Genomic DNA, 227,887 nt, shown 5'->3' with positions numbered 1-227,887 from the left:
GCGACATCGTCATGTACATCAACTCGCCCGGTGGCTCGTTCACCGCGATGACGGCGATCTACGACACGATGCAGTACATCCGTCCGCAGATCCAGACGGTCTGCCTCGGTCAGGCCGCCTCGGCTGCGTCGGTGCTCCTCGCCGGTGGCACGCCGGGCAAGCGTCTGGCCCTGCCGAACGCCCGCGTGCTCATCCACCAGCCCGCTGTCCAGCAGGGTGGCGGCCAGGCGTCGGACATCGAGATCCAGGCGGCGGAGATCCTCCGCATGCGCACCTGGCTCGAGGAGACGCTGTCGAAGCACTCCAACAAGACGCCGGAGGAGATCAACCACGACATCGAGCGCGACAAGATCATGTCCGCGCAGGAAGCCGTGGAGTACGGCCTGATCGACCAGGTCCTCACCAGCCGCAAGAACCTGCCGGCGCTCGTCAAGTAGCACCAGCAGGAACGACGAAGGCCCCGCACCGATCGGTGTGGGGCCTTCGTCGTGCGGCGGTGTCAGTCTTCGGTGTCGTCCGTCTCGGGCGCGGGGCGGCGCCGCAGGAGCAGCAGGACCGCGACGACCGAGGCGACGAGGACGACGCCTCCGGCGCCGATCCAGAGCGCGTCGGTCGTGGCCGAGTCGGTGTCACCCGAGGCGGTGCCGGTGGTGGCGGCCTCGGTGGAGTCGTCTCCCGCGGTGGCGCAGGTCGGCGGCGTGGTCGATCCCGAGGCCGCGGAGGAGCCGGACGGGGCCTTCCACGTGAAGGCGTACTCGTCGGAGACGGTGTGGCCGTCGGCGGAGACGATCTGCCACTCGACGGTGTACTTCCCCGAGTCGCCGAGTGCGGCGGGCGTGGTCATCGAGGGGCCGTCGATGTCGACGCAGCCGTCCTCGTAGTACTTCCCGTCCGGGCCCACGACCCGGAAGGCGAAGCCCGACCCGGAGTCGCCGATGTCGAGCAGCTTGTCGTTCGTGGTGATCTCGAACGCCTTCGGCAGGCTCGTGAGCGTGCCGCCGACCTCCGGGGTGGACGCGATCAGGTAGTTGTGCGCGCTGGCGGGACCCGCGAGCCCGAGGACCGCACCGCCCGCGATCGCGACGACCGCGGCGGACCCGGCCACGAGCCTCCAGGCAGAGGACCGCAGCCGAGTCCGACGCGAGCCGCGCTGCGTCACTTGGCGGAGCTCCGACGACGCGTGCCGGCGACGGCGACGACCAGGGCGACGGCGCCGAGCACCAGACCGCCCAGGCCGAGGAAGCGGCCGACCAGGTCGGGGTCCGCGGGGGTCGTCGAGCCGGCTGCGGCCTCGGCGGTCGGGGTGGTGGCGACCGGGTCACCGTCGTCGTCCGTGGCCTCGGCCGCGGTCAGCGTGATCGAGGGGGCCGGGTGCTCGGGCTCGGCCTCGCCGGCCTGCTGCTCCTGGCTCCACTCGACCGAGCCCTTCTCGCAGGTCTGGATCGCGGGGAACTCGACGAGGTCACCGGCCTTGCCGTCCGGCAGCGAGAAGGAGAGGGCGAAGGTGTCGCGCTCGTCGGCGGGGAGCGGGGTCTTCGCGGTGTAGGTGATGCTCGTGACGCGCTCGGCGGCGTCCTCGGCGTGCTCACCGACGGCCGCGGCGGAGGGGCTCGTGTAGGGCTCGGTCGCCTTCGTGATCTTCCAGTTCGGGTTCACGGTGGGGGTGACCTCGATGACGGACTCCGGCACCTGGAACTCGATCTTCGTGGTGGGGGAGCCGTCGCAGCCGTGCGGGACCGAGAAGGTCGCCGTGGTGTACGAGTTCGCGGCGGTCGAGGTGGCCGTCGCGGACACGTGCGCGCTGGCTGCGCCGGCGGTGCCGAGGACGATGACGGCCACGGCGCCGAGGGTGACGGCGCCGCCGGCGGCGAGACGCTTCTGCATGGGGATCCTTCGATGGTCGGGACGGTGTTTCTACAACTTGTAGAGAAGACTGGATCACGGTAGCAGGCCCGAACGCCCTGGGCGAACGCGCGCGCGAAATCCCGCGGCGCCGCACGGTCGGTGTCACCGGTTGCGGTTAGGCTCGTGTCCACGACGAGGTGCCCACCAGCAGCGGTGCACCAGCGGCCGGTGCGAGTGCGCGGGCCGGCACGTCCAACCAGGGAGGCACGGCAATGGCACGCATCGGAGAGAGCGGGGACCTCCTCAAGTGCTCCTTCTGCGGCAAGAGCCAGAAGCAGGTCCAGCAGTTGATCGCCGGTCCGGGTGTCTACATCTGTGACGAGTGCGTCGAGCTGTGCAACGAGATCATCGAGGAGCGTCTGGCAGAAGCCGGCGAGGACACCTCGAGCGGTGACTTCGAACTGCCGAAGCCGCGCGAGATCTTCGACTTCCTGCAGGAGTACGTCATCGGGCAGGACCCGGCGAAGCGCGCCCTCGCCGTGGCCGTCTACAACCACTACAAGCGCATCCGTGCGCAGGGGCAGATCACCGCTGCCGAAGACCGCGACGACATCGAGATCGCGAAGTCGAACATCCTGCTCATCGGCCCGACCGGCTGCGGCAAGACCTACCTGGCGCAGACCCTGGCGAAGCGCCTCAACGTGCCGTTCGCCGTCGCCGACGCCACCGCCCTGACCGAGGCCGGCTACGTCGGTGAAGACGTCGAGAACATCCTGCTCAAGCTGATCCAGGCCGCCGACTACGACGTCAAGCGCGCCGAGACCGGCATCATCTACATCGACGAGGTCGACAAGATCGCCCGCAAGGCCGAGAACCCGTCGATCACGCGCGACGTCTCCGGCGAAGGCGTGCAGCAGGCACTGCTCAAGATCCTCGAGGGCACCGTCGCGTCGGTCCCGCCGCAGGGTGGTCGCAAGCACCCGCACCAGGAGTTCATCCAGATCGACACGACGAACGTCCTGTTCATCGTCGCCGGTGCGTTCGCCGGGCTCGAGGACATCGTGTCCTCGCGCGTCGGCAAGCGGGGGATCGGCTTCGGGGCGCCGCTGCACAGCGCGACCGACCACCAGGACCTCTACTCCGAGGTCCTGCCGGAAGACCTGCACAAGTTCGGCCTGATCCCCGAGTTCATCGGTCGTCTGCCCGTCGTCACCACGGTGTCGCAGCTCGACCAGGCCGCCCTCATGCAGATCCTGACCGAGCCGAAGAACGCGCTGATCAAGCAGTACCAGCGGATGTTCCAGATCGACGGCGTCGAGCTCGAGTTCGACCAGGGCGCGCTCGAGGCGATCGCCGACCTGGCCGTGCTGCGCCAGACCGGTGCCCGTGGCCTGCGCGCCATCCTCGAAGAGGTGCTCGGCCCGGTGATGTTCGACGTCCCGTCCGACGACGACGTCGCCCGCGTGGTGATCACCCGCGAGTCCGTGCTCGAGAACGCAGCGCCGACCATCGTGCCCCGGCCGCGGGCGAAGCGCGTCGAGAAGTCGGCGTAGCGCTCCGCTCGCTCCGAAGCCCCGCACCGGATCGGTGCGGGGCTTCGTCGTGGTGGGGCGGTCGGCACGGCCCGCGGGTCGACGCCTGGTTCTTCCCATGACGGCTGCGATGGAAAGTGAGATCGGGCGTACCTGGTCGGAAGTTCCGACCAGGTACGCCCGATTCGACGCGGTACGCCCGGAAGCGCCCGCGCCCTACTCGAGGCCGCGGCGGCGCAGCAGCGGTCCGACCTCGGCGTCGCGCCCGCGGAAGTCGCGGTACGCCTCGAGCGGGTCCTTCGCGCCGCCGACACCCAGCAGCCGTGATGCGAACCGACGGCCGGCCTCCCGGGAGACCCCGCCGTTGTCGCGGAACCACTCGACCGTGTCGGCGTCGAGCACCTCGGACCAGATGTAGCCGTAGTACCCGGCGTCGTACCCGCCCGAGAACGTGTGGGCGAAGTACGTCGACGAGTAGCGCGGCGGCACGGCCTCGACGGCGATACCGGCGGCGGTGAGGGCGTTCCGCTCGAAGTCCTCGACGGACGTGACCGCAGCGGCGTCGGCGGAGGACAGCCGGTGCCACGCCTGGTCGAGCAACGCCGCGGCCAGGTACTCGGTGGTGCCGAAGCCCTCGTTGAAGCCCTCGGACTCGCTCAGGCCCAGGACGAGCTCGGGCGGCAGCGGGGCGCCGGTCTCGTGGTGCTTCGCGTAGTTCGCCAGGACCGACGGCCACGACACCCACATCTCGTTCACCTGGCTCGGGAACTCGACGAAGTCGCGCTCGACGTTCGTGCCAGAGAACCGGGGGTACGTGGTGCGGGCGATGAGGCCGTGCAGCGCGTGGCCGAACTCGTGGAAGAGCGTCTCGACCTCGTCCTGGATGAGCAGCGTCGGTGACCCGGGGGCCGGCTTCGCGACGTTGAGGTTGTTCACCACGACGGGCAGCGTGCCGAGCAGCTCGGACTGCTCGACCACGGGGTTCATCCACGCGCCGCCGCGCTTGCCGTCGCGCGTGTACAGGTCGAGCAGGTACAGGCCAACCGGTTCGTCGTCGTCGCCGGTGACCTCGAAGACACGGACCTCGTCGTTGTAGCCGTGCAGGTCCGGGCGCTCGGTGAAGGTCAGGCCGTAGAGGGCACCCGCGGCGTGGAAGACACCGTCGCGCAGAACCCGGTCGGCCTCGAAGTACGGTCGGAGCGCCGAGCTGTCCGCGGCGAACTGCTCTCCGCGCAGGATCTCGGTGGCGTAGGCCCAGTCCCACGACTCGATGTCGAACCCGACCGTTCGGGACCGGACGGCCCGCTCGTCGTCGGCGTTCCGGGCTGCAGCGCCGACGAGCGACGACAGCAGTCCGTCGACGGCCTCGGGGGTCTTCGCCGTCTCGTCGGCGGTGACGACCGCGGCGTGGTTCGGGAACCCGAGCAGTTCGGCGCGCTCGGCACGGAGCCGCACGATGCGCAGCAGGACCTCGCGGTTGTCGTACTGGTTGCCGCGGCGGCCGCGGGCGAGCGAGGCGCGCATGATCCGCTCGCGCAGGTCGCGGTTCGCGAGCGACGGCAGCCACGGGTGGCCGGTGTAGAGCGGCAGGGTGATGAGCCAGCCCTCGAGGCCGCGGTCCGCAGCGGAACCGGCAGCGGCGGACTTCGCGCCGTCGTCGAGCCCCTCGAGCTCGGCTTCGTCGGTCACGTGCACGGCGGAGTCGTTGGTGTCCTCGAGCAGGTTGCGCTCGAAGGTGGTCGTGAGCGTCGACAGCTCCTGGTTGATGGCGGTCAGGCGCTCCTTGCCGGCGTCGTCGAGCCCGGCGCCCGCCAGGGTCATCTCGGCGTGGGTGCGCTCGACCAGGCGGAGCGCTTCGCCCTCGAGCCCGGCGGCTGCGGCGCCGTCGAGCACGGACTGCACGCGGGCGTAGAGCCGGGAGTCCAGCGTGATCGCGTCGCGGTGGGCGGCGAGCAACGGCGAGACCTCGGCCTCGAGGTCGTGCAGCTCCGGCGTCGAGTCCGCCGACGACAGCGTGAAGAACACGTGGCTGACACGGGTCAGCAGCTGCCCGGAGCGCTCGAGGGCGATGAGGGTGTTCTCGACCGTCGGTGCGTGCGGATCAGTGGCGATGGCCTCGACCTCGGCGCGCTGCTCGGCCATGCCGGCCTCGAAGGCCGGTCGGTAGTGCTCGAGTCGCACGTCGCCGAAGGGCGGCAGGGCGTAGGGGAGGGTGCTCGGGATGTCGAACGGGGTTGCCATGGCAACCACCCTACGGACGTCGCGCCGCGACGGGGCGGACGGGAGGCCCGTGGCGGCCTGGCCCCGCGCCTCCCCCCACCGGCACGGCCGTCGCGCCGCTGGCGCGTCGCACCGGAACCGGCGGCGTGGGCCCAGTCCGCCTTGTGGGTGCGTTCCTTCCCATCGCGACCGGCTTGGAAAGCGGAATCGGGCGTACCTGGTCGAAAGAACCGACCAGGTACGCCCGGAACGACCAGGTACGCCCGGAACGACCAGGTCAGCGGGACGGCCCCGTCGCGGCGTCGATCAGCGTCGACGCGGCACGGCGGGCGTGCGCTGCAGGTTCCGTGGTGCCGGCGATGGCAGCAGTGGTCTGCGCGCCCTCGGCGAGCAGGGCGAGCTGTGCGGCGAGTTCCTCGGCTCGGTCCGGATCGGCGACGACCTCGGCGGTGAGCTCCTGCACGAACCGCTGGAACGAGTCCTTGTGGTCGCGGGCGATCTCGGCGACCGCGGGCGAGGTCGCGCCGAGCTCCCCGAAGGCGTTGATGAACCCGCAGCCGCGGAACGTGTCGTCGCCGAACCACGACTCGAGGAAGTCGTACACCGCGAGCAGCTTGTCGCGCGGGGTCGTGGCCACCTCGACCGCACCGTGCACGCCGCGCTCCCAGATGTCGTGGCGCCCGGACAGGACGGCCGCGATGAGCTGCTCCTTGCCCGGGAAGGCCGCGTAGAGCTTCTTCAGCGAGACGCCTGCGCCCGTGCGGATCTCGTCCATGCCGACGGACTGGATGCCGCGCGCGTAGAACAGCTGGTCGGCGACGTCCACGATGTGTGCGCGGACGTCGGCTTCGACCGTGCTGATGGTGCTGGTTGCCATGACGTACCCCGTTCGCTGCGTGTTCACCGTTCCCGAGTTGCGCCGGGAACGATCGTTCTCTAGTGTAAGGCACATCGACGGAGAACGGACGTTCTCCGCGAGGCTCAGGGAAGGAAACGATCATGGGTGCCATCACCGTCGGAACCGAGAACAGCGTCGACATCGAACTCCACTACGAGGACAAGGGAACCGGTCAGCCGATCGTGCTGATCCACGGCTTCCCCCTCGACGGCAACTCGTGGGAGGGCCAGACCCCGGCCCTGCTCGAGGCCGGCTACCGCGTGATCACGTACGACCGCCGCGGCTTCGGGCAGTCCTCGCAGCCGAGCACCGGCTACGACTACGACACCTTCGCCGACGACCTGCACACCGTCCTCGAGACCCTCGACCTGCGCGACGTGATCCTGGTCGGCTTCTCGATGGGCACCGGCGAGATCGCCCGCTACATCGGCCGCCACGGACAGGACCGCATCGCGAAGGTCGCGTTCCTCGCCTCGCTCGAGCCCTTCCTGGCCATCACCGACGACAACCCCGACGGCGCCGGCCCGATGTCGTTCTTCGAGGGCATCGCCGCCGACGTCAAGAAGGACCGGTACGCGTACTTCACAAACTTCTACCAGGACTTCTTCAACCTGTCGGAGAACCTCGGCTCACGCATCTCGGAAGAGGCCGTCCGCAACGCCTGGAACATCGCCGCCGGCTCGGGTGCGATCGCGTCCGCCGCAGCACCGCTGACCTGGCCGACCGACTTCCGTCAGGACATCCCGAAGGTGACCGTCCCGACGCTCATCGTGCACGGCACGGCGGACAACATCCTGCCGATCGACGCCACCGGTCGCCGCTTCACCAAGGCGCTGCCGGCCGCGAAGTACGTCGAGATCGAGGGCGCCCCGCACGGCCTGCTCACCACGCACACCGCCGAGGTGAACGAGGTCCTGCTCACCTGGCTCGCCGAGTAGCCGCTCGCATCGTGAGCAGAAATGGTCGGGTTCCCACCGGGGACCCGACCATTTCTGCTCACCGAGCAACCTCGCTCCGCGCTAGTCCTCTTCCGCGGCGTCGTCGGGGTTCGTGACCTGGGCGTGCCCGGCATCGTCGAGGTGGATCGAGGTGCCGTCGTCGAGCTCGACGATCGGCTTGCCCTCGAGGAACGTCAGGGTCCAGCCCCACGTCCCCGTGTCGACCGACTCGGCCGCCAGTTCGTCCTCGACCCCGCGCACGGGGACGACCATCGCTTCGGGCAGTCGCGCAGGCGGCTCCCCACCCACGCTCCATCGTGTGCCCAACTGCATCCGTGCCTCCTGTCCGGTGGTGGACGGGCCGGGTCGCCGACGCGACTCGGCCCGGACGACCGACGTTACGCCTGCTGTTCCGCCAGCTCGATCTCGGTGACGGCGAGCTCGTCGCCGTCGACGAACGACAGGTTCTCGATGCGGCCGACGGCCGCCAGGTCGACCGCCGCGCGCTCGATGAGCGCCCGCGTCTCGGCCGGCGCGGCGACGATGGCACGCGTGACGGGCGTCTTCTGGGACGCCTTCGCCGACGTCTTCGCGCCGCGGATCCCGATGAGCGCCTGTCCGACGGCCGCGAGCAGCCCGGTGGGGGCCGCGTCGGTGGGCAGGTCGGCAGCGGTCGGCCAGGAGGCCCGGTGCACGCTGGTCTCGTGGGTCCAGGCCCACACCTCTTCCGTCGCGTACGGGAGGAACGGTGCCAGCAGTCGGAGCAGCACGTCGATCGCGCCGCGCAGCGCCAGGACCGCGCTCGCCTGGGTCTCGTGCGTCGCGTCGGCCGCCGTGCCGTAGGCACGCTCCTTCACGAGCTCGAGGTAGTCGTCGCAGAAGGTCCAGAAGAACCGCTCCGTGATCTCGAGCGCGCGGGCGTGGTCGAAGCCGTCGAACGCGGCGGTGGCCTGCTCGACGACCGCACCGAGCTCGGCGAGCATGTCGACGTCGAGCGCCTCGGTCACGCTCGTGGCACCCTCGGGCAGCGGGAAGCCGTAGACGAACTTGGCGGCGTTCAGGACCTTGATCGCCAGACGACGTCCGACCTTGATCTGCTTCGGGTTCTGCGGGTCGAAGGCCGCATCGGTGCCGAGCTTGGACGAGGCCGCCCAGTAGCGGACCGCGTCGGCGCCATGCTGCTCGAGGATCGACAGCGGCGTGACGACGTTGCCCTTCGACTTCGACATCTTCTTGCGGTCGGGGTCGACGATGAAGCCGGAGATGCTCGCGTGCTTCCACGGCACGGTGTCCGCTTCGAGCTGGCTGCGGAGCACCGTCGTGAAGAGCCACGTGCGGATGATGTCCTGCGCCTGCGGGCGGACGTCGTACGGGTACACCAGGTCGTAGAGCGCCGGGTCGGTCTCCCACTTGCCCGCGAGCTGCGGGGTGAGCGACGACGTGGCCCAAGTGTCCATGACGTCGAGCTCGCCCTGGAACCCGCCGGCCATGCCGCGCTGGTCCTCGGAGTAGCCGGGTGCCGGGTCGGACGACGGGTCGACGGGCAGCTGCGCCTCGGTCGGGACGATCGGCTGGTCGAACACCGGGTTGCCGTCGGCGTCGAGCGGGTACCAGACGGGGATCGGAACGCCGAAGAAGCGCTGGCGCGAGATGAGCCAATCGCCGGACAGGCCACCGACCCAGTTGTCGTAGCGGACGCGCATGAAGTCGGGGTGGAACGCGATCTCCTCGCCGCGGGCGCGGAGCGTCGTCTTCAGGGCTTCGTCGCGGGCGCCGTTGACGATGTACCACTGGCGGGTCGAGACGATCTCGAGGGGCTTGTCGCCCTTCTCGAAGAACTTCACCGGGTGGTTGATCGTCTTGACGTCGCCGACGAGCTCGCCGGACTCGGTCAGGGCGTCCACGACGACCTTCTTCGCCGAGAACACGGTCTTGCCGGCCATCTCGGCGTAGAGCGCCTTGCCGGTCGCCGACTCGATCCACGCGGGCTCGTCGGAACGGACACGGCCGTCGAAGCCGAGGATCGCGCGGTTCGGCAGCTGCAGCTCGCGCCACCAGACCACGTCGGTGGTGTCGCCGAAGGTGCAGACCATCGCGATGCCGGCACCCTTGTCCTTCTGCGCCAGGTGGTGTGCGAGCACCGGGACCTCGACGTCGAACAGGGGGGAGCGGACCGTGGTGCCGAACAGGTCCTGGAACCGCTCGTCGTCCGGGTGCGCGACGAGGGCGACGCACGCCGGCAGCAGCTCGGGACGGGTCGTCTGGATCACGACGTCGTCGCCGCCGTCCGCACGGTGGAACGCGATGCCGTGGTACGCGCCGGGCATCTCCTTGTCCTCGAGCTCGGCCTGCGCGACCGCGGTGCGGAACGTGACGTCCCACAGGGTCGGGGCGTCGGCCTGGTAGGCCTCGCCGCGCTCGAGGTTGCGGAGGAAGGCACGCTGGGCGCTGGCCCGCGAGGTGTCGTCGATGGTGCGGTACGACTGCGTCCAGTCCACCGACAGCCCGAGGGTGCGGAAGAGCTCCTCGAACTGCTGCTCGTCCTGCACGGTCAGCTGGTCGCACAGCGCGATGAAGTTGCGGCGCGAGATCGGCAGCTGGTCGGCGGCCTTCGACGACTTGCCGTCGCCGCCCTCGAACGGCGGCGTGAAGTCGGGGTCGTAGGGGAGCGTCGGGTCGCAGCGGACGCCGTAGTAGTTCTGCACGCGGCGCTCGGTCGGCAGGCCGTTGTCGTCCCAGCCCATCGGGTAGAAGACGTGCTTGCCCCGCATGCGCTCGAACCGCGCCTTGAGGTCGGTGTGCGTGTACGAGAAGACGTGCCCGATGTGCAGCGACCCGGAGGCGGTCGGCGGCGGGGTGTCGATCGAGTAGACGGCGTCGCGGTGGCCGGCGGCGTCACGGTCGAAGCGGTAGGTGCCGTCCTGCTCCCAGACCGGCCCCCAGACCTGCTCGAGTCCGTCGACGCTGGGCTTCTCGGGCATGGGCTTGGTCATGGCTGCGCCTTCCGTGCGTGTGTGCGGCACCGAGTCCGTGATGAGGTGCCTGAGTGTCCACGCCTGGTGCGTGGTGTCCCAAGGTTACCCGGTGCCGGAGACCCGGAGTCGACCGCGGGAATGCTGGATGGGGAATTCTTTCGGCGGAAATGCGCAAATGCCGCACGAATGCAATTGTTTGCATTGATAGGAAATGCTCGTAGGGTGCAATCCGTGAATACCTTCGAGAAAGTCGCGACCGCCTTCGTCGGTGTGGCCGCGCTGCTCCTGCCGATGTCCCCGCCGGTGCCGGCCGCGGCCGCGGCCGCGGCTGCGGCCGCGACCGGTTCGGCTCGGTTCGGGATCGGTTCCGGCATCGACACCACGGCGGACGGCGCGAAGGTGGCCCTCGCGGCGGGGCTCGGCGTGGGGACCGCTCGGGTCGACCTGTGGTGGACGGGCGTCGAGAAGGCCCGGGACGAACTCGTCATGCCCGCGTCGTACCGGAAGTCCGTCGACCGTCTCCGCGCGGCGGGGATCCGACCGCTCATCGTCCTCGACTACGGCAATCCCCACCACGACGGCGGTGGTGGTCCGACCACAGCCGCCGGCATCGCCGCGTTCGCGCGGTACGCGGGGTTCGTCGCCGCGACGTTCGGCCCGGACGTGGCGGGGTACGAGATCTGGAACGAGTGGCCGAACACCGTCGCGCCGGAGGCCAGCAGTGCTGCACGCTACGTCGCACTGACCCGGGCGGCGTCCGCGGCCGTCCACGCCGCGGCGCCGGGCTCCGTGGTGGCGGGTCCCGCCATGAGCCTGCTCGGGGCGGACGGCCTGCACCCGTGGCTCCGGCAGTGGCTCGCCGCAGGTGGTCCGGCGACGGTCGACGCGGTGTCGGTCCACGCGTACACCGGGACACGACCGCCGGAGACGACTCTGGGGCCTGCGATGCGGGAGCTCCGGACGGCCCTCACGGCGCAACACCGCTCCGTCCCGGTCTGGTGGACCGAAGGCGGCTGGCAGGCCGGTCCGCCGGGGCAGGCGGGTACCGTCACCCCCGCAGTGCAGTCCGCCTGGCTGGTGCGCTGGGGAGCGCTCGCCGCGCACCTCGGTGCCACGCTCGTCGTGCCGTTCACCCTGAACGACGCGGCGTCGACACCGACCGGGTACGGCCTGTACGGCTCAGCCAGTGGTGGGTACACGGCGCGGCGGGCTGCCGCGGCCTACGCGGTCCTCGTGCGCACCGTCGGTGATCGCCGGTTCGTGGCGGTCGAACGGGCCGGCACGGGCGGGGTCTGGATCGTCAGGTACGGCTCGGGCGGGGACGTGGTCCGCGTCGTCTGGTCGACGTCGGGAGTCCGCACGACGTCGGTCGGCGTGCCGGGCGGCTCCTCGCTGGTCTCGGCGACCGGGGCGACGAGCCGGCTGACCGTGGTCCGCGGTGCGGCGTCGGTGCGGGTCCGGGCAGCCCCGGTTTTCCTCCGCTCCGATCGGTGACGCGTCGGAGCGGCGATTACCACACCGACCTGTCGGACACGCCGGAGACCTGGTAGTCTGTCGGAGTTTGTCCGGCGAGCGCGGGTTCGCAGGAACTGCACCGTTGCCGTCCGCCGGACGCCCGAAGGACGCACCGCACACCGGAGGAACGACTTGGCACCGAACGACGCACCCCACCCGCACGGCGATCGGCCGTTGCCGCACGGCGACCGACCGCTGCGCTCGAAGGGCGCTGCGAAGCGCGCTCGGCGCAAGCTGACGAAGGACGACGTCACCGTCGTCGAGGAGTCGCTGCTCAAGCGCGCCGTGGCGGCCGCCGCCCTCGGCAACGCGATGGAGTGGTTCGACTTCGGCATCTTCGCGTACCTGACCGTCACGATCTCGCAGGTCTTCCTGCCGCAGGGCGACCCGGCCGCGAACATCGTCGCGACCTTCGGCTTCTTCGCCGCGGCGTTCATCGTCCGACCGATCGGTGGCGCCGTCTTCGGTCCGATCGGCGACCGGATCGGCCGGCAGAAGGTCCTCGCGCTGACGATGATCCTGATGGCCGCCGGCACGCTGATGATCGGCCTGATCCCGTCGTACGACTCGATCGGCTTCTGGGCCCCGGTCCTGCTGCTCGTGGCCCGCTTCGTGCAGGGCTTCTCGACCGGCGGTGAGTACGGCGGCGCCGCGACCTTCATCGCCGAGTACTCGCCCGACAAGCGCCGTGGGTTCATGGGCTCGTGGCTCGAGTTCGGCACCCTGGCCGGCTACGTGCTCGGCGCGTCGATCGTCACCGGCCTGCAGTTCGGCCTGTCCGAGGACGCCCTGCTCAGCTGGGGCTGGCGCATCCCGTTCATCATCGCGGGCCCGCTCGGCCTGATCGGGCTGTACCTGCGCCTCAAGCTCGAGGAGACCCCGGCCTTCCAGAAGCAGCAGGAGCAGGCCGCCGAGCGCGAGGGGCAGAAGACCCCGTTCCTCAAGCTCTTCGCCGAGAACTGGCGCGCGCTCATCATCTGCATCGGCCTGGTCCTGGTCTTCAACGTGACCGACTACATGCTGCTGTCGTACATGCCGACCTACCTCGAGCAGAACCTCGGCCAGAACGCCACGTTCGGCCTCATCCTGATCGTCGTCGTGATGCTGCTCATGATGGTCGTCATCACGTTCGGCGGCCGGCTGTCCGACAAGTTCGGTCGTCGCCCGGTGCTCGCCGCCGGCTGCATCGGCTTCATCCTGCTGTCCTGGCCGGCCCTCAAACTCGTCCAGACCGGCACGGGCGTCGGGGTGTTCTCCGGCCTGCTCATCCTCGGCGTCGTGCTCGTCACGTTCACCTCGACGATGCCGTCGACGCTGCCCGCGCTGTTCCCGACGATCATCCGCTACGGCGCGCTCGCGATCGCGTTCAACGTCTCGGTGTCGCTGTTCGGTGGCACGACCCCGCTCGCGACCTCGGCGCTCATCAACGCCGCGAAGGACGCCGGCTACGGCTGGGCCGAGGACATCCCGGCCTTCTACCTGATGCTGGCCGCTGTCATCGGGCTCGTCGCGGTGTACTTCACCAAGGAGACCGCCGCCACCCCGCTCATGGGCTCCGGCCCGACGGTCGGTTCCGAGGACGAGGTCGCCGGCGTGATCGACGACTACAACGACCCGAACTCGGAGTTCGCGCAGTCCGACTGGGCGAAGGAGTTCGCGACGAGTGAGATCCCGATCATCTCGGGTGACGCGCAGAAGAAGGAGTCCGCCGACTCCTGACCCCGGGGCCGCCCCGCGGCAACCCGCCCTGGAGGCCCGGTGCACGTCCGCCACGGACGCGCACCGGGCCTCCGGTCACGTTCAGGGCACGTGGCCGCCGGCCACGAGACTCGGCGTCAGCGACCGGCCTCGCGGCCTGTGGCCCGAGGCTGGTCGCCCTGCGCGAGACTCGGGCCGGCGGCGAGCCGCTCCGCGGCCTGCAGCAGGTGCGCGGTCACGGGGTGCGCCGGGCGCGCGAACACCGTCGCGGCGGGGCCGTGCTCGACGACCGCGCCCCGGTGCACGACCAGCACGTCGTCGGCCATCCGGCGCACGGCCCGCAGGTCGTGCGACACGAACACCATCGCCACGCCGGTGTCGTCGCGGAGCCGCTCGAGCAGGGTCAGCACGGCGTCCTGCACGGTGGCGTCGAGGGCGGTCACCGGCTCGTCGAGGACGATCACCTCGGGGTCGGTCGCCAGCGCCCGGGCGATCGCGAGTCGCTGCCGTTGCCCACCGGACAGGGTCAGCGGCGACCGCGGCCGGAGCGCCGGGTCGAGGTCCACCTGTCGCAGGGCTGCGTCCACCCGGGCGGCGAGGGAGCCACGGGCGCGGCGGTCGTCGCCCCGCGAGAACGCGTCGGCGAGGACCCGTTCGACCGACCACCGCTCGTCGAACGTGGCGCCGGGGTCCTGCACGACGGCCGCGACCCGGTGGCGTCGGGGTCGTCGGTCGTGTTCCGGGAGTGGTACCCACGGCGCTCCGTCGAGCGAGACGGTGCCGGCGTCGGGCGTCTCGAGCCCGAGCAACACCCGCGCCAGGGTGGTCTTGCCCGACCCCGAGGCGCCGATCACCCCGAGCACTCGCCCGCGGTCGAGCCCGAACGACACGTCGTCGACGGCGCGGACGCCCTCGTAGTCGCGCGCGAGGCCCGCGGCGACGAGGACGCCGCTCGCACCGTGCGAGGTTGCGTGCTGGGTGCCGCGGTCGCCGATCGGCGCACGGTGCGTGGACGTGCGATCGGTGCGAGGTTGCCCGCTCGGTGCGTCGTCAGAGGCCTGCACGGAGCCATCAACCTCGCACCGGTCGACCAGATCGGCACCGTGCGCCGCGCGCACCAGGGCCTGCGTCGCGGCGTGCTGCGGATCCTGCAACACCGAGGCGACCGGGCCCTGCTCGACGATCCGGCCCTCGTGCATGACGGCCACCCGGTCGGCCCACCCCGCGACGAGCCCGAGGTCGTGCGTGATCACGAGCACCCCCGCCCCGCGCTGCTGTGCCGCCCGCAGCTGCTCCATCACGGTGACCGCGACCCCGGCGTCCAGTGCGGTCGTGGGCTCGTCGGCGACCACGAGCGCCGGCGACCCGATGGTGGCCGCGGCGATGAGGGCCCGCTGCCGCATCCCGCCCGACAGCGTGCCGGCGAGTCGTCCGTCGGTCGCGATGTCCGGGTCGAGGCCCACCGCACGCAGGGCATCGCGCACGGCGTCCACGCGCTCGGCCGCACCCATCTCGGTGTGCAGGCGGAGGCTGTCGGCGACCTCGCGTCCGACGGGACGCAGCGGGTCCAACGCGCCCAGGGCCTCCTGGCCGACGTAGCCGACCCGAGACCCGCGCACCTGGCGCCACCGACGATCGGAGAAGGCGCGGACGTCGAGGCCGGCGACGGTGAAGGCGTCGGCGCGGACGGCGGAGCCGGGTGCGGACAGGCCGAGCGCGGCGCGGGCGGTGACGGTCTTGCCGGAGCCGGACGCGCCGACCAGGGCGACGCACTCACCGGCGTCGACCCGCAGGGCGACGTCGTGCACGATCGGCGTGCCCGCGATGGCGACGTGCAGCGCCTGGACCTCGAGGACGGTGGTCATCGGACGACTCCTGTTCGGCGGATCGCGCGACCGAGCACGGTGACGGCGGTCGCGAGCACCACGATGGCGAGCCCGGGGAAGGTGCTCATCCACGGTGCGGTCTGCAGGTAGGTCCGGCCGTCGGCGAGCATCGCGCCCCACTCCGGAGCCGGAGGTGGTGTGCCGACGCCGAGGTAGCTCAGCGCCGAGGCCCAGACGATCGCCTGGCCGACGCCGAGCGTCGCGACCGCGACGACGGGCCAGAGTGCGGTCGGCAGGACGTGCCGGACCACGATGCGGACGGGGGAGCGGCCGAGCAGCACGGCGGTCTCGACGACCTGCGACGACCGGGCCGCGCGGACCAGGCCACGGACGATGCGGGCGTAGCCGGGGGCGGTGGCGAAGCCGACGGCGAGCACGGCGGGGACCGGGCCGGGGCCGGTGACGGCGATGACCACCAGGGCGACGAGCAGCAGCGGCAGGGCGAACGCGACCTCGGCGACGCGGCCGATCACGGCGTCGAGCAGTCGGCCGATGCGTCCGGCGCCGGCGCCCAGTCCGGCGACGACCCCGAGCACGACGCCGGTCCCGCCGCCGATCAGGGTCGCGGCGACACCGACGACGAGCGAGGCCCGCGTGCCGGCGACGACCCGCGACAGGACGTCGCGTCCGGATTCGTCGGTGCCGAAGGGGTGCGCGCCGCTCGGCGCGAGGAGCGCCTCCGACGGGTGCACGGCGAGCGGGTCCGCGCCGCCGAGCAGCGCCGGCCAGGCGGCCGCCACGACGGCGAGCAGGACCACGGCACCCGCGACGGCTCCGGGGACGCCGAGGCCCCGTCGCCGGCGACGTGCTGCTGCCGGTCGTCCGTCGACCGGTTCACCGGCCAGGAGGCTCGGCTCGGCGATGCCGCTCACCGCGCCGCCGCCTCGGGGCCGGGTCCACGGCGTCGCGCGGCGCGCGGAGCACGCGCGCGTCCTGTGCGCGGGGTGCCGGTGCGTGGGTCGACGACACGTTCGACGAGGTCGGCGATCGCGAGCACCACGACGTAGGCAGCGGCGGACACCAGCGCGATGCCGGCGACGAGTGGCATGTCCCGCTGCGTCACCGCGGTCACCAGGGCGCGACCGATGCCGGGCAACGCGAACACGGACTCGACGACGACGGCGCCGGACACGAGGGACCCGAAGGCCCAGGCGGACAGGGCGATCCCGGGCAGCGCCGCGTGGCGGAGCAGGTGCCGGGCGAACAGCCCGAGGCGGGTCTCACCGCGGCCGCGCGCGGCGAGGGCGAAGGCCGACCGTTGCGCGTCGACGACCCCGTCGCGGACGGTCTCGGCCAGGTACCCGGCGACCGGGACGGCCACCGTCAGCACCGGGAGCACCCAGCCGCGCACCGTGCCGTCGCTGACCGCGGGCACCCAACCGAGGGCGCTCGCGAACACCACGATGAGCACGCTGCCGAGCCAGAAGTGCGGCATCACGCTCGCGGTGACGCTCAGCGCGCTCGTCAGCCCGGCCGCGAACCGACCGCGCTGCGTCGACCACCAGGCCGCGACGATCGCCAGGACCCAGGCGACGACGAGCCCGGCCACCGCCAGGGTGAGCGTGACGGGCAGCTGCTGGCCGAGCAGCGTCGCGACCGGGGTGCGGAAGGCGTACGAGTCACCGAGCTGCAGGGTGGCGAGGCGTCCGAGGAACACCGCGTACTGCACGAGCACCGGCTGGTCGAGGCCGTACTCGTGCCGGACCTGGGCGACGGCCTCGGCGGAGGCCTGCGAGCCCGGACCACCGAGGATCGCGAGTGCGGGGTCGCCGGGGATGAGCCGGATCGCGACGAACACGATCGTCGCGACGGCCCAGAGCACGCCGATCCCGCCCGCGAGCCGTCGGACGGCCCACCACACCCAGGGCATCCGCGTCAGCGGTCGATCCAGGCCGTGCCGAACCAGGGCGTGGACACCGAGGTCGTCTGGATGCCGTGCACGGCCGAGCGCACCAGGAAGTGGTTCTGCTGGTCGTAGAGGGGCAGCACGGTGTCGCTCGCCAGGATCGTCTTCTGCGCCTGCTCGTACAGGTCGGCGCGCTCGTCGGCGTCCGAGGTGCGGGCCGCCTGCTCGAGCAGGGTGTCGAGCGCGGGGTCGTCGAGCTGCGCGAGGTTCGCGAAGTACCCGGACGGCGCCGGCTCGATGCTCGCGCTGTCGTACAGGATCCGCAGGACGTCGGGGCCGACCTTCGTGTACGGGGCGCTGACCAGGTCGTACTCGGTCGCCGCGAGGGCCGCGTACCAGCTGGAGAGGTCGAGCTCGTCGAGCACGACCTTGAACCCGACGGCCTTCTCGGACGCCTGGATCTGCTGGAACAGGCTGCGCTCGGCCGGCACCGACTGGTTCGTCGACACCGGGAACGTCACGGTGAGCTGCTGGCCGTCCTTGACGCGGATGCCGTCCGACCCGACCTTCCAGCCGGCGTCGTCGAGCAGCTGCTTCGCCTTCGTCGGCGAGTAGTCGAACCGGCTCTTCTCCGAGTACGCCAGCGGTTCGGCACTCGAGAGCACGGAGTACGAGCGCTTCGCGGTGCCGAGGAACAGCGACTGCAGGCCGGGGTCGATCTCGGCACCCGCGATGAACGCCTGCCGCACGGCCTCGTCACGGAACACGCCGTGGCCGGAGTTCAACTCGAGGCGGTTCGAGGCACCGGGGCGCGGGGCGTCGAGGTCGCGGATGGCGCCCTTCGCCGACGCAGCCTTGAGCTGGTCGGGCTGCGCGTTGTCGATGACGTCGACCTGGCCGGACTGCAGCGCCGCGTAGCGCGACGTCGAGTCGGGCAGGAAGCGCCAGGTGATGCCGGACAGGCGCGGCTTCGTCGTGCCCCAGTAGTCGGTGTTCTTCGTCAGGGTGACGCGGTCGCCGTGCTTCCACCCGGTGACCTCGAACGGGCCGGTGCCGACGGGCGACTCGCAGTTCGTCGCCTGCTTGCGTTCGAGCGCCTTCGGGGACTCCATGCCGACCCACGGCTGCGAGAAGGACTCGAGCAGCGCGCTGTCCGGACGGCTCAGGGTGAGCCTCACGGTGTGGTCGTCGGTGGCCGTCGCCTTCGTGATGGACTGCAGCGCGAGGTACCCGGTGCTCGACGCGGTGGCCGGGTCCTGCACGTGCTCGATGTTCGCCACGACGGCGGCGGCGTTGAACGGGGTGCCGTCGGTGAAGGTGACGTCGTCGCGCAGCGTGAAGGTGAGGGTCTTGCCGTCGTCGCTCGTGGTCCACTTCGTCGCGAGCTCGGGCGTCGGCTCGCCGTCCTCGAGCCCGACGAGCTCCTCGATGTACTGCGTCGCCAGGAGCGCCTGCGGGTAGTTGCCGCCGACGTGCGGGTCGAGGCAGGTGGGCTCGGCGTCGCCGGAGGCGTACGTCAGGGTCCCGCCGCTCACCGGCTTGCTGCTCGTGGTGCTCGTCCCGGCGCCGCTGCACCCCGCGAGGACGAGGACGACGGCGGTGGCGCTCGCGACGGCGGCGACGGTTTTCTGTACTGAGTCCAAGATCATGGCTGGACGAGTCTAGCGGTTTACTGGGGCCCATGGACGAACCGATCCGCCGCGGTGGCCGGCCCCGACGCTCGAGCGCCGAGGTCCTCGCGGACGCCGCTGCCGAGCTGTTCCTCGAGCAGGGGTACGCACGCACCACGGTCGACCAGATCGCCGTGCGTGCGGGGGTCAGTCGCGCGACGTTCTTCAACTACTTCACGGCGAAGTCGGACGTGATGTGGCTCGAGCTCGACGCCGCGGTCGCGGGGCTGCCCGGGTACCTGGCGGCCTCGACCGAACCCAGCGCGGTGCGTGCGGTGGAGCAGGCCCTGCTCGCCGCGGCCCGGGCCCACGACCCCGAGCGGGTGCCGTGGGCGGTCGCGCAGGCCGAGGTGATGGGCATCGGCTCCGAGCTCGTCGCCGGGGTCGCCGTCCGGGTGATGGCGCAGCACGGGGCCGTCGCCGCCTTCGTGGCCGGGCGCACGGGGGAGCAGCCGGGGTCGCTCTGGCCGCAGACGGTCTCGGGCGCGGTGCTCGGGGCGGCTGCTGCGGCGTTCGGGGTGTGGGTCGCCGACGGGGTGGCCCGCCGGCCGCTCGTCGAGTACGTCGCGGCGGCGCTGACCCCGGTGGTCGCCGGCCTCGACGCCCGCTGACGCCGGCGACGGGCGCCCGCGCGTCAGTCGGTGCGCAGCGTCCCGGCGCCGCCGGCGGCCACGTCCGAGGCCGTCCCGTCGCGCACCACCTCGGGCACCTCGTCGCTCGTCGGCCGCAGCGAGGCGTCGCCCGGGTAGCTCAGCGTCAGCACGGCTTCCTCGATGTACGGGCTGTCCTCCAGCGACTTCTCGACGTCGCGCAACCGCACCGCGACGTGCTCCTCGTTCTCGTTGCCCGTCAGGTCGACGGCGGCGACGAGGTACACCCGCGACGGTCCGACGAACTCCAGGTGCAGGTAGGTGACGCGTTCGATCTGCGAGCGGCCGAGCAGCTCGACGAGCACGGCGTTCTCGAGCTCGGGCGACGTGCTCTCGCCGAGCAGGAAGCGGCGGTTGCGATCGATGAGGATGATCGCCACGACCCCGAGCAGCAGGCCGATCGCGATGGACCCGATCGCGTCGAAGATCGCCAGGCCGGTGATCTGGTGCAGGAACACCCCGAGGAACGCGACGAAGAGGCCGATGAGCGCAGCGGCGTCCTCGGCGAACACGGCCCGCAGCGTCGGGTTCGAGGACTGCAGCACGTGGCGCAGCACCGGCACCTTGCGCTTCGTCGCCGCTCCGTGCGCCTGGCGGTAGGCCTGCAGGAAGCTCGTGCCCTCGAGGCAGAACGACAGCGCGAGCACGATGTAGTTGAGCAGGACGTCCTCGGCCGGACCCGTCTCGCCGAGCTCGGAGATGCCGTGGTAGATCGACACGATGGCGCCCGCGGTGAACAGCCCGAACGCGGCGAACATCGACCAGATGTAGGTCTCGCGTCCGTACCCGAGCGGGTGTGCGGTGTCGCGCTTCCGCGCGCCCCGTCGTTCGGCGACCAGCAGGAAGATCTCGTTGCCGGTGTCCGCCCACGAGTGCGCTGCCTCGGCCACCATCGAGGCCGAACCCGAGATGAGCGACGCGATGGTCTTCGCGATCGCGACGAGCAGGTTCGCGCCGAAGGCGATGATGACGGTGAGGGAGGACTCCGGGCGTTCGCCGGAGGCAGAGTCGTCGGGCATCCCTCCAGCATGCTCCCGTCCGCTAAACTCGTGTCACACGAGCGTCGATCCGGCCATCACCGGGGAGCTCCCGGAAGAACGCGGTCCGCGCGAGCGGCTCGTCAGTAGAACCGGGCGGACCGGGCCGCACCGAACCCGAACACGAGCGGTCGTGACGTGCGGACAGCACGGCGTGGCAAGCGAGGTGGTACCGCGGAGCGTGCTCCGTCCTCGTGGAGATCGAGCGAACCCACAAGGAGTCCCGGTGCCGTACCCGTTGAACGCCGATGCCGATGGCGTCGTCCCCTCGCCGTCCTTCCCCGCCGTCGAGCGGGGGATCCTCGCCTTCTGGAAGGGCGACGACACGTTCCAGGCGTCCATCGACCAGCGCCAGGGCTGCGACGAGTGGACCTTCTACGACGGCCCGCCGTTCGCGAACGGCCTGCCGCACTACGGTCACCTGCTGACCGGGTACGCGAAGGACGTCTTCCCGCGCTACCAGACCATGCGCGGCAAGCAGGTGCACCGCCGCTTCGGCTGGGACACCCACGGGCTGCCCGCCGAGCTCGAGGCGATGCGCCAGCTCGGCATCACCGAGAAGCACGAGATCGACGAGATGGGCGTCGACGTGTTCAACGCCGCCGCCAAGAAGTCCGTGCTGCAGTACACCGACGAGTGGCAGCAGTACGTCACCCGCCAGGCGCGCTGGGTCGACTTCGAGGACGACTACAAGACGCTCGACACGACGTTCATGGAGAGCGTGCTGTGGGCGTGGAAGCAGCTCTGGGACAAGGGCCTGGCGTACGAGGGCTTCCGGGTCCTGCCGTACTGCTGGAACGACCAGACGCCGCTGTCGAACCACGAGCTGCGCATGGACGACGACGTCTACAAGATGCGCCAGGACCAGTCCGTCACGGTGTCGTTCCCGCTGCAGGGTGCGCGCGCCGAGTCGCTCGGGCTGGCCGGCGTGCGAGCGCTCGCCTGGACGACGACCCCCTGGACCCTGCCCACGAACGCCGCGCTGGCCGTCGGGCCTGCGGTCTCGTACGTGGTGCTCCCTGCGGGGCCGGGAGGCGCGGCTGACGGCGCCGACGCCGGTTCCGTCTCGTACCTGTTGGCTTCGGACACCGTGGCCGCCTACGCGAAGGACCTCGGCTACGAGACGGCCGAGGACGCCGCTGCCGCGGTCGTCCGCACCCTGACGGGTGCGGAGCTCGACGGCGTCGAGTACGAGCGCCTGTTCGACTTCCTCGCCGAGACCGAGGGCATGGAGCACGCCTGGCGCATCCTGGTCGCCGACTACGTCGAGACCGGCGAGGGTACCGGCATCGTGCATCAGGCTCCGGCCTACGGTGCCGACGACCAGGTGGTCTGCGCCGCCGCCGGCATCCCCGTGGTGCTCTCCCTCGACGAGGGCGGGGTCTTCACCTCGCAGTTCGGCGAGGTCGCCGGCACGCTCTGGTCCGACGCGAACAAGCCGCTGACCAAGGCCGTCCGCGACGCCGGTCGTCTGCTCCGCCAGGCGTCCTACGAGCACAGCTACCCGCACTGCTGGCGGTGCCGGAAGCCCCTCATCTACAAGGCCGTGTCGTCGTGGTTCGTGCGGGTCACCGACTTCCGCGACCGCATGGGCGAGCTCAACCAGGACATCAACTGGGTGCCGGAGAACGTCAAGGACGGCCAGTTCGGCAAGTGGGTCGGCAACGCCATCGACTGGTCGGTGTCGCGCAACCGCTACTTCGGCACGCCGATCCCGGTGTGGCAGTCCGACGACCCCGAGTACCCGCGCACCGACGTGTACGGCTCGCTCGAGGACATCGAGCGCGACTTCGGCCGCCTGCCGCTGAACGCCGACGGCGAGGTCGACCTGCACCGCCCGTTCATCGACGACCTGACCCGCCCGAACCCCGACGACCCCACGGGGAACTCGACGATGCGCCGGATCACCGACGTGTTCGACGTCTGGTTCGACTCCGGGTCGATGCCGTACGCCCAGGTGCACTACCCGTTCGAGAACCGGGAGTGGTTCGAGTCGCACAACCCGGCCGACTTCATCGTCGAGTACATCGGGCAGACCCGCGGCTGGTTCTACGTCATGCACGTGCTGTCCACCGCGCTGTTCGACCGACCGGCCTTCAAGAACGTCATCAGCCACGGCATCGTCCTCGGCTCGGACGGCCAGAAGATGTCGAAGTCGCTCCGGAACTACCCGGACGTCTCCGAGGTGTTCGACCGCGACGGCGCCGACGCCATGCGCTGGTTCCTGATGTCCTCGTCGGTGATCCGCGGCGGCAACCTCGTCGTCACCGAAGAGGGCATCCGCCAGGGCGTCCGCGAGTTCATGCTGCCGCTGTGGTCGACCTACTACTTCTTCACCCTCTACGCGAACGCATCGGGGGAGTCGGGGTACCAGGCCACCCGTCGAACGGACAGCACCGACGTCCTCGACCGGTACCTGCTCGCGAAGACCCGGGTGCTCGTGTCCGACGTGCAGCAGCACCTCGACGCGCTCGACACCCCGCTCGCTGCCCAGGCCGTCCGTGACTTCGCCGACGTGCTGACGAACTGGTACGTCCGCCGGTCGCGCGACAAGTTCTGGACCGGGGCCGACGGTGCGGCAGGGGACGACGCCCGTGCGGCCTTCGACACCCTGTACACGGTGCTCGAGACCCTGACCCGCGTCGCGGCCCCGCTCGCCCCGCTCGTCACCGAGGAGATCTGGAAGGGCCTGACCGGTGGTCGGAGCGTGCACCTGACGGACTTCCCCGACGCGGCCGAGTTCCCCGCCGACGACGCCCTCGTCGCGGCGATGGACCGCGTGCGCGACGTCGCCTCGAAGGGCCTCGCGCTCCGCAAGGCGACCGGCAAGCGCGTCCGGCTGCCGCTCGCCACGCTCACCCTCGTGGTGCCGGACCCGGCGGCGGTCGAACCGTTCGCCGACATCCTGCGCGACGAGCTGAACGTCAAGCGGGTCGTGCTCGAGGCGCAGGCCGAGGAATCCCTGGCGCAGTACGGTATCGAGCGGAAGCTGACCGTCAACGCCCGCGTCGCCGGCCCGCGCATCGGCAAGGCCGTGCAGCAGGTGATCCCGGCCGCGAAGAAGGGTGACTGGACCGCGACCGAGTCCGGCGTGACCGTCGGCGGTGTCGACCTGGTCGAGGGCGAGTACACGCTCGACCTCACCGTCGCCGACCCGTCGGTCGCCGTGGCGTTCCTCGACGAGGGCGGCTTCGTGGTGCTCGACACCGTGACCACGCCCGAGCTCGAGGCCGAGGGGCTCGCCCGCGACGTCGTCCGTGCCGTCCAGCAGGCCCGGCGCGACGCCGACCTGGACGTCAGCGACCGCATCGTCCTGACCCTCGGGGTCGACGAGGCCGCCGACGCGTCGGTGCGCACCCACCAGCAGCTCATCGCGGGGGAGACCCTGGCGACGAGCGTCGAGATCGTGCCCCTCGGGGCAGGCGCCACCACCGATGTCGGTGACGGCGCGAAGGTGACCGTGGAGGTGTCACGCGCATGAGCGACGACGAGCACGACCAGCACGACGAGGACGGCATCCGGATCCCGGTGGGGCCGTCCGGAGACGCCCCGGTCGAGGCCGTGCCGTACGGCGGTGACGACGACGAGGTCAAGCGCGTCGAGGCCGCCCTGTACGCCCGGATCGGTGAACAGTCGCCCGAGCACCGCCTGACCGCGACCCGTCGCGCCGTCGAGCTGCTCGGCGACCCGCACCTGGCGTACCCGGTGATCCACATCACCGGCACGAACGGCAAGACGTCCACCGCGCGCACGACCGAGAGCATCGTCCGTGCCCACGGTCTGCGCACCGGCCTGATGACGAGCCCGCACCTGGTGTCGATCCGGGAGCGCATCGTCATCGACGGGCAGCCGATCGAGCCGAGCCGGCTCGTCGAGAACTGGGACGACATCGCCCCGGTCCTCGAACTGACCGACCAGGAGCTCACCGCCAAGGGCGAGCTCCCGCTCACCTTCTTCGAGGCACTGACCGTCCTGGCCCTGGCGTGCTTCGCCGAGGCGCCGGTCGACGTCGCCGTGATCGAGGTCGGCATGGGCGGCGAGTGGGACTCCACCAACGTCGTGCAGAGCCAGGTCGCGGTGTTCACGCCGATCGCCATCGACCACGCGAAGCAGCTCGGCAGCACGGTGGCGGAGATCGCGCGGACCAAGTCCGGGATCATCAAGCCGTCGTCCGCCGTGGTGTCGAGCGAGCAGGTCCCCGAGGCACTCGTCGAACTCGAGCGTGCCGCCGAGCTCACCGAGTCGACCCTCGCGGTCGAGGGCGCCGGGTTCAGTGTCCTGGACGTCACGCCGGCGGTGGGCGGTCAGCTCATCACCGTGCAGGGGATCGCCGGCCGCTACGACGACCTGTTCCTGCCGCTGTTCGGGCGGCACCAGGCCCACAACGCGGCCGTGGCGATCGCCGCGGTCGAGTCGTTCCTCGGTCGGGGCACCCAGGCGCTCGACGAGGACGTCCTGTCCGAGGGCCTCGCCGGTGCCACCAGCCCCGGTCGCCTCCAGCCGATCGCCACCGACCCGACCGTCGTGGTCGACGCGGCGCACAACCCGCACGGTGCCAAGGCCCTGGCCGAGGCCCTGCCGGTGGCCTTCCCGTCCGAGCACGTCGTCGGCGTCGTCGGGATCCTCGGCGACAAGGACGCCCGCGGGTTCGTCCGCGCGCTGAAGGGCACCGTCGAGACCTTCGTCGTCACGCAGCCCCCGGGGGAGCGTGCCCTCGACGCGGACGCCTTCGCCAAGGTCGTCGTGGACGAGGTCGGCGCGGATCGCGTCGTGGTCGAGCCGTCACTCGCCGCCGCGCTGCAGCAGGCACGCGACCTGGCGGACGAGGCGGACGCCGAGGACGCCCTCGTGCTCGTCGCGGGCTCCATCGTGATGGTGGGTGCGGTCATGGACCTGGTCCACCGGGAAGGCGAGACGAAGTGACGAACGCACCACGGGCCTCCCGGCCGGGGCGCGCACCGCGCACCCGGAAGCCGCGACGCGACCGCGGGGCGCAGGAGAGCCTGCTGTCGATCGCGCTCGTGCTCGAGGCGATCATGTTCTTCTTCCCGATGCTCGTCGTGTTCGGCAAGGGGACCCTGCCGCCGGCCCTGGCGTTCGGCGGCGGCATCGGTGCGATGGTCGTGCTGGCGCTGGCCTCACGTCTGACCGGCAACCCCGCCGGTGTAGGGTTCGGGTGGCTGCTGCAGGCGGCCATCCTCGCCACCGGGTTCATCGAACCGTTCATGTTCGCGGTCGCCGTGGTGTTCCTGGCGCTGTGGGTCTTCTGCTTCGTCAAGGGCGGTCAACTCGACCGTCAAAACGCCGCGCGCCGGGCCGCCATGGGCGAGGACTGACCACCCCTCCGATCCCGCGAACACACTAGGAGTACTGCGTGTCCGACCTCGAAGAGACCCTCGTCCTCGTCAAGCCCGACGGCGTCGCCCGCCAGCTCACCGGTGAGATCCTCCGCCGCATCGAGTCGAAGGGCTACGAGATCGTCGACCTGAAGATGCTCACCGCGCCGCGCGACCTGTTGGACGCGCACTACGAGGAGCACCAGGGCAAGCCGTTCTTCGAGCCGCTCGTCGAGTTCATGCAGTCCGGTCCGGTCGTCGCCGTGCGCGTCGCCGGCAACGGCGTGATCGCCGGCTTCCGGTCGCTCGCCGGCACCACCGACCCCACCAGCGCCGCACCCGGCACCATCCGTGGCGACCTCGGTCGCGACTGGGGCCTCAAGGTGCAGCAGAACCTGGTGCACGGGTCGGACAGCACCGAGTCGTCGGCGCGCGAGCTCGCGCTCTGGTTCGCCTGAGACGCCGGGGGAACGACTCGTGACGAACAACGACCGACCCACCAAGAACGAGCGTCGCCAGCACGCGCGTGAGGTCTCGCGCCAGCGCGCCGATGCCGAGAAGCGTCGCAAGCGCCGCAACAAGTGGTTCCTGCAGGGCGGCATCGGCCTGGGCATCATCGCGATCGCCGCGATCATCACGCTCGTCGTGGTGAACGTGAACAACGCACCCGCCGTGTCCGCTGCCGGGCCGAAGAACATGGCCACCGGCGCGATCCAGTTCACCGGCGAGGGCGGCGAGGTCACCCCGGTGACCACGAAGGCCGTCACCGCGAAGGGCACCCCGTCGGCCGTCCCGACATCGAACACCGACGGTGCGGTCGCGGTCACCGAGTACGTCGACTGGGCCTGCCCGGTCTGCAAGCAGTTCGAGGCCGCCTACGCCGACCAGATCCTGGACAAGGTGAAGTCGGGCGACGCGACGTTGGCCATCCAGCCGGTGTCGATCCTCGACAACAGCTACGCCGGCTCGCGGTACGCCAGCCGCGCGGCGAACGCGGCGATGTGCGTCGCGAACTACGCGCCGGACAAGTTCCTCGACGTGCAGACGCAGTTCTTCGACAACCAACCGGCCGAGGGCACGAGGGGCTTGACGAACGCCGAGATCGCGAAGCTCGTCAAGGCGGGCGGCGCGACCGGGTCGAACGTCTCCGAGTGCGTGTCCTCGGAGCAGTTCAAGGGCTGGGTGACCAAGTCCACCAAGCTCGTGACGGCAGACGAGGCACTGCAGGGCACGCGGGGCTTCGGCACGCCGACCGTGGTCGTCGACGGCAAGCGCCTCGACGACCTCAGCACGGTCATCACCGCGATCGACGCCGCGGCGAAGTAGCACCACCCGCACGAGCGAAGGCCCCCGCTTTCATCCGGAAGCGGGGGCCTTCGTCGTCGCGCTGCCTCGTGCCTACGCGGCGCCGCCGTTCTGCTCGACGAAGGACGCGAAGGCGTCGGCGTCGGTCAGGGAGCCGGTGAACTGCTTGCCGTTCACGATGATCGTCGGGGTGCTCGTCACCTTGTCGAGCGACGAGTTCGGGATCGGGTCGTTCATCACCCGGTTCGTGGCGTCGGCGACCCACCCGGCGAAGTGCTGCCCGGTGATGCACGAGGTGACCTTGCTGTTCGTCGCGCCGGCGTCCTTCGCCAGCGACGCCAGCTCGTCGTTCGTCAGGCCCTTGGTGCTCTCGGACGGCTGGTTCTCGTAGAGCGACGTGTTGTACGCCAGGAACGCGTCGGGGTCGTAGTCCGCGACACAGGCGGCCGCGGCGGCGGAGCGCGTGGAGTACTTCGACCCGAGCGACACCCGGTCGAGCAGGTTGAACGGGTGCAGTTCGAGCGTCGCGGAGCCGGCCTTCACCCACTGATCGATCTGGTCCATCTGCGCTGTCTCGAACTGGTTGCAGTACGGGCACATGTAGTCCGAGTACACGGTGATGTTCGCCACCGAGTCGTCCTGCTCCGTCGCCGTCGGGGTCCCGCCGTCGGGTGTCGCCTTGGTCTCGACGGGCACGATCTCGCCGCTCTGGCCGGTGAACAGGATGCCGTCGCTCGCCATGTTCCGCGGCCCGGGCCCCGCGGGTTGCACCGAGTTCGCGATCACCAGGACGACCACGGCGACGACCGCCAGGCTGCCGACGATGATGCCGCTGATCCCGAGCGTCTTGTTGCGGCGACGTCGGGCCTGCTCCTGTTCGCGGGCTTCGCGAGCGCGCTCTCGGGCGGCGTCGCGACGGACCTTCTTGCTCTCGTTCTCGCTCATCGAGATCGAGCGTAGGTGCTGCCCGGAGGTCGATCGGGCGTCCTGCCTGGGAAGCCCCCAGGAATTCGGTGACGCGTCATCGATACGTCATGGACGCCGCATCGGGGACGCCCAGCGGCGGATCAGAAGACCGTCAGGATGGTCGGGAACTTGATGATGATCGTCACGATGATGAACAGGTAGTTCGCCAGCGGGAACGCCCAGCAGAACGGGAGCAGTGCCCGGCCGATCCGCTGGGTGCGGGCACCGAAGCGGCCCTGCGCGGCGTTCCAGATCGTGAACACCCAGAACATCGGGATCGTCATCGACCACACGAGCATGCACCACGGGCACAGCGCGCCGATGAACCAGACGGTCTGGGTGAAGAGCCACGTCACGAAGACCCACGCCAGGAACACGCCGGCGTTGAACGCGATCCAGAACCACCGTGAACCGTTGCGGAAGCCCGCGAGCATCATCACCGCGACGGCGATCGGCGCCACGAAGCCCATCACGCCGAGCAGTGGGTTCGGGAACCCGAACAAGTGGCCCTGCCAGCTCGCCATCACGTCCGAGCAGCTGATGAACGGGTTCACGTCGCACGAGAGCACCGTGTCGGGGTCGGCGTACTTCTTGAACTCGTCGAGCACCAGGGAGAAGGACCCGTACAGGCCGACGAACCCGGTGATCAAGAGGAAGACGGCCATCGCGATCGGACGACGGGGGGCAGGCGCTGACGTGCTCACGCCGTCATCATCGCATGTGGCTTCCGGTCCTTTCCGGGAGCGGCGTGCGATACTGGCCGCAGGTCGTGCGGGCAACCGCAGACCGAAGAGAGCTTTCCGGGCAGTGCCCCACGGGGCAGTGTCCGGACGATCAGGTGCGGTGAGAGCGCACCGTGGTCGGGACAGCGTCACTCCGACGCCGAGCCGACCCGGGCCGGGTGCCCGGACCGGAACGGCAGCGGACGCAACGAGAAGTTGACGCAGACCGATCACGAAGACAGCGAGCGCGGGGCGTCGACGCCACCGCCACAACCAAAGAATTCCCGCCGCCTGACAAGGGTGCGAGTGGGGCCGAGGAGTGCGCCAGTCCATGGTGGAGCAGAACAACGACAACACGACCAACGACGAGAACGCCCCGAAGCGTCGGACCCGCCTGTTCGGCGGACGCCGCGCCCGGTCGTCCGGCCAGCAGGTCGCGGCCGACGCCGTGCAGGTGCCGGCCGTCGACGAGTCCCTCGCACTGACGGACGGGGCACCGGCGGACGGGGCACCGGCAGAAGCCGTGTCCGTCGCGGTCGAGGCCGTCTCCGCGCAGAGCGCCGAGCCGGACGACGTGAGCACGCTGACCGGCGACCTGCCGGTGGTCACGGCCGAGCCGACCGAGCCCGCAGCCGACGTGGCGGAGCCGAGTGGTGCCTCCCGTCCGACCGAGACCGAGCCGACGGCCGAGGCGAGCGAACCCGCCGCCCCAGCCGAGCCGTTCGTCCCGAAGGCGACGAGCACGCTCAGCCTGATCTTCCACGCCCCCGTCCTGCCGGAGCTGCCGCGCCGTGCCGCGCGGTACGAGGACGACCGAGACGACCGCTACGACCGCTCCGACCGCTCCGAGCGATCCGAGCGCGAGGACCGGTTCGACCGCGATGACCGGTACGATTCCGAGGACCGCGAGGAGCAGGGCGGATCCCGCCGGCGCTCGCGTCGTCGGGGGAGCAGCGCCGACCGCGAGGCCCGTGCGCCGCGCGAGCCGCGCGACCACCAGGAGCCCCGCCGCCGCGAGCCCGAGCTCATCACCGAGCCGCAGCGCATCAAGGGCTCGACCCGGCTCGAGGCGAAGAAGCAGCGTCGCCGCGACGGCCGTGACGCCGGACGCCGACGCCAGGTCGTGAGCGAGGACGAGTTCCTCGCCCGCCGCGAGAGCGTCGACCGCCAGATGATCGTGCGCTCCAGCTCGTCGACCATCGAGATCGGCGTGCTCGAGGACGGCATCCTCGCCGAGCACTACATCACCAAGTCCGAGAACGTGTCGCTGATCGGCAACGTCTACCTCGGCAAGGTGCAGAACGTCCTGCCGTCGATGGAGGCCGCCTTCGTCGACATCGGCCGCGGCCGCAACGCCGTGCTGTACGCCGGCGAGGTCGACTGGAACTCGGTCGACACCAGCCACGGCCGTCGCATCGAGGCCGCGCTCAAGCCGGGCGACAAGGTCTTGGTGCAGGTCACGAAGGACCCCGTCGGCCACAAGGGCGCCCGCCTGACCAGCCAGGTCTCGCTGCCCGGTCGCTACCTGGTCTACGTGCCGAACGGCTCGATGAACGGGATCTCGCGCAAGCTGCCCGACACCGAGCGTGCGCGCCTGAAGAAGATCCTCAAGGAGGTCCTGCCGGAGCACGCGGGCGTCATCGTGCGCACCGCTGCCGAAGGTGCGACCGAGGAGCAGCTCACCCGCGACGTGCAGCGCCTGACCAGCCAGTGGGAGGCCATCCAGAAGAAGGTCGCCGGTGGCCAGGCCCCGGTGATGCTGCACTCGGAGCCGGACCTGCTCGTCAAGATCGTGCGTGACGTCTTCAACGAGGACTTCACGAAGCTCATCATCGACGGCGAGGCCGCCGGCGGCACCATCGACGAGTACCTGTCGGCCGTCGCGCCCGACCTGAAGGACCGCGTCGTCCGCTACGAGGGCCCGGACTCGTTCGAGGAGTACCGCCTGAACGAGCAGATCGACAAGGCGCTCGACCGCAAGGTCTGGCTGCCCTCCGGTGGTTCGCTCGTCATCGACCGCACCGAGGCCATGACGGTCGTCGACGTCAACACGGGCAAGTTCGTCGGCTCCGGGGGCAACCTCGAGGAGACGGTCACGAAGAACAACCTCGAGGCCGCCGAGGAACTCGTCCGCCAGCTCCGCCTGCGCGACATCGGCGGCATCATCGTCGTCGACTTCATCGACATGGTGCTCGAGGAGAACCGCGACCTCGTGCTCCGTCGCCTGATCGAGTGCCTGAGCCGCGACCGCACGAAGCACCAGGTCGCCGAGGTCACCTCGCTCGGCCTCGTGCAGATGACCCGCAAGAAGATCGGCGTCGGCCTGCGCGAGTCGCTCGACGAGGTCAACGCGAAGGTCAACGACAACAACGCCGACCCGGGCCCGAGCAAGGGGCGTCGCAAGGGGCGCAGTGGTGCCGGTGGCAACGGCAGCGGCAGCAACGGCAACGGTGGCAACGGGCACGGCAACGGCGGGGGCAACTCCGGCGGTGGCTCGGGTTCCGGTTCGTCGAACGGGCAGTCGAGCCAGGCGCACCAGATCACCGACGACGTGAAGAGCGCGCTGTCGCGGATCGCCGCCTCGACGATCCCGCACGAGGACTCACCGGCATCGCCGACCTCAGCGGAGGCACCGACCTCGGCCGACGTCCCCGCAGCGACGTCCGCGTCTGACGACTCCGGAGCGGGCGAACAGCCCACCGGGTCGAAGCGTCGGCGCCGTGGCGGCCGTGGTGGACGGAGCGGTGAGCAGTCGAACGCTGCCGCGACCGAGACCACCGAGGTCACCGAGTCGGCGCCCGTCGCAGTCGAGGCGGAGGCCGCTGTCGAGCCGAAGCGCGACGAGCCGAAGCAGGCTGCGCCGAAGCAGGCGGTCGCCGAGGCTGCTGCTCCTGCCGCCGAGCCGAAGGCCAAGGCCCCGGCCCGCCGTCGGGTCAGCTCCAGCGCGACGGTGACCCCGACCGACAACACGGTCGCGATCCTGGACATCCCGCTCAACGCCGCCCCGAAGCGCGAGCCGCGTCAGGTCGCCCCGGACGCCGAGTCGCTGTTGGACTCCGTGCTCCAGGCGCTGCCCGAGCCGAAGCAGCCGGGTCAGGGCCGTTCGCGGTCCCGCCGGGTGTCGTCGCCGAGCATCAGTGCCCCGGCCACGACCGAGGGTGCGTCCGGCGAGGACACCGACGGCTCCGTCATCCTGGGGAACTGAGCGTGACGAACCCCGGTGACCCGCAGCAGGATCGTGGGTACTACGGTGCGGGCTGGCAGCAGCCCGTACCGCCCGGACCCGGGGGAGCCGGCAGTTCCGCGCCGCCGTACGGTGGGCAGCCTGGCGGGCAGCCTGGTGGGCAGCCGCCGCACGGCGTGCAGCCCGCTGCCGGGGTGCCCTACGCCCCGCCGCGACCGCCCCGTGCGCCGGCTGATCCGCGTCGGGCCTTCGCGCCCGGCGCCTCGGTGAACAACACCGCCGGGGCGCTCATCGCCGTGGTGTCCCTCGTGCTGGTCGAGTTCGTGTCCGGCATCGTCGGGCTCATCGGGACGTCCCTCGTCGTCAGTCCGTTCGCGCACTACGGCGCGGGGGCAAGCATGGTCGGCAGCTTCATCGCCTCGGTGTTCCTGGCGCCGTTCCCGTTCTACGCGGGGGCGTTCCTGGCGCTGGCGTTCCTGACGCCGATCGCCCGCCGCAGCCCGCTGCCGACCGTGCTGCTCCGCGCCGTGCTCGCCGGGGCTGGCGGGACGATCGCCCTCGCGCTCGTCGGTGTCTTCACGGGGGCGTTCGGCGCGATCACCTCGGGCGGTTCCCGACTCGTGATCGACGTCGTCACGAACCCGCTCCGCAACGGCGTGCCGTTCACGGTGATGCTCCTGGCGAGCGCGACCGCGGCGTGGCTGTGGCTCGGGCGCCCGCGACGGAACCGTGGCCCCGCGCCGACGTCCGGTCTGCCGGGGACGGTGCGTCCCGCCGACGCTGTCCCGCCCGCGACCGTGCAGCCGGGGCCGCAGCAGCCGCAGCAGGGCCCGTACGGACAGGGTCTGGTCCGGCCGGACCCCCACGGGCAGTACGGCGGCCAGTACGGCGCACAGCCCCGTCCGGACCAGCAGCAGCCGCCAGCAGCCCCCTGGGGTGGTCCAGCGCCCCGCTGACCTCGGGTTGTGCGGTCGTGCGTGCCCTCGGTCGTGCGGGCGGTCGGTCGTGTGGGCGCTGCACGGTGCGAGGTTGACCACATGGTGCGGCCTTCGTACCTCGCACCATGTGGGCAACCTCGCACGGTGCGCACGTGCCCGAGCCGCGACCGCGGTCATGCACGGTCATGCGCGGTGCGGCGCACGCCTGTCGCCGCACCGTGCGAGGTTCTCCGGGCGGTGCAGCGGCCGCGGCACGGTGCGAGCCTCTGGCGACGCACCGTGCTGCCGACCTCGCACGCTGTGGGCAACCTCGCACGGTGCGCACGTGCCCGGGACGCGGCCGCGCACCGTGCGACAGGACGGACGTGGCGGGGGTGCGCCGGGCCTCCCGTCCGCACGTGCGCGGTTGCAGACACCGTGCGAGCCGGCGTGCCCGGCACCGAGTCGGGAACCTCGCACCGTGCGTGCCGGACGCACGCGCGTGGCGCGTCAGTGGGCGCGCTTGTCGCGCTGCGCCACGCGCAGACCGCTGCGGATGAGCCGCAGCACGAGCTCCCGTCCGGACACCGCAGAGGCCCCCGCGGCGACCAGTTCGTCGTACTTCGCGAGCGGCACGTCGTAGTGGTCGTGGTCGAACGCACGACGCGGCACACCGGCGCGTGCAGCGAACGCGTGGAGTTCCGCGTAGGATTCATCACTGACGAGGTGCGACCACAGAGTGTCGTGAGCGGGCCACGTCGGTGGGTCGATCAACACGGTCACCGTGCAATCGTACGTGTGTCGCCGTTTGACCGGACCCATGGGGATCGAGTATTCTCGATCCCTGGTGTCAGCGGGCCGTTCTGCCTGCGTCGCCGATCGGGCCCGGCCTTCCGGGAGCCGCTCGTGCAGAAGTGGGCACCCGAGACTTCCCTCAAGCAGAGTTACGTAAGGATTTCCACGTGGTTTACGCAGTAGTGCGCGCCGGCGGCCGTCAGGAAAAGGTCGAGGTCGGCACCATCCTGACCGTCGACCGTGTCAAGGCGGACGACAAGGGCAACATCGACCTCGCCCCCGTGCTCCTCGTGGACGGTGACAAGATCACGTCGGCGGCTTCCGAGCTCGTCAACGTGACCGTCACCGCCGAGGTGCTCGACGACCTGCGCGGTCCGAAGGTCATCATCCAGAAGTTCAAGAACAAGACCGGGTACAAGAAGCGCCAGGGTTTCCGCGCTGAACTGACCCGCGTCAAGATCACCAAGATCGCGTAAGGGAGTCAGCTCATGGCACACAAGAAGGGTGCGAGTTCCACTCGCAACGGTCGTGACTCGAACGCTCAGCGCCTCGGCGTGAAGCGCTTCGGTGGCGAGGTCGTCAACGCCGGCGAGATCATCATCCGCCAGCGTGGCACCCACTTCCACCCGGGCGCCAACGTCGGCCGCGGTGGCGACGACACGCTGTTCGCCCTCTCGGCCGGTTCGGTCGAGTTCGGCACCAAGGGTGGCCGCAAGGTCATCAACATCGTCAACGCGTAGTCGCGACGATCAGCTTCAGCGGGAGGGGCGGGCCGAGTGCCCGCCCCTCCTTCGCTTTTCCCGCCGACGGATCACGTCGGCACAACGCGCTGACGGAACCCGTCGGCGCAACGATCTTCCAGGAGTGGAACCATGGCGACCTTCGTCGACCGCGTGACCCTGCACCTCAGCGCGGGGAAGGGCGGCAACGGTTGCGTCTCGGTCCGCCGTGAGAAGTTCAAGCCCCTCGCCGGGCCCGACGGTGGCAACGGTGGTGACGGCGGCGACATCGTGCTCGTGGCCGACCCGCAGGTCACCACGTTGCTCGGCTACCACCGCTCCCCGCACCGTTCGTCCAAGAACGGGCAGCCGGGCATGGGCGACCACCGCAGCGGCGTCAGCGGCGAGGTCCAGGAGCTCCCGCTCCCGATCGGCACCGTCGTGTACGACGAGGCCGGCGAGGTCATCGCCGACCTGACCGAGCCCGGCATGCGCGTCGTCGTGGCTCCCGGTGGCCAGGGCGGCCTCGGCAACGCGGCGCTCTCCACCACCAAGCGCAAGGCCCCCGGCTTCGCGCTCCTCGGCACCGAGGGCTGGGCGGGTGACATCAGCCTCGAGCTGAAGACCATCGCCGACGTCGCCCTCGTCGGGTTCCCGAGCGCCGGCAAGTCCTCGCTCATCGCCGCGATCTCGGCCGCGAAGCCGAAGATCGCCGACTACCCCTTCACCACGCTCACCCCGAACCTCGGCGTCGTCGAGTCGGGCGAGAGCCGCTTCACGGTCGCGGACGTCCCCGGGCTGATCGAGGGCGCGTCCGAGGGCAAGGGCCTCGGCCTCGAGTTCCTGCGGCACGTCGAGCGCTGCGAAGCCCTGCTGCACGTCATCGACTGCGCGACGATGGACCCGGGCCGCGACCCGATCAGCGACCTCGACGTCATCCTGGGCGAGCTCGAGCGCTACCCGGTCCCCGAGGGCCAGGTGCCGCTGCTCGAGCGTCCGCAGCTCATCGCGCTCAACAAGATCGACGTGCCGGATGCCGCCGAGCTCGCCGAGTTCGTCACCGCCGAGCTCGAGGGCCGTGGCTACCGCGTGTTCCCGATCTCCACGGCGTCGCACAAGGGTCTGCGTGAGCTGACCTTCGCGTTGGCCGAGGTCGTCGAGCAGGGTCGTGCCAAGCGCGCGGCCGAGCCCGTCGTCGAGCGCATCGTCATCCGCCCCCGTGCGGTCAACGACCAAGGCTTCACGGTCCGTGCCGAGGGCGGCGAGGAGCACCGCTTCTTCCGCGTCCGCGGCGCGAAGCCGGAGCGCTGGATCCAGCAGACCGACTTCACCAACGAGGAGGCGATCGGCTTCCTGGCCGATCGGCTCGCGAAGCTCGGCGTCGAGGACGGCTTGTTCAAGGCCGGCGCGGTCGCCGGTTCGACCGTTGTGATCGGTGGCGACGGCGGCATGGTCTTCGACTGGGAGCCGACGCTCACGTCCACCGCGGAGCTCATCACGAGCGCGCGCGGGACCGACGCCCGCATCGGTGCGACCTCGCGTCCGACCCGCAACGAGCGGCGCGAGGAGTACTTCGAGCGGATGGACGCCAAGGCGGCCGCCCGTGCCGAGCTCGAGCAGGAGCGTGTCTCCGGCCTCTGGGTGAACGACGAGGTCGTCACCAGCGACGACCTCGAGACCGGCGACCCCGAGACCGGCGGAGTCGAGGCCGGCGACTTCGAGACCAGCGACCAGAAGGACTGACCGCGGCATGACCGACACGACCGCCCGCACCGACCTCGGACCCGTCACCCGGCGAGAGGACATCCCGCGTGCGCGGCGGATCGTGGTCAAGGTCGGCTCGTCCTCGGTCAGCGGTGACGCCGCCGGCCAGATCGGTCCGCTGGTGGACGCCCTGGCCAGCGCCTACGGCCGTGGCACCGAGGTCGTGCTCGTGTCGTCCGGTGCGATCGCGACCGGGTTCCCGTTCCTCGGGCTCGAGGGCCGTCCCGACGACCTCGCCACGCAGCAGGCCGCCGCGGCCACCGGCCAGAACGTCCTGATGTTCCGGTACCAGAAGGAACTCGACCGGCACCGGGTCGTCGCGGCGCAGATCCTGCTGACCGCCGGCGACCTGCAGAACCCCACGCACCGGGTCAACGCGCAGCGCGCCATCGACCGGCTGCTCGCCCTGCGGGTGCTGCCGATCGTGAACGAGAACGACACGGTCGCCACACACGAGATCCGCTTCGGCGACAACGACCGGCTCGCCGCCCTGGTGGCGCGGCTGCTCGGTGCCGACGCCCTGGTGCTGCTGTCCGACGTCGAGGCCCTGTACACGAAGCCGCCGGAGCAGCCCGGCGCCGAGCGCATCGACGAGGTACCGTTCGGCGACGAGCTCGCCGGCGTCACGTTCGGCTCCGTCGGCAAGTCCGGCGTGGGGACCGGGGGAGCAGGCACCAAGGTCGCGGCTGCACGGCTCGCGGCCGAGGCGGGCACGTCGGTCCTGGTGACCGCCACGGCCCTCGTCGACCGCGCCCTGTCGGGCGAGCACGTCGGCACCTGGTTCCACGCCGCGCCGCGTCCCTGACACGGGTCGGACCGCCCGGAGCGGTCACGACTCGCCGCCGGGACGGCGCCGACTGGTCAGGGACCGTCGGCGCGGGCGTCGCGGAGCGACGATCGGCGACCGCTCGCGTGGCGCAGGACGACGTGTCGTGACCGGTCGGCGTGGTGAACGCGACCGCCTGGAGGCCCGGCGCGGGTCCCGGGGACCGGTGCCGGGCCTCCAGGCGGTCACGACGCACCGACGGACTGCGTCGAACGGTCGGGACCGGTCGACGGGGTCGGCGCGGAGCGGCGCGGCGCGACCGCTCGGCGGTCGTGGCGCAACGTGTCGTGACCGGTCGGCCGGCGAGACGCCGTCAGGCCCGTCACGGGCCGACGAGCGGACCTAGAATCGGTCCATGTCGTCGATCGCGCCCGCCCCGACCCTGACCGACACGCTCGTGGCGGCCCGCACCGCCTCGTCGGCGCTGGCGACCGCGACGACGGCGGTCAAGGACGCCGCCCTGGTGGCGATCGCCGCCGGGGTCCGCGCCGCCACCGACGAGATCGTCGCCGCGAACCACGGTGACCTGGTCGCGGGCGAGGAGAGCGGTCTGTCCTCCGGTCTCGTCGACCGACTCCGGCTCGACCCCGCGCGCATCGAGGCGCTGGCCACGGCCGTCGAGGACGTCGTCGGCCTGCAGGACCCGGTGGGGGAGCACCTGCGGGGCTCGCTCCTGCCGAACGGCCTGCAGCTCACCCAGGTGCGGGTGCCGTTCGGGGTCGTCGGGGCCATCTACGAGGCACGACCGAACGTCACGGTCGACATCGCCTCGCTCGCGCTGAAGTCCGGCAACGCGGTCGTGCTCCGTGGGGGATCGGCGGCCCAGCGGACGAACGCCGTGCTCGTGGCCCGCATCCAGGACGCCGTCGAGTCGGTCGGCCTGCCGCGCGAGCTCGTGCAGACCATCGACGAGTTCGGCCGTGCCGGCGCCACCGAGCTCATGCGCGCCCGCGGCCTGGTCGACGTGCTCATCCCGCGCGGCAGCGCCTCGCTCATCCAGACCGTCGTCACCGAGTCGCAGGTCCCCGTGATCGAGACCGGTGCCGGCGTGGTGCACGTGTTCCTCGACGCGTCGGCCCCCGAGCAGCGCGCCGTCGACATCGTCCTGAACAGCAAGGTGCAGCGGCCGAGCGTCTGCAACGCCCTCGAGACCCTCCTGGTGCACGAACAGGCGGCCGAGCGGCTGCTGCCCGTGCTCGCGGACCGGCTCCGCGCCTCCGGCGTCACGCTGCGCGGCGACGACGCCACGCGGGCGATCGTGCCGGGCGTGCTGCGCGCCACCGACGAGGACTGGGCGACCGAGTCGATGGACCTCGACCTGTCGATCCGCGTCGTGCCGGACGTCGACGCCGCGATGGCGCACATCGCGCGCTGGTCCACCCACCACACCGAGTCGATCGTCACGAACGACGTCGACACGGCCGAGCGGTTCCTGGCGACGGTCGACTCGGCGGTCGTGATGGTGAACGCGTCGACGCGCTTCACCGACGGCGGGGAGTTCGGCTTCGGCGCCGAGGTGGGCATCTCGACGCAGAAGCTGCACGCGCGTGGCCCGATGGGGCTGCCGGAGCTCACGAGCACCAAGTGGATCGTGCGCGGGAACGGCCAGATCCGCGGCTAGACTGAACGGCGTCTTTCCCCGACCGAACGGAGCACCGAACGATGACCTTCCTCGCAGAAGCTGCGGAGCACGCCTCCGGGGCCCCGGCGTTCGTGTTCCCGCTCGTCGGCGCGCTGTTCTTCATCTTCCTGGGCTTCGTCACCTGGAGCTTCCGCGACGTGGCCTACCGCCACTCGCAGAAGTTCGAGGCCACCCGCCACCACGAGACGGGTGTCGACGAGTTCGGTCACACCAAGAGCTGATCTGCACCCGATGCTCGAGAGCACCGGACGACCGCGCATCGGGGTGATGGGCGGCACGTTCGACCCCATCCACCACGGTCACCTCGTCGCGGCGTCCGAGGTCGCTCGGGCGTTCGACCTGGACGAGGTCGTGTTCGTCCCCACCGGTCAGCCGTACATGAAGTCCGGCGTCACGGATGCCGAGCACCGCTACCTGATGACGGTCATCGCGACCGCGTCCAACCCGATGTTCACGGTGAGCCGCGTCGACATCGACCGCCCCGGCCCGACGTACACGGTCGACACGCTCCGCGACCTGCACGAACAGCGGCCCGACGCGCAGCTCGTCTTCATCTCGGGCGCAGACGCCGTTCAGCAGATTGTCGACTGGAAAGACCATGATGGTCTCTGGGACCTCGCGCACTTCGTCGCCGTGACGCGTCCGGGACACGACCTGAGCATCAGCGGACTCCCCGAGCGAGACGTAAGCTTGCTCGAAGTCCCCGCACTGGCCATCTCGTCGACCGACTGCCGCGACCGGGTGAGACGTGGTTCCCCCGTCTGGTACCTGGTCCCCGACGGGGTCGTCCAGTACATCTCCAAGCACCACCTGTATCGGAGCGTTGCATGAGTTCGTCCGACGCGCAGCCGCCCCTGTCGCGGCGCCAGGCGCGCGAGCGGGAGCGTGCCGCAGCAGCCGGTTCGCAGCCCGCGACGCCGCCGCCGACCGTCGCCGCACCCGCCGAGTCGGCGGAACCCCGTCCTCGGCCCGGTTCGCACGTGGCACCCGCGCCCGGCGGTCCGGGCCAGTCCTCCGCTCCGGCGTCCGCCGCGACGGGCACGTCGGCACCGACGGGCACGTCGGCACCGACGGGCACACCGGCCTCGGCGCCCTCCGTGCCGGTGACCTCCGTCCCCGCGGCCGGGGTGTCGCCGTTCCCGCCCGCCTCGGCGACCGAGATCGTGCCCGGCAGCGGTGGTCTGACCCGCCGCCAGATCCGCCAGCAGCGTGCCGCCGAGAACCAGGCGGTCCTGCCGGTCCCGCTGCAGAACCCCACGCCGCAGTCCTCCGACCGCACCGTCGAGGACGTCCTCGGCTCGGTCGACACCATCGAGCCGACCTCGGCGCCGCGCGCCGCGGACGAGCCGTCCGGTTCCGAGACCCCCACGGTGCTCGACGAGGCAGCGGTCGCCCAGGCCACCGAGGCCGACGGGTCGCCCGACGCCCTCGAGCCGCTCGACGAAGCCGCTGCGCACGCCGAGGAGCCCCGGCGCCACCGGTCGACCTGGTCGCCGCCCGCCGACGACGCTTCCGACGCACAGGCCGAAGCCGGGGCCGCGGACGAGGCTCCCGCAGGGACGTCCAGCGACCAGACGGGCACCGACGAGACGGGCGCCGACCAGACGGGCGCCGACCAGACGGGCACCGACGAGACGGGCGCCGACCAGACGGGCACCGACGAGACGTCGGCCGACGCGGACGCCCCGGCCGACGTCGCCGCACCCGAGCACCCCACGGCCACGCCGCTCCCGGGGATCCCGGACGGTGCTCCGTCGACCCCGGCGGTGTTCCCGTTGTCCCTCGACCCCGAGGACGACGACACCAACGAGGTCCCGATCCCGGAGCCCGCACGGACCGAGCCCCCGAAGGTCCCCGCGTCCTTCCAGCGGCCGGCCGAGCCGAAGCCGATGACGACGGCCTTCGAGCCACCGGTCGGGCACTGGTCGCAGCAGGCGCACGGCTCGAACGACGCCGAGGTGCACGACGACTCGACCGGCACCCGCCGGATCGCGGTCACCGACACCAACGCGATCATCCTGCCGAACTCGGCCCTGGCCGACCCGACCGGAGCACTGAACGCGACGGGCGAGGTGATCCTCACCGGGTCCATCGACCTGCCCGCGTCGCTGTCCTCGACGGGGTCGCACCGACCGATCGACGGTGCCGAGGTCGACCGCCTGCTCGAGCAGCACGACGAGCAGCCGGAGACCGACGCCAGCCCGGTGCGCGCCAGCCGCGCGGTGTCCAGCCACACCTCCACCCGCCAGGTCGTCCTCGCCGCCGCGAAGCCGAAGGAGTCGCGCACGCCGCTCATCCTCGGCGTCACGGTCGGCGCCGTCGGTGTCGCCGCTGCCGCGGTCATCATCGTCGCGCTCGTCACGACCCACACCTTCGGCGGCTGACGCCCCGACCCGAACCACCGATCCCGACACCTGCGTCGGCCGCGGCCTGGCCGTGCGTCGGCGGGGTGGCTTATGATCGTGACCCATCAAGCGATCCGGCTCCCTGCCGGGTCGACGACCGGAAGGAATCCGTGACCGCCTCCACTCGCGCACTGGAACTCGTGCAGGCCGCCGCTCTCGCGGCGGACGCCAAGCAGGCCGAGGACCTCGTCGCGCTCGATGTGACCGGGCCGTTGCAGCTCACGGACGTGTTCCTGCTCGCAACCGGTCGGAACGAGCGCAACGTGCAGTCCATCGCCGATGCCGTCGAGGAGCGCCTCCTCGAGCTCGGCGCCAAGACCCTCCGCCGCGAAGGCCGGAGCGAGGGCCGCTGGGTCCTCATCGACGTCGGCGACATCGTGGTGCACGTCTTCCACGACGAGGACCGTCAGTACTACTCGCTTGAGCGGCTCTGGGCAGACTGCCCGACCATCCCGCTCGAGCTCCCGGTGGACCACACCGCCTGATCAGCGACGCGCCCGGGTGACGGCTTCGATTTCGTTGCCCGGCGTTCGCATGGTGTACGCTTCTATGGTGCCTCCGGGGAACCGGTCGGCACGGAAGCAACACAATCTGGGTCTGTGGCGCAGCTGGTAGCGCACCTGCATGGCATGCAGGGGGTCAGGGGTTCGAGTCCCCTCAGATCCACCGACAACCCCCGTCGTTCCCCGGAACGGCGGGGGTTTCCTCGTGGTGCGGGTGGCCGCACGTGCCCGATACGCTGAGCGCATGAGCAACGATGCGCCGCTGTCCGGAACCCCGCTGACGATCTCCACCGCCGGGTACACGGCCGACATCGCCACGGTCGGTGCGACGCTGCGGACCCTGCGGCACGAGGGTCGCGACCTGATCGTGCCGTTCGCCGCGGACGAGGTCCGACCGGCGTTCCGCGGTGCCGTCCTCGCTCCGTGGCCGAACCGCGTCGTCGACGGCGAGTACTCGTTCGGCGGTGTCGACCACGAGCTCGCGCTCACCGAACCGGCACGGCACCACGCCCTGCACGGGCTGGTCGCCTGGACCGATTTTCGGGTCGAGGCGCAGGAGCCCGACCGCGTGGTGCTCGCCACCACCGTGCAGGCCCAGGCTGGCTACCCGTACCGCGTCGAGGTCCTGGTCGAGTACCGGCTGGACGACGCCGGGCTGCACACGACGATCACCGGCACGAACTCCGGCGCGGACGACGCCCCGTGGGGGACCGGCCCGCACCCGTACCTGGTCGCCGGCGCCGGCACGGTCGACGACTGGACCCTCACCCTGCCCGCGGCCGAGGTGCTCGAGGTCACGCCGGACCGGCTGATCCCGACCGACCTGGTCCCCGTGCACGACGAGTTCGACCTGCGCACCGCCACACGCATCGGCGACCGGTTCATCGACCACGCCTTCACGGGCTTCGACCGCGACGCCGACGGGGCCGCGACCATCGCCCTGACCGCGGCGGACGGCCGGGGTGTCCGCGCGACCTTCGGTCCGGAGTGCCCGTGGGTGCAGGTGCACACGGCCGACCACGTCGTCCCCGAGTACCACCGCGCCGGGCTGGCGGTCGAGCCGATGACGTGCGCCCCCGACGCCTTCAACGACGGTGTCGACCGTGGTCTCGTGGTGCTCGCCGCCGGTGCGTCCCACGCCGCCGCATGGACGATCTCCGCGATCTGACCGGTCCGTCGGCCGGCGCCCGCATCGAGGTCCGCCGGCTCGATCCGGTCCCCGATCTCGGCGCACTGGCCGCCGCGGCCGACGGCGACCTCGTGTGGCTCGACTCCGCGCTGCCGGACGGCGCACCGGAGGCCGCTCGACCACGGGCGCGATGGTCGGTGCTGACGTGGACGGACGGACCGTTCGTGGCCCGGTTCCGCCACCAGGACCGGCAGGCGTCCGTCGAGGTCGCCGCGCCCGCCGCCGACTGGTTCGGTCCGTCGTCCTCCGACGACCGCCCGGCCTTCGCCGTGCTGGCCGACCTCCTCGCGCGGACGCCGCAACTGCCCGAGCCGATCGTCGGCTGCGGCTTCGCGCTCGGCTGGGTCGGGTTCCTCGGGTACGAGCTCGGTCGCGAGTCCGGCGGCCCGGACCGGACCGCCGACGGGTACGCCGACGCCGACCTGCGGTTCGTGGACCGCGCCGTGGTCGTCGACCACACCGGCGGCGCCTGGGCGCTGACGCTCGTCGCCGACGCGGAGCCGGCGGCCAGCGCGCAGAACCGCGCGTGGCTCGAGACGGTGACCGGGTCGCCGTCGCCGGCCGACGTGGCGGACGCGGCCACGGGCCTCCCGGCCGGGGTGTCGTCAGCGGTCGGACGCACGTCGCGGGCCGACCACGAACGCGCCGTCGACGCGTGCCGCGCCGAGATCCGCGAGGGCAACGCGTTCCAGGTCTGTCTCACCACCTCCTTCTCCGTGCCGGGTGTGGACCGGGAGGCCCGGGTCGGCCCCGGCACGGACCCGCACCTGTCCGACCCGCACCTGTACGACTACATGCGGATGCGGGCGTCGGACCCCGTCCCGTTCGGCGCGTACCTGCGGCTCGGCCCGCTGCGCGTGGCGAGCCGGTCGCCGGAGCGGTTCCTGCGGATCGCCGCGGACCGCACCGTGCTGGCGGAACCGATCAAGGGCACGCGGCGACGGCTCGCCGACGCTGCTGCCGACGCGGCCGTGCGGGACGAACTCGCGGTGAGTGCCAAGGACCGTGCCGAGAACGTGATGATCGTGGACCTGCTGCGGAACGACCTGCTGCGGACGGCGATCCCCGGGTCGGTGCACGTCGAACGGCTGTGTGCGGTCGAGACCTACGCGAGCGTGCACCAGATGGTGTCGACGATCGGTGCGGTGCTGCCGTCGGGGACGTCGCCGGCGGACGTGGTGCGGGCGGCGTTCCCACCGGGGTCGATGACCGGCGCGCCGAAGATCAGCGCGATGGCGATCGCCGCCCGGCTCGAGGGCGCGCCGCGCGGGGTGTACTCGGGGACGATCGGGTACTTCTCGGCGAGCGGGGCGGTCGACCTGTCGGTGGTCATCCGGACACTGGTGACGGTGGTGGACGCACCGGACGGGGTGGGCCCGGTCGAGATCCGGTCGCGGACGCTCGGGGCCGGGGGAGCGGTGACGTGGTCGTCGGTGGCGGCGGACGAGGCGGACGAGGTCGTGACGAAGACGCGGTCCGTGCTCGGCGCGGTCGGTGCGGTGGCGACGTGGTGAGCTGACCGAACACGCGTTCGACCCGATTGTCCACGGATGTCGGACGCGATTGACATCATCGAACACATGTTCGAATATGAGGGCATGCAGACGGCGGCGGCACTCCGGTCGCCCGGCCCGGACCGGGCCGGGCGGGGTGGTGCTGCGCGCGGGGGTTCGGGTGCTGCGCGCGGGGGCGCGGGTGCTGCCCGTGGGGGCGGCGCGGGCGCTGCGGACCACCTCGGTGACGCCCGGGCGGCGCTCGACCGCATCACGTCCCTGCGGTCCCGGGTCACCGACATGGAGTCCACCCGCGTCGACACCGCGGGGCTCCCGACCGCTCCCGCTCTCGAGCCGCTGCTGCCCGGCGGTGCGATCCGGGTCGGCGGCACCTACGCCGTCCCCGAGTCGGTGCTGCTCGCGATCACCATGCTGCAGGCGGCCTCGGCGGCCGGTGCGTGGTGCGCGGTCGTCGGGGTGCCGTCCTTCGGGATCGAGGCCGCGGCCGCCGCGGGGATCGACCTCGAGCGGCTCGTGCTCGTCCCCGATCCGGGCGACCAGTGGCTCGCGGTGACCGCGGCGATGGCGGACGTCGCCCAGATCGTCCTCACCCGACCGCTCGGGCGGGTCGTGCCGGGTGACGTCGCCCGGCTGTCTGCACGGCTCCGGCAACGCGGCGGTGCCCTCGTCGCGCTCGGGTCCTGGCCCGGTGCCGACGTCACGCTGCGGATCACGTCGTCGGTGTGGAGCGGCATCGGGCAGGGCCACGGGCACCTGACCGAGCGCCGCGCCACCGTGACGGCGACCGGCCGTGCGGGTGCGGTGCGCCCCACGAGCACCGAGCTCTTCCTGCCCGCGGCCGACGGCACGGTCCGGACGGCGACCCCCGTGCCGTCGGTGGGGTCCGGCGACACCCGGGTGCTGCGGCCCGTGGCGGTGGCGTCGTGACCGCCGCGGTGCTGCTGTGCGTGGCGGTGGCGTCGTGATCGCGCCGGGGCGGGTCCGGGCCGACGCGATCGCCCGCGGCGGGGCGCTGCCCGAGCCACCACCGACCCGGACCATCGTGCTCTGGTGCCCGGACTGGCCCGTGATCGCGGCGGCCCGCGCGGCCGGGGCACCGCCGGAGCAGCCCTTCGCCGTGGTCGCGAAGGGCCTGGTGTTCGCGAGCTCCGCGTCCGCACGGCAGCACGGCGTCGTCCGGGGCCTCCGGGTGCGCGAGGCGCAGGCGCGCTGCCCGGAGCTCGTCGTGCACCCCTACGACGACGCGCTCGACCACCGCGCGTTCGAACCCGTCATCCGCGCGGTCGAGGCGGCCGTCCCCGGGGTCGAGGTACTGCGTCCCGGCACCCTCGCCCTGCGTGCCCGGGGACCGGCGCGGTACTACGGCGGCGAGCGGGCGGCCGCGGCGACCCTGGCGGGGATCGCGGCCGACCACGGTGCCCCGGCGGTGCGGGCCGGTGTGGCGGACACCCCGTTCGCGGCGGAGCAGGCAGCACGGGCCCGACCGGTGCGTCCCGGCGAACGGGTGCGGATCGTGCCGGTCTCCGGCTCGTCGGACTTCCTGGCGGCCCTGCCCCTCGGTGTGCTCGGCGACCCCGAGCTCGCGACGGTGCTCGACCGGCTCGGCATCACCACGCTGGGCGATTTCGCGTCGCTCAGCGACGAGCAGGTCCGCGACCGGTTCGGGGTCGCCGGAGCGTTCCTGCACCGGCTGGCCGGCGGACGCGACCCGCGGGAGATCTCGGCACGCGCGATCCCGCCCGAGCTCCGGATCGAGGCCGCCTTCGAGCCCCCGCTCGACCGCGCCGACCAGATCGCGTTCGCGTTCCGGCGCTCCGCCGACGACTTCGCCGCACGCCTCCGCGCCGCTGGGCTGGTCGCGACGACCATCCGGGTGGGGATCGTCGACGAGCGGGACATCCTGCTCGAACGCACGTGGGCACACCCCCGCTGGTTCGACGCCGCCGACGTCGTCGACCGGGTGCGGTGGCAGCTCGCCGGCGGGGTCGACCCGACCGGGCTCGAGGCCCCGGTCACCTCGGTCGTGCTCGAGCCGGTCGCCGTCGACGACATGGCGAACCACGAACGCGGACTCTGGGGCTCCGGGCCGGACGAGCGCGTGCACCACGGGCTGGCCCGGATCCAGGGCATGGTCGGGCACGACGGGGTGGTGAGCCCGCGAGTCGGTGGTGGTCGGACCCTGTCCGAGCGGGTGGTGCTCGTGCCGTGGGGCGACGCCCCACCCGGCGGCGAGCGTGCCCTGGCCACCGTGCGCGACCGACCGTGGCCCGGCAAACTGCCCGGGCCGCCGCCCGCCACCGTCCTCGAGCGTCCCCGGCCGGTCGACGTCGTCTCACGCGACGGCGCGAGCGTCGACGTCGACGACCGCGGTGTGCTGTCCGGCGCGCCCGAACGCTTCCGCACCGAGGGGGACCGGGGCGGCGGGTTCGCACCCGTCACGGCCTGGGCGGGCCCCTGGCCGCTCGTCGTGCGGTGGTGGGAGTCCGGCGGTCGACGACTGCACCGGCTGCAGCTCGTCGACGCCGAGGGCCGTGCTTGGTACCTGGTGTTGGCGGACCACCGGTGGTGGGCGGAGGCGATCGCCACGTGAACCGATCCAGGAGCAGGACCTGATGGGCTACAGCAACCCACCCGTGCCGTGGTCGCAGTTCGAACGCGCCCTGTCGGACAAGCGCAGTCCGGGGACGGCGAAGGCCGGTGACGGCGGGGACAGCCCGGCGTGGTCGCGCAAGCGCGAGCCGTACGTGCCCACGGACCAGCCGGCGGCTGCGGACGACGGCCCTCCGGTCGTGCCGTACGCCGAGCTGCACGCGCACTCGGCCTTCAGCTTCCTCGACGGTGCCAGCCAGCCCGAGCAGCTGTTCGAGGAAGCCGCACGGCTGCGCCTGCACGCCCTCGCCCTCACCGACCACGACGGCTTCTACGGTGCTGCCCGGATGGCCGAGGTCGCCGAGGCGTACCCGCAGGTCGGCACCGTCTACGGCACCGAGCTCTCGCTGGGCCTGACCGAACCGCAGAACGGCGTCCCCGATCCCGAGGGCTCCCACCTGCTCCTGCTCGCCGACGGGCAGGACGGCTACCACCGGCTCGCGGGCGCGGTGACGAGTGCGCACCTCGCGGCCGGGTCCGAGAAGGGCAGCCCACGCTACGACCTCGACGAGCTCGCGGGGCGGGCCGACGGACACTGGCGGGTGCTCACCGGGTGCCGGAAGGGCACCGTCCGGCAGGCGCTCGAGCAGGGCGGGGAGTCCGCGGCGGAGACCGCGCTGCGCGTGCTGCTCGACCGCTTCGGGCGCAGCAACGTCGTGGTGGAGCTCCTCGACCACGGCGACCCGCTCGACAGTGCGCGGAACGACGTGCTCGCGACCCTCGCCGAGCGGTACACGCTGCCCCTGGTCGCGACCGGCAACGTCCACTACGCCACCCCGGACCGGTTCCCCGTGGCGACGGCGCTGGCCGCGGTCCGGGCCCGGCGCAGCCTCGACGAGATCGACGGGTGGCTGCCGGCCGCCGACACCGCGCACCTGCGCTCCGGCGCCGAGATGACCCGGCGGTTCGGGCGGTACCCGGGGGCGATCGAGAACACCGTCACGCTGGCCGACGAACTCGGGTTCCGGCTGCGCACGGTCAAGCCCGGACTGCCCGACCTCGACGTGCCGGACGGCCACACCGCGATGTCCTGGTTGCGGGAACTCACCTGGACGGGTGCACGTCGCCTCTACCCCGGCAGCGCCGACGGCGTGGACCCGCAGAAGCGCGAGCGCATCGAACGCGAGCTCGCCGTGATCGAGGACAAGAACTTCCCCGGCTACTTCCTGATCGTGCGCGACATGGTGCAGTACGCCCGCAGCCGGGGGATCCTCTGCCAGGGGCGGGGCTCCGCCGCGAACTCCGCGGTCTGCTACCTGCTCGAGATCACCGCGGTGGACTCGATCCGCTACGGCCTGCCGTTCGAGCGGTTCCTGTCGGCGATGCGCGACGAAGAGCCCGACATCGACGTCGACTTCGACTCGGACCGCCGCGAAGAGGTGATCCAGTACGTCTACGAGAAGTACGGCCGGTACAACGCCGCCCAGGTCGCGAACGTCATCACGTACCGCCCGAAGGGTGCCGTCCGCGACATGGCGAAGGCCCTCGGCCACAGCCCGGGGCAGCAGGACGCCTGGTCGAAGCAGGTCGAGCGGTGGGGCTCGGTGACCGAGAGCCAGGACCACGACATCCCGCCGGCGGTCGTCGGGCTGGCGAGCGACGTCCTGGGCTTCCCGCGCCACCTCGGCATCCACTCGGGTGGCATGGTGCTCACCGACCGGCCGGTGGGCGAGGTCGTGCCGATCGAGCACGCGCGGATGGACGGCCGCACCGTGCTGCAGTGGGACAAGGACGACTGCGCCTTCATGGGGCTCGTGAAGTTCGACATGCTCGGCCTCGGCATGCTCGCGGCGCTGCAGTACTCGTTCGACCTGGCGGCGGAGCACTGCGGGGAACGCTGGGAGATGCACTCCATGCCGAAGGAGGAACAGGGCGTCTACGACCAGCTCTGCCGAGCCGACACCATCGGGGTGTTCCAGGTGGAGTCCCGTGCGCAGATGGGCACCCTGCCCCGGCTGCTCCCACGGCGGTTCTACGACCTGGTGATCGAGGTCGCCCTCGTCCGCCCCGGCCCGATCCAGGGCGGTGCCGTGCACCCCTACATCCGGCGTCGGACCGGCGAGGAACCGATCACGTACATCCACCCGTCGCTCGAACCGGTGCTCGAACGCACCCTCGGGGTGCCGCTGTTCCAGGAGCAGCTCATGCAGATGGCGATCGCGGTCGGCAACTGCTCGGGCGACGACGCCGACCTGCTGCGGCGGGCGATGGGGTCGAAGCGCGGCCACGAGAAGATCGACCGGCTGCGCGACAAGCTCTACGCGGGCATGTCGGACAACGGCATCCACGGCGAGGACGCCGACGCGATCTACGCGAAGATCCAGGCGTTCGCGAACTTCGGCTTCGCGGAGAGCCACTCGATCAGCTTCGCCCTGATCGTCTACGCGAGCGCCTGGATGCGCCTGCACTACCCGGGGGCGTTCCTGGCCGCGCTGCTCCGGGCGCAGCCGATGGGGTTCTACTCACCGCAGACCCTGGTCGCCGACGCCCGTCGGCACGGCGTCCAGGTGCTCCGACCGGACATCCTCCGCTCGGGTGTCGACGCAACGCTCGAACCGCTCGGCGACGACCACGTGGTGCCCCCGTGCGGTGACGACGCCTGCCTGCACACCGAGCAGCCGCCGGTGCTGCCCTTCGACAAGGCACTGCCCGACGACACCGCACGGCACCGCCGCGACGGCGCGTTCGCGGTCCGGCTCGGACTCGCCGAGGTCGCCTCGCTCAGCCGGAGGAGCGCCGAGAAGATCGTCGCCGAGCGTGACGCGAACGGTCCCTTCGTCGACATGTCCGACCTGGCCCGCCGGGTGGGGCTGACGACGGCGCAGCTCGAGGCGCTCGCCGCTGCCGACGCCTTCGCCCCGTTCGACATCGACCGCCGCGGTGCGATGTGGTCGGCGGCCCAGGCCGCTGCGGAGCGCGCCGATCAGCTGCCCGACACGCAGGTCGTCGTCCAACCGCCGCTGTTCGGGCAGATGACGAGCGGCGACGTCCTGATCGCCGACATGTGGTCGACGGGCATGACGACCGACGACCACCCCGTCCGGCACGTGCGCGACCGGCTCGCCGCCCGCCGGGTGCTCAGCGTGCAGGACACCGCGACGGCCGAGACCGGGCGGCGGGTCGAGATCGGCGGGATCGTCACGCACCGGCAGCGTCCGGCGACGGCGTCGGGGATCACGTTCATGAACGTCGAGGACGAGACCGGGCTGGTCAACGTCATCTGCAGCGTCGGGGTGTGGGGACGCTACCGCCGGGTCGCCCGGGAATCCCCGGCGGTGATCGTCCGCGGCATCCTCGAGCGGTCGCCCGACGGCGTGGTCAACCTGGTGGCGGACCGGATCGAGCACCTGTCGCTGTCCGTGCGCACGCGGTCGCGGGACTTCCAGTGAGTGGTCGCGGGCGACGGGCGCGGAGCGGGTGCGCGGCTACTCGACCTCGGGCAGTCGCACCGTGACCTCGAGTCCGCCGGAACGCACGTTCCGCAGCGACGCCGTCCCGCCGGCGCGCTCGGCCACCGCGCGGACGATCGCGAGCCCCAGGCCGGATCCACCCGGCAGGGCGATCGCGCCGGTGGCCGGGTCGGGGTTCGGGCGCGACTTCCGGGCCTCGTCCGGTCGGGTGAACCGGTCGAACGCCACCGGGATGAACGACTCGGGGACGCCGGGGCCGTCGTCGGTGACCTGCAGGACGCCCTCGCCCCCGGTGCTGCGCCAGGACACGAAGATGCCGCCACCGCGGGGGAGCGCCGACACCGCGTTGCCCGCGATGTTCGTGACGAGCTGCGCCATGCCACCGGTGTCGAGCCGGTAGCGGGGCTCGTGGGTCCCACCGCCGATGCCGGGCCCGGAGCCACCGACGGCCACCGGGGCCTCGAGGTCGAAGTCGACGGTGACGTCCTTGGCCGACGCGATGAGCCGGACCCGGTCGACGGCCGCCATGACCTCGTCACCCAGGTCGGACCAGCCGGTCTCCGGGCGCTGGTCGCCGTCCTGTTCCCGCCGTTCGGACTCCTCGATCCGGGACAACGCGAGCAGGTCGTTCGCCAACCGGGAGAGCCGGGCGACGCTGTGCTTGGCGCGCTCGATGTGGGCGGCCAGGGCGGCGGCGTCGTCACCGTCGAGCGACGCCAGGTCGAGCTGGGTGGTGAGGATGGCAAGCGGTGTGCGGAGCTCGTGGCTGGCGTCGGACACCATCTGTCGTTCCCGCTCGGTGGCCTGGCGCGTGCGGGCGAGGAAGGCGTTGAGGGTCGTGGCGAGGGACGCGAGTTCGTCCTGCGCGGGGCCGACGGGCAGCTCGGCCCGTTCGGGCGCGACGGACAGCCGCTCGGCCTCTCGGCGCATGCGGTTGACGGGACGGAGTGCCGCGGTCGCCAGGATCCACGAAGCGACGCCGAAGGCGAGCAGGATCGCGACGCCGGTGAGCGACAGGGTCGAGGTGAGGTCGTCGACCACGATCGCCTCGGCCTGCGAGTTCCGGGCGGCGACGACCGTCCACCGGCCGGCCTGGTTCACGGGGTGTTCGACGACCACGCGGTACTCGGACCCGGACACCCGGATGATCGAGGTGCCGGCCGGAGTGGAGGTCAGGCTGCCGAGAGCGCTCTCCACCCGGGTGGGCATCGTCGAGAGCACGATGTCGCCGGACGGTGAGACCACGGCGACGAGCTGCGCGTTGCCCGGCGGGGACAGGTCGGGATCGCTGTCCACCTCGAGCGTGGCGACGTACGGGTCGGCGTCGGCGTCCAACAGGGTGCGGGTCGCACTCGCGACGACGCTGACCACCTGGAACCGCATCACCAGCACGAGCAGCACGATCACGACCGCGGCGATCGCCGTCGAGCCGATCGTGATCCGTGCCCGCAGGGACAGCAGGCGCAGGGGGCGGACCAGACCGCGTCGTGGGCGGTCCGGCCCCGGGCGAGCGGAGGCCCCGCTCACGCCCCGAGCAGATCCAGGCGGTACCCGCGGCCGCGCACGGTGGCGATCGCGACGGTGGCCTCGTGGGCAACGAGCTTCTTGCGGAGGTACGAGATGTACTGCTCGACGACGTTCGGGTCGACGTGCTGCGAGCCGTCCCAGACCTCTTCGAGGATCTTCGGCCGGTCGACCACGCTGCCGGCGGAGCGAGCCAGCAGGCGGAGCAGCGCGAACTCGGTCGGGCTGACGGCGACGCGCTGGCCCTTGATCGAGATGCGACGGGCCTCGGAGTCGATCGAGACGTCGCCGACCTCGATCGTGCGGGGTGCCCCGGCGGACTCGCGGCGACCGAGGGCGCGGAGCCGGGCGGTGAGCTCGGCGAACGCGAACGGCTTGGTGAGGTAGTCGTCCGCGCCGGCGTCGAGGCCGAACACGCGGTCGTCCACGGCGTCGCGCGCGGTGACGAGCAGGATCCGCACGGGGTCCTCGCGCTCGCGGATGCGTCGTGCGAGCTCGAACCCGGACATGCCGGGCATCATCACGTCCACGACGGCCAGGTCGAACGCCTGCTCGCCGAGGGCGATGAGCGCCTCGACCCCGTTCTCCACCGCCGTCACGCGGTACCCCTCGGCAGCGAGACCGCGCTCCATCAGGGCACGCATCTCGTCGTCGTCCTCGACCACCAACAGCCGCATAGTGGACCTCCTCGGACCCATCGTGGCATCGAACGGGCGCGGAGGGTCGATGCCCGGGCCGAACTCACTGAATCTCGTCACAGGAGCGGGTACCGTGGCTGCCAGGCCACCGGGCAGAACGGTCTGTCCCGCGTTCTAGGGACATGAGGACTTCTTGCTTCATTGGTAGGATCACCTGGCGGACAGCGCTTACCCGAAGGGCGGTCCGTTGCACCAGGGGGCACCATGAACGACCCGATCGACCACGCGTCCGTCGACCACCCGTCCGTCGACCACCCGGCCATCGTCCGTCTCCGCGCGGAGCTCGATGCCGCGTGGAAGGGCATCGGCGCACTCGGCCAGATGGAGGGCGTCCGCCGCGACCGCGTGGTCGCCGAACTGCGGACGGCCGTCCCCGACGTGGCGAGCCGCGCGGCGCGCGAAGTCGGCACCGAGGCCGTCGTCGCGGAGATCAGCCGGTTCGCCGACGTGGGCGTGCCCGGCACCGATCCCGCCGTGCCGGCCGCGGTGATCTGGGACGACGTCGTGCAGACGGCGGCCGAAGCCGCGCGCGCCACGCGCTGACCGGCACCGGCACGCCGCGACCGAGCGGCGCCGGCACTGGCACGCCGCGACCGACCGACCGACCGACGTCAGTCGTCCTCGCCGAGCAGCTCCTCGCGCACGCGTCGGACGTCCTCGAGCAGGGCACCGATGAGCACCCAGTGCCGTGAGTTCGGTCGCACGATCTCCATCGGCGCGGTCAGCGCGGGTTCCGCGGTCGCCACCCCGGCATCGTCCCGACCGGCGCCCGCGGCGAACGACGGGTCCAGCCGTGTCGACTCGACCCGGGCGCTCAGCGCGCGGACGTCCGAGCCGATCCGGGCCACCTCGGTCGCGATGCCGCCGACCACCGGATCGGCGCGCAGGTCTGGTGCGGTGTTGTCGTGGATCGCCCGGGTCATGCCGGTGACGCGCGTGACCAGGACGCGCAGGTGCTCGGTGATGGCGACGTCGCGGTCGAGGATCGTGCGGTGCCGGCCGCCACGCGGGTTCATCGTCAGGGACTCGCGGGCCGCGTTCAGTGATGCCTCGGTCTTCGCGTGCTGCTGCCGGAGCGCGCGGGCCCGCACCAGGGCGTCCTGCCACCGGTCGCGGTCCCACCCCTCGGTCAGGCCGATCGCGACGCGTTCGAAGGCCACGGCGGTGTCGCGGGCGAGTCGGGCGACGGCGAGGTGCGCCGGCTCGAGCAGGACCGGCGGGATGATCAGGGCGTTCACGACGAGGGCGACGACCGCACCGATCACCGTCTCGAGGATCCGGTCGGCCGAGTAGTTCGGCGTGACGACCCCCGCGGTGAGCACGAGCATCCCGCTGATGCTGACCTGGGTGGCCGAGGTCGGGGTCAGCCGGAGCACCCAGGCGATGAGGATGGCGAGCACGACCACGAGCAGGACGACCCACACCGAGTCGCCGAGCAGCAGGTGGAACCCGGTGGCGAGCAGCACGCCGAGCACGACACCGGCGCTCCGCTCGAGGCCCTTGACGAACGACTGGTTGATGCTCGGCTGCACGACGAGCAGCGCGGCGATCGCGGCGAAGGTCGGGAACGGTCCCTGGATCAGCAGCCGGCACAGCAGCACCGCCGCGACGACCGCGACCGCGGTCTTCACGACCTGCAGGAACGGCGTGCGACTGGAGCTGCGGAGACGCGCGACCGGGTTCACCTCGACCACGCTAGCCACCGCCCGCACGCCGAGCCGTGCACGAACGCGACGAAAACGTCCGGACACGGTTGACTGATGTCGTGTGGCCCAACCATGAGCGCGTCATCCCGCAGGCCTTCGCCGGCTCCGGGACCTCCGTCGTGGCCGCACGGGCGCACTCCGTCGAGCCCTCGGGCAACGGCTACCTGTACGGCTACGAGGTCGACACCGTCGACCGGAACGGCCAGCGCGCCACCGTCCTGACGTACGTCGACACCGGCGGCGCGCACGACCAGAACAGTGCGATCGTCACCGACCCCGCGACCGGCGAACCCGTCTCGGTGTGGGCGTACCCGAACGACCCGGGTCTGCCGGTGCTGCCGCAGGTGACCTACCGCGACGCGGTCGCCGAGCTCCTGACGACGCTCGGCATGCCGGTCACCGACCCGGTGCTCACGGTGGCCGCGTACCGACCGGGCAAGCGTGCGGTGGTGCGGGTGGACGCCCCCGAGCGCACCCTGTTCCTGAAGATCGTCCGTCCGCACCGGGTCGCGCCGATCGTGACGTCGCACGAGCAGTTCGTGGCGGCGGGCCTGCCGGTGCCGCGTGTGCTGTCCAGCCGCGGCGACGGACTCCTCGTGCTCGAGCGGATCCGCGGCGTGCCGGCCGGCAGCCGCATCCTCGACATCGCCGATGACCCGCGGTTCGTCGCGTCACTGGCCGCCCTGAGCGGTCGGGTCGCGACCGTCCCGATGACCCAGCAGGCCCGTGCCGACGCGATGGACCACGCCGACTGGCACCGCCGCACGCTCATCGCCGCGCTGCCGCAGGACGCCGACGAGATCGACCGCCTGTACGACGCCATCGGCCGCCGGTCGATCGGCTGGACGAGCGCGACGAAGCAGGTCGTGCACGGCGACCTGCACCTCGAGCAGGTCTTCGTCGACGAGGACGAGCCCTGGCGCATCTCCGGCCTGCTGGACATCGACACCGCGGGGTGGGGCTTCCCGGTCCGCGACATCGGGGCGGTCGTCGCCCACCTGGTCGTCACCGGCCTCTGGCACCGATCGCGCGGAGACGCCGACCGCGGAGCCGCGGCCGAGCGCCTCGCCGACGCGATCGCCCGCGACTGGGTCGCCCGCAACCCGCGCGAGGCCGACCGCATCGGGCCCGCCATCGGTGCCCAGCTGCTCGCCCACGCCGGTGGCCAGGCGACCACCGGCTCCGCGAACGGCATCCAGACCGCCGAGCAGCTCCTCGCGGCGACGCGGGCCGCGTTGGCCGAGGCTGCTCCGGTCCTGCCGGCGGCCGGCCTGGTCCGCCCGCGGTCCGCGCCCCGCGTCTGACGGCTCGCGGCCCCCGTCGCGAAAGCGACAGATCTGCGCGGAACGTCGGCGGCAATCTGTCGCTTCGGCGGGGTGGTCGGCGTGGGGATCCGGGATCTGTCGCTTACGCGGGGTGGTCGGCGTGGGGACCCGGGATCTGTCGCGTCGGCGGGGTGGACGCGACCGGCGTCGGACGGGAGGCGCGTGGCGGGCCCGCACCGTGCCTCCCGGCCGGCACACGGGGCATTCCAGGAGGCGCGACGCGCGCGGGCGACGAGGAGTCGCCTCTGTCGGGGGTCGGGGAGTAAACTGAGCGCGCACGCACCGCGTTCCCGCGTGCCGCGTCGATTCCGGACGCAGCCGTCGATCACTTGATCGACGCGGGAACCGGGCCGTGACCGCCCCGCGGGGGCGTCACGTGCGTGTGACGACGCCGGATCCCGGCGCGGACCGTCGCACCCGGCGCCGAGCAGGCGCTCGCGGTGGAACGGTCCGCGGGACTCCACCGGACGTCCCGAAGCGGGGACCGGCGATGCGGTGGGCCACGGTGGCCCGCAGCCGAACCGGAGCCGTGTCAGGCCCCGGTGCAGGACTTCCGCCCCACGGGCGGCTCGCCCCGATGCGTGGGCGGAACAGGAGGAGCGTTGGCTCGATCAGGCACCCGGCGAGCTGCCGGCGGGACGCGGACCGCGTCACGTCGGACGAGGCCGCTGGACAACGACGGCGTGATCCCCGTCCTCGCCCGCGCGGTGCGCGAGGTCGAGGCGGCGGCGCAGCGCGGACCGCTCAAGGCGACGAACCGGACGAAGTTCCAAGCCGTCGCACTGCTCATGCGCGAAGAGCGCGCACGGGTGAAGGGCGACACCGACCTCACCGACTCGCAGCGCGCCGAGCAGCTCAAGCGGCTCGACGGCGTGGCGACGATCCTCGCGAAGACCGCGGCCCGCGACACCAGCGTCATCCAGCTGCTGGCAGAAGAGGTGCAGGTCTCCGAGGCGACCCGCGCCGTCAAGCGCGACATGATGATCGCCGGCGGCATGGAGCTGCAGCCGGAGGACCTCGTCATCGCGGCGGAGCCCACCCCGGTCGCCGAGACCCCGGTGCGCGCGGTCACCCCGCAGGCGGTCGTGCAGCGTCAGCTCGCCAACCCGTTCCTGCCGCCGGACTTCGCACTCGCCGACCAGCCGGTCGCGCACCCGCGTCGCCTGGCGAACTGGGAGCTCTTCGGTCCGCTGTTCAAGTCGTTCGAGTACGGCGCAGGCGGGGGAGCGGCGACGATGCCGCTGCCCGAGCCGACCTCGCTGCACTCCCGCTCCGGCACCACGCTGATGAAGCACCAGGCCGAACTGGTCGCCGCCGCGTCGCAGGGGCACCGCACGTTCCTGCTCGCCGACGAGCCGGGCCTCGGCAAGACGGCGCAGTCACTGCTCGCCGCCGACGCCGCGAACGCGTTCCCGCTGCTCGTCGTCGTGCCGAACGTCGTCAAGACGAACTGGGCGCGCGAAGCCGAACGCTGGGTGCCGAACCACCGCGCCACCGTCATCCACGGGGACGGCAACGACCTCGACGGGTTCGCCGACATCATCATCGTGAACTACGAGATCCTCGACCGGCACGCCGGCTGGCTCGGGGGCTTCGGCTTCAAGGGCATGGTCGTCGACGAGGCGCACTTCATCAAGAACAAGGACTCGCAGCGCGCCCGCTTCGTGCTGCAGATCGCCGACCGCATCCGGCAGCGCACCGCAGCACCGCTGCTCATGGCGCTGACGGGCACCCCGCTCATCAACTCGGTCGAGGACTTCCGCACCATCTGGGAGTACCTCGGCTGGATCGACGACAAGAAGCCCCGCGCGAAGCTCATGAACGAGCTCGAGGAGATCGGGTTGACCCCGGCCGACCAGGGCTTCTTCGTCGAGGCCCGTCGTGCCGTCATCGACCAGGGCATCGTCCGACGCCGCAAGGTCGACGTCGCCGCGGACATCCCGGCCCGCCGGATCGCCGACATCCCCGTCGAGCTCGACGGCGACGAGGGCCGCTCCATCCGCGACGCCGAGCGCGAGCTCACCGCGAAGCTCGTCCGCCGGTACCACCAGGCGCTCGACGCCCGCACCGGGCAGGACCCGGTCGTCGGCATCGACCACAAGCTCGTCCGGCAGGTCGCCCGCTGGGAGCTCGAGGACCAGGACGCCTCGTCGACCGGCGAGAACGTGTTCTCGATGGTCCAACGCATCGGTCGCGCCAAGGCCCAGCTCGCAGCGGACTACGCCGCACAGCTCGCGTCGAACGTCGGCAAGGTCGTGTTCTTCGCGAAGCACCTCGACGTGATGGACCAGGCAGAAGAGGTCTTCGCTCGGCGTGGCCTGCGCACCGCCACGATCCGCGGCGACCAGACGGCCACGCAGCGCACGGCGCAGATCGACTCGTTCGTGAACGACCCCGACGTCGCCGTGATCGTCTGCTCGCTCACCGCCGCCGGCGTGGGCCTGAACCTGCAGGTGGCGTCCAACGTCGTGCTCGCCGAGCTGTCGTGGACGAGCGCCGAGCAGACCCAGGCGATCGACCGCGTGCACCGCATCGGGCAGGAAGAGCCCGTCACCGCGTGGCGCATCATCGCCGCGCAGACGATCGACACGAAGATCGCCGAGCTCATCGACTCGAAGGCGTCCCTGGCCGCTCGCGCGCTCGACGGTTCGGACGAGGAACTCGTCGACTCCGGCGACATCCAGCTCGACGCCATGGCAGCGCTGCTGACCGAGGCGCTCGGGGGCTAGTTCCGGGGCGGGCGGCCCGCATCCGTTCAGCACGACCAAAGTCCGTCCGAACCACGTGATCACGTGGTTCGGACGGACTTCGGTTGTGCGGGGCTTCGCGCCAGGGGGTGTCGCTCAGATGCGGGACTGCACCTCGGCCAGGGACGGGTTCGTCGCCGTGCTGCCGTCGGGGAACACGAGCGTCGGAACGGTCTGGTTGCCTCCGTTGACCTCGGCGACGAGTTCCGCCGTGCCCGGGGTCTGCTCGATGTCGACCTCGGTGAAGGGCACGCCGGCCTTCGTCATCTGGTTCTTCAACCGGGCGCAGTAGCCGCACCATGTGGTCGTGAACATCGTGACGCCGCCGGCTTCGGGGGTGAACTGCTCGCGGGTGATCGTGTCGCTCATGGCGTCAGGCTAACCCCGCTTTCTGGACGCCCTTGACGCGCTTATCCGATATAGCTAGGTTAAGCCGCATGGAACCGATCCAACGCGTCACCGCCCCGACGCTCGACGTGCTCGACGCGCTGTTGGCCGCCGACGGCCCGGCATGGGGGCTGCTCGTCATCAAGGCCACCGGGCGCCAGGCCGGCACCGTCTACCCGATCCTCGAGCGACTCGAGCGGCAGGGGTGGATCACGTCGTCGTGGGACGACGAGACCGACCGACCGGGGCCGCGTCGTCGGCTCTACGAGTTCACGCCCGACGGGGTCGACGCCGCACGCGACCTCGTCGCCGCACGTCCGTCCGCCGTGACGCCCGCTCGTCCGGCTCGCTCGGCCCACCGGCCGGTGACCTCGTGAGCGCGCTCGACCGGGTGCTCGTGGGGGTCGCCGTCGCCGTCTCACCCGCAGCACACCGCGCCACCCGCCGCGAGCAGTGGCTCGCCGACGTGCGCGATGCCCACGAACTCGACCTCTCGCCGACTGCACTCGCGTTCGGCGCGTTCACCACGGCGCTGTTCCACCGACGCGCCGGCCACCGTTCCACCTGGGGGGACACCATGACCGCACTGCCGACACCCGTCCGTTCAGCACCGCACACCATCCGCACGATCCCGGTCCTCATCGCGCTCGCGGTGCTGTCCTACGTCGTCTCGGTGGGCGTCCTCGCACTCCTGCAGCGGTACAACGGCCTGCCGGAGGCGCGCCTCGTCTTCGACATGGTCGGGATCGGGCTCGCGGTGGTGCCGGGCGCCGCTGTCGCAACGAGCGTCCTGCTGGTGTCGGACGTCGCACGCCGCCGCCGGGTCCTCGGCGCCGTTGCCGTGTTCGCCATCGCCGCAGTGTGGTGGGCGATCACGAGCGGTTCCCTCAACGTCCCCGTGTACGTCCCGGTCCAGGTCGGCGTCATCGCGGCTGGGCTGCTCGCGGTCTGGCTCGTGGTGCTCCGCCGACCGGTGTGGACGTACTCGCTCCTCGTCCTGCCCGTCGTCGCTGCCGTGCTGGTGTTCCCGCTCGCAGAAGCAGCGAACGGCTCGGGGATCCCGTACTCCGCGATGGCGCTGGTGTCGTGGATCGGGCAGCTCGTCCCGTTCCTGGTCGCCGTCGTCGGAGCCGTGGTGGCGTCACGGTTCTCCACCGATGCGCCCGCGGTGGTCGAGGCGCACGGTGAAGCCCTGGTAGACAAGACCGTGTGAGTGACACCCACCTCGAGATCGAGCGCACCTACGACCTGCCAGAGGGCGGTGCCCTGCCCGACCTCGTCGGTGCCGGTGGCATCCTCCGCACCGAGCACCAGGAGCCGTTCGAGCTCGATGCGACGTACTGGGACACCGAGCGGTACGACCTGGTGGCGGCGCGGGTCACGGTCCGCCGGCGGACCGGTGGCCCCGACGCCGGGTGGCACATCAAGCGCTCCGAGTCGGACACGGTCCGCCACGAGCAGCACTTCCCGCTGACCGACGACGCCGACACGGTGCCGACCGAGGTCCTCGCGGCGCTCTTCACCGAGCGCCGCGGCCGTGGCCTGCGCCCCGTGGTCCGCATCTCGACCACCCGCACCGTGACCCGCCTGCTCGACGAGGACGGCGACCAGGTCGCCGAGCTCGCCGACGACCAGGTGACCGCGCAGCGCCTCGACGACGACGCTCCCGAAACGCCGCGCACCTGGCGCGAGGTCGAGGTCGAGGCCGTCGCCGACGTCGACCCGCAGGTCGCGCACGAGCTCTTCGCGGTCCTCGACGCGCGCTTCGCGGCCGTCGGCGCCGGCCCCGCCGCCGTCGCGTCCAAGCTGGCACGCGGGCTGGCAGGAGCACCGGCACCGCGCCTCCAGACCGAGGAGAAGCCGGACAAGGGCACGACCGCACGCGTCCTCGCGAAGCGACTGCGGAAGCTGCGCGCTGCGCTGCTCGGCCAGGAATCGCGGCTCCGCTCCGGCGACGCGGCCGACCTCCGGCAGACGGCTGAGACCGCCCTCGAGATCGCGTCGATCCTCGGCGCCTACCGTCCGGCGTTCGCCGCCGGCGACACCGTCGGCCGCGCCGCCGAGGCGGCCGACGGCCTGGCTGCCGTGACCGCGCGCGCAGCACTCAACGAGTACCTCATCGACCGGTTGCCGCGCGCGTCGACCCCGGCGCAGGACGACCTGGTCGACTCCATGACCCGCGAACGCATCCTGGCCTCGACCCGTGAACGCCGCGACCAGTCGGTGCGGGACGTCGTCGCGTTCGTGCACGGTGAGCCGTTCCTCGAGCTGCTCGACGCGCTCGACGACGCCGTCGAACGGCCGACCCCGACCGAGTGGTCGCTCCGATCGCCGAAGAAGGTCGCGCAGGACGTCGGCGCCGTCGTGAAGCCGCACATCCGCGAGCTCGTCCGGGCCGCGGTCGCCGACGACACCTCGGACACCGCCGCCGAGCGCGAGGCCGCCGACCGTGCGACCACCGAAGCCGCCTGGCAGGGCACGATGCGGGCGCGGATGGCGATGGACGTCCTCGGCGACGACGCGTTCCCGCACGCGCTGTGGAAGCGGATCGGCAGCGCGGCCGACGTGCTGACCGAGCGGGTCCGATCGCTGCACGCCCTCGACGCGCTGCGGACCAACGCGGCGATCGCCGAACGCGGTGGCGAGGGCACGTTCGGGTACGGCGTGCTCGCGGGGGACCGGGTGCGCCTGGCCGAGGAGTCCTACGACGAGGCGGTGCACGCGCTCAACCGCGTGTGAGGCGCGGGCCGCTGGCCGCGGGCGTTCGCTTCGTGAGCAGAAATGGTCGGGTGCCTGAGGGCAACCCGACCATTTCTGCTCACCAAGTCATCAGGCGGCGGGCGCCTCGTCGGCCAGCCCGAGCACGTCGAGCAGCCAAGCGAGCTCGAACGCCCGCTCCTTCCACGAGGCGTACCGACCGCTCACGCCACCGTGGCCCGCGGACATCTCGGTCTTCAGCAGCACCGGCGCCCCGACCTCGCGCAGCTTCGCGGTCCACTTCGCTGGCTCGACGTAGAGCACACGGGTGTCGTTGATCGACGTCACGGCGAGGATCCGCGGGTACTGCACGTCGTCGCGGACGTTCTCGTACGGGGTGTACTCGCTCATGTAGCGGTAGACCTCGGCGTCGTGCAGCGGGTCGCCCCACTCGTCCCACTCGATGACGGTCAGCGGCAGGTCGGGGTCGAGGATGCTCGTGAGCGCGTCGACGAACGGCACCGCGGCGACGATCCCGGCGAACCGGTCCGGTGCGATGTTCGCCACCGCACCCATCAGGAGCCCGCCGGCGCTGCCGCCCTCGGCCACGAGCCGGTCCGCGGTGGTGCGGCCGGACTCGATCAGGTGGTCGGCGACCGCGACGAAGTCGGTGAACGTGTTCTTCTTCGTCAGGGTCTTGCCGTTCTCGTACCAGTGGCGACCCATCTCGCCGCCACCGCGCACGTGGGCGACCGCGAAGACGACGCCGCGGTCGAGCATCGACAGGCGCATGACGCTGAAGCCCGGGTCGATCGAGTGCTCGTACGAGCCGTAGCCGTACAGGTGGAGCGGCGAGGGGGTGTCCGCGTCGACGGCGTCGCGGCGCCAGACCAGCGAGATCGGCACGCGGGTGCCGTCCGACGCGGTGGTCCAGTCCCGCTCCTGCGCGTAGTCGGCGGGGTCGTAGCCGCCGAGCACCGGCTGGCGCTTCAGGACCGTCACCTCGCCGGTCGCCAGGTCCAGGTCGCTGACCTCGGACGGGGTGACGAACGAGGTGAACCCGATGCGGAGCGTCGGCTGGTCCCACTCGGGGTTGCCGCCGAGCCCGGCCGAGAACAGTGCTTCGTCGAAGGGGACCTCGTGCGCGTCGCCGTACCCGTCACCCTCGATGGGGATGATCGCGATGCGGGGGAGCGCCTCGGAGCGGTACTCGAGCGCGAGGTGCCCGGCGAAGGCGTCGACGGACTCGATGCGGCGCTCGGTGTGGTGCGCCACGACGACCCGGCGGTCGCGCTCGGACGTGGGGTCGTCCGCGGGGACGTCGACGAGCTCGAAGTTCTCGGCACCGTCGTTGTGCAGCACCAGGAACCGGTCGCTGCCGCCGACGATGGCGTGCTCGATCTCGTACTCGACGCCGTCGCGTCGCGGCCACACGACCTGGAACTCGCCGGTCGGGTCGGCGGCGTCGAGCACCAGGGCCTCGGACGTGATCTTCGAGCCGAGCTCGATGACGATGTACTGCGACGACCGGGTGACGCCGACGCCGACCCAGTAGCGGTCGTCGGGCTCCTCGAAGACCAGGACGTCGTCGGACGCTGCCGTGCCGACGGCGTGCCGCCAGATATTGTCCGGACGCCACGACTCGTCGACGGTCGGGTAGAAGACGTACCGGCCGGCCGGGTCGAAGGTCGCGCCCGCCCCGGTGTTCGGGATGGCGTCGCCCAGGTCGGTGCCGGAGGCCAGGTCGCGCACGTGCAGGGTGTACCGCTCGTCGCCCTCGACGTCGATGCCGTAGACCAGGCGTGTGCCGTCGTCGCTGATGTCGTAGGTGCCGAGGGAGAAGAACTCGTGGCCGTCGGCCAGCGCGTTGCCGTCGAGGACGACCTGCTCGCCGGGGAGGGTCGACTCGCCCTCGACGACGGCCGGCGGGGTCCAGTCGTCCGGACCGGCGATCGGCGCGCGGCAGTGCACGCCGTACTGGCTGCCCTCGGCCGTGCGGGTGAAGTACCACCAGTCGCCCATGCGCACCGGCACTGAGAGGTCGGTCTCCTGCACACGGTTCTTGACCTCGGCGAAGACGCGGTCGCGCAGCGGGGCGAGGTGGTCGGTGGCGGCGTCGGTGTAGGCGTTCTCGGCCTCGAGGTACGCCAGGGTGTCCGGCGACTCCTTGTCACGCAGCCACTCGTAGTCGTCGACGAAGTCGATGCCGTGGTGGGTCCGCGTCACGGGCCGCTTGGCGGCGGTGGGCGGGGTGGCCTGGGAGTGCTCGGTGCTCACCGTCCCACCCTATGCGCACGGCCCCGTGGCGAGCCGGGCGTCACGCCGCCGCCCGGAACCGGTCGGACCGCGCCCGCCCCGCCACCCCCGCGCGGACCCGCTGCTCGAACGCCTCGAGCTCGTCCACGACGGCCGGTGCGACCCAGGCACGGTCACGCCGCCGCTCGGTGACCGGACGCAGCACCCCGGCGCGCACGAGGTCTGCGGCCACGGAGCCTGCCAGGTCCTCGTCGACCGGTCCGTCGTCGACACCGGCGAGGAGGTCCTGCAGCCGGGCCTCGGTCAGGACCGGGTCGTCGGAGAGCGCCCGCCCGACGACGGCGTGGGCGCTCGTGGCACACGGACCCGCCATCCGGTCGGCCGCGTGCTCGTCGAGCAGCAGGGCGGTCACGGTCGCCTCGTCGCACACGGTGCCGATGGCGATCGCGACGTCTGCCACGAGGGCGTCCACGACCCCGTCGCGGTACCGCTCGAGGTGCCGGAAGTACCGGCCCCGATCCGCGGCGAGCGCGGTGGCGATCGGCGCGGTCACCGTCGTCGTGACGCCCCGGCGTCGCAGCACGGCGCTGATCAGCGCACGTCCGATCCGGCCGTTGCCGTCGGTGAACGGGTGGATCGACTCGAACTGGGCGTGCCCGATCGCGGCCTGGGCGATCGGGTGCAGGTCCGTCCGGTGCAGGAACGCGAACAGGTCGGCCATGAGGGGCGCGACGAGCTCCGGCGGCGGCGGGACGTACGTCGCCAGCCGCGGGGTGTCACCGCCACCGATCCAGTTCTGGACGCTGCGGTAGCGCCCGGCGTACTGCCCGTCGACCGGGTCGTCGCGCATGAGCAGCCGGTGCGCCTCGAGCAGCGCGGCCTCGGTGATCACGCCCGTGTCCGCTGCCGCGACCAACCCCTCGATCGCTCCGGCGGCGCGGACGACGACGGTCGCACTCGGGTTCGCGCGGATGCCCACGAGCGCTCGGGCGCAGTCGTCGAACGACGCGGACTCGTCCTCGATCCGCGACGAGGCGACGGCCTCGGTCCGACCGATCACCGACCCGAGCGGCGCGAGCCGGGAACCGTGGTGGACGTCGAGCGACCGGAGCGCCGCGGCTGCGCGGTCGAGCAGCGCCTCGGTCCGGGCATCGGGCTCCCACCGAGCACGAACGATCCTCGGCGGGAGCGACACCCGGACGGACGTGGTCATCCGATCGGCGCGGGAACCCCGGTGGGCGCTGCGCCACGGACGCTCCGCGCTGCCGTGCACGGGCCATCCGCGGTGCACGAGCACGCCGATGTGCGCGGTCTGGCCCCCGAGCGCGGTCGAGCCGTCGTGGACGTCCGGGGTCTCGTGTCGATGCACCATGCCGGGAGCGTAGGGGCCCCCGGACGCCCGACGCCAGGAATTCGTATTTCGCCGGCCCGCGTAGCGTTGGTGGCATGAGCAACTCCTTCGCGATCACCGGTGCCCACGTCGTCCCCGTCTCCGCCCCCGCCTTCGACGGCGGCGCGGTCGTCGTCGAGGACGGCCGCATCACCGCGATCGGCCCGGACGTCACACCGCCCCCGGGGATCACCGTCGTGGACGCAGCCGGTGCGTGGCTCGTCCCCGGGTTCGTCGAGTCGCACGGCCACGTCGGCATCCACGAGGAGGCGAACGGCGAGGCCGGCAACGACACGAACGAGATGACCGGCCCGAACATGGCCGGGGTCCGCGCGATCGACGCGATCGACATCGACGACGAGGGCTTCCGCGACGCGCTCGCCGGGGGCATCACGAGCATCGTCGTGAAGCCGGGGTCCGGCAACCCGATCGGCGGCCAGACCGTCGCCATCAAGACCTGGGGCGGGCGCACCGTCGACGAACAGCTCATCTCGGACGCGGTGAGCATCAAGAGCGCGCTCGGCGAGAACCCGAAGCGGGTGTACGGCGGCAAGGGCCAGACGCCGTCGACGCGCCTCGGCGTCGCGAAGATCATCCGTGACGCCTTCGTCGAGGCCCAGAACTACCGCGCCGCCCGTGACGCCGCCGCCGCGAAGGGTGAGCCGTTCGCACGTGACCTGACGAAGGAGGCGCTCGTCCGGGTCCTCGACGGCGAACTCGTCTGGGACCAGCACACCCACCGCCACGACGACATCGCGACCGCCATCCGGCTGTCCGAGGAGTTCGGCTACCGCCTGGTCGTGAACCACGGCACCGAGGCGCACAAGATCGCCAGCCTGCTCGCCGAGAAGGACATCCCGGTCATCTACGGCCCGCTGTTCACGAGCCGCTCGAAGGTGGAGCTCCGTGACCGGGGGATCCCGAATCTCGCCACCATCGCCGCCGCCGGCGTCCGGGTCGCGATCACCACCGACGCCCCCGTCGTGCCGATCGGCATGCTCGTCGACCAGGCCACCGCCGCGGTGAAGGAGGGGCTGCCCGCCCAGACCGCGCTCGAGGCGCTCACCGTCAACCCGGCCGAGTTCCTGGGCTTCGGTGACCGTGTCGGTCGGCTGGCCGTGGGCCACGACGCCGACCTCGTGCTCTGGGACGGCGACCCGCTCGACGCGACCAGTCGCGCGACACGTGTCTGGATCGACGGCCGGCAGGTCTTCGAGTGGGCGGACGGCGTCGGCGTCACCACCCCGCGCTGGTAGCGGGGGAGAGCCGGGAGGCCCGGATCGCGACGTGCCCGCACGTCGCGATCCGGGCCTCCCGTCCGTGGCGCCGGGGGCGCTGGGTGGTGACGGCCGGCGGACCCGGCCGGCTCAGACCTCGCGCGCCAGCAGGAACTCGTTGATGCGGTCCGTCAGGTCCGCGTCGACCGCGCGGGCGTCGCCGTTCACGGAGCGGATCGGCGCCGCCTGCCGCACGCTCGACACGAGCCAGAGTGCGTCAGCGGCATGCAGGTCGGCGAGTGTGACGAGTTCGTAGGCGGTCTCGATGCCCTCCTGCTCGGCGAAGCGGAAGACGTCGGCCTGCGTGGTGCCGGCCAGGATCCCGATGTCGGTGCGCGGTGTGACGAGCCGGTCGCCGACCTTCAGGATCAGGTTCGCGCGCGTGCCCTCGAGCACGTAGCCGTCGCTCGACACGAACAGGGCGTCGTCGGCACCGCGCCGGGCGGCCTCGCGCAGGGCGGCCATGTTGACGGCGTACGACAGGGTCTTCGCGCCCTGCAGCAGCCACGGCGAGGTGCGCTCGACGTCGTGACGGTAGCCGCGGTCCAGCACGACGACGGAGATGCCCTCGGTGCGCGCGGCGGTCGAGTCGACGGACGGTGCGGCGTAGACCCAGCCGGTGGGTCGGTCGGTGCCCTCGACGCCACGGGTCAGGACGGTCTTCGCGAAGGCCTCGCGGACCGGGTCGAGCCGGGCGCAGACGGCTTCGATCGCCTGCCGCCAGGCGTCGGGGTCCGGCGCGGGCAGGTCGAGCATCGCGGCGGAGCGGCCGAACCGGGCGAGGTGGGCCTCGAGGGCCTGCGGACGACCGTCGACCACCGTGATCGTCTCGAACACGCCGTCGCCGCGGGTGATGCCGAGGTCCTGCACCTGCAGGTGCTCCTCGAGCGGCTTCGCCCAGGTGAAGGCGTCCGCTGCGGGGTCGTGCGGCGCGGCGTCGCGGGAGGGCTGGTTGAGGATCGCGAGCACGGTTTCGGTCATGCGCCCATCCAACCGCACGCGCGTCCGCGCACGTTGTGCGTGGGCGCGCTTCGTGCGTAGACGCGCTTTGTACGTGCGCGTCAGCTCGCGTCGGGCAGGGCGCCCATGAGCTTCCACACCGCCGGGGTGAGCTCGGGGTGCTGCAGCGCGATCCGGCGCAACCGGTGGTACTCCTCGCCGAGCGCGGTGCCCTGGCCGGACGCGGGGTGCATCGACCACTGGGCGTGCCGCTTGCCGATCGCGGCGTCGAGGTCGACCGCGTCGGCCCGGAGGATGAGCACGACCTGCTCGTCCACCGTGGGGAGCGTCGGCATGAACTCCCACGGGTCCTCGCCCTGACGGCTCCGGTGCTCGACGAGCATCGAGATCTCCTCGGCAGCCTCGGCGCGCAGCACTTCGAGGCTGCGCCCGGTCCTGCGGGGCTCAGCCATGGTGCCCCCGCAGCACGCCTGCCATGGGAAGAGCGTACGACACATCTTCGGCCAGACTGGACGGGTGACCCCGCGCGACGAGAGCAAGTCCCAACACCCCCGAGTGGTCGTCGTCTACCTGCTGCGCGACGGCGCGAGCGGGCCCGAGGTCCTGCTCGGGGAGAAGCGCCGCGGCCTCGGCACCGGCCGGCTGGTCGGCCCGGGCGGCAAGCGGGAGCCCGGTGAGACGGCAGTCGAGACCGCCGTGCGCGAGGTGCGCGAAGAGGTCGGCCTGCGTCTCGAGACGGTCGACCTGGAGGCCCGTGGCACGTTGGACTACCGGTTCCCGTACCGGCCGTCCTGGTCCCAGGTCTCGGACGTCTTCGTGTGCCGCCGCTGGCAGGGCAGCCCGTCGGGCTCCGACGAGCTCGAGCCGCGGTGGATCCCGGTCGCCGACGTCCCCTACGAGGCGATGTGGGACGACGCGAAGTACTGGCTCCCGGGGGTGCTCCGCGGGGGGTCGGTGCGTGCACGCTTCACGTTCGCCGACGACGACGCGACGGTCGCGGGCTTCACCGGGACGGGTGTCGAGACGCCCGCGTAGAGCGGATCAGCGGGTCTGCGGATCAGCGGATCAGCGGGTCTGCTGGGTGCGGATGCTGCCGGTGCGTGCTTCCTCGGCGGCGGCGATGACCTCGGCGTCCCCGCTGCGACCGCCGAGGGGCCGGACGAAGAAGTCGATGATCCCGAACACGATCGCGCCGACCATGGCGAACATCGCCCAGCCGACGAAGAGCCCGGCGGTGTTCCGGCCGTCGGCGGGTGCGAGCACGATGCTCGCGACGTAGAAGCCGACCGTCAGCACGAGGAGCACGACGACGACGGTGACGAGGACGCGGTGCCAGGTGATGCGGGGGTTCATGCCCCCCAGGATACGCGCCGCCGACGCCTCACCGGTCCGCGTGCCGGCACGGACGATGCACGTGCATCATGCGACAGAGCACGCGTTGTTCGACTGGTGCATCGTCGGAACATGCGCATGCAGTCGATGCATGTGCATCATGCGACAGAGCACGCGTCGTTCGACTGGTGCATCGTCGGAACATGCGCACGCAGTCGGTCTGCGCGAGTGGTGCGATCCTCAGGAACGAGCTACCGGTCCGCGTGCCGGCCGTGCGGGAGCTCGTCCCCGGCGTCGACGCGAGCCGACGTGTCGGACCGAGCCGGGGCCCTGGAGCCCTCGGCGCGTGGGACGGCACGTGTGCGTGGTCCGGTCCCCGCGCCTCCCGTGCGCTCCCCGGTCCGCACCACGGGGATGCGGCCGGTGGGGGTGGTCTCGGTCTCGAGGCCGTCGCGGCCGCCGGTGAAGACGTCGCCGCCGACGCGGGCGTCCTCCCAATCGTCGTCACTCAGGACGCTGAGGGTGCCCGTCTCGGTGGACTCGAGGCCGTGGCGCTCGAGCTCGGCGTCGCGCTCCTTGCCGAGGAACTCGCGGTTCGCGGTGTTGGCGTCCTGGAACATCGTCGTCCGCCCCGTGACGATGGCGCGGATGCGTCGGCGCTCCCACCACTTCTTGCCGAAGTACATGAGCACGAGGCCGACCGCGGCGTAGCAGCCCATCGTGATCAGGCCGCGGGCCGGGCCGGGGCCGACGCCGTAGATCTGGTGCTTGATCATGTCGACCATGCTCGACCCGACGACGACGTTGTTGAGCCAGGCGAACGGCTCCGGCATGAACCACTTCGGGTACGCCCCACCGGACGACGGCATCGACAGGAAGACGAAGCAGATCATGGCGGGGGCGGCGATGAACCGGCCGACGAAGTAGCTCAGCCCGTTGACGGCGAGACCGATCGCGACGATCCACCCCCACGCGATGAGCACGAGCTGGATCCAGTGGCCGTGGATGGCGCCGACGACCGGACCGGCGAGGGTGTTCGTGATGAGGGAGATGACGAGGCCGCCGACGACGATGACGGTCATGCGGGTGCGGTGCCGGAGCGGGCCGCCCATGATCCCGATGAACATCGCGACCATGTAGCCGCCGATGCACCAGGCGAGCATGACGTACATCGGGACGGTGCCGTACTCGTCCCACGCGGGCAGGGGAGCGAGCTCGGTGATCTTCGGGGTCGCGACCCCGATCCCGGTCAGGACCGCGGTCAGCGTCGCCGGTACGAGGCTCGCGACCTGGAACTGGTGGGCGCTCGCCTTGAAGAACTCGTTCGTCGCGGGGTCGTACGCGACCGCCATCGAGCCGGCGATGACGTCACGCTTCGCCGCGGCCAGGGAGTCGTAGGTGTGGAACACAAACTCGCCCGGCAAGGCCTTCTGCACCGCAGCGACGAGTGTCGGGTCGCTGCCGACCAGCGCGATCGGGACGTCGTGCGGGTGCGGTGCGTGGAACGCGAAGACGTAGCAGAGGCAGAAGCCGACGATGAAGAACAGCGGCATCCAGAGCTGCAGGCCGATGAGCTGGAGCGAGGGGTGCAACGTCGAGTACCAGCGGCGGTACGCACCGTGCTGCTGCGGTGCCGGCACGGGTGCCTGTCGGCGCGGAGCCGGTCGGGTGGAACCGGCGACCTTCGCGCCGCGACGGGGCTTGGTCCCGCGGGCCGAGGGCCGGGTGCTGCGTGGCTTCGGCGCCGACGTCGGCCGGGACCCTCCGGGACGGTCCGGGGTGTCGTCGTTCCTGTTGACGTCGTTCCGCGGCGTGCTCACTCGGCGCTGTGCTCCTGTTCTCGGACGGAGCGCCAGGATACGCCGAGGCCCTCAGGAGCGGCTGCGTGACGCCTGCGCCGAGTCCATCGCGAGTTCTTCGGCGTCGAGGGTCACGAGCACGCGGCGCATGACCTCTTCGTCGAGGTTGCCCTTCTCGCGCTCCTCGAGCACGATCTCGCGTCGTCGGTCGAGCAGCTCGCGCCGGATGTCCTGGATCTGCGAGCCACGCAGGCGCATCGGGGCGTTGCGCTCCTCGACCTCTTCCTCGAGGGCGTCCTGCCGGAACGTCTCGACCTGCCGCTCGAGCCGTGCCTTCAGCCGGTTCACCACGGAGTCGACGGCGACGGCGCCGTACTGCTTCGACCAGTCCGGCCGTCGCTTCTCGAGCAGCTCGATGGCGGCCTCGGTCGTGCGCTGGTTCAGCCGCATCTCGCTCCGGACGTCCTCTTCGCCCTCGGCCGGGTCCTGCACCTTGAGTGCACGGATGACGAAGGGCAGGGTCAGGCCCTGCAGCAGCAGGGTGCCGACGGTCACGAAGAACGCGATGATGAAGATCGTGTCCTGTGCGGGGATCTGCGTCGGGCTCGCGACCACGGACACCGCGGCGGCGAGGGTCACCACGCCGCGCATGCCGGTCCACGAGATGACGGTGAGCTCGCGCCAGTTGAGCTTCGGCTCGGCCGTCCCGCGCATCCACCGCAGTGACGGGTGGCCCCGGGAGAGCTTGATGCGCAGCGGACGGAGCCATCGCCCGTTGAAGCGGTTGCGCACGTACGACTCGAAGATGAAGAGGGGCCGCACCAGGATCACGACGCCGAGCACCACGGCCGCGGCGGTGAGTGTCTGGCCGAGACTCCGTTCGCTCTCGACCAGGTCCTGCACCACGGTGTTGAGCTGCAGGCCGATCAGGGCGAAGACGAAGCCCTCGAGGATGACGTCGATGCTGGTCCACAGCGGGCGCTCCTGCAGGCGGGTGGCGTAGCCCTCCTTCGGCGAGTTGTAGCCGATGTACAGGCCGGCCGTGACGACCGCGATGACGCCGGAGCCGGAGAGGTCCTCGGCCAGGATGTACGCGACGAAGGGCAGCAGGATGCTCATGATCGTCTCGACCACGGGGTCGTTGAGCCGCATCCGGATCCAGTGCACGACGACGCCGAGCACGATGCCGACGGCCAGGCCGACGCCGATCGCCAGGCCGAAGATGCCGAGGTCCTGCCAGATGGTGAGCGACGTCCCGGCGATGATCAGCGTGAACACGCGCACCAGGGTCAGGGACGCGGCGTCGTTGATCAGGCTCTCGCCGGACAGCACCGTCATCACCCGGCGGGGGAGCCCGAGCTTGCGACCGATCGCGGCGGCGGACACGGCGTCCGGCGGGGCGACGATCGCACCGAGCAGGATCGCCGCGGGCAGGGTCATGTCCGGGATCAGGAAGTACGCCACCGCGCCGACCACGAGTGCCGTCACGATGACCAGGAAGATGCCGAGACGCCGGATCTGCTTGATCGACGTCCGGAAGCTCTGCCACGACACGTCGAGCGCCGCCGAGTAGAGCAGCGGCGGCAGGATCACCGTCAGGATCACCTCGGAGTCGATCTCCATCGCGGGCAGCCCCGGCAGGAACGACGCTGCGAGCGCGACCGCCGTCACGAGCAGGGGAGCGGGGAGTCCCTTCGCCCGTGCGAACCCGGTCACCGCGAGCGATCCGACCAACAGGATGAGGAGCTCGACGGTGTCCATGGGACTCATTCTCGCATCGGCATGGTTCCGAATCTGAACGAGTCTGAAGCTCCGGTGAACAGCAGGTTGCCGATCAGGTTTGCTCCGGAGGCCGTCGATGGGGAACACTGGCCCGCGGTGGACATCACACTCATAGTCGTCCTGGTCATCGCGTTGGCCCTCTTCTTCGACTTCACAAACGGTTTTCACGACACCGCCAACGCGATGGCGACTCCGATCGCGACCGGGGCCATGAAGCCCAAGGTCGCGGTCACGGTCGCCGCGGTGCTCAACCTCGTCGGTGCGTTCCTCAGCACCGCGGTGGCGACCTCGATCTCGCACGGCCTCATCAACGAGGGTCCGGGCGGCGTCGCGATCTCACCGGAGATGATCTTCGCGGGGCTCATCGGAGCGGTCGTGTGGAACATGATCACGTGGCTCCGCGGGCTGCCCTCGTCGTCGTCGCACGCGCTGTTCGGCGGACTGATCGGAGCTGCGATCGTCGGCGCCGGGTTCCAGTCAGTCAACTACGTCGCGCTGCTGACGGTCGTCATCATCCCGGCCTTCGCGTCCCCGGTGATCGCGTCGCTCGTGTCGTTCCTGTCGACACGCATCGCGTACCGGATCACGAAGCGCCCGGTGTTCCCGAACGAGCGCGGTGGCTTCCGTGTCGGGCAGATCTTCACCTCGTCAATGGTGTCGCTCGCGCACGGCACGAACGACGCCCAGAAGACGATGGGTGTCATCACGCTGACGCTGATCGCCTCGGGGGCGCAGTCGTCGAACCAGGGCGTGCAGTTCTGGGTCGTCGTCGCCTGTGCCCTGGCGATCGCGCTCGGCACCTACACGGGCGGGTGGCGCATCATCCGCACGCTCGGGTCCGGCATCACCGAGATCCGGGCCACCCAGGGCTTCGCCGCCGAGGCCTCGACCGCCGCGACGATCCTGGCGTCCAGCCACCTCGGCTTCGCGCTCTCGACCACGCAGGTGTCCTCCGGCTCGATCATCGGCGCCGGGCTCGGCCGCCGCGGCTCGAAGATCCAGTGGTCCACCGCCGGCAAGATCGTCATCGCCTGGTTCATCACGCTGCCCGCCGCCGCAGCCGTGGGCGCGGTGGCGTCGGGCATCGCACGTCTGGGCGTCATGGGGCTCGTCATCGACGCCATCGTCGGCGCCGCCGTGATCCTCGGCCTGTACCTGTGGTCGCTCCGGAAGCCGCACGAAGGCGCCTCGGCCATCGAGGTCGACGTCGCGGCGAACGCCGTGTACACCCGCAAGGAACTGCGCGACCTGCAGCGCAAGAAGCGCGCCGACGCCGTCGCGGACCGCCGCGCAGCGCTGAGCCGCGAGCGCACGCTCCGCCGCATGGCCGCACGCAAGGGAGGCCGTCGCTGATGGGAATTGATTGGTTCGCGTTCGTCACCGTGGCGCTGGTCGCCGTGGTCTCGTCGTGCTTCGTCGTCGCCGTGTACTCCGTCGGTCTCCGCTTCTGGAGCGCCGCGGACACCCGCGCGGGCAAGTTCACCGTGAAGGACGACGGCACGATCGGTCCGGCGACCGCCGGGTTCCCGAACCCCGCCGGAGCGACGACCGCGGTGCGTGCCTTCCGTGCGCTCGCGATCCTCTGCTACGCGGTCTGCGGCGCCGTCGTGCTGTACGGCATCTACCTCATCGTCCCCCAGTTCCACTGACGCGGGGCGCGCGCGACGCGCGCTTCGTGAGCAGAAATGGTCGAGTGCCCTCCGGCGACCCGACCATTCCTGCTCACCATCCACGGGCACGCGATCGCTCGCGCCCACCGGACGGGAGGCCCGTGGCGGCCTGGCACCGTGCCTCCCGTCCGGCTGGGTGTGGGCGGCGCTGACGCGACGCGCGCTTCGTGAGCAGGAATGGTCGAGTGCGTTCCGGCGACCCGACCATTCCTGCTCACCATGTGCGCGCTCCCGCCCGGCTCCCGGACCGGCCGGACGGACTGGGCTAGCCTCGACGTGTGACCGGCAACGAAGCAGCACAGGCCCCCACCGGGGCGCAGACCCGTACCGAGAGCGACTCGCTGGGGTCGCGCGAGGTCCCGATCGACGCGTACTGGGGCATCAACACCCTGCGGGCCCTGGATAACTTCCCGATCACGTCGGTGCCGATCTCGGTGTACCCGGACCTCATCGAGGCGCTCGCCACCGTCAAGCAGGCGGCAGCGCGGGCGAACCGGGCGATCGGTGTCCTCGACGACGAGCGTGCCGACGCCATCGACCGTGCTGCGCAGGAGGTGCGGGACGGCGCCCTGCGTGAGCAGTTCGTCGTCGACATCGTGCAGGGCGGTGCCGGTACGAGCACGAACATGAACACGAACGAGGTCCTGGCGAACCGGGCCCTCGAGCTCCTCGGCCACGAGCGGGGCGACTACGGGTACCTGCACCCGATCGACCACGTGAACCGCAGCCAGTCGACGAACGACACGTACCCGACGAGCATCAAGATCGCGATGATCTTCTCCGCCCGGCGGCTCATCGAGCAGCTCGAGCAGCTCTCCGCGGCGTTCGCCGAGCGGGGGAACGCCTTCGCCGACGTGCTCAAGGTCGGCCGCACGCAGCTGCAGGACGCCGTGCCGATGACCCTCGGGCAGGAGTTCACCGGCTTCTCGCACACGATCCAGGAGGACGCCGACCTGCTCCGCAAGGTCCTGCCGCTGCTGGCCGAGATGAACCTCGGTGCGACGGCGATCGGCACCGGGATCACGGCGGACCCGCTCTACCGCGACGAGGTCCGCCGGCAGCTGCAGGACGCTAGCGGCATCGACGTCGTGACGGCACCGGACCTGATCGAGGCGACGAGTGACGCCGGCGCCTTCATGACGCTGTCCGGCACGGTGAAGCGCAGTGCCGCGAAGCTCTCGAAGATCTGCAACGACCTGCGGCTGCTCGCGTCGGGGCCGCAGGCGGGACTCGGCGAGATCACCCTGCCGGCGCGCCAGGCAGGCTCGTCGATCATGCCGGGCAAGGTGAACCCGGTGATCCCCGAGGTCGTGAACCAGATCGCGTTCGCCGTGGTCGGCGCTGACACCACCGTGACGATGGCGGCCGAGGGCGGTCAGCTCCAGCTCAACGCGTTCGAGCCGATCATCGCGCACTCGATCCTGCAGTCGCTGCAGTGGATGTCACGGGGCTGTGCGACGTTGCGCGAGCACTGCGTGACGGGCATCGAGGCGAACGAGGCGAAGCTCGCTGCGCAGGTCGACACGAACGTCGGGGTGGTCACGGCCCTGACCCCGTACATCGGCTACGCGGCTGCGGCGTCGATCGCGCACACCGCACTGACCACGTCGACGCCGATCTCGACGCTCGTCGTGGCCGCCGGCCTGATGGACGAGGACCAGGTGCAGCGCGTGCTGAGCCCGGCGCGGCTGTCCGGCATCGAGCTCGCGACCGGTGCGATCCCGGTGGTCACCGAGGAGATGCTGGACCGAGCGGCGCGCGAGCGCTGACGAGCTGGAAGCGCAGGCGCACGAAGCGCAACGAACGAAGCGCAAGCGCGACCCCTCCTCAGGGCATCGGCGCCTCGCCGACGCGCACCTGCTGTGCCACGTCGCGCAGGTGTTCCTGCTCCGGGGTCGGCTCGGCGTCCTCGTCGGCGGCGACCTGGGCCGCGGTGGTCCGGACGTTCCGCGCCGCGGCGATGTCGGCGTCCCGCCAGCGGGCGAGGGTGAAGTTGCGCGTGACGTCGCGCAGCGGCAACCGGATCGACTCGTCGGCCTCGATGCCGGCCAGGAGCTGCCGCATCCGGATCACCTCGGAGTCGAGCTCACCGCCGACCACGAGCACGAAGTTCGAGATGTACAGGTAGACGAGCAGCAGGATCCCGCCGCCGAGCCACCCGTACGCACGGTTCCCGCCGCCGATCGTCTCGACGTAGACGGCGAAGCCGAGGGTCGCGAGCGCCCAGGTGACGATGGCGAACGCGGCACCGGCGGACACCCAGCGCAGCTGCGGCGTCTTCACGTTCGGGGTCGCGTAGTACAGGACCGCGACCATCACGACCAGGTCGGCGGCGAGCACGGGCCACTTCACGACGTTCCACACGTCGTCGATCCACGGTGCCCACCCGAACGACGCGACGATCGCCGCCGAGATCGTCGGGGTGCCGAGCAGGATCACGATCGCGATCGCCCCGCCCGCCATCACGAGCAGCGTCACGAGGAGCATCATGCTGCGGAACTTCCAGATCCGCCGACCCTCCTCGACCTCGTACGAGGTGTTCATCGCCCGCCCGAACGCCGTCGCGTACCCGGACAGCGACCACAGCGTCAGCACGACGCCGGTCGCGAAGCCGAGCCACGGGTTGTCGAGGGTCAGCAGCTGGCGCAGCGGGGTCTCGAGGTGCTCGGCCGTCTCCGGGCGCAGGATGAACCCGAGCACACCGATGATGTCGGCCAGGCTGTCGCCCTTGCGGTCGACGATCGACAGTGCGGAGACCACGGTCAGCGCGGTGGGGAACACGGTCAGCAGCGCGAAGAACGTCAGCGACGCCGCCGCGTCGACGACGCGGTGCCGGATGACCGAGTGGTAGGTGCGCCGGACGACGGCGCGGACTCCCGTCCGCTGGAGATCGCGCGATGCGCTGTCCGGCATGCGTTGTACGGTACCCGACACGTGACGGCCTGGAGGCCCGTGGCGGCGCCGCCACGCGCCTCCAGGCCGTCCCGTGGTCGCGTCCGGCGGCCGCTGCCGAGTCTCGGGCTGAGCGACAGATCGCGCGCTGCGCGCCCCGAGGACTGTCGCTGGGGCCGAGTCTCGGCGCAGCGGCCCCGAGTCTCGGGCGTCAGTTGGCGTGGGGGTGCAGGGCGTCGTAGCGGCGGAAGGAAGGGACGAGGCGGAGGAGCAGCGCGACGAGCGCCACGATGAGCACGCCGCCGATGATCGGCGGGTACGCGATGCCGGCCGCGACGACCAGGCCCGCGTAGAGGTCACCGAGCCGCGGTCCGCCGGTGACCACGACGATGAAGATGCCCTGCAGCCGGCCGCGCATGCCGTCCGGCGACGCCGCCTGCAGGATCGTGTTCCGGAACACCGAGCTGACGTTGTCCGCACCGCCGGCCGCCGCCAGGAACAGGGCCGCTAACCCGAGCGCGGGCAGGATCCCGACGGAGAACGACTCGCCCGATCGTCCACCGAGCACGTGCGCGAGCGCGATGACGACGCCGAACGCCGCGATCGCTGCGCCGTACGCGGTGATGGCCCAGCCGACCGCCTCGCCCTGGCGGCGCACGTGCCCGAGCGGCCCGGAGAAGACGCTCGACAGCAGTGCACCGATCGCGTAGGCGGCAGTGAGGGTGCCGACGGTGATCGATCCGCCGCCGATCACGAGCGCCCCGATCGCGGGGAACAGGACGCGGGGCTGGCCGAACGTCATCGCGACGATGTCGAGCACGAACGTCATGGTGATGTTGCGCGACCTCCGCAGGAACCGCGCGCCCTCGACCAGGGAGCTCAGCCCCGGACGGAGGGCACCGTGGTCGGCCGCCATCCGCGGCAGCGTGAACACCCCGAGGAACGCGAAGGTGAACAGGACGACGTCGATCGTGTAGGTCGGCGCGAACCCGACGCTCGCGATCAGGACGCCGGCGACGGCCGGTCCGACGGTGACCTGGAACCCGGAGGCGATCCCGCCCAGGGCGCTCGCCGCGGGCAGCAGGTCGGTGCCGACGAGTCGCGGGACGATCGCCGAGCGCGAGGCGTTGCTGACGGTCGCTGCGACGGCGTTCACGGTCGCCAAGACGTAGAGCAGTGGGACGCTGTGCAGCCCGAGCCACGAGTGGGTGGCGATGAGGGCGACCGCGACCCAGGCGATGATCGACGACACGAGTGCGACGGTGCGCCGGTCGAAGGCGTCGGCGAGCATGCCGCCGTACAGGCCGGCGACCACCATCGGCAGCAGGGCGATGACCCCCACGAGCGCCACCGCGAAGGTGGAGCGCGTGATCTCGTACACCTCGAGCCCGACCGCCACCGTCGTCATCTGCGTGCCGATGCCGGCGATGGCGGTGCCCGCCCAGAGCCGGGCGAAGGCGGGGGAGCGGCGGAGCGGGGTGAGGTCGGCGAGCAGGCGGCGGCGCGGCGGTGCGGGAGTGGGTCGTGTCACGGTGGAACCATTCTGCGGCCTGTGTGGCCGTTGCGTCTGCCGTTGCCGCGCTCTGGTTGACTGGATCGCATGACTGACCTCAGCAGCAAGCCCGAGTTCGACGCGCCCGAGGGACCGGCCCCCACCGATCTCGTCATCACCGACATCGTCGAGGGCTCCGGCGAGGAAGCGTCCGCCGGCTCGACCGTCAAGGTGCACTACGCCGGCGTCGAGTACGAGACCGGCGAGGAGTTCGACAGCTCGTGGAACCGCGGTGAGCCCATCGACTTCCCGCTCGCAGCGCTCGTGCGCGGTTGGCAGGAGGGCATCCCCGGCATGAAGGTCGGCGGTCGCCGCAAGCTCGTCGTCCCGCCGGAGCTCGCCTACGGTCCCGCCGGTGGTGGCCACTTCCTGTCCGGCAAGACCCTGATCTTCGTGATCGACCTGCTCGGGGTGCGCTGATGCAGGTCGGTGCACCGACCATCGAGCTGAACGACGGCCACCGGTTCCCGGAGCTCGGCCTCGGCACCTACGGCCTGAACGGCGACGAGGGTGCGGCCGCGGTCGGCACCGCCATCGCGGGCGGCTACCGGCTGCTCGACACCGCACTGAACTACGGCAACGAAGACGCCGTCGGCCGTGCCGTCCGCGAGTCCGACGTCGCGCGTGAGGACCTCGTCGTCACGTCGAAGCTCCCCGGCCGCCACCACGGCTACGACGAGGCGCACCGCTCGATCGACGAGACCCTGGGCAACCTCGGGCTCGACCACGTCGACCTGTACCTGATCCACTGGCCGAACCCGTCGGTGGACAAGTTCGTCGACACGTGGAAGGCGTTCGTCGACCTGCGCGACAGCGGCAAGGTCCGCTCGATCGGTGTCTCGAACTTCACCCCGGAGCACCTGCGTCGCATCATCGACGCGACCGGTGTCGCCCCGGCCGTGAACCAGGTCGAGCTGCACCCGTACTTCCCGCAGGCAGAACTGCGGAAGGTGCACCAGGAGCTCGGCATCGTGACCGAGAGCTGGAGCCCGCTCGCCGTCCGGTCGGAGCTCCTCACCGAGCAGCCGATCACCGACGCCGCAGCGGCCCACGGTGTGACCCCCGGACAGGTCGTCCTGCGGTGGCACGTCCAGCTCGGTGCCGTGCCGGTGCCGAAGTCGGCCGACGCCACCCGGCAGCGCGAGAACCTCGACGTGTTCGGCTTCGAGCTGACCGACGCCGAGGTGCAGGCCATCTCCGGCCTCGAGCGCGGCCGGCTGTGGGACGCAGACCCGGACACGCACGAAGAGATGTGACCGACGACCCTTCGGGAACTGCGGGCCTCCAGCGGGCAGTACACTGGATTCCCCTCTTCCCGAAGGGTTGCGTGTGTCCGAACCGACCGAGATCGACCGCGAGCGCGGCTACGTGGACGGCCTCTTCCGCCGTCTCGACGAGCTGACCGCCGAGGCCGAGCAGCGTCTCGCCGAGACCCGTCGTCAGGCGGTCGGCGGGAACCACCAGAGCCGCAGCGAGCGCGACGCGTACGCCCGACTCTACGAAGACACCGTGGCGACGCTCGAGCGCGTGGGGGACCGTCTGGTCTTCGGCCGGCTCGAGGTCTCCGAGCCCGACAGCTCCGAGGACGCCTTCCGCTACATCGGCCGCGTGGGCCTGCGTGACGCCGACCACCGCCCACTGCTGCTCGACTGGCGTGTGCCCGGTGCCAGCGCGTTCTACCAGGCCACCGCGGCGCACCCGATGGGCATGCGCTCGCGTCGCCACCTGTCGCTCGAGGGCCGTCGGGTCGTCGGCGTCGAGGACGAGGTGTTCGACGCCTCGCTCTACGACGACGAGCGCACCCACCTGCAGGGCGAGGGGGCGCTGCTGGCCGCGGTGACCGCCGAGCGCACCGGCCGGATGACCGACATCGTCGCCACCATCCAGGGCGAGCAGGACCGCATCATCCGTTCCCCGCTCGAGGGCGTGCTGATCGTGCAGGGCGGCCCCGGCACCGGCAAGACCGCCGTGGCACTGCACCGTGCCGCGTACCTGCTGTACTCGTACCGCGAGCGGCTGCGGGGCTCCGGCGTCCTGATGGTCGGCCCGTCGCCGGCGTTCCTGACCTACATCGAGCAGGTCCTGCCGTCGCTCGGTGAGACCGGCGTCGTGATGGCCTCGCTCGGTTCCCTCTACCCGGGGGTGCACGCGACGACGCACGACGCCCGCGACGTCGCCGCCGTGAAGGGCTCCGCGCAGACGGCCGCACTCCTGCGCCGCGCCGTGCGCTCCCGCCAGGTGGTGCCGACCGAGTCGGTCACGCTCGACATCGAGGGCGAGCGGCTCGTCGTGACGCCGCAGCTCGTGGCCGACGCGATGAAGCGCGCCCAGGACCGCGGCAAGCCCCACAACGCCGCGCGCGTGACGTTCAACAAGCTCGCGCTCGACGCGATGACCCGGCTGCTCGCCGAACAGCTGCGCGAGCGCGGCACGACGGTCGACGAGGCCGACGAGAAGGTCCTGCGCGAGGACATCCGGAGCTCCTACGACGCCCGCGTGCTGCTCAACACCGCGTGGCTGCCGCTGCCCCCGGAGAAGTTCCTCGAGGACCTGTACGCCCGTCCGAACTGGCTCGCCTCGCTGACCCCGGACTGGACCCCGGAACGCCGTGCCCTGCTGCAGCGCGCACGCGGTGCTGCCTGGACGGTCGAGGACGTCCCCCTGCTCGACGAGGCCGCCGAACTGCTCGGCCCGTTCGACCCGACCGGCGGCGCCGCCAAGCGCGCGGCGAAGGCCAGCCGCAACCGTGACATCGAGAACGCGCGGCAGGCGATCGAGAACATGGGCGTCGAGGGCATCGTCACCGCCGAACAGGTCGCCGGCTCGTTCGCCGAGGGCGGCGACCCCCGCTCGACCGCGGAGCGCGCCGCCGACGACCGCGAGTGGACCTACGGACACATCGTGGTCGACGAGGCGCAGGAGCTCTCGCCGATGCAGTGGCGCGTGCTCGCACGCCGCAACCCGCTGCGCTCCTTCACGATCGTCGGCGACATGGCGCAGGGCTCCTCGCCCGGGGCCGCACGCACCTGGGACGACGTGCTCGGCGCGCTCGCCCGCCGACGCCGTGGCCGGGCACCGCTCGTGCCGCTCGACCACCGCATCGAGCAGCTCACCGTGAACTACCGCACCCCGCGGTCGATCGTCGAGGCCGCCGGCGTCTTCGCCGACGGTGCCGGCCTGACCGTCACCCGCAACGAGGCCGTGCGCGACGGCGACCCCGTCGAGCGTGTCCGCGTCGCCCGCGCCGACCTCTTCGACACGGTCGTGTCGGTCGCCGACGCCGAACGGTCGCGGATCGGTGCCGGCACCATCGGCGTGATCGTCCCGGAGTCCGAGGTCGACGCCGTCCGGCAGCGGCTCACGCGCACCGAGGCCGACGTGCGCGGGCTCGCCTCGCCGCACGCCGGGTCGCTCACGGTGCTGACCGGGGCGGACGCCAAGGGCCTCGAGTTCGACGGCGTGCTGCTCGTCGACCCCGACCGGGTCGGCGCCGACGCTGCGCGCCCGGCGGCCGCGGTCTACGTCGCGATGACCCGTCCGACGCGGCGCCTGACGGTCATCGACGTCGACTGAGGGGTCGCGTTCGCGCATCGCGCGCGGCCACTTCGTGAGCAGAAATGGTCGAGTTCGCCGCGCGGAGGCGACCATTCCTGCTCACGATCCGCGGCGGTCCGGCCGGCGCGGGGCGGACGGGAGGCCCGTGGCGGCTCCGGCACGGGCCCGCCGTCTCAGGACGGGTCGCCTGCAGAGCGGACGCGCGCGACGAGGTCGGCCCACGCGCCGTCGAGACGGCGGCCCGGGATCGTCACGGTCGTGCGCTCGACGGTGATCGTCCACGTGAAGTCGTCGGGGACCGGCGGCCCGGCCGTCGCCGTCGCGGGGGTCCGGGGGAGCGCGTCGACGACCTCGGACCACGCCGCGGGGTCGGCGCTCGTGTCGGTGTCGACCCGCCAGTGCCGCGTGGTACCGGCGAAGCCCCCGGAACGACGGACCTCGATGCGCATGCTCCCGACCGTACGCCGGTGCGTGGCGCTCGATCGTCTCAGACGAGGACGCCCACCGTCCGCCAGGCGTCCTGCACCGCGGTGTGCTCCGCGGAACCGGCGCCGAACCGGGACCCAGCGGCGTCGATCGTCACGGCGGCGAAGCCAGCGAAGTCGATCGAGGCGGTGACGGCGTCCGAGGTCAGGGCGTCCCACCACACGGCACCGGCGCCCTGCCAGGCGTACCCGCCGATCGCGGTCGCCGCCAGGAAGAACGCGTGGTTCGGGATGCCGGAGTTCGTGTGCACCCCACCGGCGTCGTCGGTCGTCACGACGAAGTCGGCCATCGTCGCGGGCTGCGGGTCCTTGCCGAGCACCGGGTCGTCGTAGGCGGTACCCGGGGCCCGCATCGAGCGCAGAGCGTCGCCGTGCACGGCATCGGTGAAGAGCCCCTCGCCGATGAGCCAGCTCGCCTGCTCGGTGGTCTGCCCGGCCGCGTACTGGGCGACGAGAGAGCCGAACACGTCGCTGATCGACTCGTTGAGCGCCCCGGACTGCCCCTGGTAGGTCAGGTCGGCGGTGTACTGCGTGACGCCGTGCGCCAGTTCGTGCCCGATGACGTCGAGCGCGATGGTGAAGCGCCGGAAGACCTCGTCGTCGCCGTCGCCGAACACCATCCGGCTGCCGTCCCAGTAGGCGTTGTCGTAGTCCTGCCCGAAGTGGACCGTGGCGTCGAGGGGGAGTCCGGCACCGTCGATCGACACCCGGCCGAAGACGTCGAGCCAGAAGGCGTGGGTCGCGCCGAGGCCCGCGTACGCCTCGTCGACGGCCGCGTCACCGGTGTCGGGGTCGCCTTCGCTCCGGACGATCGTGCCGGGCAGGGTCGTCGTGCCGCCGGCGTCGGCGATCGTGCGCTGGGGCGACCGGTCGACCGTGCCGCTGACACGGCGAGGGGCGACCAGGTGCTGGTGCTTCGGGCTCTGCACGAGCTCGAGGGACGCCAGTGCGGTGCGCGCGGCCGAGGCCGCCCGGGGGAACTCGGCCGCCTGGGCCACGGCGTGGAGCAGGTAGGGCGGGACGACGGAGCGCCGGCTGTCGGTCGGGGTCATGCGCTCATGCAACCACCGGGCACCGACACCCCGGCCGCGGGTCAGTCGCGCTTGCGGTTCTCGACGAGACCGAGCGCGTAGGACTCCCACCACTGTCCGGCGGCCGGTCCGCCGTTGCACGTGCCGTCGCTGAGACCAGGGGTCTTCACCCACAGCAGAGCGTCGAGCCGGCTCGATCCGCCGGTGACGTGCGGTGCCTGGCCGAGACCCGCACCCTCGGGGTTGCACCACGTCCCCCGCCAGCCCTGACCGTTCCGGGAGACGTCGATGACGAAGTGCGGATCACCACCGATCGCGTCGGCGAGTTCGTCGGCGTAGGCGCGTTCCGGGTCGACGCGGTAGAAGTTCGAGACGTTCGTGAAGAAGCCCTGCACCTCGTCCACACCCGCCTGCCGCAGCCAGTCGGCCATCGTCGCGGTCGGGACACGGTTCTCGTTGCCGCCGTCGAGGTACACCGTCATTCCGTGCCCGGTCAGCGCGTCCACGGCCTTGCGGAGCAGGGGGAGTCGGGAGTCGCGGAGGCGCTCGCAGTTCTGGATCTGTGCGATCGCGTCCGGTTCGACGAGCACGACGGCCTTCGAACCGGCCATCGCGCGGACGGCGGACCGGACCCACGGCAGGTACGCGTCGTCGGTGGTGCCGCCCTTCGAGTAGCTGCCGCAGTCGCGGTCCGGCACGGTGTACAGCACGAACACCGGGGTGGCCTGCTGCTGCTCGGCGTTCCGGACGACGGTGCGGATCGTCGCGCGCGTCTCGGACCGCGAGGTGTTCGTGAGCCAGGTCGCGATCGGCTGGTCGGCGATGCGGGCGATCTGCGCCGCGGTGTCGTCGTGCCCGGCGGCGCGGGCCTGGCGCTCGCGGATGCCCGGCTGGTTCACGTCCGACGGCTGGTGCGCGAGGCCGCCGGGGAACGCCTGCTCCGCGGTCTTCCGCGTCACGACGTCCCGTCCGCTCTTCGGCGGGTCGGCATCCGGGCCGCCGCCGTGCGGCACGACGACCACGAGCGTCGTCACGACCGCCGCGACACCGACGACCGCGGCCGCGATCCACAGCCACTGACGTCGCGCGGACGCACGCTTCCCCTGGTGCTCCGGCATCCGGCGGTCCTCCCTGTTCGCACCCATGCTGACAGGTGCGGGGGAGTCCTGACCAGGACACCGGGGTGTTCGTTCAGGTCGGCCGACGGCTTCTGCCAGGAGCGCTCCAGCGACCCCGCAGGACGGTGTTGCAGAATGCCGGGATGTTCCGTCGACTCCTCCTCCTCGCCGTGACCGCGGCGTACGCCTGGGTGATCTGGCGGATGACGCTGACCCCGCAGGTCTTCACCTCGGCACAGAACTCGTTCGTGCTGCACGCGATCGCCTGGGTGCAGCAGCTGCCGCACGGCACCTGGTTCACGTACGAGCGCACCGAGTTCCTGGCCAACATCGCGATGTTCGTGCCGGTCGGCATGCTCGCCGCACTGTGGCTGCCGCGGCGCTGGTGGATCCTCGGGGCCCTGGTCGCGGTCGCCCTGTCGACCGGCATCGAGTTCGCGCAGGCCACCTACCTGCCCTACCGCGTCGCCGACCCCCGCGACGTGCTGTCGAACGGCCTCGGCGGACTGCTCGGCGCGACGCTCGTCGGACTCGTCCGCAGTCTGCTGCCGGCGCCCCGTCGTCGTCGCCTGCGCGCCAGGACCGCCTAGGACTCTGGTAGTCTTGCGCGGTTGCCGTCGAACGGCCGCGGACAAAGAGCGCTCGTGCATCAGGCACGGGCACCGCGCAACGGACTGAAAGGGGATCTACGCATGGCACTTGACGCGAAGGTCAAGCAGGAGATCATCGAAGAGTACGCGACCCACCCGGGCGACACCGGTTCCCCCGAGGTCCAGGTCGCCGTTCTGACGCGTCGTATCAACGACCTGAACGAGCACCTCAAGGAGCACAAGCACGACCACCACTCGCGTCGTGGTCTGCTGCTCATGGTCGGTCAGCGTCGCCGTCTCCTCGGGTACCTCTCCGACGTCGACATCGCCCGCTACCGTGCGCTCATCGAGCGCCTCGGCCTGCGCCGCTAGTCGACGCCTCACGGCTTGACTGAACGCCCCGGTCCTCCTCGCGAGGACCGGGGCGTTCTCCGTTCCCGGGAATGGTTGCGCGCGGCGCACGGTTCGGTACGATGTTCATGCAAACGCATCGAAAGTCGGGAACCACCATGACCACCATCGCCGTCGTCTCCGCCGGACTCTCCGAGCCCAGCTCCACCCGCCTGCTCGCCGACCGCCTGGGCGAGGCCGCCGTCGCCGCGCTCGTCGCCGAGGGCACGCCCGCGCACGTCCTGCACGTCGAGCTCCGTCCGCTCGCGCACGAGATCACCGACGCGATGCTCACCGGCTTCGCGGCGCCCGCGCTGTCCGCCGCCGTGGCTGCAGTGGTCGAGGCCGACGCCGTCGTGTTCGTCACGCCGATCTTCACGGCCGGCGTCAGCGGCCTCGCGAAGTCGTTCCTCGACGTCCTCGACAAGGACGCGCTCGCCGACCTGCCCGTCCTGCTCGGCGCCACGGGCGGGACCTCGCGGCACTCGCTCGCCATCGACCACGCCCTGCGTCCGGTCTTCGCGTACCTCCGTGCAGCGGTGGTGCCGACCGGCGTGTTCGCCGCGACCGACGACTGGGGGAGCGACGGCGACGCCGCGGCCCTGGACGGACGCATCCGCCGGGCCGGAGCGGACCTGGCCTGGGCGATCCGGGCCTCCCGGCGGGCCCCGCAGGAAGCCGACGCGCTCCCCGCGACCGCGGACTTCGCGAGCCTGCTCGGTGGCCTCGGGCACTGACCCGAACCGCTGACCCCGCGGCCCGCTCTTAGGCGGACCACAGGGTTCGTGGGGTCGGAGTGCGGCCGGCTGGCGGCTCGCTCATCGGTGCGCTCGGGAACCTCGTCATGACGACGAGGAGGACCGATGGACACCAGAGGCAACGGCAAGCGATCCGCGCGGGTCACGAGTGCGCTCGTGAGCCTGGGCGGACTCGCGGTCGCGACGGTCACGGGTGCCGGGCTGTGGTTCGGGCACGAGCAGGCCAGCACGACGACGACCGACACGTCCACGAGCACGAGCACCACGACGGACTCCGGTTCGGGTACCGGGACGTCGGGCGACGCCACCACCGACTCCGGGTCCTCGTCCTCCTCGTCGTCGAACGACACGTCGAACGACTCGTCGAACGACACGTCGACCGACAGCGGCACGAGCAGCAGTGACACCGGCGTCTCGCAGGGCACCACCGGTGGGTCGTCCGACACGACGACGACGGGATCGTGACCGTGCGCGCCGCCGCCGAGTGGGACCTCTGGACCACCACCGCCCGGGTCGTCCTCGACCACCGCGACCGCCGCCACCTCGCTGCCGCCGCGTCCTGCATCCGCGAGGTCACGGCCGCCGTCGACGCCGCGTGCAGCCGGTTCCGCGACGATTCCGAGCTCCTGTCCCGCGCCGACGACCTGGTGCGCGGCACCGAGGTCTCGCCGTTGCTGGCGACGCTCGTGCACCAGGCCGTCGACGCCGCACGGCTGTCCGACGGGGACGTCGACCCGACGCTCGGCCGACGGATGGTGTCCCTCGGGTACGACGCCGCGTTCGCCGACGCGCCACCGGTCCCGTCACCCGACGCCGTGGCCCGCGCGCTCGACGACCGCCCGGCGTGGCAGCGGATCCTGCTGTCCGGCACGTTCCTGCGGGTCCCCGAGGGCGTCACGCTCGACCTCGGTGCCACGGCGAAGGCCGCCGCCGCGGACATGGCGGCCGCGAGCATCACCGCGCGGCTCGGCGTCGGTGCCCTCGTCTCGCTCGGCGGGGACGTCGCCACGGCCGGCCCGGACCCCTCCGGCGGCTGGCAGGTGCGCGTGCAGGACCTGGCGGACGACGCCGTCGACCACGTCCGCATCGCCTCCGGGTGGTCCGTCGCGACCTCGAGCACGCAGAAGCGCCGCTGGGAGCAGGACGGGACCGCGCGGCACCACATCCTCGATCCCCGGTGGGGCCTGCCCGCCGACCCGGTGTGGCGGTCGGTGACGGTCGTCGCCCCCTCGTGCACCACCGCCAACACGATGACCACCGCCGCCGTCGTCCGGGGGCACGGCGCCGTGGAGTGGCTCCGGCAGAGCGGCCGTGCGGCCCGGCTCGTCGCGGCCGACGGCTCCGTGCTGCGGCTCGGAGGCTGGCCGGAGGACCAGGCTGCCGACGGTGCCGTCACCGTCACCTTCGACGGGGCGGACGCCGCCTGATGGACACCGCGCTCTGGGTGATCGGCCGCGGCACGGGCGTCGCCGCCGTCGTGCTCCTGACCCTGACGGTCCTGCTCGGCATCGTGACCCGCGGCGGACGACCGCTCCCCGGCCTGCCGCGGTTCGGCGTGCAGCTCGTGCACCGGGACGTCGCCCTCGCGTCCACCGTGTTCGTGGCCGTGCACGTGGTGACGCTGCTGCTCGACACCGAGGCCGAACTGCGCCTGTTGGACGCCGTCGTGCCGTTCGTCGGCGCGTACCGCTGGTTCTGGCTCGGGCTCGGCACCCTGGCGGTCGACCTGCTCGTGGTGCTCGTCGTCACGGGGATGCTCCGCCGGGTGATCGGTCCGCGGGCGTTCCGCGCCGTGCACTGGGCCGCCTACGCCATGTGGCCGATCGCGATGGCGCACGCGATCGGCACCGGGACCGACGGCACCTCCGCCTGGTTCCTGGTGGTCGCCGGGGTCTGCGCCGCCGCGGTCCTCGGCGCCGTGGCCTGGCGCTGCACGGCCGGCGTCACCGCGTTCCGTCCGACCCCGAAGGAGGCCCTCCGATGACCCTGGCCCACCCGCTCACCGTGCCACCACCGACCGGCACGCAGCGACTCCTCGCCGCCCCCGGCCCAGGGCTCGACGCCCATCACCGCACGCACGGGCCGCTGCCGCACGTGGGGCCCGGGATCATCGACGAGATCGGTCTCGCCGGGGTCGACGGCCGCGGCGGAGCCGGGTTCCCGCTCGCCCGCAAGCTCGACGCCGTGGCGGGCCGGACCCGGCGCGGCAGCCGCGGTGCCCCGATCGTCATCGCCAACGGTGCCGAGGGGGAACCCGCCAGTCGCAAGGACGCCGTCCTGCTCGAACGCGCACCGCACCTGGTGCTCGACGGCATCGTCGTCGCGGCGCTCGCGATCGGTGCGACCGAGGCCGTGGTCGCGACGAGCGCGCGGCTCGCCGACCGGGTCCGGCAGGCACTCGCTGAACGCACCGACGGCCGGCGCGGCACCGGCACCGACCCGGTCGCCATCGAGGTCCGTGCTCTGCCCCACACCACCTTCGTCGCCGGGCAGGCCACGGCGCTCGCCTCGGCCGTCGCCGGAGGACGCGGCCTTCCGGAGGACCGCGTCGTGCGGCTCGCCGACCGTGGCCCGAGCGGTCGGCCGACCCTCGTGTCGAACGTCGAGACCCTCGCCCAGGCAGCACTCGTCGCACGGTACGGGGCGGCGTGGGCGCGGAGCGTCGGCAGCGCGAGTGCTCCCGGCACCCGTCTCGTGACGGTCAGCGACGTGACCGACCCGGGCGGTGCCGTGGTGCTGGAGACCGCCGGGGGTGCGCCGCTCGGGCAGCTGCTGGGGGCCTCCCGGCTACCGGCGGCCGACCCTCGACGGACGCGAGCCGTCCTGCTCGGCGGGTGGGGCGGCACCTGGGTGCCGGCCGCAGCGCTCGACGCGGCCTTCGACGTCGACGGGCTCGCACCGTGGGGTGCGGCGCCCGGGGCGGGCGTGCTGGCCGTGCTCGACGACCGGACCTGCCCGGTCGGGGTCACCGCAGGCCTCGCCGCGGCGCTCGCCGGGGCGTCCGCCGGCCGCTGCGGGCCGTGCGTGAACGGGTTGCCGCGGATCGCCGACGTGGTCGCCGACCTGGCCTCCGGGCGTCGGGCGGGCGACCTGGCCGGCGAGGTCCGGCGGGTCGCTGCCCTGGTCGACGGGCGCGGGGCCTGCCACCACCCGGACGGCGTCGCGCGGATGGTGCGGAGCGCCCTCGACGTGTTCCACGACGACGTGCAGGCGCACCTGCGGGGCGCGTGCCTGGTCGGGCCCGGTGCGGCCGGGTCCGGCTCGGCGGGGTCCGGCTCGGCGGGGTCCGGCTCGGCGGGGTCCGGCTCGGTCGGGGGACTCCGATGACCGCCGCCGCAGGCCCCGTCGCCCTGCACATCGACTGGACCCGCTGCCGGGGACGCGGCCTGTGCACCGAACTCTTCGCCGAGCGGCTGGCGCGCGACGAGTGGGGCTACCCGATCGCGCGGGACGGCGGCGGTACCCGCGACGTGCCGGTGCGGCCGGACGAACGCGCCGCCGCTGCGGACGCGGTGGCGATGTGCCCGCTGCAGGCGTTGCGGCTGGTGGAGCGGTGAGCGGGGACGCGCCGAGCAGTCGTGCTCAGTACCAGTGCGGGTTGACGCTCATCTCGTGGCCCCACGCACCGCAGGGCGACCCGTACGCGCTCTTGATGTAGGCGAGTCCCCAGTTGATCTGCGTGTTCGCGTTCGTCCGCCAGTCCGCCCCGGCCGCCGACATCTTGTCAGCGGGCAGTGACTGTGGGATGCCGTAGGCGCCGCTCGAGGCGTTCAGCGCGTTCGCCCGCCAGCCGGACTCCTGCGTCCACAGCGACACCAGGCACGAGAACTGGTCGTCGCCCCACCCGTACGAGCCCAGGGCGCTCCGCGCGTAGGCCTGCGCGGCCGCGGGGTCCACCACGACACCGCCGGTGCTCGGGTAGCTCGTGCCCGTACCGCCGCCGGCGTTGGTGCTCCCGCCGCTGCCGGTGTCGGCGCTCGCCGAGGCTGCTGCCGCCGCCTGTGCCGCGGCCGCCGCCGCACGCTTGCGCTGCTGTTCGGCCTTCTGCGCCGCGACCTTCTGCCCGAGCTCGTACCCGGCGGCCTGCTTCGCGGTGGTGTCCCGGAGCGACGCGAGCTGCGCGTAGAGCTCGTCGCTGTGCTGCTCGGTCGACTCGACCGCGGCGTTCGCCACGGCCTCGGCGGACTTCGCCGCCGCGGACCGTTCCTCGGCCGCCTGCGCACGCGTCGCGCGTTCGGTCTCGGCGCGTTCGGCCTGTTCGTGCAGTGACGATGCCGTTCCGGCCGCGACGGACGCCTCGTCCATCACGCCGGACCACGTGGACGACAGCTGGTCGAGCGCGCCCAGCTGGTAGAGCAGCTGGTCGGGGTTCCCCGCGGTCGCGATCCGGGTGGTCATCTGGTTCGTGCTGCCGTCGCGGTACAGGTTCGCCGCCAGCTGCCCGGCGCGTGTCTGCGCGCGCTCGGCCGTCTCGGACGCGCGGTGCGCCTGGGCCTGGAGGCTCGTGGCGGCCTGGGTGGCCTCCGCCAGCTCCGCCTCGGCCGCGTCCGCCTTCGACGAGGCCGTCAGCGCGGCCTGCGACTTCACTGCCGCCTCGTCCTGCGCCGACTGCAGCGCGGCCTGCACCTTGGTGACCTCGGCGCGCTTGGCGGTCTCGTTCCCCTTGGCCTGCTGCACGTCCTGCCAGGTCGGGTACTCCGTCGCGGACGCCGGGACAGCGGTGAGGACCGGGGCGACGAGCGCGCCGACGACCACGGCGGCCGCGACGAGCACGCCCCGCGAGGGGGTGAGACGCATGGCAGCAGGTTACCGAGGCTCGCCCGGCCGTCAGCGAGCCGCGCCGCCGATTCCCTGTGGACTGGTAAAGTCCATCGTGTCCGAGGACCGTTTCCCCGGATGTTCGACACAACACTGCGCAGGCCGGGCACGGAGCTGGTCATCGGTGGTGGCTCGCGGGCCGGAACGGTTTCCCGAGTGCTTCTACTGCTGGCCAGACATGCGTCCGGAACGATCGGCGCGCACGCACCATCGAGTGCCGTCGCCACGGCCTGCCGAACACACATCAAGGAGGCACCCTTTTGGAGGGTCCCGAGATCAAGTTCGCCGAAGCCGTCATCGACAACGGCAAGTACGGCAAGCGCACCGTCCGGTTCGAGACCGGTCGGCTCGCACAGCAGGCGCAGGGCGCGGTCGCCGCGTACCTCGACGAGGAAACGATGCTCCTCTCGGCCACCAGCGCCGGCAAGCACCCGCGTGAAGGATTCGACTTCTTCCCGCTGACCGTCGACGTCGAGGAGCGCTCCTACGCCGCCGGCAAGATCCCCGGTTCGTTCTTCCGCCGCGAAGGCCGCCCGTCGACCGAGGCCATCCTGGTCTGCCGACTCATCGACCGGCCGCTGCGCCCGTCGTTCGTCGACGGCCTGCGCAACGAGGTCCAGATCGTCATCACCGTCCTGAGCATCGCTCCGGACGAGTTCTACGACGCGCTGGCCATCAACGCCGCGTCCGCGTCGACGCAGATCTCCGGTCTGCCGTTCTCCGGCCCGATCGCCGGTGTGCGCCTCGCGCTGATCGGCGAACAGTGGGTCGCGTTCCCGAAGGCATCGCAGCTCGCCGACGCCGTCTTCGACCTCACGGTCGCCGGCCGTGTCGTCACCGACGAGGCGGGCAACGAGGACGTCGCCATCATGATGGTCGAAGCCGAGGCCACCGAGCACAGCTGGGAGCTCATCCAGGGCGGCGCCACCAAGCCCGACGAGGCCGTCGTCGCGCAGGGTCTCGAGGCGGCCAAGCCGTTCCTCAAGTCCCTCGTCGACGCCCAGGCGAAGCTCGCCGCGCAGTCCGCCAAGGAGATCCAGGACTACCCGGTCTTCCCGCCGTACGCGCCCGAGGTCTACTCGGCCGTCGAGGCCATCGCGCTCTCCGAGCTCGGTGACGTCTACAAGATCGCCGCCAAGACCGAGCGCCAGGACGCCGACGACGCACTCAAGTCGCGCGTCAAGGAGGCCATCGCGGCGAAGGTGTCGGCGGGCGAACTGCCCGACGTCGCCAACTCGCAGGTCAGCGCCGCGTACAAGTCGGTCACGAAGAAGGTCGTCCGCGGCCGCATCCTGACCGAGCAGGTCCGCATGGACGGTCGCGGCCTCGCCGACATCCGTCCGCTCGACGCCGAGGTCGCCGTGATCCCGCGCGTCCACGGTTCGGCGATCTTCCAGCGCGGCGAGACGCAGATCCTCGGCGTCACCACGCTGAACATGCTCAAGATGGAGCAGCAGATCGACTCGCTGTCGCCCGTCACGAAGAAGCGCTACCTGCACCACTACAACTTCCCGCCCTACTCGACCGGTGAGACCGGCCGTGTGGGTTCGCCGAAGCGTCGCGAGATCGGGCACGGCTTCCTCGCCGAGCGCGCCCTCGTGCCGGTGCTGCCGACGCGTGAAGAGTTCCCGTACGCCATCCGTCAGGTCTCCGAGGCGCTCAGCTCCAACGGCTCGACCTCGATGGGTTCCGTCTGCGCCTCGACCCTCTCGCTGCTCAACGCCGGTGTGCCCCTCAAGGCCCCGGTCGCCGGCATCGCGATGGGCCTGGTGTCCGACACCGTCGACGGCCAGACCCGCTACGCGGCGCTGACCGACATCCTCGGTGCCGAGGACGCCCTCGGCGACATGGACTTCAAGGTCGCCGGTACCTCGGAGTTCGTCACCGCGATCCAGCTCGACACCAAGCTCGACGGCATCCCGTCGACGGTGCTCGACGCGGCGCTGAAGCAGGCCAAGGAGGCCCGCTCGGCCATCCTCGGTGTGCTGAACGAGGCGATCGACGCCCCCGACGAGATGGCGGACACCGCTCCTCGCGTCATCTCGGTGCAGATCCCCGTCGACAAGATCGGCGAGCTGATCGGCCCGAAGGGCAAGACGATCAACGGCATCCAGGACGAGACCGGTGCCGACATCTCGATCGAGGACAACGGCACCGTCTACATCGGTGCCGTCGACGGACCGTCGGCCGAGGCCGCTCGTGCGTCGGTCAACGCGATCGCGAACCCGACCAACCCGGAGATCGGGGACCAGTTCCTCGGCACCGTCGTGAAGATCGCCACGTTCGGCGCCTTCGTGTCGCTGCTCCCGGGCCGTGACGGCCTGCTCCACGTCTCCGAGGTGCGCAAGCTCGCCGGTGGCAAGCGTGTGGAGAACGTCGAGGACGTCCTGGGCGTCGGCCAGAAGGTCCTGGTCGAGGTCACCAAGGTGGACGACCGCGGCAAGCTGTCGCTCGCGCCGGTCGTCGCCGAGGAGTCGGACACCGACTCCAGCGGTGCCCGCGAGGAGTCGACGGACGCCGCCGTCTGATCCACCCCTGGCACACGAACGGCCGTCGTCCCTTCCGGGGCGGCGGCCGTTCGTCGTTGCGGGGTCGTCCTACGCGGCGGGGGTCTCCTGCGTGCCGACGAGCTGCGCGCGGCCGAGCAGGTGCTCGCGCAGCACGAACCCGACGACCGCGGGGGTCGCGTCGGCCGGAGCCTCGAGCAGGGGCACGTCGAGGGCGCTCAGGGTGAAGAAGTAGCGGTGCACGCCGTGGCCCGCGGGCGGAGCGGCGCCGAGGAACGTGTCGGTACCGAACTCGTTGCGGCGGCGCAGGGCCTCCGCCGGCAGCAGGGCGTCGTCGGTACCGGCGCCGGCGGGCAGTGAGGTCGCCGAGCCCGGGATGTCCGTCAGGCTCCAGTGCCAGAAGCCCGAACCGGTCGGGGCGTCGGGGTCGTACACGGTGAGCACGAAGCTCTTCGTGCCCTCGGGAGCGCCGGACCACTCGAGTGCGGGGGAGCGGTCCTCGCCACCCGCGTCGGTGCCGCGCGCCGAAGTCGGCAGGGCGCCGCCGTCGGTGAAGTCGGGGCTGGTCAGGGTGAACGAGGGGACCTCGGGGAGGTTCCAGTTGGGGTCGTTGGCCATGCGCCCAGCCAACACCCACAGCCTCGGCGGCCGCCCGACGCGGCCGCCCGATCGGCGGCCCGGTGCGGTCGCCCTGTCCGAACTCCGCCGAATGACCCGGAACGGTGGAAGCGCCCCCTGTTCGGGGGTATCTTCGCCGCACGATCGACCATCCCGCCGATCGCGGCTCGACCGACCCGTTTCCCTGCAGCGTCGGTGGGGTCCCGTGCTGCCAGCACGACATGAGGACAACGATGTTCGACAAGCGTTTCATCCACCACGCCATCGATCGCAGCGCCGAGAACGCGCTCGACCGACGACGGTTCTTCGCAGCCGCCGGCGTCGCCGGCGCCTCAGCCGGCATCGCCGCGCTCGGCTCGTCGGTGCTCACCACCGACCGCGCCACCGCCACCCCGGAAGAGGACGGTGCCGTCTCCGACGCCGCCATCCTCAACTTCGCCCTGAACCTCGAGTACCTCGAGGCCGAGTTCTACCTGCGTGCCGTGTTCGGCGCGGGCCTCGCCGACAGCATGATCACCGGCATCGACCCGCAGGGGCCGGTGATCGGTGGCAAGAAGGTACCGTTCAAGACCGCGGCCATCCGCGGCATCGCCACCGAGATCGCGAACGACGAGCGCGCGCACGTTGCGTTCCTCCGATCCGCCCTCGGCGGTGCGAAGGTCTCACGTCCGAAGATCGACCTCGTGTCGAGCTTCACCGCGGCGGCGCGCGCTGCGGGTGTGGTCGGCCCGACCGGCACCTTCGACCCGTTCGCCAGCGAGGAGAACTTCCTGCTCGGGGCGTACATCTTCGAGGACGTCGGGGTCACCGCCTACAAGGGGGCCGCGCCGCTCATCACCAGCAAGACGTACCTCAGTGCCGCGGCGGGCATCCTCGCCGTCGAGGCCTACCACGCCGGGATCATCCGGTCGAAGCTCTCGGACAAGGGGCTGCAGGTGCCGGCGAACAAGATCTCCGACGCCCGTGACTCGCTCGACGGTCCGACCGACGACGACCAGGGTGTGACGACCCGGTCGGGAGCGGTGAACCTCGTGCCGACGGACTCGAACTCGCTCGCCTACGGCCGCACCGCGGAGCGTGTCCTGAACGTGGTGTTCCTGAACCCGAACCAGATCGACAAGGGCGGGTTCTTCCCGGACGGCGTCAACGGGTCGATCGTCTCGAGCGGCAACCCCGGGAGCTCCACCGGACCGGCCTGATCCGCGCGACGCGACCGGTCGCGGTGAGCGCGACCACAGTGCGGACGGGAGGCACGGTGCCAGCTGGCACCGTGCCTCCCGTCCGCTCGTGGTCGCGAAAGCGACGGATGTCCGTCACGTCGGCGGGTCCGTGCCGCGAGGGCGACAGTGTGCCGCGAACAGTTCGCGGCAGACTGTCGCTTTCGCGGCAGGCGGGCGGCAGACGGGCCGCAGCCGGGAGGGGCCCCGACGCCGCCGGTCAGGCGGCGAGGACGCGGTCGACGACGCGACCGAGCGCTGCTGTCGCCGCGATGGCGTCACCGGAGTAGGCGCCGGCCATCGCACCGTCGCGCGCGAGCATGAGCTCGTCGGCACCGTCGCCCGGCAGCTGGTGGCCGGACTCCTGCAGCAGGGTGGCGAGCCGGTCGGTGTACCAGTCGCGGTGGGTGGCGACCACCTCGCGCACGGGGTCGCGGGGGTCGTGGTACTCGGCGGCGGCGTTGAGGAACGCGCACCCGCGGAAGTCGGGGTCGTTGACCTCGTCCGCCAGGGCGGCGACCCACGCGCGGACCGCTGCGGCGGAGGAGCCGGCGTCGGTGACGAGCTGTTCCAGGCGTTCCTGCACGCGCTCGTGCTGCGTGCGGATGTAGGCGAGGATCAGGTTGTCCTTCGACCCGTAGTGCTTGTAGAACGTCGCCTTCGTGACGCTCGCCTCGGAGATGAGGCGGTCGACGCCGACGCTGTGGATGCCCTCTTCGTAGAAGAGTCGCGTGGCCGTCTCGAGGATGCGGACCTTCGCGCCGCCGGAGCGGGGAGTCGGGGGGACGCTCGACCCGTCCGGCGACGCGAGGTTCGTGCTCGGACCAGGGAGACGCTGGACGGCCGGTTGGGGGGAATCGACCGTCACAGCGTGGCTCCTTGGTTCATCGGCTCCGCGGACGAGTGGGGGGACTCGTGGCCGCGAGGACTGATGTCCCGAGCCGCCGGATCGGAACTTAGGGGGGCTTTCGATCCGGCGTGAACGACTGTACCACAAGGAGGACAGACAGACGAGTCGGTCTGTCCGCAATTTCTGTACCCCTCTTCGAGTGGCAGTCCGTCGGCCTGTGGAAACTGGGCGGTGGGCTCCGGAGCATCAGTAGGCTCGTCTGCGATGAACCAGCCAGTGCCACTGCCGCTCGGGGCCCCGGACACGTCCTTCCTGACGTCCGGAGGAGCCTTCGTCCGCCGCACCGTGCTGCCGTCGGGTGTCCGGGTGCTGACCGAAGCCGTGCCCGGTGCCGCTTCGACGAGCATCGGGTTCTGGGTCGGCGTCGGTTCGCGCGACGAACGCGACGGCCAGTTCGGATCGACCCACTTCCTCGAGCACCTGCTGTTCAAGGGCACCGAGACCCGGTCGGCGCTCGACATCGCGATCGCGTTCGACTCGGTCGGCGGCGAGCACAACGCCGCGACGGCCAAGGAGTACACCTGCTACTACGCACGGGTCCGGGACGCCGACGTCCCGATGGCCGTGCAGGTCATCGGTGACATGGTGACCGGCTCCGTGCTCGACCCGGAGGCGTTCGCCGTCGAGCGCGGCGTCATCCTCGAAGAACTCGCGATGGCCGCCGACGACCCGGCCGACGTCGCGGGTGAAGCGTTCTTCGCCGCGGCCTTCGGCGGACACGCGCTCGGCCGCCCGATCGGCGGGACCCCGGACAGCATCCGCGCGGTCCAGCGGGACGAGGTCCTGGCCCACTACCGCGAGCACTACGCACCGAACGGCATCGTCGTGACCGCCGCCGGTGCCGTCGACCACGACCGGTTCTGCGACGCGGTCGCCGCGGTGTTCCACGACGCCCCGCCCGCCGAGCCGCTCGCACGACGAACGCCACAGACCGTCGCCGACCCCATCGAGCCCAAGCTGTCGGTGGTCCACCGTCCGACGGAGCAGGTCAGCATGCTGCGCGGCTCGCAGGGACTCGACCTGCGCGACGACCGGCGGCCGTCCCTCAGCGTCCTGAACGCCGTGCTCGGCGGGGGCATGAGCTCCCGGCTCTTCCAAGAGGTCCGCGAGCGACGCGGCCTCGCCTACGCGGTGTCGTCCTTCGCGCCCGCCTACCTCGACAACGGCGCCTTCGGCGTCTACGCGGGCTGTGCGCCCGACAACGTCCCCGGGGTCATCGATATCATCGACGCCGAGTTCCGCCGCATGGTGGACGACGGCATCACCGACGACGAGCTCCGCCGCGCCAAGGGCCAGATCGAGGGCGCCCTGACGCTCTCGCTCGAGGACTCCGACGCCCGGATGACCCGCCTCGGCCGGTCCGAGCTCGGCACCGGGGAGTACACCGACCTGTCGACCGCACTGGAGCGTGTCGACCGGGTCACCACCGACGGCGTGCTCGAACTCGCCCGCGACCTCCTGACCCGCCCGACGATCACGTCGGTGGTCGGGGCGGTGCAGCAGGACGAGCTCGCCGCAGCGATCGGGATGGGCAGCTGAGCACGGACATGTCGCACTACCTGTACCTCGTCCGGCACGGCGAACACCAGGACGCCGAGCACGGCCTCCGCGACGGCAAGCTGTCGGAACGCGGCAAGCGCCAGGCCATGCTCGTCGCCGACCGTCTCGGCGGGCTGCCGTTCGACGGCGTGTACCACTCCCCGTTGGAGGCCCCGAGCGAGACCGCCGCGTTCCTGGCGCAGCGACTGCCGTCGATCCAGCCCGAACCGTCGACGCTGCTGTTCGACTGCGTCCCCTCCGGCCCGACCCCGGACATGCCGCACGCCTACCAGGGCTGGTACGGCGGCGTCACGGAAGAGGAGATCATCGCCGGCCAGGCGCAGATGGGCGACGCCGTCTCCGAGTGGTTCACCCCGGCGCGCGAGGACCGGCACGACCTGCTCATCACCCACAACGCCGTGATCGGCTGGTTCGTGCGCGAGGCGTTCCAGGCACCCGAGTGGCGCTGGATGGGCACGAACGTCGCGCACACCGCGCTCACGATCATCCGGATCCGTTCCGCGAAACCGGCCGAGGTGGTCGCCCTGAACGACCTGGCCCACCTGCCGGTGGAGCTCCGCACCGGGCTGCCGGTCGACCAGCCCGTCTAGCGGGAGACCGGCTTGCGGAACCAGGTGGTCGCGTTCGGATTGTCGTTGAACGGCGCGACACGCTCGTAACCCCGGCTGCGGTACATCGTGCCCGCCGCGACGAGCGAGTCGTTCGTGTCCAGCACGATGCTCGTCGCCCCCAGCGCGGCGCCTTCCCGTTCGAGCGCGTCCATCAGCGCCGTGGCCACGCCCTTGCCCCGTCCCGCCGGGGTGACGAAGACGTGCTTGACCTCGAACCGGACGTCCGTGGTGGTCGCGTCGGGGTCGTCCGCGATCCGCCGAAGGCCGCCGCAGCCGACCGCGACCCCGCCGTCGTACGCCACCGCGAAGACCCCGTTCGGCGGCGTGAACTCCGCCGCCGGGGTGCGCTTCCGCGAGTACGCGCCCTGCGCACTGGGGAACGTCGCCTCGCGCTCGTCGAGGTACGCGTCGAGCAGGACGTCGACCTCGGGCAGATCGGCCGGCACGGTCCTGACCTCGACTGACATGCGTCGATCCTAGGATGGACCGCATGGTCACTCCCGTCGCCGTCGTCGGCGCCACCGGTCGTCTCGGGGGCCTCGTGGCCTCCGTCGTCGAGGAACTCCCGGAGTTCGAGCTCGTCGCCCGCCTGTCGTCGAAGGACGGTGCCCACGAAGCACCGCCGTCGGTGTTCGGCGGTGCCGCGCTCGTCGTGGACGTGACGGTGCCGGCGCTCAGCCCCGCGATCGTCGAGAACGCGCTGTCGAGCGGGGCGAACGTCCTCGTCGGCACGTCCGGGTGGTCCGCCGACCGTCTCGCGAAGCTCCGTACCGCCCTGCAGGAGCGTCCCGACCAGGGCGTCCTCGTGGTGCCGAACTTCTCGATCGGGTCGGTGCTCGGCACTCACCTGGCCACCATCGCCGCGCCGTGGTTCCCCTCGGTCGAGATCGTCGAGACGCACCACGCCGGCAAGATCGACTCGCCGTCCGGCACCGCGGTGCGCACCGCCGAGCTCATCGCCGAGGCCCGTCGCGACGTCGGCCCGGTCGAGGCCCCGCACGTCGACCAGCGCGCCCGCGGCCAGCAGGTGGCGAGCGTGCCGATCCACTCGCTCCGGCTGCCCGGGGTGAAGGCCGTGCAGGACGTCCTGCTCAGCGGCCCCGGCGAGACCCTGACGATCCGGCACGACACCAACGACGACGTCGCCTACGTCGCCGGGATCCGTGCGGCGTTGTCCGCCCTCGGATCCGCCCGCGGGCTCACCGTGGGCCTCGGCAGCGTCCTCGGCATCGGCTGACCCGGTGGGACGTGCAGCGCGGGCCGGCCGCGCGATCCGGTCGCCGTTCTGGGGCGCAGCGCTGATGACCCTGCTGTTGGCGCTCTACATCGTGCTCGTCGGGCAGCGGGCCGTGGCGTTCATCGCCACCGGCATCCCGATCGGAATCGGCATCGGCGTCGCCCTGTTCGTCGTCGCCGCGATCGGGGCGCTGTTGCTCGTGCTCGAGTTCCGCTTCGGCATCCGGATCACCCGGCTCGGCTCCCGGCTCGAGGCCGAGGGCGGTGCACCGGAGGACGTCGTGCCCGTGCGTCCGTCCGGGCGTCCGACGCGCGAGGCCGCTGACGAGCTCTTCCCGCAGTACAAGGCCGCCGTCGAGCAGGACCCGGCGGACTGGCGCGCCTGGTACCGGCTCGGGGTGGTCTACGACGCCGCGGGGGACCGCAAGCGCGCTCGAGCCGCGATGCGCACGGCCCTGTCGCGATCGAGCGCCTGAGACCTGGTCAGAGGACCGCGTCGACGGCGTCCACGGCACGCGTGTACCGGAACGTGTAGCCGGACTCGAGCAGCTTCGTCGGCACCATCCGCTGACTCGACAGCAGCATCTCGTCGGCGGCGTCCTGCAGCGCGAGGCGCAGCGCGAACTCCGGGATCCGGAACAGGTACGGCCGGTGCAGGTCCTCGGCGACGCGCTTCGTGATGCGGTCGGCGACGACGGCTTCCGGCCCGGAGAGGTTCACCGGTCCGCTGACACCGGACGCCGACGGGCTCGTCGCCAGGTGCACGATCGCCCCGACCTCGTCCTCGAGTGCGATCCACGGCCAGTGCTGCCCGCCGGTGCCGAGGCGACCGCCGAGCCCTGCCCGGGTGAGCGGGATGAGGGGTGCGAGCGCGCCGCCGCCCTCGCCGATCACGATGCCCGTGCGCAGGGTCACCACGCGGACGCCGTCCGGGGCAGCGTTCGCCGCGGATTCCCACGCGGTGCAGACCTCGGCGAGGAACCCGGTGCCGGGGGCCGCGTCGTCCTGCAGGACGTCCGCCGGGCGGTCGCCGTACACGCCGGACGCCGATCCGGACAGGAACAGCGCCGGGGGAGTGCTGGCGTGCCGCATGGCCTCGACCAGGGTGTCGGTCGCGTCGACGCGGGAGCGTCGGATCTCCTCGCGGTACTTCGCGGTCCAGGGCAGCTTGCCGATGTTCGCCCCCGCCAGGTTGATCACCACGTCGGCACCGTCGACGATGGCCGGGTCGAGCGGCCGGCGACCCGGAGCCCAGCGGAACTCGGTGGCCGTGTGCGGCTCGCGCCGGACGAGCGTGGTCACGTGGTGGCCCGCCTCGCGCAGCGCGCGGACGAGCGGGGTGCCGATGAAACCGGACGCGCCGGCGATCAGGATCGAGAGGGGCTCTGCCGCCGTGTCTGCCATGCCGGCAACGCTACTCACGCCGACGTAGGCTTCTGTGTGTGAGCGACAGCGAGACCGTGCAGCCCGACCCCACCGTGCCGACCCCGTACGAGGACCTGCTCCGCCGGGTCCTGACCGAGGGCACGCCGAAGGGTGACCGCACCGGCACCGGGACCCGCAGCCTGTTCGGCGCGCAGCTCCGCTACGACCTGTCGAAGGGCTTCCCGCTCGTGTCCACGAAGCGCGTGCACTTCAAGTCGATCGCGTACGAGCTGCTCTGGTTCCTACGCGGCGACGGCAACGCCACCTGGCTGCAGGAGCACGGTGTCCGGATCTGGAACGAGTGGGCGGACGAGGACGGCGACCTCGGCCCCGTCTACGGCGTGCAGTGGCGCTCGTGGCCGACCCCGTCCGGCGAGCACGTCGACCAGATCGCCCAGGTCATCGACCAGATCCGCACGAACCCGGACAGCCGCCGGCTCATCGTCTCGGCGTGGAACGTCGCCGAGATCCCGGACATGGCGCTCGCCCCGTGCCACGCGTTCTTCCAGTTCTACGTCAACGACGGCAAGCTCTCGTGCCAGCTCTACCAGCGCAGCGCCGACATGTTCCTCGGCGTCCCGTTCAACATCGCGTCCTACGCCCTGCTCACCCACATGATCGCCGCGCAGACCGGGCTCGAGGTCGGCGACTTCGTCTGGACCGGCGGCGACTGCCACGTCTACGACAACCACGTCGAGCAGGTCGAGGAGCAGCTGTCCCGCACGGCGTACGCCCTGCCGACGCTCGAGCTCGCGCCGCGCGACTCGATCGACGACTACGAGTACGAGGACTTCACCGTCGTCGGCTACCACCACCACCCGGCGATCAAGGGCGCGGTCGCCGTCTGATGATCGGCATGGTCTGGGCCCGGTCGACCGACGGGGTCATCGGGGCCGACGGCGGCATGCCCTGGCACGTGCCCGAGGACCTCGCGCACTTCAAGCAGGTCACCGGCGACGCCACGGTGCTCATGGGCCGTCGCACCTGGGAGTCCCTGCCGGAACGCTTCCGCCCGCTGCCCGGTCGGCGCAACGTGGTGCTGACCCGCGACGCGTCCTGGACCGCCGACGGCGCCGAGGTCGTGCACGACCTCCGCGCCGCGCTCGACGGTGCCGACGGTGCCGACAGCCCCGTCTGGGTCATCGGCGGCGGCCAGGTCTACGCCGCGGCGCTGGACCGTGCCGACCGGGTGTCCGAGACCGTCATCGACGTCGACGTGCCCGGCGACACCGTCGCACCGACGCTCGGCGAGTCGGCCGGCTGGACGCTCACCGACGAGGGCCCGTGGCAGGTGTCCCGCACCGGGACCCGTTACCGCTTCCTCGAGTGGCGCCGGAGCAGCGCCTGAGCGTGCGGGCGCCGCGTCGGTGTGCGCCGCGCGCCCCGTGCGGGCGCCGCGCCCCGAAGAGTCGGGGCGCGAAGACCGCAGCGGGGCGCAGCTGGCGCGGAACCAGGTTCCGGACACCGCCGGGCGCGCGCGACACCGGGCGTGAGCGGCAGGACGGAGGCGATCCGGGCCTCCCGTCCGCGCCGCAGGCAGGCGACCGTCCGCCCGGACGGCGGCCATCGCGCCCATCCCCGGTACGCTGGTGCCCGTGTCCCCGCGTGAGAATCCCTTCGGTCAGGTCCTCGTCGCCCTCGTGACCCCGTTCACGGCCGACGGTGAGGTCGACTGGCCCGGCGTCGAGCAGCACATCGACGACTGCATCACGGCCGGCGCCGACGGCATCGTCGTCACCGGCACGACCGGCGAGACGAGCACCCTGACCGACCCCGAGAAGCTCCGTCTGGTCGAGGTCGGCAAGTCCGTCGCCGCCGGCCGCGCGAAGATCATCACGGGTGGCGGGTCGAACGAGACCGCGCACGCGATCCACCTGTACAAGCAGAGCGAGAAGGCCGGCGCGGACGGTGTGATGATCGTCACGCCGTACTACAACAAGCCGACCCAGTCGGGTGTGCTCACCCACTTCCGGATGATCGCCGACGCCACCGACCTGCCGGTGATCCTGTACGACATCCCGGGGCGCACCGGCATCCCGATCACGTACGAGACGATCGTGCGGGCGTCGCACCACCCGAACATCCTCGCCGTGAAGGACGCCAAGGGCGACTTCGCCGAGGTGTCCCGCGTGCTCAACAACACCGACCTCATGTACTTCTCCGGCGACGACACCAACGTGCTCCCGCACCTGTCGATCGGCGCGACGGGCCTGATCGGCGTCACCGCGAACATCACGAGCACGCCGTACCGCACCATCATCGACGCCGTGAACCGCGGCGACCTGGCGACCGCCACCGCCGAGCACAAGCGCGTCGAGCCCCTCGTCCGCGCCGTGATGACCCACGTGCCCGGCACGGTCGCGGCGAAGTACATCCTGCACGGGCTCGGTCGCATCGGCAGCCCCCGCGTCCGTCTGCCGCTCGTCGGCCCCGAGGACTCCGAGGCGTACGCCATCGAGACCTCACTCGAAGCCGTGCGCGACGTGCCCGGCGCCGACTTCTCGAACTTCCGCCCCGACCGCAACGCTGCGGCCGGCGGCGCACTGCCAAAGGTGCCAGGCACCACCCGCTAGCGAACACCGCGGCGCGCTCCTCGCGCGTCGCCTGAATCCGTAGGACCGAATGCCCACACAAGTCTCCACACCGCAGCCGCTCGAACCCGGCACCCTCCGCGTCATCCCCATCGGGGGACTCGGCGAGATCGGTCGCAACATGACCGTCTACGAGTACGAGGGCAAGCTCCTCATCGTCGACGCCGGCGTGCTCTTCCCCGAGGAGCACCAGCCCGGGGTCGACCTGATCCTGCCGGACTTCGCGCCGATCCGTGACCGTCTCGACGACGTCCTCGGTGTCGTGCTCACGCACGGCCACGAGGACCACATCGGTGCCGTCCCGTACCTGCTGAAGCTCCGCGACGACATCCCGCTGATCGGCTCCACGCTGACCCTCGCGCTCGTCGAGGCGAAGCTCAAGGAACACCGGATCAAGCCGTACACGCTCGTCGTGGCCGAGGACCAGACCGAGCAGCTCGGCCCGTTCCACCTCGAGTTCGTGGCCGTGAACCACTCCATCCCGGACGCCCTCGCCGTCGCGATCACGACCCCCGCCGGTCGTGTCCTGCACACGGGTGACTTCAAGATGGACCAGCTCCCGCTGGACGACCGCATCACCGACCTCCGTGCGTTCGCCCGTCTGGGCGAGGCCGGCGTCGACCTGTTCCTGCCGGACTCCACGAACGCCGACGTGCCGGGCTTCACCGCGCCCGAGCGCGACATCGGCCCGGTGCTCGAGAACATCATCACGCGCGCCCGCAAGAAGGTCGTCGTGGCGAGCTTCTCGTCGCACGTGCACCGTGTGCAGCAGGTCCTCGACGCAGCCGCGGCCGCGAACCGCAAGGTCGCGTTCATGGGGCGCTCGATGATCCGCAACATGACCATCGCCGCCGACCTCGGCTACCTCCGCGTGCCCGAGAACGTCCTCATCGACACCAAGAAGGCGAAGAACGTCCCCGACGACCAGATCGTCTACATGTCGACTGGGTCGCAGGGCGAGCCGATGGCCGTGCTCGCGCGCATGGCGAACCTCGAGCACCAGATCGAGATCGGCGAGGGCGACACCGTCATCCTCGCCTCGTCGCTGATCCCGGGCAACGAGAACGCCGTGTACCGCGTCATCGACGGGCTGACGAAGCTCGGCGCGAAGGTCGTGCACAAGGGCAACGCCAAGGTGCACGTCTCCGGACACGCCTCGGCCGGCGAACTGCTCTACTGCTACAACATCCTGCGTCCGCGCAACGTCCTGCCCGTGCACGGCGAACACCGCCACCTGTACGCGAACGCCGACCTGGCGATCCAGACGGGTGTGCCGCCGCGCAACGTGATCCTCGGGCAGGACGGCATCGTCGTCGACCTGAAGGACGGCGTCGCGACGGTCGCCGGGCAGCTCGACATCGGCTACGTGTACGTCGACGGCTCGACCGTGGGCGAGATCACCGACGCCGACCTCAAGGACCGCCGCGTGCTGTCCGAAGAGGGCTTCATCTCGGTCTTCGCCGCGGTGGACTTCACCACCGGCCAGTGCGTCATCGGCCCGGAGATCCAGTCGCGCGGCTTCGCCGAGGACGACTCCGTGTTCGACGACGTCCGTCCCCAGATCGCCAAGGCGATCGCCGAGGCGGCCGCCAACGGCACGCGCGACTCGCACGCGTTCGCGCAGGTCGTCCGCCGTACGGTCGGCCGCTGGGTCAACACCAAGCACCGTCGTCGTCCGATGATCGTCCCGGTGGTCATCGAGGCGTAGCGCGTCAGTCGCGTCAGTCGCGTTCATCGCGGTCGACCGGGAGGCCCGTCCAGCGTCCGTCACGGATGCTGCGGCGGGCCTCCCTTGGTTTGTCCTGAGTGGGGATTAGGGTTCTGCCCATGGCCGGAGGCACCAAGTCGACCACGCGCTCGCGCGCGTCCACGTCGTCCCGTGGGAACGGGACGCGCGGTTCGTCGCGCACCCAGGCCACGACGAAGAAGCTGCCGCAGGCGGCACCGACACCGGTGTTCCGCGAGCAGAACCCGCTCGTGACGTTCTGGCTCGCGATGGCGCACGGCGTCGGCGCGATGTTCCGACTGCTCGGCAAGGAGTCCCTCGAGAAGGACCAGCGGCGTGACGGGTTCCCGTTCCTGCTGTTCGTGCTGGCCATCGCCGGCGCGGTCGTCGAGTGGCTCAACCCGACGAACGGCGTGTCGGTCGCCCTCGACGCGTACACGTTCGGCGGGCTGTTCGGTCGGTTGGCGTTCGCCCTGCCGGTGATCATGATCGTGTTCGCCGGATGGCTGTTCCGGCACCCGGCCTCGGTGCACGACAACACCCGGATCGGCATCGGCCTCGGGATCCTGCTCGTCGCGATCGCCTCGCTCTGCCACGTCTTCGGCGGGCAGCCGAGCGCAGCGGACGGCATGCCCGCCCTGGCTGCGGCCGGCGGTGTGCTCGGCTGGGTCGTGATCGGCTGGCTCGTCACGATCGCGACCGCCTGGGTCGCGGTCCCGGTGGCGATCGTGCTGCTCGTGCTCTCCCTCTTCATCATCACCAAGACGCCGCCGAACAAGGTCGGGCGTCGGCTGCACGAGCTGTACGCGTACCTGTTCGGTGCGCCGGCCCCGGCCGCCGAGCCCGAGGTCGAAGCGGCAGCAGCCGCACCCGCCTCCCGCACCAAGACGACCAAGCGCGGCAAGAAGGGCGACACCGACTTCCAGCTGTTCGACGACCTCGGCTTCGGCGAGGAGCAGGCCGCTGCCGACGGTGACGCCGGCGGCGACAACGTGCCGTGGTGGCGGCGGAACAAGTCCGGGCGCGAAGAGGACCCGGCGTACGACAGCCCCGTCCTGCCCCCGGCCACCGGTGTCGCACCGACGGCCCCGCCCGCCGCGGCGGCTGCACCCGCTGCCCCGGTGGGCAACCCGAACGCGGGCGCTGCGGCCGGTCTCGTGGACCTGACACCGGCCGAACCCGCGTCGGTCAACCTCAACGACTCCGTCGAACAGGACCTGCAGGTCGCCGAGCAGGCCCTGCGGGACTTCGGCACCGACGTCCCCGCGCGTCCGGAGCCGACCGCGGCGATCCGCCCCGCGGTGCCCGACGTGGTCGCGGCACCCCTCGTCGAGGACCCGGTCGTCGACGAGCCCGAGGAACTCTCCGCGGCGGCGACCGACGACGACCCGTCGAAGCCGTACCGCCTGCCGGCCGCCACCACCCTGAGCTCCGGCACCCCCTCGGTCGCTCGCAGCCAGGCGAACGACGACATCGTCGCCGCCATCACCGGCGTGCTGACGGAGTTCAAGGTCGACGCGAAGGTCACCGGGTTCTCCCGCGGTCCGACGGTCACCCGCTACGAGATCGAGCTCGGCCCGGGTGTCAAGGTCGAGCGCGTCACGGCGCTGTCGAAGAACCTGTCGTACGCGGTGGCCTCCAACGAGGTCCGGATCCTCTCGCCGATCCCGGGCAAGAGCGCCATCGGTGTCGAGATCCCGAACTCCGACCGCGAGATCGTGTCCCTCGGCGACGTGCTGCGCTCGAACGCGGCGCGGAAGTCGAAGCACCCGATGACGATCGGCGTCGGCAAGGACGTCGAGGGTGGCTTCGTCGTCGCGAACCTGGCGAAGATGCCGCACCTGCTCGTCGCCGGTTCGACCGGTTCCGGCAAGTCGGTCTTCATCAACTCGATGATCACGTCGCTGCTCATGCGGGCGAAACCGTCCGAGGTCCGCATGGTCCTGGTCGACCCGAAGCGCGTCGAGCTCTCGATCTACGCGGGTGTCCCGCACCTCATCACGCCCATCATCACGAACCCGAAGAAGGCGGCCGAAGCGCTGCAGTGGGTCGTGAAGGAGATGGACATGCGGTACGACGACCTGGCGTCGTTCGGGTTCCGCCACGTCGACGACTTCAACAAGGCGATCGAGAACAACGAGATCGTCCTGCCCGCCGGCAGCGAGCGGAAGCTCAAGCCGTACCCGTACCTGCTCGTCGTCGTCGACGAGCTCGCGGACCTCATGCTCGTCGCCCCGCGCGACGTCGAGGAGTCGATCGTCCGCATCACCCAGCTCGCCCGTGCCGCCGGCATCCACCTGGTGCTCGCGACGCAGCGCCCGTCGGTGGACGTCATCACCGGCCTGATCAAGGCGAACGTGCCGTCCCGCATCGCCTTCGCGGTGACGAGCGTCACGGACTCCCGTGTCATCCTCGACCAGCCCGGCGCGGACAAGCTCATCGGCCAGGGCGACGCGCTCTTCCTGCCGATGGGATCGTCGAAGTCCCTGCGCGTGCAGGGAGCGTGGGTGCAGGAGGGCGAGGTCGCCGAGGTCGTCCAGCACGTCACCCGCCAGGCCCAGCCCGAGTACCGCCAGGACGTCCAGGCCGTGGTCGAGCGCAAGGAGATCGACGCCGACATCGGCGACGACCTCGAACTGCTGCTCGCGGCGGTCGAACAGGTCGTCTCGACGCAGTTCGGCTCGACCTCGATGCTGCAGCGCAAGCTCCGGGTCGGCTTCGCCAAGGCCGGTCGCCTGATGGACCTGATGGAGTCCCGCGACATCGTCGGTCCGTCCGAGGGGTCGAAGGCCCGCGACGTGCTCGTCACCACCGACCAGCTGCCCGCGGTGCTCGCGAAGCTCCGCGGCGAGGAGCCGCCGGCTGCTCCGGCGCCCGTGGCCCCCGTGCCCGGCCCCAGTGACGACGGCGACCGCTACGGCGCCGACCCCGTGGGCGACATGACCCGCGGGTACGATGAAGTGCACGACGAGCCCGATGAGGACGCGTGGGGACTGACGGGCAGGGAGTGAAGGCGATGACCGCCTCGGACGGCACGGAGACGACGGACGGCGCCACGACACACGGCGCGAAGTTCCCCTGGCGCGGGCGACTGCTCCGCAAGGGTCCCGGCCCCGCATCGACGGCGAACGTCGCGAACATCATCACCGTGGTGCGCATCCTCATGGCGCCGCTGTTCTTCGTGCTGCTCCTCACCGACGCCGGCAACGACGGCCCGCTGCGCATCTGGGCGGCGATCGTCTTCGTCGTCGCGATCGTGACCGACAGCGCCGACGGCATCATCGCCCGGCGGCAGAACCTGGTCACCGACTTCGGCAAGCTCGTCGACCCGATCGCCGACAAGGTCCTGATCGGTGGCGCGCTCGTCGCCCTGTCGATCCTGGCCGAGCTGCCCTGGTACGTGACGGTGCTCATCATGGTGCGCGAGATCGGCATCACGGTGTTCCGCTTCGCGGTGCTGTCGGACCGGGTGATCCCGGCCAGTCGTGGCGGCAAGATCAAGACCGTGCTGCAGGCCGTCGCCCTGACGTCGGCACTCTTCCCGTGGTGGGAGCTCGTCGGTGACTGGGCGCACTGGGTGAACGTGGTGCTGATGAGCGCCGCCTTCCTGGCGACCGTGCTCAGTGGCATCGACTACCTGTACCAGGCGTGGAAGCACAACCGGACCACCGTGTGACGCAGGCCGACGACGCGACCGGCGCCGTGCCTCCCGGCCCTGCCGACACGGTCGACGCGATCGCGCAGGACCTGGTCGCCGACCTGACGCGTCGCGGTGAGACCGTCGCCGTGGCGGAGTCGCTCACCGGCGGGTTGGTGGTGTCGACGCTCGTCGGCGTTCCGGGGGCGAGCGCCGTGGTGCGCGGGGGAGTCGTGGCCTACGCGACGCCCGTCAAGCACACGGTGCTCGGGGTGTCGTCGGCGTTGCTTGCGGCCAACGGGGCCGTCGATCCCGAGGTCGCGCGGCAGATGGCGGCCGGTGTCCGCATCGCGCTGTCCGTCGATGGTGAGCCGGCGACGTGGGGGATCAGTACGACCGGTGTCGCCGGGCCGGACCCGCAGGACGGCAAGCCGGTCGGCACCGTGTTCGTCGGCGTCGCGTCGGCGGACGGTGCCACTGCCTGGGAACTCCACCTCGACGGGGACCGCGGTGCAATCCGCACGGCGTCCGTCTCCGAACTCCTGACACGGATGTCGTCCGTGGTCCGGGGCCGGGAATAGGTCCCGTTTCCACTGGGTTACATCTCACGCAATCTCCAGCAGGACGGCAGCCAGCCTGGTTAGCATGCTTCAACCGGCAACGCTAAAGTTGCTGAACCCGAACTCGATCCTCCGGATCGGGCGGGCGCGGAGACGACAGAGAGGAGGAGTTCTCATGGTTCTCGTTCGTCAGGAAATCGGCGATGTGCTTCGGGACTTCCGCTTGCAGAAGGGCCGGACCCTCCGTCAGGTCGCGTCCAAGGCCAGTGTGGCTCTCGGGTACCTCAGTGAGGTCGAGCGTGGTCAGAAAGAGGCCAGCTCGGAAATCCTCGCGTCCGTCGCGGATGCGCTGGACACCCCCATCTCCACGATCATGCGCGAGGTGGGCGACCGCCTCGCGATCGTCGAGGGACTCACTCCCGTCCCCGACACGCTCCCGGACGACCTCGTCGCCGAGTTCGACAACGACCTCGCGGTGCGCTGAGCGCCTCGCACTGACCGCCCCCGCCGGAACCTCCCGGCGGGGGCGTTCTGCATCCGGGGACGCTTTAGGCTTGTCGGATGCGGGTGAGTGAGTTCTGGCGTGCCGTCGACCAGGTGTTCGGCGAGGCCTACGGGTCCGTGGTCAGCCGTGACGTCGTGCTCGAGGACCTCGGCGGCCGCTCGGCCGTGGACGCCCTCGCCGCCGGCATCGACGCCCGCCGGGTGTGGGACGCCCTCTGTGACTCGCAGGACGTCCCACTCGACCGGCGGCACGGCAAGGGGTTGGCCGAGCCGCAGAACTGAGGCGTCCGCGCTCCGTCGCGCCGCCGTCATCGCCCGAAACTGTGTTCGGCGTGTTGCTCGAACGGGTGTTCGATCGGTGGTACGTTCCTCCACAGCGGCGTCGCCCGGGTGTTCCATCCACAGATCGCGTGACCGTCGGCAGTGATGTCGGTGGCCAGCCATAGGTTGATGGACATCGGGAACAGCCCGAAGCCTTGTCGCAGAACCATCGGCCTTGCACCACCGGCCGGCGTGGACGCGACAGCCTACAGGCGGCCGAACACGAGCACGAAGGAGCACCCCATGCCATCACCGGCAGACCGCGAAAAGGCCCTCGAGACCGCACTCGCACAGATCGACAGGCAGTTCGGCAAGGGTGCGATCATGCGCCTCGGTTCGGACGAACGCGCCCCCGTCAACGTCATCCAGACCGGGTCGGTGGCGCTCGACGTCGCGCTCGGCATCGGGGGACTGCCCCGCGGCCGCATCGTCGAGATCTACGGCCCGGAGTCCTCGGGCAAGACGACCCTCACCATCCACGCCATCGCCAACGCCCAGCGCGCCGGTGGCATCGCGGCCTTCATCGACGCCGAGCACGCGCTCGACCCGGAGTACGCCAAGAAGCTCGGTGTCGACATCGACGCCCTGCTCGTGTCGCAGCCGGACACCGCCGAGCAGGCGCTCGAGATCGCGGACATGCTCGTCCGCTCCGGCTCGATCGACCTCATCGTGATCGACTCGGTCGCAGCACTGGTGCCGCGCGCCGAGATCGAGGGCGAGATGGGTGACTCCCACGTCGGTCTGCAGGCCCGCCTCATGTCCCAGGCGCTGCGCAAGCTCGCCGGTGGGCTGAACCAGACGCAGACCACGATGATCTTCATCAACCAGCTGCGCGAGAAGATCGGTGTGTTCTTCGGTTCCCCGGAGACCACCTCGGGCGGTAAGGCGCTGAAGTTCTACGCGTCCGTCCGCCTCGACATCCGTCGCATCGAGACGCTCAAGAGCGGCACCGACGCGGTGGGCAACCGCACGCGTGTCAAGGTCGTCAAGAACAAGATGGCGCCGCCCTTCAAGCAGGCTGAGTTCGACATCCTGTACGGCGTCGGCATCTCGCGCGAAGGCTCGCTGCTCGACTTCGGTGTCGACCACGGCATCGTCAAGAAGTCGGGTGCCTGGTACACCTACGACGGCGACCAGCTCGGGCAGGGCAAGGAGAACTCGCGTTCCTTCCTGATCCAGAACCCCGACACGGCGGCTGAGATCGAGGGCAAGATCCTCGCCAAGCTCGGCGTCGGTGGCGCCAAGGCGGAAGAGGCTCCGGTCGAGTCGATCGCGCCGAAGCTCGCGGAGCGCAAGGGCGCGTGAGCACCGACCACGACGACGACGGCCTCGCACCGGTCACCGACCTGTTCGGTGCGAGGTCCCGTCGTCGGGCCCCGGCAGCTGCGGAGCCCACCCCCGAACCTGAGCAGACGGTGCCCAGCATTCCGGAGCCGGTGCTCGAAGACGATGCGGACACCCCCGTCCCGCTGCCCATCCGCGGGCCACGCGCACAGGCCGACTGGGTCTCGCCGGTCATCGGCGACGGTTCCGGCCGGACCGCGCGGGCCGAGCAGGACGGCTACGACGACGACGGGGCGGATGCCACGACGGCGTCGGTCTTCTCGATCGCCGGTGGCGAAGAACTCGACCCTGCGGATGCCCCTCGTCCCCTCGACGAGCAGCGCGCCGACGCCGAGCGGCTCAGCATGCGGGCGCTCGGCCGCAAGGGCGTGAGCGAGTCCGAGATGCGGACACTGCTCACCCAGCAGGACCTCGACCCCGACGTGGTCGAGCACGAGATCGAACGCCTGACCCGCGTCGGGCTGCTCGACGACGTCGCCCTCGCCACCGATCTGGTGGACCGCTTGCACGCCCGCAAGGGTCTGGGGCGGCAGGGCGTGGTCACCGAGCTGCGTCGTCGTGGCATCGACCAGATCGCGATCGACACCGCGCTCGACGAAGCCGCCGATGACGAGGACGACGAGTTCATCCGCGCCCAGGAGCTCGCCGACAAGCGTGCGCCGCAGATGCGTGGGCTCGACCGTGCGACCGCCGAGCGTCGGTTGTCGGGGTTCCTGATGCGCAAGGGCTACGGCTCGGGCGTGGTGCGGATCGCCGTCCAGCGGGCCCTCGACGGCGGCGGACGCCGCCCTCCGACGGGCCGCGGGACCGTGCGCTTCGAGTAGTCGCCCCGACCTACACTGGGACGACCATGGCCACCGTCGCAGCGCGCCAGCGCACCTACGAAGTCCGCACCTACGGGTGCCAGATGAACGTGCACGACTCCGAGCGGCTGAGCGGGTCGCTGCAGGCGGCGGGCTACACGGCGGCGGACGGCGAGCAGGCCGACGTCGTCGTGATCAACACCTGTGCGGTGCGCGAGAACGCGGACAACCGTCTGTACGGCAACCTCGGACAGCTCGCCGGCATCAAGCGCGACCACCCCGGCATGCAGATCGCCGTCGGTGGGTGCCTGGCCCAGAAGGACAAGAACGTCATCCTCGAGAAGGCGCCGTGGGTGGACGTGGTCTTCGGCACGCACAACATGGGCTCGTTGCCGACGCTGCTCGAGCGTGCGCGGCACAACGACGAGGCGCAGATCGAGATCCTCGAAGCGCTCGACGTGTTCCCGTCGACGCTGCCGACCAAGCGTGACTCGACCCACAGTGGGTGGGTGTCGATCTCGGTCGGGTGCAACAACACGTGCACGTTCTGCATCGTCCCGTCGCTCCGCGGCAAGGAGAAGGACCGCCGCCCGGGCGATGTCCTGGCCGAGATCCAGGCGCTCGTCGACGACGGTGCGATCGAGGTCACGCTGCTCGGACAGAACGTGAACTCGTACGGGGTCGAGTTCGGCGACCGTCAGGCGTTCGGCAAGCTGCTGCGCGCGGCCGGCACCATCGACGGCCTCGAGCGCATCCGCTTCACGAGCCCGCACCCGGCAGCCTTCACCGACGACGTCATCGACGCCATGGCCGAGACCCCGAACGTCATGCCGCAGCTGCACATGCCGTTGCAGTCCGGGTCCGACCGGGTCCTCAAGGCCATGCGGCGGAGCTACCGGAGCGAGCGGTTCCTCGGCATCCTCGACCGGGTGCGCGCCAAGATCCCGAACGCGGCGATCTCGACCGACATCATCGTCGGGTTCCCCGGCGAGACGGAAGAGGACTTCGCAGACACCCTGCACGTCGTCGAGCAGGCTCGGTTCGCCAGCGCCTTCACGTTCCAGTACTCGATCCGCCCCGGCACCCCGGCGGCGACGATGGACGACCAGCTGCCGAAGCACGTCGTGCAGGAGCGGTACGAGCGGCTCGTCGCGCTGCAGGAACGCATCACCGCGGAAGAGAACGCCGCGCAGGTCGGCCGGAGCGTCGAGGTCCTCGTCGCGACGGGCGAGGGGCGGAAGGACGACGCCACCCGCCGGTTGTCCGGACGCGCCGAGGACTCGCGGCTCGTGCACTTCGCCGTGCCGGAGGGCTCCGCGGTCCCGCGACCCGGCGACGTCGTGACGGTCGAGATCACCCGAGCGGCCCCGCACTTCCTGATCGCCGACGACGACGCTCCGCTGCGCATCCGACGCACCCGTGCGGGCGACGCCTGGGACCGCGCCGAGGCCGAGAGCTGCGGCGTGCCGACCCCGGCGGCGCCCGGCGACGGTCCGCGCCCGGTGTCGCTCGGGCTGCCGACGCTCCGTGTCGGGCGCTGACGCCCCCGTCGGGGACGGCTCCGAGCGCGGCCCCGCCGGATGCCCCGAGCGCGACCCGGCGCAGCACCGCGGGCTCGACGCCTCCGACGCTGATCTGATCGCCGTCGTCGGGGCGACCGGGACGGGCAAGTCCGACCTCGGGATCGCGATCGCCGAACGCCTCCGCGCCGCCGGCCGGGACGCCGAGATCGTCAACGCCGACGCCATGCAGCTGTACCGGGGCATGGACATCGGCACCGCGAAGCTGTCGTTCGACGAACGGCACGGCATCCCGCACCACCAACTCGACGTGCTCGACGTCACCGACGAGGCGAGCGTCGCCGCGTACCAGGTGGCTGCCCGAGCCGACGTGGACCGGATCCAGGCGGACGGCGGCGTCGCCGTGCTCGTCGGGGGCAGCGGGCTCTACGTGTCGTCCGTCCTGTTCGACCTGGCGTTCCCCGGCACCGACCCGGAACTCCGCGCGCAGCTCGAGCACGAGCACGACGAGCTCGGTCCGGGCATCCTGCTCGAGCGGCTCCGCGGCATGGACCCGGCGGCCGCAGCGACGATCGATGCACGCAACCCACGGCGGTTGATCCGGGCACTCGAGATCGCGAGCCGATCCGAGGTCGTGACCCCGAGCCTCCCGTCCGCGCCCCGCGCGTGGCGACCGTCCCGCATCCTGCACCTGCGACGGGACCGTGAGCAGCTGGTCGCGGCGCTGCACGCGCGTGCAGCGGGGATGTTCGCCGCAGGACTCGTCGACGAGGTCGCGGCTCTGCGCGAGCAGGGCATCGAGCAAGGGAAGACCGCGCGGGCCGCGATCGGGTACTCGCAGGCGCTCGACGTGCTGCGGGAGACCTCCACGATCGAGGCCGCGGTCGAGGCGACCGGCATCGCGACGCGCAAGTACGCCCGACGGCAGGTGTCCTGGTTCCGCCGCTACGCCGACGCCGAGACCCTCGACGTCACCGGAGCCGACCGCGGGGACCTGTCGGAACTGGCCCGTAGGATCGTCCCGTGACCGAGCTGCACTTCACCAAGGGCCAGGGGACCGGCAACGACTTCGTCCTGTTCGCCGACCCCGACGCCACCGTCGACCTGACCCCCGAGCGGATCCGCGCGATCGCGGACCGACGCTTCGGCGTGGGCGGCGACGGCGTGATCCGTGCGGTGCGGTCCGAAGCGATCCCCGAAGGTCGCACCCTGGTGGCCGTCGAACCCGCGGCGACGTGGTTCATGGACTACCACAACGCCGACGGCACGGTCGCCGAGATGTGCGGCAACGGGATCCGGGTGTTCGCCCGGTACCTGACCGAGTCCGGTCTGGTCGAGCTCGCACCCGGTGAGACCCTGACCGTCGGCAGCCGCAAGGGCCTGGTCGACATCCAGCGGACCACCAACGGCTTCGCTGCCGACCTCGGCCGGTGGGGGCTGGGCATCGAGGACGGCGGCTCGGACGACGTCATGGTGCGCGCCAAGAACCTCGACGGTGCCCGGCCCGGCATCGGCATCGACGTCGGCAACCCGCACGTGGTCGTCGCCGTCGCGACCGAGGACGAACTCGCCGACCTCGACCTGACGTTCCTGCCCGTGCTCGACCCGGCGCCCGAGCACGGCGCCAACGTCGAGTTCGTGCTGCCCGGCGACCCCCTGATCAACGACGGCGTCGGCGAGATCACGATGCGGGTGCACGAGCGGGGCAGCGGCGAGACGCTGTCGTGCGGCACCGGTGCGGTGGCTGCGGCCCTCGCGACGCGGTACTGGGTGGGCTCCGGTGCGCCGGACACCTGGCGCGTGCGGGTTCCCGGCGGCGTCGTGACGGTGCGGATGTTCGCGGCGGAGGACGGCGAGCACGTGTCGCTGTCCGGGCCCGCCGAGCTCGTGTTCTCCGGGGACCTGACGGTCTGACGCGGGGTGCGGGGGCCGCGGGCCGCGGGGCGGGGCGGGGCCGCGCGGCGCGCTTCGCTTCGTGAGCAGAAATGGTCGGGTGCGCTGCGGCGACTCGACCATTTCTGCTCACGAAGTGGCGCGGGCGGCGCGCGGCGCGCGGCGCCCGGCGCGGCGCGCCGCGCGCCCGCCTACGCCGTCCGGTGCACCCGGATGACGCGGAACCCCTTGTCGGTGGACGCCCGCGCGACGTGGAACCCTGCCCCGAGCGCACCGACGAGCCACTTCTGCAACGAGTCGCCCCCGAGGTCCTTCGACACCACGAGCCAGGCGTCGCCCTCGACCTCGAGCCGGGGCAGCCACGTCAGCAGGATCTCGTGGAGTTCGTCCTTGCCGACGCGGATCGGCGGGTTCGACCAGATCGTCCGGAACCGCAGGTCGTCCGGGACGTCGTCGGGCAGGGCGATCGTGACGTTCGACGCACCGGCGGCCTCGGCGTTGGCCCGCGCCAGACCGAGCACCCGTTCGTTGACGTCGACGCCCCACACCGACGCATTGGGGGAGTGCAGCGCCATCGTGATCGCGATCGGGCCCCAGCCGCAGCCGATGTCGAGCAGCGCGCCGTCGTGCGCGGGCGGCGGGACGGAACCGAGCAGCACGCGGGTGCCGCGGTCGAGGCCGTCCGGGCTGAAGACCCCTGCTGCCGTGGTCAGCGTGAGCGACCGGCCGGCGAGGGTGACGTCGATCTGGCGTTCGCGGGTGTCCGATGACGGGTTCGCGGAGAAGTAGTGGTCGTTCGCCATGGATGAACCGTAGCGGGAACCCGGTGTGTCCGAGGCCCGCCGGAGGTACCCTGTGGACAGGATGACGGATACCCATCAGCAGAACGACCAGACCAACGACGACAGCGCAGACGGTGTCGTCGAACGGGTGTTGCGCAACGCCGACCGCCGCGCAGCATCGTCCATCTTCGCCCCCGCCCAGGCGATCCAGACCCGCTCGGTCGACGAGCACGGGTGGGACGGCGACGGCGACCAGTACGACCGTGAGGACCGCGCGGCCCTGCGCCGCGTCGCCGGCCTCTCCACCGAGCTCGAGGACGTCACCGAGGTCGAGTACCGCCAGCTGCGGCTCGAGCAGGTCGTCCTGATCGGCGTGTACCCGCACGGTGACGCGCAGGACGCCGAGAACTCCCTGCGGGAGCTGTCCGCCCTGGCCGAGACGGCCGGCGCGGTAGTCCTCGACGGGCTCCTCCAGCGTCGACCGAACCCCGACCCGGCGACCTACCTCGGCAAGGGCAAAGCAGAAGAGCTCGCGATGGTCGTCAAGGCCACCGGCGCCGACACGGTGATCGCGGACACCGAGCTCGCCCCGTCGCAGCGCCGCGCGCTCGAGGACGTCGTGAAGGTCAAGGTCATCGACCGCACGGCCGTGATCCTCGACATCTTCAGCCAGCACGCGAAGACCCGAGAGGGCAAGGCCCAGGTCGAGCTCGCGCAGCTCCAGTACCTGCTGCCACGACTGCGCGGCTGGGGTGACTCGATGTCCCGGCAGGCCGGTGGTCAGGTCTCCGGCGGTGCGGGCATGGGTTCGCGTGGTCCCGGTGAGACGAAGATCGAGCTCGACCGACGTCGCATCCACACCCGCATGTCGAAGCTCCGCCGCCAGATCGCCGGGTTCCGTCCTGCGCGCGAGGCGAAGCGTGCCGACCGTCACCGCAACGAGGTGCCGAGCGTCGCGATCGCCGGTTACACGAACGCGGGCAAGTCCTCGCTCCTGAACCGTCTGACGAGCGCCGGCGTGCTGGTGCAGAACCAGCTGTTCGCGACGCTGGACGCCACGGTCCGCCGGACCGAGAGCACCAAGGGCCGGGAGTTCACCTTCGTGGACACGGTCGGCTTCGTCCGGAACCTGCCGCACCAGCTGGTCGAGGCGTTCCGCTCCACCCTCGAGGAGGTCGGCGAGGCCGACGTCATCGTGCACGTGGTCGACGGCTCGCACCCCGACCCCGGGGCCCAGCTCGCGACCGTGCGCGAGGTCATCGGCGACGTCGGCGCGCACGACATCCCCGAGATCGTCGTGTTCAACAAGGCCGACCTGATCGACGACGCACAGCGCCTGGTCCTGATCGGGCTCGCGTCGGACGCCGTCTTCGTGTCGGCCCGCACGGGCGAGGGCATCCCGGAGCTCCTCCGCACCATCGAGGAGCGCCTGCCGGAGCCCGACGTCGAGCTCACGGTGGTCGTGCCCTACGACCGCGGTGACCTCGTCTCCACGCTGCACGACGCGGGCGCGGTCGACTCCGTCGACTACGGCGAGGACGGCACGCGCCTGCGCGTGCGCGTCTTCCAGCGCCAGGTCGCGGAGCTCGATCCGTACGTGGTCGCCCCCGTCACGTCCTGACGGTCGGCACCGACTGCACGTCCTGACGGTCGGCACCGACTGACGGCCGGGAGGCCCGTCCCGCGTCCGTCGCGCGGGTGTCGCTCCGGCCGCGGTTCCGTCCAACGCGGGTCAGCGCCCGGTGTGCTTCAGAGCGAGCGGAGGACCGCGACGACCTTGCCGAGCACCGAGGCCGCGTCGCCGAGGATCGGCTCGAACGCGGTGTTGCGGGGGAGCAGCCACGTGTGGCCGTCGCGCTGGCGGAAGACCTTGACGGTCGCTTCTTCGTCGAGCATCGCGGCGACGATGTCACCGTTCTCGGCGGTCTGCTGCGCACGGACGACCACCCAGTCGCCGTCGCAGATCGCGGCGTCGATCATCGACTCGCCGACGACCTTGAGCATGAAGAGGTCGCCCGAGCCGACGAGCTGCCGGGGGAGCGGGACGATCTCGTCGACGTGCTGCTCCGCCGTGATCGGGACACCGGCGGCGATCCGGCCGACCAGCGGCACGAGCGTGGTGGCGTCGACGTCGGGTCCGGTGACGTCCGGCGTGGGCTCGTCGACCAGGACCTCGAGGGCACGGGGACGGTTCGGGTCGCGGCGGATCCAGCCGCCGAGCTCGAGCTGGCCGAGCTGGTGGGACACGCTCGACAGCGAGGAGAGCCCGGCTGCGTCGCCGATCTCGCGCATGCTCGGCGGGTAGCCCCGAGAGGCGATGGACGCGCGGATGGCGTCGAGGATCGTCTGCTGCTTCGCGGTCAGCGGCTTCTGGCCCCGCAGTTCGTCCACCACGTCGTCTCGCTTTCGTCGGTGCTGAGCGGCCGTGGCGGGAATGTCGGTGGTCCCCGTTTGACTTGTCCCAGTCGATCGAAACAGTATCCGACCGGTCAACCCCGGACAAACACCTGTTCGAGCGTGTCGCAAGAAAACCCCGCAGAAATCCTCTCCCAGGACTTGTGCGTCGTCTGATTCGAAACTATGTTCGGTACACGACTTCGGTTCACCCGAACGGGAAGGCAAGAACGACATGAGCACCATCGCCATCGCTGACATCCAGCGCACCGCGGCCCCCGCCGTGCGCGTCCGCCTGCGCCTGACGCGCCGCGGCCGCATCGTCTTCACGACGCTCGCCGCGCTCCCCCTCCTCATCGTCGTCGCCTTCTTCGTCCTCAACGGCGGCCAGGCGTCCGCCGGTGACGCCGCCGCTGGTGGCGCTCGGACGCAGTTCGACACGGTCACGATCCAGCCGGGCGAGACGCTCTGGCAGCTGGCCGAGGACACCGCGCCGAACGCCGACCCGCGTGACTTCGTGCAGGACGTCATCAGCCTCAACGCCCTCGACGGCTCCGGTCTGCAGGCCGGCGAGCAGATCGCCATCCCGACGAAGTACACCTCCGGTCAGTAGTCGCCAGACGTGGTCGTGGGCAGTCCCGTCCGGACGGCTGGTCGTCCGGTGGCCACAGCGGCCTACGATGGATCGGTGGCATTCACGCTCGAAGACCTCCCGATCCGAGACGACCTCCGCGGTCAGAGCCCCTACGGCGCTCCGCAGAAGCACGTCCGCGTCCAGCTGAACGTCAACGAGAACACGCATCCCGTGCCGGACGACGTGGCTGACGACATCGTCGCCTCGATCCGCCAGGCGCTCGCGGCAGTGAACCGCTACCCGGACCGCGAGTTCACGGAGCTCCGCGAGTCGCTGGCCGGGTACCTCGGGCACGGCCTCACGGCAGAACAGCTGTGGGCGGCGAACGGCTCGAACGAGGTCCTCCAGCAGCTGTTGCAGGCCTTCGGCGGCCCGGGGCGTTCCGTCCTCGGGTTCCCGCCCACCTACTCGATGCACTCGATCCTGGCGTCCGGAACCGGCACGACCTGGATCCCGGCGGAGCGCGACGACGAGTTCCGCATCTCACCCGAGACCGTCGTGGCGGCGATCGAGCAGCACCGACCGGACATCGTGTTCCTGTGCGGGCCGAACAACCCCACGGGCACACCGCTGCCGATCGAGACGATCGAGGCCGCGTACGCCGCGACCGACGGCATCGTGATGGTGGACGAGGCCTACGCCGAGTTCATGCCGGCCGACGTGCCGAGCGCCCTCACGCTGCTGCCCGGGCGGGAGCGACTCGTGGTCTCCCGGACCATGAGCAAGGCGTTCGCGTTCGCCGGTGCACGGGTCGGCTACATGGCGGCACACCCCGCCGTGATCGACGCCGTTCGCCTCGTCCGACTGCCCTACCACCTGTCCGTCCTGACACAGGCAGCCGCCGTCGCCGCACTGCGCCACGCGCCCGAGATGCTCGCGATGGTCGACGACATCAAGCAGCAGCGCGACCGGATGGTGACCGAGCTGCAGGCCATGGGCTACCGGACGTACGAGACGTGGTCGAACTTCGTCCTGTTCGGTGGGGTCGCCGACCCGCACGCTGCGTTCGAGTCGCTGCTCGAGCGGGACGTCATCGTGCGCGACCTCGGCATCTCGAACCACCTGCGGGTGAGTGCCGGCACGGCAGAGGAGACCACCGCGTTCCTCGACGCCATGCGGCAGGTCGCCGCCGAGCAGCCGCCGGTTAGGGTTGGGGCATGACCGCCCGTACCGCCTCGATCAGCCGCAGCACGAGCGAATCGAGCGTCGAACTCGAGCTCGACCTCGACGGCACCGGTTCGTCCGACATCTCGACGAGCGTGCCGTTCTTCGACCACATGCTCACCGCGTTCAGCAAGCACTCGCTCATCGACCTCCGCGTGCGGTCGACCGGTGACACCGACATCGACGTGCACCACACGGTCGAGGACACCGGCATCGTGCTCGGACAGGCCCTCAAGCAGGCCCTCGGCGACCGGTCCGGCATCGGCCGCTACGGCGACGCCCTCGTGCCCCTCGACGAAGCGCTGGCCCAGGCGGTCGTCGACGTCTCCGGGCGTCCGTTCCTCGTGCACTCGGGTGAGCCCGAGGGATTCGAGTTCCACCGCATCGGCGGGCACTTCACCGGGTCGATGATCCGCCACGTGTTCGAGGCGATCACGTTCAACGCGGGCATCACCGTGCACGTCCGTGTGCTCGGTGGCCGCGACCCGCACCACATCGCGGAAGCCGAGTTCAAGGCGTTCGCGCGTGCGATGCGCAAGGCAGTCGAGCTCGACCCGCGCGTCGACGGCATCCCCTCCACCAAGGGCGCACTGTGACCGCGAAGCCGAACGTCGTCGTCCTCGACTACGGGTCGGGCAACGTCCACTCCGCCGCCAAGGCACTCGAGCGGGCCGGGGCCGAGGTCACGCTGACCTCCGACAAGCAGGCGGCGCTCCGTGCCGACGGCCTGCTCGTACCCGGGGTCGGGGCGTTCGCCGCGGTCATCGACCAGCTCGAGGGCGTCCAGGGCGGCGAGATCGTGGACCACCGTCTGGCCGGTGGTCGTCCGGTGCTCGGCATCTGCGTGGGCATGCAGGTGTTGTTCTCCCGCGGCATCGAGCGCGGAGCCGACGTCGAGGGGCTCGGGCAGTGGCCCGGCACCGTCGAGCAGCTCCAGGCCGAGGTCCTGCCGCACATGGGGTGGAACACCGTCCAGGCACCGGACAACTCCGTGCTGTTCGACGGGCTGCACGACGAGCGGTTCTACTTCGTGCACTCGTACGGCGTGACCGACTTCCCGCTCGACGCCTACGGCCCGTTCCGTGCTCCCGGCCTGACGTGGGCCGAACACGGACAGCGGTTCATCGCCGCGGTCGAGAACGGGCCGCTCACCGCGACCCAGTTCCACCCCGAGAAGTCCGGCGAGCCGGGCATCCGTCTGCTGACCAACTGGGTGCGCTCGCTCTGAACCCGGCCCGCGACGGGCGCGACGGCGCCGCCGGACGCGCCACGGGCCTCCAGGCTGAACCCCGCACCTTCACCACCGCACCTTCTCCACCGCACCATCTCCACCGTGACGAAATCGACAGGACCATGACCGACCTCACCGACACCTCGCCCCTCGTCCTGCTGCCTGCCGTCGACGTGGTCGACGGCCAGGCCGTCCGGTTGACCCAGGGCGAGGCGGGGAGCGAGACCGGCTACGGCGACCCCGTCGCCGCCGCGCGCACCTGGCGTGACCAGGGCGCGGAGTGGATCCACCTGGTGGACCTCGACGCGGCGTTCGGTCGGGGCGACAACCGCAAGGTCATCGCGCACGCGATCCGCGAGGTCGACGGCGTCTCCGTCGAGCTGTCTGGTGGCATCCGAGACGACGCCTCGCTCGAAGCCGCGCTCGCCACGGGGGCCGCACGGGTCAACCTCGGCACGGCGGCGCTCGAGAACCCGGACTGGGCCGCTCGGGTGATCGGCGAGTACGGCGAGCAGATCGCCGTCGGGCTCGACGTGCGTGGCACGACCCTCGCCAGCCGTGGCTGGACCGAGGACGCCGGCGACCTGTGGGAGGTCCTCGACCGGCTCGAGGCCGCGGGGTGCGCCCGGTACGTCGTCACCGACGTCACGAAGGACGGCACGCTGCAGGGCCCGAACGTCGAGCTGCTGCGCCAGGTGTGCGACCGGACCGACCAGCCCGTCGTGGCCTCTGGCGGGATCTCGACGCTCGACGACCTGTGGGCGCTGCGCGAGCTCGTGCCGTTCGGGCTCGAGGGCGCGATCATCGGCAAGGCGCTGTATTCCGGGGCGTTCACGCTGCCGGCCGCACTCGACATCGCCTCGGAGTAGCGGCGTGGCGGGAATTTCGAACGGGCGCGGAACCGGCCCCGAAGCGGCAACCGGTGCGGACGCGGCAACCGGTCCCGACGACGCGCACACCCCGGGTGGCGCGGCGGACTCGGCCGGCTTCACGTGGGAAGGCCGCACGTTCGACCACCACGACACCGCCTTCGCCGACGACGACGGTCTGGCCGACCCGGCGCTGACCGCGGCGATCGCAGGCGTGGCCGCCGGTGCATCGCAGGCGGCAGTCGTTCATGCACTGCGCACCGCCCGGCTGCTCATCCCGCTCATCGCCGAGGCGGGCGACCTCGGCGAGACCGACGCCGGCAAGCTCGTGGACAAGACCCAGGAGCTCTCGATCGTGACGGTCGCCGGGCCGGACGGGCGGAGCGTGATGCCCGCGTTCACCTCGGTCGAAGCGATGCACGTCTGGGACGCCGATGCCCGGCCCGTGCCCGTGGAGTCACGACGGGTGGCGATGGCCGCGGCGAGCGAGGAGACGCAGCTCGTCGTGCTCGACCCGAAGTCGGCGACCGAGTTCGTGCTGCGCCGTCCCGCGGTGTGGGCGCTCGGTCAGGACCTGCCTTGGACCCCGTGCTTCGAGGACCCCGAGGTCGCCCAGGCGTTCGCCGACTCGGTCGTGGGGGAGCGCAGCGTCGCCCGTGTCGAACTGACCCCCGGTGACCCGGTCGGACGCTTCGCCGGCCCGGAGCTGACCGTCGGACTGGCGTTGCACCCCGGGCTCGACCGCGAGCAGGTCGGCGAGCTCGTCGGACGCCTGCAGCAGCGGTGGTCGACGGACGCCGTCATCGCCGAACGCGTCGACAGCATGCGCGTGGCCCTGCGCGCAGCCTGAGCGGCGACCGCGTCGGCCACGCACCCGGCCACGAGCAACGCAGACCCGGCCGCGCGCGGCGGTGCGGCCCCGGGCCGGCCGACGTCGCCGGTACGATGGCCGGGTGAGCACGAACCCGACGACCAACCCCACCGGCGCGACCTCCATCGGTCCGACGGGTCGTCCTGTCCGGGAGTTCCCCGTGCCCGAGGAACTCGACAGCACCGGCCCTGCGCGCATCATCGCCCTCTGCAACCAGAAGGGCGGCGTCGGCAAGACCACCACGGCGATCAACCTCGGTGCAGCCCTGGCGGAGTACGGCCGCAAGGTCCTGGCCGTCGACTTCGACCCGCAGGGTGCGCTCTCCGCGGGCCTCGGTGTCCGCACGCACGACATCCACACCGTCTACGACCTGCTCATGGGCGCCGTGAAGGACCCGATCCAGGTCATCCAGCCGACGAACACTCCGGGGCTCGACGTGATCCCGGCGAACATCGACCTGTCCGCGGCCGAGGTGCACCTGGTCAACGAGGTCGCCCGCGAGCAGATCCTGGCGAGCGTGCTGCGCAAGGTCGCGAACGACTACGACGTGATCCTGGTCGACTGCCAGCCGTCGCTCGGCCTGCTCACCGTCAACGCCCTGACCGCGGCGCACGGGGTGCTCATTCCGCTCGAGTGCGAGTTCTTCGCCCTGCGCGGTGTCGCCCTGCTCATCGAGACGATCGACAAGGTGCGCGACCGCCTCAACCCGGCACTGACGCTCGACGGCATCCTGCCCACCATGTACGACTCGCGCACTCTGCACTCGCGCGAGGTCATGGAGCGCGTCGTCGACACGTTCGACGACCGGGTCCTCGACACCGTCATCGGGCGCACCGTGAAGTTCCCGGACGCCACGGTCTCCGCTCGACCGATCACCCAGACGGCGCCGGACCACGCCGCCGCCCACGCCTACCGGCAGCTCGCACGAGAGCTCGTCCAGCGTGGCGCCGTCGCCTGAGTCGGGGTTCCGGGTCCGACTCACCAACTTCGACGGCCCGTTCGACCTCCTGCTGTCGCTCATCACGAAGCACGAGCTCGACATCACCGAGGTCTCGCTCGGCGCGGTCACGGGGGAGTTCATCCAGTACGTGCGTCAGGCCGAGTCGGCGGACGAACTCGACGAGGCGAGCGAGTTCCTCGTCGTCGCCGCCACCCTGCTCGACCTGAAGATCGTCGGGCTGCTGCCGCAGGGTGAGCTCGTCGACGCCGAGGACGTCGCCCTGCTCGAAGCCCGCGACCTGCTGTTCGCGCGGCTGCTGCAGTACCGGGCGTTCAAGCAGGCCGCCGACTGGTTCGGCGAACGCTGGGGTGTGGAGTCGCGTCGGCACGTCCGGAGCGTCCGGCTCGAGGAGCGGTTCCGCGCCCGCACGCCCGAGCTCGTGTGGACGCTCTCGGTACAGGACTTCGCCGCACTGGCAGCGCTGGCGTTCGCCCCGCGGGAGATCCCGACGGTCGGACTCGACCACCTGCACGCGCCGCTCATCAGCATCCGCGAACAGGCCGCGATCGTCGTCTCGATCCTGCGGACACGCGACGGCGAGGGGGTCTCGTTCCGCGAACTGGTCGCGGGCGTCGACCAGACGGGTATCGTGGTGGCTCGCTTCCTCGCGATCCTGGAGCTGTACCGGAACGCATCGATCTCGTTCGAACAACTCGAGCCGCTCGGGGAACTCACGCTCCGATGGACCGCCGAGGACTGGTCCGACGAGAGCCTCGCCAACCTGGGAGCCGACTATGACGGATGACGTGCACGACACGTCCAGCGCCGAACCCGGCGGCGCCGACGAGATGGCCGACGCCCGCGCGATCGAGCACGAGATGCACGAGCGCGCCGAGCACGCTGAGCACGGCCAGCACGCCGAGCACGACCGCGCCCCGCAGGCGCACCCGGCGATCCCGATCGACCGCCAGCTCGAGGCGATCCTGATGATCGCGGACGAGCCCCAGTCGCTCGTCGCGCTCGGCGCCGCCGTGAACGCCCCCGTCCCCGCCGTCCGCCAGGCCGTCGAACGCCTCGTCGCGGACTTCGACGGCGTCGACGGCACCACCCGCCGCGGGTTCGAACTCCGCGAGGTCGGCGGCGGCTGGCGCTTCTACGTGCGCCAGGACCTGGACGCCGTCGTCGAGCAGTTCGTCGAGGCCGAGCGTCCCTCGCGCCTGTCGCAGGCCGCACTCGAGACCCTCGCGGTCGTCGCCTACAAGCAACCGATCACGCGATCCCAGATCGCGTCGATCCGCGCCGTCAACGTCGACGGCGTCGTCCGAACGCTGGTCGCGCGCGGTCTCATCGAGGAGTCGTTCACCGACTCCGAGACCGGCGCCATCAACTACGTCACGTCCGATCTGCTCCTGCAGCAGCTCGGCATCAACTCGCTCGACGAGCTGCCGCTCATCTCGCCCCTCCTGGACGACGGTGCGGACGGCTTCGGGCAGAACGAAGGGATCCCCGATGGCCGGGTTTGACGACCGGGGGCGCGGCGCGCCCCGAGACCGAGACGACCGCAACGGACGCTCAGGAGGCCCGGATCGCCCCGGGCGTTCGGCTCCCGGCCGCGGCGGGGCCGGCTCCAGTGCCGGTGGCCGCTCCGGCGGGTACGGTCGCGACGACCGCGGGGGCGCACGTCCGCCGCGTGACGACGACCGTCGTGGCGGCTACCAGTCGCGCGACGACCGCGGTGGCGACCGTGGTGGGTACCGGGGTCGCGATGACCGTAGTTCCGCGCCGCGTGATGACCGTGGTGGGTACCGCGGCCGTGACGACCGCAGCTCGGCTCCGCGCGACGACCGTGGCGGGTACCGGGGCAACTCGGCTCCGCGTGACGACCGCGGTGGGTACCGAGGCCGTGACGACCGTGCCGGCGGCGGCGACCGTGGCGGCTACCGCGGGAACTCCGCGCCGCGCGATGACCGTGGTGGCTACCGGGGTCGCGATGACCGCAGCTCGGCTCCGCGCGATGACCGCGGTGGCTACCGCGGGAACTCCGCGCCGCGTGACGATCGCGGTGGCTACCGGGGTCGCGATGACCGCAGCTCGGCCCCGCGTGACGACCGTGGTGGCTACCGGGGTCGCGATGACCGCAGCGCCGCGCCGCGTGACGACCGTGGTGGCTACCGGGGCAACTCGGCTCCGCGTGATGACCGTGGCGGCTACCGCGGCCGCGATGACCGCAGCGCCGCGCCGCGTGACGACCGTGGTGGCTACCGCGGGAACTCGGCTCCGCGTGATGACCGTGGCGGCTACCGCGGGCGCGACGACCGCAGCGCCGCGCCGCGCGATGACCGTGGTGGCTACCGCGGGAACTCGGCTCCGCGTGACGACCGTGGCGGGTACCGGGGTCGCGGTGACCGCAGCGCCGCGCCGCGTGACGACCGTGGTGGGTACCGCGGTCGTGACGACCGCAGCTCGGCACCTCGCGACAACCGCGACAGCCGCGAGGACCGCCGCGGCCCCGACGGCCAGCAGAGTCGCGTCTGGCACAACGGCCGCCGCTACGTCGGCGGCACCACGAGCGTCCGCAACAGCGACCGCCCCGGCAAGGGCGGCAACAGCGCCGGCAACCGCACCACGCCGAAGCCGAGCGGTGAGCGCGACAGCCACGGCGCCCCGGTGGAGGGCACGCCCGAACGCCCGATCATCGAGGACTGGGACGCGGCGGACGGGACGACGTCTGCCGGGGCCGAGCCGGGCCTCCAGGCAGAGGGGGAGCGCCTGCAGAAGGTGATCGCCGCTGCGGGCGTGGCATCTCGTCGCGTCGCGGAGAACCTGATCGTCGAGGGCCGCGTGACGGTCAACGGGCAGGTGGTGGACGCCCTCGGGCGTCGTGTCGACCCCGCGACGGACGCGATCTCGGTCGACGGCGTGCCGGTGCAGATCGACTCCTCGCGGCGGTACATCGTGCTGAACAAGCCGACCGGTGTCGTCTCGAGCCTGCAGGACGAGCGCGGTCGCCGCGACCTGACCGAGTTCGTGGACCGCTACGAGGAGCGCCTGTTCAACGTCGGTCGCCTGGACACCGAGACCTCCGGGCTGCTCGTGCTGACGAACGACGGCGACCTGGCACACGTGCTCGCGCACCCGTCGTTCGGCGTGCAGAAGACCTACATCGCGAAGGTGCACGGCAACGTGAACCCCGCCGTGGTCCAGCGTCTGACCGAGGGCGTCGAACTCGAGGACGGTCCGATCAAGGCCGACAAGGTGCGGTTGCTGGAGTCCTCGCGGGGTGAGTCGCTCGTCGAGATCACGCTGCACTCCGGCCGCAACCGGATCGTCCGTCGCATGCTCGAGGCCGTCGACCACCCGGTCCTCGAACTCGTCCGCCGCTCGTTCGGGCCGCTGCACCTCGGCAGCCTGCCGCCGGGCAAGATGCGCGAGCTGGGCACGGTCGAGGTCGGCAAGCTGCTCGGCACCGTCCGTGACGCGAAGCCCTCCGCTCGTGACGACCGCGACGTCGCCCTCGACCAGGGCGACGACGACTGGGACGACGAGACCGCGGACTGACCGCGACCGGCCTGCGACCGGCCCTCGGGCCGTGACTGCCACCCGGGCGTCGACCGATGCCCGGGTGTCGGTCGGTAGGCTTGCCCGGTGACCGACCTGACCCCACCCGACATCGACCGCCGCGTGCGCGGCCCGGTGCGGGTCGTCGGCACCGGGCTCCTCGGAACGTCGATCGGTCTGGCGCTGCGCGAGAAGGGGGTCGACGTCGTCCTCGACGACGTCTCACCCGGCGCGTTGGCGCTCGCCGTCGACTACGGGGCCGGCCGCCGGCCCGAACCCGGCGACCAGCCGGAACTCGTGGTGGTCGCGGTCCCGCCGGACGTCGTGGCGACCGTCGTCGCCCGCGAACTGTCCGCGTACCCGGACGCCATCGTGACCGACGTCGCGAGCGTCAAGGCCGGACCGTTGGCCGAGCTCGTGGCCGCCGGCGCCGACGTCACCCGCTACATCGGGTCGCACCCGATGGCCGGACGTGAACGCAGCGGACCGAGCGCCGCCCGCGCCGACCTGTTCGTCGGCAGCCCCTGGGTGATCGCCGGGCACGACGCCATCAGCTACCAGCGCGCCGCCGTGGTCGAGGACCTCGCGCTCGACGTCGGTGCGACCGTCGTGCCGATGGACCCGGCGTCGCACGACCTGGCCGTGGCCTACGTCTCGCACGTGCCGCAGCTCGTGTCGACGTTGATGGCCTCGCGGCTTCGTGACGCCCCGGACGGCTCCCTCGGTCTGGCGGGCGGTGGCGTCCGTGACGTCACCCGTGTCGCCGCGAGCGACCCCGGCTTGTGGGTGCAGATCATCGGCGCGAACGCGGCCAACGTGCGGCGGGTGCTGTCCGACCTGCGCGACGAGCTGAGCGACGTGATCGGGGCGCTCGACGACCCCGCCGCCGCCGGAGCTCCGCGGACCCTGGCCGAGACGATCGCCGCCGGCAACCGCGGTGTCGAACGGCTGCCCGGCAAGCACGGCACCACCAAGCGCTTCGCCCAGGTGGTCGTCCTCGTCGACGACACCCCCGGGCAGATCGCCGCGCTCCTGACGTTCATCGGGGAGATCGGCATCAACCTCGAGGACATGCGCCTCGAGCACTCACCGGGCGCGCAGATCGGCATCGTCGAGGTGTCGGTCCTGCCCGAGCAGGAACAGCGACTCGTCGAGGAACTCGAGGGTCGCGGATGGAGGATCGCAGCAGCATGGGCCTGAACGACACGAACGCAGCGACGAACGACTCCGGTGTGACCGCCGACTCCGGCGTGACCGGCGGGCCGGACGGTCCGGACTCCGGTCTGCCGACCCCGACCCCCGGTGACGGCGCCCGCGGTGGCGCGGACGGCGGCCCGCTCGGCGGTCCGGCCGGCGGCCTCGGCGAGCCCGGCGGCGAGCCCGGTTCGACCAGCGCCCCGGTACCGGCCGGTCTCATCGACGGCGCCTACGTGGCCAAGATCGTCATCGCGGTCGACGGCCCCGCGGGCAGCGGCAAGTCGAGCGTCTCCCGCGCGGCCGCCCGTGCGCTCGGCTACGGCTACCAGGACACCGGCGCCGCCTACCGCGCCCTCGCCTGGCACGCCCTGCAGCAGCGGGTCGACCTCGACGACGCGGCGGCGATCCTGGCGAGCTGGGACACGTTCGACTACGCCATCGGCACCGACCCCGACGACTACTACGTGCGCGTGGGGGAGACCGACGTCACCGACGCGATCCGCACCCCGGACGTGACGGGCGCGGTGGCGCACATCGCGAAGCTCCCCGACGTCCGACACCGCCTCGTGCAGCTGTTCCGGAACGTCATGCGGAAGACCGACGCACCGGGCATCATCACCGAGGGTCGGGACATCACCACGGTGGTCGCACCCGACGCCGAGGTCCGGATCCTGCTGACGGCCGACGAGTCCGTTAGAATGGCCCGGCGCTCGGCGGAGGTCACGACCCAGTCGGCCGCAGAGACCTCCGCCGCACTCGCTCGTCGAGACGCGGCGGACGCGAAGGTCGTCGACTTCATGAACGCCGCAGACGGCGTCACGACGCTCGACTCCACCGACCTCGACTTCGACCAGACCGTGCAGGCGGTCGTCGACCTGGCCCGCGCGGCCACGCACTGACGCACGACCGGACGGCCTCGGCCGCCTGGTCACACCACGGCCGGATCTCCGGCCCGGCCGGGAACGGCCACCGACACCGCGGCTCCGGCCGCTCGCGAGGAACCCACCATGGCTCAGTTGGACAACCCGGACAACGACGACTTCCCCCAGTACGACGACGCCCTCGGCGAGCGGCTCGCCGGACTCGACGAGGCCGAGGCCGAGCAGCGCGCGACCGCGCTCCGCGCCGGACTCGAGGAGTACGACCTCGAGGACGAAGACCTCGCCCTGCTCGAGGCCGGTCAGGTCGGCGAGGACGGCGTCCACTACCTGCCCGCCTACCCGGTGCTCGCGATCGTCGGCCGCCCGAACGTCGGCAAGTCCGCGCTCGTCAACCGCATCCTCGGTCGTCGCGAGGCCGTCGTGCAGGACGTCCCCGGCGTCACGCGTGACCGCGTCAGCTACAAGGCCGACTGGAACGACAAGCGCTTCACGCTCGTCGACACGGGCGGCTGGGAGCCCGGCGCCGAGGGCATCAACGCCTCGGTCGCCGCGCAGGCCGAGGTCGCGATCGACCTCGCCGACGCCGTGCTGTTCGTCGTCGACGTCACGGTCGGCATCACCGCCACCGACGAGCACGTCGTCAAGATGCTCCGCGGCACCGACCGCCCCGTCATCGTCGTCGCGAACAAGGCCGACGACGAGCGCCGCGAACTCGACGCCTACGAGCTCTGGAACCTGGGGCTCGGCGAGCCGCACCCCGTGTCGGCCCTGCACGGCCGTGGCGTCGCGGACCTGCTCGACCTGATCATCAAGACGCTGCCCGACACCTCGGCCGTCGCCAAGCAGGAGGTCGGTGGCCCCCGCCGCGTCGCGATCCTCGGCCGCCCGAACGTCGGCAAGAGCTCGCTGCTCAACAAGGCCGCCGGTGAAGAGCGCGTCGTCGTGAACGACATCGCCGGCACCACCCGCGACCCGGTGGACGAGCAGATCGAGCTCGGCGGCAAGGTGTGGCGGTTCGTCGACACCGCCGGCATCCGGAAGCGCGTCCACATGCAGCAGGGCGCCGACTTCTACGCGTCGCTCCGCACCACCGCGGCGCTCGAGAAGGCCGAGGTCGCCGTCGTCGTCCTCGACGTCACCGAGCCCGTCTCCGTGCAGGACCTCCGCATCATCGACCTGGTGCTCGAGTCGGGCCGTGCGCTCGTCCTGGCCTACAACAAGTGGGACCTGCTCGACGACGAACGCCGCCGCTACCTCGAGCGCGAGATCGAGCAGGACCTGGCGCACGTCGCCTGGGCCCCGCGTGTGAACATCTCGGCCCGCACCGGCCGCCACCTCGAGAAGCTCGTGCCGGCGCTCGAGACCGCCCTCGCGTCGTGGGACACCCGCATCCCGACGGGCAAGGTCAACGCCTTCATCGCCGAGCTCGTCCAGGAGCACCCCCACCCCGTGCGCGGAGGCAAGCAGCCCCGCATCCTGTTCGGGACCCAGGCGTCGAGCCAGCCGCCGACGTTCGTGCTCTTCACGTCGGCATTCCTCGACCCGCAGTACCGACGGTTCATCACCCGTCGACTCCGCGAGGTCTGGGGCTTCTCCGGTACCCCGATCAACGTCAACATGCGCGTGCGCGAGCGCCGGAAGCGCTGAGTCGCAGCTCCGTCACACACAACGCGTCCCGTCTGCACGGGGCGCGTTGTGCGTTGGCGTTCGCGTTCGGCCGGGAGGCCCGGAGCGCGTCCGCAGCGTCGGCGCGGCATCATGGGACCGTGCGCATCGGGCGGTGGGGAACGGATCGACGTCGGCTCGCCCTGGTGGGTGCCCTCGTCGCCGTGGTCGTCGTCGGGTCGGTGTCGCTCTGGACGGTCTCGCACGCGCCGTCCGAGGACGACGCAGTCACCCGCTCCGAACGCGCTGCGCCCGTGCCCGAGCCCGCACAGTCGCCCGCGGAGGGGCTGCGACCCTCGAACGGCCTCGGCGTGCCCCTGCCCGAGGCGTCCCCGGCCGTGCAACCCGTCGATTCGTCGCCGATCGAGCCGTGGTGGCGCCGCGTCCCGCCGGTCTCCGGGGACATCGTCGGCATCGACGGCGCCGCTGCCTCTGGACACGTCCACATCGCGGCGAACACGGGTGACGCCACCCTCGCGGTGGACATCTCGCACCTGAAGACGGGCACGAGCGGCCCAGTCGACGTCGTGTTGTCCGGTGGGACCGTCACCGGAGGCAAGGACCCGGAGTGGACCCCGGCGGGGGAGTCCTTCGACGTGTTCCAGGCCGCCGGCGTCGAGCAGGGACTGACCGTCGTGTTGAGCGACCCGTGGACACTGCCCGACGAGGTCCGCTCCCTCGTCCTGCTCGATGCGGCGAGCGGCACCGTGCTCGGTGGCGCGGCGCTCGTACCGAGCGACTGAGCCGGCTGGGCAGTCCCGCGCCGACCCGGAACGACATCGTCGACGTCGTGCGACCTCGATGACGTCGTTCGGGGTCGGCGTCGGCGACGGCGCGGTACGTCGATGGTCGCTCGATGCGGCACGATGTACTGGTGACGCAGCGCAACGACGGACTCGGTGGCCTCGCCGACCGTCTGTGGTGCCGGCTGCGGCTCGACCGGCTGGCCGGAGGTCGCCAGGGCGGGTACGTCATCCGCCAGGACATGCTCGAGCACCCCGACACCGTGCGCTCGTTCCGGTGGATCCGGTGGCTGCTCGTCGCGGAGACGATCGTCGGACTCGCGGCCATCGTCGTGGCCGTGCTGCTGACGCGCGCGGGGGAGACCGTGCCGTGGGCGGTGTGGTTCCGGGCGACGGTCGTGTTGCTCATCACTCTGACGCTCTACGTGTTCGCGTGGCGGGCACAGCTCGGGTACTACTGGGCGTACCAGCGGGTGCGGTTGTTCAGCCGGATCTTCCCGATCGTGACGCTCATCGTGGCGGCGATCCCCGGGCTGTACCCGTTCTGGATGGTGATCGAGCAGATCGTGTTCTCACTGCTCATGATCGGTATCGGCGACGTGCTCACCACCGACCACATGCGCGCCACGTTCCCCAAGCCCGCCCGCCGCTAGCGCCGTCGACCGCCGGCTCCGGCGCCCGCACCACGCTTGCGACAGACCACGCGTCGATCGACTCGTGAACTGTCGCGGAACGGGTGCGGCGGCGGGCGGCGGGCGGCGGGCAGCGCTACGCGACGGTGGCCAGCGCGAAGGGCAGCACGGCGGCGGCCCCGGCACGCCGGAGCTCGCGGCCCGCGACGGTCATCGTCCACCGGCTGTCGACCAGGTCGTCGACGAGCAGCACCGGGCCCTGGTGCGACTGCAGCGCCGCAGCGAGTTCCGGCCCGACCTGGAACGTCTCCCACACGCCGGACAACCGGTACGCGCTGTTCGTCGCACCGTCGCCGCGGGGCGTGCCGCCGTTCCGGTCGAGCGTGCCGAGGAACTGCAGCCGTCCGATCGTGGACAGCGCCTGGGCGAGTGACCCCACGAGCTGCGGCCGTGACCGGGAGGACATCGCGACGACCCCGGTCGGCCGGGTCTCCCACGGCCAGTCCTTGAGCGCCCGGACACAGCCGTCGACGAGCTCGCGGGAGATCGGAGCGTCGGGCGTCGACGGCGAGAACAGCGCACGGAGCGGTCCACCCCAGCCGAGGTCGGTCAGACGAGCCACCGCGCGGCCGGGCTGGACGAGCTCGTCGGCGCCGATCTTGCCCCGCACCGAGACGCCGAGCGACGACATGCCCGACGGCCACTGGGCACGCGGCGCGATCTCGACACCGACCTTGTCGAGCGCGGCAGCCGCACCGGACGAGTCCGAGTCGGAGACCGCGGTCGGGAACCACGCCCCGGCGCAGTTGTCGCACCGGCCGCAGGGCTCCGCCGACGGGTCGTCGAGGTCCTGCTGCAACAGCTGCATGCGGCACGCCGAGGTGGACTCGTAGTCGAGCATCGAAGCGGCCTCGGCGGAACGCGCCGCGGCGACCCGCTCGTACCGCGGGGCGTCGTACTGCCACGGCTGCCCGGTGGAGACCCAGCCGCCGGTGACGCGTCGAACCGCCCCGTCGACGTCGAGCACCTTGAGCAGGAGTTCGAGGGTGGAGCGCTTGATGTCGACCAGACCCTCGAGCGCGACCGTCGACATCGCGGTGTCGGTGGACAGGGCACCGAGCACGGCGGAGGCCCGGGCCTCCGTCGGCATCGACGCGCTCGCGAAGTACTGCCAGATCTCACGGTCCTCACGACCGGGCAGCAGCAGCACGTCGGCGTTGTCGGTGGCACGACCCGCACGGCCGATCTGCTGGTAGTACGCGACAGGCGACGACGGGGCGCCGACGTGCACGACGAACCCGAGGTCCGGCTTGTCGAACCCCATGCCGAGCGCGCTCGTGGCGACGAGGGCCTTCAGCTCGTTGCCCTTGAGCTGCTGCTCGAGCTGCTCCCGCTCGTCGGTGTCGGTGCGCCCCGTGTAGGCCCGGACGGCGTACCCGTTGTCGCGCAGCAGTCGGGCGATGTCCTCGGCCGCCGAGACCGTGAGCGTGTAGATGATGCCGCTGCCGGGCAGGTCGCCGAGGTGCGCGAGCAGCCAGCCGAGCCGCTGCCGGGCGTCGGGCAGCGTGAGCACGCCCACGCGCAGCGATGCCCGGGCGAGCGACCCACGGATCGTGAACACCGGGTCGGCCGGGCCGGCGGTGAGCTGCTCGGCGACGTCCTCGACCACGCGCTCGTTCGCCGTCGCGGTGGTCGCCAGGACGGGGACGCCGTGGGGGAGGGACCGGATGAGTTCGGCCAACCGGCGGTAGTCCGGTCGGAAGTCGTGGCCCCAGTCCGAGATGCAGTGCGCCTCGTCGACCACGAGCATGCCCATCCGGGCGATCAGGGTCGGCATCTGCTCGTCGCGGAACTTCGGGTTGTTCAGGCGCTCGGGGGAGACGAGGAGCACGTCGACCTCGTCACGGGCGAGCGCGGCCTGGGTCTCGCCCCACTCGTGTGCGTTCGCCGAGTTGATCGACACCGCACGGACCCCGGCCCGGGCAGCCGCTGCCACCTGGTCGCGCATCAGTGCGAGCAGCGGCGACACCAGGACGGTCGGGCCGCCACCACGACGCCGGAGCAGCAGGGTCGCGAGGAAGTACACCGCGGACTTGCCCCACCCGGTGCGCTGCACGACGAGGGCGCGCTGCCGGTGCTCGACCAGGGCGGAGATCGCCTCGAGCTGGCCGGGGTGGAAGACCGCGTCGGGGCGCCCCGTGAGCGCAGCGAGCGCCTGCTGTGCCTCGGCGGCGATGTCCGCAGACGGCGAGACGACAGACGGGGCGGCGGTGGGGGTGTCCATGACCCCATGCTGTCAGGAGCAACCGACGAAACGCGGGTCGCGCCTCCAGTCTGTGGACAACGCGACGGAACGCGCTTACTGGTAGGTGACCAGTGACGGCGTCGGTTGCACGTCCGCCATCGTCTGCGACGGCGTCAGCATGGGCGTGTCCTCGTCGGTGAAGTTCTTCCAACCCCAGTGCAGGCCCTCCGGAGCGCCTTCGTGCAGCGCCTTCCACGTCGCCTGCTTGTCCGGCTGCGACCCCTGCCCGTCGACGTGCACGAGCATGTCGAGCTCCGGGTGGGTCTTCAGCGCGTCACGGTCCTGGATCATCGAGAGCCGGAACTGGTGCAGCACGAGCGCCTTCGGCGGCAGCCCCTCCTTCTTGACGAGCGATGCGAGCCACGAGGACACCTCGTTCACCTCGGACGCCGACACGCTGCCGATCTGCTCGAGCGGCACCTGGTCCTTCGTCAGCCGCCACTCCGGGTCGAGCGCGAGCCACACCCCGGGCTTCTTCAGCAGCGACTCGTACTTCTTCGCCTGCGACAGGAAGTCCGAGCGGCCCGGCTGCAGGTCGATGATCACGGGCATGTCGGCGTCGTGCGCGGCGTCGACGTAGGGCTCGAGCGTCGACACGGGCAGCTCGGTCGAGTAGTCGCCGTCCGCCCCGGCGTCCCCCGCGGCGACGGTCGCGATGACCTCCATCGCAGGCGTCACCAGCTCGTCGGACTCGGCCCGGTACGGCTTCGCGACCTGCTCGGCACGCTGAACGGTGGCCTCCGGCCCCTGCTCGCCGAGCACACCGAGCGCCGGCGCGCCGGGAGCCCCGTACAGCGCCACGTAGCGGTGCCCGTCGAACGGCCGCTGGCCGCCGTTCCGCAGCTGGAAGCCGCCCTCGGCCGCCCGTACCGTCCACTCCGGGTCCTGCAGTGCGTCGAACGCCGCACCGACCAGGACCGTCTGGTGCTGCTTCCGCTCGTGCAGCGCCGTCACCACGTCGGGCGCGGCAGCCGGGTCGGTCACGCCCTTCGGCATGGTCACCACCTTCGCGCCGGCGGCCTTGGCGGTCGCCACGGCCGCAGCGTCCGCGCTCGCGTCCGCCACCACCACGGTGGCCTGCCGGGAGGCCCGGGTCGACTCCGGCGCGTCGCCATCCTCGGGCGCCTTCCGCTGTTCGACGTCCGTGTCGACCGACACGTCGCCCTCCGCCTGGTACCAGTCGGCCCCGAGCCGATCGAGCTCGCCCGCGACGGCAGCGCCACCCTTCGCGCCCTTCCCGGTCAGCAGCACCGGGACGTGGGCGCTCGCCGCAGCCTTCGCTGCATCGGAGATCGCGTCGGCATCACCGGCCGTCGCCACGATCGCGCCGGGAGCACTCGCGAACAGGGCCGTGCTCACCCGCACTGACCGAGCCGCAGCGTCGGAGGCGTCGGCGACCGTGACCGTCCTCGCCGTGGCCTTCGCGAGGGTCGGGCGGCTCGTGTCCGGCCCGCTCGACGTGCACCCGGCGGCTCCGAGCAGCAGTCCGGAGACGGCGATCGCGACGAGGACACGAGGGGTGGAACGAGAACGCATCGGGCCACCCTACGAGCCACGCGGAGAGGTCCCTGGGAATCCGACGGGTGTCGTCTCGTAGAAGGGAGGCATGCCCCACCACCCCGACGACCACCCGCTCATCGGAGCCGTCCGGTCGCCCGAGGTCCACTGCATGACCCTCAACGTGCGCCGTCGCGTGCCGCGACCGTCCGCACACCCGGACGCCTGGGAGCGTCGCCGCGATGCCATCACCGCGCTCGTCACGTCCGAAGCGCCCACCGTCCTCGCCGTCCAGGAGGCCCTCCCCACGCAGGCAGACGACCTCACGGCCGGCCTCGGGTCGGGTTGGGAGTCCGTCCTGGTCGGGCGCGGCGCGCGCGGCGGTGGCGAGCAGGTCGGGCTCTTCCTGGACCGCTCCCGCCTCGACGTCGTCGAGCGACGCACGTGGGCGCTGTCCCGCACACCGAGCCGTCCGGGATCCCGCTCGTGGGTCACGTCCTTCCCCCGGCACGCCGTCGGGGCCGTCGTCGACGACCGCGCGACCGGCGTCCGGTTCCTGGCCATCGCGACGCACCTCGACGTCGCCTCGCCGTGGGCCCGACTGCGGTCCGCCGAACTCCTCGGCCGGATCGTGCGACAGCGCGGCCTGCCCGCCGTCGTGATGGCCGACTGGAACAGTCCGGCAGGGTCCGCACCATGGCGAGCACTGGCGGACGCTGGTGTCGTCGACAGCTGGGGACGGGCCTCCAGGCAGGTGGGCGAGCCGTACGGGACGTACCCGCACTACGCGAGTCCGCGTGTCGGTGGCCGGCGCATCGACGGCGTGCTGGTGACGCCGGACGCGACCGTCGACCGGGTGGCCGTGTCGAACCGGCGGCCGGGCGGCGTGTGGCCCTCCGACCACGCGGCCGTGCACGCGGTCGTGCGGTGGGCGTCGTGATCCGGGCGCTCGGGCCGACGTTCCTGCGCCCGAAGTTCCTGGTGGCCGACGTGGTGCGTGCCCTGACGCTCGTGAGCCTGGTCGTCGCGAGCATCGGGTGGGGCGGCACCGCCCTGCCGGTGATGGCACTGTCGCTGCTCGGGGTCGTGGTGCCGCGGATGCTCGGACTGCGGCCCGCGTTCGACCTGGCGGTGTGCGTGCTCGTGCTGCTCGCCGGGTGGTCGAGTGTGCTCGAGTGGTACACGAGCGTGTTCCTGTGGGACAAGTTCATGCACGTCGTGCTCACCGGGCTGCTCGCCGCCGTGCTCTACGTCATCGGCGCTGACCTGCGCGCGGTGCCGGCGCCGGACGGGGAGCGCCGGGTGGTCGTCGCGGTCCTCGGGCTGTGCGCTGGGCTCGCGATCGGGGCGGCGTGGGAGATGGGGGAGTGGCTCGGGCACAACTTCGTCGACTCGGCGATCTACGTCGGGTACGACGACACCATCGGGGACCTGGCGGCGGACGGGGCCGGAGGGTTGCTCGTCGGGCTCGGGTTGCCGTGGTTGGCGGCGCGGCGTGAGGTGGTGCGGGCGGGGTGACGGTCTCGTCCGGGGCGATCGTGTCGTTTGGGTTGTTCGGGCGGCTCTGGTTGCTTGCTCGCTCCGACTCGCTGTGGCACGGAGGGGGTCTGACGTCCGCTATGCTGGACCGGTCGCTCGCGCTCCGGTCGGACGCGGGCGAGGATCCTCCGGGATCCTGAGTTCTCCGGAACTCGCGGGCTGTGGCGCAGCTTGGTAGCGCACTTGACTGGGGGTCAAGGGGTCGCAGGTTCAAATCCTGTCAGCCCGACCGAAGGGGCAACTTAGGAATCGTCTTAAGAACTGTCCGCAATGAAGAAGCCCACCGAGAATCTCGGTGGGCTTCTTCATTGCGCGTCGCCCTCGTACCGGGCTCGTGTGGGGGCAGGTAGCACTTGTGTGGCCCATTCCTGACCCGCGCGGAGCGCGTGCCCGGTCTTTTGGCGCGACAAAGAGTGCCGCATCGACGCCGCGTCCACGGAGCGAATCGGCGATGGCAGCGCCATCGTCGTTGCCTCGGCTGGAGACGTCGCGTCTTGCACGTTGTGGTCGTTGTCGTAGCCGAGGTAGCGCAAGAACGTAAGGGCCGGACGGTGTACGCGAGGCTGGCAAGCCGGACGACAGCACCGACCGGTTTAGCTCAACATGAGAAGGCTGCCCTGGTGGGCAGGGAAGTTTGGTTCACGTCCGCTTCTTGACCGTTCGGGTGGCGCGTTGCGCCCTGCGAGCGGCCTTCTCTTCGGCTTTCTGTTGTCTGAGTTCGAGATCGGGTGCGCCGCCAGGGAGTGTCCCCGTGTAGGTGTTCGCGTACTCCGGATTTCTCTGGGATCCGCGGGATGCGACTTGGCAGTCATGGCTCGAGGCTCACCAGCTGTTCTGGGAGGACGAAGAACGGCCCCCTCGTCGCCGTTCGTCTGACCCCGTCGAAGCTTCCATTGCTCGTTGGGTTGCCCACCAACGAGCACTTGCGAAGACCGGAACGCTTCCTGCAATGCGAGAACGAGCACTCCGCCGCGCCAAGTACCGTGTCCTATAGCAGCCTTCGTGCAGCTCGGTGGGACGAGGGCTCTTCCTTATGGGAACGGCACGAGAAAGCTCTTCCCGGCTCCCGGCTCCCGGCTCCCGGCTCCCGGCTCCCGGCTCCCGGCTCCCGGCTCCCGGTGTCGAGCGACAAGGGTTGTTGTCAGTAGTTCACGCGTTCTGTCAGGGAGCCGACCGGTCGTGTTGCGCATAGTGCTAGTAGGCGGGTAGCCCTGGCCGCGTCCTGCAGGGCCTTCGGCGCTCGTCGCCTCGCGCTTCGTCAGCGCGCGGATGGCGGCGGCTTCCCGAGCGACAGCGCGGTGGAATCGCCGGCGTTTGCCCAGATGAGAACGGCTCGTCGTCGAGATCCGGTGAGCACCCGAGGAGTCAGGAAGCGGCCGCCTTCACTTCGACGCACGAGAGGATCGGTCGGCCTTCAGGAGCACCCGGACAGCCTCGCTGAGCGGCGCTGCCAGCTCGCCTGCGGCGGCCGAGGTGAGCGGCTCGAGTCCGGTCGCCGCTCTGACCATCACGATGCCGAGTCCCGTCGCAATCGCGACCTGCGCTCGCAGCAACAGGTGCTCGGTCTCCGGGTCGCCGGGCATCCAGCCGGCTATCGCTGCCATCCGTTCGGTGAACGAGAGCAGCGTTTGACGCCGGATCCGATCGGCTGCCGCATCGCCCGAGCTCCGGACGAGCAGGAGCATCTGCAACGAGGAATCGCCGCTCGGCGGACCGGTGATCTTCTGGACCATGCGGTCGACGACCTCGTCGATGGTCGATGCGTCGTCCTCCGGCACGTCGAACTCCGCGACGGTGCGGCTGAGGCAAGCCTCGAACAGTCCTTCCTTCGACGTGAAGTAGCGATTGATCAGCGCCACGTTCACGCCAGCATCGCTCGCGATGTCCCGCACGGTGGTGGACCCGTACCCATTGATGGCGAACCGTCGGCGGGCGGACTGCAGCAGGCGGAGTCGAGTGGCCCCGGCATCCCGTGCCCGCCCGGAGCCGTCCGAGCTGGTGGCGTCCTCGACCGGCGTCGGCGTCTGCGTCGTCATCGTCGTCCTTCCGTTGCCCCCACCGTACCGCGCCGACTACCCCTCGTAAACGGCTGTTGACTTCGTGCCACAAACGACTAACATCTTCACGTCAGCAAACGTTTACATCGACTGGAGCAAGATGTCACAGACCATGGAGAGCCCGCGGACGGGCTCCGTGCCCACCGCCACCGGGCACCGCCCGAACAGCACCGCGATCATCGTCTACCTCGCGCTCGGCGGCCTGTCCTTCGCCGTCCTGCAGTCGCTCGTCGCCCCGGCGCTCTCCACGATCGGCAAGGACCTCGAGGTCTCCACGAGCAGCGCGAGCTGGGTCCTCACCGCGTACCTGCTCTCCGCGTCGGTGCTCACACCGATCCTCGGTCGCCTCGGCGACATGGTCGGCAAGCGCAAGGTCCTCATCGTGGTCCTGGCGGTGCTCCTCGCCGGTGCCATCCTCGCCGCACTCGCGCCGAACCTCACGGTGCTGATCATCGCCCGTGCGCTGCAGGGCGCTGCCGGTGCGGTGATGCCCCTGTCGATCGGCATCGTCCGCGACGAGCTGCCGAAGGAGAAGGTCAGCGTCACGATCGGCCTGCTGTCGGCGATCTTCGGCATCGGCGCCGGTGTCGGCATCGTCGCCGCGGGCCCGATCGTCGAGCACCTCTCGTGGCACTGGCTGTTCTGGCTTCCCGCCGTCCTGGTCGTGATCGCACTGTTCGGCGTGATCTTCGGCATGCCGGAGTCGCCGGTCCGCAAGCCCGGTCGCCTCGACCTCGTCGGCACCGGCGTCCTCACCGTTTCGCTCGTGTCGCTCCTCATCGCGATCAGCGAGGGCGAGACCTGGGGCTGGGGTGACGGCAAGACCATCGGCCTGCTGATCCTCGGCGCCGTCGCACTCGTCGCCTTCGTGTTCGTCGAGCTCCGGGTGAAGGCGCCGCTCATCGACGTCCGGCTGTTCAAGATCCGCGGTGTCTGGACCGCGCACGTCGTCGCCCTGGTCTTCGGTTTCGCGATGTTCGGCACGTTCGTCCTCGTGCCCACGCTGCTCCAGCTGCCGACCGTGATCGGCTACGGCTTCGGGAAGTCGGTGTCCGAGGCGGGGCTCTTCCTCCTGCCGACCGTCATCATGATGGTCGTCGCCGGACCGATCGCGGGCATGCTCGTCCGGAAGTACGGACCGAAGCTCCCCATGCTCGCTGGTGGCATCGCGGTGACCGCCGCATTCGTGCTGCCTGCCCTCGCGCACGGTGAGATGTGGCAGATCGTCGTGTCGGGCATCCTGACCGGCATCGGGATCGGCCTCGCCCTGGCTGCCTGCTCGAACGCCATCATCGAGAGCGTCCCCGCCGCGCAGACCGGTGAGGCCATCAGTGCCAACACCGTCGTCCGCACGATCGGTTCGAGCGTCGGCACCGCGGTCATCGCGGCGCTCATCTCCTCGAACACCACTGCGCAGGGTCTCCCGCTCGACGACGCCTTCACCACCGGCTTCTGGGCGTGCGCCGGCGTCGGCGCGCTCGCGATCATCGGTGCGCTCGTCGCCCCGTCGATGCGCAAGCGTCGTCAAGACGCGCGAGCGATCGGCGTCGACGACCTGGAGGGCGTCACGGACTGACGCCGGCTCCAGAGCCGCCATCCTGGAGGCGCGACCCGCGTGATCGACGCGGGTCGCGCCTCCAGTCGGTCCAGGCCCGCCCCGCGGTCACCGCGCGATGTCCAGCGTGCGGCGGACGAGGGTGCTGCACTGCCGCTCGAGCTCCGGTAGGTCCGGCTCTGCCGAGCCCGCCATGACGGCCCCGGTGGTCATCTGCAAGGAGCGGTAGCAGAGGGAGACGAGCATCTCGGCAGTCCCTGGAGGGCACTCGCCCCGACGGGACTCGATCATCCCGCGCACGGTCTTGAGGACCTCCGTGCCCACGCGGTTCATCAGTGCGAACTGCTTCGTCACCAGCTGGGGGTACCGTTTGATCACTTCGCCACGCTGCTGGCTCCGGGCGACATCCGAGATGGCGGGCGCCGCGATGACGAACAGCAGGCCGACGATCGAGTCGATGAGGTCCGCATCCTCGTAGCGTGCGGCATGTTCTGCGAGCATCGACTCGTCGAGTTCGAAGCCGTTCGTGACGAGGAGCGCATCCTCCTTGCTGTCGAAGTAGTTGAAGAACGTCCTGCGGGACACGTGGGCGCGCTCGGCGATGTGGTCGATGGTGGCTGCCTCGAGCCCGTCGCGCAACGTGAAGAAGAGGGCGGCTTCCGCGAGTGCATCCCGGGTCTCGCGTCGCTTGACATCTCGGAGCCCTGGCGTTGCCGCTGTCCCGTCACTGTGGATCACCTGCCAATCATGCCGCAGGCGCGAGTGTTCACCAAGGCAAACTTGCACTAGTGCATCTGCGTGCCGGATGATTTTCGTATGCATATCCTCGCTTCGCTCAGCATGAAGAACCGGGCGCTCGTCGCTCTGGTGACTGCTGTCATCGCGTTCTTCGGCGTGTTCTCGTTGACTGGGTTGAAGCAGGAGCTGATCCCGTCGATCTCCTTCCCGCAGCTCGTGGTGGTGACCAGCTACCCAGGCGCCTCGCCGGACGTCGTCAACGACGACGTGTCGACCCCGATCGAGTCGGCCATCCAGGGTGTCGAGGGCCTCGACACCACGACGGCGACCTCGAGCACGAACTCGTCGACGGTGTCGGCGACCTTCAAGTACGGCACCGACCTCGGGTCGGCCGAGCAGAAGGTCAGCCAGGCGATCAACCGCATCAAGTCGACGCTGCCCGACGGGTCCGACCCGCAGGTCGTCAGTGGATCGATCGACGACCTGCCCGTTCTGCAGCTCGCAGTCACCGGGGACGATGACCAGAAGGCCCTCGCAGCGGCGGTCGACGCGAACGTCGTCCCGGAACTCGAGAAGATCGACGGCGTCCGTGACGCCACCGTCGATGGCGCTGTCGGCCAGCGGGTGTCGATCACCCCGGACGTGGCGAAGCTCGCGACGGCCGGGCTGTCTTCGTCGGACATCAAGACCGCACTCGAGCAGAACGGAACGCTGATCCCCGGGGGTGACATCACCCAGGACGGCTCCACGCTCTCGGTCCAGGCCGGCGCGAAGCTGACCTCGACGGGCGACATCAAGGCCTTGCCACTGATCGGTTCCGCCGGATCCTCCGCATCCGGTTCCGCGTCGGAGGGGGCCGCCGCGGCAGCAGCCGCAGCGACGGCCGCCGGCGGGACACCGGCAGGCGTGACCACGATCGGCGACGTCGCCACGGTTGAACTCACCGACGACCCGGCGACGTCCGTGTCGCTCGTCAACGGCAAGCCGGCGCTCACGATAGCCATCACGAAGACGCCGGACGGCAACACCGTGGCGATCTCGAAGGCGGTGAACGACAAGCTCCCCGATCTGCAGGACCGGCTCGGCGACGGCGCGAAGTTCACCACCGTCTTCGACCAGGCCCCCTTCATCCAGCAGTCGATCTCCTCGCTCGCCGAAGAAGGCGGGCTCGGACTGATCTTCGCCATCATCGTGATCCTGCTGTTCCTCTTCTCCATCAGGTCGACGATCGTCACGGCGATCTCGATCCCGGCATCCCTGCTGATCACCTTCATCGGGCTGCAGGCCTCCGGATACACGCTGAACATCCTCACGCTCGGTGCACTGACGATCGCGATCGGTCGAGTCGTCGACGACTCGATCGTGGTCATCGAGAACATCAAGCGACATCTCGATCACGGTGAAGAGCGCGCGGGGACGATCGTCCGCGCGGTTCGCGAGGTCGCCGGCGCCATCACTGCCTCGACCATCACGACCGTCGCGGTGTTCCTCCCGATCTCGTTCGTCGGCGGCAGCGTCGGTGAGCTCTTCCGCCCGTTCGCACTGACCGTGGCGATCGCGTTGCTCGCGTCGTTGTTCGTGGCGCTCACCATCGTCCCGGTGCTGGCGTACTGGTTCCTGCGTCCGTCGAAGCGTGCGAAGGCCCGCCTTGCCGCGCTGGAAGCAGAACAGCCGCACGGCAACCACGCGGCCGCGGTCGCGGCAGATGCCCCGCCGGCGGTAGAGCACAGCGCCGAGCACGCGCACGCCGCGAAGTCGCTCGAGGACGACGAGGAGCCGACCCGCCTCCAGCGTGCGTACCGCCCGATCATCGCCTGGACCCTGAAGCACTCCGTGGCGACGGTGCTCCTCGCAGTGCTCGTCCTGGTCGGCACCGGCGCGCTGTTCCCGTTCATGAAGACGAACTTCCTCGGCGACAGCGGACAGAACTCGCTCTCGGTGACCCAGACGGTACCGGTGGGGGAGAGCCTCGACAGGCAACGGGACACGGCACTGCAGGCATCGTCCGCGCTGCAGGACGTCTCGGGCGTCGACACCGTCCAGGTAACCGTCGGGTCAGGCGGCGGGCTCGCCGCGTCCTTCGGCGGCGGCTCCAGCAACAGCATCAGTTACTCGATCACGACCGACGAGGATGCCGACCAGGCGAAGGTCCAGGACGACGTCCGTGACGCGTTCGACGGCATAGCGAAGGCCGACGACGTCTCCGTCGGGGCCGGTGGTGGGCTCGGCGGATCCTCGACGATCGATGTCGAGATCACTGCGAGCAAGCAGGCGCAGCTCCAGTCCGCTGACGACGACCTGTCGGCGGCGCTCCGGAAGCTGCCGGAAGCCGACCAGGTCGAGAGCAACCTCTCCGCATCCCTGCCGTACGTGGCGGTGCAGGTCGACCGCACGAAGGCGGCAGAGGCCGGGCTCTCCGAAGCCGCAGTCGGCGGACTCGTCAGCCAGGCGATCCAGCCGAGCCAGGTCGGATCGATCGTGATCGACGACACCTCGTTGTCCGTCTACCTCGACACGGCCGACGCGCCGACCACCACCGGCGAGCTCGAGAAGCTCCAGATCCCGACCGCGTCCGGTGCCGTCGACCTGTCGACGCTCGCGAAGGTCGAACGCGTGAACGGGCCGGCATCCATCACCACCGAGCGTGGTCTCCGGACGGCGACGGTCTCGGTGACACCGAAGGGTGACGACCTCGCCAGCGCGAGTGCGGCTGTGCAGACCGCGATCGACGACGCCGATCTCCCCTCGGGCGTCACGGCGACCGTCGGCGGCGCCACCGCCGACCAGAACGACGCGTTCGGCCAACTCGGCATCGCACTGCTGGTCGCGATCCTGATCGTCTACATCGTCATGGTGGCGACGTTCCGTTCGCTCCTGCAGCCGTTGCTGCTGCTCGTGTCGGTGCCGTTCGCCGCGACCGGTGCCATCCTGTTGCAGGTCGTCACCGGTGTGCCGCTCGGCGTCGCGTCACTCATCGGTGTGCTGATGCTCATCGGCATCGTGGTCACGAACGCGATCGTCCTGGTGGACCTCGTGAACCAGTACCGCAGCCGAGGGATGAGCGTCCGCGACGCGCTGATGCACGGTGCGACGCGGCGTCTCCGTCCGATCCTCATGACCGCACTCGCGACGATCTTCGCGCTCATCCCGATGGCGCTGGGCATCACCGGTCACGGCGGGTTCATCTCCCAGCCGTTGGCGATCGTCGTGATCGGCGGCCTGGTGTCGTCCACGGTGCTGACCCTCGTGGTGCTCCCCGTCATCTACAACCTCGTGGAGGGACGCCGGGAACGACGGGCGGCTCGGAAGAACTAGCGTCACACGACGACGGCCCCGCGGAGCGATCCGCGGGGCCGTCGTCGTGTCCGGCCTCGTCGTCGGGTCAGGCGTGCGAGCGCAACCAGTGTTCGAACTGCGACATGCCCTCGGCGAACGGCTTGCCGCGCTCGGCGCCGAGGAACCCGTGGCGGGCGGTGAGGACGAGCTCACGGACATCTGTGCCGGTGCGTCGGAGCTCGCTCGCGAACGCGTGTCCGGACCGTCGAAGTCGGTCGTTGCTCGCGTCCAACAGGAAGGTCGGCGGCATGCGGCGTTCGACTGTGCCGCCGGGGAACGCTCCACCGGGGACCAGGAGAGCCGGGTCACCGACGTAGTTGAGGTTCATCCGACGGAGCATCTCCGGGTTGAACGCCCACTTCGCGAGTCGCCCGCGGAGGTCGGCTTCGACGGTGTCGTCGTCGGGGAGCTCGGCGTGGAACGTGCCGTAGGCGAGGAACAGCGACCGTACTGTGGCCGGATCGCTCGCCTCGAGACGGATCGCTGCCGCCGCCGCGAGGTTCGCTCCGGCACTCGCTCCGCCGATGTGAATGCCGCCACCCGCTTCGTTGCTGAGCGAGACCGCGACCGCGACCACGTCGTCCAACCCGGCCGGGTAGCGCCCGTGGTGCGGCTGCAGGTCCGGTTCGCGCCAGGGATTGGCTGCGGGTGCAAGCCGGTAGTCGATGGTCCGGACGGTGAACCCGGCACGTGCGAGGTGCCGGGCGGGCGCGTCCGATTCGCGCTGGTTGAGTCCTCCGCTCGTGAACCCGCCGCCGTGGACCCACAGCAGTGGACGTCCGACGGGTTGTGCGGATCTCGGGGCGTAGTCGCGGACGTCGACCGTCCCTCGAGCGGTGGCGATCCGGCGGTCGCGGATCGTGATGGGCTCAGGCTTCGACACGTGTGGTGCGCTCCTCGGTGGTCGGCATGGGGACGGCGCGCGCGAACGCGCGGACGGATTCCTCACACGCGGCGAAGGTCGTCGGATCGACGATCGGTCGGGACGGCGCACCCTCGAACGTCCCCACGAGCGCCTGCCGGAGTGCGGCGGCAGCGACGGTGAGGTGCGTCTCCACGACGAGCCGCTCGTCCTCATGCGCCACTGCCCGCAGCGCTGTGCGACACGCCGACTCTGCGTCGTGGTGCAGGGTCAGGACCCGACGGCGCAGCGTCGGTTCCTGTTCGACGATCCGCGCGAGCTGTTCCGCGTTCGCGTGGACGAGGAAGGCGGACGCGATGGTGCGGTGCACCCAGCGGGCACCTGCCACGATGCTCTCCGCCCCGCTGAGGGCTGCGCCTGTGAACAGGATCGCGTCGTCCTCGCTCGGCGTTGTGAGGTCCGTGAGACCGAGGATCGCGTCTTCCTTCGTGGCGAAGTAGTTGAAGAACGTCCGCGACGACAGGTTCGCGGTCTCGGTGATCCGATCGATCGTGCAGTCTCCGGAGCGGCCGGACGCCAGACGGAGCGCGGCTTCGTGGAGGGCGATCGCGGCACGGCGACGCTTGATCGCTCGGAGGCCGTCTTCAGGACTCTCCGGCGGGTGAGCGACGACGCTCATGACTCAGCGATCGACGGGGTGACGATGGCCTGGAGCACCGGTCCGTAAAGATCAACGACGTCGTCGATCTCGGCAGCGAGCACCGCAGGGTCCTCGGCGATCCAGACCGTCAGCATGAGGCCACTGAGCTGCGCGGCGAACAGGCTCGCCCGGAGGGGCGCGTCATCCGTGCCGAGCCGGTCGATGAGTGGAGCGGCGAGGACTTCGTGGGTCGTGCTCTGGAACTTCCGTTGGACCTCCGGACGGTCGGATGCCCGGATCAGCGCCGAGAAGGCGCCACCACCGGAGTTCGACTTCCGTGACTCCAGGATGAGTCGGACCGTTCGTCTCCCGAGGCTGTCGAGTGGTCCGTCGATCACTGCCTTCCATTCATCGGGGAGCGTCATCGACTGGAGGAAGAGCCCCTCTTTCGAGCCGAAGAGCCGGATGACGATGGCAGGGTTGACGCCGGCTTCGGCCGCGATCTCCCGGACGCCGGTCATGGCGAACCCGCGCTCGGCGAAGAGGCGTGTCGCCGCGGTGTGGATCGCCTGTTTGACGGCGGCCGACCGGACGCCCGGACCGGATGTGGTCGCGGTCATGGGTGCTCCTCGGTGTTCGGGCGGCGCGGGTGGAAACGGGTGGCTTCCGCGCGAGGCGACGATAGCGGACCTGGCGATCCTGAGTACTTCCGCAGCCACATGTCTCCTCCGATCCAAGCACGCGAGTTGCGCAAGTGCAAACGTCGTTTACAGTGTAAACAACGTTTGCACTTATCCCTCTTTGGAGTCTCGTTGTCCGAGCCATCACCCACGCCCACAGCGCCCCAAGCGCGACCGACGCCGTCGATCGTGCAGGTGTTGTCCGGGTTCCTCCTGCCGCTGTTCTTCCTCATCGGGCTGCCGCTCGGTCTCGTGAGCGCGTTCCACGCGCCGTCCCCGCACGATCTGAAGCTGCTCGTCGTCGGACCTGAGCAGGTCGTGACGAAGATCACCGACGGCCTCGACAAGACCAAGCAGTTCAAAGCGACCCAGACCGACGTCGTGTCCGAGGCGCGGACGCAGGTCGAGAACCGCGACGTCGTCGGCTCGATCAAGATCACGGCGGAGCAGCCCGCGGCTGGTGCGTCGACCACCGCCGCTGCTGCCACGAAGCCGACGTACACGGTGACGACCTACGTCGCGAACGCCGGCGGCCGGTCGGCGGCCGCCGCTGTCGAGGGCGCCGCAGCCAACGTCGCCTCGCAGCTCGGCGTGACACCCAAGGTCGTCGACGTCGCGCCACTGGCGAAGACCGACACGCTCGGCACCACGCTGTTCTACCTGCTCACCTACACGTCACTCGGCGCGTACCTGACCGTGATCGTGCTCACCCAGGTGATGCCGAAGGCACGACTCCGGGTGCGCTTCGGTGCCGTGGCCGCCGCAGCGGTCGTCGCGCCGCTCGTGGTGTTCGGGCTCTCGTCGATCGTTGTCGGTGACTACGGTCAGAGCTTCGGCACGATCATGGCGCTGCTCGGGGTCGATGCGATCTCGGTGCTGACCGTCGGCACGATGGCGATCCTCATCCAGTCGTTGCTCGGCAACGGGGCGATGTTCGGGATCATGGCGACGGTGGTCATGCTGAACTTCCCGTCCGCTGGCGGTGCAGTCCCGGCCAGCATGCTCCCGCCGTTCTGGGCTGGACTGCACAATTTCTGGTTCGGTGCAGGGGCGTACGAGTCCTTCCGGTCCATCGTCTACTTCGACGGTGCGCAGCTGGGCAGGTGGTTGCCACAGTTGCTGGCGTGGACCGTCGGGCTCATCCTGCTCACGCTGGTCGTGCACTTCGTCAAGCGTTCGAACCGGCAAGGCAAGGAGCTGGAGGAGCTCCGTCCGGAGCCGACCCCAGCTGGTCCGACGCACCGACACCTCCAAGCCGACAAGTACGAGACCGTCGCCGCCTCCGCGAACGCGGCCGACGACGACCCGCAGCGTTCGATCACCACCGGAACGGAGATGGCGCGATGAGCGACCGTCCAGAGAACCAGCACGCCGCTCATGCCTCGCACGAGCGGATGAGCATGCCCGAGAACCACCTCGACACGGTGGTCTCGACGAACTCGATCGACACGACCAAGCGTGCGTCGATGATGACGAAGATCATCTCGGTGGTGCTCCTGCCGCTGTTCCTCATCTCGGGCTTCACGATCGCGTACACGACGGCGCAGTCCGCACCGAAGCCGCACGACATGGCGTTGACCATCGCTGGTCCCGCGGCGACCACGAAGTCGATCGCCGCGAAGATCGAGGACCGTTCCGGTTCGGCGTTCGACGTCACGAGGACGACGAGTGCATCCGAGGCGCGCAAGGCCGTGGAACAGCGTGACGCGGTCGGTGCCGTGATCATCGACGACGATCAGGTCACCACCGTGACGGCATCTGCCGCCGGCCGCATCGCCGTGGCGCCGATCCAGGAGGTCGGCCAGCAGGTCGCGAAGGAACTCGGAACGACCGTGAAGGTCGTCGACGTCGCTCCCGTCACCGACGAGGACACGTCCGGTACCGCACTGTTCTACTTCATCCTGCTGTGCACGGTCGGCGGCTACCTGTCGCTCACCGTGATCAGCCAGATCCTCCCGCGTGCGCGAACCCGGACGATGCTCGCGACGGCAGCAGGCGCAGGTGTGCTCGCCCCGATCATCGGGTTCGCGATGATCAGCATCTTCGTCGGCGACTTCGGCGCGACCTTCGGGGACATCGCCGCGGTGATCGGGATCGGGATGCTCTACACGTTCACCGTCGGCTTGATCGCGACGCTCTACACCAGGGTCCTCGGGCAGGCGGCGATCTTCGCAGTGCTGATCACGCTCATGTTCCTGAACTTCCCGTCGACCGGTGGCAGCGCCCCCGAGTCGATGTTGCCCGGCTTCTGGCAGGTCATCCACAACGGGTGGGTCGGGTCCGGTGCGTTCGAGGCAACGCGAAGCATCGTCTACTTCCACGGTGAGCAGGCCGGCCGCTGGATCGGCCAGCTGTCGATCTGGACGGGTTCCGCCCTGCTGCTCACCGTCCTTGCCGGAGTCGCGCACAGCCGCAAGCGCGCGAAGCTCGAGGCTGAAGAAGCGGCGAACCCGGGTTCGACGGCGCTCTCCAGTGACGTCGCGGTCGTCGGAGGCGCGATGTAGCCGTCACGGCGATGCAATGAGGGGCCCGGGTTCACCCGGGCCCCTCGTTCGTCTTGCCGTCGTCCGCTCGTCGTGTGCGCTCAGTTCCCGCTCGTCGTGTGCGCTCAGTTGAGGTGGGGCGCGACGATCAGGCGGACCGTCGCGGCTGCGTCGTCATCGGAGAAGGGGCCGCCGGCGATCGCTCGGACGACGATCATGCCGAAGAGGGACTGACTGATGAGCTCACCGGACACATCCGGTGACAGGGCGGCGCATCGTTGTGCGAGCTCGACGCGCGACGGTACTCCTGTACCGCCCCCGAGTCGATCTCCCATCTGCGCGACGATCTCCGGCGTCTCCAGGGCCGCAGAGAGCACCGAGCGGAGGAGTTGGATGTTCCCGTCGATCTGGAGGAATGCGAAGACCCCTGCGAGCCACGTCGTGAGGTCGTCGACCAGGTCGTCGGTCTGCGGCACCGGGAACTCGTCGGCGAAGAGCAGCTCCTCGACGAGACATTCGGCGATGATCGCGGACTTCGACTTGTACCAGCGGTAGATCGTCTGCTTCCCGACACCTGCCTGCTGGGCAATGCGCTCGATCGAGACGCCGTCGTAGCCGCGGGTCTCGATGAGCGCTGCAGTGGCGTGCAGGATCGCCTGCCGCGCGGTTTCGCTGCGGCTGACTCCGGGTCGTCCTTGAACCATTCCTGAAGAATATCTCAAACCGAGACGGTTCGTACCGGTTTCTCAGGTGAGCGAGATTACGGTACGGAACGTCTCGTGTTTGATTCTGCAACCACGACCGTCATCGAAAGGGTTTTCGTGGCACGCCTGCTGCATCGTCTCGGCCGCTTCTCTGCTCACCGTCCATGGGTGGTGATCGTCGCGTGGATCGTCATCCTCCTCGGTGCGGGAGGTGCATGGCTCGGGGGGCACGGCACCCTCACGAGCGAGATCAGCATCCCCGGCACCGCGACCGAGAAGGTCCAGGACCGACTCGAGAAGATCCTCGACGGCTCCGATCAGGGCTCCTCGACGATCGTCGTCCACACCGCGGACGGCGACCGGTTCACTGCCGCGCAGCGGTCCGACCTCGCTGCGCTGATCAAGCGGGTCGGAGAGGTCGAGGGCGTCGACACCGCTGCGGATCCATTCGCGTCCGCCGCCGACCGAGCAGCGCAGGCGCAGAAGCTCGAAGACGCCACCGCACAGGTGACCAGCGGCCGCGCTCAGCTCGCCGCCGCCCGCACGCAGCTCACGAACGCGATCGAGCAGGCGAAGGCCGCAGGAACGTACGATCAAGCGGCCGCGCAGTTCGACGCCCAGAAGGCGCAGCTCGTCAGTTCCTCGGACGAGCTCGACGACCAGGCGAGCAAGCTGGAGCAGGGCAAGGCGCTCGCCGACATGGCCGAGGACATCCGCACGGTCTCGAAGGACGGGAGCACGGCGATCGTCTCGGTCACGTTCGACGCGTCCGCCGCCGACGTCACCGACAGCGTGAAGGAACACGTCCGCGACGTGTTCTCGGACGACCACGTCGCAGGTGTCGACGTGGACTACGCGAAGACCCTCGCGCCGACGACTTCGGCCGGCGGGGAGGCCGGCGAGATCGTCGGCATCGTCGTGGCGGCGATCGTCCTCATCATCATGCTCGGAACGTTGGTCGCTGCCGGACTGCCGCTGCTGAACGCGCTCCTCGGGGTCGGTGTGAGCGTGCTCGTCGTCCTCGCCTTCTCGAAGCTCGTCGACATGAACGAGACGACCCCGGTACTCGGGCTCATGCTCGGCTTGGCCGTGGGCATCGACTACTCGCTCTTCATCATCAACCGTCATCGGACGCAACTGCGCGAGGGCATCGAACTCCGTGAGTCCATCGCACTGGCGAACGGAACCTCCGGAACGGCGGTCGTGTTCGCTGGATCGACCGTCGTCATCGCGCTCCTCGCCCTGTGGGTGACCGGCATCCCGCTCATCGGGATGATGGGCGTCGCCGGCGCCGCGGCGGTCGCTGCCGCGGTGCTCATCGCGATCACACTCACGCCTGCGCTGCTCTCCCTGATGGGGCACCGGGTGCTGCCGAAGCGAGCGTGGCGAACGATAGCGCTCGGCGGGACGGACCAGAAGTCCGCGCGGGCCATGAGCACCGGGCGCGCGGTGATCACGACCATCGCGTCGGTCGTGGTACTCGGGGTGGTTGCACTCCCGGCCCTCCAGATGCGGCTCGGGCTGCCGGACGACTCCTCGGAGCCGCACTCCTCGACCCAGTACCGAGCCTTCGAGCAGATCGACAACGCCTTCGGTCCCGGGCAGAACAGCCCGCTCGTCGTCGTCGCCGATCTGCCCGAGGGCGTCTCCGACGGAGACCTGACCGCTGACGAGGTCAGCATCGGGCAGCGTCTGATGGCGCTCGACCACGTCGACGCAGTGGCCCCCGCCGCGACCTCGGACGACAACAGCGTCATCGTGTACCAGCTCCTGCCGACCGGCGGGGCGCAGGACGCGAGCACCGAACAGCTCGTGCACGACGTCCGTGACCTCACCATGGACGATGGCGACGTCACGTTCTCGGTTGCGGGGAGCGCGAGTGGGAACATCGACATCAGCGAGAAGATCGCGCAGTCGTTGCCGCCCTACCTGGCGATCGTCATCGGCCTGTCGATCCTCATCATGATCATGGTGTTCCGATCGATCCTCGTCCCCGTGATCGCGACCGCGGGCTTCGTGTTGTCCCTGGCGTCGGCGATCGGTGGCGTGACGGCGATCTTCCAGTTCGGGTGGCTCGGTGGACTGTTCGGTGTCGACAGCGGCGCTCCGGTACTGAGCATCCTGCCGACCCTCCTGGTCGGCATCCTGTTCGGGCTGGCGATGGACTACCAGCTCTTCATCGCATCGGGCATCCGTGAGGCGTTCGTGCACGGTTCGCCGGCGCGAGTCGCGGTGACGAAGGGCGTCAACGCTGGCCGGACCGTGGTCACCGCAGCGGCGATCATCATGGCCGCGGTGTTCGCCGGGTTCATCTTCGGTGGGAGTTCGGTGGTCAAACCGCTCGGCTTCGGGCTCGCGTTCGGCGTGCTGATCGACGCCTTCGTCGTGCGGATGCTGCTGATCCCCGCGGTGCTCCACCTGCTGGGTCGCGCCGCGTGGTGGCTGCCGAAGTGGATCGACCGGATCCTGCCAGACGTCGATGTCGAGGGTGCGAGCCTCGACCGGCCGGTCGTCGCATCGGGTGCCCGGACCACGGGCGTCGATGCCGACACCGACGCCGCGCCGGAGAGAGGTACCGCGCGGTAGTCGGATCGCCGCGAACGGCAAGAGGGCCCGGATCACTCCGGGCCCTCTTGCTGTTCGGTGGTCTGCGCGGTGCTACTCCACGCGGATCGCGAGTGCTGGACAGACGGCGGCGGCCTCCTGCGCCTCGAGGAGTTCGTCGCCCTCGACGTCCTCCTTGAGCAGCACCGCGATGCCGTCCTCGTCGCGCTGGTCGAAGACTCCCATCGCCGCCATGACGCACTGGCCACTCGCGATGCACTTGTCCTGGTCGAGCAGTACCTTCATCGTTGTTCCTCCTTCTGGGATGGGCCGGTCGTCACCAGGCGACCGGGAGTTCGTAGACGCCGTACACGGTCCCGTCCGTCTTGAACGGGATCTCGTCGAGCTCCACGGCACGGCGGAGGGTCGGGATCCGACGGAAGAGCGTCCCGTACACGACCTGCAGCTCCATCCGCGCCAAGGGCTGACCGAGGCACTGGTGGACGCCGAAGCCGAACGCGATGTGCGCCCGTGGGTTCCGCGTCAGGTCAAGACGGTCCGGGTCCTCGAACACGGCCTCGTCACGGTTGCCGAGGTCAGCGGCGACGATGACGCCGTCACCTTCGTGGATCGTGACGTCCCCGATCTCGATGTCCGCCGTGGCCACACGCCGTCGCCCGGCGTGCAGGATGGTGAGGTATCGGAGGAGCTCCTCGACGGCCGACGCCACGTGCGACGGTTCCGGCGCTTCCTGCAGCGTTGCCAGTTCCCCGGGATGTTCGAGGAGCGCGAGCGTTCCGAGAGCGATCATGTTCGCCGTCGTCTCGTGCCCGGCGATGAGCAACAGGACGCCCATCTGCGACGCTTCGTCGAGCGTGAGCTCGCCGTCGACGACGCGCGCGCCGAGGTCGGAGAGCAAGTCCTCCTCTGGAGCCTCGATCTTCTTCTCCAGGAGCTGGGTCAGGTAGGTGCTGAGCGCGCCGAGCGCAGCCCGGCGGTCGTCCATCGTCGACGTGCGGCGGACGATGGCGCTGCTGTTCTCCTGGAAGTGGTCGTGGTCTGCGTACGGCACGCCGAGCAGTTCGCAGATGACCAGCGACGGCACCGGTAGGGCGAACGCCTCGACGAGGTCGACCGGCTGGGGGCCGGAGAGCAGCCCGTCGATCAGGTCGTCGACGACCTTCTGGACGCGCGGACGGAGCGCCTCGATGCGCTTCACCGCGAAGGGCGCCGTGACCATGCGGCGGAGCCGTGCGTGGTCGGGGTCGTCCATCAGGATGAAGCTGACGGGGGATCCCTGCCCCTCGGCTCCACCTGCTTGCGCCGGGTAGCCCGACTTCGATGGGTCGGAACTCACCCGCGAGTCCGCGAGCACCTTGCGGGCGTCGTCGTAGCGGGTCACGAGCCAGGGGGTCGTGCCGTTCGAGATCGAGACCCGGGTGATCGGTTCGTCGTGCTGGATCCTCCGGGCGCTCGGTGGGGGATCGAACGGGCAGCGGCCCTCACGTTCCATGGGGAACGACGGGGCCGTGTCGGACGGAGCGGTGGTGGTCATACATGTCCTCCTGTGCTTGTCGAACGGGTCGTGCACGGTGCCGTCGCCACGATGAGGGGACGGCGCCTCGTCAGTCCGCGGGGCCGAGTGCCGACGCGGACCGGGTCTTGATGCGGTCGAGGAGTGGCCGAGTGCGCAGGCGGGCCTGCTTCGGCATGGCCCAGCCGAGGACGCCGATGGGTTCCCCGTCCTTCGATCCTTCGAGGACGAACCGGTCGTCCTCGAGCGCGCCGTCGACGAGCGCGACGTGGTCGGCGTCGGCCATCGAGCCGTACACCTGGACGCGCTGGCCGTACTGGTCCGACCAGAAGTAGGGCAACGGCGTGTACGGAGCTCCCTCACCGAGGATGTCCCGAGCGACGGCGAGACCCTGCTCTGCGGCGTTCGTCCGGTTCTCGAGCCGAAGTCGTTGGTCGAGGCCGATGTGCTGCCAGCGGGCGACGTCCCCCACCGCCCAGATGCCTTCGCCCGCACGGCAGTACTCGTCGCAGACCACGCCGTCGTCGATCGTCAGACCGCTGTCGACGAGCCAGGACGTCTGCGGCTCGGATCCGACGGCGATGACCACGGTCGCCGCGTCGAGTTCGGTCCCGTCGCTGAGCTCCACGGTCCGCACCCGCCCGGACCGCCCTCGCAGCGCCCGGACCCGCTTGCCGCCGATCAGCCGGACGCCCGCTTCCTGGTGTCGTCGCGCGAGGACCGCGGACCCGACGTGGCCCAGGGATCCCGCCATCGGCGTCGCGCTGGAGCCCACCAGGGTCGTGTCGATGCCGCGCTGCGCCGCGGTGGCCGCGATCTCACTGCCCAGCACTCCGTTGCCCACGACGACGAGCGGGCCACGCTTCTCCAGCTGGCCGCGAAGCGCGACGGCGTCGTCGAGCGAGCGGAGTGTGTGGACGCCGAACAGGTCCTGCGCCCCTGGGAGCCACCGTGCGTCGACCCCGGTCGCTATGACGACGGCGTCAGCAGTGAAGCTGCGCCACATGTCGGTCTCGACGGTCCGGGTGACCGTCTCGAGCGCGACCGCGCGCTCTCCGAGCACGAACTGTGCCTCCAGCTGGGCGAGGACCGTGTCGTCGCGGAGCGCGACGCGTTCCCGCTCCCACTCGCCGGACAGGAACTGCTTCGACAGGGGCGGTCGGTCGTAGGGCAGGTGGACACCGGACTCGACGAAGGTCAGTCGGCCCCGATGCCCCAGGCGCCGGAGCGCCTCGGCTGTGGCGAGACCACCAGCGGATGCGCCCACGACGAGGACTGACCGGTCGCGGGGATCCTGCGCGGTCATGCGCGGGCACCGTCGCGCTCGGCAGCGGACGAGGGCGCGAGCCAGAGGCCCGTCAGGGCGTCCGTGAGTTCGCGTGCGAAGGTGAGCCATTCCGCCGACGAACCCGGTTCGCCTGCGGCCTGCTGCTCGCGTTCGGCGTACCCGAGGATCATCAGCTGGCTGCACATCTGCTTGCGCCGTGCGGCGACCTGGTCCGTCAGTGCAGGCCTGCACCGGTCGAGGCCCGCCATGACCTGGTGCAGGGAAGGAGCATCGAGTGCTTCGCGCACGATGATCGTTCGATGTGCGGGATCGTTCACGAGTTGGGACGAGAACCGCGCATACCACGTCGGGTGCGGGAGCGTGTCGAGGTGGATGGCCAGCGGCCGGACGAGCGCGTCCATCCAGTCGCGGGCATCGGTGGAGCCGCTGATCGCCGCCACGGCGTCATCCCGGACCGTCTCGATCGCTCCCTGATGCCGGTGGACGATCGCCTGGATCAGGTCTGTCCGGCCGCCGAAGTGGTAGGCGACGGCCGCGTTGTTCCGCTGATGCGCGAGTTCCACGATCTGGCGGTTCGTCACCGCGGACGTCCCGTGCTGTGCGAAGAGGGACTCGGCTGCGTCGAGGATCGCCGTCCGCGTTGCCGTGACCTGTTCTGCTCTGCTCCGCATGGTCGGCTGGGACGGTCTCGGATCGGTGTGTCCCGCACCGCGTTGCATCACCATCGTGCTCTTCCTCGTCGTCGGCCCCATGTGCACTCCATACCCAGCACCATTCGTAAGTCAAATCGCTTACTTGAAGTCGAGGAACTTCCCAGCGACGTGTCCGCAGGACGGAGGACAGCTTGGTAGCGTGCACCTTCGATGAGCGTGGGCAGGACTGGATCGACCATGACGACCGACCCGTGCGACGAGGCTGCCTGATGGCCGGCTTCCGCCCTTGGGCGCCCCAGCCGGACGCCGACGACGGCGTCCGGAGCGCGGTCGTCGCAGCCGTCAACGAGTTGGTCGCGGACGGGGTGCCGATCGGGTCGGACGTCGACCTGATCGCGGACCGCGCCGGGCTCCGCAAGCGGGACGTCTTCGATCGGTTCGACTCGATGGAGACCATCGTCGAGGCAGCGTGCCGAGCGGTGCTTGAGCGGATGCGCGCTTCGGTCCGCGAGAGCATCGTCGTTCCGGTCGGAGTCTCCGATCAGGTCGCGGTGTTCGAGGGGCTGCTCCGCTCGCTGCGGGCGGGCATCACGCCATCGTCGGTCGCGCACCTGTGGCGAGTGTTCGACGGGCAACGACGACGTGCCGCGCGGCTCGCCGTGCTCGTCGACGCAGAAGCAGGCCGAGCCGCGCACGACGTGACCGAGGCGCTGCTCGCCGAACGTCCCGAACTCGACCGCTTGATGGTGGACGTGACGGTGCACGTGCTCATGAGCTGTGTCGGCGTCGCTGCGCAGCGATGGCTGGCCGAGAGCGGCGGGGTCATCGATGACGAGTCGGTCGCGCGCTGGGACGAACTCCACGAGGGCGCGGTCGCGGTGCTCCGGGCTGGTTACGCAGCGACGAGCGGCGACGTGGACTAACGCTGGTCCGCGAACGCGGCTCGTGCGCGTTCTGCGCGGCCATGGACGTCCTCGGCGAGCACTTCGACGGCGTCGTCCATCGGTGCTCCGTCCGCGCCGTCGGACTGCTCCGGGATATTCCCGGCGAGCGCATCCGACGCTCGATCGAGGGCCGCCCGGCCGTCATCCACGTCTGTCGCGCTCACGAAGAGCGCCGTCGCGAGGACGTCCTGCAGGCCGGCGCGGAGTGCGTCGAGGTCGCGACGCTGCTGGTCGGAGAGCTTCTCCTGGTCCGGGACGAGCTGCTGCGTCGCCGCGTGTGCGTCGCCGAGCAGGTCGGTACGCCGGACGCGTGCATCGCTCGTGACGTCGGCCGCCAGCGCGGCGAGGGCGGCTGCGGTGCTCGACGTCGCATCGTCGATCCGCGCCGGGATGTCCTTCGGGCGCCATGCCGGAACGACGACGAACCCGATCACGGACGCGACGAGCACGGCGATGGCGGTGAGGACGACGTACTCCACGATCACCTCCATCGGCTGCAGGTGCCGGAGTTCGGTGTTGATCCCGACCGACATCACGAGGATGCCCGCGACGCCGACCGCCGGACGTGCCGTGATGAACCACATCCCGACGAGCAAGCCGGCGATGCTGATCGGGAGGAGGAGCGCCGGCGGCAGGGCGATCACGACGAGGACGACGATCACGCCGCCGGCAACGATGCCGAGCAGCCGATCCCGGGCCTTGCCGAGGGTCGCACCCCAGCTCACCTGGATCAGGCTGAACGTCGTCATCAGCAGCGTGGGGACCAACGGGTCACCGGCTCGCAGGAACAGCGACACGAGCAGCACGATGAGGACCGCGAGAGCGGTCCGGAAGGCGTGACGCACCTGTACCGAGCCGTGCCGGAGACCCGCCCTGACCGCACCTGCCGCGAGCCTGGTGTGGAAGCCCTTCGGCACGTCTGCCCGCGTCGTGTCCCGGTCGACCACCGTCGTCACCATCTCGGACAGTGCGGCGACGACCTGGTCGGCAGAACGTGCCACGAGGGCCGGCGCGCCGGCCGGAGTGTGGATCGTCGTTGCCGAACGGAGCGCGGCATCGGTCTCGTCGTCGGGCACCTTCGCACGGATCGCCGACGCGATCAGTGCCGATCGATCGTCGCACTCGCCGAGGAACGTGTCGAGCTCGTCCTGGTGCGGACCGGTGCGGTGTGCTTCGAGCGTCCGCCGAGCCAGCCGGTAGCGTCCGGCCGCGGCGACCGTGCGTCCGAGCCAGACCGTCGGTCGGTCAGAGAGGAGCGTGTCGAGTGCTCCGGGCACGTCCGTCGACGAGCCGTCCACGATCGCAGCGATGGCCGAGCGGGTCGGTCCGCTCGGGTCCTTCGCGCCGAACAGCACCCGGAGCAAAGCGGCCACGGCCACCCCGACTGCGCCGGCGATGACGAGCTGCCAACCGTCGACCGCGCCGTTGATCGGCATCGCGTAGCCGAAGAGCGTGCCCATCCCGATGCCCAACGCGACCGCTTCGTACCGTCGCGCGCGGAGGGGGAGGAGCCCAGCGGCGAAGATCAGGACAGTGATCAGCGCGATGGCCCCGGGCCGGGAGACCTCCGCGAGCAGCCGAGGTCCGATCGCCCCCAACGCGACCAGCGGGCCGACGAACGCAAGGCGTCGCAGATCGGCGCGCAACGGACCGCCCATCGTCGCGATGAGGCTGAACATCGCGATGAAACCGCCGATGATCGAGGCCGCCCCGGCGCCGGCAGCCTCAGCCAGGAACAAGGTCGGGACCACGATGATCACCATCAGGACGATCATCGCCGGGCTGCCCTTCGGTCTCGCCGGCTTCGCGGACTGCATCTCGTCGGTCATCTCGTGCGTGCGCCTTCGTCGTCGATCCTGTGGACGATCACCAGTGTAGCGGGTTAGTGTAAACAGCGTTTACATGACAGGACTCCCGGAGGTTGACCACTTGGACCACTCAGCAGCGCAAGGCGCCATCCCGGAACGCGGCTTCTCGTTCCTCGCCGACGAAGTTCGGCGACCCGGGCCCTTCCCACGGGCCGAGGTCGAAGCCGCCCTCGAGACGTACTTCGCACTCTCGGCGGTCGGCACGACGACGGGGAACTGGGACCCCTGGGTCGATCTCTTCACCGAGGACGCCGTCTACGTCGAGCACTCGATGGGCGTCTTCCGTGGCCGCGAGGCGATCCGGGCCTGGGTGAAGGGCGCCACCGGCGAGAAGCCGATGCCCACGATCGTTGCCCCGGACTGGTACGTCATCGACAACGACCTGGTGGTCGTCTACACGCTCAACCAGCGACCGGCTCCGGACGGCGGCGACCCGTACCAGTTCATCGGGCTGTCGCCGTTCTGCTACGCGGGCGACGGCAAGTGGTGCTACGAGGAGGACATCACCAACCCGAACGAGATCGTCCGCACCATGGGGCTCTACCGCGTGGCCGTCGACCAGGCGGAGCGGGCGTGACCGGCTCGGACGTCGCCGTGGACTTCACCGACTACTTCGGCAAGCGCGTGGTCGTGACCGGCTGTTCGTCCGGCATCGGCCGCGCGGTCGCACGGACACTGCTCGACCTCGGCGCGGACGTCATCGGAGTCGACCGCAACGAGCCGGATCCATCGCTCCGACACTTCGTCGAGGTCGACCTCGGAGACCCGGATTCGATCCGGCGGGGAACCGAGGTCGTCGGCGGCAGCGTCGACGCGCTCTTCAACTGCGCCGCACTGCCGCCGATGGCACCGCCGATGGACCTGCTCCGCGTGAACTTCCTCGGGACGCGGCTACTCACCGAGCGGATTGCGGCGGGGATGTCCGACGGCGCCGCGATCGTGAGTACCTCGTCGGACGGCGGGTTCCGCTGGCGCAAGCGGCTGCCGCTCCTGCTCGAGTTCCTGGGGGCCGAGTCGTTCGACGCTGCGCTCGCCTGGTACGAGTCCAACGCGGACCGGGCAGGACACCCCTACGCCTTCGGCAAGGAGGCGCTCAACGTCTGGACGATGACGACGTCCTCGGCGCTCATCACCCGAGGGATCCGCATCAACACCGTGAGCCCGGGGTCGGTGCAGACACCGATGCTCGAGGCGATCGAGAACGTCTTCCCCGCGGAGATGCTCGATGCGACCACCCACGTCATCGGACGTCGGTCCACTGCTGACGAACAGGTCGCACCGATGCTCTTTCTGAACAGCCCGATGGCGTCCTACGTGAACGGTGCCGACCTGGTGGTCGACGGCGGACACTGGGCCCAGCTGTCCGCAGCTGGCGACCTCTGGGACTGACCACAACCCACCACGCAGAACCGACCCCAAGGAGAAGCAATGACGCCCCGACCGGTTTTCCCGCCCCCTTCGAGCGTGAGCGAGGCAGCACAGCAGTGGCTGCAGCTCCCGCCCTCCGAGCAGCCGATGCCCGAGCTCGACGACACCGCGGCCTGGCTGCAGTACATCGGACAGATCGACGCCTTCGTGCAGTCACGATTCCTGGACGCAACGCTCCCGGTGACGAGCCAGTCCGTCGACGTCCGCGGTGTCCCGACGTACATCGTCCGTCCAGCGGGGCTGCCCGAGTCCGACACCGGTCCGATCTACCTCAACCTGCACGGCGGCGCGCTCGTGCTCGGCGGGGGCGAACTCGCCGGCCTGATGGCCTCCGGTGTGGCGCTGAGCGCCGGCATGACGACGTGGAGCGTGGACTACCGGATGCCCCCGCTCCACCCGTACCCGGCCGCGCTCGACGACTGCATCGCCGTCTACCGCGCCCTGCTCGAGATCCGCCGTCCCGAGGAGATCTTCGTCGGCGGTGGTTCCGCCGGCGGGAACCTGGCTGCTGCGCTCATGCTCCGCGCACACGACGAGGGCCTCCCGATGCCCGCCGCACTCGTGTTGACCACGCCCGAGGTCGACCTCACCGAATCGGGGGACACCTTCCAGACGCTCGACGGCGTGGACAACATCCTCTCGAGCTGCCGGCAGCAGAACCTGCTGTACGCGGCCGGTCATGATCTGGCAGATCCCTACCTGTCACCCCTGTTCGGCGACGTTGCACACTTCCCTCCGACGTTCCTGCAGTCCGGCACGCGCGACCTGTTCCTGTCGAACACAGTGCGGATGCACCGAAAGCTCCGGAACGCCGGCGTCGAGGCCGAGTTGCACGTGTTCGAAGCCATGCCCCACGGCGGCTTCGGCGGCTCCGCTCCGGAAGACCAGGACCTCAGCGCCGAGATCCGACGTTTCGTCGACCGGCACCGCAGCGACGAACGCTGACACCGCCGACGGGAGGCGCGGTGCGGGCCCGCACCGCGCCTCCCGGCCCATACTCGGTACATGGCAGAAGCACGCCGCGGCAGACCGCGCAGTGAAACGGTGCAGCGCGCCATCCTCGAGGCGACACGGGCGGAGCTCGGCGAAGGCGGGTACGACCGGCTCTCGTTCGACCGGATCGCTGCGCGAGCCGGCATCGCGAAGCAGACCATCTACCGGAGGTACCCGTCCAAGAACGCATTGGTCGCGGACTTGATCCTGCAGGGGTTCTTCTTGCCGCCGCCGCTCCAGCCCGCTGCGCAGGGCGACGTCCACGACGACCTGCGTGATTGGGTGAGCCGCTTCGCGGAGTACAGCAGCGACCCCCAGACCGCCTCGCTCATCCGAGCTGCCACCGCGGCGTCCGCCGAGGACAACAGCGTCGCCGAACGGTTCCGGGACCAGGTCGACTACTCGACGAACGACACGCTGGCGGCCCTGCTGCGCGCGGGGGCGGCGGCCGGTCAGGTGCGCGCGGACACCCCGTCGGGCACCGTGGCGGAGATGGTCGTCGGCACCTTGGTCTACCGGCTGCTCACACGGCAGGAGCTCACTCCCGAGTTCCTGCAGGACCTGACCTCGGTCGTCTTCGACGGCATCGGACCGGATGGCCGTGGAGCCTGAATGCTCTCAGCAAGTGCACGGCTGAACGCCATGGACAGGTCAGGGTAATTACGCAACTATTAGTTGCGTAATTACCGTCGGCACCTCGCCGACGGAGACTCGAGAAGGAGAAGTTCCATGAGTGATCGGCTCAAGGGCAAGGTCGCCGTCGTGACCGGCGCCGGCAACGGTGTCGGCAAGGCGATGGCACTGTCGCTCGCCGCCCAGGGTGCCCGCGTCGTCATCAACGACCTCGGTACCACTGCCACCGGCACCGGCGTCAGCTCGGAAGCTGCGGATGCCGCCGTCGCCGAGGTCATCGCCGCCGGCGGAGAGGCCGTCGCCAACTACGACTCGGTCGCTGACCTCGCCGGCTGCGAGAACCTCATCAAGACCGCCGAGGACGCCTTCGGTCCGGTTGACATCCTGCTGGCGAACGCCGGTGCGGTGATGGCCGGCGGCATCGACTCCACGGACGAGCAGTACAAGAAGGTCATCGACCTGTTCCTCAACCAGAAGTTCTGGCTGTCCCGACTGGTCGTCCCCGGGATGGTCGAGCGCGGGTGGGGACGTATCGTCCTCACCGCGTCCGAAGGTGCCATGGGCGGCGTCGGTGCGCCCGTCTTCGCCGCTGGGATGGGTGCCACGATCTCGCTCGCGAAGGGACTCGCGACGGACCTCAAGGGAACCGGCGTCACGGTGAACGTGCTCTCGCCCGGCGCCTCGACGCGGACCTACGAGAACGCGCTGCCCGGGCTCGAGGCCGCGTACAAGGCCGGCCAGATGTCCGAGGAGATGTGGCTCCGCGCGAAGAAGGGTCCCGGCCCCGTGGACCACGTCCCGCCGATCGTCACCTGGGTCTGCACCGACGCGGCGGCGGACGTCACGGGGAAGGTCTTCCACTCCGCTGGCGGACGCATCAGCGTCTGGAGTGAGTACGAGGACCGGAACACGATCACCAAGGGTGACCCCGACGAGAACCCGCCGTACACGCTCGAGGAACTCGACGTCCTGGTCCCCGGTACCGTCCTGGCGTGAGTCACTGACCCCTGAGTGGGGTGTCGGTCGCCCGGCGCCCCACTCCTCGTTCCCGATCATGCAACGCGGCAGACCTCGGAGGAACCCATGCCACTGCACCCGTACTTCGCCCACCGTCTCGAAGCCGTCAAGCGCTTCCCGTCGATCGAGCAGGCGATGGCCGATCCGGCCACCGCCGCCCAGCTCGCCCAGGCGTTCCACGACGACCACACGCTCCCCGTGCCGACCGGCGAGGTCCGCGAACAGGAGATCCAGACCACGGTCGGCCCGGTCGCCATCCGGCTCTACCTGCCGACGTCCGCTGCCGACCTCGGACTCGTCTGGGTCCACGGCGGCGGGTTCGCCGGGGGCAGCATCGGGATGCCGGAGTCCGACACCGTCGCGCGTGAACTCGCGTTCGAGCACGGCATCCTCGTGGTCACTGTCGACTACGCCTTGTCGAACGGACAGGACGTCACCTACCCGATCCCGCACACGCAGGTGCGCGACGCTGTGGAGTGGGTCCGTGCGCACCGTACCGAACTCGGTCTCCCGGACCGGCCGATCGCCCTCGGTGGTGCGTCGGCGGGCGCGAGCATCGCGCTCGCGGCCACTGCGGAACTCCGTGACCGGGACGGGGGCGCCCCCGACGCGCTCGCCCTGGTGTACCCGTTGCTGTACCGCACACTCGTCGACGACTCGGCGATCGACGCCGAGCTCTCCGTCGAACTCGGCCCCACCCGGATGTCGCAGCGGATCGTCGACCAGATGTACGGTGCGTACACGGGTGGCGGGCAGGCTCCGCTCGCCGATGCTGCGGACATCGAGCTCACTGGTCTCCCGACCCTGCTGACCGTGGTGTCCGAGTACGACGACCTGCGGCCGGGTGGTGAGGCGTTCCACCGCGCCGCAGTGGGCGCCGGCGTCGACGCTGCGTTGTACCTCGCAGCAGGCATGCCGCACGGGCATCTCGATCGCACGCGCGAAGTGCCGGAGGTCAGTGGCACCGTCGCGACGCTCGCGGACTTTCTGCGGCGGGCAACGGCGGACTGATCGTGGTGGAGGGCCTCGCTCCGTTCAGACGATCGGGGCGAGGCGCTTCGCCATGCCGGCCATGTAGACGTCGAGTTCGAAGAGGAACTGTTCTTCGATGTCGCTCGGCCCGTTGAGGTCGTTGTCCATCATCCACCGGAACGCCTCGAAGCGATCGCTGTCGTCTGCTTCGAACGCGCGTCGGACCTCCGGACTCTGCGGGTGCTCGCCGATGCTCGACTCCATCACGATGTCGCGGCCCACCCCCATCGCGAAGCGGGTCAGGAAGACGAGCCCGCGGCTCGCAGTGAGGCGATCGAAGCCCGCGCGCAGCATGCTCTGCAGAACCTCTTCCACCGGTTCGAACATCGCCGTGTCCGCTCCGCCGATCCGGTAGTAGTGCGTCGGGGTGCCCGAAACGACGACGCTGTCCCGCACCGCGATCGCCCAGCGGCGCGTCATCTCGGTCCAGGGCAGCTCGGTTCCGGGTTCGCGAGACCCGTGTTCGCCGCGGAACGCTGCCTGGAAGTGGGATTCGAACACGTCCGAAGCGACGAGCCGGAGGAGGCCGTCCCGGTCCGTCACGTGGTAGTTGATCGTCTTCCGGTCGACACCGAGCTCGTCAGCGATCGCCTGCATGGTCAGCCGGCTCGGGTCGAGTGACTTGGCGACCGCGATGATCTGCGACCGATCGACCCGCCTCGGCCGGCCTTGCTTCCGAGTGGGCGCGTTCCCGTTCGGCTTCGGCATGGGGGGCTCCCTCGGTGGACTTGACCTTCGGCGGTCCCGAGTCTACAGTTCCCGCTCGGGGGAAAACAGTTCCCGCTCGGGAAAAACTTCCCGTCCGAACGAAGGAGTTCACATGACGCAGACCGAAGCGATCCCCGCGGTCGCTCTGACCCGGAGCCCGCGCGGGTACGTCCCGTCGGTCGCATTCGCGTCCTTCGGTCTCTTCCTGGCGCTGCTCGGTCCGACGATCGGTGGGCTTTCCGTCAAGGTCCAGAGTCTCGTCGGGCTCGCCGACGCTCCGGCTCGGCTCGGGCTCGTCACCGGCGTCGGACTCGCCTTCTCGCTCGTCACCCAGCCGCTCGCCGGGCGCCTCTCCGATCGGTCGATGTCACGATTCGGTCGTCGTCGGCCGTTCCTCCTCGTCGGGGTCGTCGGGCTGCTCCTCGCCCTCATCGGGTGTGGCGTTGCGCCGAACGTGTTCCTGCTGCTCGTCGCCTGGTGCGGCTGCCAGTTCTTCGGGAGCATCGCGCAGGCCGCGATGAACGCAACGGTCGCGGACCAGGTCCCGGTCGCGAAGCGAGGTGGCGTCTCCGGCATCCTGGGCGCGGCGACACCCGCCGGGCTCCTCATCGGCGCGGTGCTCCTCAACGCCCTGCCGAACGAGGTGCTCCGCTTCGTCGTCCCCGGCATCATCGCGGTCGTCCTGATGGTCGTCTTCACGGGTGTCCTCAAGGACCACGTCCGCACGCAGGAACCCTCGACGACACTCAACCTCCGCCAACTGCTGACGTCGTTCATCTTCGACCCTCGCAAACACCCCGACTTCGGGTGGGCGCTCCTCAGCCGTGGCCTGATCCTCGTCGCCTACGGCAGCGTGTCGACCTACCTGACCCTGTTCCTGGCGACCTCCTACGGCATGAACACGCAGGAGCAGCTGGCCTTCAACGCCATCGCCCAGATCATCGGGGTCGGCACGCTGATCGCGTTCAGCGTCGTCGGCGGCTTCGTCTCCGACCGAGCCGGGCGCCGCAAGCTCTTCATCGTCATCTCGGGACTCGTCATCGCCGTCGGCGTCGCCGGAACTGCACTCTCGCCGCTCTTCGGGCACAGCGGTGGACTCACCGTGCTGCTCGTGGCGCAGGCCCTGACCGGTGCCGGCGCCGGCTGCTTCTTCGCAGTCGACCAAGCGATGTGCCTGTCCGTCCTGCCGAATCCCGACGACACCGCCAAGGACCTCGGGATCCTCAACGCCGCCGGTGCTCTGCCGGGGGCGTTGGCGCCCCTCCTCGCCGGCCTGGTCTTCATCCCACTCGGCAACGCGCTCTTCGACGGCGGCTACACGCTCTGGTTCGCGGTCGGTGCCGCGATGGCGATCGCCGGTTCATTCGTCGTCCTCCGCATCCGCCAGGTCCGCTGACCTGCCCTCCTCCTCCCCGCACGAAAGGCACCATCATGACCACCGACCACCCGTACCAGGACGCGACCCGCTCCATCGAACAGCGCGTCGAAGACCTGCTCTCCCGCATGACGCTCGAGGACAAAGCGGCGCTGATGTTCCACCCGATCCTGCCGTTCGGCGACTTCGACGGTGACGGCCTGTTCGGCCTGCCGAACGCGCGGACCCTGCTCGACCGGGGGATCACCCACTTCAACATCCTGCAGGCACCCTCGGCCCGCGAGATCGCGGAGTGGACGAACGCCGTCCAGGCCGAGGTCGCGAAGTCGCCGCTCGGGATACCGGTCACGTTCTCCACCGACCCGCGACACTCGTTCAGCGACAACCCCGCCACGTCGTTGCTCGCCGGCCCGTTCTCCCAGTGGCCCGAGATGCTCGGCTTCGGAGCGCTCGACGACGAGGCTCTGGTCGAGCGCTTCGCCGACGTGATCCGCCGCGAGTACCTCGCCGTCGGTATCCGCACGGCCCTGCACCCGCAGGTCGACATCGCCACCGAACCGCGGTGGTCGCGGGCGAGCACCACGTTCGGCTCGGATGCCGACATCGTCGGACGCCTCGGCGCCGCGTACGTCCGCGGCCTCCAGGGCGCCGAGATCGGCGTGGGGTCGGTCTCCGGCATGGCGAAGCACTTTCCTGGTGGCGGACCCCAGAAGGACGGCGAGGACCCGCACTTCTCGTACGGCCGGGAGCAGGTCTACCCGGGCGACATGTTCGAGTACCACCTGGAGCCGTTCAAGAAGCTCATCGCCGCCGGCGTCTCGCAGATGATGCCGTACTACGGGATGCCCGTCGGAACCGAGTTCGAGGAGGTCGGCTTCAACTTCAACAAGGTGATCCTCACCGACATCCTCCGCAACCAGCTCGGCTTCGAGGGGATCATCTGCACCGACTGGGGCATCGTGTCGCGGCAGTTCTGGGGTGTCGAGGAGCTGACCGAGGAAGAGCGGATGATCAAGTCCATCGACGCCGGTGTGGACCAGTTCGGCGGCGAGACGGAACCGGCACGGCTGGTCGGGCTCGTCCGCGACGGCCACATCACCGAGGCGCGGCTCGACGAGTCGGTGCGACGCCTGCTCCGTGAGAAGTTCCGCCTGGGACTGTTCGAGCAGCCCTACGTCGACGTGGCAGCGGCAGAGGCGACCGTCGGGTCCGCTGAGTCCCGGCAGCTCGGCCTCGAGGCGCAGGCGCACGCACAGACCCTGCTCAAGAACGACACGGGGACTGCGAAGCTGCCGCTCGCGCCCGACACGAAGGTCTACGCCGAGGGCATCGACCCGAAGGTGCTCCGCAAGTGGGCCTCTATCGTGTCGACCCCGGAGGAGGCCGACGTGGCCGTGCTCCGCGTGGTGGCGCCCTGGGAGGTCCGTGGTGAGCCCGGGGACCTGGAGAACTTCTTCCACGCCGGCTCGCTCGACTTCCACCCCGCGGAGCTCGAGCACATCCGAACCGTCGCCGCGACCGTGCCGACGATCGTCGACGTCTACCTGGACCGGCCTGCGATCGTCGCGCCGTTCCTGGACGACGTCGCTTCGCTGATCGTCAACTTCGGCTCGCACGACGACGCCTTCGTGCAGGTCCTCTTCGGTGCGCTGGAGCCGCTCGGCAAGCTGCCGTTCGAACTGCCCTCTTCGATGGCGGCTGTCCTCGCCAGCCGCGAGGACGTCCCCTCGGACACCGATGACCCGACGTTCGCCTTCGGGTTCGGCCTGCGCTACCAGGACTGGACGCAGGCGGTCCCGCCCTTCCGGGACGCGGCGGAGGCCGAGGTCGAGTCGACGCAGCGCTGGGACCTCGACCGGTCTCCGCTCAGCGAGATCCTCGCCGATCCGGAGAGCCGGACCATCATCCACCGGCACCTGCCGGAGCTGGTCGACAACCCGATGATCGCGATGGCCGGCGCGATGTCCCTCAACGCCGTGCTCGGCATGGCCGCGTCCAACGTCGACCCCGCCGTGCTGGACGAGCTCAAGGGCGAGATGGCAAGCCTCTGACCGTCCTTAGAGCGAACGAACCGGGTCGGCCACCACTCGAAGGGGGGTCGGCCCGGTCATCGCACCTCATCAGCGAGGAGTACCCATGCGCGACGCGACTCTCCCCGCGGCAGGCGTGCCGCACCCCGGCCGCGGGAGCCGAGGGTGAGCGTCCGGGGTGTGGCCCTCCGGGGGCTCATCGGCAGGTACGTCGACACGGGACAGTCTCGGGGCGAGTCGACCCTTCCCGGCCACTTGGCGATCGTGGGGGCTGACCAAGCGGTGCTCGGGAACTGGAATGAGTGGTTCCCAGGGACGAGAACGAGAGTCGTCGGAGAGCGGCTCCGAACGGTCGGCGAACTCACACATCTGCTCGGTCAGGTCGTCGATCCGAGCGCGATCGTGCTCCTCCCCGGACTGACCGAGGTCTCGGGGCGACGGCTGCGCGATCGTCCGGATCGTTCCGACGCTGACGTGGCCGCCATGATCCGGGTTGCCACGGAGCGTGCGCGAGCGGCGCCGACGCTCCTGGTCGGTGTCCCCGCGGCACTCGAGGACTCCGCCCCGGCACGGTGGAACCGCTTGCTGGAGCATCGGTGTCGTGAAGCCGGAATCGGCTTCATCGAACCGTCCGTCCACGACGACCGTCTCGCTCCCCGGACCGTCCTCGGTATGACCGCGTGGTCGGCCGAGACCTACGCAACGGTCGCCTCGGCCGTCGCTTCCGCCCTCGGATTCACCGTCGGGGTCGCTCGTGGGGGCCGGGCAGGAGCGCTGCGGGGTGGATTGACTTCCCGGGCTGCACAGCTCCGGTCCGAGCACTTCCAGATGCTCCCGTCACCCGCCGGCAGGGCGGTCGTACTCGGAGACAGCATCACGGAAGGCGGTTCGTGGAGCCGTTGGCTCCCGGGCGTCGATGTGGTGAACCGTGGCGTCGGCGGCGATCAGATCGCCGATGTGCTCCGCCGGCTGGACACGGCCGTCGACCAGCCGACGGTGGTCTCACTGCTCATCGGGACGAACGATCTGGCGCACGGCGGGGACGGGGCCGGTGTGGACGCGATCGTCGGACGATTCGGCGACTTGGTGCTCGAGATCACCCGCCGGACCTCGGCGCCCCTGATTGTGAACAGCGTGATGCCGCGCCAGCGTCGCTTCGCGCAGCGCATCACGCTCCTGAACACGCACCAGCGCGCAGTAGCCGACGAGTACGGTGCTCGCTGGATCGACCTCTGGCCCACCATGGCCACCGCGGGAGGGGCGATCCGACGCGAGCTCAGCACTGATGGGCTCCACCTCAATGCCGCCGGGTACGAGGCCTGGGCTCGCGAGCTCGCGCCGGCGATCGCCGCGGCGCTGTCCCCTTGAGGGCACGCACCGCGGCGTCGGCCGTGCTCAGTCCAGGAGCCCCTGGTCCTCCAGCCACGCTTCGGTGATCCCGAGACGGAGCTGCTTCCCGAGCGGCGCGAGGTCGAACACGTGTTCCGCGTGCGGGACCTTCACCAGGGAGACGTCGACGCCCGCTCCACGCGCCTCGTCGACGAAGCGGTACGCGCCGATCGGTGGGACGAGGTGGTCGCTGGTCGCGGCGAGCACGAGCGTGGGGGGCGCCTCAGGCGTGATGTAGGTCGTCGATGCGACGGACCGGTACCGGTCGGGGTACTCGGTCGGGGTGCCGCCGAGGTACTTTGCGACGCCCTTCGAAGCGGGTCCGAGGAGCAGATCGTCGTTGTCGTAGAACGAGACAGGATCGACCGCGGGGTAGGCGGTTGCCACAGCGGAGACCTTCGGAACGGTTCCAGCACACGACGGCTCCGAGGACCCGGAGTCGGCTCGGTACGATGCGTTGATCGCGAGGTTCCCGCCTGCAGAATCCCCGATCACCGCGAATCGGGAGATGTCGCCGTTGTAGTCGGCGGCGTGGTCGCCGGCCCAGACCATCGCGCACTCTACTTGGCGGACCGCTGTGTTCCACTCGTGCTTCGTGTCGCTCGACAGTGAGTAGTCGACGCTGAGCACGAGCCAGCCGTGGTCGGCGTACCACCGCTTGTCGCCGCTGTCGTCCGTTGCCGACCCGCTGATCCATCCGCCGCCGTGCACGAACATCACGACCGGCGCAGTGCCACTGCTGCTGCGGGGGGCTGATGGCTTCCAGACGGCGACGTCGAGCGGGGATCCGTCCGCGCGGGCGTAGACGTGCGTGTCGTCCGGGGCGGACGCCGCCACGGGCGAGGCGAACGGGTTGACCGGTGCGCCGTTCGCACTGCCGACGGCCATGAGCTGGCCGGTGATCACGACAGCGCCGATCGCGGTCGCGCCGGTGATCGCGAGGAAGGCCACGCGCCACGCGGCACGGCGTCGGATGACGAGCCAGATACAGGCGGCAGTACCGACCAACGCCGCGACTGCGATCCAGGCTGCGTAGCCGGAGAGTGTTGAACCGACCAGGCCGACTCCCGGGATGCCGGGCACGAACGCGCCCAGGACGATGAGCCCGATGAGCACGACGAGCACCGCGCCCACGACGAGCAGGAGTTTGCGCCAGCCTCTTGTCGGGGGCCGTTGCGCCTCGGTGGACTGGTGGTGCTCTCGGTGTTCCATGCGCCAAGTTCCCTTCTCAGGCGACGTGCTTTTACACGACACGTTGTCATCTCAATAGTGACATCATGTCTAACAAAACTGAGAAGGGACTATGAGCCGGAGCCCGGAGACCGGCAGTATGAGGACATGCCCAAGATCCGCGCTGCGACCGTCGCCGAGCACCGTGCCCAGACCGGGGCGGCGGTGCTCGACGCGTTCGAAGACCTGCTCGCAGAGAAGGGGTACGACGCGCTCACCCTCGGTGACGTCGCAGCCCGCGTCGGGGTGTCACGCGCAACGGTGTACAACTACGTCGACGACAAGTCGGCGCTCCTCATGGCGGCGGCGGAGCGTGCAGGGCGTCGTCTCGTGGACTCCGTCGACGTCGCGATCGCGGGCTCGCCAGCCCCCGTCGGGGAACGACTCGACATCGTGGTGCGCGTCGTGATCGTCGTCCTCGCGAAGGACGCACGGAGTCTCGACCTCCTGCAGATCCGCCCCGAGTCGTTCCGAGAACTCGACCGGACGCGGGCGACAGCTCCCTTCGAGGACGTCAGGAACCGACTGTCCGGGATCATCGCCGATGGGGTGTCGCAGGGCGTGTTCGTGCCGCACGACGATCCCGATCTCGCTACCGATCTGATCCTCGGCGTGGTCCAGTCCGCCATCCAACGGCTGATCGCAGCGCCGAGTGCTCCTGATCACGTCGTCGACGCGGCCTCCCGGTTCATCGCCCGGGCGCTCGCGCTGCACTGAGGTCGGGAGTTCGCAGTTGGTGGTCGTTGACTTCGGATGTCGCGCGCGTGGATCGGATCACGAACAGTGCGAGCACCGCTTCCATGACCACCGTCCCGAGGATCTCGAGCCAGAGGATCTCCCAGTCACCGCCGGCGAGCGTGAAGCCGAGGTTGATGACCGGGAACGCGCCGAGCGCAGCGAACACTGGCCAGTGCGTGCGCACGGACAGTCCCGGGCGCATCCTGCCGCGCCAGAACAGCGCGAAGAGAACAGGCGGAACAACCAGGGACAGGCCCAAGCCGACCCATTCGAAGGCGGTTCCCGCTGGCAGGACCGGTGAGAACATCAGGAGCATGCTCGTCAACGGCGACATGGTGAGGCCGAGTGCGACGACAGCGGCGATGATCGGGTACACGACACCAACCCACGGCTTGTAGCCCGACCGGCGGTGCCAGGCGCGCCCCAGGAGTGCGGTGACCGCTGCCCACCCGATGATGGCCATCCACCCGGTGAAGTTCTTCACCGGTTCGTCGTAGATCTGCACCCACCCGTCGCCGAGGTTCCACCACCAACGACTCACCGTTCCCTCGAGTGTCGAGAACCGCTGGTGCACCGAGACCGGGTCCAGGGTGAAGTCCGCGACCACGGCGAGCCACCCGGCCCCGAGCGGCTTCAGCCAGGACGGTACGTGTGTGTACTCGAACAGTTTCAGCGCGGAGTACAGCACCAGGTACTCGAAGAGCGGCACGGAGATCGGCACGTTGAACAGCATCAGCATCGAGTGCCCGTAGCCGTACAGCCCGATCACGGTCGCGAAGTTCTCGTACACGGCGCTGTCCAGCACGGTGAACGCCACCATCTCCATGATGCGCGCCACCGGTTGCGCCTCCGTCTTGATGATGAAGAACACCACCGCGAGTGTCGCCGCGTAGATCAGGACGTCCTCTGTCACCCAGACGGGTTGGAACGTGAACGGGCCCATCGTCGATCTCCTCCGTCATGACGTACACCAGAACAGTTCGATGCACTATTGCATTGAATACGACTTCGTATCGAGTGTAGGAGCGAGAGCATCGTTACGCTAGGCCCGGTGGAGGATGAGGGCGATGACGACGGACGCGAGCAAACGGCCCCTTCGTCGTCGCGCCGTGACACGTGATCGCCTGCTCGACGGTGCGTTCGATCTGTTCGCGGCACTCGGCACCGCCGCCTCCTCGGTCGACGCGATCTGCGAGGCTGCTGGGTACACGCGGGGTGCCTTCTACTCGAACTTCGCTTCGAAGGACGAACTGTTCGTCGCGCTCGTCGACCGCGAGTTCGACCGTCGGATCGAGCACATCCGTTCGGCGATGATCCCGGCTGATCCCGGGCCGGCGTCCGAGAGCATCGACGCTCTCGCCGAGCTCATCGAACCACTGTTCCCCGACCATGCCGACGACCGTCGATGGGTCGTCGTCCGCTCTGAGCTCCAACGGTACGCGTCGGCGTCGGCGTCGGCCGGAGCGGTGTTCGCTGAACGTCGCGACGAGATGCTGGAGCGCCTGGCGGAGCGCGTCGCCGTCATCGCCGCGCGTGCAGACGTCGCGCTCGTCCTGCCCGCCGTCGAGGTGGCACGCGCTGCGGTCGCCGTCTACTACGAGGGGGTGGCCGACGCACTCCTGGACGAGAGCCTGGGACGTCCGCCCGCCCAGCGGGCCACGCAAGCCGAGCGTGTGGCGGCGGTCGTTCGTGGTCTCAGCGCTCCACTGCGGTGATCCGGACGGTGCGGCGGGTCAGGCTTGCTCGCGCAGCTGGGCGTCCAGACCGGCGATGAACACGCGGAGCGCGAACTCGAAGTGCGAATCGTTCCCGAGCGGATCGAGTTCCAGCAAGCGACGGAGACCCGGGGCTTCGGATTCGGACTGGGTGGCGAGGAAACGGGTGAGCTCCGGCCCCTGCGGGTGTGTGCCCCGCGCCACCAGGATCTCGTTCTGCGCCGTCGCGTGCACGATCTCACTGACGAACGCGACGGCATGGGCCACGGTTTCGTCGCTGAAGCCGGCCTCCAGCATCTTCTGGATCGTGCCTTCGACGGGGGCGAGCGCCCGGGCGTCCGCACCGAGGGGGAGCCGAACGTAGAGCGCGAGTGTCGCGTGTTGCAGGAGTGCGGCGTGCACACTCCGCGCGTAGGTCCGGACCCATTCGCGCCAGTCGTCGCTCTCCGGGTGTCGGTACCCGGCAAGTGCGGAGTCGAGCGTGGCGGAGGCGACGATGGCGAAGAGTTCGTCCCGGTCGGCGAAGTGGTAGTTGATGCTCGACCGGTCGACGCCCAGCCGATCCGCGACGGCCTGCATCGACAGCTCGTCGAGGGGGAGCCCCTGTGCGGCCTCGATGATCGATGCGCGAGAGATCCGCGGTGGGCGCCCTCGACGCGGTTTCGGCGCAGCCGTCGTTCCGTCCGCCATGGCGATCCTCTCGTGCTCGATCATTCTGCCCGACCTGAGCGTTCCCTTCGTGCGCTTGCCGCGTCGGGATCTCCAGGCTACGCTTTTTCCACGCCCGTGAGTAAATACGAGCACCGACAACGAAGTCCCGCTGCGCCGACGCGCACCAGAGAGGAATCCGGCCATGTCCGACACCAACTCCTTCCGCAATGCGTCCCTGCCCCCCGGAGAGCGTGCTGCGCTGCTGCTCGCCGAGATGACGATCGAGGAGAAGGCCCAGCAGCTCACCTGCATCCAGCCGCAGTCCGTCCTCGCCGTCGGTGCGCTCAACCCGGAGACCGCCGGGGGCGTCCTCGGCAACGGCATCGGACAGGTCGCCCCGCTCACCTCGACCGGTGGGACGACGCCGCAGCAGGTGGCGAACGAGATCAACCTCATCCAGCGACACCTCGTCGAGAACACTCGCCTCGGTGTCCCCGCGGTGTTCCACAACGAGGCGATCGCCGGCACGCAGGCGCCCGGGCACGTCGTCTTCCCGACGGAGAGCGGTGTGGCCGCGACCTGGAGCCCTGAGCTGAGCCACCAGATGGGTGACCTGGTGCGGACGCAGATGCGTCGCCTCGGCCTGCGGCAGGCACTCGGCCCGCAGTTCGACGTCGCACTCGAGCCACGCTGGGGTCGCGTGCACGAGACCTACGGTGAAGACCCGTACCTCGCCTCGGCCTTCGGCACCGCGTACGTGTCGGGCCTCCAGACGGACGACCTGGCCAACGGCGTCGTCGCGACCGGGAAGCACTTCCTCGGGTACGGCGCGTCCGAGGGGGGATTGAACTCCTCGAACGTCGAGGCCGGCTCCCGACGGGTCCGCGACGTGTTCGCGCGCCCGTTCGAGGCGGCGATCCACGTCGCCGGGCTCCGGTCGGTCATGAACACCTACTCCGAGGTGGACGGCGTCCCCGCGGCGATCTCGTACGAGCTGCTCACGACGCTGCTGCGCGACACCCTCGAGTTCCAGGGCTACGTCTCGTCGGACTACATCTCCTTCCAGCACGTCGTCCAGCGTGCGAAGGCCGCGGTCGACGCTGCCGAAGCGGGTCGTCTCGGCATCGAGGCGGGCCTCGACCTCGAGCTGCCGACCCCGTGGTCGTACGGGGCCACCCTGGCCGAGGAAGTGCGCGCAGGCCGGGTCGACGAAGCTCAGGTCGACGTCTCGGTCCTCCGGCTCCTGACGACGAAGTTCGAGCTGGGGCTGTTCGAGCAGCCGTACGCGCAGGAGCACATCGACATGGACGCGGTCCGCACCGAGGGCTACGACATCGCGAACGAGATGGCAGACCGTGGGGTCGTCCTGCTGCAGAACGACGGGATCCTCCCGCTCGACCTCGCGAAGCAGCCGCGGGTCGCCGTCGTGGGTCCTCACGCGAACGCAGCGTCGCTGCAGTACCCGGCGTACACCTTCCCGGCGGCTCGCGAGGTCGGGCTCTTCATGGCGGCGGGTGGCTTCAACAACATGGTCGGCGTCGAGGAGCACCTCCCGGCGGCCGACCCCTCCAACAAGAAGCCCCTCGAACAAGAGGACTGGGTGCGCAGCGAGTACGGTGTCCGCGGACTGTCCGAGGAGCTCGCGGCGCTCGGCGCTTCGGTCGTCGCGGAGCCGGGGACGGCGCTCCTCTCGGAGCTCGAGGACGGCGCGTTCGAGCGCGCAGTGGATGCTGCCCGGGACGCCGACGTCGTCGTGCTCGCCGTCGGCGGCGGGAGCAAGTGGTTCCAGGGCGAGCGGACCGAGGGCGAGGCGAGCGACTCGCTCAGCATCGAGCTCCCGGAGGTCCAGCGTCGACTGATCGACGCCGTCGCGGCGCTCGGCAAGCCGACGGTCGCGGTACTCGTCGTCGGCCGACCGACGCTCTTCCCGGAGTCGCTCCTGCAGGCGAACGCGATCGTCACCGCGTCGTTCAACGGCGTCGGCGGAACCCGCGCACTGGCACGGGTCGTCGCCGGGGCGGTCAACCCGAGCGGCAAGCTGCCGTTCACGATCCCGCGGTCGCAGGGGCAGATCCCGATCTTCCACCACCAGCGGTCGGCGAGCGGCTACCGCAGCCACACGCCGTTCGGGAACCACTACATCGACGGACCGGCGACCCCGCTGTTCCCGTTCGGCCACGGCCTCAGCTACACGTCGTTCGAGATCGCCGACGTGGCGGTCACCCCCGACGCCATCACGACCGACGGCGAGGCGACCATCTCCGTGAGTGTCCGCAACAGTGGCGACGTGGCGGGCGCCCAGGTGCTCCAGCTGTACATCCGCGCGAACACGAGCGGGGTCACCCGGCCGGAGCAGCAGCTCGAGGGATTCGCCCGGGTCGCACTCGAACCGGGCGAACAGCAGCGGGTGACGTTCACGTTGCCGGCAGCACAGCTCGGCTACACGAACGCCCGCGGCGGCTTCTCGGTCGACCCCGGACGGGTCGACGTGTTCGTCGGGGGCTCCTCGGACGACACCGCGGTCACCGGATCGTTCGTTGTCGAAGGTGCATCGCGGCCACTGAAGTCGAGCGAGCGCAGCTACTTCTCGACGGTGCGCGTCGACGCGGGGGCGACCTCGTCCCACTGAGGCACGCGAAGGCCCGTCCGGTCACGGTGACCGGGCGGGCCTTCGGCGTTCCCGGAAACTCCCAGTCGCCTCCGAGAGGTATTACGCGACAATTGGTCTCGTAAGTCCAACGATGGATCGACACGAACAGGAGTCCTCATGAGCAAGCGTCTCGACGGCAAGGTCGCACTGGTGACCGGTGCAGGGAACGGCATCGGGAAGGAGATCGCCCTCAAGCTCGCCGAAGAAGGAGCGTCCGTCGTCGTCAACGACCTCGGCACCGACGTCGGCGGCGAGGGGAAGAGCTCGGCAGCGGCCGACGGAACAGTCGCGCTGATCACCGCAGCCGGCGGTCGCGCAGTGGCGAACTACGACTCGATCGCAGATCCTGAAGGCTGTGTCCGTGCGGTCGCCACCGCGAACGACACCTTCGGCTCGTGCGACATCGTCGTCGCGAACGCCGGGGCGCTCGTCACCGGGTCCCTCGCCGGCATCCAGGCCGATGACGACTCCTGGTACAAGCTCCTCAACCTCTACCTGGGACAGAAGTTCTGGCTGTCGCGTGCTGCCGTGCCCGGCATGCTCGAGCGCGGGTGGGGGCGTGTGGTCTTCGCGACGTCGGAGATCGCCCGCGGCACCCAGACCAACCCGCTCGGCGCGGCGGTGCTCAACGGCGGGATCGGCATGGCACACGACCTGGCGAACACGTACCGCGACAGCGGTGTGACGTTCAACTGCTACGCGCCGGGTGCTGCGACGCGCACCTTCGACCTGTACAAGGACGAGATGGACGACGCCCTGCGTGCCCAGGGCGTGCCGGAGGACGACTTCGGCAGCTTCTACCTGCCGCCCGCGGACCGGATCGCCCCGATGGTGACGTGGCTCTGCACGGACGCCGCGGCGGGCGTCTCCGGCCAGGTGTTCTCGGTCAAGGGCACCGAGGTCACCCGCTGGACCCACGAGGCCGACGGCCCGTCCCTCGTCAAGCAGGACGACCCGCGTGGCATCTGGAGCCTGGACGAGCTGGACGCTGCGGTTCCTGACGCACTGCTGGCGACCGACGTCTGATCACGCGTCCGGTGCGGTGAGCGTTCGCACATGACGGACGGGAGGCACGGTGCGGACCCGCACCGCGCCTCCCGTCCGTCGTGACTGGACACCAAGACGCCGCTGGCCGGCCCCCGTGCGGGACCGGCCAGCGGCGTTCGCCGTCTCCTGGGTCAGCGGACGGAGCGGATGAACACCACGCAGCCGGAGGCGAGCGCGCCGGCGGCGATGACGAGGAAGAACACCAGCCCGTACCCGGTGGCGGCGACGAGGCCGCCGGCGAGCGCAGGGGCGATGATGCTGCCGACCGAGCCGGAGACGTTGAGGATGCCGAGGTCGCGTCCCGCGTGGGTCTTGCTCGGGATGACCCGCGTCATCAGCACGCCGTCGACCGAGATGTACGAGCCGAAGGCGAGCCCGGTGAGGATGAACCCGATGAAGGCTCCGGGGATGCTCGGCACGAGTGCGAGGACGAGCGCCGCCGGGATGAACAGCAGGGACGATGCGATCACGAACGGCTTGAGCCGGCCGAACCGGTCGACGGCGAGTCCACCGAGGATCGCCGCGACGGCGAGGGCGATCGTGCTGAACGGGATGATCTGCGCGAGCACGAGGCTCGCGTCGTGCGTCGAACCGGCACCGAAGTAGTCGCGCAGGGAGTACAGCTGCAGACCGGTCGCGAGACCGTACGCCATGAACGCGAGCCCACGAGCGGCGAAGGTCCACCAGTAGTCCGGGTGGCTCTTCGGCGTCGGGAACATGTGCTTCGCCTTGACCACGGCGCCGTTCTCGTACACGACCTCCTTCACGGGGGCTGGCTCGTCGCGGGTGAAGAACGCGAAGAGGGCGCAGAACACCACGAGCTGGATCGCGAGCTCGACGAAGCCGATGAACACCGTCGGTGCGAGTGAGGTGACGGCGATGCCCAGGCCGGCGCCCACGAGCGCCATCAGACTGTTGATGCTGGAGATGCGCCCACGGGAGCGGATCGGGACCCGCTCCGGGATGACGGCGCTGGTGGCGGCGAGGACGACGCCGACGGGGATGGTCGCAACTGCTGCGAGCACGACCAGGGCCGGGATGCTCGGTGACGACCCCAGGGCGATGAGCGCGATCGCGCCGGCCACAGCACCGATCAGGACCCAGAGGTTCCGACGCCCGAGGAACCGCGTGCGGGTGCGGTCGGACAGGAGCCCGCCGATCGGCGCAGCCAGCAAGTACGTGATCCCCGAGATGGACAGTGCGAGGCCGAGGACCGCGGCCTGGCTTGCCTCGTTCGCCCCCGAGAAGCCCGCGATGAGCTTCGCGAGCAGCGCGCCGTTCACGCCGCCGGAGACAGCGGAGATGCTGAGGCTCGCGAGCGGGTAGAGGACCCAGAGGCGACGCTGCATGTCCTCCGGTTCGTCCGAGAGACCGATCGACCCGGTCGGGTCGTCGACGGTCACCGGCTGACCGACGCCGAGCAGCGTCGGTTCGTTGATCGGCAGGTTCTTCTCCTGTGGCATCTGCGTTCCTTCATCATCGGAGGTGCGTGATCGGGTATTTTTCCACGTGCGTGGAATAGTAGGTCGAGCGGGGCTCGGGGTCAACGGCCGATGCGGTCGTTGCGGTGTTCCGTCAGGTTCGTGTGAGGGTGTCGCTGGTCGAGACGGCCTCGACGGCGGGGATCGTCACGCTGACCGGCTCGCACCCTGCCGCGGAGACGGTCACCGTGACGTCACCCGACTCGTGCTGCGCGCGGAGGACGGCCTGCGCGCGGCCGAAGAACGTGCGGTGGGTGTCGCTCGCGAACGCCTCGGTCGTGATCGCCTCGGCACTGCCGAGTCCGAGCAGTGTGGCCGGCCCGTCCACCGTGACGGTGACGCTGCGGTCGGCGAGGGGCTTCACGATGCCGGCGGCGTCGGTCAGCAGGATGGGGACGTAGAGCAGGTCCGCCCCGTCGGCGCGGATCTCCGAGGTCTCCGGCTCGACGTGGAGCTCGAGGTCGCGTCCGGCGGTCACGAGCGTCTCGCGGCCGATCTCGGTACCGTCCGCCGCGTAGGCGACGGCGGTGAGTGAACCGGGCGCGTAGGGGAGCGTGAACTTCGTCAGGTAGAGGTCGTCGCGGCCGCCGGGCGCTGTGCCGACGACACGGCCGTCGAGGAGGAGTTCGACGCGGGCGGCGTCGGCGTAGACCTCGACGGTCGCTTCGCGCCCTTCGCAGCCGGCCCAGCTCCAGCTCGGGACGGAGTTCGTCGCCCGCCAGCCGGTGTTCACCACGGTCTCGCCCGAGTGGTTGACGGGTTCGACGGCCAGGTGCGGCCCCTTGGTGAGGTGCCAGGCGATCTCGTTGAGGTACGACTGGCTCTGCCGGAAACCGGTGATGTCGATCACGGGCTCTGCCGCGAGCAGGGCGGGGTACGGGTGGTAGATCGAACGCTTCTTCGTGCCGTACTGCTTCGACGCGATCCCCGCCTCGCCGATGTAGTCCCAGCCCGTCCAGGCGAAGTCGCCGATCACGTGCGAGTGCCGCTCGACCTGCGGCCAGATCTTCGCGGTCAGCGCTGCGCGCGTCTCGCTGCCGACGATGACGCGGTGGGGGTGCAGTCGTCCGTCCAGCTTGTAGCGGCCGACCATGTAGTTGTACCCCGCGACGTCGACCTCGGCGAAGACGTCGCGCGTGCGCTTGTCGACGGCTGGCAGACGGACGATCCGGTCGAGCATCTTGTCGAGGATCCCGATGATCAGGTTGAGGACACGGATCAGGTTGCGGTTCGGGTTCTCGTCGCTGTTCTTCGCCTTCTCCTGCTGGGCCGCGATCTTCGCGTCGTCCTGGGGTGCGATCAGGTTCAGGAACCCGTTGATGCTGTTCGTCGAGAGTCGCGTCGGGTCCAGTTCGCGAACCCGCTTGGCGAGCGTGCGGTTCATCTCGACGCCGCGAGGCGTCACCGTGTCGGAGATCTCGTTGCCGATGGAGTACATGACGACCGAGGGGTGGTTGTACGCGTTCGCCACGAGGGCTTCGAGGTCACGCTCCCACCACTCCTCGAAGTGCTCGCTGTAGTCGTGCTTCACCTTGGGTCGGAACCAGGCGTCGGTGAGTTCGTCCATCACCAGCACGCCGTGGCGGTCGCATGCGCGGAGGAGTGCTCGGGATGCCGGGTTGTGCGCGCTCCGCACGGCGTTGAACCCGGCGGCCTTGAGGAGGCGGATGCGCCGGTCCTCGGCTGCGTCGAGCGTGTGTGCGCCGATGACGCCGTTGTCGTGGTGGATCGCCGAGCCGCGCATCTTCACCGTGACACCGTTGATGCGGAGGCCGTTCTTCGGGTCCGCGCTGAGGGTCCGGACGCCGAAGTCATCCGTGACGGTGTCGAGGACGGCGTCGTCGTCGAGGACGGTGACGGTCGCGACGTTGAGCTGGGGGGACTCCGGGCTCCACAGGTCCGCACGGGGGATCGACACCTGCTGCCGGACCGTCGTGTCGGACTCCGGCCCGAACTCCAGGTCGTCCGCAGCGGTCGCGACCGTCGTGCCGTCCGGGCCGGCGATCGTGGCGACGATGCGGAGCGTCCGCGTGGTCGGCTCCGGGTTGTGGATCGTCGTCGCGATGCTGACGGTCGCAGTGGTGCCGACCAGGCCCTCGGTGGCGAGCCGCAGCCCGGTGGGGAGGACGTGGGTCCGGTCGCCGACGAGCAGGTGGACCGGGCGGTAGATCCCGCTGCCCGTGTACCAGCGGCTGTTCGGTTCGTCGGTGTTGTCCGACACGACCTCGACGGTGTTCTCGGATCCGTACTCGAGCAGGTCGTCGAGGGTGACGTGGAAGAGCGCGTAGCCCGACGGGCGGTACGACGCGAGGGTGCCGTTCACGAAGACGCGCGACCGGTGGTGGACGCCCTCGAACTCGAGCACGACCGTCTTGTCGGCCCATTCCGCCGGGGCGGTGAACGTCTTCGTGTAGCGGTACTCGCCGCCGGGGAAGAAGCCCGTGTTGCCGCCGTTCTTCGTCTTGGCGTCGCGCTGCTCGAAGAGCATCGCATCGTAGGGCAGTGTCACCGGTCCGACCGGGGGCGTCGAAGCGCCCTCCTTCTGCACGGTCCATCCTCGATCGAATGACTCCCGGATCATCTGAACTCCCTCGTCCTGCGCACTCGTTCCGTGTTTCACGCCCGTGAAACACCTTTCACGTGCGTGAAACTGTAGGGTGATCACCTCGGTACGTCAACCCCAGGACGTCACCCTCGGTACGTCGAGATCGGATGGAGCGCCATGACGCAAGCAGCGGCGGACGGAGTGCGGCCGACGGGGAAGCGACGTGGGGGGCCCGCGCGGATCGATCGGGCCGCCATCGTCGAGGCGGCTCGGGGGATGGCGCCGAAGGACGTGACGATGCAGGCGATCGCGAACGTGCTCGGCGTCGACCGGACCGCGATCAACTACCACGTCTCCAACCGCGACGGGCTCCTCCAACTCGTCGCAGCGGACGTGTTCGAGGAGCAGTTCGAGTCCGTCGTCCTCCTGGAGGAACACGGTTGGGAAGTCGTTCTCCGCGCCTGGGCCTCCGCGGTGCGGAACAGCATGGTGGAGACGGGGGTGCTCGCCAACTACTACCGGATCAGCGGCGACAACCTCGCGGTCCTGCGACCTGCTGAGACGGTCCTGCAGTCGATGCTGCGCGCCGGGTTCGACGAGGAGTTCGCCGACCGAACGCTCGTGTTCGTCACCAACTTCGCGATGGCCGCCGGTCGGGACGCGGTGATGGTGCGTGCGCCTGAGGGGCACCCGCAGGCGCCGGAGCTCCGACGCGCGCTCGAGGAGCACCTCGACGAGGGCGGCTACGAGGCGATCCGACGCATGGCCGAGACCGGACTCAATGCGGCGGGCGACGTGGATCGCCAGTTCGCGTTCGAGGTGGACCTCGTCGTCGCCGCGGTGGCAGCGCGGTCGTCGGCCCGCACCGCGTAGACACCCCGTTCAGCGATCGGGTGCGGGGTGGGGCGCAGTCGGCGCGGATGCCCGCTACCGGCCGACTCCGCGGCGCAGCTGGCGCAGCGACTCTGCGATGATGCGTTGCGTCTCCGCGTGGCTGGTCCCGGCGCGGGCGAGCGGGATGACGTTCGAGTACAGGCCCTGGAGTGAGAGCGCCAGGACATCGACGTCGACTCCGTCACGCAGGGCACCCGACGCTGAGGCTTCGGAGAGCGAGCCGCGGATCCTCTCGAGGAGCTGGTCCACGCTCGCGAGCCTGCGGCCGACGTGTCCTTCGAGAGCGCGGTAGAGCGCCTGCACGTTCTCGAGGTCCGCGTAGAAGAGATCGACGCACCCGAGGTAGAAGTGTTCGACCCGGTCGAGGGGTGCCTCGTCCGCGAGTGAGTCGAGCAGTGCGTGCCACCGGTCCGCGATCCGTTGGCCGTACACCTGGTTGACCAGGTCCGCCTTGCTCTCGGCGTAGAGGAACACCGTCCCCTGTGCCACCCCGGCACGTGCGGCGACGTCGCGGATCGTGAGTGCCGCAACGCCCACCTCGTCCAGCAGTTCGCTCGTCGCGCGGAGCACGGACATGCGGCGGGCCTCGCTCATCTCCGCTCGGGTCGCCACCTGGCCGATGGTAGTCGGACCTGCGTGATCGCCGTGGCACTTGACGCGGCGTCCGATGCGGGCGTAGCGTCCTGTCACGGTTTCAGTGAGCGCGTTCAGTGAACGTGTTCATCGTCTTGATGAGGAGACACGAATGACACTGATCGATGGCTTCGATCCGGCATCGCCCGAGGCGCTCACGAATCCGCTCGAGTACTACCGGTGGCTGCGCGACGAGCACCCGATGTACTACGTCGAGGCCTACGACATGTGGTTCGTCTCCCGGTTCGAGGACATCTGGACCACGATGGGCGACTCGACGCTCGGGCTGCACGGTCGCGAAGTCACGCACATGAACACGTCGCAGCTCGTGGTCCACAACCACGGGGCCGTTCCCCCCGATCGCGCCGACCAGGTCGCCGGCTTCCCGAGCGTCGACCCGCCGGCACAGGGGACGCTGCGCGGCCTCGTGAACCAGCCGTTCCGACCGGGTGCCGTCGGTCGTCTCGAGGCGTGGTTCCGGGACATGGTGCGAACCGAACTGCAGGACGTCCTCGCGCAGGGGACGTTCAACCTCACCGACGCGCTCGGGCAGTGGGCGGCTCGGACGATGGCGCGGATCGCGGGCATTCCGCCCGAGACGGCGCCGCGCATCCGGGAGCTGATCAACGACGCCTCCGACCAGACGGGCGATCCAGGCCACGAGTTCGACCCGACCGGAATGGGAGAGATCTACCAACTCCTCCTCGGCATCGTCGGGGAGCGGCGTGCAGCGGGAGCGGACGGAACCCTGCCGTTCATCGACAAGGCCATCAGCGGCATGTTCGGCGGTCGCCCGCTCACCGATGCGCAGATCGTCAACCAGCTCATGTCCCCGCTCGCCGGCGGCGTCGAGACCGTGCCCAAGGTCGCAGCTCACGGGCTGTGGGAGCTCTCCAAGCGCCCCGATCAGCTCGCCGCGGTCCGCGCGGACCTCGCGGCCAACGCCGGGCGGGCGTTCGAGGAAGCCGCGCGGTTCTGCGGACCGGCGCAGTCCTTCCACCGCACCGTGACCGAGCGTGTCGAGGTCCTGGGCGAGACCCTCGAGCCCGGTCAGCGCGTCGCGTTCGTCACCGCGTCCGCCGCACGCGACCCGCGTGAGTTCGCGGACCCCGACGAGTTCCGCTGGGATCGCGAGATCACCCGCACGCTGGCGTTCGGCCAGGGCGACCACTTCTGCATGGGCATCCACCTCGCTCGCATGGAGGGTCGCGTGCTCCTGCAGGAGTTCCTCGCCGTGGTCGAGGAGTTCGAGATCGACGAGGCGAACGCGCGCAGGACGGCGTCGACGTTCCAGCAGGGGTGGGACCACCTCCCGGTGGTCATCCGGGCGTACCGCGACCTCGGCGGCCGACTCGTCCGCCCGGAACCCCGCGGCTGACGGCCACGGGCGAAGGAAACCAGAGAAAGGGAACCCGCCATGAAGACCAAAGTGTTCTGGGACCTCTGCGAGGGCAACGGCGTCTGTGTCGCTGCGGCTCCGAAGATCTTCGACATCGACGACGACGACAACCTGATCGTGCTCGACGAGAACCCGCCGGAGGAGCAGCGCGCCGCACTCCAGGCGGCGGTGCGCATCTGTCCGAAGCGCGCGCTCGCGATCGAGGACTGATGGCAGAGCCATCGCGGATCGTCGTCGTGGGTGCGTCCCTCGCCGGTCTCTCGGCGGTGCGGTCGCTCCGCGCCGAGGGGTTCACCGGATCGATCGCAGTCATCGGCGACGAGGTGCACCCCCCGTACGACCGGCCGCCGCTGTCGAAGGGCTACCTGGCATCATCCGACACCCACCCGGACCTCGGGTCGGCGGAGCTCGAGGACGTCGAGTGGATCCTCGGGAAGGGCGTCGTCGGGCTCGACTCCGCCGCTCGCGTGCTGCGGTTGTCCGACGGCTCGGCAGAACACTACGACGGCCTCGTCGCCGCCACGGGTACGACGCCTCGTGTGCTGCCCGACGGAGACAAGGCCGGTGTACACACAGTCCGGACGCTGGACGACTCCGTCGCGCTCCGGGCGGCGATGAACTCGGGACGACCTCGGGTCGTGCTGGTCGGAGGCGGGTTCGTCGGTGCCGAGGTCGCATCCGCTTGTGTCGACCGCGGCCTCCCCGTGACGATCGTCGAGCGGGCGGATGTCCCGTTCCGACGGGTCCTCGGCCCCACCGTCGGCGCCGAGCTCGGCCGCCTCTACGTCGACCGCGGCGTCGACCTCCGCCTGGGCCGGTCCGTCCGGCGGTTGCTCGGTGACGACCGGGTGACCGGTGTCGAACTCGACGACGGGTCCGTCGTCGACGCCGACATCGTCGTCCAGTCGATGGGGGTCACGCCGGCGACGAGCTGGTTGGCGGACTCCGGGCTCGACATCGACGACGGCGTGGTCTGCGACGAGACGCTGCTGGCAGCACCCGGCATCGTCGCGGCCGGCGACGTCGCCCGGTGGCCGAACCGACGGCTCGGTGAGTTCCGCCGGGTCGAACACTGGGAGCACGCCATCACGAGCGGCGAGCACGCTGCCCGGACGCTCCTCGGCCGCGCGGAGCCGTACGACATCGTCCCGTGGGTGTGGTCCGACCAGTTCGGCTTCAAACTGCAGTTCGTCGGTTCGAGCATCAGCCACGACGAGGTCGTCCTCGACTCCACGCTGGCCACCGACGGCAAGATGCTCGCGCTCTACCGCCGCGGCGATCGACTCGTGGCGGCGTGCGGGATCCGGCGGAACAAGATCGTCCTGGGACTCCGTGAGCGGATTGGCCTGCCCGGTTCCTGGGCGGCCGCACTCGAGCAGATCGCTGGGAGGCTCGCAGCATGAGCAACGATTCGCCGTACTCGTCATCCCCGACTGCAGCCGACGCGCCGACGAACCCCGTGCGCCAGGTGATCGCAGCGCAGGGAACCATCATCGGGCCATGGGTCCTCACGAAGGATCCGGGCACCGTCGCGGTGCTCGCAGCGACCGCGGTCGACTTCCTCGTCTTCGACTGTCAGCACGGCCCGCACGACCTCGCGACCGTCGGGCCGCTCTTGCGCGCAGCCGCAGCGCAGGGCAAGCCCACGCTCCTCCGCGTGCCGTCCGCCGACTCGTGGATCATCATGCGAGCGCTCGACCTCGGCGCTGCCGGCGTGATCGTCCCGATGGTGAGCAGTGCGGCCGAGGCGGAATCGGCGCGTGCCGCGACCAGGTACCCCCCGCTCGGCGAGCGGTCCTACGGTCCGCTGCAGCCCGCGCCCGGCGACGTCTTCGATCCGCAGGACGGTCCGATGATCTTCGTGATGATCGAGAACGCGTCCGGGCTCGACGCCGTTCGCGAGATCGCCGCGATCGACGGAATCGACGGGTTGTTCATCGGCCCGGTCGACCTCGCGCTCGGAATCGGGGCGATGGACGACGGTGATCTGCGGGGTGCCCTCGCCTCGCCACTGCTGGCCGAGGCCACGGCCGCGATCGCCGCGGCGGCCTCCGCCAGCGGCAAGCTCCTCGCCGGCGCGGTCTTCTCACCCGACCACGCCCGCGGCATGGCCGGAGCAGGGATGCGCCTCCACGTCCTCGGAACGGACGCCGGATGGCTCACCACCGCTGCGGCCGAGCTCGTCCGCCTCGGCGACGAGCTCCGCTGATCGCTCCGGCAACACCCCGCACCGCACACCGACCTCGCAACGGAGACCCACATGAAAGTCGTCCTCACCAACCCGACGATGCGCCTCGACCCGAAGGTCGGCGGCGAGCTGCTGGACCTTGCCGACGTGGTCAACGCCCCGGACAGCACACCAGAAGGCATCCTGTCCGTCGCGCATGACGCCGATGCGCTCATCGTCGGTGTCGAGAACGTCCGCGCGCCACTCATCCAGCAGCTCGAACGCGCGAGGGTGATCCACCGGATGGGGATCGGCGTCGACTTCATCGACATCGATGCTGCGACGTCGAGCGGCATCCAGGTCACCAACGTCCCAGACGCGAACCACCGTGAGGTCGCCACGCACGCGGTCGCGATGATCCTCGCCCTGACCCGGCTGCTGAAGCCGTGGGATGCCGGCGTCCGTGCGGGCACTCCAGTCGACTTCCGGCGCGGTATGACGCTCCACCGTCCTGACCAACAACGGGCAGGGATCCTCGGACTCGGCCGGATCGGTGCGCACGTCGCGCGAGTACTCCGGGCGAGCGGCTACGACGTGGTCGGGTACGACCCCTTCGTCGACGCTGCGGCGGCCGAGGAACGCGGGGTGCGCTGGCTGCCGATCGACGAGGTCATCGCGACCTCGGACGTGCTGTCCGTCCACGTCCCGCTCACACACGAGAACCGACACCTGATCGACGCCGCCGCCATCGCGACGATGCCGACCGGAGCGGTCCTGGTCAACGTGTCGCGCGGCGGCCTCGTCGACGAAGAAGCGCTCGCCGACGCACTGGCGTCCGGTCACCTGTCGGGGGCGGGCATCGACACGTTCGAAACGGAGCCGCTGCCGGTCACGAGCCGACTCACCACGTTCGACAACGTCTTCCTCAGCCCCCACGCAGCGCACTTCAGCAGCGAGTCCATCGGTGAGATCTACGCGAAGTCGATGGACGAGGTCGTCCGGGTGCTCCGGGGCGAGCAGCCGCGCTACCCCGTCAACCACCTCTGATCCCGCCGAACCGAAACGGAGTCCACCATGACCTTTCCCGACTACGAGAACAAGCGCGTCATCGTCACCGGGGCGTCCTCCGGCATCGGAGCGGCAGTCGCGACCGCGCTCGTCGAACTCGGCGCCGAGGTCCACGGCGCCGGGCGGCGTGCGCCCACGGCCGAAGTGGCATCCTTCCAACCGCTCGACCTGAGTGATCAAGCGTCGATCCGGGGCGCCGTCGAAGCAATCGGTGGGCATGTCGACGCGCTGTTCAACTGCGCCGGGGCCGTGCCCATGCTGCCGGCGGTCGAGATCCTCAAGGTGAACTTCCTGGGCACCAGGCTGCTCACCGACCTGGTGCTCGATCACATGTCCGAGGGCGGTGCGATCGCCAACTGTTCCTCGGACGGCGGGTACCCCTGGCGCAAGAAGCGCGAGCTGCTGATCGACTTCACGTCGTCACCCACCTTCGACGACGGTGTCGCCTGGTACGAGCGGAACGCCGAAGCCGCGGGGCACGCCTACTCCTTCGCGAAGGAAGCCCTCAACGTGTGGACGATGCAACAGTCCGCCGTGCTGATCCAGCGGGGCATCCGGATCAACACCGCCAGCCCTGGCGCTGTCCAGACACCCATGCTGGACGCCATCGAGGGCGCGTACTCGGCGGCCGCCATCGATCCGGTGGAGTACCCGAGCGGCCGACGCTCGACCCCCGAGGAGCAAGTAGCACCACTGCTGTTCCTCAACAGCGACGGGGCGTCCTACGTCAACGGGGCAGACATCGCCGTCGACGGCGGGTTCTGGGCGGCACAGTCCGTCGCCGGCGCACTCTGGAACGAGTGACGCGCATGGCAGCGAAACCCGAGCGGAAGTGGCTCGGTACGGACGACAAGTTCGCGCGGCTGCGCCGCATCGAGGAGCTCGACCCGAAGGTGGACCACCGCGAGATCACCGAACTCTTCTACACGGACTTCCAGTCCGTCATGCTCGTCCAGGGCGTCTCCGGGTTCCTCTTCACGTTCGCAGCGCCGCGCATGTCGCGCATCCTGAAGGCGTCCGGACAGGTCGAACACCACACCGCCAAGCGGTACCTCGACACCTCGATCCTCACCGGCGCGGTGATGAAGAGCGGACTCGGCCCCGGTGACGGACGTGACGCCGCCCGACGCGTGAACGCGATGCACCGTCAGTACGACATCCACCCGGAGGACTTCATCGCCGTCGGGTGTGACGTCCCGGTCATGTCGCTCGAGCTCGCCGATCGCTTCGGCTGGCGGCCGGTGACCCAGAAGGAGCGCGACGCGCTCGTCATCCACTACAACCTCGAAGCACGTGCCTTCGGGTCGCATCAGCCGATCCCGGAGACGGTCGAAGGCGTCCGGGCGTTCTGGGAGGCCTACCTCGACACCGAACTCGCCTACGAGCCGCAGAACAAGGAACTCTCCGAGGCGCTCCTGGCCTTCATCCCGACGCTCGTTCCCCGCGCTCTGCGGCCCGTCATCAACTCGATCGTGACCGCGCAGGTGGACGAGCGCGTCCTCCGCGCCTGCGGCCTGAAGGCACCGTCCCGACGAAGGAAGACGATCTCGTCCATGGTCCTCGGCGCCATCGGCAGGTCGGACCCGAAACCGGATCGAGCGGACGGCGATCCCAGCCCGTCCGACGCGCTCAAGAAGGCGCTCTACCCGAACGGCTGGAGCATCCAGACGCTGGGGACCCACCTGCGCGCCCACGCGCACGACACGAAGGATGACCACGAACCATGAGCACCATCGACACGGTCCGCGGGCCCGTTGCCCTCGACGCCCTCGGACAGACGCTCGTCCACGAGCACGTCGTGTTCATCGACTCCGAGTTCGCCCGGTTCTACCCCGAACTGGCATGGGGAGGCGAACGCAGCGCCGTCGTCGACAAGGTCGTCGGACGACTCCAGGAGGTCGTCGACCGAGGGATCGGGACCATCCTCGACTGCACCGCGCTGCTGCACGGACGCGACATGGACTTCCTCAAGGAGGTCAACGACCGCGTGGACCTCAACATCATCGCGTCGACCGGCATCTACACCTTCGACCACCTGCCACACCACGTCGCGTCGCCGTCACGGTTCACGAACAGTGCCGACGACATCCTCACGCGGATGTTCCTCCGCGACCTGACCGTCGGGATCGCGGACTCCGGCATCCGGGCACAGTCCATCAAGGTCGCGGTCGACAAGCAGGGGTTCACCCCGAACATCGAACGCGTCTTCCGCGCGGCAGGGAGAGCGTCCGCAGAGACCGGGGCGCCGATCACAGTGCACACCCATCCGGCAGATCATCAGGCGGCACGAGCGCTCGAGCTCCTCGCCGGTGAAGGCGCCGACGTCGGCACCGTGGTCATCGGCCACAGCGGCGACACCACCGACGTCGACTACCTGCGGTCGATCATCGCGGCCGGGGCCGTCGTCGGCAGCGATCGTTTCGGTCTCTACTTGCTGCCGGAAACCGCGTCCGAGCAAGAACGCATCGACATCCTCGCGACGCTCGCCGCCGAAGGACACGCGGATCGCGTGGTCCTCTCGCATGACGCTGTCCTGTACTCGGATTGGTCGGAGCCCGGTTCGCTGGACGGTGTCGAGGCGCTCAAGACGTGGGTACCGACCCGCATCAGTGACGTCGTCATCCCGGCGCTCGTGGAACGTGGAGTCCGACAGACCGACATCGACGCGATGCTCGTCGGCGCGCCGGCATCGCTCTTCACGAACATCGCAGCCTGACACCCACGAACAGCACACCCACGAACAGCAAACGCACGACGACAGGAGCACGCGCATGACAGGACGACTCGACGGCCGCACCGCGGTCGTGACCGGAGCAGGCAACGGCGTCGGGAGAGCGATCGCGCTGTCCCTCGCCGAACAAGGAGCCCGCGTCGTCGTCAACGACCTCGGAACGAGCGCGACGGGTACCGGCCGGAGCTCGGAAGCCGCGGACAAGACCGTCGAGGACATCAGGGCAGCTGGTGGTGCCGCGGTCGCGAACTACGACTCGGTCGCGGAGGCGTCCGGATGCGCGAACGTCGTGCAGACGGCCGTCGACGCGTTCGGGCCGGTGGACATCCTGATCGCGAACGCCGGGGCGGTCCTGGCCGGCACGATCGACGCCACGGACGAGGAACTCAAGAAGGTGTTCGACCTCGTGGTGTTCCAGAAGTTCTGGCTCTCACGGCTCGTCGTGCCGGGGATGGTGGAGCGCGGTTTCGGGCGCATCGTGGCGACGGCGTCCGAAGGAGCGCGCGGCAAGGTCGGCAAGCCCCTCTTCGGAGCATCGATGGGCGCGACCGTGTCCATGATGAAGGCACTCGCAACCGACCTGGCCGGCACCGGCGTGACGGCGAACGTCCTCGCTCCGGGGGCGTCGACCCGTACCTACGTGGAAGCCCTCCCCGCACTCGAGCGTCAGTACCGTGAAGGCAAGCTCACCGAGGAGATGTGGCTCCGCGCCAAGAAGGGCCCGGGCCCCGTCGAGCACGTCCCGCCCATCGTGACGTGGCTCTGCACTCCCGCCGCCGCCGACGTCACCGGTCAGGTGTTCCACTCCGGAGGAGGACGGATCAGCGTGTGGTCGGAGTACGAGGACCGGGGGACCATCACGAAGGGCGACCCCGACGAGAACCCGCCCTACACGCTCGAAGAACTCGACGTCCTCGTTCCGGGCACCGTCATGGCGGGACTCACCAAGTGAATCGAGTCTGAGCGGAGTGAGCGGCACGGGCGGGACAACGGCACTTCGACGGGGCCGTGCGAGAGATCGCCGCGAGGCGGAGGCTCGGTGATAACGGGCCGATCAACGTATCCCGTACATCAGTGCCGAGCCTCGTCCGGGTCCGTCCGGGATCAGAGATCGTGAACATCGGCATATCCCAATGTTCCGATGTACGCTGATCTGCATGATCTGCATGATCTGCATGATCTCGATGGAACAACCCGGTGCACCTGGTAGACCCGACCGTCAACGTCTGCGACGACGCGAACGGGTGGGGGCGCGGAACACGGCTCAGGTGGAGATCGATGCAATGACCCGGGGCGCCGCGGAGGGTGCCGCCCGCGAGCGTTCGTGATGCCGTTCTTCTCGTGGCGACGGCGAGCCCGATGAGCAAGCCCTCGGATCGCGGTGCGGTCCTGCCATCGCTGGGGGCGGTGTTCCTGGCGGCGGGGCTCCTTCTCGGGTCATGGGCTTCACGGACGCCGGCGGTCGCGGGTGCCTTGCACGTCGATGCGACCGTGGTGTCGTCGTTCGTGATCGCCCTCGCCGCGGGTTCTGGTCTCGGCCTGCTCGTGGCGACGCGCGACGGCCGACGGATCGGACCACGTGCTGGGGTTCGGGCGGGGGCGGTGCTGCAGTTGGTGGGGCTCGCCGGGATCGGGGTCGGTGCCGAGGGCGCGAGTTCGGTTCCGGTCACCATCGCCGCGGTGTTCGTCTTCGGTACCGGCGTCGGCCTGGGGGACGTGCTGATGAACGTCGAGGCTGCTGGCGCCGAGCAGGCGGTGGGGCGGTCGGTGCTGCCGCGGTTGCACGCGCTGTTCAGTCTCGGTGCGATGGGCGGCGCGATCGTCGGAGCGGTGAGTGCCGGCGTTGGCCTGCCGATCTCCGTGCAGTTCCCCGCCGTCGCGGTCATCGGGACCGTGGTTGTCCTGTTCGCTGCAGGGCGGTTCAGTGGGCCGACACGGTCCACGGTGGTGGGACCGTCTGCACGGGCTGCCGCGCAGGGTGTACCAGTTCGGTCCGTCGCCCGGCGGTTGCTCCTCGTCGCCGTGACTGTGCTCGGCCTCGCGTTCGCCGAGGGGACGGCGACGTCGTGGATCTCCCTCGGCACGGTTCGCGGGCACGGACTCGATGCGACCACGGGTGCCGTTGCGTACGGGGTGTTCGTGACGGCGATGACGGCCACCCGGTTCGTCGGCGGGCGCATCGTCGACCGCTTCGGGCGGATGATCGCGATCCGGGTGGCGATCGGGGCGACGGTGCTCGGGTTGTTGGTCTTCGCGATCGCGCCTGGTCTCGTCGGAATTCTGATCGCTGCGCTCCTGTGGGGTGCGGGGTGCGCGCTCGGTGTCCCGCTCGGTGTGAGCGCTGCGGCTGACGGTGGTGGCGACCCACGACGCGTCGCGGTGGTGTCGGCGACCGCTTACACCGGGGCGCTCGCGCTCCCGGCCTTGCTCGGGCCCCTGTTCGATCGGTGGGGGTACGGCGTGGGGCTCGTGATCCCGGTGATAGTCCTCGTGGTCGGATTCACGGTGTCGCGGGTCTTCAGGACGGTCGTGCCGGCGGAGTCTCGGTGAGGGGCGCCTACGATCGAACTGTGGACCTGACCGAGGAGCAGCTCGTCGCGGTGTTCAAGGCGCTCGGCCACCCGAAGCGACTCCAGATCCTCGAGTGGCTGCGGCACCCCGACTCGTTCCCAGCCCAGGACCAGCCCGCCGACGAGGTAGGGGTGTGTCTCAAGCACATCACCGCGCGAGCTGGTGTGTCGCAGTCCACAGCGTCGGAGTACATGGCGATCCTGCAACGTGCTGACCTCGTGACGGTGCGTCGTATCGCGCAGTGGGCGCACTACAAGCGTAATGAGCCCGTGATCGCCGCCGCCGCCGCCGCGCTCAGTGCGACCGACTGACGCCACCTGCCACCTGCTACCTGCCGCCGCTGACCGGAGCGAAGTCGTTCGTGATCCGTCCGGGCCGCGCCGTCGCGACTTCAGGAACCGCCGAGCGCGGCGAGCGCATCTGGCGGCGAGCGACCCCCACCTTCGTGCAGGCGACCGTCATCGCTGACGACTTCGTCACCGCCGACGTGCTCGCCACCGCCATCATCGCGGGCGACGCGGGACGACCTCCGCAGGCTCACCAGCGACGCGAGCGTCGACGTGCTCGCGTTCGGCGAGGATGGTACGGCATGGGTGACACAGGGGTCTGAGGCGGTACCGCGGTGCGGCAACGAATCGGCTCTCTGGTTGCCTGATGGGAACCTCTTGTCATTTGCGTCCGGTGAGCCTCGGACGGGTCCGAGAAGCGGCCGCCATCATTCCGAATCACGTCAAGGATCGGTCGGCCGTGAGGAGCACCCGGCCGGTCTCGCCAGCCCACCGGGAAAGCGCGGCGTTCCGGTAGGCCAGGGGCTAGCGAGACGGCACGCAGATCGCTCACGAGGAGACTGCGGCGCCCGCCTACCGGTGCGTGTGCCTGGCGGGCGGGCACCCGTCAACGGAGGTAGTCGCCCTGCGCGAGGTCATCGAGTAGGTCCGTGTGGCGGGGCTCCCAGTCGAGGAGCTGCCGGGTACGGGCGCTCGACGCGGGGGCGTCGGCGGCGTAGATCAGCGCCATGAACGGGCTGACGTAGTGCGCTGCAGCGTCCTCCGAGGTGAGCCGCGCGGTGGGCACATCGAGGCCCTGACCGATGGTGGTGGCGATGTCGGCGAACTGCACGTTCTCGGCGACGGCATGCAGGACGCTGCCCGCTGGCGCACCTTCGAGGGCGAGTCGGTACAGCACCGCAGCGTCGTCCCGGTGCACGGCCGGCCACTCATTCGAGCCGTCTCCGACGTATGCAGAGACCTGCTTGTCTCGAGCGGTGCCGATGAGCATCGGTATGAAGCCGTGATCGTTCGGGCCGTGGACGGTCGGTGCGAGCCGCAGCACGATGGCGCGCACGCCCTTGTCCACGAATGCCAGGCAGGCGTCTTCCCCAGCCAAGCGAGCAGCGGCTGGGCCGTCGCGGTCGGGAGCGGTGTCCTCAGACGCCAGCGCCCCGTTAGGTAGGACGAGCGTGCCGGAGGTGACGATGAAGGGCTTGTCCGATCCTTCGAGCGCCTTCCCGAGTGCTGTGACGGCCTCCACGTCTCGGAGGATCATGCCTTCCGGGTCGGCGTAGTCGCCGCCGTAGGCCATGTGCACGACTCCATCGGCGGACGAGGCGGCGGCCGCGAGGATGTCGAGATCGACGAGCGAGCCCCGCACGATCTGAGCGCCGAGGCGTTCCAGGGTCGTCGCGGATGCGTCGGATCGCGCGAGCCCGGTGACCTCATGGCCGCTGCGGACGAGCTCTCGGATGATGGCAGGCCCGGTTTGCCCGGAACCGCCGGTGACGAACACCTTCATGTGTAGTCTCTCCCGTTTGGTGGCGACGTTTCGCCAGTGACTGGCGCTACGTTACGCCAGTAACTGGCAGAATGGTGACCATGCCGCTACGGTGAGGGGATGCCGAGGAGCGGAGCTGCCGCGCGTCAACGTCTGTACGAAGCAGCGCTCGCGCTGTATACCGAACGGGGGTACGACGCGACCACGACGGCGGACATTGCGCAGCGTGCCGGCGTCAACGACCGCACCTACTTCAGGCACTTCCCGGACAAGCGCGAGGTCTTGTTCGACGGGCAAGGCAGGCTCCGCGACGCATTGGTGGCCGCGGTGCATGCAGTTCCTAGCGGCACCTCGGCGATCAAGGCCCTCCGAGCGGCGTTCATCGACGCCGCTGGCTTGCTCGAGGACGATCGCGCCGCCGGGATCTCCCGACTGCGGATCATCGCGGACACCCCGGCGCTCCTCGAACGCGACCTCGCAAAGGGTGCGGACATGGCGGCGGCTCTCGCAGGGGCATTACGAGACCGCGGGGAGCATCACGACGTTGCGGATCTGATCGCGACGGTGTGCTGGGCGACATTCCACCATGCAGCGTCGCAGTGGATTGGTGATGGAACCCGCGGCTTGCGCGACCACATCACCGACGCTTTCCAGCTCCTCACCGCAACAGTCTCCCGGGCCGGGCAGGCGCACTGAGCGACTGAATACGACCGGGCCTTCGCTGCGGGGCGCAGATCCGTCTCGATAGCCGATGGCGGTTTCAAGGGGTCGTTGCAACGGGTGGTTGTTTCGGGTCCGAGAGTAGCTGTTCGAATGCTTCTGCAGGGCTGCGGTAGTCGAGGGTCTTGCGGGGGCGGCCGTTGACTTCAGCCGCGACTTCGAGGAGCCGTTCCGGGCTGTGGACGCTGAGGTCGGTGGACTTCGGGAAGTACTGCCGGAGCAGCCCGTTGGTGTTCTCGTTCGAGCCGCGCTGCCAAGGCTTGTGCGGGTCGCAGAAGTAGATCGCGAGGTCCGTGGCGAGGGTGATGTCTTTGTGTCGGGCAAGCTCGGTGCCCTGATCCCACGTCAACGACCGGCGCAGATGCTCGGGCAGGGTCTGGATGGTGGGGGTCATCGCGTCACGGACCGCGTCGGCGCTAATGGGTCAGAGCAGAGCGTCGAACACTCCGATCAGCACGGTCAGGAGCATGGCAAGCAGGAGCAGGCCTGCTGTCGCCGTGAGCTGTCGCTTCGTCACGTCTTCTCCTCACGCCGCAGCGGGCGCGAGCTACTGGCTCGCACCCGCTGCGATGTGTCACTTGCCGTAGTAGGTCTTCGCGGAGCCGACACCGCTGCCGGGCTGGTTCGGCCGGTACGGCTTCCACGCGGTCACTGCTTCAGTGCCGGACTTGCCCCACTTCCGGCCAGAGTCAGCGATGATGCGGTTGTCGTGCTCGAGCGGGATGCGCAGGGACAGCGCCGAGGAACACCGTCCCGCCGACGGCTACTGCGGCGAAGCCGGCAGTAGTCCGCCGAGCCTGCTGACCGATTCTGTTCATCACTGCTCCTCCGAACGCTGAAATCCAGACGTTCAGCGGTTAACATGCCAGCAGCAGAACGTTTTGTCCACCGGTGCCGCCTCGGGTCGAGCGGGCATCCCTCGGTATCTAGCCCGCGCCGAGCAGCCATCCGTTGTCCGCCGCGATCCGCAGCGCCTCGGTCGCGTTGCGCGCCGCGGTCTTCCCGATGGCGGACGACAGGTGGTTCCGCACGGTGCCCTCGGACAGGTGCAGTGTGCCGGCGACCCCGGCCACGGTCGGCGACGTCCGGAAGGCGATGAGCGCGTCGGTCTCCCGCGGGCTGAGCGGGGACGGCCCCGCGGCGAGGGACTCGGCGGCGAGCACGGGGTCGACGACGCGGAAGCCCCCGGCCACCCGGCGGACGGCGTCGGCGAGCTGTTCAGCCGGGGTGTCCTTCACGACGAACCCGGCGGCCCCGGCCTCGAGCGCTCGCCGGAGGTAGCCGGGGCGTCCGAACGTCGTGACGATGAGGGACCGGCACGCCGGCAGCTCACGGGCCAGCGTCGCCGCCGCCGTCAGGCCGTCCGCGCCCGGCATCTCGACGTCGAGCAGGGCCACCGTGGCACCGGACGCTCGCGCGGCGTCGAGCACCTCGTCGCCGCGGGCGACCTGGGCGACGACCTCGATGTCCCGTTCGAGCGAGAGCAACGAGGCGAGTGCGCCACGGACGAGGGCCTGGTCGTCGGCGACGAGCACCCGGATCGGATCGGTCATCGTGGACTCCTCTCGACCCGGAGCAGGAAGCCACCGAGGTCGCTCGTGCCGGTGGTCAGGACCGCTCCGACGGCGTCCGCGCGTTCCCGGAGACCGCGGAGCCCGTTCCCGCCGAGCACGGCCGCGGTCGACGGGGGAGCGAGCACCCCGGTGCCGTCGTCCTCGACGGTCAGCGCCGTCCGGGTCAGCGTCACCCGGACCCGGCTCGCGGCAGCGTGCCGGAGGACGTTCGTGACGCCCTCGCGCAGGACCCAGGCGAACAGGCTGCGAACGTCGTCCCCGGCGGCCTCACCGTCCTCGGGGAGCGCTGCCGTGAGCGAGGCAGCGGCCAGCGCAGCGCGGGCGGAGACCAGTTCGGCGTCGAGGTCGGCCTCGCGGTAGCCGCTGACCGCGCGCCGGAGCTCGTGCAGCGCCTCGCGCGAGAGCCGTTCGACGTCCTGCATCTCGGCCTTCGCGCGTGCCGGGTCGACGTCCACCAGCCGGACGGCGAGCTCGGACTTCATCGCGACGACGGTCAGGGAGTGGCCGAGCACGTCGTGCAGGTCGCGGGAGAACCGCGCGCGTTCCTCGACGACCGCGAGGCGGGTGATCTCGTCCTGCGCGACCCCGAGCCGTTGCTCCGCCTCGCGCTGCCGGCCGAAGAACAGCATCGACGCCCCGACGGACACGGTGATGACCGGGGCGAACAGGATGCCGCTGTTCACCGCGGTGTCCCACCCCGTGCTCGCCGCGACGAGGAACTGTGCGCCGACGATGCCGAGCACCACCACCGCGGCCACCCAGAACCGCTCGGCGACGAACCCCGAGAGTGCGGCGACGAGCAGCCAGGTCCAGACCGCGAGGGGCCCGACCACGAGGAGCAGGAGTCCGGCGAGCAGGGCGACCCCGGCCAGCACGAGTACCCGGCCGCGCAGGCTCCGCCGCCACATCAGCTCCGGCGCGAACAGGTACGCCGCGTAGACGACGGCGAGGGCGATGGAGGAGACGACGTGCGCGCGCAGGCTCCGGCCGTCGGTCCAGACCGCGATGATCTCGAGCACCTGCCACAGGAGCGCGAAGACCGCGCCGGTGTACCAGCGGCGGCGTCCGATGCGGATGTCGTCGTCGGTCGCGCCCGGTGGGACGGCCCACGGGAACGAGCGTGGAGACGGCCGGGAGGCGCGTGACGGGTCGTCCGCGCTGCTCGCGTCGATCGTGCTGGTCGCCTCGGACATCCGTGCCAGCGTAGGACCGTCGGTCACTGTCGTGCGGCGTCGCGGCGGTACCGCCACACGATCACCGCGGCCAGGACGATCGCCCAGCCCGCCAGGACCATCGCCGGCTCGGTCATGCCCGAGGACCCGGTCGCCCCGGCTCCCATCTGTCCGATCCGGTTGAGCCAGTAGGAGGGCAGCAGGTGCGCGACGGTGCCCATCCAGTCCGGCATCACGCTCAGCGGGACCCACAGACCGCCGAGGATCGCCATGCCCATGAACACCACCATGAAGAGCGGCTGCGCGAAGGACGGCTTCGCGAACTGCCCGATCAGGATCGCGATGAGCGCGAACGGGATCACTCCGCACCAGATGCCGAACCCGGCGGCGAACCAGTGCAGCGGGTCGAGCGAGGCGTGCAGGCCGACGGTCGCGACGAGCACCGTGATGACGATGGACACCGCGGCGAAGGCCATCGCGGCGATCACCTTCGACACCATGAACCCCCACCCGGACAACGGCGTCACGCGGAGCTGCCGGTTCCAGCCGATCGACCGCTCGTTGACGATGGCGAACGCCTGGCTGAGCGCGGCCGTCATCGCGCCGTACGAGGCCATCTGCAGCGTCGTGACGACGAGGTACGGCAGACGCGTCGTCGGGTCGGTCTGGGATCCGAAGGCCGAACCGAACACGAGCAGCATGATCACCGGGACGGCGAAGGTGAACACCATCGCGCGGACGTTGCGGAGCTGCCGCTTCGTCTCGAGGTACAGGTAGCGGATCGGCAACCGGCCGGAGGCGGTGACGGTGGTCATGCGAGGACTCCTTCGGGTGCGCTGTCGGTGGGGGCGGGGTCGGCGGTGAGCGCGAGGAAGGCGTCGTCCATGGTCGAGGCGACCACCTGGATGTCGTGCGCCTGCGGGAACGCGGTGAGGAGTGCCCTGAGCGTGTCGTCGCTGCGGTCGGAACGGAGCGTGACGGAGTCGTGCCGAGCCTCCAGGGAGACCACTCCCGGCAGACCGCGCAGCGCGACGTGCGCGTCGGCACTCAACCCGGAGAACCGGACGGCGCGGGTGGCGGTGATCGCCTTGATCTCGGCGGGGGAGTCGTCGGCGACGATCCGACCGGCGCGCATGATGACGATGCGGTCGGCGAAGGTGTCGGCCTCGTCGAGGTAGTGGGTCGCGAAGACGACCGTGCGCCCCGCGTCGGTGAACTCGCGCATCGACGACCAGAACGTGTGCCGGGCCTCGACGTCCATCGCAGCCGTCGGCTCGTCGAGGAGCAGCAGGTCCGGGTCCGAGACCACGGCGACCGCGAACCGGGCCCGCTGCAGCTGCCCGCCGGACAGCTTGTTCACCCGGCGTCCGGCGATCTCGGTGCAGCGCGCACGGCGGAGGGCCTCGTCGACCGGCATCGGCCGGCGGTGCGCGGCGGCGACGAGGGCGACCGCCTCCCGGACCGTCATGTCCGGCAGGAGGGCGCCGCCCTGCAGCATCGCACCGACCCTGCCGGTGACGACTGCGGCACGGGGCGCTTCGCCGAAGAGCAGGGCCTCGCCGGTCGTCGGCGTGGACAGCCCGAGCGCGAGGTCGACCGTCGTGGTCTTGCCCGCGCCGTTCGGGCCGAGGAGGGCGACGACCTCGCCCGGACGGATCGTCAGGTCGACGCCGTCGACCGCGGCCACGGCGCCGAAGCGCTTGCGGAGGTCGCGGAGCTGGATGACCGGTGTGTCGTTCATGCAGCCCACCCTCGTGCACCTCGGCGAGGCACGCCTCGGCCGGACGTCACGATGCCGGCATGACATCTGTCACCCCGCACACCGCGCACCGCGCTCACACGGCGCGGAGTGCCCGCACGGTCGACTCGAGGTGGCGCCGCCGACCTTCGGGAGCGCGCTCGTCCAGCCGCTCGGCCAGGCGGAGTGCGGCGGACACCACGATCGGCTGGTCGGCACCGTAGGTCCTGACGCCGTCGAACACCGAGTCGACGAGTGTCTCAGCGGTGGGCCAGTGCGGGATGACCCGGACCCGACCGTCGTCGTCGAGGTACCCGGTGATCGCCGACCGACCGCGCCACACGGGGACGAGTGGCGTCGCGGCGAGGTCGAGTGCGCTGACCGCGGTGTAGGGGTCGTTGGAGCCGCTGGCGAGTCCGCGGACGGCGATCTCGACCAGCTGTTGCAGTGCGAAGCCGACGTCCTGGTACGGGGTCCGTGACGAACCGAGGGTCACGAGCGTCAGGAGTCGGCGCCCAGCGCTGTCGAGATCGATCTCCGCGTCCATCGCGACGCCGACCCGGAGCAGGACGTCGCCCTCGATGACGTGGTCACCCGGCATCGCGACGGCCTCGATCACGCAGTCGTGTCCCGTTGCCCAGCCCACCAGCCGCTCCCACTGCACGGACTGCACGTAGCCGTCACCGGCTGCGGTGACGTCTGCCCAGCGAGCCGCACCCGCGTGCACCGGACCGACGGTGATCCCGTCGCCGTCCCCGTCGCGGAAGACCTGGCCCACCGCTGTGGCGAGGTCGGTCTGCACCTGCTTCTGCAGCGCGGTGATCTGCACGCTCGACGCGATGTGGTGGATGAAGAAGACCAGGACGGCGACGTCGAGGATGCCGAGGAGCACCGCGACGTGGACGGCGATGACCGGCACGAACGCGGTGCCGTCGTCGACGTCTGTGTGCACGGAGCGGAGCACGACGATCGAGTAGAGGAAGGTCGACGTGAACGCGGCGAGGACGAACTGGTTGGCGCGGTCCGCCATGAAGTTGCGGACCAGCCGGGGGCCGTACGTCGACGAGGTGGTGGCGAGGACGGAGATCGTGATGGAGAACGACGTGCCCGCCACCGTCAACATCGACGTGCCGATCGTGGTCAGGATGGATCGCCCGCCGCTCGCACTGAGGGCGTCGAGGAACCCGATCCGGGTGGCGCTGTGCACCAGGGCGTGGTCCAGCGTGACCAGGAGCTCCGCAACGACCATCGCGGCGCTCCCGAGGAGGGCGGGAAGGAACCAGAAAGACTCTCGGACACGGAGGGCGAGGGTGTGCATGATCCATCATCTCCCGCACAGAGCGGTGCCGGACGGTGGCTCAGCGGTCCGGTGTCGGGGAGCCGAGTGTGATCCGTCCGGCGGTGACGGCCAGCGCGACTTCGGCGAGGGGGAGGCCGTTGGCCCGTGCGTGGTCCCGGAGCAAGGCGAACGCGGCGTCGGCGTCGACTCGGTTCCGGCTCGCGATCCAGCCCTTGGCCTGCTCGACGGCCACACGGCTGTCGAGTGCGGCCTGGAGCTGCGCCTGCGTGGTGGCGGCATCGTCGAGCGTGCGCTGCCGGGTGATGGTGATCGTCGCGATGTCGGCCAACGCCCGTGCCGCTGCCACGTCGTCGAGGTCGAACGGGCCGGCGGCGCACCGGAACAGGTTGAGGGACCCGATGACGGACCGTTGTACCCGCAGCGGGATCGAGTGGACCGCGGAGTACCCGACGTCCACGGCGGCCCGAGCGAAGTGTGGCCATCTGGCCTCTGACAGCTCGATGTCGGGGACCGAGACGGCCGTGCCCGTGCGTGCTGCTTCGATGCAAGGGCCCTCGCCGGTCTCGAGTTGCAGGAGTTCGAGGAGGCCGCTGTGGTGACCAGCCGAGGCCGCGATCCGCAAGCGCGACGACGGATCGAACACCAACAGTCCGGCCGCATCGGCATCGAACAACGCCACCGACTCGTCAACGAGCACCTGCACGCCGGCCTCGTGATCCGGCGCGGTGGTGACGTTGCCGACGAGCGTGACGATGGCACGCAACAATCGACCTTCACGGTTCGCGGCCATGTGGCGCACTCCTGAATCGATGATCCGAAGTGGCCAGTCGTGCCCTGCTCCAGCAGTCGACGACCGCTTGGCCCTCACTGTACGCGCTTGATCCGACCGGGCGTGGAGAGCCTTCCGCTCCGGTGCAGCCGGTGTCGAGAACGCTCCGGTAGCGTGCCACCACATGCACTCCGCGCAAGCCCCACTCCCGCGCCTGATCGTCGCGCTCGTGGCACTGGTCGCACTGTTGTTCGCAGTCGTCGCCGCTGCTGTGATCGCCCTCCAGACCTACGTCGGCCACACCGGACGGCTCGGCGACTGCATGCGCATCGGACTCTGCACGGGGACACCCTTGGCGACCGTCGAGAGCAGGACCGGCGTCACTCTGCCGGAGGGATCGACCCTGATCGAGTCCAAGGCTTCCCGCGACCGCGACTTCATGTCGGCACTGGTGCGCCTTCCCGACGGCACCGAGCCGCCGACCCTTCGGGAGAGCGACCCCGCTGAGCTCACCCAGCGTGCGTCCGCGGCGCTCACGAGCCAGGGGGCCGACACCCCCAGCGGGCAGATCAGCGGCAACGTCGCGCTGTTCACCGGAACCTCGAGCGGGCACACGATCGTCTACCTCAGGTACGACGCGCACGACTGAGTTGTGCCGTGCTCGGATGCACTACTGTCGTCCGCAGAGGGAAAAAATCCCGCGCTGCTCCGGCAGACGGGACCGCACACGCGTCTCACGGGAGTCGTCACTTCTTCATCGAAGGAGTGTGCCCGTGTCCGACACCATCGTCCGCCCGCCGTTCGACCCCGAACTCGCGACCTTCCTGGCGGCGCTCGAGGCCCGCGGTCCGTTCACCCTCACCGCGGAGATGCTGCCCCGCATGCGGCAGCTCGACGTGCCCGAGGACGTCCTCGACGAGCGCCTGCGGTCCCGCGGGTACCAGCGGCGGAACGTCACGGTTCCGGGGTACCTCGGCGACCCCATCGACCTCGCGATCATCGACCGCGTCGAGCGCACCGGTGCGGCCGATGCGACCGGTGCGACCGGTGCGACCGCGGGCGTCTACTCGATCCACGGCGGGGGCATGGTGTTCGGCCACCACCTCGGGAACCTCGACTCGTTCGACGACTGGCTGCTCGACCACGACGTGGTCCTCGTCAGCGTCGACTACCGCCTCGCACCCGAGTACCCCGATCCGTACCCGGTGGAGGACTGCTACGCCGGTCTCGTCTGGGTGGCGGCGCACGCGGACGAGCTCGGCATCGACCCGGCACGGATCGTCATCGCGGGCCAGAGCGCCGGCGGCGGACTCGCCGTGGGGACAGCCCTGCTCGCCCGTGACCGGCAGGGTCCCGACCTGATGGCGCAGATCCTGGTGTCACCCATGCTCGACGACCGTGACGACACCGTCTCGACCCGGCAGATCGACGGCGTCGGGGTCGCCGACCGCCAGATGAACCGTTTCGCGTGGGACGCGTACCTCGGACCACGCCGCGCCACCCCTGACGTCTCGGAGTACGCCGCTCCGGCTCGTGCTGCAGACCTGTCGGCGCTGCCGCGCACCTACATCGACTGCGGCAGTGCTGAGGTCTTCCGCGACGAGGACGTCGCCTTCGCGAGCCGCCTCTGGGCAGCGGGGGTCGACGCGGAGCTCCACGTCTGGCCCGGTGCCTTCCACGGGTTCACGAGCATGGTGCCCGACGCCGCGATCTCGAGGACCGCGACCGCGGCCCTCGCGGACTGGACCCGACGACTGCTCGGCGATCCTTCACCGATCGAACGCGCAGCCGGGCGCGAGGACGGATCCGTGGAAGGCGTGTCTCGGTAGACGTCCCCACGAGCGGGACGGGAGGCCCGGTGCCATCTGGCACCGGGCCTCCTGTCCGGCGGTGTCACCGGGCGGTCAGCGGATCACGACGCCCGCCTCACTCGGCGCTGCGCAGGTCCTGCACGTCGCCGTCCGAGCACTTCGAGACCCCGGTGATGCTGTACCGCTGCGGGTACGCGTTGAAGCCGATGGAGGTGACGGGTCCGTCCGCGCCCCGGATGCCGGTGAGCGGGTCCGAACCGCCGCTCTCGAACCGCTCCGTCGTGACGCCCTTGCTCTCCCAGAAGTCCTCGACCGCGCTGATGTCGGTGGCCGGATCGGTGCCGTCCGTGCCGCTGCGCTCCAGGACGTACACGAAGCGGGCGCCGTCTCCACCGCCCGACTGGGTGCACACCTCGGCAGCGGGGCCGCGGTACACCGTCCACTCGCCGCCGACGGCGTCGGCGGACTCCTTGACGATGCCGACGATCGACTGCTTTGCTTCGGACGGATCCACTGCGTTGCCCCCGGAAACGCTGCTGCAACCGGCCGCGCTCAGCGCCGCCGTCAGGATGAGGGCGACGCGGACGCCGACGCTGGCGGGGCCAGGGGTTCGTTCGTTCACACCTTCAGTGTCCACTGTGGGGGACGACGGACGGGAGGCACGGTGCCAGCTGACACCCTGTCTCCCGCCCGTCACGGGTCGCGTCCCGGGCCCGGTCCACGCGCGCAGGAGCGCGCTCACGTGGCCGCGTCGGCTCGGGACCAGCTAGTGGGTGGTCCAGCCGCCGTCGATGACGAGTTCCTCGCCGGTGACGTACTTCGCCTCGTCGGAGGCGAGGTAGACCATGCCGTACCCGATGTCGGTCGGTTCGCCGACGTGCGGCGGCAGGGGCACCTCGCCGCCGAGCTGCTCGGCCATCGTCTCCTTCGTCATGCCCGCAGCGGCGGCGAGGCCGGTGTAGACGGAGCCGGGGTGGATCGAGTTGACGCGGACACCGTCTCCGGCGAACCACTGTGCGGCGTGCTTCGTGAGGGACCGGACGGCACCCTTCGACGCCGAGTACGCCGCACCGCCGGCGTCGGAGACACCGCCGACGATCGCGGCGATGGACGACACGTTGACGATCGATCCGCCGCCCTGCCGCTGCATGTGCGGGATGACCGACTTCATGCCGAGCCACACGCCGGTGGTGTTCACCGCCATCACCGTGTTCCAGTCGTCGAGCTCGGCTTCGAGGATGCCCTTGGCGATGTGGATGCCCGCGTTGTTGACGAGCACGTCGACGCGTCCGTGGTCGGCGACCACCCGGTCGACGACGCCGTTCCACGATTCCGGCGACGTGACGTCGAGCGTGATCGCGGTGGCATGCCCTCCCTCGTCGCGGATCGAGGCCGCTTCCCGCTGCAGTGCCGCTTCGCTGACGTCGGTCATGATGACCGTCGCGCCCTCCCGTGCGAACAGCTGTGCTCCGGCGAGGCCCATGCCGCTCGCTGCGCCGGTGATGATCGCGACCTTGTCGTCGAGTCGTGCCATGTCGTGTCTCCTGTTCTCAGTGTGGGGGTCAGATGCGTTCGGGGCGTCGGATGCTCTCGGCGCCGCCGTCGATGAAGACGATCTGTCCGGTGACGTGTGTGTTCTCGGCGCTGGCGAGCCAGGCCAGGAGCGCTGCCGGGGCGGCGGGCGGCGCGGCCGGACCGTTCAGGGGAGACGGGGCTCCCGCGTCGAGGGCGGCGCGGCCTTCGGCGCTCTCCAGTGCTGCGGCGGTCATCGGCGTCTCGATGACGCCAGGAGCGATCGCGTTCAGTGCGATGCCGGCGCCAGCCCACTCCGGGTCCTTCGCGTGGGTGCGGATCCACTGCGCGATCGCCTTCTTCGTGGTGGAGTAGATGGCGCTCGACCCGGCGGCGTTCGTCGCCGTGCCGATGCGCTCGGCCTCCTGCCGTGCGCCCGGCTCGTCGTCCACGAGGAGTCGCTCGTACAGACCCTCGTCGACCTCCTCGAGGGCTGCGAGGGACGCGACGACCACCGCGCGCGGGGCATCGGAGCCCGCGAGGAGCGGGCGGAGTCCCTCGAGCGTCGCCGTCGCACCGAAGTAGTTCACCCCGACCGTCACGGGACTCGCCGCGACGAGACCGGCGACGGCGATCACGCCGTCGACCCGCCCGCCGGAGCGCTGCTCGACCTCGTGCACGAGGGCGGTCCGGCCCCCGGCGGTGCTGAGGTCCGCGATGACGTCCGCGTCCTTGATGTCGACACCGATCACACGGTGTCCGTCGGTTTCGAGTCGTTCTGCAGTGGCCTTGCCGATCCCGGAGGCAGCTCCGGTGACCACGTACGTCCTGCTCATGGTGGTTCCTCTCGTCATCATCGACGTCGGCGCGCGGGAGCGCGCGAGCTCCGCTCGGACAGCGGAGAAGTCAGGGGGTCAGACGCTGCCGACCAGCCACTCGGGCATGACGGCCACCAGCCGTTCGGCCATCGCGTCCGGCTCGGCAGGGGAGTCGTCGCGCAGCCACACCGTGAGCAGCGCGATCGCACCACCGGCGATGAACCGGGCGGTGTCCTCGGCGTGGACGTTCCCGGGGACCCGCACGCCGAGCAGTCGGATCGTCGCGAGGACCTGCTGCGCGTACGCAGCGACCACGCTCTCGTGCACCCGCCCGGACAACCGCCAGTCCAGCGACGCCCGGTAGAAGGCGGAACGCGAACCGATGTGCGCGAGCATCCGACGGTTCGCCGCGACGGCCAGGGTGCGCAGATCGGCATCGTGGTCGTTCCGTGCCCGGAGGTCGTCCAACCCGATGTCCCGGAAGGCGTCGACCAGCATCGCGACCGCGAGGTCGTCGAGGTCGGCGAACTGCGCGTAGAACGCACTCCGGCTCACCCCGGCCGCGCGGGCGATCGCGTTGACGGTGATCTCCGTCGACGCATCGGCGGTGAGGCCCTCGACGGCCCGGACGATCGCGGCACGGGTCCGCGCTGGACGGGGATCGGTTGCCCGCACGGGCGCGCTGCTCTGCACGGACCCACCATACGACTTTTCCGACACGTGCGTGGAAAATCACGGGATGCGCCGTTCACCAACCGGACTCCCACGCATGGCAGGGTGGTCCGGGGCACCGTCGCCCGCAGCCCACCCAGCCGCGAGCGGAGCACGATGCCACCACAAGACCTGATGGTCGTCACGGACCTCGACGGGACGTTCCTCGACCACCACGACTACTCGTTCGACGCTGCCCTTCCGATGCTCGAGCGCCTACGCGCCGACGGCGTACCGGTGGTGTTCTGCAGCAGCAAGACCCGGGCCGAGATCACCGCCCTGCAGCAGCGGACCGGTCTCGACGGGCAGGCGTTCGTCGCGGAGAACGGCGCGATCGTCGTCGGACCCGACGGCAAGGCGATCACCGGAGCTGGCGCGGGCCCCGCGAACGCCGGTCTCGCGCGTCTCCGCGAGGCCCTCGACCACACCCGAGCGGACCTGGACCTGCACTTCGCGACCTTCGGCGGCGTGACCGACGAGGTCGTCGCCACCTGGACCGGACTCGACCTCGAAGCGGCCGGTGATGCACGCCGACGCGAGGCCTCCGAGGTCCTGCTCTGGCACGCCGAGGACGACGACCGCGCGGGCGCGTTCCGCGAGTCGCTCGCCGCGGCCGGCCTCGACCTCGTTCGCGGCGGCCGCTTCTGGCACGTCCTGCCCACCGGGCGCGACAAGGGCACCGCGGTCCGCCTGCTCGTCGCCGACCACGCACGCCGCACCGGCACCGCTCCGCGCACGATCGGGCTCGGCGACGGGCCGAACGACACCGCGCTGCTCGACGCCGTCGACCTGGCGGTCGTCGTCCGCGGCCACGGCCCGGAACCCGGTCCCCTCGCCGACGACCGACCCGAGCGCGTCCACCGCACAACCGCCCCTGGCCCGCAGGGCTGGGCCGAGGGCGTCTCCCGATTCACCACCCCGTCCGTCAGGAGCCACCGATGAGCGACTTCCACCAGAACGGCGTCATCACGACGTTCCACGACCTCGGCCGCCGCAGCACCGCGAGCATCGAGGACGACCTGCGGGGCTTCGCCGAGAAGCGGCCGATGAGCCTGATCCTGCCGGCGCTGTACTCGGAGCTCGAACGCCCGGCGCTCTCGCGGATCGTCGACGAGCTGGCCGAGGCCGACTGGCTCAGCGAGATCGTGATCGGGCTGGACCGTGCCGACCGCTCGCAGTTCGAACACGCGCGGGAGTTCTTCGCGCGGCTGCCGCAGCGGCACCGCATCCTGTGGAACGACGGGCCGCGCCTGCGGGAGCTCGACGCCGAGCTGGAGCGCGAGGGGCTGGCTCCCGGCGAGCCGGGCAAGGGCCGGAACGTCTGGTACTGCACGGGCTACGCGCTCGCGTCGGAGCGGGCCGAGTGCATCGCGCTGCACGACTGCGACATCACCACGTACGAGCGGGGCATGCTCGCGCGGCTGTTCTACCCGGTCGCGAACCCGGCGTTCGACTACGAGTTCTCGAAGGGCTACTACGCCCGCGTCGCCGACGGCCGGATCAACGGGCGCGTCGGGCGGCTGCTCGTCGGTCCGCTGCTCCGGTCGCTCCGCCAGGTCTACGGGGAGTCCGAGTACCTGGAGTACCTCAGCAGCTTCCGGTACCCGCTGTCCGGCGAGTTCGCGATGCGCGCGCACGTGCTGAACGGCCTGAAGATCCCGGGGGACTGGGGCCTCGAGATCGGCATGCTGTCCGAGGTGTACCGCGACTACGCGACCCGGCAGGTGTGCCAGGTGGAGATCGCCGACGCGTACGACCACAAGCACCAGCCCCTCGCCGAGGCCGACGGCACCGGCGGACTCGCCCGCATGGGGAACGACATCGTGCAGTCGCTGCTGCGGAAGCTCGCGACGATGGGCGTCCCGCTCACCTCGGACTCGTTCCGGGTGCTCAAGGCGACGTACTACCGGAACGCCCTCGACATCGTCGAGGTCTACCGGCACGAAGCGGAGATGAGCGGCCTCGGCTTCGACCAGCACGCCGAGGAAGCCGCGGTCGAGCTCTTCACCAAGGCGATCCTCGACGCCGGCGGCGCCTTCAGCGCGCGCCCGGACGACAAGCCGTTCATCCCGAGCTGGAGCCGGGTGCGTTCGGCGGTGCCGGACGTGCTCGAGCGGTTGCAGGATGCGGTGGAGGCGGACCAGCAGGACTGACCAGAGCCCGGCGGAGAGCGCTGCCGGTCAGTGCGTCGGGACGAGGATCGACTGCACCACCGGTGCGAGCATCGTGACGATGTCGTCGGGCTCGGCGTCGACGAGGGCGTCGATGCCGACGACCTGCCGTCCGACCACGACACCGATGAGCATCGACGACACCAGCGTCGCGCGCAGCGCAGCATCCGGGACGTCCGGGAAGTGCGGGGCGTACGCCTCGAGGACCCGTCCCCTGACGAACGCGCGCAGGTGGGTCGCTGCCTGTTCGTTCGTCACGGCCGATCGGAACGTGGCGAGCAGGGGGCCGGATGTCGCGGGCGCGGTCCAGAGGCCGAGGAAGGCGCTGACGAAGCGTTCTCCGATGCCGTTGGCGGGGCCGTCCAGGGCGCTGCTCAACACTGCGGCGGCTTCCGACGGCATCGCCATCGATGCGGCGAACAGCTCGTCCTTCGAGCCGTAGGCGCGCATCACCAGCGCGGCATCGACCCCGGCGTCTGCGGCGATCTTGCGGATCGACGCAGCGGCGTAGCCGTCGGTGGCGAACCGCGCCCGCGCTGCGTCCAGTACGGCCTGGCGTGTGTCGTTGACGCCGGGTCGGCGCCCGCGGGGACGACCCGCCGTTGCGTTCGGTTCGGCTTCGACCATGAGACGACCATACCGGGCAGTGGCGAGGGATATCAACGGGCGTTGCTTTTCCCGCTGAGTGAACTTATGCTCACTGACGATCCTCTGCCTTGCCATCGGTGCCAGGGCCAGTCCGACCGCGAATCGAGTAGCCGAATGAGCACCTCTCCAGCAGTTCCCACCGTCACGCCGTGGCGCCGTGCCCTCGCGATCGGGGTGCTCGTCGCGGCCGTCGTCTCCCTCGTGGTGATCGCGTTCACCTGGCCCGCGAGGACGTCGTCCGCGCACGACATCCCGATCGCGATCGCCGCCTCTGCCCAGCAGGCCCAGCAGGCCCAGCAGCTCGGCTCATCGCTGACCAAGGGCAACGACACGTTCGACGTCACCCGCGCCGATGACCGCGCCGAGGCCGTCCGGATGCTCGAGGAGCGTGACGTCTACGGAGCGGTCGTGCTCTCCGCCGGTGCGGCGCCCGAGGTGCTCACCGCTTCCGCCGCGAGTCCCGCCGTCGCGCAGGTGATGAACGGCGTCGCGACGAAGCTGGGCGCACAGGCCGCCGCGCAGACCGCCCAGGGCGCTGGTGGCGGGGCTGCTGCCCCGACCGTCTCCGTGACGGACGTGGTCCCGCTGTCGGACGATGACCCGACGGGTGCCGGCCTGGTGGCGGCGGCGTTCCCGCTCGTGATGGGCGGCATGCTCGGCGGCATCCTCCTCACGTTCCTCGTGCACGGCACCGGTCGTCGTGTGATGGGGCTGGCCGTCTTCGTGGTGGTCGGCGGGTTCGCCGTCGCCGGGATCCTGCAGGGGTGGCTGGGCATCCTCCAGGGGCCCTACGTCCAGAACGTGGCAGCGTTCGTGCTCGCACTCGGATCCGTCGCCGCGACGATCCTCGGCGCTTCGACACTGATCGGTCGACTCGGCGTGAGTGTGGGGCCCGTGCTCTTCCTGCTGTTCGCGAACCCGATCGCGTCCTCCGCGACCCCGTCGTCGTTCCTGCCCGCTCCGTGGGGCACGATCGGCCAGTGGTTCCCACCGGGAGCCGGCTCGCGACTGCTCCGCGACATCTCGTACTTCCCGGATGCGAACGCCGCACCCCAGTGGCTGATCTTGGCCGGTTGGACCGCCTTCGGCCTCGCGCTGATGGGCGTCGGAGCCCTCCTGCACGTGCGCCGTCGTCACGCGCACCACGGTGAGCACGTCGCCGTGCGCGAGCACGCACCGGATCCGCTCACCGTCTGAGCCGGACCCGACTGACCGGCTTCCGAGCCGCGTCTGCCAGGCGCGAACGGCGTTGGACGGTGAACGGACGGACGGGAGGCACGGTGCGAGCTGGCACCGTGCCTCCCGTCTCGCGGTCTGGCGCCGTTCTCAGGCCGCCGGTCGCGGCGCCCAGCCGAGTTGCGGACCCAGGTGCTCCGCGATGTCCGTGGTGATCTGCGCGTAGTCGTCCGGCTCGAACGAGAACGGCAGCGCGAAGGCGACCTCGGTGACCGCTTGGTAGCCGGCGTCGGCGCGCAGCCGGTCCGCGATCTCGGCCGAGGTCCCGACGAGGTCGGCGGCGAAGAGCATCCCCGCGGGTCCCATCGGCAGGCCGACGCGGCCCGAGCGGCTGTCGACGTAGGCGCGGTAGCGGGTCTCCTGCTCGCGGGTCGCCGTGTCGGTCGGGATGACGACCAGGCCCTGCGAGACCCGAGCGGTGCTGGGATCGGGGTGGACGTCGAGGTAGGCGTCGATCTGTGCGCGCTGGTTGGTGGCGAAGTCCGTGCCGACCTCGCTGCGGGTGACGCTCGAGGTGAGCAGATGGAAGCCGTTCTCGCCGGCCCAGACCGCCGACTTCGTGCTGCCGGTGCCGTACCAGATGCGGTCGGCGAGGCCGGTGCTGTGGGGCTGGACGGTGCTCGCGAACTCCTCGATCCCTCGGCGTTCGACGGTGCCGGTCCCGGTGCCGGTCACCGCGTCTCCGCGCACGAGGTCACGGAAGCGCAGGAGTCGGTCGTTGCCGAGGTCCTCGTGCTCGAGGGTGTCGGGGTAGATCGCGTCGCGGTACAGGTCGAAGTTCATCGGGGTGCCGACCGAGAAGCCGGGGTTGAGCCGCCCGCCCAACAGCACGTCGACGGTGCCGAGGTCCTCGGCGAGCCGGAAGGGGTTCTCGGCCCCGATCGGTGTGACGGCGGTGCCGAGCTCGATCCGCGAGGTCCGCTGCGACGCGGCGGCCATCACCGCGACGGGGGAGGAGATGCCGTGCTGCAGGTGCCGGTGGCGCAGCCACGCGCTGTCGAAGCCGAGCGCCTCCGCGCGCTCGATGACCCGGAGTGTGTCCTCGTGGCCCTCGGACGGCCGGGCGGGGTCGAACGACCCGATCGTCAGGAAGCCGAGCCGTTCCAGGGGAGTTCCGTCGAGGGGCATGCCTCGATCGTGCCAGACCACCGGGTGGCGCGGGGGTCCGGCTGGCAGGGTGGATCGGTGCACATCACTCTGGACTCCGCGACCGACGTCGTCACCGACATCCGCTTCCCCGAGGGCAACCGCTGGCACGACGGGCGGCTCTGGTACTCGGACATGCACACCGGCGAGGTCTTCTCGATGGACCCGACCTCGACCGCGGCTCCGCGTCTCGAGACCACGGTCGAGGGCCAGTCGTCCGGACTCGGGTGGCTGGCAGACGGGCGACTGATCGTCAGCTCGATGGAGTCCCGCACGGTCGTCGCCGTCGACGACCGTGGCGAGGCATCGGTGTTCGCCGACCTGTCCGGCGAGGAGCCGTCGCTCCTGAACGACCTCGTCGTCGACGACGCGACCGGCCGGACCTACATCGGGGCCTTCGGCTACGACCTGTACGGCGGCGAGGAGCTCCGCCCCGGTCCGCTGTACGTGATCGAGCAGGACGGCTCGTTCCGCCTCGCCGCCGAGAGGCTGGTGTTCCCGAACAGCGCGAACGTCCTGCCCGGCACCCGGACCCTCGTGGTGAGCGAGACGTGGGGCGGCCGGCTCACCGCGTTCGACATCGAGCCCGACGGGTCGCTGACCGGCCGACGCGAGTGGGCAGCGCTTCCCGGTGGCGTCACGCCGGACGGCAGCACGGTCGACCGCGACGGCGCCGTCTGGGTCTGCTCCGTCGACACGGGGGAGTTCCTCCGGGTCCTCGAGGGCGGCGAGGTCACGGACCGGATCGATGCGCCGGGGCTGTGCGCGATCGACTGCGCGCTCGGCGGCGAGGACGGCCGCACGCTCTACCTGGCGACGGCGGACAGCTACGACCCGGCGACGACGGCGCAGACGCGTGCGGGGCGGATCAGTGCGGTGCGGGTGGCTGTGCCGGGTTGGTGAGCGCGCCGAGGTTCCAAGATTCGGGCATCTCACGCGCCGCGGAGCCTGCCCGTCGAACCTCGGCGACGTGCACGCGGCATGTCATGGAACCTCGGGGAGGTGCCCCGGGCGTGGCTGGCGTGAACGTGCGGCGCGGCCGGCCGACCACGTCGTCACGAGGGCCGCGATCCCCATCGCGATGCCGACCACGCCGGAGCCGAGGCACAGTGGCATCACGAGCCCGAGGCCGATGTTGGCACCCCCACCCTCCGGTCCGTAGTAGACGTCGGCCATCAGCGCGCCGACCCCGAGGAACCCGACGGCCAGCAGCGGCGTGCTGATCAGGTGGAACGTGCGCGCGGTGGTCATGATCGAGCCCTTCGTCGATGTGGTCGACGAATCCTCGCACGACGCCGCATCGACGTATTCCTGTCCCGGCATCTGACGGCGGTAGTGGGTGTGCGTAGAGTGCAATGGTGAGCATCAGACAACTCGACGCCATCGGGTGGGCACAGCTCCTCGGCGTCCCCGCCCTCTTCGTGGGGCTGTGGCTCATGCTGGTCGGCCTCGACTTTCCGGAGATGTCCCAGACGGCCGTCCTCGTCGTCGTGGCCGTCCTCGCCGCAGGCGGCTTCGCGCTCATCCTGGGCAGCTGGTCGCGCTTCGGCGGCTACGGCTCGTACCGAGCGATGAACCGGTGGCTGCGCGGTGGCGCCGACCCGACCGGTGTCCCGGTCGCGATCCGGAGGCGCTTCCTGCGCCGCCAGACCTCGCAGGGCGCGGTCACCGGGTGGGTCTGGATCAGCCTGGGCATCCTGTGGGCCGCGCTCGCCGTATTGGACGTTCTGCAGGGAGACCCCGCGGGCATCGGGCGCGGGGTCATCGCCGTGCTGTGGGCTGTCATCGGCATCGTCCGCGTGGTCTTCGTGCGCAAGTGGGGAGCTCGCGTTGATGAGCTGGTCCGCGAGACCGAAGCGCAGATGGCCGATCCTGGCGCGACACCGCACCTCGACCTGTTCCGGTGACCTCGGCAACCGAGCCCGCACTCGTTCCCGAACTCCTCGTCGCCGACCTGGACCGGAGCCTCGCGTTCTGGCGCGACCTGTGCGGCTTCGAGAGCCGCTACTCCCGGCCGGAGGAGCGCTTCGCGTACATCGCCCTCGGCACTGCCCACCTCATGCTCGAACAGGCCGGCGTCGGTCGGAACTGGATCACCGGCCCGCTCGAGCGCCCGCTCGGCCGAGGCGTGAACTTTCAGATCACCGTGCCCGACAGCCGCGCTCTGGCCGCGATCCTGCTCCGTGCCGGGACCGAACTCTTCATGCAGCCCGAGACGAAGTGGTACGACGTCGGGAACGTGCAGGCCGGCGTGGACCAGTTCCTCGTGCAGGACCCGGACGGGTACCTGGTGCGGTTCCAGTCCTCGGCGGGACGACGCCCAGTGGTCGACTGAACTCGTACAATCGGCCGTGCCTTCCATCCAGATCGAGAGCCCTCGCAGCGACGACGTCCTCAGCCTGCTCCACCAGGGGGACGCCTTCGCCCTGGCCCTGTACCCGGCCGAGAACTACTACGGCCTCGACGTCGACGCCCTGGAAGCCGACGGGGTCTCGCTGTTCGTCGCTCGCGAGGGTGACGTGGCCGTCGGTACGGCGGCGCTCGTCGATCGGCGCGACGGATCCGGCGAGGTCAAGCGGATGTTCGTCACCGACGAGGCTCGAGGACTCGGGGTCGGCCGTGCCCTGCTCCAGGCGCTCGAAGCGCATGCGCTGGCCGGGGGCATCTCGACGATGCAACTGGAGACGGGCTTGCCGCAGGTCGCGGCGATCGCCCTGTACGAGAAGCTCGGGTACCGCCAGGTCCCGCGGTTCGGGCCGTACACCGACGACCCGACGAGCTACTGCATGGAGAAGCGCCTCTGAGCCCTTCGTGTCCGGGCCGGCGCGACGCCCTGGTCGCGACCGCTGACGGACGGGAGGCCCGTGGCGGCCCCGCCACGCCTCCCTCGCAAGCTCGGTCGGCGCGGCCCACGTGCCGCTGGCGCGTCACCGCGGAGCGGTCCGCGCCACTCCGTCATCCGTCCGTCGGGCGCGGAGCGCTCTCCGCAGCCGGCCCGACGTCCAGGCTCGCGTCGACCGCCGGGTCGGGTGACACCGTCTGCGTCCGGATCGGGAAGTCGTCGAGGGCGGTCGCGGTCGGGTGCGCCACTGACCCACCGCGCACCCGCCTCTTGACGGCTGCCCACGGCCGACCGAACGCCGATCGCGGCGCGCGCTCCGACGGCCCCTCGACCTCGAGCCCGTAGTACGCGCCGACGTGCTCGAGCAGGACCTCGCGCTCGGCCTTGTCGTATGCCCGCCGCTCGCGGGTGAAGGCGATGATCGTCGACCAACAGGTGAGCAGCAGCACGACGCTGAAGGGCAGCGCCGTGGTGATCGCCGCCGTCTTGAGAGCGTTCAGCCCGCCACTCAGCAGCAGGGCAACGGCGAGCAGTGCCGAGACGGTGGCGAAGAAGACGCGTAGCCAGTTCTTCGGCTCGATGTCGCCGCCGGACGCGATCATCGCCATCACGAGCGACCCGGAGTCCGACGAGGTCACGAAGAACACGCCGATGAGCAGGATCGCGCCGAAGGTCAGCACCGCTCCGGCGGGCAGGTCGCCGAGCAGGGCGAAGAGCGAGCCTTCGAGGTCCACCGAGCCGTCCGAGCCGACCAGGCCGCCGGCGCCGTCGGTCTCGCGGTGGATCGCCGCACCGCCGAGGACCGCGAACCACAGGAACGTGAGCACGGTCGGCACGAGCAGGACACCGAACACGAACTGGCGAACCGTGCGGCCCTTGGAGATGCGCGCGATGAAGACACCGACGAACGGCGCCCACGACATCCACCAGCCCCAGTAGAAGGTGGTCCACGCGCCCTGCCAGGCGACGCCCTCGGCGCCCTGCTGTGCAGTGACGTTGAACGACAGACCGACGATGTTCTGCAGGTACGCGCCGATGGACTGCACGAAGTCGCGGAGCAGGAACTGGGTCGGCCCGACGATGAGCACGAACAGCAGCAGTGCGGCGGCGAGCAGCAGGTTGAAGTTCGACAGGATCTTCATGCCCTTGGTGACACCGGTCACGAGCGACACGATGGTGACCGCGGTGATCACGGCGATGATGGCGATCTGGCTGACGATGCTGCTGTCGGCGATGCCAGCGCTCTCGAGCCCGGCGCCGATCTGGATGACCCCGAGGCCGAGCGAGGTCGCGACACCGAACAGGGTGCCGACGAGCGCGATGACGTCGATGAGGTTGCCCCACCCGCCGCGCACCCGGTTGCCGAGCAGCGGCTCGAGCGCCCACCGGATCGACACGGGGCGGCCGCGGCGGTGGATGGCGTAGGCCAGGGCGAGGCCGAGCACGACGTAGATCGCCCACGCGTGGAGTCCCCAGTGCAGGAACGTCTGGGTGAGGGCCTGCTGCGCGAGCTCGTTCTCGGTGCCGGTGACGCCGGGGCGCGGTGAGGCGAAGTGGCTGAGCGGTTCCGAGACGCCGTAGAACACGAGGCCGATGCCCATGCCGGCGGCGAAGAGCAGCGCGAACCACGACCCGGTCGAGAACTCGGGCTCGTCCTGGTCCTTCCCGAGCTTGATGTCGCCGAACTTGCTGAAGCCGACGAACAGCGAGAAGCCGACGAAGAACGCGGCGACGAGGACGTAGTACCAGCTGAAGTTCTTGACGATGCCGTCCTGCAGTCCGACGAACATCGCCTCGGCGCTCGACGGCGAGATCAACGTGAACGCCACGAAGCCGAGCACGAGGACGGCGGCGGGCCAGAACACCCACCGCCGCACCTTCGACGTCGTCTCGACGGGGCCGGGCGGGGGAGCGGAGGTGGTGCTTGCCATGCTCTCCATGGTGCCTGCTCGCGTTCCTGTGTGTTCGCCCAGGCGTGTCGCCGTCAGAAATCGCGCGCGGACTCCGTGGGGTTCCCTCGGCCGATCCGTCCGAGGTGGAGTCTCCGCGACAGCCGGATGACGGGGCGGATGAGCAGCTGGATGCTCCCGATCAGGAACAGCCACGTGCCGGCCGTCGTGGTGCTCTCGGAGAAGAAGAGGATGCTGCCGACGATGAACCAGAGCGCCACCATCACGTCGTTGATGATGCTGATGGTCTCGTAGACCCCGCGGATGCGGAGCTCTTCGTGCCCCACTCGGAGTGCGATGTCCCGTTCGTCCTGCGCCATCGGACGATCCTGTCAGCTCCGTGCGGTGTCCGTCCGGCGGGCGGCGGCGCGCGGCCGTGGACGCGCTGCGCGGCGGCCGGGAGGCGCGGGGCGGGGGCGACCCGCGCCTCCCGTCCGCTTGTGGGCGCGCCTACCCCGTCAGGTGCGATTACAACGTTGACTTCCCGTTTACAGCGCTGTAAACAAGACGTGCGCGACGACGCGCACGAGGGAGTTGCCCGATGGTGGGAAGCAGGACCGGAACGATCAGCGCGGCCGTGAGCCGGCGGGGGTTCCTCGCCGGAGCAGCCGGCGGGATCGCGCTCGGCACGATGGCGCTCGCGGGGTGCGCGGCACCGCGCGCAGCGGCAGGGGGTGCGACCACGCTGCGCTTCTACGAGCAGAAGCAGGAGGTCATCGCCTACTTCGACGCGCTCCTGCGGCGCTTCGAGAAGGGGCACCCCGGGCTGTCCGTGGTGCACGACAGCACGGCGGCGATCGCGCCACAGTTCGTCCGCGGTGAGCCGGCCGACGTCGGCTGCTTCAACGACAACCTCGAACTCGCGCGCTACATCTCCCGCGGCGTGCTGAGCGACCTCGGAGACCTGCCGTCGGCGGCACGGGTCCGACCGGACATCGACACCCTGACGAACCAGTACGCGACGTTCGAGGACCGCACGAGCGTGCTGCCGTACTCGCTCGCCGCCGCCGGGGTCATCTACAACAAGCGGATCTTCGCCGACCACGGCCTGCCCGTGCCGACGACGTGGGACGATTTCGTCGAGGTGTGCCGGACGCTCCAGAAGGCCGACATCACCCCGATCTACGCGACGGACCGCGACACCTGGACACTGTGGCAGGGGCTGTTCGACTACTCGGTGGGCAGCCTGGTCGACACCGGGTCGTTCTTCACGAAGATGAAGGCACTCGGCACCGACGTCGGCCCGGACTCCGCGGTGTCGTTCGAGAAGGACTTCGCGGTGCCGATGGAGCGTGCGAAGACCATCTCGACGTTCTTCAACCCCGACCACGCCACGCGTGCCTACGCCGACGGCAACCTGGCGTTCGGCAAAGGCGAGGCCGCGATGTACCTGCAGGGGCCGTGGGCGCTCGGACAGATCGCGCTGGTCGACAAGGACCTCGAGGTCGGCACGTTCGCGCTGCCCGTGTCGAACGACCCCGGCGACCGGCGGGCCCGGGTGAACATCGACCTCGGCCTGTGGATCCCGACCGCGTCGCAGCACCCGGACGAGGCGAAGGAGCTCGTCGAGTTCCTCATGCAGCCCGAGGTCATCGACGCCTACAACCGCGACAACTTGGCCTACTCGCCGACGAAGGACGCGCCGCCGCAGCAGGACGAGCGGCTCGCCGGCCTGCAGCAGTACGTCGACGACGCCGCGTTCTACCAGGGCGCCGGCACCTTCATCCCCACCTCGATCCCGCTCGGCAACTACCTGCAGTCGGCGATCCGGAGCGGGGACTTCACCTCGATGCTGCAGCGGCTCGACTCGGACTGGCGGCGTCTCGCCGGCCGTTCGGCGACGGTCTGAGCCGGACCAGGACTCCAGGAGCCACCATGACCATGCAGACCCCGCTCTCCCACGACACCGACCCGGCGACGTCCGGGCCGGCCACCGCGGCCGCCCGCACGCACCGCGCCGCCGGTTCGCGTCGCCCGGGCTCCCTCCGCCGGACGGAGGGCATGTACTACCTGTTCCTCGTGCCCGCCCTCATCGCGTTCACCGCCTTCGTCGTCGCACCCGCCTGCGTCGGCATCTTCTACAGCTTCACCGACTACCTCGGCTTCGGGCAGTGGGACTTCCTCGGGCTCGAGAACTACCGGGCGCTCGTGTCCGACCCGGCGATCCTCGCGTCGTACGGCTTCACCCTCGGGTTCGCCGTCGTCACCGTGATCGTCACGCAGGTCATCGCGCTGGCACTGGCGATCGCACTGGCGAAGAAGATCCGGTTCGCCGCGGGCCTCCGGTCGATCTTCGTGATCCCGATGGTGATCTCCGGGATCATCGTCGCCTACGTGTTCAACTTCCTGTTCTCGAACACCGTGCCGGCCCTGGCCACGAGCGTCGGGTTCGGACCGCTGGAGCAGAGCATCCTCGGCGACCCGAACCTGGCGTGGGTCGCGATCGTGATCGTGTCCGCCTGGCAGACCGTGCCCGGCGCCCTCCTCATCTACACCGCCGGGCTCACCTCGATCCCCGAGGAGCTGTACGAAGCGAGCTCGCTCGACGGCGCCACCGGCTGGAAGCAGCTGCGCGCGATCACGCTCCCGCTGCTCGGCGGCTTCATCGTCATCAACACCGTGCTCGGCGTGAAGGGCTACCTCGGCGCCTACGACGTCATCGTCGGCCTGACGAACGGCGGCCCGGGCAGCGCGACGAGCAGCGTCGCCATGACCATCTTCGGCGGCTTCACCGGCGGCGACTACGCCTACCAGATGGCGAACGCGACCGTGTTCTTCATCATCACCGTCCTCATCTCCGTGCTGCAGCTCGCGGCGACCCGCGGAAGGAACCTGCGACTCGCATGACCGCCACCGACACCCGTCCACCCACCGACACCCGCGCGGTGACCACCGGCGACGCGCGACGACCGGGCCGCGGGCACCGCCGGCGCCTCGGCGGCACGAACTGGACCCTGACCGTCGTGCTCGGACTCGCGGCGCTGACCGTCCTCGTCCCGCTGTACGTCACCGTCGCCATGGCGTTCAAGACGAGCGAGCAGTCCGTCGACGGCAACGCCCTGTCGCTGCCGTTCCCGTTCAACCCCGGCTCGTTCGCGTCGGCCTGGGAGCTCACGCGCTTCCCCGTCTCGTTCTCGGTGTCGCTCGGTGTCGCAGCGCTCACCGTCGTCGCGACCCTGCTGCTCAGCTCGTTCGCCTCGTACGCGATCGTCCGGAACTGGCACAAGCGGTTCTTCCGGTGGTCGTTCGTCTACCTGCTGGCGGCGATGTTCCTGCCGTTCCCGGTCGTCGCACTGCCGCAGATCAAGCTGACCGCCCAGATGGGCCTCGACAACCCGATCGGCGTCGGCATCCTGCACGCCATGTTCCAACTGTCGTTCAGCGTGCTGCTCTACTCGGCGTACCTGCGGTCGATCCCGGTCGAGCTCGAGGAGAGCGCCCGCATCGACGGCGCCTCGACGTGGCAGATCTTCTGGCGGATCATCCTGCCGCTGCTCGGACCGATGAACGCCACCGTCGGGATCTTCGCGTTCCTGGCGTCGTGGAACGACTTCATGATGCCGTCGCTCATCACCGCCGACCCGACCCTGCAGACCCTGCCCGTGGTGCAGAACATCTTCCAGAGCCAGTTCGGCACGAACTACAACGTCGCCTTCGCCTCGTACCTGATGGCCATGGCGCCGACGATCATCGTCTACCTGTTCGCGCAGCGCTGGGTCATCAGCGGCGTGACGCAGGGCGCGGTCAAGAGCTGAGGGGTACGACGTGACCATGACCACGACCGCACTTCCGACCATCCGGCCGTTCCCCGGATCCGACCCGGTCGCCGACCCGGCCGCCGTCGTCACGGGCGAGCACTGGCGGATCACGGTGCTGGACGCCGGCACGTTCCGCATCGAGTGGAGCGACGACGGCGGGTTCGAGGACCGCGCCTCGACGTTCGCGATCCGGCGGCGGTTGCCGGTGCCGGCGTTCACCGTGGAGCGCGTCGGCGAAGGTGACGACAGGGTCGGCGCTGGCGGCGCCGTCGCTGGTGGCGTCGTCGTCACCACCGAACGCGCCCGGCTCCGCTACGACGGCCGTCCGTTCAGCCCGAGCGGCCTGGTCGTCGAGACCATCGGCCCGGACGCGAACCGCTGGCGCTGGGGGCAGGAGCCCCGTGACCTCGGCGGCACCGGCCGCACCCTCGACGACGTCGACGGCCGGATGCCGCTCGAACCCGGCATCCTGGCCCGCGACGGGATCACCGCGCTGGACGACAGCGAGTCGTTCCTGTTCGAGGACGACGGCTGGATCGGCACGCGCGTGCCCGGTCGCCGCGACGTCACGGTGTTCGCCCACGGCCGCGACTTCACGGCAGCCCTCCGCGCCTTCCACCAGGTGTCCGGCGCCCCCACGCGCCTGCCCCGGTGGGCCCTCGGCAACTGGTGGAGCCGCTACCACCCGTACAGCGACACCTCGTACCTGGAGCTCGTGGACCGGTTCGCCGCGGAACGCCTGCCGTTCTCGGTCGCGGTCATCGACATGGACTGGCACCGCGTCGACTCCGTCCCGCCGCAGTTCGGTGACGGCTGGACCGGCTACTCGTGGGAGCCGTCGCTCTTCCCCGACCCGCAGGCCTTCCTGGCGGAGCTGCACCGGCGGGGGATGCGCACGACGCTCAACCTGCACCCCGCCGACGGCGTCCGGGCGTTCGAGGACGCCTACCCCGCGGTGGCCGAGGCGATGGGGATCGACCCGGCGACCGGGCAGCCGATCCCGTTCGACCCGACCGACCGGCGGTTCCTGCAGGCGTACTTCGACCAGCTGCACCGACCGCTCGAAGCGCAGGGCGTCGACTTCTGGTGGATCGACTGGCAGCAGGGCAGCGAGAGCGGGCTGCCCGGCGTCGACCCGCTCTGGCTGCTCAACCACTTCCACCTGCTCGACTCGGCGCGCTCGGGGGACCAGGGCATGACCTTCTCGCGCTACGCCGGCCCCGGCAGCCAGCGGTACGCCGTCGGCTTCTCCGGCGACGCCGTCGTGTCCTGGGCGTCGCTGGCGTTCCAACCCGAGTTCACCGCCAGCGCCGCGAACATCGGCTACCCCTGGTGGAGTCACGACATCGGTGGCCACACCCGCGGGGTCCGCGACGACGAGCTCGCCACGCGCTGGGTGCAGTTCGGGGTGTTCTCACCGATCATGCGCCTGCACTCCGCCAACAACCCGTTCATCCGCAAGGAACCGTGGGTGTTCCCCGCCGAGGCGCGCACCGCGATGGGGGAGGCCTTGCGCTTCCGGCACCGCCTGGTGCCGTACCTGCACACCATGAACCACCGGACCGCCGAGGGCACCGCGCTCGTCCGCCCGCTGTACCACCTGGAGCCACGGCGCGACGAGGCGTACCGGGTGCCGAACACGTACGCCTTCGGGTCCGAACTGCTCGTCGCCCCGATCGTCCAATCGTGTGACCCCGTCACCCTGCACGGGACCGCACGAGCCTGGTTGCCGCCGGGAACCTGGACCGACGTGTTCACCGGCACCGTGTACGCCGGCGACCGGTTCGTCGACCTGCACCGCACCCTCGACACCGTGCCCGTGCTGCTGCGCGAGGGCGGGTTGCTGCCCCTCGCCGCCGAGGACCAACTCGACGCCACCGCGAACCCGACCGCGTTCGAGGTCCTCGTCGCCCCTGGTACCTCCGGCTCGTTCACCCTGGTCGAGGACCGGGAGGACGAGGGCGGAACCGACCGCACTGCCGAGACCCGCCTGGCGTGGGACGCGGCGCTCGCCGAGTTCCGCGTGCACGCCACCACCGGCGCGGTCGACGTCGTCCCGGCCCGTCGCGACTGGCGGGTCACGTTCCTCGCCGTCCCCGCGGACGGGCAGGTCGTGTCCGCCCGTGGCGAGGACCGGTTCTCGGTCGACCTGACCGTGGAGTCGGCCACGGGCGGAGCGGTCACGTTGGCCGGGCCGCCGGTGGTCGGCGTCGACGCCCGTGAGGCCGTCCGGCGCGCCCTCGAACGCGCGCAGGCCGGCAACGCCGAGAAGCTCGCCGCGTGGGAGATCGTGTCCAAGGACCTGCCGCGTGCCGACCGGATCGTCGAGCTCGGGACCGTCGACCTGCCCGAGGCGCTGCGTGCCGTCGTCGTCGAGCTGCTGGGGAGTGTGCACCCGGGCGAGCGCTGATGCTGCGTCGAGACTCGCGCTGGGCGACACTCCTCGGGCGGATCGCCACGAGGAGTGTCGCTCAGGCCGAGACTCGGCCCTGGCCCGGCACCGGCCCGCGGTCGACCGAGCCGTCCGGGAACGGCGCGCTCTCGCCCACCAGCAGCCGGTGCCCGACCGTGACCAGCCTGCCGGGTACCTCAGAGCCGTCCATCCGCTCGAGCAGCAGGTCGAGGGCGGTGTCCGCCAGCGCGACGGTGTCCGGCGCGACCGACGTCAGGCTCGGTACCAGGCTCGACCCGAGTCCCATCGCGTCCCACCCCACGACCGCGATGTCCCGCGGAGCGTCGAGCCCGCGCAACCGCAACGCGCGCAGGACCCCGAGGGCGGCGAGGTCGTCGCGACAGAGCAGCGCGTCGACCCGGAGCCCGGCGTCGAGCGCCCGACCGAATGCGGTCTCGGCACCTGCGGCGTCACCGACCTCGCGGGGGACCAGGAGCGCGTCGTCGACGGGCAGGCCGGCGGCTGCGAGCCCGGCCCGGTAGCCGTCGAGCCGCAGGCCGGAGGTGCTGGACTCCGGCCCGGTCTCGTGCCCGAAGAAGCCGATGCGCCGGCGACCGAGCGCGACCAGGTGGGCGACGGCCTGTGCCGCCGCGGCCGCGTTGTCGATGACCACCTGGTCGGAGTACTGGGGGCGGACGTCCTCGCCGAGGAACACCACGGCGGTGTCTCCGCGGATCCGGTCGATCGCCTCGGGGGTCAGGACCTGGGGGTGGATGACGACGCCGTCGACCACCCCGGCCTCGCGACCGCGGACGGCGGAGCGCTCGCCATCGGCCTCGCCGAGGGTCTCCTCGAGCAGCAGTTGGTATCCGCGTTGCGCGCAGACGCGGGAGAACACGTGCGCGAGCTCGGCGAAGTACGGCCGCCGGAGGTCGGGGAACGCGAACGCGAGCATGTTCGACCGGCCGGTGGCGAGCGACCGTCCGGAGACGTTCGGGCGGTACCCGAGCTCGTCGATCGCGGCCTGCACCCGGTCGCGCATCGGCGGACTGACGTGCTGGTAGCCACGCACGACGTTGGACACGGTCTTCATCGAGACGCCGGCGTGCACGGCGACGTCCTGCAGCGTGACCTTGCCCATCCGATCACCGTAGTGGGGCAGGCGGATTGTCAGGTGGAATCGCACCTTCAGGCCCTAGGGTCGCACCAAGCGCAATCGCGTGAACTCTCTCGAACCGGCCGAAGGGCCGGTCCGCACCGGAAGGTCGGTCCATCTTGACCACCACTCCGCTCGCTCCGGGCTACACCCGCACTCGACCTGGAACAGGAAGCCCCAAGGGCACCTCGACCTACTCAGCCCTGCTCGCGCAGGTGAAGGAGAACGGACTCCTCCGCCGCCGCACCGGGTTCTACTGGTCGCTGTTCGGCACACTCATCGTCACCTTCGCCCTCGCGTGGGTCGCGTTCGCATTCCTCGGCGACACCTGGTTCCAGCTCATCGTGGCCGGCGCGCTCGGCGTGATCTTCACGCAGTTCGCGTTCCTGTCGCACGAAGCCGCGCACCGCCAGGTCTTCGCCTCGCAGAAGTGGAACGACCACGCCGGCCGCTGGCTCGGCACGTTCCTGGTCGGCCTCAGCTACTCGTGGTGGATGAACAAGCACACCCGCCACCACGGCAACCCGAACACCGTCGGCAAGGACCCCGACATCGCACCCGACGGCATCCGGTTCCTGCCGGAGGACGCCGCGGCGGTCAAGGGTCCGCTCATGACGACGTTCATGCGGTTCCAGGGCTGGCTGTTCTTCCCCCTGCTGACGCTCGAGGGCCTGAACCTGCACCGGTACGCCGTGCAGAGCATCGTCACCGGCAACGGCACCAAGGCCGACGTCAAGCACCGCTGGCTCGAGGCCGCGCTGCTCGTCGCCCGCTTCGGCATCTACCTGACGGTCGTGTTCTGGTTCCTGCCGTTCGGCATGGCCTGCGCGTTCCTCGGTGTGCAGCTCGCCGTGTTCGGCGTGATGATGGGCGCCTCGTTCGCCCCGAACCACAAGGGCATGCCGACCATCGCGCACGACGCCAAGGTCGACTTCTTCTCGCGCCAGGTCCGCACGTCGCGCAACATCCGCGGCGGCTGGTGGGTCTCGTTCCTGATGGGCGGCCTGAACTACCAGGTCGAGCACCACCTGTTCCCGTCGATGCCCCGTCCGGCGCTGAAGCAGGCCCGCCTGCTCGTCCGCGACCACTGCGACACGCTCGAGGTGCCCTACACCGAGACCACCCTGCTGCGCTCCTACGGCATCGTCGTCCGGTACCTGAACCGGGTCGGGCTCGCTGCCCGTGACCCGTTCGCCTGCCCGATGGTCGCGCAACTGCGCATCCACTGACGCCGTGCTGTCGACCATGCCGACCGGCACCGTGAAGTGGTTCGACCACGCCAAGGGGTACGGCTTCATCCACCCCGACGACGGGTCCGAGGACCTGTTCGCCCACTTCTCCAGCATCATCGCGACGACCGGCTACCGGTCGCTCGAGGAGAACGACCACGTGCAGTACGACGTGGGCCCCGGCAAGAAGGGCCCGCAGGCGGACAACATCTCGATCATCCGCTGACGCGGACGACGGACGGGAGGCACGGTGCCAGTTGGCACCGTGCCTCCC

General features: G+C 70.6%; 207 protein-coding genes, 2 tRNA genes and 2 pseudogenes (1 of these 211 cut by a window edge). 135 read left to right on the top strand and 76 right to left on the bottom strand.

Translation table 11 applies throughout. The features are described 5' to 3' along the window. On the top strand, positions 1-437 hold the 3' portion of the coding sequence (locus tag ITJ69_RS06810; RefSeq protein WP_111084516.1) for an ATP-dependent Clp protease proteolytic subunit. Its footprint begins 223 nt before the window's first position; the window shows 437 of its 660 coding nt (coding positions 224-660); the start codon falls outside the window, past its left edge; its stop codon occupies positions 435-437. A gap of 62 nt (positions 438-499) precedes the next feature. Here ITJ69_RS06810 and ITJ69_RS06805 read toward each other — a convergent pair whose 3' ends face one another. Together ITJ69_RS06805 and ITJ69_RS06800 are read right to left on the bottom strand one after the other, a co-directional pair. Beyond that, positions 500-1,105: a copper resistance CopC family protein gene (locus tag ITJ69_RS06805; protein ID WP_194672378.1), complete on the bottom strand. Its 606-nt coding sequence runs from the start codon at positions 1,103-1,105 to the stop codon at positions 500-502. Positions 1,106-1,155: 50 nt separating this feature from the next. After that, positions 1,156-1,884 (bottom strand): YcnI family protein, encoded by a 729-nt coding sequence (locus tag ITJ69_RS06800; protein ID WP_194672377.1) that lies wholly within the window; start codon positions 1,882-1,884, stop codon positions 1,156-1,158. A gap of 233 nt (positions 1,885-2,117) precedes the next feature. Between ITJ69_RS06800 and clpX the strand changes: the two genes are divergently transcribed. Next, positions 2,118-3,398: an ATP-dependent Clp protease ATP-binding subunit ClpX gene (gene clpX / locus ITJ69_RS06795; protein WP_111084519.1), complete on the top strand. Its 1,281-nt coding sequence runs from the start codon at positions 2,118-2,120 to the stop codon at positions 3,396-3,398. Positions 3,399-3,593: 195 nt separating this feature from the next. Here clpX and ITJ69_RS06790 read toward each other — a convergent pair whose 3' ends face one another. Beyond that, positions 3,594-5,618: a M3 family metallopeptidase gene (locus ITJ69_RS06790; RefSeq protein WP_194672376.1), complete on the bottom strand. Its 2,025-nt coding sequence runs from the start codon at positions 5,616-5,618 to the stop codon at positions 3,594-3,596. Between the two features lie 256 nt (positions 5,619-5,874). Next, positions 5,875-6,474 (bottom strand): TetR/AcrR family transcriptional regulator, encoded by a 600-nt coding sequence (locus tag ITJ69_RS06785; RefSeq protein ID WP_194672375.1) that lies wholly within the window; start codon positions 6,472-6,474, stop codon positions 5,875-5,877. Between the two features lie 122 nt (positions 6,475-6,596). Between ITJ69_RS06785 and ITJ69_RS06780 the strand changes: the two genes are divergently transcribed. Then, positions 6,597-7,433 (top strand): alpha/beta fold hydrolase, encoded by an 837-nt coding sequence (locus tag ITJ69_RS06780; RefSeq protein WP_194672374.1) that lies wholly within the window; start codon positions 6,597-6,599, stop codon positions 7,431-7,433. An 81-nt stretch (positions 7,434-7,514) separates the two neighbouring features. Here ITJ69_RS06780 and ITJ69_RS06775 read toward each other — a convergent pair whose 3' ends face one another. Beyond that, positions 7,515-7,766 (bottom strand): hypothetical protein, encoded by a 252-nt coding sequence (locus ITJ69_RS06775; RefSeq protein WP_194672373.1) that lies wholly within the window; start codon positions 7,764-7,766, stop codon positions 7,515-7,517. Positions 7,767-7,831: 65 nt separating this feature from the next. Next, the gene (gene valS / locus ITJ69_RS06770) at positions 7,832-10,426 is read right to left on the bottom strand and encodes a valine--tRNA ligase (RefSeq protein ID WP_228505030.1); all 2,595 of its coding nucleotides are present in this window, start codon (positions 10,424-10,426) and stop codon (positions 7,832-7,834) included. Positions 10,427-10,639: 213 nt separating this feature from the next. Here valS and ITJ69_RS06765 point away from each other — a divergent pair, with 213 nt between their 5' ends. Both ITJ69_RS06765 and proP read left to right on the top strand, forming a co-directional pair. After that, a complete protein-coding gene (locus ITJ69_RS06765; protein ID WP_194672372.1) occupies positions 10,640-11,902 on the top strand; it encodes a glycosyl hydrolase in 1,263 nt (420 codons plus the stop codon). 153 nt (positions 11,903-12,055) lie between these two features. Beyond that, on the top strand, positions 12,056-13,642 hold the full coding sequence (gene proP / locus ITJ69_RS06760) for a glycine betaine/L-proline transporter ProP (protein ID WP_228505028.1): 1,587 nt from the start codon (positions 12,056-12,058) through the stop codon (positions 13,640-13,642). A gap of 116 nt (positions 13,643-13,758) precedes the next feature. Here proP and ITJ69_RS06755 read toward each other — a convergent pair whose 3' ends face one another. From ITJ69_RS06755 to ITJ69_RS06740, 4 genes are read right to left on the bottom strand one after another with little or no spacing between them, the layout of a single operon-like run. Then, complete coding sequence (locus ITJ69_RS06755; protein ID WP_194672371.1) at positions 13,759-15,486, bottom strand: ATP-binding cassette domain-containing protein; 1,728 nt, start codon at positions 15,484-15,486, stop codon at positions 13,759-13,761. Continuing rightward, positions 15,483-16,379, bottom strand: coding sequence for an ABC transporter permease (locus tag ITJ69_RS06750; RefSeq protein WP_323743028.1), 897 nt, complete (start codon positions 16,377-16,379; stop codon positions 15,483-15,485). Before ITJ69_RS06750 ends, ITJ69_RS06755 begins: the two co-directional genes overlap by 4 nt. Beyond that, a complete protein-coding gene (locus ITJ69_RS06745) occupies positions 16,376-17,377 on the bottom strand; it encodes an ABC transporter permease (protein WP_194672370.1) in 1,002 nt (333 codons plus the stop codon). The genes ITJ69_RS06750 and ITJ69_RS06745 overlap by 4 nt, the downstream gene beginning before the upstream one ends. Positions 17,378-17,382: 5 nt before the next feature. Next, positions 17,383-19,002, bottom strand: coding sequence for an ABC transporter substrate-binding protein (locus tag ITJ69_RS06740; protein WP_194672369.1), 1,620 nt, complete (start codon positions 19,000-19,002; stop codon positions 17,383-17,385). Between the two features lie 32 nt (positions 19,003-19,034). On the opposite strand from ITJ69_RS06740, the gene ITJ69_RS06735 reads away from it, so the two are divergent. Then, on the top strand, positions 19,035-19,634 hold the full coding sequence (locus ITJ69_RS06735) for a TetR/AcrR family transcriptional regulator (protein ID WP_123938849.1): 600 nt from the start codon (positions 19,035-19,037) through the stop codon (positions 19,632-19,634). Positions 19,635-19,657: 23 nt separating this feature from the next. On the opposite strand, the gene ITJ69_RS06730 is transcribed toward ITJ69_RS06735, so the two are convergent. Beyond that, entirely contained in the window at positions 19,658-20,692 is a 1,035-nt protein-coding gene (locus ITJ69_RS06730) for a cation diffusion facilitator family transporter (protein WP_194672368.1), read from the bottom strand. A 244-nt stretch (positions 20,693-20,936) separates the two neighbouring features. Between ITJ69_RS06730 and ileS the strand changes: the two genes are divergently transcribed. From ileS to ITJ69_RS06705, 5 genes are read left to right on the top strand one after another with little or no spacing between them, the layout of a single operon-like run. Continuing rightward, positions 20,937-24,191 (top strand): isoleucine--tRNA ligase, encoded by a 3,255-nt coding sequence (gene ileS / locus ITJ69_RS06725; RefSeq protein WP_194672367.1) that lies wholly within the window; start codon positions 20,937-20,939, stop codon positions 24,189-24,191. Then, the gene (locus ITJ69_RS06720; RefSeq protein ID WP_228505026.1) at positions 24,188-25,633 is read left to right on the top strand and encodes a bifunctional folylpolyglutamate synthase/dihydrofolate synthase; all 1,446 of its coding nucleotides are present in this window, start codon (positions 24,188-24,190) and stop codon (positions 25,631-25,633) included. The genes ileS and ITJ69_RS06720 overlap by 4 nt, the downstream gene beginning before the upstream one ends. Then, positions 25,630-26,046, top strand: coding sequence for a DUF4233 domain-containing protein (locus ITJ69_RS06715; RefSeq protein ID WP_123341082.1), 417 nt, complete (start codon positions 25,630-25,632; stop codon positions 26,044-26,046). Before ITJ69_RS06720 ends, ITJ69_RS06715 begins: the two co-directional genes overlap by 4 nt. Positions 26,047-26,084: 38 nt before the next feature. Then, positions 26,085-26,504, top strand: coding sequence for a nucleoside-diphosphate kinase (ndk, locus tag ITJ69_RS06710; protein ID WP_111084529.1), 420 nt, complete (start codon positions 26,085-26,087; stop codon positions 26,502-26,504). Between the two features lie 19 nt (positions 26,505-26,523). Further along, positions 26,524-27,372, top strand: coding sequence for a DsbA family protein (locus tag ITJ69_RS06705; RefSeq protein ID WP_194672366.1), 849 nt, complete (start codon positions 26,524-26,526; stop codon positions 27,370-27,372). 72 nt (positions 27,373-27,444) lie between these two features. Here ITJ69_RS06705 and ITJ69_RS06700 read toward each other — a convergent pair whose 3' ends face one another. Beyond that, positions 27,445-28,296, bottom strand: coding sequence for a DsbA family protein (locus tag ITJ69_RS06700; RefSeq protein WP_194672365.1), 852 nt, complete (start codon positions 28,294-28,296; stop codon positions 27,445-27,447). 122 nt (positions 28,297-28,418) lie between these two features. Continuing rightward, positions 28,419-29,021 carry a vitamin K epoxide reductase family protein gene (locus ITJ69_RS06695; protein ID WP_243837081.1) on the bottom strand — a complete coding sequence of 201 codons (603 nt, stop codon included), beginning with the start codon at positions 29,019-29,021 and terminating at the stop codon, positions 28,419-28,421. A gap of 349 nt (positions 29,022-29,370) precedes the next feature. Between ITJ69_RS06695 and ITJ69_RS06690 the strand changes: the two genes are divergently transcribed. Together ITJ69_RS06690 and ITJ69_RS06685 are read left to right on the top strand one after the other, a co-directional pair. After that, complete coding sequence (locus ITJ69_RS06690) at positions 29,371-32,244, top strand: Rne/Rng family ribonuclease (RefSeq protein WP_194672364.1); 2,874 nt, start codon at positions 29,371-29,373, stop codon at positions 32,242-32,244. Positions 32,245-32,246: 2 nt separating this feature from the next. Continuing rightward, the gene (locus tag ITJ69_RS06685; RefSeq protein ID WP_194672363.1) at positions 32,247-33,179 is read left to right on the top strand and encodes a hypothetical protein; all 933 of its coding nucleotides are present in this window, start codon (positions 32,247-32,249) and stop codon (positions 33,177-33,179) included. Between the two features lie 471 nt (positions 33,180-33,650). Here ITJ69_RS06685 and ITJ69_RS06680 read toward each other — a convergent pair whose 3' ends face one another. Beyond that, complete coding sequence (locus tag ITJ69_RS06680) at positions 33,651-33,923, bottom strand: DUF4031 domain-containing protein (RefSeq protein ID WP_123313478.1); 273 nt, start codon at positions 33,921-33,923, stop codon at positions 33,651-33,653. Between the two features lie 179 nt (positions 33,924-34,102). Here ITJ69_RS06680 and rplU point away from each other — a divergent pair, with 179 nt between their 5' ends. The 7 genes from rplU (at position 34,103) to nadD (ending at position 39,717) form a co-directional block, all read left to right on the top strand. Then, positions 34,103-34,411, top strand: coding sequence for a 50S ribosomal protein L21 (rplU, locus tag ITJ69_RS06675; protein ID WP_111084536.1), 309 nt, complete (start codon positions 34,103-34,105; stop codon positions 34,409-34,411). A gap of 12 nt (positions 34,412-34,423) precedes the next feature. Continuing rightward, positions 34,424-34,675 carry a 50S ribosomal protein L27 gene (gene rpmA, locus ITJ69_RS06670; protein ID WP_071257351.1) on the top strand — a complete coding sequence of 84 codons (252 nt, stop codon included), beginning with the start codon at positions 34,424-34,426 and terminating at the stop codon, positions 34,673-34,675. A 132-nt stretch (positions 34,676-34,807) separates the two neighbouring features. Beyond that, on the top strand, positions 34,808-36,397 hold the full coding sequence (gene obgE, locus ITJ69_RS06665; protein WP_123938841.1) for a GTPase ObgE: 1,590 nt from the start codon (positions 34,808-34,810) through the stop codon (positions 36,395-36,397). 7 nt (positions 36,398-36,404) lie between these two features. After that, positions 36,405-37,223, top strand: a complete 819-nt coding sequence (proB, locus tag ITJ69_RS06660; protein ID WP_228505024.1) for a glutamate 5-kinase — start codon at positions 36,405-36,407, stop codon at positions 37,221-37,223. Positions 37,224-37,599: 376 nt separating this feature from the next. Next, complete coding sequence (locus ITJ69_RS06655; protein WP_133936707.1) at positions 37,600-38,865, top strand: glutamate-5-semialdehyde dehydrogenase; 1,266 nt, start codon at positions 37,600-37,602, stop codon at positions 38,863-38,865. Positions 38,866-38,906: 41 nt separating this feature from the next. Next, positions 38,907-39,107 (top strand): hypothetical protein, encoded by a 201-nt coding sequence (locus ITJ69_RS06650; RefSeq protein WP_123293955.1) that lies wholly within the window; start codon positions 38,907-38,909, stop codon positions 39,105-39,107. 10 nt (positions 39,108-39,117) lie between these two features. After that, positions 39,118-39,717, top strand: a complete 600-nt coding sequence (gene nadD, locus ITJ69_RS06645; RefSeq protein ID WP_111084540.1) for a nicotinate-nucleotide adenylyltransferase — start codon at positions 39,118-39,120, stop codon at positions 39,715-39,717. Between the two features lie 782 nt (positions 39,718-40,499). On the opposite strand, the pseudogene ITJ69_RS21065 reads toward nadD, so the two are convergent. After that, positions 40,500-41,357, bottom strand: a pseudogene (locus ITJ69_RS21065) (hypothetical protein); the annotation flags it as partial. 44 nt (positions 41,358-41,401) lie between these two features. Between ITJ69_RS21065 and rsfS the strand changes: the two are divergent. The 7 genes from rsfS to ITJ69_RS06605 all read left to right on the top strand — a co-directional run bounded on the left by rsfS (position 41,402) and on the right by ITJ69_RS06605 (position 50,535). After that, positions 41,402-41,776 carry a ribosome silencing factor gene (gene rsfS / locus ITJ69_RS06635; protein WP_111084542.1) on the top strand — a complete coding sequence of 125 codons (375 nt, stop codon included), beginning with the start codon at positions 41,402-41,404 and terminating at the stop codon, positions 41,774-41,776. A 108-nt stretch (positions 41,777-41,884) separates the two neighbouring features. Beyond that, positions 41,885-41,957, top strand: a tRNA-Ala gene (locus ITJ69_RS06630). An 81-nt stretch (positions 41,958-42,038) separates the two neighbouring features. Next, positions 42,039-42,962 carry an aldose 1-epimerase family protein gene (locus ITJ69_RS06625; RefSeq protein WP_194672362.1) on the top strand — a complete coding sequence of 308 codons (924 nt, stop codon included), beginning with the start codon at positions 42,039-42,041 and terminating at the stop codon, positions 42,960-42,962. Further along, positions 42,941-44,497 carry an anthranilate synthase component I family protein gene (locus ITJ69_RS06620; protein ID WP_194672361.1) on the top strand — a complete coding sequence of 519 codons (1,557 nt, stop codon included), beginning with the start codon at positions 42,941-42,943 and terminating at the stop codon, positions 44,495-44,497. The genes ITJ69_RS06625 and ITJ69_RS06620 overlap by 22 nt, the downstream gene beginning before the upstream one ends. Positions 44,498-44,563: 66 nt before the next feature. Continuing rightward, positions 44,564-45,424: a hypothetical protein gene (locus ITJ69_RS06615; protein WP_194672360.1), complete on the top strand. Its 861-nt coding sequence runs from the start codon at positions 44,564-44,566 to the stop codon at positions 45,422-45,424. A gap of 34 nt (positions 45,425-45,458) precedes the next feature. Next, on the top strand, positions 45,459-47,087 hold the full coding sequence (locus ITJ69_RS06610; protein ID WP_159572796.1) for a DNA polymerase Y family protein: 1,629 nt from the start codon (positions 45,459-45,461) through the stop codon (positions 47,085-47,087). A 22-nt stretch (positions 47,088-47,109) separates the two neighbouring features. Beyond that, positions 47,110-50,535, top strand: a complete 3,426-nt coding sequence (locus ITJ69_RS06605) for an error-prone DNA polymerase (RefSeq protein ID WP_194672359.1) — start codon at positions 47,110-47,112, stop codon at positions 50,533-50,535. Positions 50,536-50,571: 36 nt separating this feature from the next. On the opposite strand, the gene ITJ69_RS06600 is transcribed toward ITJ69_RS06605, so the two are convergent. Together ITJ69_RS06600 and ITJ69_RS06595 are read right to left on the bottom strand one after the other, a co-directional pair. After that, positions 50,572-52,083: a HAMP domain-containing sensor histidine kinase gene (locus ITJ69_RS06600; protein ID WP_323743023.1), complete on the bottom strand. Its 1,512-nt coding sequence runs from the start codon at positions 52,081-52,083 to the stop codon at positions 50,572-50,574. After that, the gene (locus tag ITJ69_RS06595; protein ID WP_111084549.1) at positions 52,080-52,757 is read right to left on the bottom strand and encodes a response regulator transcription factor; all 678 of its coding nucleotides are present in this window, start codon (positions 52,755-52,757) and stop codon (positions 52,080-52,082) included. Before ITJ69_RS06595 ends, ITJ69_RS06600 begins: the two co-directional genes overlap by 4 nt. A 225-nt stretch (positions 52,758-52,982) precedes the next feature. On the opposite strand from ITJ69_RS06595, the gene ITJ69_RS06590 reads away from it, so the two are divergent. Continuing rightward, complete coding sequence (locus tag ITJ69_RS06590; protein ID WP_111084550.1) at positions 52,983-53,321, top strand: hypothetical protein; 339 nt, start codon at positions 52,983-52,985, stop codon at positions 53,319-53,321. Between the two features lie 68 nt (positions 53,322-53,389). Here the strand turns inward: ITJ69_RS06590 and ITJ69_RS06585 are convergent, their stop codons facing one another. Further along, entirely contained in the window at positions 53,390-54,463 is a 1,074-nt protein-coding gene (locus tag ITJ69_RS06585) for an FUSC family protein (protein ID WP_123938833.1), read from the bottom strand. An 80-nt stretch (positions 54,464-54,543) separates the two neighbouring features. On the opposite strand from ITJ69_RS06585, the gene ITJ69_RS06580 reads away from it, so the two are divergent. Both ITJ69_RS06580 and ITJ69_RS06575 read left to right on the top strand, forming a co-directional pair. Continuing rightward, positions 54,544-55,788 carry a phosphotransferase gene (locus tag ITJ69_RS06580; protein ID WP_194672358.1) on the top strand — a complete coding sequence of 415 codons (1,245 nt, stop codon included), beginning with the start codon at positions 54,544-54,546 and terminating at the stop codon, positions 55,786-55,788. A 623-nt stretch (positions 55,789-56,411) separates the two neighbouring features. After that, positions 56,412-58,538, top strand: coding sequence for a DEAD/DEAH box helicase (locus ITJ69_RS06575; RefSeq protein ID WP_194672357.1), 2,127 nt, complete (start codon positions 56,412-56,414; stop codon positions 58,536-58,538). A 114-nt stretch (positions 58,539-58,652) separates the two neighbouring features. Here the strand turns inward: ITJ69_RS06575 and ITJ69_RS06570 are convergent, their stop codons facing one another. Then, on the bottom strand, positions 58,653-58,925 hold the full coding sequence (locus ITJ69_RS06570) for a mycoredoxin (RefSeq protein WP_123293947.1): 273 nt from the start codon (positions 58,923-58,925) through the stop codon (positions 58,653-58,655). 68 nt (positions 58,926-58,993) lie between these two features. Between ITJ69_RS06570 and ITJ69_RS06565 the strand changes: the two genes are divergently transcribed. Genes ITJ69_RS06565 through ITJ69_RS06555 form a run of 3 tightly spaced genes read left to right on the top strand, consistent with a single transcriptional unit; the run spans position 58,994 to position 61,682 of the window. Beyond that, positions 58,994-59,320: a PadR family transcriptional regulator gene (locus tag ITJ69_RS06565; protein WP_194672356.1), complete on the top strand. Its 327-nt coding sequence runs from the start codon at positions 58,994-58,996 to the stop codon at positions 59,318-59,320. Continuing rightward, positions 59,317-60,156 (top strand): hypothetical protein, encoded by an 840-nt coding sequence (locus tag ITJ69_RS06560; RefSeq protein WP_194672355.1) that lies wholly within the window; start codon positions 59,317-59,319, stop codon positions 60,154-60,156. Before ITJ69_RS06565 ends, ITJ69_RS06560 begins: the two co-directional genes overlap by 4 nt. Further along, positions 60,153-61,682, top strand: coding sequence for a CYTH domain-containing protein (locus tag ITJ69_RS06555; protein WP_194672354.1), 1,530 nt, complete (start codon positions 60,153-60,155; stop codon positions 61,680-61,682). Before ITJ69_RS06560 ends, ITJ69_RS06555 begins: the two co-directional genes overlap by 4 nt. A gap of 90 nt (positions 61,683-61,772) precedes the next feature. Here ITJ69_RS06555 and ITJ69_RS06550 read toward each other — a convergent pair whose 3' ends face one another. Both ITJ69_RS06550 and ITJ69_RS06545 read right to left on the bottom strand, forming a co-directional pair. Continuing rightward, positions 61,773-63,917, bottom strand: a complete 2,145-nt coding sequence (locus ITJ69_RS06550; protein ID WP_194672353.1) for a S9 family peptidase — start codon at positions 63,915-63,917, stop codon at positions 61,773-61,775. A 40-nt stretch (positions 63,918-63,957) separates the two neighbouring features. Further along, positions 63,958-65,268 carry a Fic family protein gene (locus ITJ69_RS06545; RefSeq protein ID WP_194672352.1) on the bottom strand — a complete coding sequence of 437 codons (1,311 nt, stop codon included), beginning with the start codon at positions 65,266-65,268 and terminating at the stop codon, positions 63,958-63,960. A 74-nt stretch (positions 65,269-65,342) separates the two neighbouring features. Here ITJ69_RS06545 and ITJ69_RS06540 point away from each other — a divergent pair, with 74 nt between their 5' ends. Beyond that, positions 65,343-66,542 (top strand): amidohydrolase, encoded by a 1,200-nt coding sequence (locus ITJ69_RS06540; RefSeq protein ID WP_194672351.1) that lies wholly within the window; start codon positions 65,343-65,345, stop codon positions 66,540-66,542. A 111-nt stretch (positions 66,543-66,653) separates the two neighbouring features. Here ITJ69_RS06540 and ITJ69_RS06535 read toward each other — a convergent pair whose 3' ends face one another. Continuing rightward, a complete protein-coding gene (locus ITJ69_RS06535; RefSeq protein WP_194672350.1) occupies positions 66,654-67,544 on the bottom strand; it encodes an aminodeoxychorismate lyase in 891 nt (296 codons plus the stop codon). Positions 67,545-67,624: 80 nt separating this feature from the next. Further along, positions 67,625-67,975 (bottom strand): tryptophan synthase subunit alpha, encoded by a 351-nt coding sequence (locus ITJ69_RS06530; protein WP_194672349.1) that lies wholly within the window; start codon positions 67,973-67,975, stop codon positions 67,625-67,627. Between the two features lie 64 nt (positions 67,976-68,039). Between ITJ69_RS06530 and ITJ69_RS06525 the strand changes: the two genes are divergently transcribed. Further along, positions 68,040-68,558: an 8-oxo-dGTP diphosphatase gene (locus ITJ69_RS06525; protein WP_165932319.1), complete on the top strand. Its 519-nt coding sequence runs from the start codon at positions 68,040-68,042 to the stop codon at positions 68,556-68,558. Between the two features lie 30 nt (positions 68,559-68,588). Here ITJ69_RS06525 and ITJ69_RS06520 read toward each other — a convergent pair whose 3' ends face one another. From ITJ69_RS06520 to ITJ69_RS06510, 3 genes are all read right to left on the bottom strand, one after another. Further along, positions 68,589-68,876, bottom strand: coding sequence for a hypothetical protein (locus tag ITJ69_RS06520; protein WP_194672348.1), 288 nt, complete (start codon positions 68,874-68,876; stop codon positions 68,589-68,591). 230 nt (positions 68,877-69,106) lie between these two features. Next, positions 69,107-70,675 carry an ABC transporter permease gene (locus ITJ69_RS06515; RefSeq protein ID WP_159573126.1) on the bottom strand — a complete coding sequence of 523 codons (1,569 nt, stop codon included), beginning with the start codon at positions 70,673-70,675 and terminating at the stop codon, positions 69,107-69,109. A 51-nt stretch (positions 70,676-70,726) separates the two neighbouring features. After that, positions 70,727-72,415, bottom strand: a complete 1,689-nt coding sequence (locus tag ITJ69_RS06510) for a cation:proton antiporter (protein WP_131878592.1) — start codon at positions 72,413-72,415, stop codon at positions 70,727-70,729. Between the two features lie 117 nt (positions 72,416-72,532). Here ITJ69_RS06510 and ITJ69_RS06505 point away from each other — a divergent pair, with 117 nt between their 5' ends. The 3 genes from ITJ69_RS06505 (at position 72,533) to ITJ69_RS06495 (ending at position 75,875) form a co-directional block, all read left to right on the top strand. Further along, positions 72,533-73,789, top strand: coding sequence for an inorganic phosphate transporter (locus ITJ69_RS06505; RefSeq protein WP_123938824.1), 1,257 nt, complete (start codon positions 72,533-72,535; stop codon positions 73,787-73,789). Next, positions 73,789-74,085, top strand: coding sequence for a hypothetical protein (locus tag ITJ69_RS06500; RefSeq protein ID WP_123293936.1), 297 nt, complete (start codon positions 73,789-73,791; stop codon positions 74,083-74,085). The genes ITJ69_RS06505 and ITJ69_RS06500 overlap by 1 nt, the downstream gene beginning before the upstream one ends. Before the next feature lie 299 nt (positions 74,086-74,384). Further along, a complete protein-coding gene (locus ITJ69_RS06495) occupies positions 74,385-75,875 on the top strand; it encodes an aspartate ammonia-lyase (RefSeq protein ID WP_194672347.1) in 1,491 nt (496 codons plus the stop codon). Positions 75,876-75,933: 58 nt separating this feature from the next. Here the strand turns inward: ITJ69_RS06495 and ITJ69_RS06490 are convergent, their stop codons facing one another. After that, on the bottom strand, positions 75,934-77,019 hold the full coding sequence (locus ITJ69_RS06490; RefSeq protein ID WP_194672346.1) for a YihY/virulence factor BrkB family protein: 1,086 nt from the start codon (positions 77,017-77,019) through the stop codon (positions 75,934-75,936). Between the two features lie 190 nt (positions 77,020-77,209). Beyond that, positions 77,210-78,529: an MFS transporter gene (locus ITJ69_RS06485; RefSeq protein ID WP_194672345.1), complete on the bottom strand. Its 1,320-nt coding sequence runs from the start codon at positions 78,527-78,529 to the stop codon at positions 77,210-77,212. A gap of 69 nt (positions 78,530-78,598) precedes the next feature. Between ITJ69_RS06485 and ITJ69_RS06480 the strand changes: the two genes are divergently transcribed. The 3 genes from ITJ69_RS06480 to ITJ69_RS06470 all read left to right on the top strand — a co-directional run bounded on the left by ITJ69_RS06480 (position 78,599) and on the right by ITJ69_RS06470 (position 82,123). Beyond that, on the top strand, positions 78,599-78,970 hold the full coding sequence (locus ITJ69_RS06480) for an FKBP-type peptidyl-prolyl cis-trans isomerase (RefSeq protein ID WP_194672344.1): 372 nt from the start codon (positions 78,599-78,601) through the stop codon (positions 78,968-78,970). Further along, positions 78,970-79,806 carry an aldo/keto reductase gene (locus ITJ69_RS06475; protein ID WP_194672343.1) on the top strand — a complete coding sequence of 279 codons (837 nt, stop codon included), beginning with the start codon at positions 78,970-78,972 and terminating at the stop codon, positions 79,804-79,806. Before ITJ69_RS06480 ends, ITJ69_RS06475 begins: the two co-directional genes overlap by 1 nt. A gap of 73 nt (positions 79,807-79,879) precedes the next feature. Next, complete coding sequence (locus ITJ69_RS06470) at positions 79,880-82,123, top strand: AAA family ATPase (protein WP_323743020.1); 2,244 nt, start codon at positions 79,880-79,882, stop codon at positions 82,121-82,123. A 155-nt stretch (positions 82,124-82,278) separates the two neighbouring features. Here ITJ69_RS06470 and ITJ69_RS06465 read toward each other — a convergent pair whose 3' ends face one another. From ITJ69_RS06465 to ITJ69_RS06455, 3 genes are read right to left on the bottom strand one after another with little or no spacing between them, the layout of a single operon-like run. Next, positions 82,279-82,554: a protealysin inhibitor emfourin gene (locus ITJ69_RS06465; RefSeq protein WP_111084572.1), complete on the bottom strand. Its 276-nt coding sequence runs from the start codon at positions 82,552-82,554 to the stop codon at positions 82,279-82,281. A gap of 38 nt (positions 82,555-82,592) precedes the next feature. After that, entirely contained in the window at positions 82,593-83,642 is a 1,050-nt protein-coding gene (locus tag ITJ69_RS06460; RefSeq protein WP_194672341.1) for a M4 family metallopeptidase, read from the bottom strand. Positions 83,643-83,683: 41 nt separating this feature from the next. After that, the gene (locus tag ITJ69_RS06455; RefSeq protein ID WP_228505018.1) at positions 83,684-84,766 is read right to left on the bottom strand and encodes a glycoside hydrolase family 6 protein; all 1,083 of its coding nucleotides are present in this window, start codon (positions 84,764-84,766) and stop codon (positions 83,684-83,686) included. A 116-nt stretch (positions 84,767-84,882) separates the two neighbouring features. Here ITJ69_RS06455 and ITJ69_RS06450 point away from each other — a divergent pair, with 116 nt between their 5' ends. From ITJ69_RS06450 to ITJ69_RS06415, 8 genes are all read left to right on the top strand, one after another. Continuing rightward, positions 84,883-85,329: a VanZ family protein gene (locus ITJ69_RS06450; RefSeq protein ID WP_123293926.1), complete on the top strand. Its 447-nt coding sequence runs from the start codon at positions 84,883-84,885 to the stop codon at positions 85,327-85,329. A 102-nt stretch (positions 85,330-85,431) separates the two neighbouring features. After that, a complete protein-coding gene (gene rpsO, locus ITJ69_RS06445) occupies positions 85,432-85,701 on the top strand; it encodes a 30S ribosomal protein S15 (RefSeq protein ID WP_070416523.1) in 270 nt (89 codons plus the stop codon). 137 nt (positions 85,702-85,838) lie between these two features. Further along, positions 85,839-86,456 (top strand): CE1759 family FMN reductase, encoded by a 618-nt coding sequence (locus ITJ69_RS06440; RefSeq protein WP_194672339.1) that lies wholly within the window; start codon positions 85,839-85,841, stop codon positions 86,454-86,456. Between the two features lie 126 nt (positions 86,457-86,582). Next, positions 86,583-86,942 carry a hypothetical protein gene (locus ITJ69_RS06435; protein ID WP_194672338.1) on the top strand — a complete coding sequence of 120 codons (360 nt, stop codon included), beginning with the start codon at positions 86,583-86,585 and terminating at the stop codon, positions 86,940-86,942. Next, positions 86,939-87,904 (top strand): FAD:protein FMN transferase, encoded by a 966-nt coding sequence (locus ITJ69_RS06430; protein ID WP_323743018.1) that lies wholly within the window; start codon positions 86,939-86,941, stop codon positions 87,902-87,904. Before ITJ69_RS06435 ends, ITJ69_RS06430 begins: the two co-directional genes overlap by 4 nt. Further along, positions 87,904-88,461, top strand: a complete 558-nt coding sequence (locus ITJ69_RS06425; protein WP_194672337.1) for a ferric reductase-like transmembrane domain-containing protein — start codon at positions 87,904-87,906, stop codon at positions 88,459-88,461. The genes ITJ69_RS06430 and ITJ69_RS06425 overlap by 1 nt, the downstream gene beginning before the upstream one ends. After that, on the top strand, positions 88,458-89,804 hold the full coding sequence (locus ITJ69_RS06420) for an NADH-ubiquinone oxidoreductase-F iron-sulfur binding region domain-containing protein (RefSeq protein ID WP_228505016.1): 1,347 nt from the start codon (positions 88,458-88,460) through the stop codon (positions 89,802-89,804). The genes ITJ69_RS06425 and ITJ69_RS06420 overlap by 4 nt, the downstream gene beginning before the upstream one ends. After that, on the top strand, positions 89,801-90,034 hold the full coding sequence (locus ITJ69_RS06415; protein WP_194672336.1) for a ferredoxin: 234 nt from the start codon (positions 89,801-89,803) through the stop codon (positions 90,032-90,034). The genes ITJ69_RS06420 and ITJ69_RS06415 overlap by 4 nt, the downstream gene beginning before the upstream one ends. Before the next feature lie 25 nt (positions 90,035-90,059). Here the strand turns inward: ITJ69_RS06415 and ITJ69_RS06410 are convergent, their stop codons facing one another. After that, positions 90,060-91,274 (bottom strand): coiled-coil domain-containing protein, encoded by a 1,215-nt coding sequence (locus ITJ69_RS06410; protein ID WP_159573115.1) that lies wholly within the window; start codon positions 91,272-91,274, stop codon positions 90,060-90,062. A 281-nt stretch (positions 91,275-91,555) separates the two neighbouring features. On the opposite strand from ITJ69_RS06410, the gene ITJ69_RS06405 reads away from it, so the two are divergent. Further along, on the top strand, positions 91,556-93,823 hold the full coding sequence (locus ITJ69_RS06405; RefSeq protein WP_194672335.1) for a polyribonucleotide nucleotidyltransferase: 2,268 nt from the start codon (positions 91,556-91,558) through the stop codon (positions 93,821-93,823). A 69-nt stretch (positions 93,824-93,892) separates the two neighbouring features. Here the strand turns inward: ITJ69_RS06405 and ITJ69_RS06400 are convergent, their stop codons facing one another. Continuing rightward, on the bottom strand, positions 93,893-94,420 hold the full coding sequence (locus tag ITJ69_RS06400) for a YbhB/YbcL family Raf kinase inhibitor-like protein (protein ID WP_111084582.1): 528 nt from the start codon (positions 94,418-94,420) through the stop codon (positions 93,893-93,895). 233 nt (positions 94,421-94,653) lie between these two features. Here ITJ69_RS06400 and ITJ69_RS06395 point away from each other — a divergent pair, with 233 nt between their 5' ends. After that, positions 94,654-95,619, top strand: coding sequence for a ferritin-like domain-containing protein (locus ITJ69_RS06395; protein WP_194672334.1), 966 nt, complete (start codon positions 94,654-94,656; stop codon positions 95,617-95,619). Between the two features lie 238 nt (positions 95,620-95,857). Here ITJ69_RS06395 and ITJ69_RS06390 read toward each other — a convergent pair whose 3' ends face one another. Then, entirely contained in the window at positions 95,858-96,505 is a 648-nt protein-coding gene (locus ITJ69_RS06390) for a TetR/AcrR family transcriptional regulator (RefSeq protein WP_134194202.1), read from the bottom strand. A 246-nt stretch (positions 96,506-96,751) separates the two neighbouring features. Here ITJ69_RS06390 and ITJ69_RS06385 point away from each other — a divergent pair, with 246 nt between their 5' ends. Together ITJ69_RS06385 and ITJ69_RS06380 are read left to right on the top strand one after the other, a co-directional pair. After that, positions 96,752-98,086, top strand: a complete 1,335-nt coding sequence (locus ITJ69_RS06385; protein ID WP_194672333.1) for a M16 family metallopeptidase — start codon at positions 96,752-96,754, stop codon at positions 98,084-98,086. 8 nt (positions 98,087-98,094) lie between these two features. Beyond that, positions 98,095-98,697 (top strand): histidine phosphatase family protein, encoded by a 603-nt coding sequence (locus ITJ69_RS06380; protein WP_111084585.1) that lies wholly within the window; start codon positions 98,095-98,097, stop codon positions 98,695-98,697. Here ITJ69_RS06380 and ITJ69_RS06375 read toward each other — a convergent pair. Further along, positions 98,694-99,185, bottom strand: a complete 492-nt coding sequence (locus tag ITJ69_RS06375; RefSeq protein WP_194672332.1) for a GNAT family N-acetyltransferase — start codon at positions 99,183-99,185, stop codon at positions 98,694-98,696. The genes ITJ69_RS06380 and ITJ69_RS06375 overlap by 4 nt on opposite strands. Before the next feature lie 23 nt (positions 99,186-99,208). Between ITJ69_RS06375 and ITJ69_RS06370 the strand changes: the two genes are divergently transcribed. Together ITJ69_RS06370 and ITJ69_RS06365 are read left to right on the top strand one after the other, a co-directional pair. Beyond that, positions 99,209-99,955: a 4-hydroxy-tetrahydrodipicolinate reductase gene (locus tag ITJ69_RS06370; protein WP_228505012.1), complete on the top strand. Its 747-nt coding sequence runs from the start codon at positions 99,209-99,211 to the stop codon at positions 99,953-99,955. Positions 99,956-99,959: 4 nt separating this feature from the next. Beyond that, positions 99,960-100,430, top strand: coding sequence for a tetratricopeptide repeat protein (locus tag ITJ69_RS06365; protein ID WP_374114422.1), 471 nt, complete (start codon positions 99,960-99,962; stop codon positions 100,428-100,430). A gap of 7 nt (positions 100,431-100,437) precedes the next feature. On the opposite strand, the gene ITJ69_RS06360 is transcribed toward ITJ69_RS06365, so the two are convergent. Continuing rightward, positions 100,438-101,358: a TIGR01777 family oxidoreductase gene (locus tag ITJ69_RS06360; RefSeq protein ID WP_123938808.1), complete on the bottom strand. Its 921-nt coding sequence runs from the start codon at positions 101,356-101,358 to the stop codon at positions 100,438-100,440. 38 nt (positions 101,359-101,396) lie between these two features. Here ITJ69_RS06360 and ITJ69_RS06355 point away from each other — a divergent pair, with 38 nt between their 5' ends. From ITJ69_RS06355 to dapF, 14 genes are all read left to right on the top strand, one after another. Then, positions 101,397-102,227: a thymidylate synthase gene (locus ITJ69_RS06355; RefSeq protein ID WP_134194208.1), complete on the top strand. Its 831-nt coding sequence runs from the start codon at positions 101,397-101,399 to the stop codon at positions 102,225-102,227. Then, positions 102,227-102,727, top strand: coding sequence for a dihydrofolate reductase (locus tag ITJ69_RS06350; protein WP_123938807.1), 501 nt, complete (start codon positions 102,227-102,229; stop codon positions 102,725-102,727). The genes ITJ69_RS06355 and ITJ69_RS06350 overlap by 1 nt, the downstream gene beginning before the upstream one ends. A 247-nt stretch (positions 102,728-102,974) precedes the next feature. Further along, positions 102,975-103,952 carry a 4-hydroxy-tetrahydrodipicolinate synthase gene (dapA, locus tag ITJ69_RS06345; RefSeq protein WP_111084638.1) on the top strand — a complete coding sequence of 326 codons (978 nt, stop codon included), beginning with the start codon at positions 102,975-102,977 and terminating at the stop codon, positions 103,950-103,952. Positions 103,953-104,001: 49 nt separating this feature from the next. Next, on the top strand, positions 104,002-105,678 hold the full coding sequence (locus tag ITJ69_RS06340; protein WP_131878632.1) for a ribonuclease J: 1,677 nt from the start codon (positions 104,002-104,004) through the stop codon (positions 105,676-105,678). A gap of 119 nt (positions 105,679-105,797) precedes the next feature. After that, entirely contained in the window at positions 105,798-108,707 is a 2,910-nt protein-coding gene (locus ITJ69_RS06335) for an FtsK/SpoIIIE family DNA translocase (protein WP_194672331.1), read from the top strand. Then, positions 108,704-109,372 carry a CDP-diacylglycerol--glycerol-3-phosphate 3-phosphatidyltransferase gene (pgsA, locus tag ITJ69_RS06330; protein ID WP_194672410.1) on the top strand — a complete coding sequence of 223 codons (669 nt, stop codon included), beginning with the start codon at positions 108,704-108,706 and terminating at the stop codon, positions 109,370-109,372. Before ITJ69_RS06335 ends, pgsA begins: the two co-directional genes overlap by 4 nt. Then, positions 109,369-109,914, top strand: coding sequence for a CinA family protein (locus tag ITJ69_RS06325; RefSeq protein ID WP_323743015.1), 546 nt, complete (start codon positions 109,369-109,371; stop codon positions 109,912-109,914). The genes pgsA and ITJ69_RS06325 overlap by 4 nt, the downstream gene beginning before the upstream one ends. A gap of 154 nt (positions 109,915-110,068) precedes the next feature. Beyond that, positions 110,069-110,377, top strand: a complete 309-nt coding sequence (locus tag ITJ69_RS06320; protein WP_027464765.1) for a helix-turn-helix domain-containing protein — start codon at positions 110,069-110,071, stop codon at positions 110,375-110,377. Positions 110,378-110,454: 77 nt separating this feature from the next. Beyond that, the gene (locus ITJ69_RS06315) at positions 110,455-110,679 is read left to right on the top strand and encodes a DUF3046 domain-containing protein (protein WP_111084594.1); all 225 of its coding nucleotides are present in this window, start codon (positions 110,455-110,457) and stop codon (positions 110,677-110,679) included. 282 nt (positions 110,680-110,961) lie between these two features. After that, positions 110,962-112,023 carry a recombinase RecA gene (gene recA / locus ITJ69_RS06310; RefSeq protein ID WP_111084595.1) on the top strand — a complete coding sequence of 354 codons (1,062 nt, stop codon included), beginning with the start codon at positions 110,962-110,964 and terminating at the stop codon, positions 112,021-112,023. After that, positions 112,020-112,886: a regulatory protein RecX gene (locus tag ITJ69_RS20910; RefSeq protein ID WP_123673447.1), complete on the top strand. Its 867-nt coding sequence runs from the start codon at positions 112,020-112,022 to the stop codon at positions 112,884-112,886. Before recA ends, ITJ69_RS20910 begins: the two co-directional genes overlap by 4 nt. Before the next feature lie 26 nt (positions 112,887-112,912). Further along, complete coding sequence (gene miaB / locus ITJ69_RS06300; RefSeq protein ID WP_194672330.1) at positions 112,913-114,406, top strand: tRNA (N6-isopentenyl adenosine(37)-C2)-methylthiotransferase MiaB; 1,494 nt, start codon at positions 112,913-112,915, stop codon at positions 114,404-114,406. 94 nt (positions 114,407-114,500) lie between these two features. Further along, on the top strand, positions 114,501-115,412 hold the full coding sequence (gene miaA / locus ITJ69_RS06295) for a tRNA (adenosine(37)-N6)-dimethylallyltransferase MiaA (protein WP_194672408.1): 912 nt from the start codon (positions 114,501-114,503) through the stop codon (positions 115,410-115,412). Next, a complete protein-coding gene (gene dapF / locus ITJ69_RS06290; RefSeq protein ID WP_123938803.1) occupies positions 115,409-116,299 on the top strand; it encodes a diaminopimelate epimerase in 891 nt (296 codons plus the stop codon). Before miaA ends, dapF begins: the two co-directional genes overlap by 4 nt. Before the next feature lie 170 nt (positions 116,300-116,469). On the opposite strand, the gene ITJ69_RS06285 is transcribed toward dapF, so the two are convergent. Then, positions 116,470-117,081, bottom strand: coding sequence for a class I SAM-dependent methyltransferase (locus ITJ69_RS06285; protein ID WP_194672329.1), 612 nt, complete (start codon positions 117,079-117,081; stop codon positions 116,470-116,472). Between the two features lie 61 nt (positions 117,082-117,142). Here ITJ69_RS06285 and hflX point away from each other — a divergent pair, with 61 nt between their 5' ends. Beyond that, positions 117,143-118,681 carry a GTPase HflX gene (gene hflX / locus ITJ69_RS06280; protein ID WP_194672328.1) on the top strand — a complete coding sequence of 513 codons (1,539 nt, stop codon included), beginning with the start codon at positions 117,143-117,145 and terminating at the stop codon, positions 118,679-118,681. A 128-nt stretch (positions 118,682-118,809) separates the two neighbouring features. Here the strand turns inward: hflX and lexA are convergent, their stop codons facing one another. Next, complete coding sequence (gene lexA / locus ITJ69_RS06275; protein ID WP_123293903.1) at positions 118,810-119,454, bottom strand: transcriptional repressor LexA; 645 nt, start codon at positions 119,452-119,454, stop codon at positions 118,810-118,812. Between the two features lie 235 nt (positions 119,455-119,689). Between lexA and ITJ69_RS06270 the strand changes: the two genes are divergently transcribed. From ITJ69_RS06270 to ITJ69_RS06200, 15 genes are all read left to right on the top strand, one after another. Then, positions 119,690-120,067 carry a LysM peptidoglycan-binding domain-containing protein gene (locus tag ITJ69_RS06270; RefSeq protein ID WP_111084603.1) on the top strand — a complete coding sequence of 126 codons (378 nt, stop codon included), beginning with the start codon at positions 119,690-119,692 and terminating at the stop codon, positions 120,065-120,067. A 75-nt stretch (positions 120,068-120,142) separates the two neighbouring features. Beyond that, entirely contained in the window at positions 120,143-121,249 is a 1,107-nt protein-coding gene (locus ITJ69_RS06265) for a histidinol-phosphate transaminase (RefSeq protein ID WP_194672327.1), read from the top strand. Further along, a complete protein-coding gene (gene hisB, locus ITJ69_RS06260; RefSeq protein ID WP_111084605.1) occupies positions 121,246-121,848 on the top strand; it encodes an imidazoleglycerol-phosphate dehydratase HisB in 603 nt (200 codons plus the stop codon). Before ITJ69_RS06265 ends, hisB begins: the two co-directional genes overlap by 4 nt. Further along, positions 121,845-122,480: an imidazole glycerol phosphate synthase subunit HisH gene (gene hisH / locus ITJ69_RS06255; RefSeq protein WP_194672326.1), complete on the top strand. Its 636-nt coding sequence runs from the start codon at positions 121,845-121,847 to the stop codon at positions 122,478-122,480. Before hisB ends, hisH begins: the two co-directional genes overlap by 4 nt. Positions 122,481-122,605: 125 nt before the next feature. After that, complete coding sequence (gene priA / locus ITJ69_RS06250) at positions 122,606-123,352, top strand: bifunctional 1-(5-phosphoribosyl)-5-((5-phosphoribosylamino)methylideneamino)imidazole-4-carboxamide isomerase/phosphoribosylanthranilate isomerase PriA (RefSeq protein ID WP_194672325.1); 747 nt, start codon at positions 122,606-122,608, stop codon at positions 123,350-123,352. Between the two features lie 4 nt (positions 123,353-123,356). After that, on the top strand, positions 123,357-124,202 hold the full coding sequence (locus ITJ69_RS06245) for an SseB family protein (RefSeq protein ID WP_131878649.1): 846 nt from the start codon (positions 123,357-123,359) through the stop codon (positions 124,200-124,202). Positions 124,203-124,305: 103 nt separating this feature from the next. Continuing rightward, positions 124,306-125,181 carry a ParA family protein gene (locus ITJ69_RS06240; protein ID WP_111084609.1) on the top strand — a complete coding sequence of 292 codons (876 nt, stop codon included), beginning with the start codon at positions 124,306-124,308 and terminating at the stop codon, positions 125,179-125,181. Further along, positions 125,165-125,968, top strand: coding sequence for a segregation and condensation protein A (locus ITJ69_RS06235; protein WP_111084610.1), 804 nt, complete (start codon positions 125,165-125,167; stop codon positions 125,966-125,968). Before ITJ69_RS06240 ends, ITJ69_RS06235 begins: the two co-directional genes overlap by 17 nt. After that, entirely contained in the window at positions 125,958-126,686 is a 729-nt protein-coding gene (scpB, locus tag ITJ69_RS06230) for an SMC-Scp complex subunit ScpB (RefSeq protein ID WP_194672324.1), read from the top strand. Before ITJ69_RS06235 ends, scpB begins: the two co-directional genes overlap by 11 nt. Before the next feature lie 1,246 nt (positions 126,687-127,932). Next, a complete protein-coding gene (locus ITJ69_RS20350) occupies positions 127,933-128,721 on the top strand; it encodes a pseudouridine synthase (protein WP_228505067.1) in 789 nt (262 codons plus the stop codon). Positions 128,722-128,808: 87 nt separating this feature from the next. Further along, complete coding sequence (locus tag ITJ69_RS06220; protein ID WP_131845494.1) at positions 128,809-129,921, top strand: prephenate dehydrogenase; 1,113 nt, start codon at positions 128,809-128,811, stop codon at positions 129,919-129,921. Between the two features lie 215 nt (positions 129,922-130,136). Then, a complete protein-coding gene (cmk, locus tag ITJ69_RS06215) occupies positions 130,137-130,817 on the top strand; it encodes a (d)CMP kinase (RefSeq protein ID WP_194672407.1) in 681 nt (226 codons plus the stop codon). 108 nt (positions 130,818-130,925) lie between these two features. Continuing rightward, entirely contained in the window at positions 130,926-132,446 is a 1,521-nt protein-coding gene (gene der / locus ITJ69_RS06210; protein WP_111084613.1) for a ribosome biogenesis GTPase Der, read from the top strand. Between the two features lie 119 nt (positions 132,447-132,565). Continuing rightward, positions 132,566-133,207: a hypothetical protein gene (locus ITJ69_RS06205; protein ID WP_194672322.1), complete on the top strand. Its 642-nt coding sequence runs from the start codon at positions 132,566-132,568 to the stop codon at positions 133,205-133,207. A 131-nt stretch (positions 133,208-133,338) separates the two neighbouring features. Continuing rightward, on the top strand, positions 133,339-133,860 hold the full coding sequence (locus ITJ69_RS06200) for a hypothetical protein (protein WP_123293894.1): 522 nt from the start codon (positions 133,339-133,341) through the stop codon (positions 133,858-133,860). Between the two features lie 115 nt (positions 133,861-133,975). Here the strand turns inward: ITJ69_RS06200 and ITJ69_RS06195 are convergent, their stop codons facing one another. Further along, the gene (locus ITJ69_RS06195) at positions 133,976-136,123 is read right to left on the bottom strand and encodes a RecQ family ATP-dependent DNA helicase (protein WP_194672321.1); all 2,148 of its coding nucleotides are present in this window, start codon (positions 136,121-136,123) and stop codon (positions 133,976-133,978) included. Between the two features lie 75 nt (positions 136,124-136,198). Then, on the bottom strand, positions 136,199-137,680 hold the full coding sequence (locus ITJ69_RS06190) for a hypothetical protein (RefSeq protein ID WP_194672320.1): 1,482 nt from the start codon (positions 137,678-137,680) through the stop codon (positions 136,199-136,201). 70 nt (positions 137,681-137,750) lie between these two features. On the opposite strand from ITJ69_RS06190, the gene ITJ69_RS06185 reads away from it, so the two are divergent. The 3 genes from ITJ69_RS06185 to ITJ69_RS06175 all read left to right on the top strand — a co-directional run bounded on the left by ITJ69_RS06185 (position 137,751) and on the right by ITJ69_RS06175 (position 139,409). Continuing rightward, the gene (locus ITJ69_RS06185; protein ID WP_194672319.1) at positions 137,751-138,581 is read left to right on the top strand and encodes an endonuclease/exonuclease/phosphatase family protein; all 831 of its coding nucleotides are present in this window, start codon (positions 137,751-137,753) and stop codon (positions 138,579-138,581) included. Then, entirely contained in the window at positions 138,569-139,159 is a 591-nt protein-coding gene (locus tag ITJ69_RS06180; RefSeq protein ID WP_228505008.1) for a hypothetical protein, read from the top strand. The genes ITJ69_RS06185 and ITJ69_RS06180 overlap by 13 nt, the downstream gene beginning before the upstream one ends. Positions 139,160-139,335: 176 nt before the next feature. Next, positions 139,336-139,409: transfer RNA gene (locus tag ITJ69_RS06175), tRNA-Pro, on the top strand. A gap of 1,153 nt (positions 139,410-140,562) precedes the next feature. Here the strand turns inward: ITJ69_RS06175 and ITJ69_RS06170 are convergent. Beyond that, a complete protein-coding gene (locus tag ITJ69_RS06170; RefSeq protein WP_228505006.1) occupies positions 140,563-141,216 on the bottom strand; it encodes a TetR/AcrR family transcriptional regulator in 654 nt (217 codons plus the stop codon). A gap of 121 nt (positions 141,217-141,337) precedes the next feature. Between ITJ69_RS06170 and ITJ69_RS06165 the strand changes: the two genes are divergently transcribed. After that, a complete protein-coding gene (locus ITJ69_RS06165; protein WP_194672317.1) occupies positions 141,338-142,813 on the top strand; it encodes an MFS transporter in 1,476 nt (491 codons plus the stop codon). A gap of 87 nt (positions 142,814-142,900) precedes the next feature. On the opposite strand, the gene ITJ69_RS06160 is transcribed toward ITJ69_RS06165, so the two are convergent. Next, positions 142,901-143,614, bottom strand: a complete 714-nt coding sequence (locus tag ITJ69_RS06160; protein ID WP_194672316.1) for a TetR/AcrR family transcriptional regulator — start codon at positions 143,612-143,614, stop codon at positions 142,901-142,903. Between ITJ69_RS06160 and ITJ69_RS06155 the strand changes: the two genes are divergently transcribed. Continuing rightward, positions 143,609-146,845, top strand: a complete 3,237-nt coding sequence (locus ITJ69_RS06155) for an efflux RND transporter permease subunit (protein ID WP_194672315.1) — start codon at positions 143,609-143,611, stop codon at positions 146,843-146,845. The two genes, ITJ69_RS06160 and ITJ69_RS06155, sit on opposite strands and share 6 nt — an antisense overlap. A gap of 67 nt (positions 146,846-146,912) precedes the next feature. On the opposite strand, the gene ITJ69_RS06150 is transcribed toward ITJ69_RS06155, so the two are convergent. From ITJ69_RS06150 to ITJ69_RS06140, 3 genes are read right to left on the bottom strand one after another with little or no spacing between them, the layout of a single operon-like run. After that, positions 146,913-147,749, bottom strand: a complete 837-nt coding sequence (locus ITJ69_RS06150) for an alpha/beta hydrolase (RefSeq protein WP_194672314.1) — start codon at positions 147,747-147,749, stop codon at positions 146,913-146,915. Beyond that, the gene (locus ITJ69_RS06145) at positions 147,736-148,407 is read right to left on the bottom strand and encodes a hypothetical protein (protein ID WP_194672313.1); all 672 of its coding nucleotides are present in this window, start codon (positions 148,405-148,407) and stop codon (positions 147,736-147,738) included. Before ITJ69_RS06145 ends, ITJ69_RS06150 begins: the two co-directional genes overlap by 14 nt. Further along, a complete protein-coding gene (locus ITJ69_RS06140) occupies positions 148,404-148,988 on the bottom strand; it encodes a TetR family transcriptional regulator (protein WP_194672312.1) in 585 nt (194 codons plus the stop codon). Before ITJ69_RS06140 ends, ITJ69_RS06145 begins: the two co-directional genes overlap by 4 nt. A 258-nt stretch (positions 148,989-149,246) precedes the next feature. On the opposite strand from ITJ69_RS06140, the gene ITJ69_RS06135 reads away from it, so the two are divergent. Further along, complete coding sequence (locus ITJ69_RS06135; protein WP_194672311.1) at positions 149,247-150,395, top strand: hypothetical protein; 1,149 nt, start codon at positions 149,247-149,249, stop codon at positions 150,393-150,395. Then, a complete protein-coding gene (locus ITJ69_RS06130) occupies positions 150,392-151,552 on the top strand; it encodes an ABC transporter permease (RefSeq protein WP_194672310.1) in 1,161 nt (386 codons plus the stop codon). Before ITJ69_RS06135 ends, ITJ69_RS06130 begins: the two co-directional genes overlap by 4 nt. A gap of 104 nt (positions 151,553-151,656) precedes the next feature. Here the strand turns inward: ITJ69_RS06130 and ITJ69_RS06125 are convergent, their stop codons facing one another. Beyond that, on the bottom strand, positions 151,657-152,235 hold the full coding sequence (locus ITJ69_RS06125; RefSeq protein ID WP_194672309.1) for a TetR/AcrR family transcriptional regulator: 579 nt from the start codon (positions 152,233-152,235) through the stop codon (positions 151,657-151,659). A 168-nt stretch (positions 152,236-152,403) separates the two neighbouring features. Here ITJ69_RS06125 and ITJ69_RS06120 point away from each other — a divergent pair, with 168 nt between their 5' ends. Continuing rightward, positions 152,404-154,821, top strand: a complete 2,418-nt coding sequence (locus tag ITJ69_RS06120; protein ID WP_323743010.1) for an MMPL family transporter — start codon at positions 152,404-152,406, stop codon at positions 154,819-154,821. Between the two features lie 72 nt (positions 154,822-154,893). On the opposite strand, the gene ITJ69_RS06115 is transcribed toward ITJ69_RS06120, so the two are convergent. The 4 genes from ITJ69_RS06115 to ITJ69_RS06100 all read right to left on the bottom strand — a co-directional run bounded on the left by ITJ69_RS06115 (position 154,894) and on the right by ITJ69_RS06100 (position 158,272). Continuing rightward, entirely contained in the window at positions 154,894-155,085 is a 192-nt protein-coding gene (locus ITJ69_RS06115; RefSeq protein ID WP_194672307.1) for a ferredoxin, read from the bottom strand. A 31-nt stretch (positions 155,086-155,116) separates the two neighbouring features. Beyond that, positions 155,117-156,334: a cytochrome P450 gene (locus tag ITJ69_RS06110; protein WP_194672306.1), complete on the bottom strand. Its 1,218-nt coding sequence runs from the start codon at positions 156,332-156,334 to the stop codon at positions 155,117-155,119. A gap of 70 nt (positions 156,335-156,404) precedes the next feature. Continuing rightward, positions 156,405-157,619 carry an NAD(P)/FAD-dependent oxidoreductase gene (locus tag ITJ69_RS06105; RefSeq protein ID WP_194672305.1) on the bottom strand — a complete coding sequence of 405 codons (1,215 nt, stop codon included), beginning with the start codon at positions 157,617-157,619 and terminating at the stop codon, positions 156,405-156,407. Further along, positions 157,616-158,272, bottom strand: a complete 657-nt coding sequence (locus ITJ69_RS06100; RefSeq protein ID WP_194672304.1) for a TetR/AcrR family transcriptional regulator — start codon at positions 158,270-158,272, stop codon at positions 157,616-157,618. The genes ITJ69_RS06105 and ITJ69_RS06100 overlap by 4 nt, the downstream gene beginning before the upstream one ends. Before the next feature lie 251 nt (positions 158,273-158,523). Between ITJ69_RS06100 and ITJ69_RS06095 the strand changes: the two genes are divergently transcribed. Then, complete coding sequence (locus ITJ69_RS06095) at positions 158,524-159,177, top strand: hypothetical protein (RefSeq protein WP_194672303.1); 654 nt, start codon at positions 158,524-158,526, stop codon at positions 159,175-159,177. Here the strand turns inward: ITJ69_RS06095 and ITJ69_RS06090 are convergent. Continuing rightward, on the bottom strand, positions 159,174-161,027 hold the full coding sequence (locus ITJ69_RS06090; protein WP_194672302.1) for an FUSC family protein: 1,854 nt from the start codon (positions 161,025-161,027) through the stop codon (positions 159,174-159,176). The genes ITJ69_RS06095 and ITJ69_RS06090 overlap by 4 nt on opposite strands. 100 nt (positions 161,028-161,127) lie before the next feature. Here ITJ69_RS06090 and ITJ69_RS06085 point away from each other — a divergent pair, with 100 nt between their 5' ends. The 6 genes from ITJ69_RS06085 to ITJ69_RS06060 all read left to right on the top strand — a co-directional run bounded on the left by ITJ69_RS06085 (position 161,128) and on the right by ITJ69_RS06060 (position 166,148). Next, positions 161,128-161,643 (top strand): YybH family protein, encoded by a 516-nt coding sequence (locus ITJ69_RS06085; RefSeq protein WP_194672301.1) that lies wholly within the window; start codon positions 161,128-161,130, stop codon positions 161,641-161,643. Then, positions 161,640-162,455, top strand: a complete 816-nt coding sequence (locus ITJ69_RS06080) for a coniferyl-alcohol dehydrogenase (RefSeq protein ID WP_194672300.1) — start codon at positions 161,640-161,642, stop codon at positions 162,453-162,455. The genes ITJ69_RS06085 and ITJ69_RS06080 overlap by 4 nt, the downstream gene beginning before the upstream one ends. 75 nt (positions 162,456-162,530) lie before the next feature. Continuing rightward, on the top strand, positions 162,531-163,439 hold the full coding sequence (locus tag ITJ69_RS06075) for an alpha/beta hydrolase (RefSeq protein ID WP_323743009.1): 909 nt from the start codon (positions 162,531-162,533) through the stop codon (positions 163,437-163,439). A gap of 60 nt (positions 163,440-163,499) precedes the next feature. Next, on the top strand, positions 163,500-164,099 hold the full coding sequence (locus tag ITJ69_RS06070) for a TetR/AcrR family transcriptional regulator (protein ID WP_194672298.1): 600 nt from the start codon (positions 163,500-163,502) through the stop codon (positions 164,097-164,099). A 117-nt stretch (positions 164,100-164,216) separates the two neighbouring features. Continuing rightward, positions 164,217-165,116, top strand: a complete 900-nt coding sequence (locus ITJ69_RS06065; protein WP_194672297.1) for an SDR family NAD(P)-dependent oxidoreductase — start codon at positions 164,217-164,219, stop codon at positions 165,114-165,116. Positions 165,117-165,203: 87 nt separating this feature from the next. After that, positions 165,204-166,148: an alpha/beta hydrolase gene (locus ITJ69_RS06060; RefSeq protein WP_194672296.1), complete on the top strand. Its 945-nt coding sequence runs from the start codon at positions 165,204-165,206 to the stop codon at positions 166,146-166,148. Positions 166,149-166,172: 24 nt separating this feature from the next. Here ITJ69_RS06060 and ITJ69_RS06055 read toward each other — a convergent pair whose 3' ends face one another. Beyond that, positions 166,173-166,877 (bottom strand): TetR/AcrR family transcriptional regulator C-terminal domain-containing protein, encoded by a 705-nt coding sequence (locus tag ITJ69_RS06055; RefSeq protein ID WP_194672295.1) that lies wholly within the window; start codon positions 166,875-166,877, stop codon positions 166,173-166,175. A gap of 112 nt (positions 166,878-166,989) precedes the next feature. Here ITJ69_RS06055 and ITJ69_RS06050 point away from each other — a divergent pair, with 112 nt between their 5' ends. From ITJ69_RS06050 to ITJ69_RS06040, 3 genes are all read left to right on the top strand, one after another. Beyond that, positions 166,990-168,273 carry an MFS transporter gene (locus ITJ69_RS06050; protein WP_194672294.1) on the top strand — a complete coding sequence of 428 codons (1,284 nt, stop codon included), beginning with the start codon at positions 166,990-166,992 and terminating at the stop codon, positions 168,271-168,273. 35 nt (positions 168,274-168,308) lie between these two features. Beyond that, positions 168,309-170,303: a glycoside hydrolase family 3 protein gene (locus ITJ69_RS06045; RefSeq protein WP_194672293.1), complete on the top strand. Its 1,995-nt coding sequence runs from the start codon at positions 168,309-168,311 to the stop codon at positions 170,301-170,303. 462 nt (positions 170,304-170,765) lie between these two features. Beyond that, entirely contained in the window at positions 170,766-171,650 is an 885-nt protein-coding gene (locus ITJ69_RS06040) for a GDSL-type esterase/lipase family protein (protein WP_194672292.1), read from the top strand. A gap of 27 nt (positions 171,651-171,677) precedes the next feature. On the opposite strand, the gene ITJ69_RS06035 is transcribed toward ITJ69_RS06040, so the two are convergent. Beyond that, positions 171,678-172,883, bottom strand: coding sequence for an alpha/beta hydrolase (locus tag ITJ69_RS06035; RefSeq protein WP_194672291.1), 1,206 nt, complete (start codon positions 172,881-172,883; stop codon positions 171,678-171,680). 126 nt (positions 172,884-173,009) lie between these two features. Between ITJ69_RS06035 and ITJ69_RS06030 the strand changes: the two genes are divergently transcribed. Next, positions 173,010-173,618 carry a TetR/AcrR family transcriptional regulator gene (locus ITJ69_RS06030; protein WP_194672290.1) on the top strand — a complete coding sequence of 203 codons (609 nt, stop codon included), beginning with the start codon at positions 173,010-173,012 and terminating at the stop codon, positions 173,616-173,618. On the opposite strand, the gene ITJ69_RS06025 is transcribed toward ITJ69_RS06030, so the two are convergent. Further along, positions 173,590-174,582 carry a carotenoid biosynthesis protein gene (locus ITJ69_RS06025; protein WP_194672289.1) on the bottom strand — a complete coding sequence of 331 codons (993 nt, stop codon included), beginning with the start codon at positions 174,580-174,582 and terminating at the stop codon, positions 173,590-173,592. The genes ITJ69_RS06030 and ITJ69_RS06025 overlap by 29 nt on opposite strands. A gap of 166 nt (positions 174,583-174,748) precedes the next feature. On the opposite strand from ITJ69_RS06025, the gene ITJ69_RS20345 reads away from it, so the two are divergent. Next, positions 174,749-175,354 carry a TetR/AcrR family transcriptional regulator gene (locus ITJ69_RS20345; RefSeq protein ID WP_323743007.1) on the top strand — a complete coding sequence of 202 codons (606 nt, stop codon included), beginning with the start codon at positions 174,749-174,751 and terminating at the stop codon, positions 175,352-175,354. A gap of 18 nt (positions 175,355-175,372) precedes the next feature. On the opposite strand, the gene ITJ69_RS06015 is transcribed toward ITJ69_RS20345, so the two are convergent. Then, positions 175,373-176,209 carry a TetR/AcrR family transcriptional regulator gene (locus tag ITJ69_RS06015; protein WP_228505054.1) on the bottom strand — a complete coding sequence of 279 codons (837 nt, stop codon included), beginning with the start codon at positions 176,207-176,209 and terminating at the stop codon, positions 175,373-175,375. Between ITJ69_RS06015 and ITJ69_RS06010 the strand changes: the two genes are divergently transcribed. Both ITJ69_RS06010 and ITJ69_RS06005 read left to right on the top strand, forming a co-directional pair. Beyond that, positions 176,208-178,634, top strand: a complete 2,427-nt coding sequence (locus tag ITJ69_RS06010; protein ID WP_194672287.1) for a glycoside hydrolase family 3 N-terminal domain-containing protein — start codon at positions 176,208-176,210, stop codon at positions 178,632-178,634. The two genes, ITJ69_RS06015 and ITJ69_RS06010, sit on opposite strands and share 2 nt — an antisense overlap. A 138-nt stretch (positions 178,635-178,772) precedes the next feature. Further along, positions 178,773-179,681, top strand: coding sequence for an SDR family NAD(P)-dependent oxidoreductase (locus ITJ69_RS06005; protein WP_194672286.1), 909 nt, complete (start codon positions 178,773-178,775; stop codon positions 179,679-179,681). Positions 179,682-179,833: 152 nt separating this feature from the next. On the opposite strand, the gene ITJ69_RS06000 is transcribed toward ITJ69_RS06005, so the two are convergent. Next, entirely contained in the window at positions 179,834-181,165 is a 1,332-nt protein-coding gene (locus ITJ69_RS06000) for an MFS transporter (protein WP_194672285.1), read from the bottom strand. Positions 181,166-181,277: 112 nt separating this feature from the next. After that, the gene (locus ITJ69_RS05995) at positions 181,278-183,764 is read right to left on the bottom strand and encodes a glycoside hydrolase family 2 TIM barrel-domain containing protein (RefSeq protein ID WP_228505002.1); all 2,487 of its coding nucleotides are present in this window, start codon (positions 183,762-183,764) and stop codon (positions 181,278-181,280) included. Between the two features lie 141 nt (positions 183,765-183,905). Between ITJ69_RS05995 and ITJ69_RS05990 the strand changes: the two genes are divergently transcribed. Further along, positions 183,906-184,601, top strand: coding sequence for a TetR/AcrR family transcriptional regulator C-terminal domain-containing protein (locus tag ITJ69_RS05990; RefSeq protein ID WP_194672283.1), 696 nt, complete (start codon positions 183,906-183,908; stop codon positions 184,599-184,601). A gap of 54 nt (positions 184,602-184,655) precedes the next feature. Here the strand turns inward: ITJ69_RS05990 and ITJ69_RS20340 are convergent, their stop codons facing one another. Continuing rightward, a complete protein-coding gene (locus ITJ69_RS20340) occupies positions 184,656-185,234 on the bottom strand; it encodes a helix-turn-helix domain-containing protein (protein WP_323743006.1) in 579 nt (192 codons plus the stop codon). A gap of 133 nt (positions 185,235-185,367) precedes the next feature. On the opposite strand from ITJ69_RS20340, the gene ITJ69_RS05980 reads away from it, so the two are divergent. The 11 genes from ITJ69_RS05980 (at position 185,368) to ITJ69_RS05930 (ending at position 195,502) form a co-directional block, all read left to right on the top strand. Next, on the top strand, positions 185,368-186,633 hold the full coding sequence (locus ITJ69_RS05980) for a cytochrome P450 (RefSeq protein WP_194672282.1): 1,266 nt from the start codon (positions 185,368-185,370) through the stop codon (positions 186,631-186,633). A gap of 39 nt (positions 186,634-186,672) precedes the next feature. After that, a complete protein-coding gene (locus ITJ69_RS05975) occupies positions 186,673-186,864 on the top strand; it encodes a ferredoxin (protein ID WP_194672281.1) in 192 nt (63 codons plus the stop codon). Beyond that, complete coding sequence (locus ITJ69_RS05970) at positions 186,864-188,057, top strand: NAD(P)/FAD-dependent oxidoreductase (RefSeq protein WP_194672280.1); 1,194 nt, start codon at positions 186,864-186,866, stop codon at positions 188,055-188,057. The genes ITJ69_RS05975 and ITJ69_RS05970 overlap by 1 nt, the downstream gene beginning before the upstream one ends. Then, positions 188,054-188,863 carry an HpcH/HpaI aldolase family protein gene (locus tag ITJ69_RS05965; protein WP_194672279.1) on the top strand — a complete coding sequence of 270 codons (810 nt, stop codon included), beginning with the start codon at positions 188,054-188,056 and terminating at the stop codon, positions 188,861-188,863. The genes ITJ69_RS05970 and ITJ69_RS05965 overlap by 4 nt, the downstream gene beginning before the upstream one ends. 51 nt (positions 188,864-188,914) lie before the next feature. Next, a complete protein-coding gene (locus tag ITJ69_RS05960) occupies positions 188,915-189,868 on the top strand; it encodes a C-terminal binding protein (RefSeq protein WP_194672278.1) in 954 nt (317 codons plus the stop codon). A gap of 27 nt (positions 189,869-189,895) precedes the next feature. After that, a complete protein-coding gene (locus ITJ69_RS05955) occupies positions 189,896-190,693 on the top strand; it encodes a coniferyl-alcohol dehydrogenase (protein ID WP_194672277.1) in 798 nt (265 codons plus the stop codon). A gap of 5 nt (positions 190,694-190,698) precedes the next feature. After that, a complete protein-coding gene (locus ITJ69_RS05950) occupies positions 190,699-191,616 on the top strand; it encodes an oxygenase MpaB family protein (protein ID WP_194672276.1) in 918 nt (305 codons plus the stop codon). Further along, positions 191,613-192,605, top strand: coding sequence for a phosphotriesterase family protein (locus ITJ69_RS05945; protein ID WP_194672275.1), 993 nt, complete (start codon positions 191,613-191,615; stop codon positions 192,603-192,605). The genes ITJ69_RS05950 and ITJ69_RS05945 overlap by 4 nt, the downstream gene beginning before the upstream one ends. Positions 192,606-192,660: 55 nt before the next feature. Then, the gene (locus ITJ69_RS05940; protein WP_194672274.1) at positions 192,661-193,572 is read left to right on the top strand and encodes an SDR family NAD(P)-dependent oxidoreductase; all 912 of its coding nucleotides are present in this window, start codon (positions 192,661-192,663) and stop codon (positions 193,570-193,572) included. Positions 193,573-193,979: 407 nt separating this feature from the next. Continuing rightward, complete coding sequence (locus ITJ69_RS05935) at positions 193,980-195,170, top strand: MFS transporter (protein ID WP_194672273.1); 1,191 nt, start codon at positions 193,980-193,982, stop codon at positions 195,168-195,170. Between the two features lie 20 nt (positions 195,171-195,190). After that, positions 195,191-195,502, top strand: coding sequence for a metalloregulator ArsR/SmtB family transcription factor (locus ITJ69_RS05930; protein ID WP_323743004.1), 312 nt, complete (start codon positions 195,191-195,193; stop codon positions 195,500-195,502). Positions 195,503-196,085: 583 nt separating this feature from the next. Here ITJ69_RS05930 and ITJ69_RS05925 read toward each other — a convergent pair. Beyond that, a complete protein-coding gene (locus ITJ69_RS05925; protein ID WP_194672272.1) occupies positions 196,086-196,982 on the bottom strand; it encodes an SDR family oxidoreductase in 897 nt (298 codons plus the stop codon). 99 nt (positions 196,983-197,081) lie between these two features. Between ITJ69_RS05925 and ITJ69_RS05920 the strand changes: the two genes are divergently transcribed. Continuing rightward, positions 197,082-197,657 (top strand): TetR/AcrR family transcriptional regulator, encoded by a 576-nt coding sequence (locus tag ITJ69_RS05920; protein ID WP_194672271.1) that lies wholly within the window; start codon positions 197,082-197,084, stop codon positions 197,655-197,657. Between the two features lie 64 nt (positions 197,658-197,721). On the opposite strand, the pseudogene ITJ69_RS05915 reads toward ITJ69_RS05920, so the two are convergent. The 7 genes and pseudogenes from ITJ69_RS05915 to ITJ69_RS05885 form a co-directional block, all read right to left on the bottom strand. Next, positions 197,722-198,096 (bottom strand): annotated as a pseudogene (locus tag ITJ69_RS05915) (IS30 family transposase); the annotation flags it as partial. Between the two features lie 511 nt (positions 198,097-198,607). Next, a complete protein-coding gene (locus tag ITJ69_RS05910) occupies positions 198,608-199,234 on the bottom strand; it encodes a response regulator transcription factor (RefSeq protein WP_194672270.1) in 627 nt (208 codons plus the stop codon). Beyond that, positions 199,231-200,448: a sensor histidine kinase gene (locus ITJ69_RS05905; protein WP_194672269.1), complete on the bottom strand. Its 1,218-nt coding sequence runs from the start codon at positions 200,446-200,448 to the stop codon at positions 199,231-199,233. The genes ITJ69_RS05910 and ITJ69_RS05905 overlap by 4 nt, the downstream gene beginning before the upstream one ends. Positions 200,449-200,471: 23 nt before the next feature. Then, positions 200,472-201,242, bottom strand: coding sequence for an ABC transporter permease (locus tag ITJ69_RS05900; protein WP_194672268.1), 771 nt, complete (start codon positions 201,240-201,242; stop codon positions 200,472-200,474). Further along, entirely contained in the window at positions 201,239-202,168 is a 930-nt protein-coding gene (locus ITJ69_RS05895) for an ABC transporter ATP-binding protein (RefSeq protein ID WP_194672267.1), read from the bottom strand. The genes ITJ69_RS05900 and ITJ69_RS05895 overlap by 4 nt, the downstream gene beginning before the upstream one ends. A 94-nt stretch (positions 202,169-202,262) precedes the next feature. Then, positions 202,263-203,483, bottom strand: coding sequence for a DUF2254 domain-containing protein (locus tag ITJ69_RS05890; protein ID WP_194672266.1), 1,221 nt, complete (start codon positions 203,481-203,483; stop codon positions 202,263-202,265). 40 nt (positions 203,484-203,523) lie between these two features. Then, complete coding sequence (locus tag ITJ69_RS05885; RefSeq protein ID WP_228505000.1) at positions 203,524-204,228, bottom strand: GAF and ANTAR domain-containing protein; 705 nt, start codon at positions 204,226-204,228, stop codon at positions 203,524-203,526. 190 nt (positions 204,229-204,418) lie between these two features. On the opposite strand from ITJ69_RS05885, the gene ITJ69_RS05880 reads away from it, so the two are divergent. Both ITJ69_RS05880 and ITJ69_RS05875 read left to right on the top strand, forming a co-directional pair. Continuing rightward, the gene (locus ITJ69_RS05880; protein ID WP_194672264.1) at positions 204,419-204,883 is read left to right on the top strand and encodes a hypothetical protein; all 465 of its coding nucleotides are present in this window, start codon (positions 204,419-204,421) and stop codon (positions 204,881-204,883) included. Between the two features lie 124 nt (positions 204,884-205,007). Then, complete coding sequence (locus ITJ69_RS05875) at positions 205,008-206,063, top strand: alpha/beta hydrolase (protein WP_194672263.1); 1,056 nt, start codon at positions 205,008-205,010, stop codon at positions 206,061-206,063. A 97-nt stretch (positions 206,064-206,160) separates the two neighbouring features. Here ITJ69_RS05875 and ITJ69_RS05870 read toward each other — a convergent pair whose 3' ends face one another. The 4 genes from ITJ69_RS05870 to ITJ69_RS05855 form a co-directional block, all read right to left on the bottom strand. Next, positions 206,161-206,667, bottom strand: coding sequence for a hypothetical protein (locus ITJ69_RS05870; protein ID WP_194672262.1), 507 nt, complete (start codon positions 206,665-206,667; stop codon positions 206,161-206,163). A gap of 144 nt (positions 206,668-206,811) precedes the next feature. Continuing rightward, the gene (locus tag ITJ69_RS05865) at positions 206,812-207,579 is read right to left on the bottom strand and encodes an SDR family NAD(P)-dependent oxidoreductase (protein ID WP_194672261.1); all 768 of its coding nucleotides are present in this window, start codon (positions 207,577-207,579) and stop codon (positions 206,812-206,814) included. 28 nt (positions 207,580-207,607) lie between these two features. Next, positions 207,608-208,393, bottom strand: coding sequence for an SDR family oxidoreductase (locus ITJ69_RS05860; protein ID WP_194672260.1), 786 nt, complete (start codon positions 208,391-208,393; stop codon positions 207,608-207,610). A 78-nt stretch (positions 208,394-208,471) separates the two neighbouring features. After that, positions 208,472-209,068: a TetR/AcrR family transcriptional regulator gene (locus ITJ69_RS05855; protein WP_194672259.1), complete on the bottom strand. Its 597-nt coding sequence runs from the start codon at positions 209,066-209,068 to the stop codon at positions 208,472-208,474. A gap of 135 nt (positions 209,069-209,203) precedes the next feature. On the opposite strand from ITJ69_RS05855, the gene ITJ69_RS05850 reads away from it, so the two are divergent. Beyond that, positions 209,204-210,028: an HAD-IIB family hydrolase gene (locus ITJ69_RS05850; protein WP_194672258.1), complete on the top strand. Its 825-nt coding sequence runs from the start codon at positions 209,204-209,206 to the stop codon at positions 210,026-210,028. Next, positions 210,025-211,239 carry a glycosyl transferase gene (locus tag ITJ69_RS05845; protein ID WP_123939447.1) on the top strand — a complete coding sequence of 405 codons (1,215 nt, stop codon included), beginning with the start codon at positions 210,025-210,027 and terminating at the stop codon, positions 211,237-211,239. The genes ITJ69_RS05850 and ITJ69_RS05845 overlap by 4 nt, the downstream gene beginning before the upstream one ends. 27 nt (positions 211,240-211,266) lie before the next feature. Here the strand turns inward: ITJ69_RS05845 and ITJ69_RS05840 are convergent, their stop codons facing one another. After that, the gene (locus ITJ69_RS05840) at positions 211,267-211,884 is read right to left on the bottom strand and encodes a TetR family transcriptional regulator (protein WP_131922624.1); all 618 of its coding nucleotides are present in this window, start codon (positions 211,882-211,884) and stop codon (positions 211,267-211,269) included. A gap of 135 nt (positions 211,885-212,019) precedes the next feature. Between ITJ69_RS05840 and ITJ69_RS05835 the strand changes: the two genes are divergently transcribed. Beyond that, positions 212,020-213,102, top strand: a complete 1,083-nt coding sequence (locus tag ITJ69_RS05835) for a hypothetical protein (protein WP_194672257.1) — start codon at positions 212,020-212,022, stop codon at positions 213,100-213,102. A 129-nt stretch (positions 213,103-213,231) separates the two neighbouring features. Here the strand turns inward: ITJ69_RS05835 and ITJ69_RS05830 are convergent, their stop codons facing one another. Continuing rightward, positions 213,232-214,269 (bottom strand): LLM class flavin-dependent oxidoreductase, encoded by a 1,038-nt coding sequence (locus ITJ69_RS05830; protein ID WP_194672256.1) that lies wholly within the window; start codon positions 214,267-214,269, stop codon positions 213,232-213,234. Between the two features lie 57 nt (positions 214,270-214,326). On the opposite strand from ITJ69_RS05830, the gene ITJ69_RS05825 reads away from it, so the two are divergent. Next, positions 214,327-215,190, top strand: coding sequence for an SMP-30/gluconolactonase/LRE family protein (locus ITJ69_RS05825; RefSeq protein WP_194672255.1), 864 nt, complete (start codon positions 214,327-214,329; stop codon positions 215,188-215,190). A gap of 81 nt (positions 215,191-215,271) precedes the next feature. Here ITJ69_RS05825 and ITJ69_RS05820 read toward each other — a convergent pair whose 3' ends face one another. Beyond that, a complete protein-coding gene (locus ITJ69_RS05820; RefSeq protein ID WP_131881759.1) occupies positions 215,272-215,538 on the bottom strand; it encodes a hypothetical protein in 267 nt (88 codons plus the stop codon). Between the two features lie 107 nt (positions 215,539-215,645). Between ITJ69_RS05820 and ITJ69_RS05815 the strand changes: the two genes are divergently transcribed. Genes ITJ69_RS05815 through ITJ69_RS05805 form a run of 3 tightly spaced genes read left to right on the top strand, consistent with a single transcriptional unit; the run spans position 215,646 to position 217,091 of the window. After that, entirely contained in the window at positions 215,646-216,194 is a 549-nt protein-coding gene (locus tag ITJ69_RS05815) for a hypothetical protein (RefSeq protein ID WP_194672254.1), read from the top strand. Further along, positions 216,191-216,622: a bleomycin resistance protein gene (locus ITJ69_RS05810; protein WP_194672253.1), complete on the top strand. Its 432-nt coding sequence runs from the start codon at positions 216,191-216,193 to the stop codon at positions 216,620-216,622. Before ITJ69_RS05815 ends, ITJ69_RS05810 begins: the two co-directional genes overlap by 4 nt. Positions 216,623-216,638: 16 nt before the next feature. Beyond that, a complete protein-coding gene (locus ITJ69_RS05805) occupies positions 216,639-217,091 on the top strand; it encodes a GNAT family N-acetyltransferase (protein ID WP_194672252.1) in 453 nt (150 codons plus the stop codon). Positions 217,092-217,242: 151 nt separating this feature from the next. Here the strand turns inward: ITJ69_RS05805 and ITJ69_RS05800 are convergent, their stop codons facing one another. Beyond that, a complete protein-coding gene (locus tag ITJ69_RS05800; protein WP_228504998.1) occupies positions 217,243-219,060 on the bottom strand; it encodes a BCCT family transporter in 1,818 nt (605 codons plus the stop codon). A gap of 53 nt (positions 219,061-219,113) precedes the next feature. Further along, positions 219,114-219,398, bottom strand: coding sequence for a YrhK family protein (locus ITJ69_RS05795; protein WP_131922614.1), 285 nt, complete (start codon positions 219,396-219,398; stop codon positions 219,114-219,116). Positions 219,399-219,619: 221 nt separating this feature from the next. On the opposite strand from ITJ69_RS05795, the gene ITJ69_RS05790 reads away from it, so the two are divergent. Genes ITJ69_RS05790 through ITJ69_RS05775 form a run of 4 tightly spaced genes read left to right on the top strand, consistent with a single transcriptional unit; the run spans position 219,620 to position 225,246 of the window. Next, positions 219,620-220,927: an ABC transporter substrate-binding protein gene (locus ITJ69_RS05790; RefSeq protein ID WP_228504996.1), complete on the top strand. Its 1,308-nt coding sequence runs from the start codon at positions 219,620-219,622 to the stop codon at positions 220,925-220,927. Positions 220,928-220,953: 26 nt separating this feature from the next. Then, positions 220,954-221,925, top strand: coding sequence for a carbohydrate ABC transporter permease (locus tag ITJ69_RS05785; protein WP_131922612.1), 972 nt, complete (start codon positions 220,954-220,956; stop codon positions 221,923-221,925). After that, a complete protein-coding gene (locus ITJ69_RS05780) occupies positions 221,922-222,833 on the top strand; it encodes a carbohydrate ABC transporter permease (protein WP_131847664.1) in 912 nt (303 codons plus the stop codon). The genes ITJ69_RS05785 and ITJ69_RS05780 overlap by 4 nt, the downstream gene beginning before the upstream one ends. A gap of 16 nt (positions 222,834-222,849) precedes the next feature. Then, a complete protein-coding gene (locus tag ITJ69_RS05775) occupies positions 222,850-225,246 on the top strand; it encodes a TIM-barrel domain-containing protein (protein WP_194672250.1) in 2,397 nt (798 codons plus the stop codon). Positions 225,247-225,307: 61 nt separating this feature from the next. On the opposite strand, the gene ITJ69_RS05770 is transcribed toward ITJ69_RS05775, so the two are convergent. Beyond that, positions 225,308-226,369 (bottom strand): LacI family DNA-binding transcriptional regulator, encoded by a 1,062-nt coding sequence (locus ITJ69_RS05770; RefSeq protein ID WP_194672249.1) that lies wholly within the window; start codon positions 226,367-226,369, stop codon positions 225,308-225,310. Positions 226,370-226,503: 134 nt separating this feature from the next. On the opposite strand from ITJ69_RS05770, the gene ITJ69_RS05765 reads away from it, so the two are divergent. Then, the gene (locus ITJ69_RS05765; protein WP_123293869.1) at positions 226,504-227,613 is read left to right on the top strand and encodes a fatty acid desaturase family protein; all 1,110 of its coding nucleotides are present in this window, start codon (positions 226,504-226,506) and stop codon (positions 227,611-227,613) included. A 16-nt stretch (positions 227,614-227,629) separates the two neighbouring features. Then, positions 227,630-227,839: a cold-shock protein gene (locus ITJ69_RS05760; protein ID WP_111086735.1), complete on the top strand. Its 210-nt coding sequence runs from the start codon at positions 227,630-227,632 to the stop codon at positions 227,837-227,839. Positions 227,840-227,887: the final 48 nt, after the last annotated feature.

The sequence above is a fragment of the Curtobacterium sp. VKM Ac-2887 genome (genome assembly GCF_015350935.1).
Classification (GTDB): Bacteria; Actinomycetota; Actinomycetes; order Actinomycetales; family Microbacteriaceae; genus Curtobacterium.
The sequence above is the reverse complement of the archived record's forward strand: the minus strand, read 5'-3'. Positions and strand labels throughout refer to the sequence as shown.

What these genes read in the sequence shown, in the direction of transcription:
- ITJ69_RS06785 (WP_194672375.1), bottom strand. Translation starts at nt 6,474, where the DNA reads ATGGCAACCAGCACCATCAGCACGGTCGAAGCCGACGTCCGCGCACAC.
- ITJ69_RS06100 (WP_194672304.1), bottom strand. Translation starts at nt 158,272, where the DNA reads ATGCGGAGCAGAGCAGAACAGGTCACGGCAACGCGGACGGCGATCCTC.
- ITJ69_RS06745 (WP_194672370.1), bottom strand. Translation starts at nt 17,377, where the DNA reads ATGCCCTGGGTGTGGTGGGCCGTCCGACGGCTCGCGGGCGGGATCGGC.
- ITJ69_RS05905 (WP_194672269.1), bottom strand. Translation starts at nt 200,448, where the DNA reads ATGTCCGAGGCGACCAGCACGATCGACGCGAGCAGCGCGGACGACCCG.
- ITJ69_RS06755 (WP_194672371.1), bottom strand. Translation starts at nt 15,486, where the DNA reads ATGACCACCGTCCTCGAGGTCCAGGCGCTGCACGTCGCCATCGCGGGC.
- ITJ69_RS06740 (WP_194672369.1), bottom strand. Translation starts at nt 19,002, where the DNA reads ATGATCTTGGACTCAGTACAGAAAACCGTCGCCGCCGTCGCGAGCGCC.
- priA (WP_194672325.1), top strand. Translation starts at nt 122,606, where the DNA reads ATGACCGACCTCACCGACACCTCGCCCCTCGTCCTGCTGCCTGCCGTC.
- proB (WP_228505024.1), top strand. Translation starts at nt 36,405, where the DNA reads ATGACCGACACGACCGCCCGCACCGACCTCGGACCCGTCACCCGGCGA.
- ITJ69_RS06435 (WP_194672338.1), top strand. Translation starts at nt 86,583, where the DNA reads ATGGACACCAGAGGCAACGGCAAGCGATCCGCGCGGGTCACGAGTGCG.
- ITJ69_RS05890 (WP_194672266.1), bottom strand. Translation starts at nt 203,483, where the DNA reads ATGCACACCCTCGCCCTCCGTGTCCGAGAGTCTTTCTGGTTCCTTCCC.
- ITJ69_RS06590 (WP_111084550.1), top strand. Translation starts at nt 52,983, where the DNA reads ATGAACGACCCGATCGACCACGCGTCCGTCGACCACCCGTCCGTCGAC.
- ITJ69_RS06615 (WP_194672360.1), top strand. Translation starts at nt 44,564, where the DNA reads ATGTTCGAATATGAGGGCATGCAGACGGCGGCGGCACTCCGGTCGCCC.
- ITJ69_RS06060 (WP_194672296.1), top strand. Translation starts at nt 165,204, where the DNA reads ATGCCACTGCACCCGTACTTCGCCCACCGTCTCGAAGCCGTCAAGCGC.
- ITJ69_RS06730 (WP_194672368.1), bottom strand. Translation starts at nt 20,692, where the DNA reads ATGCCCGACGACTCTGCCTCCGGCGAACGCCCGGAGTCCTCCCTCACC.
- ITJ69_RS06360 (WP_123938808.1), bottom strand. Translation starts at nt 101,358, where the DNA reads ATGGCAGACACGGCGGCAGAGCCCCTCTCGATCCTGATCGCCGGCGCG.
- ITJ69_RS06070 (WP_194672298.1), top strand. Translation starts at nt 163,500, where the DNA reads ATGGCAGAAGCACGCCGCGGCAGACCGCGCAGTGAAACGGTGCAGCGC.
- ITJ69_RS06315 (WP_111084594.1), top strand. Translation starts at nt 110,455, where the DNA reads ATGCGGGTGAGTGAGTTCTGGCGTGCCGTCGACCAGGTGTTCGGCGAG.
- ITJ69_RS05935 (WP_194672273.1), top strand. Translation starts at nt 193,980, where the DNA reads ATGAGCAAGCCCTCGGATCGCGGTGCGGTCCTGCCATCGCTGGGGGCG.
- ITJ69_RS05785 (WP_131922612.1), top strand. Translation starts at nt 220,954, where the DNA reads ATGACCATGCAGACCCCGCTCTCCCACGACACCGACCCGGCGACGTCC.
- ITJ69_RS06510 (WP_131878592.1), bottom strand. Translation starts at nt 72,415, where the DNA reads ATGGACACCGTCGAGCTCCTCATCCTGTTGGTCGGATCGCTCGCGGTG.
- ITJ69_RS06800 (WP_194672377.1), bottom strand. Translation starts at nt 1,884, where the DNA reads ATGCAGAAGCGTCTCGCCGCCGGCGGCGCCGTCACCCTCGGCGCCGTG.
- ITJ69_RS06395 (WP_194672334.1), top strand. Translation starts at nt 94,654, where the DNA reads ATGTTCGACAAGCGTTTCATCCACCACGCCATCGATCGCAGCGCCGAG.
- ITJ69_RS05880 (WP_194672264.1), top strand. Translation starts at nt 204,419, where the DNA reads ATGCACTCCGCGCAAGCCCCACTCCCGCGCCTGATCGTCGCGCTCGTG.
- ITJ69_RS06320 (WP_027464765.1), top strand. Translation starts at nt 110,069, where the DNA reads ATGGTTCTCGTTCGTCAGGAAATCGGCGATGTGCTTCGGGACTTCCGC.
- ITJ69_RS06025 (WP_194672289.1), bottom strand. Translation starts at nt 174,582, where the DNA reads ATGGGCCCGTTCACGTTCCAACCCGTCTGGGTGACAGAGGACGTCCTG.
- ITJ69_RS05895 (WP_194672267.1), bottom strand. Translation starts at nt 202,168, where the DNA reads ATGAACGACACACCGGTCATCCAGCTCCGCGACCTCCGCAAGCGCTTC.
- ITJ69_RS06115 (WP_194672307.1), bottom strand. Translation starts at nt 155,085, where the DNA reads ATGAAGGTACTGCTCGACCAGGACAAGTGCATCGCGAGTGGCCAGTGC.
- hisB (WP_111084605.1), top strand. Translation starts at nt 121,246, where the DNA reads ATGACCGCCCGTACCGCCTCGATCAGCCGCAGCACGAGCGAATCGAGC.
- ITJ69_RS05835 (WP_194672257.1), top strand. Translation starts at nt 212,020, where the DNA reads ATGAGCACCTCTCCAGCAGTTCCCACCGTCACGCCGTGGCGCCGTGCC.
- ITJ69_RS06620 (WP_194672361.1), top strand. Translation starts at nt 42,941, where the DNA reads ATGGACGATCTCCGCGATCTGACCGGTCCGTCGGCCGGCGCCCGCATC.
- ITJ69_RS05840 (WP_131922624.1), bottom strand. Translation starts at nt 211,884, where the DNA reads ATGGTCGAAGCCGAACCGAACGCAACGGCGGGTCGTCCCCGCGGGCGC.
- ITJ69_RS05990 (WP_194672283.1), top strand. Translation starts at nt 183,906, where the DNA reads ATGACGCAAGCAGCGGCGGACGGAGTGCGGCCGACGGGGAAGCGACGT.
- ITJ69_RS06420 (WP_228505016.1), top strand. Translation starts at nt 88,458, where the DNA reads ATGACCCTGGCCCACCCGCTCACCGTGCCACCACCGACCGGCACGCAG.
- ITJ69_RS06130 (WP_194672310.1), top strand. Translation starts at nt 150,392, where the DNA reads ATGAGCGACCGTCCAGAGAACCAGCACGCCGCTCATGCCTCGCACGAG.
- ITJ69_RS06425 (WP_194672337.1), top strand. Translation starts at nt 87,904, where the DNA reads ATGGACACCGCGCTCTGGGTGATCGGCCGCGGCACGGGCGTCGCCGCC.
- ITJ69_RS06285 (WP_194672329.1), bottom strand. Translation starts at nt 117,081, where the DNA reads ATGGCGAACGACCACTACTTCTCCGCGAACCCGTCATCGGACACCCGC.
- rpsO (WP_070416523.1), top strand. Translation starts at nt 85,432, where the DNA reads ATGGCACTTGACGCGAAGGTCAAGCAGGAGATCATCGAAGAGTACGCG.
- ITJ69_RS06535 (WP_194672350.1), bottom strand. Translation starts at nt 67,544, where the DNA reads ATGACCGAAACCGTGCTCGCGATCCTCAACCAGCCCTCCCGCGACGCC.
- ITJ69_RS05940 (WP_194672274.1), top strand. Translation starts at nt 192,661, where the DNA reads ATGACAGGACGACTCGACGGCCGCACCGCGGTCGTGACCGGAGCAGGC.
- ITJ69_RS05860 (WP_194672260.1), bottom strand. Translation starts at nt 208,393, where the DNA reads ATGAGCAGGACGTACGTGGTCACCGGAGCTGCCTCCGGGATCGGCAAG.
- hflX (WP_194672328.1), top strand. Translation starts at nt 117,143, where the DNA reads ATGACGGATACCCATCAGCAGAACGACCAGACCAACGACGACAGCGCA.
- ITJ69_RS06530 (WP_194672349.1), bottom strand. Translation starts at nt 67,975, where the DNA reads ATGGCTGAGCCCCGCAGGACCGGGCGCAGCCTCGAAGTGCTGCGCGCC.
- ITJ69_RS06140 (WP_194672312.1), bottom strand. Translation starts at nt 148,988, where the DNA reads ATGACCGCGACCACATCCGGTCCGGGCGTCCGGTCGGCCGCCGTCAAA.
- ITJ69_RS06475 (WP_194672343.1), top strand. Translation starts at nt 78,970, where the DNA reads ATGCAGGTCGGTGCACCGACCATCGAGCTGAACGACGGCCACCGGTTC.
- ITJ69_RS06185 (WP_194672319.1), top strand. Translation starts at nt 137,751, where the DNA reads ATGCCCCACCACCCCGACGACCACCCGCTCATCGGAGCCGTCCGGTCG.
- ITJ69_RS06380 (WP_111084585.1), top strand. Translation starts at nt 98,095, where the DNA reads ATGTCGCACTACCTGTACCTCGTCCGGCACGGCGAACACCAGGACGCC.
- ITJ69_RS06110 (WP_194672306.1), bottom strand. Translation starts at nt 156,334, where the DNA reads ATGACCACCACCGCTCCGTCCGACACGGCCCCGTCGTTCCCCATGGAA.
- ITJ69_RS06720 (WP_228505026.1), top strand. Translation starts at nt 24,188, where the DNA reads ATGAGCGACGACGAGCACGACCAGCACGACGAGGACGGCATCCGGATC.
- nadD (WP_111084540.1), top strand. Translation starts at nt 39,118, where the DNA reads ATGCTCGAGAGCACCGGACGACCGCGCATCGGGGTGATGGGCGGCACG.
- ITJ69_RS06780 (WP_194672374.1), top strand. Translation starts at nt 6,597, where the DNA reads ATGGGTGCCATCACCGTCGGAACCGAGAACAGCGTCGACATCGAACTC.
- ITJ69_RS06370 (WP_228505012.1), top strand. Translation starts at nt 99,209, where the DNA reads ATGGTCACTCCCGTCGCCGTCGTCGGCGCCACCGGTCGTCTCGGGGGC.
- ITJ69_RS06030 (WP_194672290.1), top strand. Translation starts at nt 173,010, where the DNA reads ATGCCCAAGATCCGCGCTGCGACCGTCGCCGAGCACCGTGCCCAGACC.
- ITJ69_RS06625 (WP_194672362.1), top strand. Translation starts at nt 42,039, where the DNA reads ATGAGCAACGATGCGCCGCTGTCCGGAACCCCGCTGACGATCTCCACC.
- ITJ69_RS06010 (WP_194672287.1), top strand. Translation starts at nt 176,208, where the DNA reads ATGTCCGACACCAACTCCTTCCGCAATGCGTCCCTGCCCCCCGGAGAG.
- ITJ69_RS06035 (WP_194672291.1), bottom strand. Translation starts at nt 172,883, where the DNA reads ATGGAACACCGAGAGCACCACCAGTCCACCGAGGCGCAACGGCCCCCG.
- ITJ69_RS06145 (WP_194672313.1), bottom strand. Translation starts at nt 148,407, where the DNA reads ATGAGCGTCGTCGCTCACCCGCCGGAGAGTCCTGAAGACGGCCTCCGA.
- ITJ69_RS06480 (WP_194672344.1), top strand. Translation starts at nt 78,599, where the DNA reads ATGACTGACCTCAGCAGCAAGCCCGAGTTCGACGCGCCCGAGGGACCG.
- ITJ69_RS06655 (WP_133936707.1), top strand. Translation starts at nt 37,600, where the DNA reads ATGTCGTCGATCGCGCCCGCCCCGACCCTGACCGACACGCTCGTGGCG.
- ITJ69_RS06520 (WP_194672348.1), bottom strand. Translation starts at nt 68,876, where the DNA reads ATGAACCCCCGCATCACCTGGCACCGCGTCCTCGTCACCGTCGTCGTC.
- ITJ69_RS05910 (WP_194672270.1), bottom strand. Translation starts at nt 199,234, where the DNA reads ATGACCGATCCGATCCGGGTGCTCGTCGCCGACGACCAGGCCCTCGTC.
- ITJ69_RS06190 (WP_194672320.1), bottom strand. Translation starts at nt 137,680, where the DNA reads ATGCGTTCTCGTTCCACCCCTCGTGTCCTCGTCGCGATCGCCGTCTCC.
- ITJ69_RS05800 (WP_228504998.1), bottom strand. Translation starts at nt 219,060, where the DNA reads ATGGCAAGCACCACCTCCGCTCCCCCGCCCGGCCCCGTCGAGACGACG.
- ITJ69_RS06570 (WP_123293947.1), bottom strand. Translation starts at nt 58,925, where the DNA reads ATGAGCGACACGATCACCCGCGAGCAGTTCACCCCCGAAGCCGGCGGC.
- ITJ69_RS05920 (WP_194672271.1), top strand. Translation starts at nt 197,082, where the DNA reads ATGCCGAGGAGCGGAGCTGCCGCGCGTCAACGTCTGTACGAAGCAGCG.
- ITJ69_RS06595 (WP_111084549.1), bottom strand. Translation starts at nt 52,757, where the DNA reads ATGCGGCTGTTGGTGGTCGAGGACGACGACGAGATGCGTGCCCTGATG.
- ITJ69_RS06340 (WP_131878632.1), top strand. Translation starts at nt 104,002, where the DNA reads ATGCCCACACAAGTCTCCACACCGCAGCCGCTCGAACCCGGCACCCTC.
- ITJ69_RS06270 (WP_111084603.1), top strand. Translation starts at nt 119,690, where the DNA reads ATGAGCACCATCGCCATCGCTGACATCCAGCGCACCGCGGCCCCCGCC.
- ITJ69_RS06195 (WP_194672321.1), bottom strand. Translation starts at nt 136,123, where the DNA reads ATGGACACCCCCACCGCCGCCCCGTCTGTCGTCTCGCCGTCTGCGGAC.
- ITJ69_RS06450 (WP_123293926.1), top strand. Translation starts at nt 84,883, where the DNA reads ATGTTCCGTCGACTCCTCCTCCTCGCCGTGACCGCGGCGTACGCCTGG.
- ITJ69_RS06000 (WP_194672285.1), bottom strand. Translation starts at nt 181,165, where the DNA reads ATGCCACAGGAGAAGAACCTGCCGATCAACGAACCGACGCTGCTCGGC.
- ITJ69_RS06015 (WP_228505054.1), bottom strand. Translation starts at nt 176,209, where the DNA reads ATGGCCGGATTCCTCTCTGGTGCGCGTCGGCGCAGCGGGACTTCGTTG.
- ITJ69_RS06545 (WP_194672352.1), bottom strand. Translation starts at nt 65,268, where the DNA reads ATGGTGCATCGACACGAGACCCCGGACGTCCACGACGGCTCGACCGCG.
- ITJ69_RS05830 (WP_194672256.1), bottom strand. Translation starts at nt 214,269, where the DNA reads ATGCCCCTCGACGGAACTCCCCTGGAACGGCTCGGCTTCCTGACGATC.
- ITJ69_RS05790 (WP_228504996.1), top strand. Translation starts at nt 219,620, where the DNA reads ATGGTGGGAAGCAGGACCGGAACGATCAGCGCGGCCGTGAGCCGGCGG.
- ITJ69_RS06160 (WP_194672316.1), bottom strand. Translation starts at nt 143,614, where the DNA reads ATGCATACGAAAATCATCCGGCACGCAGATGCACTAGTGCAAGTTTGC.
- ITJ69_RS06565 (WP_194672356.1), top strand. Translation starts at nt 58,994, where the DNA reads ATGGAACCGATCCAACGCGTCACCGCCCCGACGCTCGACGTGCTCGAC.
- ITJ69_RS06095 (WP_194672303.1), top strand. Translation starts at nt 158,524, where the DNA reads ATGGCCGGCTTCCGCCCTTGGGCGCCCCAGCCGGACGCCGACGACGGC.
- ITJ69_RS06375 (WP_194672332.1), bottom strand. Translation starts at nt 99,185, where the DNA reads ATGTCAGTCGAGGTCAGGACCGTGCCGGCCGATCTGCCCGAGGTCGAC.
- ITJ69_RS06735 (WP_123938849.1), top strand. Translation starts at nt 19,035, where the DNA reads ATGGACGAACCGATCCGCCGCGGTGGCCGGCCCCGACGCTCGAGCGCC.
- ITJ69_RS06065 (WP_194672297.1), top strand. Translation starts at nt 164,217, where the DNA reads ATGAGTGATCGGCTCAAGGGCAAGGTCGCCGTCGTGACCGGCGCCGGC.
- ITJ69_RS05925 (WP_194672272.1), bottom strand. Translation starts at nt 196,982, where the DNA reads ATGAAGGTGTTCGTCACCGGCGGTTCCGGGCAAACCGGGCCTGCCATC.
- ITJ69_RS06105 (WP_194672305.1), bottom strand. Translation starts at nt 157,619, where the DNA reads ATGACCGCGCAGGATCCCCGCGACCGGTCAGTCCTCGTCGTGGGCGCA.
- recA (WP_111084595.1), top strand. Translation starts at nt 110,962, where the DNA reads ATGCCATCACCGGCAGACCGCGAAAAGGCCCTCGAGACCGCACTCGCA.
- ITJ69_RS06410 (WP_159573115.1), bottom strand. Translation starts at nt 91,274, where the DNA reads ATGCGTCTCACCCCCTCGCGGGGCGTGCTCGTCGCGGCCGCCGTGGTC.
- ITJ69_RS05865 (WP_194672261.1), bottom strand. Translation starts at nt 207,579, where the DNA reads ATGGCACGACTCGACGACAAGGTCGCGATCATCACCGGCGCAGCGAGC.
- ITJ69_RS05965 (WP_194672279.1), top strand. Translation starts at nt 188,054, where the DNA reads ATGAGCAACGATTCGCCGTACTCGTCATCCCCGACTGCAGCCGACGCG.
- ITJ69_RS06490 (WP_194672346.1), bottom strand. Translation starts at nt 77,019, where the DNA reads ATGCCGGACAGCGCATCGCGCGATCTCCAGCGGACGGGAGTCCGCGCC.
- clpX (WP_111084519.1), top strand. Translation starts at nt 2,118, where the DNA reads ATGGCACGCATCGGAGAGAGCGGGGACCTCCTCAAGTGCTCCTTCTGC.
- ITJ69_RS06650 (WP_123293955.1), top strand. Translation starts at nt 38,907, where the DNA reads ATGACCTTCCTCGCAGAAGCTGCGGAGCACGCCTCCGGGGCCCCGGCG.
- der (WP_111084613.1), top strand. Translation starts at nt 130,926, where the DNA reads ATGGCTCAGTTGGACAACCCGGACAACGACGACTTCCCCCAGTACGAC.
- ITJ69_RS06350 (WP_123938807.1), top strand. Translation starts at nt 102,227, where the DNA reads ATGATCGGCATGGTCTGGGCCCGGTCGACCGACGGGGTCATCGGGGCC.
- ITJ69_RS06540 (WP_194672351.1), top strand. Translation starts at nt 65,343, where the DNA reads ATGAGCAACTCCTTCGCGATCACCGGTGCCCACGTCGTCCCCGTCTCC.
- miaB (WP_194672330.1), top strand. Translation starts at nt 112,913, where the DNA reads ATGGCCACCGTCGCAGCGCGCCAGCGCACCTACGAAGTCCGCACCTAC.
- ITJ69_RS06385 (WP_194672333.1), top strand. Translation starts at nt 96,752, where the DNA reads ATGAACCAGCCAGTGCCACTGCCGCTCGGGGCCCCGGACACGTCCTTC.
- ITJ69_RS05845 (WP_123939447.1), top strand. Translation starts at nt 210,025, where the DNA reads ATGAGCGACTTCCACCAGAACGGCGTCATCACGACGTTCCACGACCTC.
- ITJ69_RS05760 (WP_111086735.1), top strand. Translation starts at nt 227,630, where the DNA reads ATGCCGACCGGCACCGTGAAGTGGTTCGACCACGCCAAGGGGTACGGC.
- obgE (WP_123938841.1), top strand. Translation starts at nt 34,808, where the DNA reads ATGGCGACCTTCGTCGACCGCGTGACCCTGCACCTCAGCGCGGGGAAG.
- ITJ69_RS05770 (WP_194672249.1), bottom strand. Translation starts at nt 226,369, where the DNA reads ATGGGCAAGGTCACGCTGCAGGACGTCGCCGTGCACGCCGGCGTCTCG.
- ITJ69_RS06165 (WP_194672317.1), top strand. Translation starts at nt 141,338, where the DNA reads ATGTCACAGACCATGGAGAGCCCGCGGACGGGCTCCGTGCCCACCGCC.
- ITJ69_RS06415 (WP_194672336.1), top strand. Translation starts at nt 89,801, where the DNA reads ATGACCGCCGCCGCAGGCCCCGTCGCCCTGCACATCGACTGGACCCGC.
- ITJ69_RS06465 (WP_111084572.1), bottom strand. Translation starts at nt 82,554, where the DNA reads ATGCGCATCGAGGTCCGTCGTTCCGGGGGCTTCGCCGGTACCACGCGG.
- ITJ69_RS06040 (WP_194672292.1), top strand. Translation starts at nt 170,766, where the DNA reads ATGATCCGGGTTGCCACGGAGCGTGCGCGAGCGGCGCCGACGCTCCTG.
- ITJ69_RS05795 (WP_131922614.1), bottom strand. Translation starts at nt 219,398, where the DNA reads ATGGCGCAGGACGAACGGGACATCGCACTCCGAGTGGGGCACGAAGAG.
- ITJ69_RS06005 (WP_194672286.1), top strand. Translation starts at nt 178,773, where the DNA reads ATGAGCAAGCGTCTCGACGGCAAGGTCGCACTGGTGACCGGTGCAGGG.
- ITJ69_RS06500 (WP_123293936.1), top strand. Translation starts at nt 73,789, where the DNA reads ATGGGAATTGATTGGTTCGCGTTCGTCACCGTGGCGCTGGTCGCCGTG.
- ITJ69_RS06455 (WP_228505018.1), bottom strand. Translation starts at nt 84,766, where the DNA reads ATGGGTGCGAACAGGGAGGACCGCCGGATGCCGGAGCACCAGGGGAAG.
- ITJ69_RS05975 (WP_194672281.1), top strand. Translation starts at nt 186,673, where the DNA reads ATGAAGACCAAAGTGTTCTGGGACCTCTGCGAGGGCAACGGCGTCTGT.
- ITJ69_RS06055 (WP_194672295.1), bottom strand. Translation starts at nt 166,877, where the DNA reads ATGCCGAAGCCGAACGGGAACGCGCCCACTCGGAAGCAAGGCCGGCCG.
- scpB (WP_194672324.1), top strand. Translation starts at nt 125,958, where the DNA reads ATGACGGATGACGTGCACGACACGTCCAGCGCCGAACCCGGCGGCGCC.
- ITJ69_RS06775 (WP_194672373.1), bottom strand. Translation starts at nt 7,766, where the DNA reads ATGCAGTTGGGCACACGATGGAGCGTGGGTGGGGAGCCGCCTGCGCGA.
- ITJ69_RS05780 (WP_131847664.1), top strand. Translation starts at nt 221,922, where the DNA reads ATGACCGCCACCGACACCCGTCCACCCACCGACACCCGCGCGGTGACC.
- ITJ69_RS06400 (WP_111084582.1), bottom strand. Translation starts at nt 94,420, where the DNA reads ATGGCCAACGACCCCAACTGGAACCTCCCCGAGGTCCCCTCGTTCACC.
- ITJ69_RS05945 (WP_194672275.1), top strand. Translation starts at nt 191,613, where the DNA reads ATGAGCACCATCGACACGGTCCGCGGGCCCGTTGCCCTCGACGCCCTC.
- ITJ69_RS05960 (WP_194672278.1), top strand. Translation starts at nt 188,915, where the DNA reads ATGAAAGTCGTCCTCACCAACCCGACGATGCGCCTCGACCCGAAGGTC.
- ITJ69_RS05980 (WP_194672282.1), top strand. Translation starts at nt 185,368, where the DNA reads ATGACACTGATCGATGGCTTCGATCCGGCATCGCCCGAGGCGCTCACG.
- ITJ69_RS05950 (WP_194672276.1), top strand. Translation starts at nt 190,699, where the DNA reads ATGGCAGCGAAACCCGAGCGGAAGTGGCTCGGTACGGACGACAAGTTC.
- ITJ69_RS06050 (WP_194672294.1), top strand. Translation starts at nt 166,990, where the DNA reads ATGACGCAGACCGAAGCGATCCCCGCGGTCGCTCTGACCCGGAGCCCG.
- ITJ69_RS06170 (WP_228505006.1), bottom strand. Translation starts at nt 141,216, where the DNA reads ATGACGACGCAGACGCCGACGCCGGTCGAGGACGCCACCAGCTCGGAC.
- ITJ69_RS05775 (WP_194672250.1), top strand. Translation starts at nt 222,850, where the DNA reads ATGACCACGACCGCACTTCCGACCATCCGGCCGTTCCCCGGATCCGAC.
- ITJ69_RS05850 (WP_194672258.1), top strand. Translation starts at nt 209,204, where the DNA reads ATGCCACCACAAGACCTGATGGTCGTCACGGACCTCGACGGGACGTTC.
- ITJ69_RS06460 (WP_194672341.1), bottom strand. Translation starts at nt 83,642, where the DNA reads ATGACCCCGACCGACAGCCGGCGCTCCGTCGTCCCGCCCTACCTGCTC.
- ITJ69_RS06125 (WP_194672309.1), bottom strand. Translation starts at nt 152,235, where the DNA reads ATGGTTCAAGGACGACCCGGAGTCAGCCGCAGCGAAACCGCGCGGCAG.
- ITJ69_RS05995 (WP_228505002.1), bottom strand. Translation starts at nt 183,764, where the DNA reads ATGATCCGGGAGTCATTCGATCGAGGATGGACCGTGCAGAAGGAGGGC.
- ITJ69_RS06690 (WP_194672364.1), top strand. Translation starts at nt 29,371, where the DNA reads ATGGTGGAGCAGAACAACGACAACACGACCAACGACGAGAACGCCCCG.
- ITJ69_RS05955 (WP_194672277.1), top strand. Translation starts at nt 189,896, where the DNA reads ATGACCTTTCCCGACTACGAGAACAAGCGCGTCATCGTCACCGGGGCG.
- rpmA (WP_071257351.1), top strand. Translation starts at nt 34,424, where the DNA reads ATGGCACACAAGAAGGGTGCGAGTTCCACTCGCAACGGTCGTGACTCG.
- ITJ69_RS06440 (WP_194672339.1), top strand. Translation starts at nt 85,839, where the DNA reads ATGACCACCATCGCCGTCGTCTCCGCCGGACTCTCCGAGCCCAGCTCC.
- ITJ69_RS06155 (WP_194672315.1), top strand. Translation starts at nt 143,609, where the DNA reads ATGCATATCCTCGCTTCGCTCAGCATGAAGAACCGGGCGCTCGTCGCT.
- ITJ69_RS06790 (WP_194672376.1), bottom strand. Translation starts at nt 5,618, where the DNA reads ATGGCAACCCCGTTCGACATCCCGAGCACCCTCCCCTACGCCCTGCCG.
- ITJ69_RS05970 (WP_194672280.1), top strand. Translation starts at nt 186,864, where the DNA reads ATGGCAGAGCCATCGCGGATCGTCGTCGTGGGTGCGTCCCTCGCCGGT.
- ITJ69_RS06335 (WP_194672331.1), top strand. Translation starts at nt 105,798, where the DNA reads ATGGCCGGAGGCACCAAGTCGACCACGCGCTCGCGCGCGTCCACGTCG.
- ITJ69_RS05820 (WP_131881759.1), bottom strand. Translation starts at nt 215,538, where the DNA reads ATGACCACCGCGCGCACGTTCCACCTGATCAGCACGCCGCTGCTGGCC.
- ITJ69_RS06700 (WP_194672365.1), bottom strand. Translation starts at nt 28,296, where the DNA reads ATGAGCGAGAACGAGAGCAAGAAGGTCCGTCGCGACGCCGCCCGAGAG.
- ITJ69_RS06605 (WP_194672359.1), top strand. Translation starts at nt 47,110, where the DNA reads ATGGGCTACAGCAACCCACCCGTGCCGTGGTCGCAGTTCGAACGCGCC.
- ITJ69_RS06090 (WP_194672302.1), bottom strand. Translation starts at nt 161,027, where the DNA reads ATGACCGACGAGATGCAGTCCGCGAAGCCGGCGAGACCGAAGGGCAGC.
- ITJ69_RS06045 (WP_194672293.1), top strand. Translation starts at nt 168,309, where the DNA reads ATGACCACCGACCACCCGTACCAGGACGCGACCCGCTCCATCGAACAG.
- valS (WP_228505030.1), bottom strand. Translation starts at nt 10,426, where the DNA reads ATGACCAAGCCCATGCCCGAGAAGCCCAGCGTCGACGGACTCGAGCAG.
- ITJ69_RS05900 (WP_194672268.1), bottom strand. Translation starts at nt 201,242, where the DNA reads ATGACCACCGTCACCGCCTCCGGCCGGTTGCCGATCCGCTACCTGTAC.